Here is a 223,684-nt window from a genome sequence, read left to right on the forward strand (position 1 = left end):
ATCTTCCTTGTACAGCAGGAACGTAACCCCAAAAAACATCGATACAACTACAGGGAACCAGGCAGCCACGACAGTCGGAACGAATCCGGCCACCCCGAAAGCCTTGACCAGGACCGATACGACATAAAGCAGAAACCCGGCAAAGACACCACCCAAAATCATTGTTGCCGACTGTCCCATTCTGGCAAATCGCATCGATACCGTCGCCGCGATCAGCGTCATTGCCAGAAGCAGGAAGGGCAGCGCCATCAGGGAATCAAACTGCATGGCGAAGGCATTTGCCCTAAGTCCGAAAGAGCGGGCAACATCAATTTTCCCCGGCAGTTTGTAGAACGGGATCGTTTCGGGCCTTGCAAGGCGTTCCTGGACGAATTCCGGCTTGAGGTTGGTCGGCACGCGGTCTTCCGGCCGGCTCTCGGCAGCCTTGCCCTCCCGGAAGATCTTGACGTCCTGCAGGTCCCAATAGCCATCGCGAAGATAGACGTGCCGGGCATCCTTCCGTTCCGCGATGTTGCCTTCCTGATCGAAGATGAAAAACGAGGCGTCCGCCATCTCCAGGCCCTGGTTGAGGATGGCGTGGGCTCCGATGATGGTGTCGCCGGACGCCGTTTTTTGCCGTATCCACGGGGCCGATGCGGCGGAAATGGCATTGGATTTGCCGGAACTGAGGCTGCTTTCCAACTGCTCGGAGCGGGAAAAGCCGTAGGCGGCGATGGGGTTGAGCACGCCGACCGAAAGCACGCCGAACGCCAGCGCGCCGATGCAGCACGGCAGCAGGAACTGCCAGGCGGATATGCCGGCCGAGCGGGCGATGACCAGTTCGTATTTGCGGTTGAGCGAGACGAGCGTCGCCATGGCGGAGAACAGGCCGACGAACGGCACCGTCTGCAGCATGATCATCGGCACCCGAAAGGCCGAAATCATCAATCCCGTCTGGTAGGTGAAGCCGGGCAGGCGCGCCGTGCGCCCGGTCATTTCGGTAAAGTCGATCAGGAAGATCAAGGCAAAAATGCCAAGGAAAAACCACGCCGTGATTTTCGCATAGCGGAAGAAGAAGTATCGGCCGAGCGTCCAACCCATCATGCCGCTCCCTGGCGGGGGGTGGGGCCGCCGAAGAGACGGGTCCTGACGGCTGCCGCGTGCTTACGCAGACGACGCCCGGCGGCAAGGCTGGAGTCGATCCAGTTCATCGGCAGTTCCATGGTTTTCTGCGCGCGAATGAACAGGATAGATACGAGCGACGCCAGGATGGGTATCGCATACATCAGATAGCCGAGCACCGGCTCGCTCTTGGATTCGCCCTCGGCGAAAAAGGCAAGCCAGCGCACCACGAGGCAGATGACGATGGCCGTGATCAGGGGATGGATGCGCGCCTCGCGATGGGACTTGGCGTCGCCGGCGACCGCCAGGGCGATCAGCGCGAAGGCTATCGGGAAAAGCCATTCGGAGAAGCGCTTGTTGAGTTCCGTCTGGTAAAGATCGGGTTCCTGCTTGTAGACCGGGTCATTGGGATCGGGATTCAGCAAATATTGCGTCGTCTGGTCCTTCGGCAGGAGGATCTTGCCCGGATTGTTGGGGCTGAATGCCGAAAGGTCGAACGCGTAGGAGGTGAAGCGGATGACCGACACGTCGTCCGACGGCGACTTGCGGTGGACGACGCCGTCGTTCATCAGCAGCACCTTCTTGTCGCCGCGATCGATGACGGCGCCGGTCTTGGCGTAATAGATGAGATCGACGTTTGGCTGTCGCGAATCGGCGACAAAGATCCCGCCCAACCGGCCATCGGGCAATCGCTCGCCAATCTGCACGAAAAGCCCGTCATCGACCTTGCGGAACGTCCCTTCCTGAATAATCAGGGCGAGGAAGTCGGCGCGGGCCGAGGCAATGAGGTCGCGGTTCTTCTGGCGCGCGTAGGGATCGATGCCGTTGTGGATGACAAAGCAAAACAGGCCGGCGGCAATGGCAAGCAGCAAGATCGGCCGGACCACGGCGAGCCGTGAGGCGCCGGCGGCACTTATGATCACCAGTTCCGAATCGGCGTTCATCGTGCTCAGCGTCTGGGCTACCGCGACGACCAGCGCAAACGGCACGACGATCGGGATGATGGACGGCAGGATGAACGTGGCGAGTTGAAAGAATGTCAGTGCCGACTGGCCGCTATCGGTAACAAGATCGATGCGCGCCAGCACCTGCGTCGTCCAGACGATCGCCAGCGTCCACAGGAGCGTTCCCATGAAAAGCGCAAATGTGCGCCGCATGATGTAGCGTTCGACGACCTTCATTCAGTCTGGTTCTCGGCTGCATTCGACCGGCATCATGCCTCCGCACAAAGTATCTGTCCGGCGTCGCTTGCACAACCGGACTGGCCTGGGTTCCGTTGCACCCCAAGCGTGTCCCGGTAGGCCGCAGTGTCGGCAATATTGGATAAGGAAGGGAAAAGATAGATGGTTAACAGGCGGCCGCAGGTAAAGGGGAGCGCAGGTCATGAGACAAATAGCCCTGACGCAAATCGCGCAAATTTGCCGCTGCGACCGTCCAACTATTGCCAAACGCCCCAAAACGACCAAATGTCGCGCTCCATTCAGCATTGTTCCGAAAGCCGACAGACATGAATACGCGCCCTTCCGTTTCCTTCGCCAAGTTCGCCGCTCCCACGAAAGGCAGTGTCTTTGTGCTGGCGGGCGAAAATGGGGCGCTTGGCGAAGCCGCGCGTGCCTGTGATCCGGGCCGGGTGCTCGATCGTGCGTTCCCTGCAGCGGGATTTTCCGCAAAATTCGCGAGCACGGTCGAGGTGTTGACGCCGGAGGGGACGACCCTCGACCGGCTCGTTGTCGTGGGGACCGGCAAGAAATCGCCGCTCGACGAGTATGACTGGCTGAAGCTCGGCGGCACCATCGCGGCCGCGTTGCGCAAGGCCGCGGAGATCGTGGTCGTCGTGGATGGTCCGGCTGGCGCGGCAGATGCCGCCAGCCTTGCGGCGGGCCTGCTGCTGCGCAGCTATGCGTTCGACAAATATAAGACCAAGAAGGACGAGGACGACGCCGAGGGCCGCGCCAAAAAGCCGGCCAAGGTGACCATCCAGTGCGCCGATCCCGCCAAGGCCAAGAAGGCTTTCGCCGACATGGAGGCGGTGGTCGACGGCGTTTTCCTGGCGCGCGATCTCGTCAACGAGCCGGCCAACACGCTTGGGCCGATCGAATTCGCCGAAAAGGCGAAGGAATTGACGGCGCTCGGCGTCAAGGTCGAAATCCTCACCGAGAAGGAAATGAAGAAGCTCGGCATGGGCTCGCTGCTGGGCGTCGCGCAGGGGTCGCCGCGTGGTGCGCGGCTGGCGGTGATGCAGTGGAACGGCGGCAAGGCCAAGGAAAAGCCCATCGCCTTCGTCGGCAAGGGCGTGACCTTCGATACGGGCGGCAATTCGATCAAGTCGGCTTCCGGCATGGAGGACATGAAGGGCGACATGGGCGGGGCCGCCGCTGTCACCGGGCTGATGCACGCGCTTGCGGCACGCAAGGCCAAGGCCAATGTCGTCGGCATTATCGGGCTGGTCGAGAATGCCGTCGACGGGCATGCGCAGCGCCCCGGCGACATCGTGACGTCCATGTCCGGCCAGACCATCGAGGTGCTGAACACCGATGCCGAAGGCCGTCTCGTGCTGGCCGACGCGCTTTGGTACTGCAACGACCGTTTCGAGCCGAAATTCATGGTCAACCTGGCCACGCTGACCGGGGCCATCATGGTGGCGCTGGGCCAGCACCATGCCGGTCTGTTTTCCAACGACGACGAACTGGCCGGGCAACTGAGCGCCGCCGGCCAGGCCACGCAGGAGCGTGTGTGGCGCCTGCCGCTCGGTCCGGAATACGACAAGCTGCTCGATTCGAAGAACGCGGACATGAAGAATATCGGGGGCCGTTTTGGCGGCGCCATCACCGCCGCTCAATTTCTCAAGCGCTTCGTCAAGGAAACGCCCTGGGCGCATCTCGACATTGCCGGCACGGCGATCAGCGCGCCCTCCAGCGAGATCAACCAGTCGTGGGGCTCGGGCTTCGGCGTCCGGCTTCTGGACAGGCTGGTTCGCGACAATTACGAGCGCTGAATTGACCGAAATTCTGTTCTACCACATGACCGAATCGACGCTTGAAGATGCGCTGCCGGGCCTTCTCGAGCGCAGCATCGGTCGTGGTTGGCGCGCGGTGGTGCAGACGGGCAGCGAGGAGCGGCGCGATGCGCTAGACCAGCATCTGTGGACGTTTCGCGACGATTCGTTCCTGGCGCATGGCACCGACCGGGAACCTTTTACCGCGGACCAGCCGGTGCTGTTGACCACCAGCGAGGCCAATGACAATGGCGCGCAAATTCGTTTTCTGGTCGATGGAGCCGTGCCGCCGGACCTGAATGCCTACGAGCGGGCGGTGTTTCTGTTCGATGGCCATGATGCCGGCCAGGTGGAGGCGGCGCGCGGGCACTGGACGACGATGAAATCGGCCGGCCACGCCGTTACCTACTGGCAACAGGCCGCCGACCGACGCTGGGAGCGCAAGGCGTAAGGCGTTTTGCGCCACGCCTTTCTGGACAGGAAAAACGATGCGCCTTTTGTTTCTGCTGATCTTGCTGGCCGGGGTGGGGATCGGCGCGATCTATCCCTGGTCGCTGCGCAATTTTTCCGGTGCCGAGATCGGGACATGGCGGGTCTATGAGAACGGCCAGTTCAAGCCACAGGATGTTCAACTGAAAAGTACGCAAGCGCCGGTGCGCGTGCTGGTCGACCTGACCACCAATACTGACCGGATATTGTCTTCCGACCGTGCGGTTCTTACCCTCACTGCTGACCATGGCGGCAAGACGGCGCTTGCCTCCACCTTGAAATTCAGGGGCAATCCGACTCCGCGCGAGCAAAGCCCACAGATAACGGACCGGATTTTTCGCGACGAGGCGGGGCTCATTCCCGAAGTGAGCGACGGGGCTTACACATTTACGGTCGGGCAGGGCGACGTCGACGACATTCGGATCAAGGCTGTCGATCTCGTGCTGCGCTCGGACGCGCAAGCGATCGATCCACGCCTGCAGCCGATCGGTTTCTCCTTGATCGCTATCGGCTTCATCGGCCTCGTGCTGGCGTTTCGGCACCGTCGGGGCGGGCGGCCCCAAAACCCGAACTCGCAACCGCCGCCGCGCTGGGGCAGGGGTGGCGGCTCGTCCGCATAACATGAATTATCGCCACGCCTACCATGCCGGGAACTTTGCCGACGTCGTCAAGCACATCGTGCTGGTGCGGCTGATCGAGTACCTGAAACAGAAGGAAAAAGCCTTTCGCGTCATCGATACCCATGCCGGCACGGGTCTCACCGACCTTTCCTCGCAGGAGGCGCAAAAGACCGGCGAGTGGAAGGGCGGCATCGGCCGGTTGATCGACGCCGACATGAAAGCCGACGCGGCATCGCTGGTCGCGCCTTATCTGGCGGCGGTTCGGGCCGTTGGCGGCAACGCAATGAAGCGCTACCCCGGCTCGCCGCTGATCGCGCGACATTTGCTGCGCAAGCAGGACCGGCTTTCGGCGATAGAACTGCATCCCAAGGATGCGGCCAGGCTGAAGACGCAATTCGACGGGGATTTCCAGACCCGGGTGATGGAACTGGACGGCTGGCTGGCGCTCGGCGCCCATCTGCCACCGAAGGAAAAGCGCGGCCTGGTGCTGATCGATCCGCCTTTCGAGGAAGGGGGCGAGTTCGAGCGCCTCATCGATGGGCTGGCGCGGGCGTACAAGCGCTGGCCGGGCGGCATCTATGCGCTGTGGTATCCGATCAAGGATCGCGCTGCCGTCGCTGCCTTTCGCCGAAATCTGGCCAGGTCGGGGATTGCGAAAATCCTCGACGTAACCTTTGAAATCGCGCCGGAATCGCCGGTTCCAAGCCTGCACGGCAGCGGCATGGTCGTGGTCAACCCGCCTTTCACGCTGGAAAACGAGCTTCGCACCCTGTTGCCGGCCTTGCACAAGCTGCTGGTCGTGGAACAACCGGCGCATTGGGGACTTGAATGGCTGGCTGGTGAAATCGCCTGACGTTGCGGTGGCGAAATTTCGCGGCAGCTTGACCGGAACCGCGCGAATCCTCACAGTGCGCGCTTGCATCGAAAGAGATCAAGATGACTCGTTTTGCTACTTCCTTTCTCGCAGCGCTGATCGGCTTCTGCGCTCCGCTTGCCGCCACGCCGGCGGTTTTTGCAGCCGATCTTCCGGGCTATGTCGACAATGGCGATTCTGGCGTCTGCGGGCAGCCCTGGGTGCTCAGCAAAATCACCCGGCGGTTCAATCATCAGGTACGCAATGTGCCGAACCTGCCGCAGGTGGCCATTAGCGACTTCAGCCGCATCCATCAGCATCGCTACCTTCCGTCCGGCGACAACTGGCCGATCGGGCGGCGCTATTGCGGCGCTACCGTTTCGCTGACCAACGGTCATGACCGCACCATCTGGTACCTGATCGAGGAAGGTCAGGGCTATGCGTCGGTCGGCGACAATGTCGAATTCTGCGTCGCGGGCTTCGATCGCTGGATGGTCTATAACGGCCGTTGCCGCGTCCTGCGCTGAACGGGCGAATCCGATGGCCGGGCGAGGCCGGAAATTATTGTCGGCCGCGCTGGCGTTGGCCGTGTTAGGCTTGGCGGCGTGCGCACCGGCCGGCAACGACGCAAACGAGAGTGAAGTTGCGAAGGGCGCTTCGGCGCAAACCGACGCAGCCACGGTTCAGGGGAATGAAGCAACCTCTCCGCGCAAAAAGCCCGGTGTGCCGCAAGGTACCGGTTTTGATTTCTATGTTTTGTCGCTGTCCTGGTCGCCCAGTTATTGCGAGGCGGAAGGCGGCGACGCCAACCGGCAGCAATGCGGGTCCGGGCGTCCCTATGCCTTCGTCGTGCATGGGCTTTGGCCGCAATACGAGCGCGGCTATCCGCAAAAATGCGGGACGGACGAGCCGAAAATTACCAGTCAGACCCTGCGTGCGCTTTATGACCTGATGCCGTCGGCAGGCTTGATCCGGCATGAATGGCAAAAGCATGGAAGCTGCACAGGGCTGAGCCAGAGCGATTATTTCGACGTGCTTCGCGCCGCGCGCGAGAAAGTTGCCGTGCCTGCCGAGTTTCGACGGCTGGATGCCTACCGCACGCTCTCGCCGGAAGACGCGGAAGTGGCGTTCCTTCGCGCCAATGCCGGGTTGCCGCCCGATGGCATAGCCGTTACCTGCGACAGGCGCTTTTTGCGCGAGGTGCGAATCTGCATGACCAAGGATCTCGATTTTCGCGCCTGCGACGAGGTAGATCGGCGCTCTTGCCACAAGGCCAAGGTGGTGATGCCGCCCGTGCGCGGTGGATAATTTTCATGGCCGGACACTATCGCGTATCGTACGGACAAGCTCATCTTGCAATAACAGGCCCATTTCACAATAACAGGAACGTCACATGCCCAAGCTGCTTTATGCCTCCGCTTCGCCTTACAGCGCCAAGGTGCGCATGGCGGCCGCCTATGCCGGGATCGCCATCGATGCCGTGCCGGTCAAGACCAGCGAGCAGCCCGCGCAATTGATCGACGCCAATCCGCTGGGCAAGATCCCGACGCTGTTGCTGGACGATGGCCGCAGCCTGTTCGACAGCCGCGCCATTACGCAGTACCTCAACCGCAGTTCGAAAAACGCGCTGTTCCCGCGCAATCCGGACAAGCGCATCGACGCCGAGGTGCTTGAAGCGCTGGCCGATGGCATTTGCGACTGCGCCCTGTCGATCATCTACGAGCGCCGGCTTCGGCCTGAAGAAATGGTTTTCCAGCCATGGCTGGATGCGCAATGGACCAAGATTTCGGCCAGCCTCGACATGCTGAACGCCAATCCGCCAAAGCTGCCGAAGAAGATAACGGTTGGGCAGATCGCGCTGCGCGCCTGCCTGGCCTATATGGGCCTGCGCTTTGCCGGCGAGTGGGAAAAGGGCCGCAGCCGCCTGACACGCTGGGCCGTGCGGTTCGACGAGAAATTCCCCGAACTGAAGCCGTTCCTGCCTGCGTAGGGCGGAAGGCCAGTTCAACACTTCGGCCCGATGCTCTAATTGACCGCAATGAAAAAGGCCGGGCTTTTCAGCCCGGCCTTTCGTCTCCAAGTGGAGCGCTTGGCTTAGAACTTCATACCAACGCCGAAGGTGATGCGGTTGTCACGCGAATCGACGCTACGCGTGCCGAACTGCGGCGTGGTGAAGTCCTTGCTGCCGTAATCGGTGTAACGATATTCGACACGGCCGAAGACATTGTCCGTCAGCTTGATGTCGGTACCGACGCCGGCCGTCCAGCCAACCATCGTGTTCTTGTCGCTGCCGAGGGCATCCGATACCTTCAGGCTCTGGGCCGCGCCGCCGGCCGTGCCGTAGAGCAGGATTTCAGGCGTTACGGCATAACCGAGACGGGCGCGAAGTGAACCCTCGAGGCCCGATTTGGATTCCGTCAGCGCGTCGTTACCCTTGACGCCATTGTAGCCGACTTCACCTTCGGCACCGAACACGAAGTTATCCATCTGCCAGTTGTAGCCGACGAAACCGCTGCCGACGAAGCCGTCGGTCTTGTAGCTGTCGCCGCCGTCATCGGTGCGGCCGCTGAAGCCGTAGCCGAGGTTGATACCGGCATAGGGACCGGCCCACGAGGCAATCGGCAGTTCGGCGATGGGCATCGGTGCCGGCGGCTCTTCCGAGACGACGTCTGCTGCAAAAGCAGGAACGCCGGCAAAGGCGATGAGCCCAAGGGCCGCCGCGAGCGGCCGCGCAAATTTGAGATTAGCTTTCATATTGGTAACTCCTTGAGCCACGTACACAGGCTTTTTGACGTGAGCGCCCCCACTCGTCCGGGAGGAGAAACGGGCTGGCCGCTCATCGGTTCCAAATGTCGTGCTGAAATGCGGCTGAAGCGAACCTGAAAACAGGTCATTGCTAGGCGCCAATAAGGCAGAAATCGGGCGTTGCCGATTGGCAACAGAAAACGGGTCAAACCCTTAGGATGCACCGGATACAGGCGTCATTTCGGCGAGCCTGCAAGCTGAATTTCAAGCCGATCGAGGCCCTTTGCCACAGTCTCGCCCGATTTATTGACGCTTTCTTACGCCTCGTTCGGGGCGTTAATCGCTATGCGTTGCGCCCGCAAAATCGCACTCCGACAAAAGCGCAATCGTCGAATATGTCCGGCTTTCGGGTTTCCACCACGGCTGAGGCGGCTCCGGGAAGCGAAAGAACAAAGGCAAGGACGCGCCGGGCGACCGTTTCCTGCAACTCGACGTGCCGTTCGCCGGCGATCGAGCGGATGAAGTCGCAGATCCGGTCATAGTCGAGCGTGGCGGCGATCTCATCGATGGCGAAGCCCTGGCCTTTCATCGTCGCTTCCACGCTGACGATGAGCCGCTGGGGCGCCTGTCTTTCGTGGGCATGCACCCCGATGCTGATGGACAGCTCAAGGTCGCGCACGATGACCGTTCGTTCGGTGATTTCCATCGTCAATCCACCATGAAAGCGACGTCGCGCTGCAAGCCCATCAAATGCTGTCCGCCGTCGAGCGTGATGATCGAACCGTTGAGCGATTTGGTGTCCCAGATGAATTCGACCGCGCCGCCGATTTCCTGAAGGGTAGGGCCTTCGCCAGTCAGCGTGTGACGCCAGCTTTTCTCGAAATTCTCCGGCGACTGGTCGCCGCTGAGGAGGGTGACGCTGGGCGCGATCCCGCAGACGCGGACCTTGCGCCGAAAATGCATCGCCTGCATTTCGATAGCGCCTTTGAGCGCGACTTTGGCCAGGCTGTAGCTGAAATAGTCCGGATTGAGCGAAAATACCTTGCCATCCAGCATGTGCACGAGTGTGGCTTGCGGCGAGCCGTGAAGCGCCAGGTCGCGGCCAAGGACCATCGGCGCAATCAGATTGACAGCCAGAATCCGCTGGGCGGCTTCAGGGGAGAAATCCGACGGCGTATCGAAGTCGAACTGCGAGGCGTTGCACACGACCATATCGAGGCGGCCCATGCGCTGGACGATGTCCGGAACCAGGCTGGCTACTTGCACGGCATCGCCGAGGTCGGCTTCAAACAGATGAACGGCACCGACTTTGCCGCGCAATCGGCTGGCCAGTTGCTCGGCTTCATCCCCGGACGAACGATAGTGGATGGCCAGGTCAAAACGGGGGCTAAGATGGGCGGCAATCGCCGCGCCCAACCGGCGTGCCCCGCCGGTGACAAGACATACGGGCCTTTGCTGTTCATCCATGGACAAAAGGCTCTGCTCCCTCGACGGCTCTGACGCTTGAATCATTGACACTAAAGATGGCTTCGCCCCCATTCGGTTTTCGCGAGGCATCCAGTTCGAACGCGGGCAGCGGATATGTCAGCATCGTGCGGGCCTGCGTGCCGACCGGGCTGTTGATCGCGCAAGCGGGCCTGTAATGTCGGGCAGTGAGTCTTTCCAGACCAGCGAAAGTCGTGGAAACATCCCATATATGGCGCAGTTCCCCCGGCGGTTGGTATAGGCGTTTGACCATGTACAAGTCGGTCCATCTCCAGTGCCTTGCCGACATGAAAGAAACGGAGACCATCGTGCGCTCCCTGCGGATTGACTATCGTACCTGCCCGGCAACTGCAACGAGCGGCCCGCAGCGTGGCCAGCGCTTGGCCATGGCAACAATCTGATGAACTCCGATACACCCGATAACAAGGCGCACCGACTGGGTGCCAGCGACGACGTTCCCGATATCGACCTAGAAAAGGACGATGTCGCCGCCGCCGTTGAGCCGGTCGGCTCGGACGTGGCCTTTACGGCGATAGACTGGTCGTCGTCCTATGTCGGCGATGCCGACGGCATGGTCGGGGCCGAAGTCATCCAGACGCTGGTCAAGCAACTGCCCAATGCGCCCGGCGTCTATCGCATGATGAACGCGGCGGGCGACGTGCTTTATGTCGGCAAGGCGCGCAGCCTGAAGAAGCGCGTCACCAATTACGCGCAGGGGCGGTTCCACACCAACCGCATCGGCCGCATGGTGCGCGAAACGGTGACGATGGAGTTTGTCGTCACCCGCACCGAGATCGAAGCGCTGCTGCTCGAGGCGAATCTAATCAAGCGCTTGCGGCCGCGCTTCAATGTGTTGATGCGGGACGACAAGTCGTTTCCCTATATTCTGCTCACCGGCGATCATCCGTCGCCCGGCATCTACAAGCATCGCGGCGCGCGCTCGCGCAAAGGCGATTATTTCGGCCCGTTTGCTTCTGCGGGGGCGGTTGGACGCACCATCAATTCGCTGCAGCGGGCGTTCCTGCTGCGAAGCTGCACGGATTCGTTCTACGAAAACCGCACGCGCCCCTGCCTTCTGTTTCAGATCAAACGGTGCGCAGCCCCTTGTACCGGCGAAATCTCGCATGGCGACTATGCCGGACTGGTGGCCGAGGCCAAGGATTTCCTTTCCGGGCGCAGCCAGAAGGTGAAGACGGAAATTTCGGCCGCCATGCAGGAAGCGTCGGACGCACTCGATTTCGAGCGCGCCGCCATCTATCGCGACCGGCTGGCGGCGCTGTCGCATGTGCAAAGCCACCAGGGCATCAACCCGCATACGGTCGATGAGGCCGACGTATTCGCCATCCACCAGGAAGGCGGGCAGGTGGGCATCCAGGTGTTCTTCTTCCGCACCGGCCAGAACTGGGGCAACCGCGCCTATTTTCCAAAGGCCGATCCCGCGATGGAGGCGTCCGAGGTGCTGGGCTCGTTCATCGCGCAGTTTTACGACGACAAGCCGGCGCCGCGGATGGTCCTGCTTTCGCAGGAAGTTGCCGAACAGGCGTTGCTGGCCGAAGCGCTGTCGACCCGCGCGGGCCGCAAAGTCACTGTTTCCGTGCCGCAACGCGGCGAGAAAAAGGAACTGACCGACAATGCGCTGCAAAACGCGCGCGAGGCACTCGGCCGCCGGCTGGCCGAGACCTCGACGCAGACCCGCCTGCTTGCCGGTTTCGCGGAGACGTTTGGCCTGGAGCGGCCTCCGGTGCGCATAGAGGTCTACGACAATTCCCACATCATGGGCACCAATGCCGTCGGTGCGATGATCGTCGCAGGGCCGGAAGGCTTCGTGAAAAACCAGTACCGGAAGTTCAACATTCGTTCGACCGAGATCACCCCCGGCGACGATTTCGGCATGATGCGCGAGGTGATGGAGCGTCGCTTTTCGCGGCTCCTCAAGGAGCATGGCGATGTGGCTCCGGATGCAGTGGCAGGCGATGACGAAACGGCCGGGGATACGGGGTTCCCGGCGTGGCCCGATGTGATCCTGATCGACGGCGGGCAGGGCCAGATGACGGCGGTGCGGCAAATCCTGTCGGACCTCGGCATCGAAGACCGCATCGTTGCCATCGGCGTTGCCAAGGGGCAGGATCGTGAGGCCGGCCGCGAGCGGTTTTTCGTGCGCGGCAAACCCTCATTTTCGCTGCCGGTGCGCGATCCCGTGCTTTATTTCGTCCAGCGCCTGCGCGACGAGGCGCATCGCTTTGCCATCGGCACGCATCGCGCCCGCCGCAAGAAGGAACTGGTAAAAAACCCGCTCGACGAGATCAGCGGCATCGGGCCGGGCCGCAAGCGCGCTCTGCTCATGCATTTCGGCACCGCCAAGGCGGTCAGCCGGGCGGCAATCGAAGATTTGATGGTGGTTGAGGGCATTTCCGAGCGGATAGCAAAGCTCGTCTATAATCATTTCCATGAAAATTGAGGGCTGTTCATAAAACGGGCGGCATTTCCGCCGATGCCGATGGCGTTTTCGTGGGAGCCGCCCGATTGGAGCCGATTTAAACTGGCCGATCGATTTTCATCTGTTGACCCCTGCCGCCGCCTTCTGATTTGAGTACCGTGACAGAAAGAGTTTTGAAGACATGGCCAAGCCCGCATTCAATCTGCCCAACATGCTCACCTATGCCCGCATCGTCGCGGTGCCACTGGTGGTGGTGTGCTTTTTCATGGAAGGCCATTTGAAGTCGAGCGATTTCGCGCGCTGGTCGGCGCTGGCCATTTTCGTTATCGCAAGCATCACCGATTATCTCGACGGTTATCTGGCACGCGCTTGGAAGCAGACCTCGAATATCGGCCGGATGCTCGATCCGATTGCCGACAAGCTGCTGGTGTCCACCTGCCTGCTGTTGCTCGCGGCCGACACCGACCGCCATGCCGGCATCGCCGGCTGGTCGCTATGGGCGGCGATCATCATCCTGTGCCGCGAAATCCTGGTATCGGGCCTGCGTGAATATCTGGCCGCGTTGAAGGTCAGCGTGCCGGTGACGCAATTGGCCAAGTGGAAGACCGCCATCCAGATGGTCTCCATCGCTTTTCTTCTCGCGGGCCCTGCCGGCGACAAGATATTCCCCTACACCACGCAGACGGGTCTCGTGCTTTTGTGGGTGGCGGCTCTGGTCACGCTCTATACGGGCTATGATTATTTCCGGGCCGGCCTCAAGCACATCATCGACGAGTAGGTTTTGCGGTGAAACTCATCTATTTCGCATGGGTGCGCGAGCGGATCGGCAAGCCGGAAGAAGAAGTCGAACTGCCGAATGACATCGAAACCGTCGCCGATCTGTTGCGCTGGCTGAAAACGCGCGGCGAGGAATATGAAAACGCGCTGCAGTATCCAGACGTGATCCGCGTGGCGATCGACCAGGAGCATGTCGACCACCGCGAAAGAATCGCGGGCGCGCGCGAAATCGCGCTGTTCCCGCCGATGACCGGTGGCTGAGATGCCGGGCGCGGTCGTGCCGACGGTGCGTATCCAGGCGGAGGATTTCGAAATTACCGCCGAGATCGCCAGGCTGACTGCCGGGCGGACAGATGTCGGCGCCATCGTTACCTTCTCCGGCCTATGCCGCGACGAGGCGGGCGCGCTTGTCGCGCTGGAACTCGAACATTATCCGGGCATGGCCCATGCCGAAATCAGCCGTATCGCCAATGAAGCGATTGAGCGCTGGGCATTGCAGGGGCTTACCGCCATTCATCGCTATGGGAAGATCAAGCCCGGCGAGAACATCGTGCTGGTGGTGGCGGCGTCTTCGCATCGGCATGCGGCATTCGAGGCCGCCAGCTTCCTCATGGATTTCCTCAAGTCGCGCGCGCCTTTCTGGAAGAAGGAGCACCGCGTCGATGGGTCCGAAGGCGGCTGGGTGGACGCCAAGGAATCCGACGAGCAGGCCGCAGCCCGCTGGAAGCGTTAATCGATATTTACTTCAAACCCGAAGAATGCCCAGCGGCCGCCATGGATTGTCCTTATTCCTTGGGTCAAGTCGGCCCCGAAAAGGAGCTGATAATCCATGCTGGACAGGATCGCTGAACTCTTCATTTTCGGGTTTACGCCGCTTGTCATCGGCATGCTTGCCGTGCCGGGCGTTTCTGGTGCAACCGAGCAAGTCGTGCGCGGCGAAGTGCTGTATCGCGAGCGGATCGCGCTGCCGCCGAACGCGGTGCTTTCGGTGCAGCTTGCCGATGTTTCGCGAGCCGATGCGCCTGCCGCCATCCTTGGCGAGCAGAAGATCGTTCCAGCAGGCCAGGTGCCGATCAAATTCGAGATCAAGTTCGATCCGTCCGTCATCCAGACCAATATGAGCTACGCTTTGCAGGCGCGCATTACCGTTGATGACAAGCTCTGGTTCATCACCGATACGCGCCATCAGGTCGACCCGCTGTCGCGGGAGGCGCAGACCGTGATGGTCAGGAAAGTGGCGCAGCAGGACGAACCTACGACAGCGCAGACGATTTACGGCAAGGATTGGGTGGCCGAACTGGTGGACGGGGTAGAGAAATTGCCCGAGCGCCGTGCCACCTTCCGTATCGAGCAGACCGGCGCGATCACCGGCAAGGGCTTTTGCAACGGCTATTTCGCCAGCGCCAGGATCGACGCTTCGTCCCTGGTCATCGGCCAGGCCGGCTCGACCCAGATGGCCTGCGAGCCGGAACTGATGGCGGCCGACGCGGCGCTGTTCGAAGCCTTTGCCAAGGCGGGGTCCTACAATGCCGATGCCGACGGGCTGGTCATTGCCGATAAGGACGGTCGCGCCGTCCTGCGGTTCAAGGCGCCCTGAAACTCCCTTATCGAGAACAAAAAAGCCGGGGCAGTACACCCCGGCTTTTTTGTTTTGGAACAGGCGGTTACGCCTGAAGCGTCAGATGTAGATTCAGCCGACGACCTCGGTGTCCGAGAACCAGTATTTGATCTCTTCGGCAGCGGTTTCGGGAGCATCCGAGCCGTGCACCGAGTTCTCGCCGATCGACAGGGCATGAACCTTGCGGATGGTGCCTTCGTCGGCGTTGGCCGGGTTGGTGGCGCCCATCACTTCGCGGTTCTTGGCAATGGCGTTTTCGCCTTCCAGAACCTGCACGATTGTCGGAGCGGACGACATGAACTCCACCAGTTCGCCGAAGAAGGGGCGTTCCTTGTGGACGGCGTAAAAGCCTTCGGCCTCGCGGCGGCTCATCCACACGCGACGCGATGCGACGACGCGCAGGCCGGCATCTTCCAGCATCTTGGTGATGGCGCCGGTGAGGTTGCGCCGGGTAGCGTCCGGCTTGATCATAGAAAAGGTGCGTTCGAGCGCCATGGGAAGTCCTTCTGGATTGGATATTGGTGGGTGGCGGCTCTATACAAGCGTGCCGGCCCATTGCCAAGGGCCCGGCTCAGGGGGCCAGTTCAGGCCGTCGACACGGGGGACGCTTTTGCCGATGAAACGCCATTTCATGATGTTTGCGGCCTACAACCAGTGGGCCAATAGCAGAATCTACGATGCCGCCGCCGATCTCAATGACGAAGAGTTCAGCCGTGACACGGGCGCGTTCTTCGGTTCGATGATGGGAACCTTGAACCATGTTCTGACGGCCGACCGCATCTGGATGAAACGTTTTACCGGCGAGGGCGACGCGCCGGCAAAGCTGGACGCCATTCTCCACCGCGCTTTTTCCGTTCTCAGGATGGCGCGCGAAGCGGAAGATCGGCGAATCGTGGAGTGGGTCGAAACGTTGGACGACAAGGCGCTGTCCGGCCGCTTCACCTATATGACAGCGACCGACATGCGCACTATTTCGCAGCGACTTTCGCCGGCGCTTGGGCATTTCTTCAACCATCATACCCACCATCGCGGGCAGGCGCATATGATCCTGACGGTGCTCGGCAGGCCGTCCGTGTCGCTCGACCTCAGCTATTTCCAGAGGACGGAAGAAGGCAGAGCGTACGCGTGAGGGCTTGCGGTCGGGCAGCGTCCCGTGCAAAAGCCCCGCCATGCTGACCATCAACGATCTTTCGCTCCGTATCGCCGGGCGCCTGCTTCTCGACCATGCCTCGCTAACGCTGCCTGCGGGCGCGAAGGCGGGGCTTGTCGGCCGCAACGGCACCGGCAAGACCACGCTGTTCAAGGCCATCACCGGCGACCTGTCGTCCGAGACCGGCTCTGTCAGCATCCCGAAGCAGACTCGCATCGGCCAGGTGGCGCAGGAAGCGCCCGGCACGGAGGAGCCGCTGATCGAGATCGTGCTGAAGGCCGATGTCGAACGCACAGCACTTCTGGAAGAGGAAAAGACGGCGACCGATCCCAACCGGATCGCCGATATCCACATGCGGCTTGCCGATATCGATGCACATTCGGCCGAATCGCGCGCGGCCACCATTCTGGCCGGCCTCGGCTTTGACGACGAGGCGCAGCGGCGGCCGGCGTCGTCGTTTTCGGGCGGCTGGCGCATGCGCGTGGCGCTTGCCGCAGTCCTGTTTTCCGAGCCGGACCTGTTGCTGCTGGACGAGCCGACCAACTATCTCGACCTTGAAGGCACGCTGTGGCTGGAGAATTATGTCGCGAAATATCCGCATACCGTGCTGCTCATCTCGCATGACCGCGACCTGTTGAACCGTGCCGTCAATTCCATCGTCCATCTCGACCAGCAGAAGCTGACGTTCTGGCGCGGCGGCTACGACCAGTTCGAGCGGCAATTGACCGAGCAGCGGGAGTTGCAGGAAAAGGGCCGCGTCAAGCAGGACATGGCGCGCAAGCATCTGCAGGCCTTTGTCGACCGTTTCCGCGCCAAGGCCTCAAAAGCCCGGCAGGCGCAGTCGCGCATCAAGGCGCTGGAGAAGATGAAGCCGATTTCGGCGCTGGTGGACGACCATGTGCGGCCGTTTCACTTCCCCGAGCCGGTCAAGACCGTGGCGTCGCCGATCATCGCGCTGGAAAAGGTCGATGTCGGTTACAAGGCGGGCGAGCCGATCCTGAAGAAAATGACGCTGCGCATCGACGCGGACGACCGCATCGCGCTTTTGGGCGCAAACGGCAACGGCAAGTCGACATTCGCCAAGATGCTTGCCGGCCGGCTGAAGGCCGAAACCGGCACGGTGACGGTCGCACCCGGCCTGAAAGTGGCGATTTTCGCGCAGCATCAGATGGACGATCTGCGGCCGGAGGAAAACGCCTACGAACACGTGCGGCGGATGATGCCGGAAGCGCCCGAATCGAAGGTTCGCGGCAAGGTCGCCCAGTTCGGCCTGACCACCGAGAAGATGAACACGCCCGCCAAGGATCTGTCGGGCGGCGAAAAGGCGCGGCTTCTGATGGGGTTGGCGGCGTTTGACGGGCCGAACCTATTCATCCTCGACGAGCCGACCAACCACCTCGACATCGATAGCCGCGAATCGCTGATCCATGCGCTCAACGAGTTTCCCGGCGCGGTGATCCTGATCTCGCACGACCGGCATTTGCTGGAGGCGACGGCCGACCGGCTGTGGCTGGTCAAGGACGGCGCGGTCCACCCGTATGACGGCGATCTGGAGGACTACAAAACGCTGGTAACGGGCGTTTCCGGCGATCGCCGGGGCAAGCGCGAGGCGGACAAGGCGTCCAAGGCCGACCGCCGCCGCGAGGCCGCCGCGCGCCGGGCCGCACTGGAGCCGCTGGCCAAGGAAATCCGCGCCACCGAAGCGCTGATGGACCGGCTGCGCAAGCGCTCCGACACCATCGAGGACGAACTGGCCGACCCGGCGCTCTACGAAAAGGACCCGATCAAGGCGACGCGGCTTGCCAAGGAGCGGTCCGAGCTTGCCGCGCAGGTCAAGGGTCATGAAGAGCGCTGGCTGTCCATGTCGGCTGAATATGAAGAGGGGACGGCAGAGTAGGGGGCTTTTGTGGCCCTACAAACTCTGCCTGAAACACGCTAGTTTGCGGCTATGAACCAGCACGCCCCGCTTCGCATCGGCCATTCGGCCTGCCCGCACGATTGCCCGTCCACCTGCGCGCTTGAGGTCGAACTACTCGACGAGCGGACCATCGGGCGCGTGCATGGCGCGAAGTCCAACAGCTATACGGCCGGCGTCGTCTGCGCCAAGGTCGCGCGTTACGCCGACCGCGTCCACCATCCCGACCGGTTGCTCAAGCCGCTGATCCGTTCCGGGGCCAAGGGCGAGGGCGGCTGGAAAGAGGCAAGCTGGGAGGCGGCGCTCGATCTCGTCGCCGAAAAATTTATCGGGGCGGAAGAAAAATACGGCTCGGAAACGGTGTGGCCGTATTTTTACGCCGGCACGATGGGGCTGGTGCAGCGCGACGGCATCGAGCGGCTGCGCCACGCGAAGAAATACTCGGGCTTCTTCGGCTCGATCTGCACCAATCTGGCCTGGACCGGCTGGATGATGGGCACTGGCAAGCTCGCCGGTCCGGACCCGCGCGAGATGGCGAAATCCGACTGCGTGGTGATCTGGGGCACCAATGCCGTGGTAACGCAGGTCAACGTGATGACTCACGCGATCCGCGCCCGCAAGGACCGCGGGGCCAAAATCGTCGTCATCGACGTTTACGAGAATGCGACGATGAAGCAGGCCGACATGGGCCTGATCGTCAAGCCGGGCACGGACGCGGCACTCGCCTGCGCCGTCATGCACATCCTGTTTAGGGAAGGCATGGCCGACCGCGCCTATCTCGAAAAATACACCGACGATCCGAAGGGGCTGGAAGCGCATCTGGAGATCAGGACGCCGGAATGGGCATCCGCGATCACCGGCCTGCCGGTCGCCGAGATCGAGGCGTTCGCGCGGCTGGTCGGCACGACGAAGAAGACGTTCTTTCGGCTTGGCTACGGGTTTTCGCGGCAGCGCAACGGCTCGGTCAACATGCACGCCGCGTCCTGCATCGCCGCCGTCACCGGTTGCTGGCAATATGAGGGCGGCGGGGCGTTTCATTCCAATTCGGGCGTGCTGAAATTCAACACCGACCTGCTGGAAGGTTCGCGGCTGCGCGATCCGAAAATCCGCTATCTCGACCATTCGCGCATCGGGCCGGTGCTGACGAATGCCGCGGACGCGCTTTATGGCGGGCCGCCGGTGACGGCGATGCTGATCCAGAACACCAACCCCGCCAATGTCGCGCCCGAGCAGCGGCTGGTGAAGCGCGGTTTCCTGCGCGACGATTTGTTCACCTGCGTGCACGAGCAGTTCATGACCGACACGGCCAAGCTTGCCGATGTGGTGCTGCCGGCGACGATGTTTCTGGAGCATGACGACATCTACAAGGGCGGCGGCAACCAGCATGTCACGCTTGGTCCAAAACTGATCGAGCCGCCGGAAGGACCGCGCACCAATCATTTCGTCATCGAGGAACTGGCCAAGCGGCTGGGCGTCGCCGACATGCCGGGGTTCGGCATGACCGAGCAGCAGCATATCGACGTGATGCTGGAGAAGAAGGGGCTCGGCAGTTTCGCCACCTTCAAGGAGCAGAAGTGGGCTGATTTGCAGCCGCCCTTCGAGGAGGCGCACTACATCAACGGCTTTGGTCATGCCGACGGCAAGTTCCATTTCAAACCGAACTGGACTGGGCAGAGCGCGCCGAACCGGCCGCCAAGGTCGATGGGCGTGTTCGGGCCACATCACCTGCTGCCGGAATTCCCCGACCATGTCGATCTGATCGAGGTGGCGGATGAGGCGCATCCGTTCCGGCTGGCGACCTCGCCGGCACGGAATTTCCTCAATTCGAGCTTTGCCGAGACGCCGGTTTCCATCGCCAAGGAAGTCAGGCCGCAGCTTTTGATCCATCCGCAGGACGCGGCCCTGTTCGGGCTGGCCGACGACGACCGCGTCGAGATCGGCAATATGCGTGGCGAGGTGGTGCTGCATGCAAAGCTGTTCGAAGGCGTGCGGCGCGGCGTGGTGATCGCGGAAGGCATATGGCCCAACAGCGCCCATGAGCGCGGCGAGGGCATCAACGTTCTGACCGGCTCGGATGCGCCCGCGCCTTATGGCGGTGCGCCGGTTCACGACAACAAGGTGTGGGTGCGGGCGGCGCCTGCCCAATAGGCCCTATGGCATGATCCGCGCCAGTTGTTCGAGGTCGACCGGGCCTTCTTCGAGCGGGTTTGGGGCGGTGATGAGGGTCGTGCCTTTTTCACTGTCGTCGGCAAAGCCGGAAAACACGGTGCGCCCGCCTTCCATGCGCGCTTTGCCTTGCGCCACCAGTTTCAGCGCCTGCGGGTAAAGCCGGTGCTCGGCCTTGAGCACGCGTGCGATCAGGTCGTTCTCGCGGTCACCAACGAGCACGGGGACCGCCGCCTGTGCGATGATCGGGCCGTCGTCCATCGCCGAGGTGACGAAATGCACCGTGCAGCCATGGACGCGCATGCCGGCTTCCAGCGCGCGTTTATGCGTATCCAGGCCCTTGAAGGACGGCAGCAGCGAGGGATGAATATTGATCATCCGGCCCTGCCATTTTTCCACGAATTTGGGTGTCAAAAGCCGCATATAGCCGGCCAGCACCACGATCTCGGCATTCAGCGCCGAAAGCGCCGCGTCGATGGCCGCGTCGTGGGCCTCCTTGCTTGCGTAACCGCTGCGCGGGATCGCCTGGACCGGAATGCCGCTCGCCGTTGCGATGCCGAGGCCCGCGGCGTTTTCCTTGTCGGAAAGGACGCCGACGATTTCGGCCGGATAGTCCTTGTCGCCGGCGGCCGCGATCAGCGCGGTCATGTTGGAGCCGCGCCCGGAAATCAGGATGGCGGTGCGTTTGCGCGGTGTCATCATAGGTCGATGGCGCCCCGATAAAGCACGCCGGCATCCCGGCGCGGCACGATGCGGCCGATCGGCTCGACCTTTTCGCCGGCCTCCTGCAACACGGCGGCGACCTGCGCCGCCTGACCGGACGCCACGACGATGATCATGCCGATGCCGCAGTTGAAGGTACGCATCATTTCTTCCGGCGCGACGCCGCCCGTTTTGGCGAGCCACGAGAACACCGGCGGCACGTCGATGGCGTCGAGATCGAGTTCGGCGGAAAAATCCTTGGGCAGCACGCGCGGGATGTTTTCGGGAAAACCGCCGCCGGTGATATGGGCCAGCGCCTTGATGCCATGCGTGTTGCGGATCGCCTTGAGGATCGACCTCACATAGATGCGCGTCGGCTCCAACAGGGCCTCGGCCAGCGTGAGGTCCTTTGCGAAAGGCGCGGGCGCATCCCAGGCAAGGCCGCTGGCTGCGACGATGCGGCGAACCAGCGAAAAGCCATTCGAATGAACGCCTGACGAGGCGAGGCCCAGAAGCACGTCGCCTTCGACGATGTCGTCGGTCGGCAGAAGCTGGCCGCGTTCGGCCGCGCCGACGGCGAAGCCGGCGAGATCGTAATCCTTGCCGTGATACATGCCCGGCATTTCGGCCGTCTCGCCGCCGATCAGTGCGCAGCCACCCTGCCGGCAGCCTTCTGCGATGCCACTGATGATCGCCGCGCCCTGGTCCGGGTCGAGTTTTCCGGTGGCGAAATAGTCGAGGAAGAACAGTGGCTCGGCGCCCTGCACGACGATGTCGTTGACGCACATTGCAACCAGATCGATGCCGATCGTGTCGTGCTTGCCGGCCTCGATGGCGATCTTTAGCTTGGTGCCGACGCCGTCATTTGCGGCGACCAGCACCGGGTCGACAAAGCCTGCGGCCTTGAGGTCGAAGAGGCCGCCGAAGCCGCCGATCTCGCCATCGGCTCCCGGCCGGCGCGTGGTGCGCACCAGCGGCTTGATCTTCTCGACCATGAGATTTCCGGCGTCGATATCGACGCCTGCCTGGGCGTAGGTGAGCCCGTTCTTCTTGTCGGTCATCGCCATTTTCCTGCTCGATGCGGCTCTTCGCATGAACTGCCGCGTCCCGCAAGGCAACCGACGATCCGCCCGGCGCCAAGCCCGAGAAAACCGTGGACAGCATGCCGACCCTTGCGGTGCGCCTCGATCCTGACCATGTATCGCAAGCTAACCGACGGGAGATCAGGTGACCATTCCAAACATGATCACGATCCTGCGCCTTGTGCTGGTGCCCGGCGTGGTTCTGGCCATGCTGCAGGCGCATTGGAACTGGGCCTTTGCCGGGTTTGTCGTCGCCGGTGTCTCGGATGGGGTCGACGGGTTCATCGCCCGGCATTTCAATCAGGCGTCGCGCCTTGGAGCGTATCTCGATCCGATGGCCGACAAGCTGCTTCTGGTAAGCGTTTTCGTCGTACTGGGAATTGCCGGCGAACTGCCCTTATGGCTGGTCGTCGCCGCGGTTTCGCGCGACGTACTGATCGTTTTCGCGGTGCTTTTATCCAGCGTCATGAGCCAGCCCGTGGAGATGAAACCGCTTCTGGTATCGAAGGCCAATACCGCGATGCAACTGGTGCTGGCGGCTTTGGTGTTGAGCGAACTCGCTTTCGGCGTCGATATCGGCGACTTGCGCCCTGCGCTGATAATCCTGTCCGGGCTCTTGACCGTAGGTTCGGCCGCAGCCTATCTCGTGGCTTGGCTGAGACATATGAGTGGTTATGGCGAAGGCGGCACCCCCAACGGCTGAAGATCTCGCTGCCGCCGTGGCGGCCTCGACGGCTTTTCGGCGTCAGGTAAGCTTCTGGCTGGTCGCCGCGCTTATCTTGGCGCTTTTCCTCTACATCTTCAGCGACATTCTGCTTCCCTTCGTTGCCGGCCTGGTGCTGGCCTATTTTCTCGACCCGGTTGCCGACCGCCTGCAAAGAATCGGCCTGTCGCGCGTCATGGCCACGGTGGTTATCCTCATCACCTTCATCGTCGTGCTGGTGCTTGCCTTCGTCATTCTGGTGCCGGTGCTGGCTACCCAAATGACGGACTTCGCCGGCAAACTGCCCGAGTACCTGACCCGGTTGCAAACGCTGATCACCAGCTTCGATCCGCAGTGGCTGGAGCAAAGGTTCGGCGTCGATGCGGCGAGCCTGAAGGAAGGGCTGAACTCGGTGCTGACCTCGGGCTTCGGCTTGTTGACGACGGTGTTTACGTCGATCTGGAGTTCCGGCATGGCTCTGGTGTCGATCGTCAGCCTGTTCGTGGTGACGCCGGTGGTTGCCTTCTACATGCTGCTCGACTGGGACCGCATGGTCGCGACCGTCGATAGCTGGGTGCCGCGCGATCACGTCCAGACGGTGCGGGCGATCGCAACCGATATCAATACGTCCACCGCCGGCTTCGTTCGCGGGCAAGGTACGTTGTGCCTAGTGCTTGGCGCGATGTACGCCGTGGGACTGACGCTGACGGGCCTGAATTTCGGCATCCTCATCGGCCTTTTCGCGGGCCTGATCAGCTTCATTCCCTATGTCGGTTCGCTGACGGGGCTGGTGCTGGCGGTGGGCGTCGCCTTCGTCCAGTTCTGGCCGGACTGGACCATGGTTGTTGCGGTTGCCGCGGTGTTCTTTGTCGGCCAGTTCATCGAAGGCAACATCCTGTCGCCGAAACTGGTCGGAAAAAGCGTCGGCCTGCACCCGGTCTGGCTGATGTTTTCGCTGTTCGCCTTCGGTGCGCTGTTCGGCTTCGTCGGCCTGCTGATCGCCGTGCCGGCTGCCGCCGCGGTTGCCGTCCTGGTCCGTTTTGCGATTGCCCGCTACCTCGAATCGCCGCTTTACAAGGGACACGGCGCGGAGCCTGCACCGTTGCCGGCCGCCCGGCGCAAGACGCCGCAGACGCGCGAATGATGCAGAAAACGGGAAAGCCGCGCCAGTTGCCGCTCGATCTGGGGCACGGCACCGGTTATACGCGCGACGACCTTGTCGTCTCGCGCGCCAACGAACAGGCCGTCGCTCTGGTGGATGGCTGGCCGCACTGGCCGTCGCCGGTGGTGGTGCTCGCCGGCCCGACGGGTTCGGGCAAGACGCATCTCGCCTCCATCTGGCGTGAAAGGGCGGACGCCTTGCAGGTGGACGGTCGCCGGATTGGCGACAGCGCGGGCCGGGCAGTTTCCCGCTCGGTCCTGATCGACGATATCGACGCTGCCGCCATCGACCAGGCCGCGCTTTTTCATTTGATCAACGCCGTTCGCGGGGCGGGCTCGCATCTGTTGCTGACGGCACGGCGCTTTCCCGGCGCATGGGATGTGACGCTGCCCGATCTGGCATCCCGGCTGAAGGCGGCGGCGACGGTGGAGATCCACGAGCCGGACGATTTGCTGCTCGCCGGCGTCATCACCAAGCTTTTCGCGGACCGCCAGATCGAGGTGGAGCCGCATGTCGTGCAATATCTCGCCCGCCGCATCGAACGCTCGCTGGGAACGGCCATGCGGCTGGTGGAGAAGCTGGACCGCCTGGCGCTGGAACAAAAGACGCGCATCACGCGCGCGCTCGCCGCCGACGCGGTTAGTTCCATGGATGAAGGGCAAAGTGAGTTCGATATCTGAAGGCGGTGTAGAAGCGCTCGAGGCGGCGAAGCGCAAGATGCCCTTGATGATGAATGGTCGGAGTGGAGAGATTCGAACTCCCGACCCTCTGGTCCCAAACCAGATGCGCTACCAGGCTGCGCTACACTCCGACGCCGTGTTGCCTATTGATTTCGGCGCAGCAAAGCAAGCGCAAAAACCATCGCTCTTGCCGTTGGCGTAAATGGGCGGTAAGCACCGGGCAACATATGTCGAGGCGGTGCTTCCGCCGGAGCAGCAATGAGGTTTTCATGTCCGCTCGTATTTTCAGCCCGACCAAGACGGCAATGCAGTCCGGCAAGGCCAAGACCGGCTATTGGGTATTGGAGTTTGCGCCCCAGCAGCCAAGAAAGATCGACCCCTTGATGGGGTACACCACGTCGAGCGACATGCGCAGCCAGATCAGGCTGGTCTTCGAGACGCGCGAGGAGGCGGTTGCCTATGCGGAAAAGGAAGGCCTGGCTTTCCGGGTCGAGGAACCGAAGGAGGCCAAGCGCCGCCAGATTTCCTATTCGGACAATTTTCGTTTTGACCGCAGGACGCCCTGGACCCATTGACCCAGGAAAGCCGGTCAGTTGTGGCCGGCCCATGCGCCGGCCCTGGCGGCCGGCAACCGGTCCCGTAGCTCAGTTGGATAGAGCACCGGCCTTCTAAGCCGATGGTCGCAGGTTCGAGCCCTGCCGGGATCGCCAACGATTTCAAATAGATAGTAATAATTCACGGTGGAAAGTTCCAACTGCCATACCCGGCGAGTTCCAACTTTCAATCATTATTTGTTCTCGCGCGCAGCCGTGTCCGACCCAATCGGCGGGCGGCATCGGCCTGCCTGACCGTCTCCAAATCGACCGGCTGATAGGTCTTGTGCAGCGCGTTTGAGGTTGAAATGGAGTTGGCCATTTTGGCCGCTGTCTCCGATGTCGTGGCCCCGCCAGCTTGAGCCTCGATTGCTCCTGAGCGGCGCATATCGGCCAGTGTCCGCTTATCCCCCGGAAAACACAATTCTCTGACGGCCCCGAAATCATCGGGTAGCGTGAACCGCGAGTAAATCGCCCCGCTGCGATTGCGTAAGATGGCCCCGACTTCGCATGGGAACGCGGCAAGGTAGGCGTCCATTAGCGCCAGCGAGCGCCTGCCAAGCGTTCCGATGGCAGTCCGTTCAAACCGGCGTTGATTCCGTCGATCGGTATCAATGCAGCAGACAGGTTTTCCAGCGACTTCTTGAAGCCCGTCCAACCGACGAACGGATCTTCGAAGCGGACGTCTTTTGCAGCGTCCAGCCCCATCGCGTTATCTTTGTTCGACAACCAACGCTGAATTTGCTCCTGCTGCGTAATCATACGTGTGAGCAGCGCGGTAGCATTGGTGTTGCCGGACAGCTTGCCGACTGCCGTAGCGACTGCCGTATCGTTGGTCATGTCAACGCCATCGCGCTTTAGCGCGGGGATCAGATGCTTCAGCACCCATTCGTCCGGGTCGGAGCCGAACTGTTCACGGTCGACCAGCTTGCCGTTCTTGCGGATGCCAAGCCGATCGCGCTCTTCGAGGTACTTCTTCCCGCCGGCCGAGCCGACAGCTTCAAGCACGAACGCCTTGAACATCATCGCGAGCGAGTTGCCCGCGGTATCGGCGCCCAAGTCCTGCATGTAAACGCTGGCGCGTGCGAGGAAGTCCTGCGACAGCGCAGGACCGGCCACTTTGGTCCGTCGAGCGAAATTGAAGTAGCCGGCCGGGTCAAAATCGGGGTCGACCTGTGCGGCGCGGGTGGCCGCATCGACCAACCGGACCCGCACAGTGATGGATGCTTAGGCTTTTTGCGTTTGTGGTCAATAAGCTTTTCTGGATGCTGCCACAATCAGGAACGTAGAAAGCATAGCTGCGGTGGCGACAAACGCGACGGCGAGAATGGTCTGTATAATGCCGAAGTAGACGCATCCAATGACGAAGGCCGCCAGAAACAGCACTAAGACCGGCAGAATTTTCGTACGCCCAGATATCGCAGTCATTTTATAATCTCTCCGCTCCAAAATGTAGGCTTACTCCATGTCCGGCACATCACCACTGATGAATAGAAAAGGCGGCCCGAAATCCGCCTTCTCCACGTCAATAGACCTGACTCAATATGGCGAATAGCACTGCTTCCGAGGCCCGTTGTAGGGCTGGAACGTGTTGTCCGAGGCGCGGTAACTGCGATACTGACCGTAACACCATTGAACGTGTGCGTTGCCGCGCTGCGGCTGATTGGCGATCACGCCGCCGATAGCTGCGCCCAGCCCAAACGCTGCCAAGGGATACCAGAAACCGTCCGAGTGACGGCGATAGTCGCGGCGCCGATCGCGCCGACCTGTATACCCTTTCCAGTGCCCACGCCGGTTGGCATTCGATTGATGTCTGGGGCGCTTCTTCAATCGCTTCTTGTACTGGATCGTTTGGAAGTCCGGTTGGACGCCCGACGTGGTCATCTGGTTCATAGGCACGACCGGACCCGCGACAGAGGGAGCGACGCCAGTCATCCCAAAAGCTAAGCTAACTGATCCCGCGCAAAGTGCTGATAAAAACTTTTTCAACTGTGCCTCCAAATGCTACCGAGCGAAGGGCTGCTCGGAAGAGCCAATGGGTGGACAGGTAATTCGTTCCATCCTCGCCACGGTCGAATGCGACGACGACGATCAGCTTCGGGTGCTTGGTCTGGGCAGGACGTTGTCGGACATTGAGGAGATCGTCCTTCATAAGAAGGGATTGGCCCTGCCTGGGGACGTTGGGGACAGGGGAAGGCAGGGCCGACTGCGAGGGGCTTGCAGTACGAGAACAATACAAGAACATTGGTGGGTGTCAAGCAAAACCCAGCAGTGCGCATCTGACGTCTCAACACGGAACAAAACCGCCGTATCATCGTTTGGATGACAGTCGCGCTATCCCACCCGCGATAGGGGTTCCCCCATTCCCCGACCCAATTGCCCGTCACCTTCCTCCCAGGGTGGCGGGTTTTTTGCTTTCGATGGAACTACCCGCTTGGATAGTCATTTTAGAACGATCGCGTGGACGCACGCGGAAGAGGATGTCCATCCTCGACTCCAGAGAGCCCGTCACCTGTCCCTCCGGTGGCGGGCTTTTTCTTCGTGCGCGGAACCATCAACATTATCGCCCGTTGCAGTCCATCAGCGAAGTCGCTCTCCGCTACCACCGCTTCGGTCCAGAGTGGCGCGCTTTTTGCATCTGAGGGAGTATTATCTGCGAATGGGCTCCCCGTGAGCCGGATTGGAACACTTATGGCTCAATCTGCTTCCCAACCGGACCTTACGCATTACGTGCGAATGCTCGCCGTGGAAACTGGTGCAACCGACGATCAGATCAGGGGCATTATCCAGCTGATTGGGATGAACCGGTCATCAATCGTCAGAGAAGCTCGTATCCTGCTGAAATCTCTCGGGCTAAAATAACCGTTTCAGGACTGCTTGGTGATTGTGCCGTGGTTCAGGTCGATGGACGCAGCGTCTCTGATCTGGCTGGCGAAATCATCCTGTAGCGCGCCCCACTCGCCCAGAACGACACCGCAATTGCTGCAATGAATCTCTGTGTGCTCGGCCGCGCCTTCAGGGATATCCATCTGGATTGTCCCGCAGGCCTTGCAATCGAGCGTGTGGTTGAGGCGCACTTTGGTCATTAGACCACCATGCGCTTTTCCGACAGGAATGCGAGTCATTCTGCCGCCAGCAATATGATCGCCCGCGTGTCCTGATGGATGCGCTGGAACCTGTGTTTGCCGCTTGTTTTTCCGATTTTGCGGAACCTATTTCTTTTGCCACGATTGCGGCGGATAGGAGCCCTCTATGCAGCATGTCCGCAGAACCATCGAAGACCTCCGGCGCTACATCTCGACGTGTGAAGATCACACCGATCTTGAGGAGGTCGATACACTTCTGGCCGTCGCCGTGGAGGAGGTTAGACGGAAAATTCAGCAAAAGGCAGACAAGGGCCGTCACACGGATTTGTGACCCCATGCACACGCTTATCCGAGAATTTGCCTTGGCCTACACCAAGCGTGCGGGCCCGGCCATTGGCTTTTCGTCGGGTTCTTCCGGAGTGTCTCTCTCGATAATCTGTCCGAAAACAATCACCGCCTCGTGGATAAGCTGGCGAAGTTCTTCACGGCTGACGTTGTCGAAATGATCCTGGGTGTCCATGAGATTGACCAGCAGATCGACGCCACGCTGATGCAAACGCATTGCTGCCTCCTCTTACCCAACCTCCGCAACTATCCAACCACCATCCGATATCGGATGCAATGTGAAACGGCGAAGCTATGCGCGTTGATGGATGCGCGGGCTTGTCGCGTTTCGGGAACGATATCGTATCCGCCGCGTTATATGAACAATCGCGTATCCCCCTCCACGCGATAGAGGTGTCCCATACCTCGAGACAATTGCCCGTTTCGGTTCGCCGGTGCGGGCTTTTTTGGGTTTGGAAATGGAACTTTCTGCGGGTGCGTCAGTTTCTTCGCATCGCGTTTTTCCGCCATGGCGTGACGCGAAGAGGATTTCACCATCCACGCTCCCTGAGAGCCGGCCACCGTCACCCTCGGGATGGCGGGCTTTTGTTGCGAATTTGCCTGAGCAGATACAGCGTCAATCATTCACGACAGACGCCAATGCGCCAAGCTTGTTTCCTGCTCCCTTGGCGGGACCAAAATAAGACTCGCGCTGCGCCGAGAACGGCGTATCGTTTTCCGTGGCGGCGGCATGCCCTTGTGGGAGGGTAGGATGACACTGTCGGCCGAACTTCCTATGCAGCAAATGAGCGCGAATAAGTTCGTGTCCTCGATCCTGTCTAAGTTCACAAGCTGCGACGTCGTGTCCACGAAAGCCACGATCCAGTCCATTCGTAGCGCTTGCCCCGAATGCGTCGAGGACGATGATGCACTCGTAGCGATAATTGTCGAACTAGCGATCGGCCGAAGACTCGCCGTTTGCTTCGATCACCGTGAGGCTATGAGCGTTACTCCATATCCGGCACATCGCCGCTGACGAATAGCGTTGTCGGCGGCCCATACTCCCCGATATCCGGGGTGGCTTCCCGACTCGTGCGGTTCGAGTGGTCAGGGCTGCAGTCGACAAGTACGTCGATATCATCGCCTGGGAGGTGAAAATTGTTGGAACGATTTCGCGACCGTTTCATTTGCCTTTCTCAGCAAGTAAAGCGTCGGGGCTCGAACTCAGGGAGAAAACCATGAGAGTAAGCGAATGTATGACTAAGGATGTCCGTTTCGCCAAGCCGGACGTGACGCTGCGTGACGCCGCCAAGGCTATGGCAATTCTCGACGTCGGACTACTTCCAGTGGCTGATAACAGTCGGCTTATCGGTATGGTCTCCGATCGTGATATCACCGTCCGCGGCATGGCTGCCGGATTGGGGCCCGACACTCCGGTTCGCGAGGTTATGTCGACCGAAGTCAAATACTGCTTCGACGATGAGGAGATCGCCAACGTCTTGGAGAACATGGGCAACATTCAGGTGCGGCGTCTTCCTGTACTTAATCGGGAAAAGCGGCTGGTAGGTATCGTTTCGCTTGGAGACCTTGCGACGAATAGCGAACCCACACATGCTGGTGAGGCGCTTGGAGGCATATCTAAGCCTGGCGGCGAACACTCCCAAACCACGCATTGACCCAGCATCTGCCGCGAGGTCGGCGTTATAATCGAGCCCAACAGCTATGGGCTCGATTATATGGGATTCACACATCGGGCGATCGCACCGACCGGTCTGAGAAAGACTGGGGCCGACCAAGACGGCAAGGATCAGCTTCGGGTGCTTGGTCTGGGGTGGGACGTTGTCGGATATGGCAATAGCTTTCTAAACGCGGTCACAAATTGCAGTATGCTCAAAAGGGCGCCGCAGTGAGCCGGGTTACAGGAGCATCCGACAATGATTGTAAGAGAAATGACTGAGCAGGAGAACACCGCCGTCGTTTCGGCTGGTCGGTTGGCGCGTTTGGCCTGTGCGAGGGAGGGGCAGCCCTACGTGGTGCCTATCCATTACGCCTTTGCCGACCGCCATCTCTATATTTTCTCGATGACCGGTCAAAAAGTCGAGTGGATGCGCTCGAACCCGAAAGTCTGTGTGCAGATAGATGATCTGTCGTCCGTTCGCAGTTGGAAGAGCGTGGTCGTTTATGGCGTGTTTGAGGAATTGCCCGATAGGATAGGTACCAAAGTCGCGCGAGACCACGCATGGTCACTGCTCCAAAAGCATGCCAACTGGTGGGAGCCGGGCGGCTTAAAGCCTATGCTGCCCCCTGTCGCAGGCGCATCGAACCATCTTTTCTACCGGATAAAAATAGAAAGCATGACCGGCAGACAAGCCGTCGAGGTTTGAGGGTATACGCGGCGAGACTTCATCCCGGCGCGCATCCTGATCTCCCATAGAGCCTAAACCCACATGAGGAAACCCGGCTAAGTGGTTCCAAGTTTCGTGATATGTTCCACGCGCTGAAGCATGCGGGTTCTTGGAACTATCGTTGAATTCATTGAAGATCGCCCGGCCTTCTAAGCCGATGGTCGCAGGTTCGAGCCCTGCCGGGATCGCCAATCTTGCAGTCGTCCGTATCGTTATACGAACGTCATGACGACGATAGCGCCGATCACGATCATGATCAGGCCGGCAACCAGCATCGGCAACAGCGTATTGTCCGATTCAGCGCCGCTTGCGGCTTCGGAAGAAGTCGTGACGGTTCGTTTCTCTTTTTCTTCGGCCATGATATTCCTCTCAGCGCACCGCTGCGGTCTGCCGGTTCACGCTTGATACATCAGGCGGGGCTTTGGTCTTTGCGCTGGAACAAACGGTCTCCTGTCGAGTAATAGGCAATAGGCGCGCTGGCCTCGGTCAAGCCCGTGCGGCGGCGGACAGGCCGCGCTCCAGGTCGGCCTTCAGATCCTCGACATCCTCCAATCCTATTTGCAGGCGGATCAGCGGGCCTTCGTACGATACCGGAATGGTCCGGTCGCCCAGGAATACCGGCACGGCGAGGCTTTCAAAGCCCGCCCAGGAATAGCCCAGGCCGAAAATCTGGAAGGCATCGAGGAAGGCATGCTGCTGCTTCTGGCCGCCGCCTGCAAGCACGATGGAGAAGACGCCGCTCGAGCCGCTGAAATCGCGCTTCCACAATTCATGATCGGGATGGCTGGGAAGTGCCGGATGGAGAACGCGCGCGATGCCCGGCTGCGCTTCCAGCCATGTGGCGAGGTCGAGCGCGCTCTTCTGGTGGCGCTCCAGCCGCACGCCCATGGTGCGAAGCCCGCGCAGGACCTGATAGACGTCGTCCGGCCCGGCGCAGCAGCCAAGCGTGACGAAACCCTCGTGGAGCTTTGGCCAGCAGGCTTCGTTCGCCGATACGGTGCCGAGCAGCACATCGGAATGACCGGCCGGATACTTCGTCGCCGCGTGGATCGAGACGTCGACGCCGTGATCGAGCGGGCGGAAAAGCAGCGGCGTTGCCCAGGTATTGTCCATCATGACGATGGCGCCGGCGGCGTGCGCGGCTTTGGCGATCGCCGGGATGTCCTGCACTTCGAATGTGTTGGATGCCGGTGATTCGGTGAAGACGACGGTGGTGTTCGGCTTGAGAAGCCGCTCGATTTCCGCGCCGATGCGGGGGTCGTAATATTGCACCTCGACACCAAGCCGCACCAGCATGGTGTCGGCGAAATGGCGCGTCGGGCCATAGACGGAATCGACGATCAATACATGGTCGCCCGAGGACGCGAAGCTCAGCAGCGGCACCGTCACCGCGGCCAGGCCGGACGGTACGATGATCGTCCCGGCGGACCCCTCCAATGTGTCCATGGCCTGCGCCAGCGCGTCGGTGGTGGGCGTGCCGCGCGTTCCGTAGGTGTATTTTTGCGCACGCGATACAAGGGTTGCCGCGTCGGGGAAAAGCACTGTTGATGCATGCACGACCGGTGGGTTGACGAAGCCGAAATAATCGCGCGGGTTGCTCCCGATATGGGCAAGCCGCGTATTGGTTCCCAGTTCAATGCCGTCTTTTGTCATGGTCCCGCCGATCAGTGAAAGAGGTTAGCCTTAGAGCGCCGATCCTGGCGACGCAACAGCCTGGCCCTTGCCACGAGGCCGCGTTCGCTAGGCCAAATCGCGGGACTGGCCGCAGCCACGAGATTCGACGCCTCCGCCGGGCGCGGCGGTCGCTTGCGGATTTGTTTTCCAAACTGTTTCGGATTCGGTCATTTCCCTTGACCTCACGAAAATAATCGCTTTCGATGCCTATCGTGAACGGGAGACGCTCGACGCATCAACCCCGATGCTCGTTTCGGAAGTGGGCCGAAACTGCAAGCTGCGTTCGCAAGGGAAAAAAAAGCTCAGGTTCTGCCTGAATAATAGAAAAGGGTAAGTGGGTCATGAAACACATTGCACTCGGCATTTTCGGTGCCGCCACGCTCGGTCTGGTGGCTTCGGCTGCCTCGGCAAGCACGCTCGCCGACGTCAAGGCCAAGGGTTTTATTCAATGCGGCGTCTCGACCGGCCTTGCCGGGTTTTCCGCGCCCGACGACAAGGGTGAGTGGAAGGGCCTGGACGTCGATTTCTGCCGTGCGCTCGCCGGCGCCGTGTTTGGCGACGGCACCAAGGTGAAGTTTACGCCGCTCAGCGCCAAGGAGCGCTTTACCGCGCTGCAGTCGGGCGAGATCGACATATTGTCGCGAAACACGACGTGGACCATCAACCGCGATACCGCGCTTGGCTTGAATTTCGCGGGCGTCACCTATTATGACGGCCAGGGCTTCATGATTAACGCGAAGAAGCTTCCGGGCGTCAATTCCGCGCTTCAGCTTTCGGGCGCCGCCGTCTGCGTGCAGGCCGGCACGACCACCGAACTCAACCTTGCCGACTACTTCAAGTCGAACAAGATGGAGTACAACCCGGTCGTCTTCGAGAAGCTGGAAGAGGTCAATGCCGCCTATGATTCCGGCCGCTGCGACGTCTATACGACCGACCAGTCCGGCCTCTATGGCATCCGGCTCACGCTTACCGCGCCGGACGACCATGTCGTGTTGCCGGAAATCATCTCCAAGGAGCCGCTCGGGCCTGCCGTTCGCCAGGGCGACGACCAGTGGTTCCATATCGTTCGCTGGACGTATTATGCGCTGCTGCAGACCGAGGAACTGGGCATTACCCAGGCCAATGCCGAGGAGATGAAGAATTCGCCCAACCCCGAGATCAAGCGCGTGCTGGGTTCGGAGAAGGATACCAAGATCGGCACCGACCTTGGCCTGACCAACGACTGGGTCGTCAACATCCTCAAGGCCACCGGCAATTACGGCGAAATTTTCGAGCGTAATGTCGGCTCGGGCAGCCCGCTGAAGATCGCTCGCGGCCTGAACGCCTTGTGGACCAAGGGTGGTCTGCAATACGCCATGCCGATCCGCTGATCGAGCAGAGCAGGTTCCGAAGGGTGGGGTTTCCCGCCCTTCGGCTTCTCTCATCAGGGAGACTGCCGCATGGCATCGCAAGATATTCTTGAAGGTGATAAGAGCAGTCGCAGTTCCTTCATCAACGATCCGAAGGTACGCGGAATTTTCTTTCAGGTCGTGGTCATCATACTGCTTGTCGCGGGCGTATGGTGGATCGTTCACAACGTTACCGACAATCTGAGGCGATCCAATATCGCATCCGGCTTCGCGTTCCTGAACAGCCGGGCGGGGTTCGATATTTCCGAGAGCCCGATCGCCTATACATCGGATTCCACCTATGGCCGCGCCATTCTGGTGGGCTTTCTCAACACGCTCATCGTTGCGGCTGTGGGTATCGTTACGGCGTCCATCATCGGCTTCATTGTCGGGATCGGCCGGCTTTCCCGAAATTGGCTGATCCGCAAGATCTGCACCGTCTATGTTGAGCTGTTTCGCAACATCCCGCCGCTTCTGGTGATCTTCTTCTGGTATTTCGGCGTGCTTTCGGTGTTGCCGGGATCCAGAGACAGCATCCACCTGCCACTTGGCGCCTTTTTGAATAATCGCGGCTTTTATTTCCCCAAGGCGGTCTGGGGCGAGGGGGCGTCGCTGATCGGGCTTGCGCTGGTGGTGGGCATCGCCATGGCATGGTTCGTGGCGAGACGGGCGCGCCAACGGCAGATGGCGACTGGCCAGCCTTTTCCCATATTCTGGGCATCCGTCGCGCTGATTGTCGGCCTGCCGCTTCTGGCGTTCGTGCTTACCGGGTTTCCGCTGACTTTCGACATGCCGAAGCAATCCACGTTCAACCTGAGCGGCGGCTTCCAGGTCAAGCCGGAGTTCCTGTCGCTCTATCTGGCGCTGTCCTTCTACACGGCCGCGTTCATAGCGGAGATCGTGCGCGCCGGCATCATCGGCGTCAACAGAGGGCAGACGGAGGCGTCCGAGGCGTTGGGGCTGAGGCCGAAGCAGATTCTTCGGCTTGTCGTGGTGCCGCAGGCCATGCGCATCATCATACCGCCGCTGACCAGCCAGTATCTGAACCTGACCAAGAACTCCTCGCTGGCCATCGCCATCGGCTATCCGGACCTCGTGGCCACGGGCGGCACTGTGCTGAACCAGACCGGCCAGGCCATCGAGATCGTGGTGATCTGGATGGTGATCTATCTCGGCATCAGCCTTGCCACCTCGGTGTTCATGAACTGGTTCAATGCCAAAATGGCGCTGGTGGAAAGATAACGCCATGCAAGAACACGATCTTTCCTTCGTCAGAGTCGAAATGGCGCTTGCCCAGGCGGCACCGAGAAGCGAGCGGGGCCTGGGCGGATGGGTTCGCAAGAACCTGTTCGCTACCGTCGGCGATTCGGTGCTGACGGTCATCGGCCTGCTGCTGGTCGCCTATATCCTGCCGCCGTTCATCGAGTGGGCCTTTATCAACGCCCAGTGGACCGGCACCGACCGTTCTTTCTGCGCAACGGCGGCGCAGGGCGGCGGTATCCAGCCAGACGGCTGGTCGGGCGCCTGCTGGGCGTTCGTCAACGCCAAGTTCGGCCAGTTCATGTTCGGCCGCTACCCCATCGAAGAGCGCTGGCGCCCGATCCTGGTCGCGATCATGTTCGTCGCGCTGCTTGTGCCTTTGCTGATACCGAGGATTCCGCGCAAGGGCCTGAATGCCGTCCTGTTTTTCTTCGTGTTTCCGGTGGTGGCGTTCGTGCTGCTGACGGGCGGCTGGTTTGGGTTGACCCATGTCGAGACGCCGCGCTGGGGCGGCCTGCTGGTCACGCTGGTGCTGTCCTTCGTCGGTATCGCCGTTTCGCTGCCGCTCGGTGTGGTGCTGGCATTGGGCCGGCGCTCGAAGATGCCGGTGGTCAAGCTTGTCTGCATCGTCTTCATCGAGACGGTGCGCGGCATTCCCCTGGTCACGGTGCTGTTCATGGCCAGCGTGATGCTGCCGCTGTTCCTGCCGGAAGGCGTTACGTTCGACAAACTGCTGCGGGCGCTGATCGGCGTTGCCATGTTCGCCTCGGCCTATATGGCGGAAGTGGTTCGCGGCGGTCTGCAGGCCATCCCCAAAGGGCAGTATGAGGGTGCCGATTCGCTCGGCTTGGGCTATTGGCAGAAGATGGTTCTCGTCGTCTTGCCGCAAGCGTTGAAGCTTGTCATTCCCGGCATCGTCAACACGTTCATCGGCATGTTCAAGGATACCAGCCTGGTCTACATTATTTCGATGTTCGACCTTCTGGGTGTGGTTCGGCAGAACTTTTCGGACGCCACCTGGGCATCGCCGCAGACGCCGATCTCCGGACTGGTATTTGCCGCGCTGGTCTTCTGGCTGTTCTGCTTTGGAATGTCGCGCTACTCGATGTTCATGGAACGCCGGCTCGATACCGGCCATCGATAAAAAATAGAAAAAGGGAACGGGTTATGGCCGTAGAAAACGCAGTCAGCGCGGAAGAGATCAGGGTCAACGCCGCCAAGATGCAGATATCGGACACCGATGTCGCCATCGAGATCGTCGCCATGCACAAATGGTATGGCGAGTTCCATGTGCTGAAGGACATCAACCTGAAGGTGATGCGCGGCGAGCGCATCGTCATCTGCGGGCCTTCGGGCTCCGGCAAGTCGACGATGATCCGTTGCATCAACCGGCTGGAAGAACACCAGAAGGGCACCATCAAGGTCGACGGCAAGGAACTGACCAACGATCTGAAGAAGATCGACGAGGTGCGCCGCGAAGTCGGCATGGTGTTCCAGCACTTCAACCTGTTTCCGCATCTGACCATTCTGGAGAACTGCACGCTGGCTCCGATCTGGGTACGCAAGACGCCGAAGAAGGAAGCCGAGGAAATCGCCATGCATTTCCTCAAGCGGGTCAAGATCCCCGAGCAGGCCAACAAATATCCGGGCCAGCTTTCCGGTGGCCAGCAGCAGCGCGTGGCAATCGCCCGTTCGCTCTGCATGAATCCGCGCATCATGCTGTTCGACGAGCCGACTTCGGCACTCGATCCGGAAATGATCAAGGAAGTGCTGGAAACGATGGTTAGCCTCGCCGAGGAAGGCATGACCATGCTGTGCGTGACGCACGAGATGGGTTTTGCCCGCAAGGTCGCCAACCGGGTGATCTTCATGGACGCGGGCCAGATCGTCGAGCAGAATACGCCGGCCCAGTTCTTCGACAACCCGCAGCATGAACGCACGAAGCTGTTCCTGAGCCAGATCCTGCACTGAGCGCCCGGTTTCCCACAAGGGAGCCCGACCGCAAGCCGGCCGGGCTCTTTTTGCGTTTGGCGGCTGCCTTGGCCCTATTTTTCGGTGCGGCTGCTCATTGGGTCCGTAGGTTCGGGAGCGCGCCATCCGTAGAGCCAATCGAGATCGGCGGCGAGCTTTTGCGGCGCGCGCATTTTCAAGAGCAGGTTGCGCGCCAGCGCCACGGGGCCGGCGGCGTGCCAGGCGAGGTGGTTGAGGGCACCGCGGCGGGCAACCCTGGCGATGCGCGCCTTGCGGGATTTTTCCCATGCGGCCAACGCTTCGGGAAGATTTTCCCGATGCCCCTCGACATATGCGGCAAGGGTCGCGCCATCTTCGACGGCCATTGCCGCTCCCTGCGCGGCAAAGGGCGTCATGGCGTGCGCCGCGTCGCCGATGAGCGCGATGCCGTCGGGCGAAGTCCAGTCATTGCCGGGGCCGACAGTGTGGACTGGCCACGCCGTCCACGGCCCGGCATCGTGCGCTATTCGCGCCAGAGCGGGCGCGATGCCATGCAGGGCTTTGTCGAGGATGGAGAGGTTGGGCGACCCCGACCAGCCTTCGGCAATCCGTTCGCCCTTGGTGAAGGCGACGAGGTTGAATGCCGCGCCGCCGCGCATCGGATAGGCGACAAGGTGAAAGCCGGGATGCAGGAAGGTCGTCACGCAGTTCGGCGACGTGATTTGCGCAAAGGCTGCGCCTGACGGGGTATCGGCCGCCATCGTCGCTCGCCATGCCAGTTCGCCGGTAAATTTGCTGGCGATCTGGGTGCCGACAAGCCCGCGCATGGTCGACCAGACGCCGTCTGCGCCCACCATCAGGACGCCGCCGATTTCCTGGGTCTTGCTGCCGGCGGCAACGGAAGCGGTTATCCCGCGCGAATGGCAGGTGACGCCTTCGACGCGGGCGCCGGTGGCGAGCCGTATTTCCGGAATCTCTGCAACCTGATCCACCAGTGCTTTTTGCAGGTCGCCCCGGTGCGTGACGAGATAGGGCGATTTCCAGCGCGCCTGTGCGCTTGTCCCGAGGGGAACCGTGGCCAGCGTGCGCAGGCTTGCGGCGTCTTTCAAGATAACGGCCTGCGGCTGCACCGCGAACGGCCGCAGCCGTTCAAGGACGCCCAGACGATCTAGGATATGGGTGGCGTTGGGCGAAAGCTGGATGCCAGCACCGGCTGCTTCGAGGCGCGCCGCCTGCTCGAACATTTGCACGCAATAGCCGCGCCTGGCAAAAGCCAGCGCTGCCGTCAGCCCGCCAATGCCTGCCCCGGCAATGACGATGCGCCGGGCGACCGTGTCATCCATCGAGCGGCAGCTTGCCGTTCAGGCTGCGCGTTCGATGAACAGGCAGCCGGCGGGATGCGTCTCGGTTGCCTTCAGAGAAGGCGAATAGCGATAGAGCGTCGAGCAATAGGGGCAGACTTTTTCGTTGTCGTCGCCCATGTCGAGGAAAACATGCGGATGATCGAACGGCGCATTGGCGCCGACGCACATGAACTCCTTGACGCCGATGTCGATGGCCGCATGGCCAGCATCGTTCTGGAAATGTGGAATGGAACCGCCGGCCATTTTCTTCTCCGTCTCAATTCAGTCGGACTTGCTGCGTTTGGAACATAAGGCGGGCTTTTGCAAGATCGATGAAATGAAACTGTCGTAAAACCGTGCCACAGGATAGATTGAGCCGGCTAGATCACAATCGGCAACAGGACCTTACCGGCGCACCCGGTTGAATATGGGCAAGAGCGGAAAAATGAACGAGTTGAAGCCGGTCCAGACCGAATTTGCCAATGTGGTGACCGCAATCGCCGAGAGCGGCAATCCCGACCGGTTCGTCAACCGCGAGTTTTCCTGGCTGCAGTTCAACCGTCGTGTGCTCGAAGAATCGCTGAACGCCAACCACCCGCTGCTCGAGCGGGTGCGCTTCCTGTCGATTTCGGCGGCAAACCTCGATGAGTTCTTCATGGTGCGCGTGGCCGGTCTTGCCGGTCAGGTGCGCGAGGGCATTTCCCTGAAAAGCCCCGACGGGCGCACGCCGCAGCAGCAACTCGACCAGTTGCTGCGCGAAGTGGAGCGCCTGCAGGAAGACCAGCAGAAGAGCCTGGCCGTGCTCATGGCGCTGCTTCACAAGCAGGGCATCGAGAGCATTACCGGCGATTCGCTGACCAAGGATGAGAGGGTATGGCTAGACGAGTATTTCCAGGAACAGGTGTTTCCGGTGCTGACCCCGCTTTCCATCGATCCGGCGCATCCGTTCCCGTTCATTCCAAACCTTGGCTTCTCGATGGCGTTGCAACTGCGCCACCGCAAGAACAGCGAGGAAATGAGCGCGCTCCTGCGCCTGCCGGTCGCGCTGCGCCGCTTCATCCGCCTGCCGGACCGCAAGAACCATGTCCGCTTCATCCCGCTGGAGGAGGTCGTGGGGCTTTATATCGGCCGGCTGTTTCCGGGCTATGAGGTCAAGGGTTCGGGCACGTTCCAGATCATCCGTGACAGCGACATCGAGGTCGAGGAGGAGTCCGAGGATCTTGTGCGCCTGTTCGAAACGGCGCTGAAGCGAAGGCGGCGCGGCTCTGTCATCCGCATCGAGTTCGACAACCGGATGCCGGAAGAGTTGCGCGATTTTGTTGCCGGGAAACTCGGCGTCGCGGCCAACCGCATCAGTGTGCTGGCCGGGCTTCTGGCCTTGAGCCAGATCTCCGAAATTGTCGCGGTGGCGCGCGACGATCTGAAGTTCGTTCCCTACAATCCACGCTTCCCCGAGCGTATCCGCGAGCATGGCGGAGACTGCTTTGCCGCCATTCGGGAGAAGGACATCGTCGTTCACCACCCGTACGAATCATTCGACGTCGTGGTGCAGTTCCTGCGCCAGGCCATGGCCGACCCTGACGTCGTGGCGATAAAGCAGACGCTTTACCGGACCTCCAACGACAGCCCCATCGTGCGCGCGCTGGTCGATGCCGCCGAAGCCGGCAAGTCGGTGACGGCGCTGGTCGAACTCAAGGCCCGGTTCGACGAAGAGGCCAATATCCGTTGGGCGCGCGACCTGGAACGGGCCGGCGTGCAGGTCGTATTCGGTTTCCTCGAACTGAAGACGCACGCCAAGATGTCGCTGGTGGTGCGGCGCGAAGACGGCAAGTTGCGCAACTACGTCCATCTTGGCACCGGCAATTACCATCCCGTCACCGCGCGCATCTATACGGATTTGTCTTTCTTCACCAGCGACCCGACGATCGCGCGCGATGTCGCCCAGCTTTTCAATTTCATCACCGGCTATGCCGAGCCGGCGGAGGAAATGCGGCTGGCGATTTCCCCGTTCACGCTGCGCAGCCGTATCCTGAAACATATCGCCGACGAGATTGTGCACGCGCGCGAAGGGCGCTTGTCGCGCATCTGGATGAAGATGAACTCGCTGGTCGATCCCATCATCATCGACGCGCTCTACGAGGCAAGCCGGGCAGGGGTCGAGATCGACCTGGTGGTGCGCGGCATCTGCTGCCTGCGGCCGCAGGTGCCGGGCCTGTCCGAGAATATCAAGGTAAAATCGATCGTCGGGCGCTTTCTCGAGCACAGCCGTATCTATTGCTTCGGCAACGGCCATGGCCTGCCGTCGGACGAGGCCATCGTCTATATCAGTTCGGCCGACCTGATGCCGCGCAACCTCGACCGCCGGGTCGAAACCATGGTGCCGATCACCAACCCGACTGTGCATGAACAGATCCTTGGCCAGATCATGCTGGGCAACATCATGGACAACCAGCAAAGTTTCGACGTATTGGCAGACGGAACCTCCCGGCGAGTGGTGCTGGAGGAAGGCGAAGAACCGTTCAACGCGCAGGAATATTTCATGACCAATCCGAGCCTGTCGGGAAGGGGTGACGCGCTGAAGTCGCACGCGCCGAAGCGCATCGCGCAGTTCAAGCGCCGCAAGAAACAGAACGCAGCAGCGGGCGGATGAATTCCGCGTCGCAAGGGCGGCTCCAGGACCGCCGCCCGGTCTCTGTGATCGATATCGGCTCGAACTCGATCCGCCTTGTCATCTACGAGGGATTGTCGCGCTCGCCCACCGTGCTGTTCAACGAGAAGATGCTGGCCGGCCTCGGGCGCGGCATCGTTTCGACCGGCAGGCTCGATCCGGAAGCGGTGACGCGCTCCATGGCGGAGTTCCGGCGCTTTCGCAGCCTTTCCGAACAGGCGGGTGCCGAGCGCATGTATGTGCTGGCAACGGCCGCCGCGCGCGAGGCGATCAACGGCCCCGATTTCATTCGGCGCGCCGAAGCCGTGCTGGAAACCGAGATTCGGGTGCTGAGCGGGCACGAGGAAGCCTACTATTCCGGCCTTGGCGTCATCTCCGGTTTCAGGCCGGTCGATGGTATTTCGGGCGACCTGGGCGGCGGCAGCCTGGAGCTTGTCGATATCGAGGGCGACATTCGTACCGTCGGCGTCACCTTGCCGCTTGGTGGTTTGCGCTTGCAGGACATGGCGAAAAACTCGCTCGCCCAGGCGGCGCGCATCGCGCGCGAAGAAGTCGCGGGCGCCGACTTGCTGAAGAACGGGCAGGGCAGGCCGTTTTACGCGGTCGGCGGCACCTGGCGAAACCTGGCGCGCCTGCACATGGAAATGACGAACTATCCGCTCGGTGTCATGCACCACTACGAAATCGGGATTGAAAGTGCTGCAAGTTTCCTGAGGCAGGTGGCCAAGGGCGATCTGGACAAGACCAAGGGCATCGAAGGCATATCGAAGAACCGCCGTTCCCTGCTGCCCTATGGCGCGATCGTGCTTCAGGAAGTGCTGGCGGCGATGAAGCCGTCGAAGATCGTCGTATCGGCGCTCGGCGTGCGCGAAGGGTTTTTGTACTCGCTGCTCGACGCGGACGTGCAGAAGGTCGATCCGCTGATTTCGGCGGCCGACGAACTGGCCCGGCTGCGTTCGCGCTCGACGGCCCATGCCCATGAACTGGCGGCGTGGACCGGCCAGACCTTCGCCGCGTTCGGCGTCGACGAGACCGAGGACGAGGCGCGCTATCGGCGGGCGGCTTGCCTTTTGGCTGACATCGGCTGGCGGGCGCATCCTGAATATCGCGGCAAGCAGTCGCTCAACATCATCGCGCACGCCTCTTTCATCGGCGTGGACCATCCGGGTCGCGCTTTTCTGGCGCTCACCAATCTGTTTCGCCATGAAGGGCTGTTCGATGATTCGGCGGCCGAGCTAAAGTCGCTGGCGACGCCGCGTTATCTGGAGCGTGCCCGTCTGCTCGCCGCCACCATGCGGGTCGTCTATATCCTGTCGGCAGCGATGCCCGGCGTCATTCCCCGGCTGAAATGGCAAGAAAAGGGCGATGGCGCACTGGCGCTGGTGCTTCCGGCCGATTTAGCCGGCCTCTATGGCGAGCGCCCCGTTGGCCGGTTGGCGCAACTGGCAAAAATAGCGAACCGCCGGCTCGTCCTCAAGGTCGAGGGATAGGTTCGCAGCCGCAACGTGCCCGCGAAATGAGAAAAGCCCGGATCGCTCCGGGCTTTTTTACGAGAGGCAGGCTGTGGTCAGCGGCGGCGGCCGTCGATCGACAGCGGGCCGGCGCCGAGAATGGCCAGCAGCAGCAAGCCACCGGTGATGGCCAGGTTCTTCTGCAGCATAAGAGCATTGCCGGCCTGCGAGAAATCGAGATGGGCGACAGCCGTGGCGCCCAGGACGAAGACCGCGACGACGATTGCGGCAATGCGGGTCTTGAAGCCGACCAGGATGGCAAGGCCGCCAAGCAGTTCGACAAGGCCGACGACGACCGTGGTGGCGGTCGGCATCGGCAAGCCGATCGAGGCGAACCAGCCGGCCGTGCCGCTGATCGCCGTCAGTTTGCTGTAGCCGGCGATGATGAACAGGATCGACAAGAGAACGCGACCGGCCAGAACGACGGCCGAAGCGCTGGAAGCGGAGCCGAAACCGGCTGTGGAAGCGGAAGTTGGCATTTCATCTCTCCAAAGTTGAATGCCCGCCCTATACACCAAACCGACTGTTCACTAAAGTCACGATAATCGCGACACATCGTTCACTGTTTTATAATTTGCTGCCTTATCCTGGGTGAGTCATGTCCTGCGGCCGCACCAGGCGGTCGTAATCGGCTTCCGTTACCAGCCCGGTTGCCAATGCTTCCTCGCGCAAGGTGGTTCCGTTCTTGTGCGCCGTCTTGGCGATTTTTGCGGCGTTGTCGTAGCCAATTGTCGGCGCCAGTGCGGTTACCAGCATCAGCGAACGGTCGAGTGCTGCCTTGATGTTGTCTTCCCGTGCTTCGATGCCGACGACGCAATGGTCGGTGAACGACAAGGCGGAATCGGAAAGCAGTTGCACCGACTGCAGGAAATTATAGGCCATCAGCGGGTTGTAGACGTTGAGTTCGAAATGACCTTGGCTGCCGGCGAAGGTAAGGGCGGCATTGTTGCCGAACACCTGCACGCAGACCTGCGTGAGCGCCTCGCACTGGGTCGGGTTGACCTTGCCCGGCATGATCGAGGAACCTGGCTCGTTTTCCGGCAGGGCAAGCTCGCCAAGGCCGGAACGCGGGCCGGAGCCGAGGAAGCGGATATCGTTGGCGATCTTGAACAGGGCCGCCGCCGCCGCATTGATGGCCCCGTGCGAGAACACCATGGAATCATGCGCCGCCATCGCCTCGAACTTGTTGGGCGCGGTAACGAAGGCGATGCCGGTAATGGCGGCGATGCGTTCCGCGACCTTTTCGGCAAAGCCGACCGGGGCGTTGAGACCGGTGCCGACGGCGGTGCCGCCCTGCGCCAGTTCCTGAAGGCCCGGAAGCGTCAATTCGATGCGCGCAACGGACGAAGCGACCTGCGCGGCGTAGCCGGAAAATTCCTGGCCAAGCGTCAGCGGGGTTGCGTCCTGCGTGTGGGTCCGGCCGATCTTGACGATATGATCGAAGGCTTTCGCCTTGGCATCAAGCGCCGCATGCAGGTGCTTCAGCGCCGGCAGCAGGTCGTGGATGATGCGCTCGGCACAGGCGATGTGCATGGCCGTCGGAAAGGTGTCGTTGGAGGACTGGCTCATATTGACGTGATCGTTGGGATGAACCGGCTTCTTGCTTCCCATCACGCCGCCGAGCATCTGTATGGCCCGGTTCGAAATAACCTCGTTGGCATTCATGTTCGACTGGGTGCCGGAGCCGGTCTGCCATACCACCAGCGGAAAATGCTCGTCGAGCTTGCCGTCGATCACTTCCTGCGCCACCTGGACGATGGTTGTGCCGATCTTCGGATCGAGGCGCTTCAAGTCCATGTTGACCTCGGCTGCCGCGCGCTTGACGATGCCCAGCGCGCGCACGATCGAAGCGGGCTGCTTTTCCCAGCCGATCTTGAAATTACCGAGCGAACGCTGCGCCTGCGCACCCCAATACCGGTCATCCGCGACCTCGATCGGGCCAAACGTGTCGGTTTCGGTTCTCGTTTTTCCAGCGCTCACAGGCCTGTCTCCAATTCTTCCATGACCAAGTGTTCAGATGGCCAACTCTTCAAATGGGAACGGCCTATCGCGTTGCACAGGAGGCTTCAAGGGAAGATGCGGGCGCTTCTGAACCAAATCGGTTCAAACAGGCCATAAGGTCGCGGATGTCTGAAGCGCAGCCGGTGCAGGGCTACCGTCGCAACAGGTTTTTCATACGGTCGCGCACGATGCGCGCCATGTTGCGGGTTTCGCGGTAGAGGTGAAGCTGTGCCGCCGCCTGCCTCGCTGGCCGGTCCGCGCCCGGAGTAAGGCCGATGACGAAAGTGCCGACCGGGTGGCGCTCTGTCCAAAGCCGGCTCATCACGGGATGATCCGGCACCGCGCATGAATCCGTCAGCATGATGTTCGGATCGTCCAGATGCTGCTTGGTCACTTCGACCATCAGCAGCGTTCCCGGCGAATAGGCCGCCAGCGTCTCGTCATAGGCGGTCTTCCACGTATAGGCGCAGCCCTGCTCGACGAAGACGATGAGGCTGGCGATGGTGCGGCCGTCGAGCGTCAGCGAATGAATGCGGCACAAATCCTGCTCGGCCAGCCGGTGCACAGCCTCGCGGGCAAAGGCGGCGCGGTAGCGGTCGATGGCCATGGCGGTGCGCTCGTGGCCTTTCCAGCCTGCCGCCTCCAGCGACAGGAAGCTTTCGATGGCGTGGCGGATTTGCTCCGGTCCGCGCGCCACCTCGTGTTCCAGCCTGCCGATTTCGCCAAGGCGGCGTTTCAGCCGCCGGAACTCGCGGTAGTGATGCGGGCGCAGCGCCTTTTTCAGGTATTCGTCGCCTTCCAGCGTGCTTTCAAGGAAGGGGCGCTGCACCTCGCCGGTGATGAACAGCGGCAGGCCCCGTGCTTCGGTGACGGTGCGAAGCAGGCCCGCCGTCGGACCGTCGAGACGTATATCGGGCAGCGCGAGCACTTTTGGCAGCTTCAGATGCGGCCGTCCCAGCATGGAGAAAAAGTCCTCGATCACGCCGACCGGGTCGTCGCGATCGATCAGCGGCGTGCCGATCGGGCCGAAGGGGCTCGACCATGTGCGCATGACGGAAACGCCCACCGGACGCAGCGGCTTTTCCACCGAAAACGGCACCAGCAGGCGAAGCCGGTTGCGATATTGGTCGCCGTCGCGGATGACCGCCAAACGGACTTCGCGGTCCTCCAGCCTCGGCATGGCGGGTGCCAGGAAACGCGGATTGAAGAAAACATTGGGTTCGACCGTGCGGGCGCACAGATAATCCAGTTCCTCGACCAGGTCGAAGCCTGCGGACGCCGGATAGATCGCGAGCTTGCGCTCCGGGCGATTGTTGGCGAAGGCTTCCAGATCCGCGGTATCGCCGTCGCCATGCGCGTGGCCGGCAAGGCCCGAAACCATAGCCCCGGCCGGGCCGCCGCTGGTTTCCTCGACGAGGGGAGTTACGGCCATCAGAATGCTCCTCTGGGTGAGGGTGTCGGCACGAAGATCGCCATGACGATGCCAAGCCTGCGCCAGACGGTAAAGGACAGGGCAGCGGCCTCGAACACCATGGCGAATGCGGTGGCGAAGGCTGCCCCCCACAGGCCGAACAAGGGGATGAGGATCACGTTCAAGCCGATGTTGAGGGCCAGCGTCATGGCGTAGACGGCGGCGCAGATATTCTGGTTGCCGCTCATGGTCAGCAGGCTTTCGCACGGGCCAACGGCCGCGCGGGCGACGACACCGGCTACCAGCAGGAACAGGAGCGGATAGCCGTCGCTGAATTCGGGGCCGAAAAGCATCAGCATCGGCTTGCCGAGCGCGAGCACCAGAAGCGCCATGAACAGCGACGGCCAGAACGTCCAGGATACCGTTTCGCGGGCGAATGCAGCCAGTTTCTCCGGCTCGCCATGGGTGAACTGCGCATAACGCTGGGCGACGCCGGCCTTGACCGCGAAATAGACGAAATGAACCAGCGCCAATGTTTTCACCGTCGCGAAATAGACGGCGACATCGCCAGGCTCGAGATAGGCGCCGACCATCAGCACGTCGGCATTGGTAAGCAGGAAGAAAAAGCTTTCCACCAGGAAGATCGGCAAGGACACGGTGAGCCACAGCGCGAAATGGACCTTGGCCGGGCCGGATGGAACCTGCGCGTTGATGCGGGAAGTGGTGCCGGCGAGCTGGACGAGGGTCGTGGCATAGGTGGCGGCGATGGTGGCGAGGATCGCGGTTCTCGCATCGGGCGCGCATCCCCAGGCAAGGGCCGCAGCCATGATCGCGAGGATGAGCAAAGGCCGCAGGATATAGGTCGGCGTCAGCGCAAACAGCGCCCATGAATACGCCCGCGCATGGCCTTGCAGCAAATCTCCCATGGCGATCATCGGCAGGCAGATGATACCGAGCAGGAACGGCACCACGTAGTAGCTTTCGATCCAGGACTGGAGCAGCCACACGGCACCGGCGCCCATGGCGGCCACGACGCTCGATGCAATCAGCACGAACAGCCGGCTTGAGATCAGGATGCCGCGCAGTTCGGCGAACATGCCGTGCTCGCGGTATTCGGGAATGAAGCGAATGACCGACGTATGGAAGCCCAGGCAGGCAATGTTGCCGACAATGACCATCGTCACCCAGACAAGGACGAAGATGCCGTATTCAAAGCTGCCCATCCAGCGGGCCATCATGACCTGGCTGGCGAAGGCGATGACGGCGCTGATAATGCGGATGGCAAAGGCAATGACCGACATGCGGCTCGCTTCGCCACGTTCATCGGCGGCAAACAGCGCGGCGTCGACGCGGTCAAGCAGCGGCCGCGCGTGCAACGCCAAGCGTTGCGGTAGAAGCCGCCCGACTGCCGCCGCCGAAAAGCGCACGCGATACTCTCCGAAATCCGTCCTGTTCAAGCCGGCAATCTAGCGGGGACACCTTAAGAAACGGTGGGCAAGCCCGCCAAAATCATTGCTTTTTTCCGGATGGGCGGCACGCCGCTTCCGACCCTGAAGCCCCTCGCGATTTTTCAACTTCGCTTATCGGGCTTCTGGTCTTGGCCTTCTCGCATGTCGTTATCCCTAAACTGGCCTCCGCTTTCGGGAAACATGTTTCAGTCGGAAACTTCCGTCTGTGGCCGGTCGCGGCCGTCGGCCAGTTCTTCGTGCCATTTCCCGTCGGAATCTTCGTAGCGGATACCATCGGTCGAGCCTGCGATCTGCTGCTCGGACGAGGCGGCTTCGGCCGCCCGCAACGCTTGCGCATGACTGGGAAAGGTTTCCGAGAAAGTCGCGCCTACCTTGTAGGCCCAGCCGCCATCGTGCTCGACGATGGTGTAAGTCAGCTTCGTCATGGAAACCTCCGGTTTGCGTTGAAGCGACAAAACATCTTGCGGCTGAACCTTGCAGGCTGCAGCCTTACCCTCCAACGTCGTTCCGTGGCGTTGGTTGCATGACGCAGACGTGAAAGCGCGGACTGAACTCAGGCGCTGGCCTTCACCCAATGTTTCATCGTGCTCACGGAGCCGAGCAATTGTGGCGCGGCATGGATTTTTTCGCCGAGTGCTGCGGCCGCGCGCCAGCCCCAGCGTGGATCGGCCAGAAAGGCGCGGCCCAGCGCCACCATGGCGGCTCGGCCTTCGGCAATGATCGTGTCGGCGTGGTTCGGGTCGTCGATCAGGCCAACGGCCCGTGTCGGGATATCCGCGCCTTTACCGACCGCTTCGGCCAGATGCACCTGATAGCCGGGGCCGGTCGGCAGTTTTTGCAAAGGCGAATTGCCGCCGCTGGAGCAGCAGATATAGGCGACGCCTTCGGCCTTCAGCGCCTTCGCCACGTCGATGGCGTCCTCGACATCGAAGCCGCCGTCGACCCAGTCCTTTACCGAGAGCCGCGCACCGAGCATGAGGCGGGGTGCGGCTTTCTTCACGGCCTTGGCTATTTCGACGACAAAACGCATGCGATGTTCCGCCGATCCGCCCCAGCGGTCGGTGCGTTGGTTGGAGAGCGGAGAAAGGAACTGAAAGATGAGATAGCCGTGGGCTGCATGCAGTTCGATGAAGTCGAAGCCGGCGCGGTCGGCGCGTCGTGCGGCCTCGGCGAAGCGCTCGATCACTTGCAGGATCTCGTCTTCCTCCAGCGCATGCGGCACCTGCCAGCCTGTGTTGTAGGCAATGGCCGATGCCGACACGATCGGCCACGGGTCCTGGTCGGCTTCCAGCGGGCCGCCGCCTTCCCATGGGCGCTGGCAGGAAGCTTTACGGCCGGCATGCGCCAATTGCGTGCCGAATTTGGTGCCGGGGGCCGCAACCCGTCTGGCGGCGTCGAGCGCGCGCCGGGCGGCGGCCTCATTGCGGTCGGAGTAAAGGCCGAGGCAGCCATGAGAGATGCGGCCGCGCCGTTCCACATTGGTCATCTCGACCGTGACCATGCCCGCGCCCGACATCGCGTAGCTCATCCATTGCTGGAGATGCCAATCGGTCGCCGAACCGTCATCGGCCGAATATTGGCACATGGGCGCGACGGCGATACGGTTTGGAAGGACGAGGCTATCGAGCGTGATCGGCTGGAAGAGAGGCGCTGTCATGAAAGGCTCCGGGGGAGGGATATGCGCCTATGTAGGCACCCGGCACCCGACACGCCAGCCAGCTAGGGCCGAAACGCTGGTTTGAGTTGGTTGTCGGAGGTGTGCCGCGCGAAAAAAAATACAAGAATGGTGGTGCGGACGCCGGGAATCGAACCCGGATAGCCGAAGCTGAGGGATTTTAAGTCCCTTGCGTCTACCAATTCCGCCACGTCCGCGCGCTGCCACTGGTAATTGAGCCGGCCCGGATTGCAAGTCCGCTTTCGATGCGAAGGATGCCAAGGGACGCGAGGCGGCCAACGGGCATTCCCCCCTGGAACCACGCCGCACGCCGGCAAACTGCCCCGCGTCCCCAATTCCGTTTTGCGGAAATACTTAACAAAGTGCAAACGGTTCGGCGCTTTAACCTTATCTTCTAACCTTAACCGCGCTTATTGACCGGTCACGACGGTCAGCACCTTGAATGGCGTGGTGATGATGATTTCGGCAACGGAACCAACGGCTTGCCCGAGGCCCTTGCCGAGATCGTTGATCGGCTGGGGCGCGACTTCGTCCGAGGCAAGCCCGGCAGGCACTTTCAAGCTCTCACCCAGCAGTTGGACCAGCACCGGATTGTCGGCGAATTTGGCATGGTTCAGCCGGTCCGCGCTTTTCGTCTTGGTCAGATCGACGACGGTGACGCCGTAGCTGGCAAGATCGGCTGCGTCGTCATAGTCGCCGACGCGTGGCTTCGAGCCGGAAATGAGGCTGGAAATCTGCAAGGCGCGGTCGTCGCCGGACAGAAGCACGGTGAACGGCTTGTCCGGCTTGCCGTAGCGGATCATCTGCTTCTTGAACACATCGACGTCGATGTCGGGCGAGGCGAGGATGACATAGCCGAGCTTGCCGTCGAGGTCGCGGTCGCCGGTAATGGCCAGTTGCCTCAGCGCCTCCATGGTCACCCATGTGCCCATGGAGTGGGCGATGATGTCGATGCTCTTGGCCTTGGTCCTGGCAAGCAGGCGCAGGGTCGCTTCCAGGTCGTCGCGGGCTGCGTTGGCGCTTTCCTTGTCGTAGACATAGTCGGTGATCCTGCCGCCGGACGCCCAGGAGAACAGGACAGGCGTGCCGGGATAGTTCGTATCGGCGGCAATCTGCGTCAGCCGGTAGATACCGTCGTCGAAGCCGTTGTTGAAGCCATGGACGAAGACGAGGGCACGGTCGCCGTGCATGGCGACATCGGCGCCGACTGCCTTGGCGAATTGCTGCCGGTCGGGATAGGAAATTACCCGATTGGCCGTGAAATCCCTGGCCGGATCGCTCGGTGCGCGGCCCTTGGCGCGCTCGATGGTGCCCAACTGGTGGGATTTCGGCACGCTCATATCGACGCGGGCGTAACTGGTGGTCAACGACCGTTCCCCAACGAACACCTGGCGCGGATCGGAAACGGCTTTCTTGCGCGTGGTGGCGACGAAGATTTCGTGCGTTGAGCCGATGCTGGAGGCGGGCGCGTCGATGGCGACGTTGTTGAGCAGTTCATGCTTGTTGGCGCCGGCACAACCGGCGAGCGAAATGGCGAGCAGAACGGCAGGCAACAACTTACGCAAGGTTACATCGCTCCTGATACGAGGCGCGCGAACGCCCATCCTACCGATAGAGGCGGAACGGCCTCCGGTCCAGCCGGAAACGCCTGTACGCATCGTGGGCGGCCGAAGCCCGCCTATTGGATACCGCCAGTTACCTGCTGGCCCAGAAGGCGGATGCGGTCGGTGACGTCGCGGTCGCTGGCAAAGCCGTCGTCCTGCCGCAGCCGCTGCCCCAGCTCCTTGATGAGCGCCGGATTGTCCGCGAATTTCGTGTGGTTGAACGTGTCGCTGCCCTTGGCGTTGGTCAGGTCGACGACGGTGACACCGTATCGGGCGAGGTCGGCTGCGTTCCTGTAATCGCCGACGCGGGGGCGCGAGCCGGCGATCAGGCCGGACAATCTCAGTGCACGGTCGTCGTCCGACAACAGCAGGATGAAGGGCTTGTCCGGCTTGCCGTAGCGGCGCATCTGGCTTTTGAAGACGTCGACATCGATGTCCGGCGAGGCCAGCACGACGTCCCCCAGCTTGCCGCCGAGGTCGCGGTCGCCGGTGATTGCCATCTGCCGCAGCGTTTCCATGGTGATCCAGGTGCCCATGGAATGGGCGACGATGTCGATCCGGCGCGCGCCGGACTGCTCCAGCATCCTTAGCGTCACCTCGAGCTGGTCGCGGGCGGCACTCGCGCTTTCCTTGTCATAGACGTAGCTGGTGGTCGAAGCGCCGGAAGCCCACGAAAACAGCACCGGCGTGCCGGGATAGCCGGCGTCATGCACGATCTGGGTCAGGCGGTAGACGGCAGCGTCGAAGCCGGTATTGTAGCCGTGGACGAACAGCATGACGCGACCGCCGCGCGCCGCAATATCGGCGCTCAACGCCTTGGAGAATTTGGGCGCGGTAGGGTAGCCGACAACTTCCGACGCCATGAAGTATTTTGACGGATCGTCCGATTTTCCCCGGCTTTTCCGTTCGATTTGCCCCGCCTTATGTATGGCGGGCACGGTGACGTTGACACGGGCAAAATTCAGTGTCGCCGAGCGTTCGCCGTCGAATACCATGTTGGGGTCATCGGAGCGCTTGCGGGTGGTCGCGATGAAAATCGAGTGATTTCCGGCGATCTGGGATACCGCCGCCGGGACGACCGTGCTTCCCAACAGTTCTTCGGTGCGGTGGCCGCCGCAGCCGGCGAGTATCAGGGCAAGCGCTGCGGGGAACAGAATTTTCAAACGCAGTTTCATTCCAGTCAATTTCCGGCAGGGCGATGGTTTTATTCGATTTTTCGCGTGGGCCTGTCCCGACAGGCAAGTGCGGCGGAAGTAAGTCGGGGGCGATCGAAAGCCCGATAGTGGCGGAACGAGGCGCGGTTGGTGTTGCGCTAAAGCCAAATTGACGGCAGGAACGCCGGTATCAGCAACGGGGAGATCGTGATGGCCAGCTTTGTCGACAGCGTTTCGAAAGCCGCGACCGCGATCCGCGGTATTTTCCCGGAAACGCCGCTGCAAGAAAACGACTATCTGTCCAAGAAGTTCGGCGCGCGCATCCTTTTGAAACGGGAAGACCTCACGCCTGTCCGCTCCTACAAGATCCGGGGGGCCTTCAACTTTTTCCGCAAGACGCTTGCTGCGGGCAACCAGGCCGAATTGTTCGTGTGCGCTTCAGCCGGCAACCATGCGCAGGGTTTTGCGTTCGTTTGCCGCCATTTTGGCAAGAAGGGCGTCGTCTTCATGCCGGTGACGACACCGCAGCAGAAGATCGACAAGACCCGGCTGTTCGGCGGCGATTTCGTTGAGATCAGGCTGATCGGCGACTTTTTCGACGACTGCTACCGGGCAGCGCTGCTGTTCACGAAGGAGGCCGGCGCGCACATGGTGCCGCCCTTCGACCATCGCGACATCATCGAGGGGCAGGCAACGGTGGGGTACGAGATCGCGGCCCGCATGCCTGGCGACAAGCCGGACATGATGCTGCTGCCGGTCGGCGGCGGCGGGTTGGCAGCCGGGATCACCCGTTATTTTGGCGAACAGGGCCGGACCACGCGCTTCGTCTTTTGCGAGCCGGCCGGTGCGCCCAGCCTTCGCGAAAGCATTGCAGCGGGCAAGCGGGTCAAGCTTCCCAAACTCGACAGTTTTGTCGACGGCGCTGCCGTCGGCGAGATCGGGCGTGAGAATTTTCGGCTGCTGAAGGGTTTTTCAGCCGATGCGGTGCACCTCATTCCCGAAAATCGGCTGTGTGCGACCATGATCGAGATGCTCAATATCGAGGGCGTGGTGCTGGAGCCCGCCGGCGCGCTGGCCATCGACGTGCTGAAGGATTTTCCGAGGAAGGAAATCAAGGGCAAGACCATCGTTTGTGTCGTTTCAGGCGGGAATTTCGATTTCGAACGGCTGCCTGACGTGAAGGAGAGGGCGCTGCGTTTCCAGCGCCTGAAGAAATATTTCATCATCCGCTTTCCGCAGCGGCCCGGCGCGCTGCGCGATTTCCTCGAAATGCTCGGCCCCGACGACGATATCGCCCGCTTCGAATACCTAAAGAAATCGGCGCGCAATTTCGGCTCCGTGCTGATCGGCATCGAGACGAAGGATCATCGCAATTTCGATCTTCTGGTGGCGAAATTCGACGCCGAAGGCGTGCAATATCAGGATATTACCGACAACGAGACACTGGCCGGGTTCATCGTGTGACCTGGGCTGCGGCTACCAATTCCCGGTATTCGGCATCGATGCCCAGGGTTCGGCCTTCTCTTTGGCTGGCCCTTTTTGCAAAAGCTCGATGGAAATACCGTCCGGCGATTTGATGAAGGCCATGTTGCCGTCGCGTGGCGGGCGGTTGATGGTGACGCCCTTGTCCATCAGGCGCTGGCATGTGGCGTAGATGTCATCGACCTCATAGGCGAGGTGGCCGAAATTGCGCCCACCCGAATAGGCTTCGGGGTCCCAGTTGTAGGTCAGTTCGACCAGTGGCGCGCGTTCCGCAACGCCAGCTTGCTCGTCTTGCGGTGCGGCCAGGAAAATCAGCGTGAACCGGCCTTGCTCGCTTTCATGCCGGCGCACTTCCTTGAGGCCAAGCTTATCGCAGTAGAATTCGAGCGATGCGTCGATGTCGGCGATGCGGACCATGGTGTGCAGATAGCGCATGGGTTCTCCTCGATACTTTTGAGACACTACGTCCGGTGCGCTGTCGCCGCAACCTTTGGCGACAGCCGTTGCTGACGGCAAGCAGCAATTGCGGGATAGCTGAGAAGAGCCGTGAAAAAAGCCCCTACAGGTCTTGCACTGACCGGAAATGACCGTGTTAATCTGCTGGTAAGAATCAGTTACAGTAGTTTTGACAATGGGGGGCATTCCGATGGGAGATAAAGCCTCTTTGATGAGGCTGGATGAGACCGTTGGCCAATCCGTGACACGGGACGAGGCCGGCGAGACTGCCGACTTCGTTGAAGTCTCGGGGGCCATAAAATGGTTCGACGTGGCCAAGGGTTACGGCTTCATCCTTCCTGACGATGGCGTTTCCGGCGATATTCTCATTCATGTGACCTGCCTGCGAAAAGACGGGTTTCAAACGGCGCTGGAAGGTTCGCGCGTCGTATGCCTGGTCAAGCAGGGCGACCGTGGGCTTCAGGCTTTCCGCGTCCTGTCGATGGACCTGTCGACGGCGGTCCACCCGGCCGAGATGCAGGAGCCGCGCACGCATGTCTCGGTGGTGCCGGAAAGCGGCCTGGAGCGCGCGCTGGTAAAGTGGTTCAATCGCACCAAGGGGTTCGGATTTCTCAGCCGGGGCGAGGGCACCGAAGACATTTTCGTCCATATGGAAACGTTGCGCCGCTACGGCGTCACCGAACTTCGTCCAGGACAGGTCGTGCTGGTTCGTTTCGGCCGCGGCGACAAAGGCCTTATGGCTGCCGAAATCCATCCCGATATGGGAACCTTGCCGGTTGCGCATTAGATCGCCGTGCGTCCTATCGGACGCACAAAGGGCGATCTAACACTTTGATTGAGCATCGGAATAATCCGAAAACCGGATTCCATTTTTCGGTCCGATGCTCTAGGCTGCCGACCGGGCAGGAGTTACGGATGGCTTACAGAAAATCGCTGACGACTGGCGGCATCGCAGCAGCGCTGTTTGTAGCGGCCATCGCCTTTTTTCAGATTCAGCAAACGTTCGCCGACAATCAGGCGATGATCCTGCCGGTGGACCCGGTGCCGCTGGTTGCGGTGACGGATCAAGGCGAGCGTTCGTTCGCCATCGAGATCGCCGACGACCCGGCCGAGCGTTCCGCCGGGCTGATGTATCGCGAAACCATGGCGGACGATCACGGCATGTTGTTCGTTTTCGAACGGACCCAGGATGCCACCTTCTGGATGAAAGACACGCCGATGCCGCTCGATCTTGTTTTTGTCGGTCAGGACGGGCTGGTAAAGGCAATCAGGCGGGGCGAGCCCCGGTCGGAAGCCGTGATTTCGCCCGGCGTACCGGTGCGCTTCGTGCTCGAGTTGAAGGCGGGAACCGCAGCCAGGGACGGCATAGAAGACGGGGATCTGCTCCGGCATCCGGCCATTGAGGCCGTATCCCACAATGGCGGCTGATCCAAAGATGCAGTTCTTCGCGCACGACGGTTTCGACCTGGCCTATCTCGACCGTGGGCCGGCTTCGGGACCCGGCGACCCGGTCTTGATGATCCATGGCTTTGCCTCCAGCCACTATGTCAACTGGGTCGGGCCCGGCTGGTTCAAGACGCTCAACGACGCCGGCTACCGCGCCATCGCGCTGGACAATCGCGGCCATGGTGGCTCGACGAAAAGTTACGACGAGGGCGCCTACACGCCGGAAAAGATGGCTTCGGACGCGGCCGCGCTGCTTTCCCATCTCGGCATCGAGCGCGCCCATGTCATGGGCTATTCGATGGGCGCGCGCATATCCGCCTTCATGGCGCTTTTTGACCCCGACAAGGTAGCGACGTTGGTGCTGGGCGGTCTAGGCATCGGCATGGTCGACGGTGTCGGCGATTGGGATCCGATTGCCGATGCCCTTGTCGCTGCCGACCCCGCGAGCATTACCCATGTGCGCGGAAAAATGTTTCGCGCCTTTGCCGATCAGACCCACAGCGACCGACGCGCGCTGGCCGCCTGTATCGTCGCTTCGCGCACGCTGCTGAGCGAAGACGAGGTGGCGCGCATCGCCCAGCCGACGCTGGTTGCGGTCGGAACGAAGGACGACATAGCCGGCTCATCGGGCGAACTGGCGGCGCTGATGCCGAATGCGGAAGCCTTTGCCATCGAGGGCCGCGACCACATGCTGTCGGTCGGCGACAAGAACTTCAAGCAGCGCGTTCTGGCCTTCTACGCCGAAAACCCGCTCTGACCGAGCGAAGCCAGTGACCGTTCCATGTTGGCGCGGGCCTGTTGCTCGAAGCGGTCGCGGAATTGCCGCGTATGAAAGACATGCGGGCGGCCAAGAAATTTCTTCAATACTTCTGAGCGTCCGATGATCCAGGCAGGGTCCGGCACCCAGCCATATTCCTGCCGGACCGCTTGTTCGTAGGCATCGAAAGCCTCGGGCGAGGCTCCAAGGATCGCCAGATCCATGTCGAGAAAAAGGGCTGCGTCGGAACGTGCGCCGGCTTGCAAAGTGTCCGGCAGCTGGTGGGTTGCGGTAGCCTCGATCATCGCCGCAATACGATCGAGGCGTCCGGCATCGATGCGCCCGGCCAGCTTTTCTCGTGCGAGCGCTGCGCTGCAGGCTTCATTGTCCTTGGCGCGGCTGTCGTAGATGGCGTCGTGAAACCAGATTGCGGCCTCGATTGCTTCCGGATCAGCCAGAATCTCCCGATATTCGCGCGCAAGGGCAAGCAGCGCCTCGATGTGGGAAAGGCCGTGATAGTGGCGCTGTTCGGCACGGTAGAGCGCCGATAGCTCCTTTTTCAGATCTTCGTCGATCAAGGGTCCGTTTTCCCATGGAGGGTTGAATTTGCGCGCGTTACATCCATTTGACACAGGCTTAAGGAAAATTGAGTTCACCCGTGCTATGATCTGTTTTACAGCTTGCTTCCAGTCTTATAGGCACGGCCCTGACATGGACAGGCCGGCAGGTGGAGACCCTCGATGAATGTGACCATTGCGCGTAGCGGCGCGCTGCAGCCAATCGATCCGATCTGGAGTTCCGTCCGCGACGAAGCGATGGACGCGGTGGCGCGCGATCCGTTGCTGTCCTCGTTCCTGTATTCCACCGTCATCAATCAGGACAGTCTGGAGGACGCGGTCATCCACAGGCTGGCCGAGCGGCTTGCGCATCAGGATGTCGGCTCCGATCTCATCCGCCAGACCTTCAAGGCCATGGTGGACGACGATTCCACTTGGGCGACGACCGTGCGTGTCGACATCCAGGCCTATTACGACCGCGATCCGGCCTGCGACCGGTTCATCCTGCCGGTTCTCTACTTCAAGGGCTTTCACGCCATCCAGACGCACCGTCTGGCGCATTGGCTGTGGAATCACGGCCGCAAGGATTTTGCGCTTTATCTGCAAAGCCGGTCCTCCTCCGTGTTCCAGACCGACATCAACCCGGCTGCGCGCATCGGCAAGGGCGTCTTCCTCGACCACGCCACCGGCCTTGTCGTCGGCGAGACGGCGGTGATCGAGGACGATGTCTCGATCCTGCATGGCGTGACACTCGGCGGAACCGGCAAGGCCGGCGGCGACCGCCATCCCAAGATTCGCTACGGCGTCCTGATCGGGGCAGGTGCCAAGATCCTCGGCAATATCGAAATCGGCCATTGCTCGAAGATTGCAGCCGGTTCGGTCGTGCTTTCGGCCGTGCCGCACAACAAGACGGTAGCCGGCGTGCCGGCGCGCGTCGTGGGTGAAACCGGCTGCGACCAGCCATCACGGCAGATGGACCAGCTTTTGCCTTCGCAATCCCCGGACCAGACCATCAGCTTCGACATCTGAAGGCTTGCGGCTTTCAGCGGGCTTGCGTCTACCCAGCGGGTGCGAGGCGTGCCTTGCGGCCCGTCTTGCCTTTACATCGCCATTGTCGACGTGCCAGAAGCGCGCTCATACGAATATCAACTCCATGATCTAGATCGGAGAAGACTGTTGAAGCCCGAAGAAATCAGAAAGCTGAACGCCTATTTCAAGCGGGTTTTTCAGAACCCGATGCTGGAAGTGAAGGCGCGCCCGCGCAAGGACGATTCGGCCGAAGTCTATGTCGGCGACGAGTTTCTCGGCATCGTCTTCAAGGACGAGGATGACGGCGACTATAATTTCTCGATGGCGATCCTCGACATCGACCTGGCTTGAGCCGAAAGTTTCGACCAGCCGCGCGCCAATCCCGGTGGGAGGTTAGCGGCCGGTCTTCAGAATGCGCGCGGTTTGCGTCGCGATCGCGCTGTCCAACGCCTGCCAGTCCGCCAGAAGCTCCTGCGGAAACCGGTATGTCAGGCTCAGATTGTCTCCGACATGGACGTCGCGCTCGCAAGGCGCGAGCGATTGTTCCGCGCTCGGCCCGCTCAGGCAGCGGGCGACGAAGGGGTCTTTCCCCGGGCGCTGGGCTACGGCCAGGACTTCATTCAGATAGCCGGACTTTTCCTTAAAAGCATAGATCGTCGTGTGGCCGGGGCCGGGCGTGCCGGGTTGCGCGATCAACGCGCTGTAGATCGGTGCAAAGCGGCCGCTCATGTCGCGTGACATAATCTGCGTTTCGAACGACAGGAAAAGAATATTCTTTCCCGCGCCCTCGCGGTTGAAGTCGCTTCTGGCGGCGTTGCTGTAACCGTCCATGGCGGGATAGCGCAGATAGAGATCGAGCCGCGAGGCGACGCCGTCATGGCGGGCGCGCTGGAAGCGGATGGCATTGGCGGGGACCGCGAGCACGTTGTTGCCAATGACTACTTCATGGATCGTCGTGTCGTCGGTATAGCCGGCCATGGCAATGGAGCGTCCGAACCATTTGCCGCCGAGGCTGATCGCCACCGACAGAAGCGCCAGCACAGCGAAGACGTAAAACACTTTCGTCATCAGCGACGAATCGATGACGTTGAGTTCCTTGCTGTCGGCAAGTGCCGCCTGTTTCATCGAAAGTCCTCGGTGTCGGCTGGTCCATGTCGGGCGACACGATCCTTGCGTGTTCCGCTTGTGACTGTGCTGCGTCATGGTAAACGGAAGGTAAAGATCGGGTTGGCAGGATTGATCCTGTGACAATCCTTTCGCGCCCGTTCGACCCGAGGAGAATGCATGCCTGTCTATGCGCTGGATGGAAAAAGTCCCCGCTTCGAGGATGAAGCAAGCAACTGGGTTGCGCCGGACGCAACCCTGATCGGCAATATCGAAATCGGCCGCAATGCCGGCTTCTGGTTCGGCGTAGTCGTTCGCGGCGACAATGAGCCGATCACCATCGGCGCGGACACCAACGTGCAAGAGCATACAGTCATGCACACCGACCCCGGTTTCCCGCTGACCATCGGCAAGGGCTGTACCATTGGCCATCGCGCCATGCTGCACGGCTGCACCATCGGCGACAACAGCCTGATCGGCATGGGCGCTATCGTTTTGAACGGGGCGAAGATCGGCAAGAATTGCCTGGTGGGCGCCGGCGCGCTGGTGACCGAAGGCAAGGTATTTCCCGACAATTCGCTGATCGTAGGCGCACCGGCGCGGGCGGTGAGGGAACTCGATGCGAATGCCGTCGCTGGCCTACAGCACTCCGCCGCGCATTACGTCGCCAATGGCAGGCGGTTCAAGGCTGGGCTGAAGCCGACCTGAATAGTTTACGGCCGAGGCCGTGGCTTTTCATTGCCGGAACGGAAAAGGGCCGCCCGAAGGCGGCCCGTTCCTGTCCGCGCCGAAGCGCGAAAACTAGTGCTGACGATCAAGAACCGCTAGGGACGGCTTCGAGACTGTCCGAAATGTCGTTGAACTTTTTCCCGATGCTGTTGCCCAGCGCGCCAGCGCCGACCATGATCGCCAGTGCGATGAGGGCTGCGATGAGGCCGTATTCGATTGCGGTTGCGCCGGATTCGTCTTTGTAGAAGCGCGAGAGAAGCTTTGTCATGTCGGTGATCCTCTGACCCAGTTGGTGGCATTCATCTGTGACGGTTTCTTTTCGAACCGTGGCTCACATTACGAAGGATCGATTTCAGCCAGGTTAAAGAGAATGGTAAACGGAAAGTAGCGATGCGTTTGCTTAACAAATACAGAACACGGCGATGTAATTGCGTTCTATTGTATACTTGAAGGTCGCGCGCTGTAGAATCCGCGAAAGGCCGGACCCGAGACCGAGCGCCCACAAATGGCTACGTGCAAGGAATTGGAAAGGCCGCACTGTTCGCATGAAGGCGCAGGATAGCTACTTGCGGCTCGCTCGCGGGCCAAGCGGCGGCATATGTCACAAAAAGGCGGAGCCGGCCCGGGGACGGGGCCGGCTCCTTGACCCGGTCGTTGGGGAGGGGGAGGTGGGGACTCGACCGGGTTTCTCGTCGCGTCCTAGTTAACGCTGGCGACCGCGTCGGCGCGGCCGTCGTTGATCGTTACCCAAACGCCGGAATTCGTCTGGGATTGACGCTTCAGATAGGTGTAGTCGGTCGCGGTCCAGGCCAGCACTTTCGGCTCGAGGTTATCGAGGATGAACTCGCCTAGGCTGGTGCGCACGGTCAGCACCGCGTGGCCGTCGCCGTTCGGCTGGCGGACCACCGTAATCAGAAGGTCGCCTGCAGGCATGCCCGCGTTCATCAGTTCCCGGCGCTTTTCCAGCACATAGTCTTCACAGTCGCCGGCCCCGGTGTCCGGATAGGACCAGACTTCTTCCTTGCCCCACATTTCCATGTCGGTGAGCGGCGTGACCTTGATGTTGACCGAATTATTGACGGAAACGATCGTTGCCCACAGTTTGCGGGTCAGTTCCGTCGGAGCTTGCCTTGGCGTCGTGGTGCGGCATTCGCGCGGCAGTTTCTGGCAGAATTCATAATGGCCGACCGGTTGTGTCGTGCGGCCGCCGGTGTGCATGAAGCTTGCGCCCGCATAGGCGGTTCCCCAACCGCCAAACTGCAGGGCTATTGCCAGAAGCAACAGCTTGCCCCTCTTTTTCAGCATTTTCTTGTCTCCCCGTTTGAAGAGACAATGACACAGGCGGATTTATTCGGCGCAAAAGTCCACAGTAGACATTAAGTAAAACGCGGGGAAACTAAGAATAAAATACGTATAAAATTTTATCCAACTCGTTCATGTCGATGAAAATTATCGGCGAGGATCACGGATGGCCAAGCCGCGCGGGGAGGTGCGGGTATAAAAAAAGCCGGCCACATGGGCCGGCCTTTAGGCGGTGTTGATTTCAATCAGGAATGGGGGGTGTTGAACTCGGTGTCGAGCGTGTCCGCGTGCTGGACGACGGCGAACTCGATGGCGACGCCGTCCTCGAAATGGCGAACGACCTGGCCGCGCATGGTTCCGAGCGTAACCTGCATGCCAAGTGCCGGCTTGACGTCGATTTCGATGGCGGCGCCCGAAAGCGAGAGGTCGACGATGCGGCATTGATAGTGGCGGCCATCGACGAGTTGCAGCACGCTCATCGGGTTGCGCGGCGCGACGCGTTCATGGCGGCGGTCTTCCGGCAGATCCAGCTCATGCTTGTTGGCGAGCCAGGTCAATTGGGCGGCAAGCTTGTCTTTCTTGCGGTCGGACGCGATGACGGTCATGGCGAAGCCGTCCTGTAGAGTGCGCGTCACCACGCCCTCCACGCGCCCGATATGATCGATATAGGCAATGACTTTTTCGCCCGGCTGGCCGATGCGGTCCGTGCGCAAGGCCACGTTGCCGGGCGACATGTCGACCACCTGGCACGGATGTTCAGTGCGGTCTTCAAGCATGAACCGCCCGTATATCTTGACGCGGACGCGCTGAAAGTTACGCCTCTCAGCCCCTGACGGCGCTATTTCGACCGCCGTTGACCTCATGATTGCCTACACCCCATTGGCATTTCCGCCTGGCCGCAGAAATTTCAATCTATAGGTACGTCAACAAAGGTTAACAAAGGTGAAAAAGCGGGGCGGGCGGTTCTTGAAACCCGATGCCGCAAATCTGTCCGCTACGGCATGGCTGACTTCGGTGGCGCGGGGCTATTCCTCGCGCCCGCCGTCCAGAACGACGAGGTGGCGGATGCGCCGGGCGCGGCCGAATCCCGTGATCGTATCCGGCGAATCAAGCTTGGTGGGTACCAATGGCGGCACCGGGATTGCCGGCCGGTTCTTCAGGAACATCGGCTCCTTTTCCGGGTCGACGACGCGGATGGCGTCAACGAGCGCGTCCACGATGGGGTCGGCGCCGAGCCAGAACGGCTTTTCCGCCGCAGTTATCACGCCAAGGCAGCGTGGGTTCTCGACGCCCCCGTCCAACGGCAGCATGAGCAGTTCGAAATAAACGGAACGGCCGTTCTGGCTCAAGCCTTCATAGGTGAAGACGACCACGGATTTCTGGCTGAAAACACCATGTACCAGCCGGGCGATGAGGCGCTGGTCCTTTTCGCGCCAAAGCGAGGGAAAGGAGAAGCCCTTGAGTTCGCGGCCGTAGGTCGCGCAAAGCCTGGTTCCGGCCAGCCGGAAGACGGCTTCGCCGCGCGTATCCTTTTCCAGAATGAACGTGTCCGCCAGCAGCGCCTTTATGTCGGCGGGTTCGACCTCGGTGCGCTTCGGCGCCGGGCCGCCGTCGCGCAGGCGGTTCCAATATTGGAACAGGGCGATCGATCCGTTCAGTTTCATTCGTGTTCCATTCCGCGCATTCTGCCATCCGGTGTCCCATCGGCGGACAGAAGGGCGCTTTCCTGCGACCTACATGCTTCGCGATGCAGGATGCATGCCAGCGCCGTTCGGACTTGTTCACGGCTCGGGATCGTTAAGGTTAACAGATGGTTTACGTTGCCGCCGACGGCATGGCGTGAGACATTGAAATCACTCCATTTAGCGCTCGCCCGGACCTTTTGGGCGGCCGCACTCCAGTCAAGAGTTTGGGGAGAAGGGGACTCGACCCGCCGTTCAAGGGAAACCTTGGACGGCTTTTTTTGATTCGCGGCAGCCGATTCGGCGCTTGCGATTCGGGCGCCGCAAATCGGCTTCCGCAAATCGGGTTTGGTGGATCGGCACGACATGGTTACATGTCGGCGATGGAATCGGACCGGATATCGATGAGCGAACAATCCCCTCCTGAAGCAGCGAAGACACCGCAAAGGCCGGGCCGGGTGCCGCCGGTCGGCGGGCGCGAACCCATGTTCAACGTGCCTGCCGTGGTTTTGACGATCATCGCCGCCTGCATCATGGTGTATCTGCTGCAGACCTATGTTCTCGACACTGCCCAGAACTGGACCCTGCTCTACGACGCGGCATTTTGGCCCGCGCTCTATACCGGGCAGTATGGCTTCGACTGGTTCATGCTTTCGCGTCCCTTCACCTACACGTTTCTCCACGGCAGCCTGGCCCACGTTGCCGTCAACATGGTGTGGCTCGCAGCCTTCGGCCCGCCACTGGCCAACCGTTTCGGCGCGCTGCGGTTCGCCGTTTTCTTTGCCGCTACGGGTTTGGCGGCAGCAGGGCTGTTCTGGGCCATTCACCCCTATATGGAGGCACCGCTGGTCGGCGCATCCGGCGCGATATCGGGCATGATGGGCGCGGCGGCGCGTTTCGGCTTCCAAATGGATCGCACGGCTGGTAAGTCCGCTTTTGCCGGGGATCCGTTGCCGTTTGCCAGCGTATTGCGTTCGCGTGCCGTGCTGACATTCTTGGCGGTCTGGATGGGGATCAACCTCGTTACCGGCCTTATTGGGCTTGGCGCCGGAGGGTCGGACCAGATCGCATGGGAGGCGCATATCGGCGGGTTTGCGGTCGGTTTCTTCGCCTTGCGATTTTTCGACCGCCGGCCCCACCAGGCGACGTGATTTGGGTGCCCGTCGCGGAGATCGAGATACTTGAAATGGAACTGATCCCGGCGCACCATGTTCACTGGAACGTGAAGACGGGGCGCGGACATAGGTTCACACAGAGGAGGTCGCCATGACGGTCAAGTCAATTCTTGAAAGCAAAGGCTACGACGTACTGACGCTCGGCCCGAACGAAAAGCTTTCCGAGGCCATTCGCATCCTCGCCGAACATCGGGTGGGCGCGCTGGTCATCACCAACGGCGACCGCAAGATCGTGGGCATTCTTTCCGAGCGCGACATCGTGCGGGTGGTTGCCAAGCAAGGCGCGGCAGCGCTGGACCTGGCCGTTCGCGAGGCGATGACGCCGAAAGTAAAGATCTGCAACGAGAACCATACGGTCAACGAGATCATGGAGATCATGACCTCCGGCCGGTTCAGGCATCTGCCGGTCGAACGCGATGGCATGCTTTACGGCATCGTCTCCATCGGCGACGTGGTCAAGCGCCGCATCGAGGATGCCGAGCGCGAGGCGGAGGAGATCAGGGCCTATATCGCGACGGCGTAAGGGCTGGAACCTCTCTTTGCAAGGGTCGGTGCGTGACGCCGACCTTGCCTCTGATTGCCGTTTGCACTAGCGAAGGCTGATGTGTTTCCTGTTGCGAAAATCGCAACATTCCAGAGCAGATCAGGCCCGCCATGACCCTTATCGATACCCGCACACCCGATCCCAAGCGATTTATACCCGGCGCCACCGGCGATTGGGAAATCATCATCGGGCTGGAAGTCCATGCGCAGGTGACGTCGGAAGCGAAGCTGTTTTCCGGCGCATCGACCAAGTTCGGTTCGGCGCCTAACGCCAACGTCTCGCTGGTCGATGCGGCGATGCCGGGCATGCTGCCGGTCATCAACGAGGAATGCGTCAAGCAGGCAATCCGCACCGGGCTCGGGCTGAAGGCGCAGATCAACCACAAGTCGGTGTTCGACCGGAAGAATTATTTTTATCCGGACCTGCCGCAGGGCTATCAGATTTCCCAGTTCAAGCAGCCGATCGTCGGCGAGGGCATCGTCATCGTTTCGGTCGGCCCCGACCGTGAGGGCAAGTTCGAGGATATCGAGGTCGGCATCGAGCGGCTGCATCTGGAGCAGGATGCCGGCAAGTCGATGCATGACCAGCATCCGACCATGTCCTATGTCGATCTCAACCGGTCGGGCGTGGCGCTGATGGAGGTCGTCTCCAAGCCCGACATGCGTTCACCCGACGAAGCCAAGGCATTTCTGACCAAGCTTCGTACCATCGTGCGCTACCTCGGCACCTGCGACGGCAATATGGACGAGGGCTCGATGCGCGCCGACGTCAATGTTTCGGTGCGCAAGCCGGGCGGTGAATTCGGCACGCGCTGTGAGATCAAGAACGTCAATTCCATCCGCTTTGTCGGTCAGGCCATCGACTACGAGGCGCGTCGCCAGATCGCCATTCTGGAAGATGGCGGCAAGATCGATCAGGAAACGCGCCTGTTCGACGCCGTAAAGAGCGAGACGCGATCGATGCGCTCCAAGGAAGAGGCGCACGACTACCGCTATTTCCCGGACCCCGACCTGCTGCCGCTGGAATTCGACCAGGCCTATGTCGATGCGCTAGCCAAGGACTTGCCGGAACTGCCGGATGAGAAGAAGGCGCGGCTGGTCGAGAAGCTCGGCCTGTCGGCCTATGATGCTTCCATTCTGGTCTCGGAAAAGGCGATTGCCGATTATTTCGAGAAGGTGGCTGCCGGGCGCGACGGCAAGCTGGCCGCAAACTGGGTCATCAACGATCTTCTCGGCGCGCTGAACAAGGCCGGCAAGGACATCGAGGATGCGCCGGTTTCGCCCGAGCAACTCGGCGCAGTCATCGACCTGATCGTCGAAGGCACCATTTCGGGCAAGATCGCCAAGGACCTGTTCGAGATCGTGCTGAATGAAGGCGGCGATCCGCGCGAATTGGTCGAAAGCCGCGGCATGAAGCAGGTCACCGACACCGGGGCGATCGAGAAGGCCGTGGACGAGGTGATCGCCGCCAATCCCGACAAGGTCGAGCAGGCCCGCGCCAAGCCGACCATGGCGGGCTGGTTCGTCGGGCAGGTGATGAAGGCGACCGGTGGCAAGGCCAATCCGCAGGCGGTCAACGACCTCGTCAAGGCCAAGCTGGGCATCGAATAAAGATGTTCGTCCGCACCGCCGGCGAGCGCGACCTTGATGCGGTCCGCGACCTGCTGACCCTGACGTGGCACGCGACCTACGATGGCATTTATGGCGTTGAAAAGGTGAATGACATTACCGGCGAGTGGCATTCGGCTGCATCGCTCAAGGCGCGGCTGACCCGGCCGAACTCGGAGTTTCTGGTTGCCGACGACGGCAAGCGGCTCGGCGGCATGGCTTTTGCTGCGGCGACCGACGATCCGGTGATCGTCATGCTTCACCAGCTTTATGTGCATCCTGACTTTCAGGGCAGGGGGATCGGCAGGGCTTTGCTGGACGAAGTCGAGGAAAGCTTTCCCGAAGCGAAAGTGCTTCGGCTGGAAGTGGAAGAGGCCAATGGAGCCGCTGTTGCCTTCTACCGGGCGAACGGGTTTCTGCCGGCCGGCAGCACGTCTGATTGCGGTGGCGGTTCAGGCCTTCCGGCGCTGGTGCTGGAAAAGAAGCTTTCCTGAAGGCAGAGCGACCGTTTTGTCCTGTGGTTCGCGCCCAGGCTTTGCCGTGCGAATGCGTAAAACTCTTGCCTTCGCAGCCTGCTGACGCCATAAGCAGGCAACGTGAATTCGCCGCCGCGAGGACAGGCATGAAGTTACTTTTGCAATTTTTCACTTGGTGGAACAGCCAGACCTGGGGCACGCGCTTCCATACGTGGAAGCACGGCCAGCGGGTCGGGCAGGATGCCGCCGGCAACGTCTATTACGAGGGCGGTATCAATTCGGATGGGCAGACGCGCCGCTGGGTTATCTACAAGGGCTATTCGGAAGCCTCGGCTATTCCGCCCGGCTGGCATGGCTGGATGCATCATCGCGTCGACGTTGCGCCGCCCAGCGAAGACTACAAGCCGCATGATTGGGAAAAGCCGCATGAGCCCAATTTTACGGGCAGCGCTGCCGCCTACCGGCCCAAGGGCTCTTTGCTGGGCAACCAGCGGCGCCCGCAGGTTACCGGCGACTACGATGCCTGGACGCCGGGTGGTTGAGGTATCGGTCTTTTATCGCCACAATTGACGTTTAGGCGCTTGCTGAACGGCCAGCGGCGGATAGCCTTGGCCGCACGGAATCACCCCGGACGCAAACCACCGGTATCTGCATGAATTCTCTTTGCCGACTCCTGACGAACGGACTGGTGGCGGTCGCTGCGATCCCGGTTCTGTCTTCCGCCGTATGCGCCCAGGAAACGGTTTCCCCGGCACCGGCTGCCCCTGCCGCACGCGTTGCCAACCCCGTGGCCGAGTTTGCCGGGCTGGACAAGATCACGGGCCGGATCATCAGCTTCGACGTCTATATCAATGAAACGGTCCAGTTCGGCGCGCTGCAGGTGACGCCGCGCGTCTGCTATTCGCGACCGGAAGCGGAAGAGCCGAAGACAGATTCCTTCGTGGAGGTCGACGAGATCACGCTCGATCGGAAAATACGCCGAATCTTTACCGGCTGGATGTTCGCCGAAAGCCCCGGCCTGAATGCGGTGGAACACCCCGTCTATGACGTGTGGCTGAAAGCCTGCAAGCAGAAGTCCGACGTGCCGGCACCGGATAATGCGAAGGCGCCTGCGGCCAAGGGAAAGCCCGCCAAAGCTGTGGCCACGCAGCCGCCGGCAGATACCAACGCAAATTAGGCGCTGGATACCGAGGCTTCGATTCGAGCCTCTATCTTCAGGGGAAAAAAACGGCTTCGCTCTTCAGGGCCTCGGCCAGCATCTTTTCGTATTTTCCGCGCGGCACGTCGATTGCACCGAAATGCTTCAGGTGCTCGGTGGTGAACTGCGTGTCGAGCAGCGAAAAACCGCGCTCGTTGAGGCGCGCGACCAGATGGACGAGGCAGATCTTTGAGGCGTCCGTTGCCTTGGAAAACATGCTTTCGCCGAAAAAGACACGGCCGAGCGCCAGGCCGTAAAGCCCGCCTACCAGTTTTTCGTCCTGCCAGGCCTCGACGGAATGGCAGCGTCCCATGCGGTGAAGCTGGACATAAGCCTCGCGGATCGGCTGGTTGATCCAGGTCGAACGGCGTTCTTCCCGTTCTTGCGCGCAAGCCTCGATCGTCGCCTCGAAATCGAAATCGAAGCGGATGTCGAACGGAGCCTTGCGCAGCGTCTTTCGCAAGCTTCTTGGAACGTGAAACGCGTCGAGCGGGATGATGCCGCGCGTTTCCGGCCGGACCCAGAATATCTCCGGGTCCGTGGCGCTTTCGGCCATGGGGAAAACGCCCGACGCATAGGCCTTGAGCAGAAGGTCGGTCGGGATGCGGTTGCCCGGCGCGTAGGGACGTGTCATCGCGCCGCGCCGCGATCAATCTGTCTTGGCGGCCAGATATTTTTCCAGCCAGTGAATGTCGTAGTCGCCATTGGCGATGTCGGGATTGCCGACGAGATCGCGAAACAGCGGCAGCGTCGTGTTGATGCCGTCCACCACGAATTCGTCCAGCGCGCGCCTGAGCCGCATCATGCACTCGACCCGGTTGCGGCCATGCACGATCAGCTTGCCGATAAGCGAATCGTAATAGGGCGGGATCCGGTAGCCCGAATAGACGCCCGAATCGACACGGATGCCGAGGCCGCCGGGCGTATGGAAATGCGTGATGGTGCCGGGCGAGGGGACGAAGGTGCGCGCATCCTCGGCATTGATGCGGCATTCGATGGCGTGGCCCTGGAAGCGGATGTCTTCCTGCTTGACGGAAAGCCCGTTGCCGGAGGCCACGCGAATCTGCTCGTGCACCAGATCGATGCCGGTGATTGCCTCGGTCACGGGGTGCTCAACCTGCAAGCGCGTGTTCATCTCGATGAAGTAGAATTCGCCGTTCTCGTAGAGAAATTCGATGGTTCCGGCGCCGGAATAGCCGAGATCGGCGATCGCCTTGGCGCAGATACCGCCAATACGGGCACGTTCTTCGGCGTTTAGGGCCGGCGAGGGGGCTTCTTCCCAAACTTTCTGGTGGCGGCGTTGCAAGGAGCAATCGCGCTCGCCAAAGTGCACGCCGTTGCCAAAACCGTCGCCGAACACCTGGACTTCGATATGGCGCGGCTTTTCGAGATATTTTTCGATGTAGACGGCCTCGTTGCCGAAGGCGGCACCGGCTTCCTTGCTGGCCGTCTGGAGGGCCTCGATCAGATCGTCTTCCGAATGGGCGACCTTCATGCCGCGACCGCCGCCGCCTGCCGTCGCCTTGATGATGACGGGATAGCCGATGTCGGCCGCAATGCGCTTGGCGTCGACTTCCTCGCTGACCGCGCCGTCCGAACCGGGCACGACCGGGATGCCAAGCCGCTTTGCGGTGCGCTTGGCCTCGATCTTGTCGCCCATGATGCGGATATGGTCGCCGGAGGGGCCGATGAAGGTAATGTTGTGGGCCGCCAGGATGTCCGCGAATTTCGCGTTTTCGGAGAGGAATCCGTAGCCGGGATGCACGGCATCCGCGCCCGTAATCTCGCACGCCGCGACGATCTGGTGGATGTTGAGGTAGCTGTCGCGCGACGGCGGTGGGCCGATGCACACGCTTTCGTCGGCGAGCCGCACATGCATGGCGTCGGCATCGGCGGTCGAATGGACCACGACCGTCTGGATGCCGAGTTCCTTGCAGGCGCGCAGCACCCGGAGGGCGATTTCGCCGCGATTGGCGATGAGGATTTTCTGGAACATGTTTTGCGCCTGTTCCCGGCTTACTCGACGACCACGAGCGGCATGCCGTATTCGACCGGCTGGGCATCCTCGATGAGGATGGCCTTGACCGTTCCGGAACGCGGCGAAGGTATCTGGTTCATCGTCTTCATCGCTTCGATGATCAGCAGCGTCTGGCCTTCCTTGACCGACTGGCCGACTTCGATGAAAGCCTTGGCGTCGGGCGACGGCGAAAGATAGGCGGTGCCGACCATGGGCGAAGTGACCGCGTTCTTCGAGGGCTCTGCCACGGCGGCCGGTGCGATGCCTGCCGCTGCCACCGGTGCCGGCGGCGCGTAAGACTGCGGCGCGGCAATGGCATGAACCGCCGACTGCCGGGACACCCGAACCTTGAGATCGCCAAGCTCGACTTCGATTTCGGTGAGGTTGGTATCGTTCAGGATGCCCGCGAGGTCACGCACCAACTGCTGGTCAACACCGGATTTCTTTGTCGTCATAGGAGAACTTTCTTTTGTCATTTCTCAGGTCCGGGCATCAGATACGGGCAGCCAGCGCCTGAAGGGCCAGCGTATAGCCGAGTGATCCGAAACCGCAAATCATGCCCACGGCATGGGGCGCGACCAGGGACTTGTGGCGGAAGGATTCCCGCGCATGAATGTTGGACAGGTGCACCTCTACAACGGGCGTCGGGGCAACTGCGGCGATGGCATCGTGTATGGCGATGGACGTGTGGGTATAAGCCCCGGCATTGATGACGACACCGCCGGCAGCCTTAGCCGCCTCCTGTATCCATCCCACCAGATCGCCCTCGTGGTTGGATTGGCGGAAGTCGATCTCGATCCCCAGCGTTGCAGCGGCTTGCCTGCATTCGGCGGCAATGTCGTCGAGCGTCTTCGACCCATAGATCCCCGGCTCGCGCTTGCCGAGCATGTTCAGATTGGGACCGTTCAGAACGAAAACCGTTTTCAAAAATGTCGACCTTTCCCCGCGCCGCAATCGATAGCGCGCCGAGCCTTATCCTCTATCAAGTCCACCCTCTATAACGGGCATAGACCGCTGCGAGAAGAGCGCAAGTACGTTCTTGCGCTGTCCACAGCGGCCACAATTGCCTGCCATGCGGCGAAAATGGGTCTCAGAGCGCGGCTTTGGCAGCCGCAATCTTCTCCGCCAGTACATCCTGGCCCAAAGCGCCGAATACCACCTCGTTGCCGACGACATAGGACGGGGTGCCGGTAATGGCGAGTTTGTTGGCCAGATCGTAGGTGCTGGAGATGGCTTCGAGGATCGTCGGGTCCTTCATGCCCTCTTGCAATTTGGCTTCGTCCGCCCCGAGCGACAGGGCGATCTTGATCGCGGCCGCTTCCGTGGCGCGGCCCTGGCCGCCGAGAAGGGCGCTGTGGAATTCACCGTACTTCTCCGGCATCATCTTGTGGAACGCCATCGAAACGACGCTGGCCTTTTGCGAGTCAGGCCCAAGGATGGGGAATTCCTTCAGCACGAAGCGCAGGTCGGGATCGGCCTTGGTCAGCGCCTGCATGTCCTCCATGGCGCGCTTGCAGAAACCGCAATTGTAGTCGTAGAACTCGACGATGGTGACCTTGCCCTTCGGGTTGCCGACGACGCCGTCGAACGCCGAATTGAAGATTGCGTCCTTGGCGTCCTTGATAACGCCCAGATGAGCGATCTGCTGCTCTTCCTTCTGTTTCGCCTCAAGCGCGTCCTGCACTTCCAGCAGCACTTCCGGGTTCTTCAGCAGGTAATCGCGCACGATGGCTTCGATCTCCATACGGTCGACCTTGGTGGCCGCAGGTGCGGCGTCTACCGTCTTGGCCGCTGTTTCGGCATTGGCCGGTTGAAGCCCGCCAGCGGCGAAGCCGACTGCCAGCAAGGCGCAAGCGATTGCCACCGTGGTTCCGAGCAGAGTTGCTCTTTTCATCTCTTTATCCTTTGCGCCTGTTTCCTCGCGGCGATGCTCGCCGCAGAAGGGTTCAATTCTTCTTGCCGGATGGCCGGTAGTTTATAATGTCCTGCGCGCGAAGCCATCCCGGCTCGCCCCGCTTGAATTTCTGCTGGGAGCGCGCCGCGAAGATTTTCGCGTTCTGGTAGGAACCGGAATAGTAGTGGCTCTCGGCCGTGGCCAGGTCCGCATTCGCTATGTCGCCAAGTTCGCCGTAGGCCTGCGCCAGATAGCGATAGCCGGCCGAGTTCTCGCTATCGCGTTGCAGGCCGGCCTTTATCCTGGAAATAGCATCCTTTAATGAAGCTTTTGTCCCTGTTGCCAACAGCGCCTGTCCATCGGAGATGAGCAGCAAGCCGGATTTGGCCGGGTCGAGGCTGACGGCCTTGCCATAAGCGACCGAAGCGTCCTTCGGCTTGTTGATCTTCATCAGGATGTCGCCGCGCAACTCCCGGAAATAGGGGTTTTTAGGCTGGGTCTTGATCAAGGCGTCGGTCTTGGTCAAAGCCGAACGCGGATTGCCGAACAGATAGGTCGATTGTGCATCGCCGTAGCGTTTTGCGAGGCTGTCGTCGGTCTGGCGCAGCAGGCGCGAAGCCGCCGCCTGACCCTTGGTATAGACGGCGATCTTGACGCGCATCATGTCGTGGCGCTGCTGAAGCGCTGCCGGATCGACCTGATCGTAGTAGGGGCTTTTCTGGATAAGGGTCTGCAGGTTGGAGATGCGGTCCTGCGGCATCGGGTGGCTGATCCGGTAGGGGTCGATCTGCGCGCCCGACAGCGACAGGGCGCTCTGGAAGCGCTCGAACGTCTTGAGCATGCCCTTGCCGGACTGGCCGGTGGCGTTGAGGTAGGTAATCGCCGAACGGTCGGCGGTCATTTCCTCGCCGCGCTGATAGGTGAGCAAGGTGCGGCGCGCTACCTCGCCGCCGCCCGTGGCGAGGCCCATGCCGGCGCCTGCAAGGCCTCTGTTGTCGGTTGCTGCGCCCGCCACCATCGCGCCTGCGCCGAGCAATCCGGCGACGATGGCCATGGTCTTGGCACGTTCGAGCTGGTCGCGCAGGCGCTGCTGGTGCCCGCCTGCGATGTGGCCGACCTCATGCGCGATGACGCCGATGATTTCATTGGGCGTTTCGGCCTGCATCAGCGCGCCGGTATTGATGAACAGCCGGCGTCCGGCAACGAACGCGTTGAAGCTGGTATCGTTGACCAGGATGATCTGGATGCCGGCGTTGGACAGGCCGGCCGCCTTGAAGATAGGCCGTGCATAGTCGCGCACCAGCGCCTCGATCTCGGCGTCGCGGACCACCGGCACGTTCTGCGCAAAGGCGGTAACCGCGCTGGCGACAGCCATTACCGCGCCCAGCGACAGCGTGGCGAAGGCGCGCATGGTCCCGGCGAAGGTCAAAGTCGGGCGTGACAGGCTCAGCATGATGCGTCCACTGGTAGCCGAGGCGGCCCCGGAATAAAAGGCAGCGCGAAAAACTTCATCAACTTGTGAACCTCACACCAATCGGGCATTTGTGCGGCCAGAGGCTACATGGCCAACAAAGATCGAGCAGAATGGGATCGAGCAGAATGGTTGTTTCGCTTTCGCGGCGCGGTGAGGTCGAACCGTTTCACGCCATGGATATTCTGGCGGAGGCGAACCGGCTGAAGGCGGCGGGCGCGCCCGTCATTTCCATGGCCGTCGGCCAGCCTTCCGATCCCGCACCGGCCAGAGTGCGCGAGGCAGCGCGGCTTGCGCTGGCGAATGGGCGCATCGGCTATACCGACGCGCTTGGCCTGGCCACGTTGCGCAAAGCCATCGCCGGTCACTACGCCGACCATTATGGCATCGCCGTCGAGCCGGGGCGGATCGCGGTGACAACCGGTTCTTCGGCGGCCTTCAATCTGGCTTTCCTGGCCATGTTCGACGCGGGCGACCGCGTCGCCATCGCGGCACCCGGCTATCCCGCCTATCGCAACATCATGGCCGCACTCGGCATCGAAATCGTCGAGATCGAACTGGAGGGGGAAGCCTATCTCCATGCCGAGCACTTGAAGGCCGCGCATCGCGAAAAGCCGCTGAAGGGCGTGCTGTTCGCCAGCCCGGCGAATCCCACCGGTGCCGTTATTCCGGCCGCCGAACTGGCCGCGCTGGTGGAGACGGCAAACGACTTGGGCATCGCGGTGATTTCTGACGAGATTTATCACCGGCTGGCCTTCGACGCGCCCGACACCACGGCGCTCGCCTATGGCGCGGATGTGACGGTCATCAATTCATTTTCCAAATATTACTGCATGACCGGCTGGCGCATCGGCTGGATGGTGCTGCCGGAAAAACTGGTGCGGCCGGTGGAGCGCATCGCGCAAAGCCTCTACATCTCCGCGCCGGAATTGTCACAGGTAGCTGCCATCGAGGCGTTCAATGCGACCGTGGAACTGGACGCAATCAAGGCGCGCTATGCCTGGAACCGCGAACTGTTGGCGAAACGCCTGCCGGAACTCGGTTTTCCGTTGGCGGCACCGATGGACGGGGCGTTCTATGCCTTCTGCGATGTTACCAGGCTTACCAATGACAGCATGGCATTCGCGAAGCGCATGTTGGCCGAGGCGCATGTCGCGGCGACGCCCGGCCGCGACTTCGATCCGCGTCATGGCCATCGCACCATGCGCTTTTCCTATGCCGGCAGCCATGACGATATGGTCGAGGCATTGGATCGCATCGAACGCTGGTTGAGATAGCGCCATGCCCGAATCGGAATTCGAACTCGGGCAGGCGCTTGTCGACATCGCAGCCGAAATGGCCGAGCGCACCGACCGGGGCGAGGTCGCCAGCTATATTCCACAACTGGGCAAGGTCGATCCCCAAAAATTCGGCATCGCGGTCGCCACCAATGACGGCCGCGTGCTGAGCGCGGGCGACGCTGACGAAGCATTTTCGATCCAGAGCATCTCCAAGGTGTTCACGCTGACGCTGGCGCTCGGCCATATCGGCGACGCCTTGTGGAAGCGGGTAGGACGCGAACCGTCGGGCAATCCGTTCAACTCGATCGTGCAGTTGGAGCACGAGAACGGCATTCCGAGAAACCCGCTCATCAATGCCGGTGCCATCGTCGTTTCCGATATCCTGCTTGCCGGCCATGAGCCGCGCGAGGCGATCGGCGAGATCTTGCGCTTTATCCGCTTCCTCGCCGACGACGAAACCATCGTCATCGACCGCGAAGTGGCGGCGTCCGAGCGCGCGACCGGCTTTCGCAACTTTGCGCTCGCCAACTACATGAAATCGTTCGGCAATCTCAACCATGCGCCGGAACTGGCTCTGGGCGTCTATTTCCACCACTGCGCCATCGCCATGAGTTGCCGGCAACTGGCGTTTGCCGGGCGGTTTCTTGCCAATGACGGCAAGCTGTCGGGGCATACGGTGGTGTCGGGCGAGCGCGCTCGGCGCATCAGCGCGATGATGCTGACCTGCGGCCATTATGACGGCTCGGGCGATTTTGCTTTCCGCGTCGGCATTCCCGCCAAGAGCGGCGTCGGCGGCGGTATATTGGGCATCGTGCCCGGGGTCGCCTCGCTCGCCGTCTGGTCGCCGGGCCTCAATGCCAACGGCAATTCTCGGCTGGGCTCGATTGCCTTTGAAAAGCTGGCGAAGCGGATGAACTGGTCGATCTTCGCTCCGTAGGTAAAGTAGATTGCCGTCGTAGGCTGCGATTTCCATTTGTTTTTGGCTGCCTTGCGCCGGCGCTGGGCAATGCCTTTCCGACCCGTTCAGTAGCAAAAAACCCCGCGCGGTCTTTCGACCGCGCGGGATTTTTGTCAGGTGTTCGGTTTAACTATTTGAAATCCTAGAAGAAACCCTTGCGCTGCCACCAACCGGCGCGCTTCGGCTTTCCCTCGGTTTCTTCTTCAGCCTCAACTGGCTTTGCCTTTTCAGCCGGCTTGGCCTTTTCTATAGGCTTGGCTACCGGTGCTTCGGCGGCCGTCGAGGAAACGACGGGTGCCGCAGCAGGTTCGGTAACAGCTTCCGCTGCAGCCGCGGCCGGCTTGCGGCGGGGCGCGCGGGGCTTGGCCGGCTTCTTCTCGGCCGGCGCCGCCGCCACTTCCTCAGCCACCGGCTCGGCAGGTGCTTCTACCGGCGCTTCGGCAACGGCCTCGGAAACCTCTTCCACAGCCGCCGCCTTCTTCGGCTTGGCTACGCGGCGCGGCTTCTTCGGCTTTTCTTCCGGCTGTACTTCGGCCGGAGCAGCCACAGGCTCTTCAGCCGCTGGAGCTTCGGAGATGGCATCGCCTTCGGTTGCGACCGGGGCTGCATCGCCTTCGGCGTTGGCTTCGGCGGCCTGTTCGCCTTCGTCCGGGCGATTGCGCTTTCCGCCGCGCTTGCCGCGCCGACGCTTCTTGCCCTGTGCGTCGTCGGACGCCTCGGTCACGTCGTTGGTTGAGGCTTCCGTCGCATGGGCAACAACGCCGTCGCCGTCCGTTCCTGCAACGGCGGGTTCGCCATTCTCGGAGGTGGCGTCGCCCGCAGTCGATTCGTGGCCGTTTTCGCCGTTGCCGCCGCTTTCGCCGTTGCCATTGTCGCCATGCTCGGTATCGCCGTGTTCGCGATCCTTGCCGCCACGACGCCGACGCCGACGCCGACGCTTGCGGTCACGGCCTTCGCCGTCTTCGCTTGGCCGGGCATGCTGCTGCTGGGTCTGGCGGGGCGTTTCCTCGGCTGCGGCTTCGGAAGTTTCTTCGTCCTCTTCCTCGACGATTTCCGGCTCTTCCGGCTCGTCATAGACGGGAAGGGCGCGCGCTTCGACGAAGCCGACCGGCTTTTCTGCAACCGGGCCGCGTGCGATCGCGTAAAGCTGAGCGCCGACCGTGTCGTCCGCTTCGATGGTGATCGTCAGGCCGAAACGGCTTTCCAGTTCGACCAGCGTGCCGCGCTTGTGATTGAGCACGTAAAGTGCCGTTGCCGCCGGGGTGCGCACGGTGATGTGGCACTTGGAATCCTTGAGCAGGAATTCCTCGATCGCACGCACCACGGCCAGTGCCACCGACGAGTCCGAGCGCACATGGCCGGTGCCGCCACAATGCGGGCAGGGCTTCATGGTCGATTCCAGCACCGAGGCGCGGATGCGCTGGCGCGACATCTCCATCAGGCCGAAATGCGAGATGCGGCCGACCTGGATGCGGGCACGGTCGTTCTTGAGATGATCCTTCAACCGCTTTTCGACAGCGCGGTTGTTGCGGTTCTCCTCCATGTCGATGAAGTCGATGACGATGAGGCCGGCAAGATCGCGCAGCCGCAACTGGCGCGCCACTTCCTCGGCCGCTTCCAGATTGGTGTGGAGCGCCGTTTCCTCGATCGAATGCTCCTTGGTGGAACGCCCGGAGTTGACGTCGATCGCGACCAGCGCCTCGGTCTGGTTGATGATGAGGTAGCCGCCGCTTTTCAGCGTCACCTGCGGCTGCAGCATGCGGTCGAGTTGCGCCTCAATGCCGCTGCGCACGAAGATCGGCGTCGTGTCGCGATAGGGCTGCACCACCTTCGCATGGCTGGGCATCAGCATGCGCATGAAGTCCTTGGCCTCGCGATAGCCGTCCTCGCCAGAGACGAGCACCTCGTCGATTTCCTTGTTGTAGAGGTCGCGCACCGACCGCTTGATCAGCGAGCCTTCCTCATAAACAAGGGAAGGGGCCGTCGACTGGAGTGTCAGGTTGCGCACATTCTCCCACAGGCGCATCAAATATTCGTAGTCGCGCTTGATCTCGGCCTTGGTGCGGCTCTCGCCTGCGGTACGCAGGATAACGCCCATCCCCTGCGGCACCTCCAGATCGGCGACGACTTCCTTGAGCCGCTTGCGGTCCTGCGCGTTGGTGATCTTGCGCGAAATGCCGCCGCCGCGCGCGGTGTTCGGCATCAGCACCGAATAGCGGCCGGCAAGCGACAGGTACGTGGTGATGGCGGCACCCTTGTTGCCGCGTTCTTCCTTGACCACCTGCACCAACAGGATTTGGCGGCGCTTGATGACTTCCTGGATCTGGTATTGGCGGCGCGCCGGCTTGCGGCGGTTGCGCACCTCTTCCAGCGCGTCTTCCGCGCCTACCGATTCGATCTCGTGGTCGTCGTGGCTGGCGTGGTGGACTTCCTCCAGCATGCCGCGATCGTTGTCGTCGGAGGTCGCCTCCGTGGGCTCGCCAGCCGGCGCTGCTTCGGAAATCACGTCGGCGTCGACGCTGGCCGCAATCGAGGAGCCGCCTTCGTCGGGCGATTCGGTCTCAGTAGCGGCGGCGGCAGGCTCTTCGGTTTCAGCAGCGGCAGCGGGCTCTTCGCCATTTTCAGGGGGAGCGGCTTCCTCGGTGTCGAGCGCCTGTACGACGCCACGATCCTCGGTCTCGTCGCCGTCTTCGCCGGCGCCGTTTTCATCGTCGTTTTCGCTGGCTGCACCGGCTTCAGGGTGATGTCCGGCGCGCTCGCGGCCCTTGCCGCCACGGCGGCGTCCACGACGGCCGCGGTCATTGCGGCCTTCGCTCTCTGTTTCTTCGTTCTCCTCGTCTTCGGCTTCCTGCGCTTCGGCGCGCAACAGCGCCTGACGGTCGGCTACGGGGATCTGGTAGTAATCGGGGTGAATTTCGCTGAAGGCGAGGAAACCGTGCCGGTTTCCGCCATATTCGACGAAGGCTGCCTGAAGGGAAGGTTCTACGCGCGTTACGCGAGCGAGGTAGATGTTTCCTTTAAGCTGCTTCTTGTCCTGCGATTCAAAGTCGAATTCTTCAATACGGTTGCCGCGAACCACGACGACGCGTGTTTCCTCCGGGTGGGAGGCGTCTATTAGCATCTTGTTGGGCATTGTTTTGTGTCCTTCCGGCAGCCGCCAGCAGCCGCCAGCCGGGCAAGGCCCGCCGCCGTGGAACTGGATTTGTGTGCATGCCGGATAATTGTGTGTCCGCTGGCCGCAGCCTGAGCGCAATGGCGGTGCCGCCCGCAGCCAAAATGGCGCGGTTCAATGCGGACCTTTCCAGAGTTGCGTCTAAAGCCATCGTCGCCAGCATAACGTTTTTGAACCAAAGCCCGGAAAACCCGGACCAGCTTGTTTGCTCATACAGAGCCGGCGCGGGACAAACCCATGCCGTTTTCCTCACGCAGACGATTCCCCCGCCACGGGCACACGCCTGCGAAATCCGTCGCAATCACCCAGCCTTTATCGCTTTATGCGAGGGCCGCCCTTGGTTTCGCCTTCGACAGGAAGTTGCGTGGAAGGGCGGTTCCAGGATTGCAGTGATCCACCATCGCTTTTATGGTCAGGCGGGGTGGAAGGCAACCCTATTTCCAATGCCGGCAAAAAGGCGCATCGGCTGCGTTGTCGCGGAAAAAGGGTTGGTTAACCTTCTCTGGATACCAATCGTTAATCAGCTTCGGGCTGACCCGCGATGGCGAACCGCCTTCAAGAAAAAACGTCCTGTCGAAAGCGGCTGATACCGAGATGGAGCTTAAAGCGTTCACGAGCAAGAGGGCCTGCGCTGCCTGCCATTTCGGCAGCGTCGTGCTTTTCCTGTTGATGAGCGTCGTTCTTCTTGCTCTTTCGCCGCCAGCCAGCGCCGCGGATGCGCCGCTGCGGGCGTTGTCCTTCAAGATGGCGGGCGACGCCACCCATATGCGCATCGTCATGAATTTCGACCGCGAGCCGGACATAAGGTGGTTTTTGCTGCGTGGCCCCAACCGCATGGTGGTCGACCTGCCTGCCACGCATTTTTCGATCAATCCCAAGGATTTGAAGGCGAGGGGATTGGTCAAGCATGTGCGCTACGGTGCGCTCGATGGCACGGCCTCGCGGCTAGTGCTGACCGGTAAAGGGCCGTTCGCAATCGACAAGCTCGAGGTGCTCAAGAACGACGATGCAACCGGCTACCGCCTGGTCGCGGATCTGTCGGCGGCATCCGAACGGGAATTCGACGAAGCGCTTGCGGTGCAGGCGCAAACCACCGGCTCGACCGTTTCGACCGACAAGAGCAGCCGGGTCGGCGCTCCTGTCGCGCCTGCCCCTTCGCATCGCTTCACCATCGTCATCGATCCGGGCCATGGCGGCATAGACGGCGGAGCCGAAAGTGCCGGCGGTACGATCGAGAAAAACGTCACCCTGGCCTTCGCAACGGAATTGCGGGACAAACTTGCGGCCACCGGCAAGTACGATTTGTTCATGACCCGCGACAAGGATGAGTTCCTGCGCCTCGACGACCGGGTGCGCATCGCCCGCCAGCATGAAGCCGATTTGTTCATTTCGGTTCATGCGGATACCATCAATTTGAAGGGTATCCGGGGCGCGACGGTCTATACCGTCTCCGACAAGGCGTCCGACGCGGAAGCGCAGGCGCTTGCCGACCGCGAAAACCTTTCCGACCAGCTCGCCGGCATCGAGATCAAGAACGACAGCCCCGAAGTGACCGACATCCTGATCGACCTGATCCGGCGCGAGACACATTCTTTTTCGATGCGTTTTGCCAACACGCTGGTCGGGCAGTTGTCGAGCAGCGTCGGCCTGATCAACAATCCGCACCGCTACGCCGGGTTCAGGGTGCTCAAGGCCCCGGACGTTCCATCGGTCCTCGTCGAACTGGGCTATTTGTCGAACGCCGAGGATGAGGCGCAACTGCTCGATCCGGATTGGCGCGACAAGGCGACCGCAAGCATTGCCAACGCCATCAAGATTTTCGCGTCCGCCAAAACCGCGGCGGGAGGCTGAGATGCCTCTCCGTCCTGAGAGACGTTGCCCGCACACAACACAGGCCGTGTTTATTTCCGGCACCGGAAACCGATTTTATCGATCGCCGCATTTTGTCCACATCCTGGCGACATGGGTTCGCGATTGCGGATCGGCTCCGTTCCAGAACCTTGCGCGCGAGGCTGGTTTGTTTAGGAAAATGCCGGACCATGGACTGGAGCGGGCATGATTCGTCTTATCGGCTATTTTTTCGGCATAGGCACGACGCTGGCGCTGCTCGTTGCGGCGGGCGCGGCCATCTATGTCGGCCACCTGACGAAAGACCTGCCGGACTATGAGGTGCTGGCCAAGTACGAGCCGCCGGTAACGACGCGCATCCACGCTTCCGATGGCGCGCTGATGGCCGAATATGCGCATGAGCGCCGGCTCTATCTGCCGATCCAGGCTATTCCAGACCGGGTGAAGGCTGCCTTCATGTCGGCGGAAGACAAGAATTTCTATACCCATCCGGGCGTCGATATCATGGGCATTGGCCGCGCCGCGTTGCGCTACGCCACCGGTGGCCCGATGCAGGGTGGTTCGACCATCACGCAACAGGTCGCGAAGAACTTCCTGCTGACCAACGAACGCTCCATCGACCGCAAGATCAAGGAAGCGATCCTGTCGTTCCGCATCGAGCAGGCCTATTCCAAGGACCGCATCCTCGAACTCTACCTGAACGAGATTTACTTCGGGCTTGGGGCCTATGGCATCGCCGGGGCCGCACTCACCTATTTCGACAAGTCGGTGAATGAACTGACCCTGGCTGAAACCGCCTATCTGGCGGCGCTGCCCAAAGGGCCTTCGAACTATCACCCCTTCAGGCATGCCGACCGTGCTGTCGAGCGCCGCAACTGGGTCATCGATCAGATGGTCGAGAACGGTTACGCCACCCATGAGGAGGGTGACAAGGCCAAGGCCGAGCCGCTTGGCGTCACGCCGCGCCACGGTGGGACTTATCTGTTTGCCGGCGAGTATTTTACCGAAGAAGTACGCCGCGAGATCATTGCGCGTTATGGCGAGGCGGCGCTGTACGAGGGCGGGCTGTCGGTGCGCACCACGCTCGACCCCAAGCTTCAGCTCATTGCGCGCAGGTCGATGCAGAACGGCCTGATCAAATACGACATGCTGCGCGGCTATCGCGGCCCGGTGACCACGATCGATATGTCGGGCGACTGGGGTGTGCCGCTGGGTGAAGTAAAGGGCCTGGAAGACGTGCCCGAATGGTCGCTGGCCGTTGTGCTCGACAGTTCGGCAACCGGCCTGACCATCGGCTTGCAGCCTGACAGGCAGGCATCGGGAGAGCTGGTCAAGGAGCGCGCGGAAGGCACTGTTTCCAAAGAAGATATGAGCTTTGCCATGCGCCATATCGTCGACGGCAAATCGCTCAAGGCAAAATCGCCGGCAGAGGTGCTGAAGGCGGGTGACGTTGTTTTCGTGCAGAAGAAAGAGGGCGCCGAAGGCGCTTATCTTCTGCGCCAGGTGCCGAAAGTGGAAGGCGGCCTGGTCGCCATGGACCCGCATACCGGCCGCGTGCTGGCCATGGTCGGCGGCTTTTCCTATTCGCGTTCGGAATTCAACCGCGCCACGCAGGCGATGCGCCAGCCCGGTTCGTCGTTCAAGCCGATCGTCTATTCGGCAGCCCTCGACAATGGCTATACGCCGGCCTCCGTCATCATGGACGGGCCGATCACCATCAAGAGCGGCAATACGGTGTGGACGCCGAAGAACTATGACGGCCGGGTTGCCGGGCCGGCAACCTTGCGCTCGGGCATCGAGCGTTCGCGCAATCTTATGACGGTTCGCCTAGCCAACGACATGGGCATGAAGCTTGTCGTGGAATATGCGGAGCGCTTCCGCGTCTATGACCATCTCGCGCCCTACCTGCCGATGGCGCTCGGTTCGGGCGAGACGACGGTGATGCGCATGGTTTCGGCCTATTCGATCATGGCCAATGGCGGCAAGTCGATCAAGCCGTCGCTGATCGACCGCATTCAGGACCGTTACGGCAAGACGGTGTTCAAGCAAGACGGTCGCGGCTGCGAAGGCTGCAACGCCGCCGCCTGGGACAACCAGCCGGAGCCGGAACTGATCGACAATTCCGAGCAGGTGCTCGATCCGATGACGGCCTACCAGATCACGTCGATGATGGAAGGCGTCGTGCAGCGCGGCACCGGCGCCACCATCAACGAGCTTGGTCGCCACATCGCGGGTAAGACGGGAACGACCAATGACGAGAAGGACGCCTGGTTCATCGGCTACACCCCCAATCTCGTGGTCGGCCTGTATTTCGGCTACGACCAACCGAAGGGGCTTGGCCATGGCGCGACCGGCGGCGGCCTTGCGGCTCCGGTGTTCAAGGATTTCATGCGCGTGGCGCTTGAAGGCAAGCCGAACATCGACTTCAAGGTGCCAGAAGGCATGAAGTTGATCGCCATCAACCGCAAGACCGGCATGCGGGCTGGCGAGGGCGAGGCGGGCACCATCATGGAGGCGTTCAAGCCCGGCACCGGCCCGGCCGACAGCTATTGGGTGATCGGCATGGGCGACGACGGTTCCAACGGTGTCGGCGGCGAGCTTTCGCCGAGCGCCAACCAGGCGATCCAGTCGGGCGGCGGCGGTCTTTATTGACTTTGGCGCGATGAATGGGTGGGCTCGCCTGCCGGCGGGTCCATTTGGCTTTACAGGCGATGACCGCGTCCGTATGTATCGCGCCGACTGAAGTTCAATCTCACGCAATCAAGGTAGATCAGCCAGCCATGCGCGCGGAAACGCTGAATATTGTCGACGAAATCAGGCAGGCCATAACCCTGCTGAGGAGGCATCTTTGACTGGGATCAGGCCATAAAGCGGCTTGAGTATCTGAATGTCCTGGCCGAGGACGCCAGCCTCTGGAACGATCCGCAGGAAGCGCAAAAGCTCATGCGCGAGCGTCAGGAGCTTGAAGACGGCATCACGGCGGTAACGCATTTCACGCAGGCGCTGGATGACAATATCAGCCTGATCGAAATGGGCGAGGAAGAGGGCGACGAAAGCATCGTTGCCGAGGCGGAAGCCTCGCTTCGCGCCATGCAGGGCGAGGCCAAGGCGCGCCAGGTCGAGACCTTGCTGTCCGGCGAAGCCGATGGCAACGACGCCTATCTGGAAGTCCATGCCGGGGCGGGCGGCACTGAAAGCCAGGACTGGGCCTCGATGCTCTTACGCATGTACACGCGCTGGGCCGAGCGCCGCCGCTTCAAGGTCGAGGTGCTGGAAGTGCATGACGGCGAAGAAGCCGGCATCAAGTCCGCGACCGTGCTGATCCGGGGGCACAATGCCTATGGCTGGCTGAAGACCGAGTCCGGGGTTCACCGGCTGGTGCGCATATCGCCCTACGATTCGAACGCGCGCCGGCATACGTCCTTTTCCAGTATCTGGGTTTACCCGGTGGTCGACGACAAGATCGACATTGCCGTCTCCGAGTCCGATGTTCGCATCGATACCTATCGCGCGTCCGGCTCGGGCGGCCAGCACATCAACACCACTGATTCGGCTGTCCGCATCACCCATATCGCCACCGGCATCGCGGTTGCCTGCCAGGCAGAGCGTTCACAGCACAAGAACAAGGCCAAGGCCTGGGAAATGCTGCGCTCGCGCCTTTACGAAGAGGAACTCAAAAAGCGCGAGGCAAGCGCGAACGCAACGGAGGCGTCGAAGAGCGACATTGGCTGGGGCCACCAGATACGCTCCTATGTGCTGCAGCCCTATCAGCTGGTGAAAGACCTGCGCACGGGCGTCGAAAGCTCCAGCCCATCCGGCGTGCTGGACGGCGACCTCGACGAGTTCATGGAGGCGTCGCTGTCGCAGCGAATCGAGGGCGGCGCGGGCGAAGCCGTGGCCGATCTGGACTGACGGTGGGCCGGATTCGGCCCGTTGCGTTCCATATTTGGCCGCATTTCATGCTACAAGTCGCCGGGAAGGGTGACCGGTTCGCTTTTTCACGCGGCCGCAATTTGAGAGGGACTTAATCCATGAAGAAGACCGTGATCGCCATTATGGCGACCGCTTTCCTTGCAAGCGCCTGCACCACCGATCCCTATACGGGCGACCAGAAAATTTCCAACACGGTCGGTGGCGCCGGCATCGGTGCGCTGGCAGGTGCGGCACTCGGCACGCTTGCAGGCGGCAACGACCGTCGCAATGCGCTGATCGGCGCGGGCATTGGAGCCTTGGCCGGCGGCGCCATCGGCGCGACCATGGACCAGAACGAAGCCGAATTGCGCCGGCAGCTTGAGGGCACTGGTGTCGGCGTCACGCGTAACGGCGACCAGATCATCCTCAACATGCCGTCCGACATCACCTTCGCCTCGGACCAGGATTCGGTGAAGGCGGGCTTCTACCCGACCTTGAACTCGGTGGCCCTGGTGCTGAAGAAATTCAAGCAGACTACGGTGGACGTGTTCGGCCACACCGATTCGACCGGAAGCGACCAGCACAATTTCGATCTGTCGCAGCGCCGCGCGCTTTCCGTCGCCAACTATCTGGCCGGGCAGGGCGTCGACCAGCGGCGTTTTGCGGTTACCGGTTTCGGCGAAACCCGTCCGGTAGCTTCCAATGCGACGACTGACGGCCGCGCGCAGAATCGCCGCGTCGAGATCCAGCTTTCGCCGCTGACTTGAAGGTGAGGGGGAGGGCGCGCGCCACTCGATTGCGCGTCTCTGCCCTGTTATCAAACACGAAAACGGCTCCGCGAGGGGCCGTTTTCATGTTCGGCTAAAGCATGTCTCCCGAAAGTGGGCACCGGTTTCGGGGCAAAGTCATGCGACAAAACAACGACCTAAGGCACGGCAAGCGAATCTGAAAGATCGCGACGGGCTTTAGGTTTTCCTGACCCGCTTGGCTGTTCCTATCCCGAGCCATGGATTCCCGACACGCTCCGCTCCCTACGGTCGGGAATGACGGATTTTCTTTGCGTCTACGCCAATCTCCAACGCCGGCGGTTGGGGAACGCTCCTCGCAACTCGTCATTCCCGGCCGCGTGAGCGACCGCAAGGAGCGGGGCGTGTCGGGAAACCATGGTGTGGACTCGAAGGCGGCAGAGTCGTTGAAGGATAGCCGAGAGCATCGGACCGAAAAGTGAATACCAGCTTTCGTAAAATCCGGTGCTGAAACAAAGAGATAGAGCGGAGGCCCGGATTTACCCAGGCGTCCGCTACTCGAGATCAGACCTTGGCGACGATGCGCATGAAGGCCGGCACATCTTCGCCGAAACCTACCGTACCGTCATTATCTTCCTGATGATGGCGGGGGGAGCGGTCGTTGTCGCGCCGCGGCGGGCGCGTGTCGCCGCGTTCGGCGGTTCGCTCGGGCCTCGCCTTGCGCTCCGTGTTTTCGCTGCGGATCGCTTCCTTGCGCTCGGATCGTTCGCTGGTTTCAGCGCCGGGCGCTTCCGCGACAACCGGCTGACGCTCGGGCTTGGCCGCTTCTACCGTGCTATCGCCATGCTTTGCATGACGCTCGCCGCGCGGCTTGCGATCACGCTTGTTGCTGTCGTCGTCCTTGCGGCCGGCGCGGCGTGGTGCACCACGGCCCCGGCGGGGCGCGTCGTCCTCGGCATCGCTGGCCACCACTGTCGAAAGGTCGCCATCGTGCCATTCGATCTTCTGGTTGATCAGCTTTTCGATCGCATCGATGTATTTCGTGTCGGATTTGGTCGCGATGGTGAAGGATTTGCCGGAGCGACCGGCACGGCCGGTGCGGCCGATCCGGTGGACATAATCTTCCGCATGGATCGGCACATCGTAGTTGAAGACATGGCTGACGTCGGGAATATCGAGCCCGCGCGCCGCGACGTCGGAGGCAACCAGAAGCTTCAGCTTGCCGTCGCGGAAGGCGGCCAGCATCTGCATGCGCGCGCGCTGGTCCATGTCGCCATGCAGGGCACCCGCATCGAATTCGTGCTTGGTCAGCGAGCGGAACAGTTCGGCGACCTCGACCTTGCGATTGCAGAAGATGATCGCGTTCTTGAGGCTTTCGCTTTCGGCGTTGATGAGATCGCGCAGCACCTGCCGCTTGTCCCATGATTTCGAACCGGATTTCACCAGGCGTTGCGTGATGTTGATCGCGGTGCTGGCGGCTTTGGAAACCTCGACGCGCACGGGCGCGTGCAGGAATTTCTCCGTCAGCTTGGTGATTTCGGGGGGCATCGTCGCCGAAAAGAACAAGGTCTGCCGGGTGAACGGAATCATCTCGCAGATACGTTCGATGTCGGGAATGAAGCCCATGTCGAGCATGCGGTCGGCCTCGTCGATGACGAGGATTTCAACGCCGTTCAACAGAAGCTTGCCGCGCTCGCGGTGGTCGAGCAGGCGTCCCGGCGTCGCGATCAGCACATCCGCGCCGCGCTCCAGCTTTCTTTCCTGGTCATCGAAGGAAACGCCGCCAATCAAAAGCGCGATGTTCAGCTTGTGGTTCTTGCCATAGCGAATGAAGTTCTCTTCGACCTGGGCGGCCAGTTCGCGCGTCGGCTCAAGGATGAGCGTGCGCGGCATACGGGCGCGGGCGCGGCCTTTTTCGAGGCGGGTAATCATGGGCAGCACGAACGCCGCCGTCTTGCCGGTTCCCGTCTGGGCAATGCCCAGCACATCCTTGCCCAGCAAGGCATGCGGAATGGCTCCGGCCTGGATCGGCGTCGGCTGCGTATAGCCGGCATCGGTGACTGCGGAAAGGACCTTGGGCGAGAGGCCAAGGTCTGCAAAACTCAACGCTTCTTCAGCGGGGTGGCTGTCTGAGGACAATGGTGACGGTCTTTGGCTGGTTCGGGGAGCGCGACCTTGGTCGCGGCTAGCGCCTCGCGCTTGCTGTAACATCCAACGCGATAGGCGCAAGTCCACGATTTGTCAACACAAACGGGCCGGAATGCCGCAATTGTGCTTGCGTAACCTTAATCGCGGCGATTGGGCGTTCGAGCCATGCCGTCTGGCCGCACCGTCTGGCGCTCAGTAGCGAAACTGTTCCGACAGGATGCGCTCGTTCCACGAATGGCTTGGATCAAACAGAAGCGTAGCCGTCATTGTCACCGATTCGCGCACGGTCACCGATGTGGCGCCCTTTACCTCGGTGTGGTCGGCTGCGGCGTTGACCGGTCGCTTTTCCGCTTCCAGAATGTCGAAGCGCACGACCGCCTTGTCCGAGAGCAGCGCGCCGCGCCAGTTGCGCGGGCGAAAGGGGCTGACCGGCGTCAGCGCCAGCAGCGGCGCGTCCAGCGGCAGGATCGGGCCATGGGCGGAAAGGTTATAGGCGGTGGAGCCGGCCGGCGTGGCGATCATCACGCCGTCGCAACTCAGTTCCTCCAGCCGCACCTGATCGTCCACGGTGATGCGTATCTTGGCGGTCTGGTAGGATTGCCGCCACAAGGCGACTTCGTTGATCGCAAGCGCCGAGATCGTCTCGCCGCATGCGGTCGCCGCCTGCATTTCCAGCGGGCGGATCGTTTCCGGCAGCGCTGCCTCGATGCGCTCCGGTAGGCCGCCCGAGCGGAACTCGTTCATCAGGAAGCCGATGGTTCCCCTGTTCATGCCATAGACCCGCTTGCCGGTGCCCATGGTGTCGCGCAGCGTCTGCAGCAGGAAGCCGTCGCCGCCCAATGCCACGACGATATCGGCCTCTTCGAGCGATGCCTGTCCATAGCGTTTGGACAGGCTGGCAAGCGCGGCCTTGGCGTCGGCGGTATCGGATGAAACAAAGGCGAAACGGCTGGCGATTTTGCTTATGGCTCCATGATGGCGGCGATCTGGACCGCTTCGAACCGGGGTAGCATGGCGCAAGCGCGCTGCAAAGGGATGGCCGGCTAGCGCGATTTCGAGGTCGATACGGCCGCGCCGCGTCAAATCGTTAAAAATGCCTTCATCTCTCATAAAGCAGGGGAACTTATGCTAAGGTCGATGGGTCGCGTGGGGCTGACCAGACGAGATTGATCATTGCCCCTGTTGCGTATGCTTATCGTTTTCCTGATGCTCGGAACCTTCGCTGTCGTCTTTGCCCAATTGGTGCGCCAATCGGACGAGACGAGTACGAGGCCAACCGACTTTCGCTGCGGCGACGGGGCCGGCACGGTTTGCCTGACGCAGCGTATGCCATAGGTTTGAATGCGGATATGCCGCGGCGTGGAAGCCACCGCATGTCTTACTCCAAAACCGGTTCTTACTTTCGGAAGACATGCTAAGTCAGGTCAATGCATAGGCTTCCTTGTGCGCTCTCGCCGCGCTATGTATGCGGCTAACTAATCAAGAGCGCACGCAAATCATGGCGGTTTTACAAGAACACCCGGACGAAAGCCACTGGGCAGCACTCGCCGCGCAATCGACGGACCGCATCCAGCGAGCCGCTGTCGGGACGGAATTGGTGTGGATCAAGTCTATCGACGTGAAGACGCTGCACCTGGGGCACTATCTGCAGAGCCTGCTTTCGATCGGCCTGCCTGGAACCGTCTTTCGGCCCGCGACGCTGGAGCGCGGCGAAGACGCAGCGAAGGGGGAGGCGGCGAGGATGGCCGCGTTCGCGAAAGCGGGCTTTCCGGTTCCTGACGTTCTCTATCAGGGAAAAAGCAAACTGATTCTGAGCGACTGCGGCGATTCGATACAGGAGCGCCTGAGTGCCTTGCGGCAGGCCGGTGAGGAAGCCGGGCACGACGCGTTGCTTATTGCGATAGCCGAGAGCATGGGTCGCGTCCATGCCGCGGGCCTCGTCCATGGGCGACCTCATCCCCGCGATATGTTCGTGCGGGACGATGCGGTCGGTTATCTGGATTTTGAGCAGACGCCGCTTCGGGTCATGAAACTGGATCGCGCCCAGGCGCGCGACGCGTTGTTCATCTTCGCTTTCATTTGCGACATGGCGATGCGCGGCGATACCGCCGAACGCGCCTTCGCTGCGTGGTCGGTCAATGCACCGGCTGACGCCAAAAAGCAGCTTTCGCGCGCCATTTCGCAAATGAAACCACTGATTATCGTCGGCTCCTGGATTGCCAGGATAAAACTCGGTGCCGATCTGCGCCGTTTCCTGGCCGGCACGAAATTCCTGCTGATGATGCTGCAAATCGAACTCTAACAATGCAGCGGCCAGCCGGGCCCGTTCTCTAACCTCATGGCCGTTCTACGCGGCAGGCCTCAACAACCGCTACATTTGGTCATTGTATGGCTCTTTGGTCTGCCCGACCATCTTCGCCAATTCAGGAAATGAGAGGGTGTCTGTTTCGCCCTGCGCGTTGTTTGCTGCCAGCAGGAGTCGAATCGGAAAACAAACCGCGTCCCTGTTCGCTGGCGACATATCTTCGGACAATCGCTCGTCACCGGTCAATGACGCCTCGACCTGACGAAGTGCACGATTAAGGTCGTCAACTGAGATGATCCCCTTGTGAACAAGGGTGTTGTTGATCGCGGCCACGGCCATCAAAAGCCCTTCAATCTGAGGGTTCGCCACGTTCATCCTGATTTCCACTTCTTGATAAACGGTTCTCCATTTGGAGAATGTTCGGCCGGATCATCGTCCCGTGGCGGCAAATCCCCGCCACGGTCCATGTGCCTCGTTCGGTATTACCGAGCGTCGTGATGCTCTGGCATGTCTTTGAGCTGGTCCTTGGTCCATGACGTTAGGGCATGAACGTCGCCATCCTCATCACGCATGAAGTCGAGTTCGGACGCAGATACGGCTACTGGTTTGGCGCCGATACCAAGGAAACCGCCAACGTCGATGACGACCTGGCTGCCGTGAATGTGGTCAACAGAGCCGATCTTCTCGTCGTCCGGGCCATAGATGGTGGCGTCCTCCAGGATTTCAGGTGTCAGTTCGTTGGTGGTGAGCCGTACGTGATTTGTGTGGTCCATGGTCAAACTCCTCTTGGGTTGGACTGACCCAACCCGGAGATGGACGTTCTGTTCCCCAAGAAGCCACTAGTTTCAGACTTAACGGTCGAACACAAAGGGTCTATCTGTCGGGAAGAGTGAATGGTGGAAGCCTCAAGGAAGCAGCCCCGCATTCGTGCCATTCCATGGTAGCGTTGGGCTCGCCTTCCTTGCCGTAGCACCAATCCCTTTCGTTGAGGGCGGCGCCATACGCCGACCGGGACATGCATGAGACCTCGACTTTAACGTCGTGGCTCTTTGAAAGACGACAGATGGAATCGGCATCCTCATAAAGATGGATCAGCTCTGGTACGGTTTCGGTCGCCTCCGGAAACTGCATCGTGGATTGAGCCGCCGTGCCGTTGGCCGTTACCATAAAAATCGACAGCACTATGCAATAAGCCGAGAGACGGAACATCTAAGCCTCCTGTCCACTATTGTTTTTGTGCGCGACGCTTTTTGAGCGCGACGATCGTGAAGATCGCGAGCACTGCAAAAACGACGGTGAGAATGGGAGTAGCGTAAAAGACAGCAACCAATTCGCAGGTGCCGTCCTGGCAGGTCCCGAGGTAGCCCAACCGGGCAAGGACCATTCCGGCAGCCAGTGCGAGCCCAAGGCAAGCAGCCAAAGCCAGCACAGCGTAGAAAACGCGTAACATCAAAACCAGCATGACCATCTCTCGCAATAGTCAGCCTGCCCGCAGAGCGAAGACTACAACGAAAAGTGGCAAGAGGGAGGCGTCGCCGGAAATTCTAAACCAGCGGTGGAAGCCGAAAATGATGAAGACGGAGGAAACAAGTTCCTGATCTCATTGATACCAAGTAGTTGTAATAAAAGAGAAATATTGGTGCCCCCGGACGGAATCGAACCGCCGACCTTCGGTTTACAAAACCGCTGCTCTACCAGCTGAGCTACAAGGGCATCGCGCACCGGTTAGCATATTTGCCGCGCCAGTAAAGTCCATTTCTGATTTCGGGTATGGCTGCCGGCGGCTTCACTCCTGGAAGCCGGCCTCAAGGCGCTTCCATTCCGCCGATCATGGCGGTTATTTGCGCTGCTGCGTCCCGCACCACCGGGCCGATCTGGATGACACGCTCCGGCGTGACCCTCACAGTCGGGCCTGAAACCGAAACGCCGCCAATCGGCTCCCCGAATTCGTTGAAGATGGCGGCGGCGACGCAGCGCATGCCGAGGTTGCGCTCCTCGTCGTCCACGGACCAGCCGCGTTGCCTGATTGCTTCGAGGTCATGTGCGAGGGCGGGCAGGGTGGACAGCGTCCTGTCGGTGAAGGCTTCCAGCCCGGCCTTGCGGGCAATGACGGCGACCCGGTCGCCGTCGAGATGCGCCAGCACCGCCTTGCCGATGCCCGAGGCATGGAACGCCGTGCGCGTGCCGGGGCGGAAGAAAGCGCGGATGGTCTGGTGCGTCTCCACCTGACTGACGAAAACCACGCAATCGTCTTCCGCCAGCCCCAGATTGGCGGTCTCGCCGGTCTTTTCCATCAATTCCTGCATGACAATTCGGGCGCGGTCGACCAGCTTTCGACGGCGCAGGAAGGCTGCGCCCATGCGGTAGGTCTCGACGCCGATGGACCAGAGCTGGTCCGTCTTGTCGAACTCGACCATGCCGTGGTTTTCCAGCGTGGTCAGCATGCGGTAGGCGGTGGAGGCGGCGATGCCGGATGCTTCGGCGATCTCGCTCAGCGACAGGCCCGAGCCTTCGGCGACGATGGCGAGGATGCGCAAGGCTCGGTCGAGCGACTGGACGGAAGTGGCCTCCGCCGGTCCGTTGAAGGCGCGCGGGCGGCCGCGCTGGCGTTTTTCACGTGCTTCCATGTCTCGATCTGCACTCAATTCGGCCGCTCATGCAATAAAAAAGTTTTTCATTCGATGTGACGACCGCTGCAGTGAAAAATGAAAACACCAATGTAATCAATATATGGAATCACATTTTCAATAATGAAAAATTATTCTGAAAAAATTGAAAAATGAACGGGACGCTGGCAGGATCGCTTTATCAAACGATGATGGAGGGTTCGAAATGGCAAAGATGCGCGCTGTCGATGCGGCGGTTCTCGTGCTCGAAAAAGAAGGCATCACCTGCGGCTTCGGCGTGCCGGGGGCCGCGATCAATCCATTCTATGCGGCGCTGAAGGCGAGGGGCACGGTTCGCCACATTCTCGCCCGCCATGTCGAGGCGGCCTCGCACATGGCCGAAGGTTATACCCGTGCCGCGTCCGGCAATATCGGCCTGTGCATCGGCACGTCCGGTCCGGCCGGCACGGACATGATCACCGGGCTTTATTCGGCGGCGGCGGATTCGATCCCGATCCTGTGCATCACCGGCCAGGCGCCCCGCGCGCGGCTCAACAAGGAAGATTTTCAGGCGGTCGATATCGCGGCGATCGCAGCGCCGGTCACCAAATGGGCGGTCACGGTCATGGAGCCTTATCTGGTTCCGATGGTGTTGCAGAAGGCGTTCCATTTGATGCGCTCTTCGCGCCCCGGTCCGGTTCTGGTCGATCTGCCGGTCGATGTGCAACTTGCCGAGATCGAGTTCGATATCGATGCCTATGAGCCGATGATCCCCTTCAAGCCGACCATGACCCGTGGCCAGGCCGAGAAGGCGCTGGCGATGTTGAACGCGGCACAAAAACCGCTGATCGTTGCCGGTGGCGGCATCATCAATGCCGACGCTTCCGATCTGTTGATCGAATTTGCCGAGATCACCGGCGTACCGGTCATCCCGACACTGATGGGCTGGGGTACGATCCCCGACGACCACCGTTTGATGGCCGGCATGTGCGGCCTGCAGACCTCGCACCGCTACGGCAACGCCACGATGCTGGAAGCCGATTTCGTGATCGGCATCGGCAACCGCTGGGCCAACCGCCACACCGGTTCGGTGAACGTCTATACCAAGGGGAAAAAATTCGTTCATGTCGATATCGAGCCGACGCAGATCGGCCGCGTCTTTGCGCCGGACCTCGGCGTCGTTTCCGATGCGGGCGCGGCGCTGAAAATGCTGCTCGACGTTGCCACAGAGTGGAAGACGGCAGGGAAACTGCGTGACTGGTCGGGCTGGGCGAAAGAATGCCAGGCGCGCAAGAAGACGATGAAGCGCAAGACGCATTTCGACCAGGTGCCGCTCAAGCCGCAGCGCATCTACGAGGAGATGAACAAGGCGTTCCCACGCGACACCACCTATGTCACCACGATCGGGCTCAGCCAGATTGCCGGCGCGCAGTTCCTGCATGTCTACAAGCCGCGCAACTGGATCAATTGCGGGCAGGCCGGTCCGCTAGGCTGGACGCTGCCGGCAGCGCTCGGCGTGCGTGCGGCCAAGCCCGACGCCCATATCGTCGCGCTGTCCGGCGACTATGATTTCCAGTTCATGATCGAGGAACTGGCGGCCGGCGCGCAACATAAGCTGCCCTACATCCATGTCGTCGTGAACAATGCTTATCTCGGCCTGATCCGCCAGTCGCAGCGTGGTTTTTCAATGGATTACGAGGTCAGCCTCGCCTTCGAGAACGTCAACACGGTTGGTCACGCGGAAGTCGGCTACGGCGTCGACCATGTCGCAGTCGCCGAAGCGATGGGCTGCAAGGCGGTGCGCGTGCGTCGGCCCGAAGAGTTTGCCGGGGCCTTCAAGGAAGCGGAACGCCTGATGAAGGAGTTTTCGGTTCCGGTCGTGCTCGAGTTCATCCTGGAGCGGGTCACGAACATTTCCATGGGCACCGAGATCGACAATATCACCGAATTCGAGGACCTTGCCGAACACAATGAGGATGCGCCGACCGCCATCGTCATGCTCGACTAAGAGGAAACACACATGCCTAGATTTTCAGCCAATTTGTCCATGCTGTTTCAGGAGCATGCCTTTCTCGACCGCTTCGATGCCGCCGCAGGAGCCGGCTTCAAGGGGGTGGAGTATCTCGGTCCCTACGACCATACGCCGGAGGAGGTGGCCGCGCGGTTGAGGAAGAACGGCCTCAGCCAAGTGCTGTTCAACCTGCCATCCGGAAACTGGGCCGGCGGCGAGCGCGGCATTGCCGTGCTGGTGGACCGGGTCGAGGAATTTCGGGCCAGCGTCGACACCGCCATCGCCTATGCCGAAGCGCTCGGCTGTCCGCAGGTCAATTGCCTGGCGGGCATCGCGCCGGCGGGCGTGGCCTACGGCCAGGTCGAGGATGTGTTCGTGGAAAATTTGAAATTCGCCGCCGACAGGCTGGAAAAGGCCGGCGTGAAACTGCTGATCGAGGCGATCAATACGCGCGATATTCCGGGCTTCTTCCTCAATACCTCAAAGCAGGCGCTGGCGATCATCGACCGCGTCGGCTCGGGCAATCTCTATTTCCAGTACGACATCTATCACATGCAGATCATGGAGGGGGATCTCGCCCGTACCATCGAGGAAAACCTCAGCCGCATCGCGCATATCCAGCTTGCGGACAATCCCGGTCGTCACGAGCCGGGGACGGGCGAGATCAATTATCCGTTCCTCTACGAGCATATCGACCGCATCGGCTACGAGGGCTGGGTCGGGGCCGAATACAAGCCGAAGGCCGGCACCGAAGCGGGGCTGGGCTGGTTTCGCGAACTGAACGGCAAGGCAAGCGCTGCGGCGTAGTGGCAAGGGGCATTGGAGGGTAAAATGGAAACCATCGGCTTTATCGGCCTCGGCATCATGGGCGCGCCGATGGCGGGGCATTTGCTCGACGCCGGCTACAGCGTCGTCACCAGCGATCATCGCGGCCCGCCGCCGGCCGACCTCGTCGCCAAGGGCCTGAAGGCCGTCGCCAGCAGCGAGGCGGTCGCGAAAGCCGCCGACGTCATCATCACGATGGTGCCGGATACGCCCCAGGTGGCGGACGTGCTGTTCGGCGAAAACGGCGTTGCCAGCGGGCTTTCCAAGGGCAAGCTGGTCATCGACATGAGTTCGATTTCGCCCATCGAGACGAAGGAATTCGCCAAGAAGATCAACGAACTGGGGTGCGATTATCTCGATGCGCCGGTGTCCGGCGGCGAGGTCGGCGCCAAGGCGGCGTCTCTGACCATCATGGTCGGCGGGGAGGACAAGGCGTTCGAGCGGGCAAAGCCGATCTTCGACAAGATGGGCAAGAACGTCACGCTGGTCGGCCCGAACAGCGTTGGCCAGACCACCAAGGTGGCGAACCAAATCGTGGTGGCGTTGACCATCGAGGCGGTGGCCGAAGCGCTGGTGTTTGCGTCAAAAGCGGGTGCGGACCCGGCCAAGGTGCGGCAGGCGCTGATGGGCGGGCTGGCGGCCTCGCGCATTCTCGAAGTGCACGGCGAACGCATGATAAACCGGACTTTTTCGCCCGGATTCCGCATCGAATTGCACCAGAAAGACCTCAATCTGGCGCTGGAAGGGGCGAAATCGCTCGGAATTTCGCTGCCAAACACCTCAACCACGCAGCAATTGTTCAATTCCTGCGCCGCAAATGACGGGGCGAAAGAGGACCACTCGGCACTGGTGCGGGCGCTGGAGCGCATGGCCAACCACGAAGTCGGCGACTGAGCGCTCCGCTTACGATGTGAAGACCCGCAGCGGCAACGCAACGGGTCTTCGTCGTTGTCAAGCGCCTTCGACGGCCGAAAAGCCTTCGAACGTCGGATGGCCGAAGGTCGTCAGCTTGCTGGTGCCGGCATTCTTGTGGGAGTCGCGAAAGTTTTCGGATTTCGTCCAGGCTACGAAATCGTCCTGGCTTTCCCAAACAGTATGGGACGCGAACAGCGTAAAACCCTTCTCTTCGTTGAAGGCACTGCGCAGTAGGTGGAACTGCTGGAAGCCCTTCATTTCCGAAAGGGTCGACTTGCGGTTCTTCCACACGTCTTCAAAGGCTTCCTCCTGGCCGGGCTTTACCTGGAAACGGTTCATGGCGATGTACATGGCTTTCCTTTCTGGCAGTACGTTGAATGGATCAGAACGGGCCGATCGGCAGGGTGAATGCCCAGCTCGAACGTCCCGCTTCCGCTGGGATCGGCGGGAAGGGGGCGGCGCGCCGGATGATGGCGAGAGCGGTTTCATCAAGCCCCGGCGAACCTGAACTTCTGACCAGCCGCACGGCGCCGACGCCGCCCTGCGCGCTTACGACAAAGGACACCTGGGCATTGTTGCTGGCCTTGGCCTTGTCCGTTCTGGATAGGCTGCGCGAGGCGCGCCGCAGTTTTGCGGCGACCTTGCCCGGATAGTTGGAGACCGCAGCGTTGCCGGCGGAAGAAGAACGCGCGCCGCCCTTGCTGGCGATCGCGGTTTCGCCGTCGATCTGTCCGCTCGCCACGCCGCGCTTGGAATCGGCCTGATTTGCGCCGCCCGAACCGGCTTTGGGTTTGCTCGGCTTCGGCTTGGCCGGAGCTTTTTTTGCCTGCTTCTCGACCGGCTTTGGCGTCTCTGCCGGCTTTTCCCGGCGGACGGGCCTGGGCTCCGGGATCGCCTCGACGATTTCAGGTGTTTTTATCTCTTCCTCGGTTACGGGCTGCGTCACCTGCGGCGGCGGCGCTTCCTGCACGGGTTCGACGGATTCGGCTTGAACCGCCTGTTGCACGACGTTGTCGGAATCCGGCTGTGGCGAAGCTGCCGCGAGTATTTCAGGTGCAGGCGTGGTCGCGGCGGCCGGATCGGGTGTCTCCGGCTGCACGCGCTCGATCTCGCTGGGGGCGGGGGCAAGATCCGTTACCGGTTCCAGCACCTCGGTTGCGGGCGCTTGCTCGGCAGCCTGCTCGACCGGCTGGGCGGCTTCGTCGGTCACGACCGCTTTTGCTTCGACGATCTCCACGGGCTTGGCATTCACCATCGGCACCAGTGTCACCTGGGTTACGTCGCCGGCCATCGCCTGATCTGCGTCGGCATTGCCCGCCACCATCATGCCGGTCTGGTCCGCGCCTTCGATCTGCGTCGGGTCGTCCTGCGAGGGCCACCATTGCGGCGTGGTCAGAAGAACCATCGCCACGGCGGCGTGAAGCACGCAGGAGGCAACGACCGCTATCGGCCATCTTTTCGCATGGTTCACCGACCGGGCCGGGACCCCGCCAAGCTTCTCCTTTGGCGCGGGCAGCGGCTCTGCGCCGATGTCGATGCTTGTGTTGTCTTCGGTCATGTCGCGTAGCGAGATTTGGAGCGCGCCGCGCGGAATGGCAAGGGTCGGGTCGCTGGGCTCTAACGGCAACGCGTCCGGCCCGGCCAGGGGCCAGGCCAGCGTGCTGCGCGAGAAAGAGGGTTCCAGTCCCAAGGCGATACTCGATTTCCGGTCACTGGCCGAAGGTAATGGGTGTCTTGGTCTGCGTTTTCAACCGTGCAAGGCAGGCTGTGGGTTCGACGCTCGCGCCAACGCATTCCGTAGCGCTGTTGACGAGCATGCGGTGCAGCTTGGCGCAGTCGATACCCGAAAGGTCGAAACGGGTGACCTTGGTCTTGCCCTCCGGCAAATCCTTGAAATCCAGCACCGTCAGGCGGTCGACCACACCTGCCTCGTTGAAAAGCGCGATCTCGAAAGCGGCCTTGGAAAGCCCGGCGCCAAGATCGTTGGTCACGACGAAGGTGAGGCGGCAGCCCTTCTCGGAAGGCTGCGCGCCGTTCAGTTCAAGGGTAAGCGCAGGGGCCGGCGTGGCCTCCTGCGCGACGGCACCCCATGCAAGGGATGTAGCCACGGCTGCCGAAAGAACGAAGGTTGCCGTTTTCATGTCGTCTCCTAAGGTTTGGCCTCAGAGTGTTTCACCTAGAGCGGCGGACGCTCGGGCACACCCGCGCTGCCGCTCTATCCTTTTGTTTGAGCATCGGATTTTCCGAAAACCGGATTCCACTTTTCGGTCCGATGCTCTAGCCATGAAACACTCTAGCCTCCAAAGCGCATGGTTGCAGCCAGCTTGAGCGTGACGCCGGGTTCGTAGAGTATATCCGTTGTCGTCGTATTCAGAGGGTTGGCGTATTTCACGTCGAAGAGGTTGTCGACACGAAAATCGACCTTGAGGTTGTCGTTGGCCTTGTAGCTGGCGAATGCGTTGACCAGCGTATAGTCCTCGGCGCGGTCGTTGCCCTTCGGCTTGCCGTTGTACTGGACCTCGCCGCCGACCGTCAGGCTGTCTTCGAGGAACCGGAAACCAAGCTGCGCCGTGACCTGCGAGGAGGGGATCGTGGTCAAGCTCTCGCGCGATCCGGCGAAGTCCACCGTGTGGCCGCTGATGAGAGAGGCGGAAAGACCGGCAAAGCCCCAGGACGCATCATAGACGCCCTCGAACTCGAAGCCCCTGATCTTGGCATTGGCGTAGTTCTGGTACTGGGCGCAAATCGGGATGTAGGAGCCGCCGCCAAAGATCGGGCGAAGGGGCATGAACGCGCAACCGTTGGTGCCGACTTCGACTCCGTCGTTCAAGCCAATGTAATCGTCCACGTCGTTGTTGAAATAGGCTGCCTTCAGGCGCAACGCGTCGCCACCCTCGATGATGCCGTCGGCCTTGTAGTTGACGCCGAATTCCCAGGTCTTGCCGGTCTCCGGCGTCAGATTGGGATTGGGCAGGAACGGGAAGGTCACGCCGCTCGGGTGCATGCCGTTCATCAGCGTCTCGGTGATGGACGGAGAGCGGTAGCCCTCGGCATAGGTGCCGTAGAACTGGAGGCCTTCCAGCGCCGCCGTGTCGAACGGCGAGACGCCCACGGTGATGCGCGGCGACAGGCGATCGCCGGAGTTTTCGGCGGTTTCGCTGTCGAGCTTGTAGCTGTCGTAGCGCAGGCCGGCGATCACTTCGAGCCAGTTCCAGGTCACCTTGTCCTGAATGTAGGCGCCGCTCACCCGCCGCTTGCCGGAAGGCGTGTAGGTGTCCTGGCCGCCGTTCGGGTCCAGCGTCACCATGTCGTCGGTCACCAGATCGCCGCCATAGGTCAGTTCGTGGCTGAACGAGCCCGTCTCGAAACGCGACGTGTTCCAGATGTCGAAGCTTACGGTATCGAGGTCGTAATTGGTCTGGGCGCCTGCCGGAATGACGGTCGGAAGGCCCGTTTGCGGGTTGAATTGCCCGGAACTGAGCGTCTTGAGATAGGTCCGGTCGAGGCCGGTCTTGTTGTATGCGGCATTGATGTGGAGATCGAGCCAGCTCTTGTCCTCGTCGGTGATGTTGTAGCGGGCGGTAAAGGTGTTCTGGTTCATGTCGAGGGCGGAACTCGGAGAACCGCCGCTAATTTCGTTCCAGTCATCGCTGGACCCGACCCAACCGAGCTTCAATTCGCTGTTTTCGCTGGGGCGAATGGTGGTCTTGAGCAATCCGCCGAGCACATCGAAGCCAGAGCCGGTAACCTTGTTGCCGCCGCCATCCTTGTATTCGTCGTAGTCGCGGTAAACGATGTTTCCGAGCACGTCGGCATTTTCATTGAAGCGGAAGGCGCCGGTGGCGCTGGTGGTCCAGCCCTTGCCATTGGTTTCGTAGCGGCCGGTCACAGAGCTGGCCCAGGTTTCGCCGGGCTTGAGGAAGTTTTCTGCGTCCTTGGTGTCGAAGAAGACGACGCCGCCGATTGCGCCCGAGCCGTATGTGTTGGCCACGGGGCCACGGATGACGTCGACCGACTGGATGAGGTCCGGATCGATCCAGAAGGTGGAGCCGGTGCCATGGCCGGAGCGGTTGAAATCCTGCCGTGCGCCGTCGACGATTACCTGCACGCGGCCGAAATCCTGCATGCCCCTTATGTTGACGCTGGAGGCTGCGCGCTTGGCGTCGGACTGCATGGTGATGCCCGGCACGCCGAAGAATATGCCCGCCGGCGTCGTCGCCATGCGCCGGTCAAGCTGCTCCTGATCGACATGGCTGGACGATGAAAGGCTTTCGATCGCCGTCTCGCCGGTGCGGCTGAGCAGCAGTACCTTGTCGAGAAGGGTCGCGCCTGCCGCTTGCGGCTTTGGCTCGGCGTTCTCGCTCGTTTCGGATGCCGGGGCCTGCTGGGCTAGCGCCGATGCCGTGAGAAGCGCTGTCGCTGCGGCACCGGCAAGCAGCATGTTTATCCCATACGCGATGGATCGATTGGTCGTTTTCGACCGAAGTGCTGGTCTCGTACCATCAACCCTGCCGGCCAAAGCCCCGTTCAACCCCATGTACCCACTCCATAAATCAAGGTTCATGCTGGCTGGCATGGGACTGGCCCGGCGCTTGCTGGCATTTTTCATGTCGCCGGCATCTTAAATGTTGACTCATTTAGTCCGGTATTGCACTGACTAGTAAACATGACTATTCGAGTCAAGAATGAATTCGCGATTGTAGAAGGGCCGGACCCCGATGAGGGGCCGTCCAGAAAGGAGCCAAGCAGATGAATACGTATAATCCTGATGCTTTCCGTACCCGCTATCGCCGCGCGGACATGGAGGTCGCTCCCCGCCAACCGCAAACCCAGGGGCTCTCCGTCAGGACGCTATCCAGCAATTCGCTTTTCGCCGGCGGCGAGCACGAGATCGGCATCGAGCACCATGGCGCTCTTTACCGTCTCAAGATCACCCGCCAGGGCAAGCTCATTCTCAACAAGTAGGTTAAAAACCATGGACCAGCGCGTAAAACCGGCCCCGCATGAAATCCGCACGGCCAGGTCGGACAATCCGAAAATGCGAGAGCGCGACCTTGCCGTCCAGCTTGGCATTTCGGAGGCCGAACTGGTTGCCGCCCATTGCGGCGACAGCGTTATTCGCCTCGAACCGCGGGTCAACGATCTGCTCAGCGGGCTTGAGGCCGTTGGCGAGGTGATGGCGCTGACCCGCAACGAAAGCGCCGTGCACGAAAAGATCGGCGTCTACGATAAGGTCGTGACCGGCACGCACAACGCAATGGCGCTGGGCAAGGATATCGACCTGCGGATTTTCCCCAAAATCTGGGCGCATGGCTTTGCCGTCGAGAAGCGCGATGGCGATGACATCAGGCGCAGCCTGCAGTTTTTCGACGAGGCGGGCGATGCCGTGCACAAGGTGCATCTGCGGCCTGCATCCAACCTCTATGCCTATCAGAAGCTGGTTGCTCAGCTTGAGTCGACGAATCAGGAAGCCGGGGTCGACATTATGGGCGCTCCGGCCGTCGATGATGGCCTGGAAGTGCCTGATGCGTCGGTGGATCTTGCCGATCTGCGCGAGCGCTGGAGCAAGCTGACCGATGTGCATCAGTTCTTCGGCATGTTGCGCGCGCTCAAGCTCGACCGCCGGCAGGCGCTTCGGCTCGTCGGCCAGGAGTATGCGTGGCAGTTGGATGGCGGTTCGGTGGGGTCGATGCTTCACCACGCCGCCACGGAGGCGATGCCGATCATGTGTTTTGTCGGCAGTCGCGGCTGCATCCAGATCCACACCGGGCCGATTGCCAATATCAAGGCGATGGGGCCGTGGATCAACGTGCTGGACGAGACGTTCCACCTGCATCTGCGGCTCGATCATATTCGCGAGACATGGGCGGTGCGCAAGCCGAGCAAGGACGGCCACATCACGTCGCTTGAAGCCTATGGCGAAGACGGAAAGCTGATCATCCAGTTCTTCGGCGAACGCCATGAAGGCCAGCCGGAGCGCGAGGATTGGCGTTTTCTAGCCGAAAACATGCCGCGTGTTCCAAGCTTGAGCGCTGCTTGAGAAACGTGATGAGTTCGCTTTTCAAACTCGCGCGGGCGGCCGTCCTCGGTCTTTCGCTGACGGCGTCCGCGTCTTCCGGCGTTCTTGCGGCGGAAGGCGTTGTCGCCTTTCCGCCCGGATCAAAGATTGCTTCCATCGGCGGATCGCTGACTGAAATCGTCTTTGCGCTTGGCGAACAGGAACGTCTGGTGGCCCGCGATTCGACGAGCGTCTATCCGAGCGAAGCCTTGGCGCTGCCCGATGTCGGCTATATGCGCCAGCTTTCGCCCGAAGGGGTACTTTCGGCCAATCCGTCGGGAATACTGGCTTTGCAGGGCAGCGGCCCCAGGGAGGCCATCGACGTGCTCAAGAAGGCCAGCATCCCCTATGTCGAGGTGCCGGAAAGTTTTGACCACGCCGGGATCATCGAAAAGATCCGCATTGTCGGCAAGGCGCTTGACGTGGAAAGCAAGGCGGATGCGCTGGCCGCTTCGGTCGATGCCAAGCTGAAGGCCGTTGAAAGCCGGACCGGCGCCATCAAGGAGCGCAAGCGCGTCCTTTTCATCCTGTCGATGCAGGGCGGAAAGATCATGGCTGCCGGCATGGATACCGCAGCAAACGGCATCATTGCCCTTGCCGGCGGCATCAACGCCGTCGACGGATATTCCGGCTACAAGCAGCTTTCCGACGAAGCCGTTCTCACTGCCGATCCCGACATCGTCCTGATGATGGACCGGGGCGGCGGTCCCGACAGTTCGGCCGATCCGTTCGAAAATCCGGCGATCGCGGCGACGCCCGCCGGCAAGGCGCGAAAGCTGGTGCGCATGGACGGCGGCTATTTGCTCGGCTTCGGGCCGCGCACCGCCGATGCCATTCACGATCTCGCCGGGTCGCTCTACGGCCCGAAAATCACCGATTGAGCAGGCTACCCAGATTGAGCAGGCTAGATGGCAGATGAAACGATGGCTGGTCCTGCCGGCATGACCCGCGCAAGGTCTGCCGATGGCGACCGGCAGGCGCGCGCGCGGCTGGTAACGCTGGCGCTTGGCCTTGCCTTGCTTGTCGTCATGCTGCTCAGCCTGGCTTCCGGCGCATCCGATGCCTCGGCGGTCGGGATCGTCCGGCATTCGCTGTTCGGCACGCTGCCCGGCGACGCGGCGCTGACGGCGCGCGACCGACTCATCGTCTATGACATTCGCCTGCCGCGCGTCATCATGGGCGTTCTGGTGGGGGCAGCGCTTGCCGTGTCGGGCGCGGTCATGCAGGGCCTGTTTCGCAATCCGCTGGCCGACCCCGGCCTGATCGGCGTTTCGGCAGGCGCGAGCCTCGGCGCGGTGTCGGTCATCGTCCTCGGCGCGACCGTGCTGGCCCCGATGACCGCCTTGCTCGGCGTGCTCGCTCTACCCCTGGCCGCGTTCTGCGGCGGGTTGGCGACGACGCTTGTGCTTTACCAGGTCGCGACGCGGAGAGGCCAGACCTCGGTCGCCACGATGCTGCTTGCCGGCATCGCGCTTGCAGCCCTTGCCATGGCGCTGACCGGCATCCTCATCTTCATGGCCGACGACCGGCAATTGCGCGATCTGACATTCTGGAGTCTGGGTTCGCTGGCCGGGGCTACGTGGTCGAAGATCGGCGCGGTCGGCCCGATCATCGCGCTGGCGCTGGCGACGACGCCGTTTCTGGCGCGCGGGCTCAACGCGCTGGCACTGGGTGAGGCGACGGCCGGCCATCTCGGCATTCCGGTGCAGCGTTTGAAATATACGGCCATCATCGGCGTTTCGGCGGCGGTCGGTGCATCGGTTGCCGTCAGCGGCGGCATCGGCTTCGTCGGCATCGTGGTGCCGCATTTGCTGCGGCTGATGATCGGCCCGGACAACCGCTACCTGCTGCCGGCTTCCGCCTTGCTGGGCGGTTCGCTGCTGCTGCTGGCCGATGCGGTTGCGCGCACCATCGTGGCTCCGGCGGAACTGCCGATTGGCATCGTCACCGCGCTTGCCGGAGCGCCGTTCTTCCTTTGGATATTGCTGCGCAAGCGCGGCATCGTGGACCTGTGAGGGGGCGATGATTGGTGCAGAAGGCGTTTCGGTGGCGATTGGCGGCAAGCGCATCGTGTCCGACATCGATTTCGAGGCAAGGCCGGGCGAGATCGCCACCATCGTCGGCCCGAACGGCTCGGGCAAGACCACATTCCTCAAGGCGTTGTCCGGCGAACTGGCGCATAGCGGTCGGGTGACGATCAATGGCAGCGACACGGCCCGGATGAAGCCTGCGGCAGCGGCGGCAATCCGCGCCGTGCTCCCTCAGGCGACGGCGCTGGCTTTCCCTTTTACCGTGCGCGAGATCGTTAGGCTCGGCCTCGTCGGCGGCCGGTCTGGCGTATTGCCAGGCGAGGCGGAGCGGCTGCCGGAGCGCGCATTGGAACGGGTGGACCTGCATGGCTTTGCCGGGCGCTTCTATCAGGAACTTTCCGGCGGCGAGCAGCAGCGGGTGCAACTGGCGCGCGTGCTTTGCCAGGTATGGGAGCCGGTACATGAGGGCCAGCCGCGCTATCTGTTGCTAGACGAGCCCGTTTCCAGTCTCGACATCAAGCATCAGCTCGTCATCATGGGAATTGCGCGGGAGTTTGCGCAAGGCGGCGGCGGCGTCATCGCCATCCTGCACGATTTGAACCTGACGGCGATGGTGTCGGACCGGATTTTCGTCATGCATCGCGGCCGGCTTGCCGCAGCCGGTACGCCGCGCGAGGTGCTGCGCGATGAACTCATGCAAGAGGTTTTTGATTGCCGGCTGGTCGTTGGCGCGGTGCCCGCCGGCAACGTGCCGTTCGTGCTGCCGCAATCGGCAGCGCTGTAGCGGGCGATACGCCGCTTTAGTTGGCGGCTATGCCGCTTTAGGCCGCCAGTTGGCGGCTACGCCACTTTAAGCTGCTAATTAGCGGCTACGCCACTTTAAGCTGCTAATTAGCGGCTACGCCACTTTAAGCTGCTAATTAGCGGCTACGCCACTTTAAGCTGCTAATTAGCGGCTACGCCGCTTTAAGCTGCTAATTAGCGGCTACGCCGCTGGGGCGTGAAATTCCGGAAAGCTGATGCCCAAAAGACCGCGCATGTCTGACCGGGCGGCTACAAGACCGGCGATGGTGTGGCTCTCCAGCACGGCGAAGAAGGCGTTGAGCGCTTCGCGCAGCGCGGCATTCAGCGAACAATGGTCGATCAGCGGGCAATCGCTTGCATCGTTTTCGAAACACTCGGCCATCGCAAAGCTTTCTTCGGTCACGCGCACCACGTCGAAGAGGGTGATGGTATCGGCGCTGCGGCCGAGTTTGACGCCGCCATTGCGCCCGCGCACAGTCGCCACCAGTCCGTTTTCCACGAGCGGCTGCAATATCTTGAACAGGAAAAGTTCCGACACTGAATAGGCGGCGGCGATTTCCGGGATTCGGCTCAGCCGATCGTTGTTGGCCGTGCAATACATCAAAATGCGTATCGCATAATTAGTCTGGCGGGTGAGGCGCATTCCATATCCTCGCAAAGCACTACAGAAAACGAATATGGTCCATAGTTTGGAACAATTCCATACTGGCGACGCGTAATAGGTGATTTTTCCTGTCATCTATTAGTGAAGACGCCCTGACCGTCCCGCACAAACGGAAAAGGCCGCGCTGCGGGCGCGGCCTTTTCTCGTGGAACCGATCTCGCCAATACGAGCGTAATTGTCAGTCTTCGTTCGCCGTGACGGTGACGCCGAGTGTTTTTGTCAGATCATAAGGGTTGGACATGGCGCCCGCCATGATCAGGGCAAACGGTACGGCGGAAGGTGGCTGCGCGGAAATTTCAAGGCTTTGCGGGTCGTCGAGAAATTTGCCGACTGCCGCGGAAACCTGCGCCGTCAGTTCAGGATTCTGAAGCTGCGCCATGCCGAACGGGATGATTGCCTTGACCTGGTTGGCGATATCCTTGGCCGACATGCCTTGCTGCTTGCCGACATAATCCAGAACCTTGTTGGTCAGCGAATCGTCGTCGTAGCGGATGCTGGTGCTGTTGAAGGTCAATTGCTGCATCAGGCCAAGAACAGCCATGCCCTGCGCGCTCTTGTCAGCGCCCTCGGGTTGGGCGGCCATTTTTTTCTGCATATCCTGCAGGGATTTGATGAAATCCAGCGTGTAGCCGCCTACGTCGAAGGTAACACCCAGCGTTCCGGCATTGTCGACGGTGATGTCGTATTGGGACAATTCCATCTTGCCGTCGGAAGGCTGCCAGGAGCCGGCCATCTCGAAATTGCCGGTGATGTGCTGGTAACCGAGCGCGTCGATGACTTCCTTGGATTTTGGATCGTCGGCAAGGGTCAGATCGGCGGTGAATTTTTCGGCATTGCCCGAAAATTCCAAGGCATTGCCGTCGGTCGGGGGCGTGATGTCGATTGCCAGATTATCCATTGAAAATGCGGTCTTGTCGGCGACCTTTGCCGTGAAGCTGGCGATTTCCATGGATTTGTAGAGTACCAGCGAACCCGTCGGGCCGGTGGCGTTTTCCGGGGGGATCGTCATTTCGTGGATGACGATGGGGCTGAGGCTGAGTTCCGCTTTGTCTTCGGTGCGGGTGAACGGCTTTGTGGTGACGGTCTGGATCGTATAGCCGCCATCGGCCTCGGTCACGCCGTCCAGCGCAATGTCGCCAATGGGCAGCTTGTCCTTTTCAGCGACGGCGTTGAGGGTAACGCCCTCCAGCACCATGTGGGCGGCGTCACCGCTGATCCTGGTCCAGTTCATCTCAATGCCCTGGGCGGCAAGGGAAGCCTTGAGACGGTCGGCAACATCGGTGGTGTCCTGGGCAAAAGCCGAAGTCAGCGGCAGGACAAGCAGGAAGCTCGACAATGCGAGCTTGCGAAAGGTGGAGCGGTGGATCGTCATCGCGTTCTCCCGAAGGGGCCTGAGAATATCGTGCATTGCCTTACGCCGCATCCTGTCTTGCAGAAACTGGACTGGAAGAAGGCGCTTGCGGAGACAATGATCAAAAGTCGGGGAGAAAGGCAATCGGACCAGGGCCCGATTTCGCCATTTGGTGAACGGACGATCGACTAGATAAGCAACAGCCCCTTCATCGAAGCATGGCCCTTCTTGCCGATGATCAGGTGGTCGTGCACGGCAATGCCGAGCCGTTTGCCAGTTTCCACGATTTCCTTGGTCATGTCGATGTCGGCGCGCGAAGGCGTGGGGTCGCCCGAGGGATGGTTGTGCACCAGCACGACCGCGGTTGCCGACAGTTCCAGCGCCCGCTTTATCACCTCGCGCGGATAGACCGGCGTATGGTCGACCGTTCCGGTCTGCTGGACCTCGTCGGCGATCAGAGCGTTCTTCTTGTCGAGGAAAAGAATCCTGAACTGTTCGCGCTCCTCGAAGGCCATCGCCGCCCGGCAGTAATCGAGCACCTGCGTCCAGGAGGACAGCGTTTCGCGGCCTTTCAATTCGCTGTGCAGCATGCGGTGCGCGGATGCCGCGATTATCTTCAGGTCGAGAGCGACGGCAGGCCCGATGCCCTTGACCTCGCGCAGCAGGTTTTCAGGCGCGCCCAGCACTTCGGCCATCGTGCCGAATCGCGCCAGCAAGGCCTTGGCGACCGGTTTCGTGTCGGATCGGGGGATCAGGCGGAAAAGCAGCAGTTCCAGAAGCTCGTAATCGGCAAGCGCCAGGTGCCCGGCTATGGAAAAACGTTCGCGCAGTCGGTCGCGATGGCCAAGATAGTCGGGCTTCGGGGCCATGCCTTCGGCATTAGCCAGAGAAGGCATCTGCTGCTCGCCGAAGAAGCCGCGCTCGTCCTTGCCGCGTTTGACCATAGCCCGCCCGGATTGCCCCTGTCGGGGAATGTCTCTGCCCGTCAAGGATACTAGGCGGGCAGGCCCGGCCGGTCGAGGCCTTTCGGCGACAGGGTGAAAACCTCGCAGCCGGTGTCGGTGACGCCGATGGCGTGTTCGTATTGCGCCGACAGCGAGCGGTCGCGCGTCACCGCCGTCCAGCCGTCCGAGAGGACTTTCACATGCGGACGGCCGAGATTGATCATCGGCTCGACGGTGAAGATCATGCCGGGCCGCATCTCGATGCCTTCGCTCGGCGTGCCGTAGTGCAGGATATTGGGCGCGTCGTGGAAAATCTGGCCGACGCCGTGGCCGCAGAAGTCGCGCACCACCGAGCAGCGCTCGGCTTCCGCATATGTCTGGATAGCGGCGCCAATGGCCCCGGTACGCGCACCCGGCCGGATCGCGGCGATGCCGCGCATCAGGCATTCATGCGTGACCTCCATCAGGCGTTCGGCGGCGCGCTTGACGGTGCCGACCGGATACATGCGCGATGAATCTCCATGCCAGCCGTCCAGAATGTAGGTGACGTCGATGTTGACGATGTCGCCTTCGCGCAGCGGCTTGTCGTCGGGGATGCCGTGGCAGACGACGTGATTGATCGAGGTACAGGACGATTTCGTATAGCCGCGATAGTTCAGCGTCGCGGGAATGGCATCATGGTCCATGCCGAACTCGAAAACGAAACGGTCGATCGCGTTGGTGGTGACGCCCGGCTTCACCCGGTCCGCCAACTCGTCCAGGCAGCGCGCGGTGAGGTTGCAGGCCTTGCGCATGCCCTCGAACCCGGATTCGCCATAGAGACGAATCTGGCCGGTATTGCGCAGCGGGGCCGTTTCGGCGTCGAGATAGGTGACCATGTTCATCTTGCCGATGGTTAGGGGCTCGGAGAAATTCACCGCTGATTTGGCACCAGTGCGCCCGCTGTTCAAGAGCCAAGTGGGCGGAGCGTCGATTTGCGCGCGAAGCGACGCGTCCGCACTTGGGTCACAATCCGGTGCCAGACTTGCCGAAATCAATAAAAAAGGACGGGCGGCGTTGCTCCAACAGCGACCGCGCGACGGATACGATGAACAAGTCGCAATTTGCGATACCGGTTCGCATAACCGGTGCAGCCGGCCAGCCGGTCGAGGAAATCTACAGTGTCGAGCAGGCACTGGACTTTCTTCAGGAATGGCCGGTCGGCCGCCAGGGGCCGCTTTATCAGGGGGCTTTCGATGCCTGTTTCGGCGCCAGCGTCGACGTGGTTTCGACAGAGGATGCTTGCCGCGCCTTCAGCGCCTTTTGTCGCGTGAGCGGCATCATGGCGAGGGACATGTTGTTGCCGGGCGAGAAACTAGGAGAGAGCATGCCGCTGTCAGCTTGAACGACCAGAACAGGCACGCAAGCGTCGCCAGGGCGAAGACCACCAGGAAAAGGCTGCGCAGCAGGATATTGCGCCGAAGGTCGTTCATGACGAGGTGGCATCCGGCTATGGCTGCGACAAACAGGAACCGCCAGTTCCAGAGCGCCCATAGAACATCGCTCTGGCCGTAGGCCCAGCGCGCCAGCAAGCCGCCGACGATGGTCGCGAATAGCACGATGGTTGCCCAGAAAACGGTGTCGGCCGCGTTCACCAGGACAAGGCCGGCAGCCCGGATCGGCAGGACCATCATCAACATCGCGCTGAAGAAATAGACGGCGGCGAGCGGCAGGAAGGTTGCGGCGTCGGCAATGGCGTCCAGCCGCTTCACGCCGACCGCTCCGAACGGGTAGCCATGCCGTGCGACTGCAAGGCTGAGCGCCATGAGCAGCCCCGAAAAAACGGTAACCAGCGCGAATGAGGTGAGGGCCTTGTTCATGGCATTCCTGTTCCAGCGAATCGGGACAAGAACGTTGGTAGCCTATGGTCGTAAATGGCTGGTAAGCTTTCCTGCCCCTATTAACTCGTCCTACGAACTAGGCGAGAACGGATTGCAGCCGCTGCAACTCAGGCATCCGCGCCATTGTCACTTCATAGCCAAGGCGGATGGCTTCGTCGGCGCGGTGGAATTCGGTCATGCCGATATGGCCGAGGTTCGGGTGGAGCGCCAGATCGGGTGGGTCGCCGGCGAGCCGCGCCCGCGAAATGCGATCCTGGATGATGTTGAAGGCTTCGACCATGACGCCGGTGATGCCGAGGCGGCTTTCCTTGGCTTCCGCGTCGCTTTGACGGGTCTTGACGGCCGGTGCCTCGCGTTCGACGGTCAGTTCGCCGGCATTGTGACGGATGACTGCCGCGCGTCCGAAATTGTCATGGCTGAGATTGACGGCGACGACGAGGGGCTGCTCGTAGGCACGGCATACGGAGACCGGCACGGGATTGACGAGCGCGCCGTCGACCAGCATGCGGCCGTTGCAGTTCACCGGTTCGAACACGCCGGGCAGCGCGTATGAGGCGCGCATGGCGCTAACCAGCGAGCCGCTCGACAGCCATATTTCGTGGCCGGTCCGGATTTCGGCGGCGACGGCGACGAATGGCTTGGGAAGGTCCTCGATGAGGATGCCGGCCACATGTTCGCGCAGCCGCGAATCCAGCTTCATTCCGCCGAACAGGCCGTTACCGCGAAGATTGAGGTCGAGAAGGCCGAAAAGGCGTCGCTTGGTGAGGCTGCGGGCGAATTCCTCCAACTGGTCCAGTTTGCCGGCGAGGTAGCAGCCGCCAACGAGCGCGCCTATGGAGGTTCCCGCGATCATGGAGACTTCGATGCCGGCTTCGTCCAGCGCGCGCAGCACGCCGATATGCGACCAGCCGCGGGCGCAGCCGCCGCCAAGAGCCAGGGCGATACCGGACCTCCTGGGCGGTGCCGCGTCAACGACACCCCCTGCGGAGGCCGGGCCGTTGGCCTCCTTCAGGTCAGCTCTGCTGCGTAATGACGCCCACTCGAGCATCACGATCTCCCTTGTCCCATACCCACATTAGCATCTGGGCCGTATCGAAATAGTGAACAATGGTGTGGGTTACATCAAACATTCAGTCAGGTGCTTCGATACGTCTTTTCGGCATCGAACAGCGGCTCGCTGCGATCGATGGCCAGCTTGGCCTTGCCATCGAAAAATTCCACCGTCCGATAGAAACAGGAACGCCGGCCGGTATGGCAGGTTGCATCGTGGCCCAGAACTTTTACGCGAAGCCATACGGCGTCCTGGTCGCAATCGGTGCGAATTTCGACCACCTGCTGAACGTTTCCCGAAGTCTCGCCCTTTTTCCACAAGGCGGAACGGGAGCGCGACCAATAGTGAGCGATGCCGGTTTCCAGCGTAAGCGCCAGGGCTCTAGCGTTCATATGCGCGACCATCAGCAGCATGCCGTCGGTGGCGTCGGTCACAATGGCGGTAACCAGCCCGCTGGCATCGAAGCGCGGCGAGAAGACCGCGCCTTCTTCCAGATTTCTCTTGTCAGGGGAGGGCTGAGGAAAATCGAGCGCCGACATGGCCGTCCTTGTCTTCGGGTTGGCCTTATTTGCCGCCGCTGCGAACCAGGCTGATGAAACGCGCCTGCTCTTCGGGATTGTCCTTGAACACGCCGGTGAATGTCGAGGTCAGCGTTGTCGATCCCTGCTTGCGAATGCCGCGCATGGCAATGCACATATGCTCGGCTTCGAGCATGACGGCGACGCCGCGCGGGTTGAGAACGTCCTGAATGGTGCCGGCGATCTGCGCCGTCATCGCTTCCTGCGTCTGCAGGCGATGGGCGAAAATATCGACCACGCGGATGATCTTGGAAAGGCCGACCACCTTGCCGTCCGGCAAATAGCCGACATGCGCCTTGCCGATGATCGGCACCATGTGATGCTCGCAATGCGAGTGAAATTCGATGTCCTTGACGATGACGAGATCGTCATAGCCGGCGACTTCCTCGAAGGTCCGGCCAAGTTCCTCGGCCGGGTTCATGTCGTAGCCGCCGAACATTTCGCGATAGGCCTTGGCCACGCGCTTCGGCGTATCGACAAGGCCCTCACGCTCCGGATTGTCTCCAGTCCAGCGCAAAAGCACACGGACGGCGGCCTCCACTTCGGCCTGGCTAGGCCGCTCGGCAGGCGCGGCTGCGGCATGTTCCACGGGCGAGAAAGAATTGCGGATAATGGCGTCCATAGAGGCTTCTCCCGTAGTCCCTCTCGATGGAGGGACGAGTTAAACGGACCACAGCCTTTTGCGGATCGCCTGAAATACGGCCCGAAGCGGCGTGACGTGGTTCCGAAATGTTAGACGCGCTAGTCGCCTTGCCGTTCCCGGAACACCAGCATTATATAAGGGTTGGCGTTGCAAATGAAAGATGCGCAAGCGGCAATCGCTGTTCGTCGGGCGGCGAGGGAGCGAAAAATCATGATCGACGATATCTACAACACGAAAATTCTGTCTTTTGCCGGCAATATCGCGCGCATAGGCAGGCTCGAGAGACCGGACGCCACCGCCAAGGCGCATTCCAAGCTATGCGGCTCGACCGTGACGGTTGATCTTTCGATGGAAAACGGCGTCGTCACCGACTTCGCTCACGATGTGAAAGCCTGCGCGCTCGGCCAGGCTTCGTCGTCCATCATGGCGCAGCATGTCGTTGGGGCGACCGCCGAAGAATTGCGCGGCCTGCGCGAAACGATGCTGAAGATGCTGAAGGAAAATGGCCCGCCGCCGGAAGGCCGTTTCGCCGACCTCAAATATCTGGAGCCTGTGCGCGACTACAAGGCGCGCCATGCTTCCACCATGCTGACTTTTGATGCGGTGGTCGATTGCCTCGATCAGATCGAGAAGAAGCAGGCGGAAGAGGCGGCCTGAGCCGCCTCGGTTCAAGCGCGGTATTGGCAGGAAAGAAAATGGCGGTGGATCGCTCCACCGCCGTTTCCTTTTCGGTCGAAGGCTCAGGCCTTCAGGTCCGGCGGAACGGCTTCCTCGGTCAGCATCGCCACGGCCTCGGCAAGACCCAGCGAATGCTGGTCTCGCGACCCCAGCCGGCGGATATTGACCGTTTCTTCCTCGGCCTCGCGCTTGCCGCAGACCAGCATGACCGGCACCTTGGCCAGCGAATGCTCGCGGACCTTGTAGTTGATCTTCTCGTTGCGCAGATCGGCTTGCGCCATCAGGCCCGCCGCTTTCAACCGTTTGACGACCGTTTCGGCGTATTCGTCGGCGTCCGAGGTGATGGTCGCCACCACCACCTGCAACGGCGCGAACCATAGCGGCATCTGGCCGGCATGGCTCTCGATCAGGATGCCCAGAAAACGCTCCAGCGAGCCGCAGATGGCGCGGTGGATCATCACCGGCTGCTTCTTTTCCGAATCCGAACCGATGTAGAAAGCGCCGAAACGTTCCGGCAGGTTGAAGTCGACCTGCGTCGTGCCGCACTGCCATTCGCGGCCGATGGCGTCCTTCAGCGTATACTCGAACTTGGGCCCGTAGAATGTGCCTTCGCCCTCGTTGATGCCGGTCTTGATGCGGTTGTCCTCGCGCGCCATGCGCGTTAGGGCACGCTTGAGAATCTCCTCCGCATGATCCCACATGACATCGGTGCCGACGCGCTTTTCCGGCCGCGTGGCAAGCTTGACGACCACTTCCTCGAAGCCGAAATCCTTATAGACCGACATCATAAGATCGTTGATCTTCATGATCTCGGCTTCAAGCTGCTCTTCCGTGCAGAAAATATGCGCGTCGTCCTGCGTGAAGGCGCGCACCCGCATCAACCCGTGCAATGCGCCGGAAGGCTCGTAGCGGTGGACATTGCCGAATTCCGCAAGCCGGATTGGTAGATCGCGGTAGGACTTCAAGCCATGCTTGAAGATCTGCACATGGCCCGGACAGTTCATCGGCTTCAAGGCAAAGATGCGCTGGTCGGCCTCCGGGTCGTCCGGATGCATGAAGGCATGCGCCGACTTCACCGCGAACATGTTCTCCTGATACCAGCCCCAGTGGCCGGACGTTTCCCACAGGCTCTTATCGAGGATCTGCGGGGCGTTGACCTCCTGGTAGTCGTCGCCGAGGCGGCGGCGCATATAGGAAATCAGGTTCTGGAACATCTTCCAGCCTTTGGCGTGCCAGAAGACGACGCCCGGCCCTTCCTCCTGGAAATGGAACAGGTCCATCTCGCGGCCAAGCTTGCGGTGGTCGCGCTTTTCGGCCTCCTCCAGCATGGTGAGGTAGTCGTCGAGCTGCTTCTGGTCGACCCAGGCGGTGGCGTAAATGCGCGTCAGCATCGGGTTGTTGCTGTCGCCACGCCAATACGCACCGGCCACCTTCATCAGCTTGAAAGCGTTGCCGATCTGGCCGGTGGTGGCCATGTGCGGGCCGCGGCACAGGTCGAACCAGTCGCCCTGCGTGTAAATTTTCAAATCCTGATCTTCGGGGATGGCATCGATCAGTTCGATCTTGTAGGCCTCGCCCTTGTCGGAAAACACCTTTTTCGCGCGCTCGCGCGACCAGACTTCCTTGGTGAACGGCTTGTTGCGCTGGATGATCTCGCGCATCTTCTTCTCGATCGCCGGGAAGTCTTCGGGCGTGAACGGCTCGTTGCGGGCGAAATCGTAATAAAAGCCGTTCTCGATCACCGGGCCGATGGTGACCTGCGTTCCCGGCCACAGTTCCTGCACGGCCTCGGCCAGCACGTGTGCCGCATCGTGGCGAATGAGTTCCAGCGCGCGCGGATCGTCGCGCGTCACGATCTCGACCTTGCCGGATTTTTCCAGCGGATCGGAAAGATCGCGCACGGTGCCGTCCAGCGCATAGGCGACGGCCTTCTTGGCCAGCGACCTCGAGATGGATTCGGCTAGACCAGCGCCGGTCGTCGCCGCGTCGTATTCGCGGACGGAACCATCGGGGAATGTGAGGGAAACGGAATTCGACATTTTCTTCTCCTATCCAGTCCCGCAAACGAGCGCGGGTGGCGATATGCCGGATGCGTCCGGCAACGGCGGTGTTCTAGTCAGCCAATTCAGGTGCGTAAAGGCGTAGTGCGGTCAGTTTTCGGCATCGCGGCGCTTTTTTCCGATGGACCAGTAGCGCCAGGGCGTGAACGAGCGGAGGCGCGAAGCCAACGCGTCGGGAACCGGGTCGATCCCATGCGTACCGCCCGGTCCGCAGCGCATCACGCGGAAAAGCCCCATCCAGCCGCCCGCCCACAGCCCATGCCGCGCAATCGCCTCATAGGCATATTCCGAGCAGGTCGGCAGATGCCGGCACGAATTTCCGACGAAACCGGAAAGCGTCAACTGATAGAGCCGCACCAGCGACGTGCCCAATACACGGCCGGGCGTCCTACGCCACGGGCCGGGCCAGTTGCGAGTGCGGCCCTTGGCCGGCCGAGGATGGGCGTGATCATGCATGGTGCCTCTCCGCCTCCACGATAGACATTTCGCCGCCGCCGCGCGAGGCCGGGCGGTTGCGGCATGATCGTCAAGCATTGGTGAACAGTGAGTGCTGTTCGTTCAGTTTGAAGATCATCGCAGATGACCCTATCTTTGGCATCAAGCAACCTGGCGCAGTATACGGTTTCACCCGAACAAGTGCCCCTTTCGCGACCGGCAGGACCGGATTTCCCGCGGATCGAGAACGACCATGAGCAAGCAAATCGAATTCGGGATGGATACTTTCGGCGACGTCACCGTCGACGCCGAAGGCAAGCTGCTGCACCAGGCGCAAGTCATCCGCAACGTGCTGGACGAAGCCATCCTCGCGGACGAGGTCGGCATCGATTTCATCGGCGTTGGCGAGCATCACCGCTCCGACTTCGCCGTCTCGGCGCCGGAGGTGCTGCTGGCCGGCATGGCCACCCGCACCAAGCGTATCAAGCTGGGTTCGGCCGTCACCGTTTTGTCGTCCGATGATCCGATCCGGGTGTTCGAGCGGTTTTCCACGGTCAACGCTTTGTCGAACGGGCGCGCCGAAGTCATTCTCGGGCGCGGCTCGTTCACCGAATCCTTCCCGCTGTTCGGCTACCAGCTCAACGACTACGAGACATTGTTCAACGAGAAGCTCGACCTATTCGCGGCGCTTTTGAACAACGAGCCGGTAAATTGGGAAGGTAGCCATCGCACGCCGCTCAAGGACGTCACCGTCTATCCGCAGATCGAGACAGGCAGGCTGGGTGCCTGGATCGGCGTCGGCGGCTCGCCTGAATCAGTCATGCGCTCGGTGCACTACAAAATCCCGATGACGCTTGCCATCATCGGCGGCGATCCGAAGCGGTTCCTGCCGTTCGTCGATCTCTACAAACGCGCACAGAGCCAACTTGGCACCGAGCCGATGCCGCTTGGCGTCCATTCGCCCGGCCTTATCGCCGATACCGACGATCAGGCGCGCGAGGACCTTTGGCCGGGCTACAAGGCCATGCACGACCGTATCGGGCGCGAACGCGGCTGGCCGGCGACGACGAAAGAGAGTTTTATCCGCGAGATCGAGCAAGGTTCGACTTATGCGGGCTCGCCGGAAACCGTGGCCCGGAAGATCGCGGCAACCGTAAGGGCGCTGGGCAACGACCGCTTTGACCTCAAATACTCGTCAGGCACGACCTGCCACGAGAAGATGATGAAGAGCATCGAACTCTACGGCGCCAAGGTGATCCCGATGGTGCGGGAGATGCTGGCCGAAAAGGAAAAGGCGGCTTAGGTCAGCGATTGCTCTGGCCAGGAGGCGGCTTAGGCCGCCTCCGACTGCTGACGAACGTCCCCAACAGTCATCTTCCTCAGGCTTGTCCCGAGGGTCTACAAACGTCGCCCGAATAGTTCCGACGTGCGTAGATGCTCGGGACAAGCCTGAGTATGCCGAGAAAGTAACGGAATCGATTGCCAGGCGTTAGAGCGTTTCATGGCTAGATGGAGACATTCTGCCGGGCCGGTTCGAGCCAAATCCTTCGGTCTTCGTCTCGACCGCACCCCAGTGCGGCCATCGACAAAGCCCTCGACCTTGTCTCAATCCATCGCCGGCAGAATGTCTCCATCTAGCCATGAACCGCTCTAATCTGCACCCTCTTCGGGATCGATGGCGGAGTCTTCGGAGGCGATGACTTCGACCTCGGTGTTTTTCCCGGCCTCGACGGTGAAATCCTTTTGATAGGCCCGGTCGCGGTTCTTGGCGATCACCGTGTAGTCGCCCTCGGCCAGCACCATCGGCGCGAAGGCGCCAACCGTCTCCTTGACCGTGTCGCCGGAATCGGTGAGCACCATCCATGACGTATCGGCGATGGCCTCGCCGCCAGTTTCGCGCACCAGCTTGAGCGTCACCTGGGCGGCCCTGTGCTCGACCGTTGCCTCGGTCAGCTTTCCGGCTTCCACTCGGATATCGGAGCGGATGACGGCGTTCAACGAGCCATAGGTCGAGACGATGTGATAGGTGCCGGCGTTGAGCCTGACCACGGTGTTGGGCTGGACATTGGGCAGGATGAGGGTTCCGTCGTTGCCAGCCTTGGCCTGGCCCTCATAGATCGAGAAACGCAGTTTTTCCCGCGGAATATGGGCGCCGCCGGAAAGAACCGCATCTAGTTCGAGACCACCGGCATCCAGCACCAGCGTCTCGTGCCGGGCGTCCTTGGTGACGGTAATGCGTTTGGTGGCGCCGGCCCTGCCGTAGGCGGCATGGACGAGATAGCTGCCGGGTTCGAGGTCGAATTTCGCGTTGCCGCCATGCGCGGACGCGACCAGCGGCAGCTTGCCCTGTTCGTCGGCCTTGGGGCTGAAAACGCGCCAGACCATGCCACGGGTGATGTCGGCGCCCTTTTCCGTCAACTGGGCGCTGAGCGTGATTTCGCCGGCGGTGGCGCTGGCAATCGTCGCTTCGTGCCTCGGGTTGATATAGTTCGAAATGCCGGGCAGCTTCAGCTTGCTCAGGCCGTCCTTGTCCTGCGCGCTGGCAAGCGTGACCGGTATCGCCACAAGGGCGATCCCAAGAACAATCTGCCGAAGGCGTAAATTCCCCTCAATCATGCTTGCGTTGAAGCCCAAGGCGGTGGCAATTTCAAGACCTATTCTCTCGCGCGTTCGCGCCCCTCCGAAGCCAGCCAATCTCACCCGTAGCCCGCTTTGGTTCAAACCACAGGAAAGTTGTGCCAATGACATCGCCGATCATCGATTTTCTGCTGGCCAGAAGCTCCGCGCCGATTGCCGATTTGCGCGCGCCGGCGCCAAGCGACGAACAGATCGCCACGATGATCGCCGTTGCATCGCGCGTGCCGGACCATGGCCGGTTGGCGCCTTGGCGCTTCATTGTCTACCGGGGCGATGCGCGAGCCGAGATCGGCACGAAGCTTGCCGCGCTGGCCGAACAGCGCGAGGGGCCTTTGGCGGAAGCCCGGCACAATCAGGAACTGGCGCGCTTTTCCCGCGCTCCGCTGGTTGTCGGCGTGGTTTCCAGCCCGAAGGAGAGTGTTAAGATTCCCCAATGGGAAATGCTCCTTTCGGGTGGCCTGGCGGCGATGAACCTGATTCTGGCTGCGAACGCGCTCGGCTTCGGCAGCAACATGATCACCAACTGGTATTCGGACGTGCCCGAGGGCAGGGCGATATTGGGGCTTTCGCCGCAGGAACGCGTCGTCGGCTTCGTCCATATCGGCACGCATGCCGGAGACGTGCCGCAGCGGCCACGGCCCGATCCGGCAACGCTCTATGCGGATTATTCGGGGCCCTGGGTGGAATAGACCCCGGCGGCTTTCGCCCGCGCCAGCAGGCGTTCGGCCAGTTTCAGGTGCGGGCGGTCGACCATCTTGCCGTCGATGCCGACGACGCCGGGGTTTCCGGCAGCCTTGAAGGCCGCCACGATCGCCGCCGAATGCGCGATGGATTGCGCCGAGGGCGTGAAGGCGGCGTTGATGACGGGAACCTGCGCGGGATGGATCGCCATCTTGGCGGTAAAGCCGTCGCGCTCGGCCTCAAGGCATTCGGCCTCGAACGCGGCCATGTCGCGAAAATTCGGAAAAACCGTGTCGACGGCCGCGACTTCCGCCGACGATGCGGCAAGCAGGGTGAGGGTTCGCGCTAGGCGGAAGACGTCGGTATAGGCTCCGTTTTCGTCGCGGGCGGTGCGCGCGCCGATGGCCGCCGAAAGATCCTCCGCTCCCCAGGTCACGCCGGCAAGCCGGGCACTTGCGCCCGCATAGGTCGACGCCGCCAGCACGCCGGCTGCCGTTTCGGTGATGATCGGCAGGATTTTTATGCCGCCGTCCGGCAGCCCGTTTTCGGCCTCGCTTACCCTCAATTTGGCGGAAAGCTGCTGCACGTCGCGGCCGCCGTTTGATTTCGGCAGCATGATGCCGTCCGGCTGGACCGGAACGAGGGCTGCGAGGTCGTCGTCGGTCAGGCCGGTGGAAAGGTCGTTGACGCGCACATAGATCGCGGCACGGGTCTCGCGCCGATGCGCCGCGATGAAGCCGGATGCAAGTTCGCGTGCAAGAACCTTGTTCTGGGGCGCGACGGAATCCTCCAGATCGACGATCACCACGTCGGCATCGGATGCAAAGCCCTTTTCGAGCTTCTTTTCCGAATCGCCGGGAACGAACAGCAGCGAGCGCATCGGTCAGGCTGGCTTCTTCAGCATCATCGCCTGCCGGATGCACGTGGCGACCAGAACGTCGTGCTGGTTGTAGGCGCGGTGCTCGAATTCGACGATGCCCCGGTCCGGCTTCGATTTCGATTCGCGCGACGAAACCACGGTCGTCTCGACGCGTATGGTGTCGCCATGGAAGACCGGATGCGGAAACACGGTCTCCTTCATGCCCAGATTGGCGACCGTGGTGCCGACCGTGATGTCGTTGACGGAGATGCCAATCATCAGGCCGAGCGTGAACAGCGAATTGACCAGCGGCTTGCCCCACTCGGATTTGGCGGCGAAGTCGAAGTCGATATGCAAAGGCTGCGGGTTCAGCGTCATCACCGAAAACAGCATGTTGTCGCTTTCGGTCACCGTCTTGCGCAGCGTGTGCCGGAAGACGTGGCCGACGTGGAACTCTTCGAGGTATAGGCCGGCCATGTTCGATCTCCTGACCTGATTTTGATAAGCACTGGATGCGATGCCCGCAAGCGTCGACGCAGGCCAAATTCTTAACGAACAAGGTGAACCGTTTGTAAATGTTTTCGCCCTACCGTTCCAAGGCCAGGGTTTGGCGGGGCGGTAAGCGGGCAGGCATGGTTGTTGTTTCGCATTTTCTCAAATGGATAGGAACGGCGCGGGTTGCCGAGCGCATGGCTGCGGCGACAGCGCTTGCGCATGCCTATATCGACGTCGATCTTCAGTTCGAGGACCGTTGTGCGGCGGAAGCCGCCTTAACGCTGTTGCTCGACGATCCGTCGTCGAAGGTGCGGCTGGCGATGGCCGAAGCGCTGTCGATGAGCCGTCACGCGCCGATTCAGGTCATTGCCGCCCTTGCTTCCGACCAGCCTGAAGTCGCCGGGCTTGTGCTGGCGCGGTCGCCGCTGCTCAGCGACGCCGATCTCATCGACCGTGTCGCTACAGGCCAGAGGGCGACGCAAGGCCTGATTGCAGACCGGCCGGTGGTTTCCATGGCGCTTGCCGCCGCCATTGCCGAGATCGGTGAACCCGAGGCCTGCGCTATCCTTCTGGGCAATAGCGGTGCCGATATCGCCTCGCTCAGCTTCCGCCGCATGGCCGAGCGGCATGGGTATATTCCGTCCGTGCGGGAAGCGCTGATCGCCGATAGCCGTCTTCCGGCGGATTGCCGGCATATGCTGCTGGTCAAACTGGGCGAGACGCTGAGGGGCTCGCCGCTGGTCGTGGCGCTGATGGGAGCGGCGCGTGCCGAGCGCGTGACGCGCGATGCCTGCGTGAAAGCGTCGCTTACCCTGATCGAAGGCATTCGCACCGAAGAGCATGCGGCGCTGATCGAGCATTTGCGCCTGCGCGGCGATCTTACCGCCAGTTTCATCATCCGCACCATCGCGCATGGCAAGGTCGACTTCTTCGGTTCGGCGCTGGTTGCCCTGAGCCGCCAGTCGGAACAGCGGGTGAGGGCACTGCTGGCCTCTGGGCACGACGTGGCTCTGCATGCGCTGTTTCGCAGCGCCGGGCTTGCCGCGGCAACCCATTCGATCCTGTTGCGCGCGCTGAAAATCTGGCGCGAGGTTGCCAATGGCAGGCGTCTGGCCGGCGTGCAGGAAGTGACATGGCTGATGCTGAAGGAATTGGGTGGGCAGGCGGCGCAAGGCGATCTGGCGGGGCTGGTCAAATCGATCCATCTTGACGCGTTGCGCGAAAATGCCCGTGAACACGCTCTGGCGATAGCCGCCGCTTAAGCTTTGCCCCCGAAGAATTCGGGGTAGCTTTCGGCAGCGGCGGCGATGACGCGCATCGAAGCGGCTACCCGCAAGGCCACCGTATCGTCGTTTCCAGCCGCGACCGCCTCCGCATTTTCCCTTGTCCTGGCAATGGTCTGCGCCCATGTCCGCAAGGATTCGGGAGCAAGAAATTCGGCCGCAAGGTCGTTCAAGAAATTCGTTACCGCATTCGTGGTCCGCGCAGACATGCTGCCGGCCTTCAGCGCATGGCGCAGCTTGAGGATTTCTAGGCCAATGGCGACCGTCATGATGCTGCCGCCGAGAAAGGCGTCGCCTCTGCGGCCCAGCATCCGCATCAACGGCATCAACTGGTTCGCCCTGTCATAGGCGAGAGCCTCGAAGGCTGATCGCCTTGGAATTCGCTCGTGCAGGCAAAGCCGCGCCAGATCCTCGCGCATCGCCTTGGCGATGCGATTCGCGGTTTCCCATGGCCTTGCCGGCAAAACGACCTTGAAGACACCGATGGCCAGAAGAATACCGATCAGGATCGAGACCGAGCCGCCCAGGAATTCGGCGGGATTATAAACCATGACCTTCTGCGGGCTGAGGAAGGCCAGGAAATTGATGGCGAAGGCGGTAGCCACACCCACCATGCGCGGATTGGCCATTGCCAGAGCCGCCGGCATGAGGACCGGAACGACGAAGACGATGAACCATCCGAAGCCCGGAAAGGCCGGCAGCAGGAGTTGCCCGACAACATAGGCGAAGGGCAAGGCAAGCAGCGTTCCCTTGAAGAAGCCCCAGGCCACCTGCACGGGCGAGGGCCGCGGTGCGAACAGGCTGGCCACGACGGCGACGATGATGACGACGCCGACCGCTTCCGCCCATTGGGTTGCCAGCCAGAAGGCCGCCACCAGCATCGTGGCGACCGTGGCGCGCACGGCATTGCGCCACGCCGCATGATGGTCGCGGTGGATGACAAGGGCTGGCTGGCGGCGCTCGCGCACGCGGTCGGCCGCCGGCGCGGTCAACGCTTTCAAGCCAAGCAGCACCTCCTTCAGCGCGTCGGCGAATTCGGCCGCGATGGTCAGCCGGGTAAGCGTGCCGACGGTGCGGGCGTCTGCGCCGGCCTTGGATGCCTCGCTGGAGATTGCGGTCAGGCGCGCGACCCATGGGCCGACGTCGTCCAGCGCGTCGGCTTTGGTGGCCATATCCCTGACAACGGCCTCCAGGTCGCGCCGTGCCGGTGCCAATGCCACGTTTTGCGGCGCGCTATGGGCGTGCAGCAGGCGGGCCGCCGAGAGCGCCGACAGCAAGAAGCCGATGGTGCGCCGGACAGGATGCGCCCGCGTCGTCAGGCTGGCGGCTTCCAGCCTCGCATAGGTCCGCATCTCACCGAGCGACTGAGCGTCAGCCACCAGATTTCGATGCAACGTCTTCAGTTTTGCCACATCCCCGTCGCCAAAGGCGCCGCTGGCATAGGCCGCAAGATCGAGGATGCAGCGCTCGAGTTTCGACCGGATTGCGTCCCTTGCCAGTTGCGGCAACAATAGCCGGCTCGTCACGCCCGCACAGGCGATGCCGACTATGATTTCGGCACAACGCGCTGTTGCGAGTTCCATGACGAGGTGCGGATGACCCAAGGCGGGCAAGCCGATGATCGTGGCCGTATAGCCCGCGAGCGCCGCGCCATAAGCCTCAGGATTGCGCAAAATGGACGACACATAGGTGCAGCATCCGATCCACAGGGAAAGCACCACGATAAACACCCACGGACTGCCGCCAAGGACGGAAGCGAGACCGACGGCCGCGAGCGCCCCGGCAAGCGTGCCCAGCAAGCGGAAAAAGCCTTTGGCCAGCACCATGCCCGCAACAGGCTGGGCAACGATGAACACCGTCATCATCGCCCATTGCGGGTGTTCGAGGTTCAGGGCGTATGCCGCCAGCAAGGCGACAAGTCCGGCCATGGTGGTGCGCAGCGCGAAAATCCAGTCGCTGCGCGTCGGCCGGGGCAGGGCGCCCGACCATGCCGCGACATGTTTCTTGATCCACGTCCAGATCACGCCAGTTCCCGCATGCGACAAGCCATCACCCAAGGCGTAGCATCCTGACGGGCGACGGGAACCCTCTTTTCGGAAAATTTTGCTTGAACGGGCTCGCGACTGCTCAGATGTCGAGCGCGTCGGCGGTCGCGAATTCGGCGCGCTCCTGAATGAAGCGGAAACGCGCTTCCGGTTTCGTGCCCATCAGCGCGTCGATGGCGTCCTTGGTCTCTTTTTCGGTATCGATCACGTCGACGCGAAGCAGCGTGCGCTTTTTCGGGTCCATGGTCGTTTCCTTGAGCTGCGCCGCCATCATCTCGCCAAGCCCCTTGAACCGGCCAAGCTCGATCTTGCCGCGCCCGCTAAACTCGGTGCGCAGCAATTCGTCCTTGTGCGCGTCGTCGCGGGCGTAGGCGACCTTGCCGCCCTGCCGGATCGAGTAAAGCGGCGGCACCGCCATATAGAGGTGGCCGCCATGCACCAGCGCCGGCATCTCCTGATAGAAGAAGGTGATGAGCAGCGAGGCGATATGCGCACCGTCGACGTCGGCATCGGTCATGATGATGACTCGGTCGTAGCGCAAATCCTCGTCGCGGTATTTGGAGCGCGTGCCGCAGCCGAGCGCCTGGATCAGGTCGGAAATCTGCTGGTTGGCGGTCAGTTTGTCATGGCCGGCGCTGGCGACGTTGAGGATTTTTCCACGCAAGGGCAGCACGGCCTGGCTGGCGCGGTCGCGCGCCTGCTTGGCGGAGCCGCCAGCCGAATCGCCCTCGACGATGAACAGTTCCGCACCTGCCGCCGCGTTTTGCGTGCAGTCGGCAAGCTTTCCGGGCAGGCGCAGTTTGCGCACCGCGCTTTTGCGCGACACTTCCTTTTCCTGGCGTCGGCGCACGCGCTCGTCGGCGCGCGCGATCACCCAGTCCAACAGCTTCGAGGCTTCCTGCGGGTTGGCGGCGAGCCAGAGGTCGAAGGGGTCGCGGATGGCGTTTTCGACGATGCGCACCGCTTCGATGGTTGCCAGCCGATCCTTGGTCTGGCCAACGAATTCCGGCTCCCGGATGAACACGGACAACATGCCGGCAGCCGAGATCATCACGTCTTCCGAGGAAACGATCGATGCGCGCTTGTTGCCGACCAGATCGGCATAGGCGCGCAGGCCCCGCGTCAGCACGTTGCGGAAGCCGGCTTCGTGCGTGCCGCCTTCGCCGGTCGGGATGGTGTTGCAGTACGAGTTGAGGAAACCGTCGCCGCCGAACCAGGTCACCGCCCATTCGATCGAGCCGTGGCCGCCCTGCTTGTCGCTTTTGCCGGCAAAGATTTCGCGGGTGACCTGGAAATCGTCGCCAAGCGAAGAACCGAGATAATCCTTGAGACCGCCGGGGAAATGGAACACCGCCTTGGGCGGCGTCTCGTCCTTTTCCTTGATGAGCGACGGGTCGCAGGTCCAGCGGATTTCGACGCCGCCGAACAGATAGGCCTTTGAGCGCGTCATGCGGTAAAGCCGCGCCGGCTCGAACGCCGCGCCCTTGCCGAAAATCTGTTCGTCGGGGTGGAAGCGGATCTTGGTGCCGCGCCGGTTGTGCACGTCGCCCAGTTTTTCGAGTTCGCTGACGGCAATGCCGCGCGAAAAGCGCTGGCGGTAGAGTTGGCGGCCGCGCGCGACCTCGACTTCGAGGTGATCCGACAGCGCGTTGACGACCGAGACGCCGACGCCGTGCAGGCCGCCGGACGTCTCATAGACCTTCGAATCGAACTTGCCGCCCGAATGCAGCGTCGTCATGATGACTTCGAGCGCCGGCTTGTTGTATTTCTTGTGCATGTCGACGGGGATGCCGCGACCGTTGTCGGTGACCGACAGGAAGCCGTCGGCCGACAATTCCACTTCGATGAAGGTAGCGTGGCCGGCGACCGCCTCGTCCATCGAGTTGTCGATGACTTCGGCGAACAGATGGTGCATCGCCTTGTCGTCGGTGCCGCCGATATACATGCCGGGGCGTCGCCGCACCGGCTCCAGGCCTTCAAGCACCTCGATGTCGGCCGCGCTATAGCTTTCGCTGCCGTCCGGCACGGGGGCTGTCCGCTTCGTCGCAGATTTCTGCAACGCCAGCACCATCGGGTCCAGAGGCCGCGAGGGTATGCGGGGCGATGCTTGCGGCTGCTTGTCGAGGCTGCCGAATAGGTCGTTAGCGTCATCCATGCCGGTCAATTTTCCAGTGCCGCGAATCACCGCGAATAGTGCCATGCTTTTGCAGAGCGGAGATAAAGCAGGTTCCGGTTCTGTTCAAGTTTCCGCACGTTTTTCGGGCTGGTTGCGCTCAAACGTGGCGCAGAACCCGATCATGGACGAAACTCAAGCCCAGAAGCGCCGCTGCCGGCAACCATAACGCCTGCAAGCCGAGATAGGGATAGATCGTCGCGCCGCAGATCGCACCGCTGACCAGACCGAACCATAGCAGGAGATAGGGTGCCCAGGTCCAGCGCGGGCCTCCGGTGAGGGCATTGGCGACGCGCTGCCCGAGCTTCACCAGCGTGCCGGTCATATAGGTGACGCCGACGCTCACTTCGCCGTCGCGCTGGAACATGGTGTTCATCGCGCCCATGGCAATCGGCGTCATCAGGATCGCCAGTTGTTCATGTCCCGTCGCGGCGAAGGTAGCGGCAAGCGCCAGCAGGACCGCAAGCGAGACCAGCATGCGCCGGCCATGGTCGCCTTTGAAACGCGCGGTAAGGAGTGTCCCGCCGATGACACCGACGAGGAACAGGCCCATCAGCGAGATGGGCAACAGGCCGTCCGAAAGATGTTCGGAAAGGCTAACCGCCATGCGCGTGGAATTGCCGCTCATGAACGAGACGAAATAGCCGCCGAGGTGAATGAAGCCGAGCGCATCGACGAAGCCCGCCACGAACGACAGGCTGGCCGCAAAGAGGCGAAGTGTCTTGCTCAATCGGATCATGACGGAATCATCACGGCGCGCCCCTCGACGCGCCGTCTTACGTTGCCTTCTGCTTTATTGCTATTCCGCCGCGCCGAGATAGTCCGTCAAGGGCGGGCACGAGCAGATAAGGTTGCGATCGCCAGCAACATTGTCGATGCGCGAGACCGGCGGCCAGTACTTGGCGGCGGTGTCGGCGTTGCCGGCGGGGAAGGCCGCTTCAAGACGCGAATAGGGATGCGTCCAGTCGCCGCTCAGCGCCTCGGCTGCGGTATGCGGGGCGTTGACCAGCGGGTTGTCGGCCAGCGGCCATTCGCCCTTGCGCACCTTTTCCGCCTCGCCGGCTATGGCGATCATCGCCTCGCAGAAGCGGTCGAGTTCGCGTTTGGGTTCGGATTCGGTCGGCTCCACCATCAGCGTGCCGGCCACCGGAAACGACATGGTCGGTGCATGGAAACCGTAGTCGATCAAGCGCTTGGCGATGTCCTCGACGCCGATGCCCGCACTTTCCTTGAGCACGCGGGTATCGAGGATGCATTCATGCGCAACGCGCCCGCTGCGGCCCTTGTAGAGTACCGGAAAATACGCTTCGAGGCGACTGGCCATGTAATTGGCCGACAGGATTGCGGTTTCGGTCGCCTGCTTCAGGCCCGACGCGCCCATCATGCGGATATACATCCAGGTGATCGGCAGGATCGAGGCGCTGCCGAAGGGAGCCGCCGAAACCGCATGCGCGGTGCCTTCGGCAACGTGACCCGGCAAATAGGGTTTCAGGTGCGCCTTGACGCCGATAGGCCCGACGCCGGGGCCACCGCCGCCATGCGGGATGCAGAACGTCTTGTGCAGGTTCATGTGGCAGACATCGGCGCCGATGTCGCCGGGCCGCGCCAGGCCGACCAGTGCATTGAGGTTGGCGCCGTCGAAATAGACCTGCCCGCCATGCGCATGGATGATCGTGCAGATGTCGCGCGCGCCTTCCTCGAACACGCCATGCGTGGACGGGTAGGTGAACATCAACGCGGCCAGGTCGCCGGCGTGCTCGTCGGCCTTGGCCTTCAAATCGTCTATGTCGATATTGCCGTCCTCGGTGCAGCGCACGACGACGACGTGCATGCCGGCCATGGCCGCACTGGCGGGGTTGGTGCCATGCGCGGAAGACGGGATCAGGCAGACGGTGCGGTGGCCTTCGCCGCGCGAGCGGTGATAGCCGCGAATGGCGAGCAGGCCGGAGAACTCGCCTTGGCTGCCGGCGTTCGGCTGCAAGGTCACGGCGTCGAAGCCGGTGATCTCGGCCAGCCAGCCGCCAAGCTGGTCGATCATGGCGCGATAGCCGACCGAATGCGCCCTGGGGGCAAAGGGATGCAGGTTGGCGACATTGGGCCAGCTTACCGGCATCATTTCGGCGGCTGCGTTGAGCTTCATGGTGCAGGAGCCGAGCGGGATCATGGCGCGGTCAAGCGCCAGATCCTTGTCGGCAAGCCGGCGCAGGAAGCGCATCACCTCGGTTTCCGAGCGGTTTTCATAAAAGACCGGCTGCGTCAGAAACTCCTTTCCACGCGGTTTTCCGGGCATTGTAGCGGTCGAAGCGGCTCCCACCTTGGCGCCGAACAGGGCGGCAATGGCTTCCAGATCGGCCTCGGTCGAGGTTTCGTCGAAGGCGATGCTGACGCGGTCCTTTTCGATGACGCGCAGCAGCCGGCCTGATTTTTCAGCGGCATCGGCGATCTCGTTCGCCTTGCCCCTGGTTTCGACGGTCACCGTGTCGAAACGGCTCGATCCCTCGACGCCAAGGCCTGCCGTTTTCAAGCCGGCTGCAAGGCGGTTGGCGAGCGCGTGAATACGGCCTGCAATGGCCTGCAGGCCAGATGGGCCGTGCCAGATGGCGTAAGCCGCCGCCATATTGGCGAGCAGCGCCTGCGCGGTGCAGATGTTGGACGTGGCCTTGTCGCGGCGGATATGCTGTTCGCGCGTCTGCAGGGCGAGGCGGTAGCCGGGGCGGCCCATGCTGTCGACGGACTGGCCGACGAGGCGGCCGGGCATCAGCCGGGTCAGCTTTTCGGATACGGCGCAATAGGCGGCGTGCGGGCCGCCAAAGCCCATCGGCACGCCAAAGCGCTGCATCGGGCCGACCGCGATGTCGGCACCAAGCTTTGCCGGCGCATCGGTGAGGGTGAGGGCGAGCGGATCTGCAATGAAGACGACCAGTGCGCCAGCAGTGCGGGCCTTTTCGATGGCCGCCTTGTGGTCGCCATAGACGCCGAACGTATCCGGCCACGACACCAGCAGGGCTGCGGTGTTGTCGTCGATGGTCTCGCCGTCGATCTCGATGTTGAGCGGTTCCGCGCGGGTGTGCAGCACATCCAGCGTCTGCGGATGCGGCGTGCCGGCGAGAGCGATCTTGCTGCGCTTGTCGCGATGGTGGCGAACGGCGATGCCGACGGCTTCGGCCACGGCGGTCGCCTCGTCAAGCAGGGAGGCGGATGCAACCGGCAGGCCGGTCAGTTCCGTCACCAGCGTCTGGAAATGGAACAGCAATTCCAGCCGGCCTTGGCTGATCTCGGCCTGGTAGGGCGTATAGGCGGTGTACCATGCGGGGTTTTCAAAAAGGTTGCGCTGGATGACCGGCGGCACATCGACACCGTGATAGCCCGCGCCGATGAAGCTTTTCAGGACTGTATTGCGGCCCAGAATGGCCGACAGTTCCGCCAGGGCTTCGGCTTCGCTGGCTGGTGCCGGCAGGTCGAGCGGGCGGTCCAGCCGGATCGACTTCGGTACGGCCTGCGAGATCAGCGTCTCCAGGGAGGGAACGCCAAGCGTTGCCAGCATGGCGCGGGTGCCGGTCAGGCTCGGGCCGATGTGGCGGGCGGAAAATGGATGCGGTGCCGTGGTCATTCGTTGGCTTCCTGTCAACCGATATGGGCTTTGTAGGCGGCTTCGTCCATGAGGCCGTCCAACTGGCTTTCGTCGGCAAGCCGCATCTTCCACAGCCAGCCGTCACCGGCGGGAGCCGAATTCACCAGAGCCGGATCGGAGGAAAGGGCCTCATTGGCTTCCGTGATTTCGCCGTCGACGGGCGCATAGACGTCCGACGCGGCCTTGACCGATTCGACGACCACGGCGGTGTCGCCCTTTGCGAGTGTCTTGCCCGCTTCCGGCACTTCGACGAACACGATGTCGCCAAGCTGTTCCTGCGCATAGTCGGTGATGCCGATAGTGGCGACGCCGGCCTCGACGCGCAGCCATTCATGGTCTTCGGTGAAATAGGTCCTGGGCATGGAATTCATCCTTTGCGATAGCGATGAGGCGTGAAGGGCAAAGCGTGGATAACAATGGGAATTTGGGTGCCGCGCACATCGGCGAAGAGTTTCGTGCCGGGCGTGGCCAGCGCGGCGGTGACGTAACCCATGGCGACCGGATACCCTGCGGAGGGGCCGAAGCCGCCGGAGGTGACGCGACCGGCGGGATTGCCGTCTGCGTCGAACAGTTGCGTGCCGGCGCGGACCGGCTGGCGGCCCTCGGGCTTCAAGCCGACGCGCTTTTCAACCACGCCGCGCGCAATCGCCCCGCGCAGGGCCTCCGCCCCGACGAAAATCCCGGAAGCGCGAATGTCTTTCGGGATCGCCCACATCAGGCCGGCATCGACGGGGTTGGTTTCGGGCGTGATGTCCTGGCCGTGCAGGCACAGGCCGGCTTCCAGCCGCAGGCTGTCGCGCGCGGCAAGGCCAACCCATTGCACGCGCTCGTCTTCAAACAGCTTTGCCAGCAATTCGCGCGCATCGGCTTCCGGCAGGCCGACCTCGAAACCGTCTTCGCCGGTATAGCCCGAGCGGGTCAGGAACCAGTTTTTCTGCGGCTCGACGCCGTTCATGAACACAAGGGAACCGGTCTCGATGCCGACTTTAGCCAGCGCGGATGCGGCTTCCGGACCCTGTATGGCGAGGAAGATGCGGTCGAGTGCATCGATGGTGACGTTCAGGCCCTTGGCGAGATCACGCAGATGCGCCTCGTCGGCGGCGGCATTGCCAGCGTTGGCGACGACCATGAAACGGTCCTGCGCCAGCCGCGTGACGATGACGTCATCGGAAACGCCGGCCTGCTCGTTGAGAAGGAGCGTATATTTGGAGTGCGAAACCGCCAGCGCGCCGGCGTCGAGCGGGCAGGCGTGGTCGATGAGGGCGATGGCGTCCGCACCGCTGACCTCGAACAGCTTCATATGCGAGATGTCGAAAATGCCGACATGCTCGCGGGCATGAAGATGCTCCTTCATGACGCCGGCCGGATAGGTCAGCGGCATGGACCAGCCGGCGAATGCGCCGAATTTGGCACCAGCTTGCCTGTGCAAGTCTTCCAGGGGGAGGTGTCTTGTGTCATCGCCCGTCATGTCGTCTCCAGAAAAAAGCACACAGTTGACCGCAAACGGCGGTCGGTCGGTGCCCCTCTGTCTGAAGCCTGAGAGACTCGCGCAGCCGAAATTCCAGCGGCTGCGCTTACACCTTCGGCGCGGAGGTTTTCAGGCCCCCGACTTTCCAGAGTGTCTTCCCGTTAACGGTTCTTTTGCCTGAGAGATTTCGGGCGATTTCCCCTTCGGCGGCAGCTTTCGCTGCTCTCTCCCGCAAACGGCAGGGCTCGCAAAAGCCCTCGACACGGACTCCATAGCCGAGCGGCGACGCTTTGTCACCTAGCTGCGACACGCAATCCCGTAATTGTTGTCGGACCCAAAATTGTTGTCAGGCCGATAATTTGGCGCAAATGGAAATTCAGCGCATGCCGGAGCCGGCCAAGCGATCCAGGTCGCCCTGAATCCTGCCGATGAGCTGGCCGGTTTCCAGATGCAGAGATTTCAGCTTTGCCAGTTGTTCGCCGACGGTTTCGGCGGTGTCGTCGTTGTCGACGGGTTCTATCGGGCCGATGCCGATGCCGTGAAGCAGCCAGGACAGGCTGACGCCGAGCAGGCCGGAAAGTTTTGCCAAACGGTGGGAGCCGGGCTGTGACCGGTCGGTTTCCCATGCCTGGATCGTGGAGGTTTTGACGCCCAGCCGCCAGGCCAGATCTTTTGTACTTAGCCCGATGGTATCGCGGGCTCGCGAGAAACGCCCGCCGAACGTATCCATATCCGGCGTTTGTTCAAAAATATTCGTGGTGTCGGACACCCGATACACCTCCTTTTGATGATTTATTGGGGTTGTGTCGCCAGTCGTCACGACCCGGTAAACATGACGGCATGCGCCCATCATCGCAAGGTTCAGATGCAGGATTTGTCGTAAGCTATTGATATCGCTGAAATGTAATTTCAGTCAGGCGGGCTCATCAGGCCGTGGGCGAAAAAAATCAGATGCCGCCGTACCAATCATAGCCATTGTCTTCCCAATAACCGCCGCGACCTCCGCCGATATGGGCGAAACCGTCGATCAGCTCGATCTTGTGGACGTATTTGGGCATCTTGTAGCCAAGCTGGCGCTCGACACGGACCCGCAAGGGCGCGCCGTTTTCCACCGGCAGCGGCTTGCCGTTGAGGCCGTAGGCAAGGATCGTTTGCGGATGGCGGGCGTCGATCAGGTCGATCGAGCCGTAATATTTGATGTCGCCGGAAAGACCCTGGTCGATCGTATCCAGGCAATGAAACAGGACGTAGCGTGCCTGCGGCTTGACCACGGCCTGATCCAGCACCAGCGAAAGCGGCGTGCCGGTCCATTTGGCGATGCAACTCCAGCCCTCGACGCAATCGTGCCGGGTGATCTGGGTGCGGCTTGGCATGGCGATAAGCTGGTCGCGGGTCAGCGACAGCGGCTTTTCCACAAGGCCGGTTACTTCCAGCCGCCAATCGGCGAAATTATTGGCGAGCAGGTTCTTGTAGGTATCGTCGTCCGGCGCGGTAATGCCGTTCGGCCGCATCGGCTGGCGGATGTCGGCTTCGGCAAACTCCTTCGCGAGCGAATCGCGCCCGGCAAGCAGGCGCTGCGCCTTGTGCGTCAGGTCGTTGGCGCTTTCCAGGAAGGTACGCAGCCCGTCGCCCATGCCAAGCTGGCTGTCGAAGTCGTCGCAGCCCGATAGGGCCACGCTCGTCAGGCCAAGACTGGACGCGGTGAGGAATTTCCGGCGGCTTATTTCAATTTTCGCCATGTCATTGCCTCCCGTTCGGTTCGTCTTCCGGCGGATCGGTACGATACCAGCCGGTGACGATGGAACGCAGTTCGTTGATCGGCCCGGCGGCCAAAATCATCAGCATGTGAACGATGAAGAACAGCACCAGCAGCGTCATCACGATGAAATGGATGGTGCGCGCGGTTTGGCGTCCGCCGAAAATTTCCGGCAGGAAAGGCAGCACCGTATTCATGCTGGGCGACATGGACAGGCCGGTAAGGATCATCAGCGGCAACGCGACGAAGAGCACGCCGCCATAGGCCAGCTTTTGCAGCGTATTGTATCGGCCTGTGTGGTGAAATTTTAGCCGGGCATGATCGGCAATATCGCGCGGCAGTCGGCGCAAATCGTCGAGGCGGGGTGCAAGGTCGCGACGCAGATGGCCGTTGAGCAGGCTGGCCACCAGCCACAGAAGAAGCGTGGCGCTCAATACCCAGGCAAAGAAGAAATGGACGACGCGGGCGGTGCCGAGGTCGTAATAGGATGGGATCGTCGCCCAGGAAGGGAAGGCGCGAGGCCTTTCCTGGCCCGCAGGGCCGGACCACCCTAGCACCCCGGTGGTGTCGAAGCGCTTGCCGAAGATTTCGGTAAACCCGCGCGGGCCGGCATCGGTGTTTACCGCACCGATCTTAAAAATGGTGTTGTCATAGCCGAATCCGGATTCCTGCCCGATATAAAGCTGCGGGCGGGCGTTGAAGATTTGCAGGCCGCTGAGCAGCATGAAAAACAGCGTTATCGCCCACAGCCAATGGGTCAGCCGGGTCCAGCCCGATTGCCGATAGATCAATCGTCCACTTTCGGCAGGAGCGATTTCGGGGATTTCAGTCTCGGCTCTGGCAACGGTTTCCATTTCTCTTCCCGCGGCTTCGTGTCGTCATGGCCTTCTTACTCCAGTACGACGCCCGAGACTTCGTAGTTTCGCCTCGCTCACGAATTTTTGCGAAGGCGTGAACGCGGGTCAGCCGCCGAGGCTGACCGCGAGATTGACGGCGGCGGCGACAATTACGGTGTTGAAGAAAAACGACACGATGGAATGAACGAGCACGACACGGCGCATCTGCGTGGTGGTGATGCCGGTATCGGCGGTCTGTGCCGTCATGCCGATCACGGTCGAGAAATACAGGAAGTCCCAGCCCCGCGGCCGCTCGGTCTTTGGGAAATCGAGGCCGCCGACCGGCATTTTCTTTCTCGATTTGCTCTCCGAAACGGTCTCCGCATCGTCCATCCAGTAAATATGGGCGTAGTGCAGGGCGGTCATGGAGTGGATGGTGAACCAGCCGAGCGGAATGGAAAGCAGCGCGAAGGCCAGTGCAAACATACCGGCACTATTCTTGCTGTTGATCAACTGGAACAGCGACACGGTTGCGACGCCCACGACAACCAGCGTCACCACGAAGATGATGAGGACGGGCTGGTCGGTGGCGCGGGCGTTGCGGCTGAGATAATCGGCGCTCAGCCGTGGCATCTGTGCCACGACGAGTGCGATATAGGCGATGAAGAACGCATTGGCGCCGATCGTGTAGGCAAGCGGTGCACGGAAAAGCAGCGCTACGAGCAACGCCAACACGCCAACGCAGGCGGATACGGCGAACTGCGCATGCCGGTGCAGCGGCTTCTTTTCCTGCGGTCTGGTTGCCATGGTCAGTCTGGTGTGGAGGAATTCAGTGCCCGCCGCAAGATGCGGTCGAGTTCGCCCAGAAAGCGCGAGCGGTCCTGCGGCGCGAAGCCGGCATTGTAGCCCTTGCTTTCGCCGGTTTCGCGCAAATGCTGCTTCAGGTCGCGCATCGCTACCGCCATGCCGATCGTTTCGGGCGTAAACGGGCGACCGGTCGGTCCCAGGACATGCGCGCCGAGCGCCACCGCGCGGGCGGCAAGCGGGATGTCCGCCGTCACGACGATGTCGTTCGCGTTTATGTTTTCGACGATCCAGTCGTCGGCGGCGTCCGCGCTCTTCGATACCACGACACTACGGATCATCGGGTCGCGCGAAGGCCGCAAGCCGCCATTGGAGACGAAGGTAACGAGAACGCCATGCCGTTCCGCCACCTTCTCGATCTCCCCCTTGACTGGGCAGGCATCGGCGTCAACGAGGATGGCGGGCAACGGCATGGCGTTCTGGATCAGTAGAGCACGACGGAGCGGATCGACTTGCCCTGGTTCATCAGGTCGAAGCCCTTGTTGATGTCTTCCAGCGGCATGGTGTGGGTGATCATCGGATCGATCTGGATTTTTCCTTCCATGTACCAATCGACGATTTTCGGCACGTCGGTGCGGCCGCGCGCGCCGCCGAAGGCGGTGCCCATCCAGGTGCGGCCGGTGACCAATTGGAACGGACGGGTGGAGATTTCCTGGCCGGCACCCGCAACGCCGATGACCACCGACTTGCCCCAGCCGCGATGCGAAGCTTCCAGGGCTTGGCGCATCACCTTGGTGTTGCCGGTGCAATCGAAGGTGTAGTCGGCGCCGCCGATCTGGTCGGCGCCGCGCTTGGTCAGGTTGACCAGATAGGGCACGATGTCGCCGTCGATCTCCTTCGGATTGACGAAATGCGTCATGCCGAAGCGCTCGCCCCATTCCTTCTTGTCGTTGTTGAGGTCGACGCCGATGATCATGTCGGCACCGGCAAGGCGCAGCCCCTGCAGCACGTTGAGGCCGATGCCGCCCAGCCCGAACACAACAGCCGTAGCCCCGATCTCGACCTTGGCGGTGTTGATGACAGCACCGATGCCGGTGGTGACGCCGCAGCCGATATAGCAGATCTTGTCGAAGGGCGCGTCCGGGTTGACCTTGGCCAGCGCGATCTCGGGCAGCACGGTGAAGTTCGAAAACGTCGAGCAGCCCATGTAATGGAAGATCTTGTCCTTGCCGATGGAGAAGCGGCTGGTGCCATCCGGCATAACGCCCTGGCCCTGCGTGGTGCGGATGGCGGTGCACAGATTCGTCTTGCGCGACAGGCAGGAATAGCATTCGCGGCATTCTGGCGTGTAGAGCGGGATGACATGGTCGCCCTTCTTGAGCGAGGTCACGCCCTTGCCGACATCGACGACGATGCCCGCGCCCTCATGGCCGAGGATGGCGGGGAAAATACCCTCCGGGTCGGCACCCGACAGCGTGAACTCGTCGGTGTGGCAGATGCCGGTCGCCTTGATCTCGACAAGGACCTCGCCTTCGCGCGGGCCTTCGAGATCGACCTCCATGATCTCCAGCGGCTTTCCGGCTCCAACGGCGACTGCGGCACGGGTCTTCATAAGGCGATTTCTCCAGGATAATTCGACAATCGGGGATTTGAGTTCGCAGAAGCTATCAGTCCGGGCGCGTGGGGCAAGCCGGATTGCGTAATGTTCCCCGACCATGATGCCGCAATAGGGCCAGACGTTGTTCCTGCTTGAGCGGCGTTGCCGATGACCATACAAGGAGGCTCCGCTTATGAGGATGACGCCCGCATGTTTTCGAAAATTCTGATCGCCAACCGGGGCGAAATCGCTTGCCGCGTCATCAAGACGGCCCGCAAGATGGGCATCGCGACGGTCGCGGTCTATTCGGATGCCGACCGTCACGCGATGCATGTCGAAATGGCGGACGAGGCGGTGCATATCGGGCCGGCGCCTGCGGCGCAAAGCTATCTTCTCCCCGAAAAGATCATCGCCGCCTGCAAACAGACCGGCGCGCAGGCCGTGCATCCCGGCTACGGTTTCCTCTCCGAGCGCGCCAGTTTCTGCGAGGCGCTGGAGGCCGAAGGCATCGTCTTCATCGGGCCGAAGCCGAAAGCCATCCGCGCGATGGGCGACAAGATCGAATCGAAGAAGTTCGCCAACGCCGCCAAGGTTAGTACGGTCCCCGGTTATCTCGGGGTCATCGAAAATGCCGATCATGCCGAGAAGATCGCGGGCGAGGTTGGCTATCCGGTGATGATAAAGGCATCGGCCGGCGGCGGCGGCAAGGGCATGCGAATCGCCTGGAGCCAGGCGGAGGTGCGCGACGGCTTCGACCGCGCCCGCTCCGAAGCCAAGAGTTCGTTCGGCGACGACCGCGTTTTCATCGAGAAATTCGTGGTCGACCCGCGCCATATCGAAATCCAGGTGCTGGGTGACGCGCACGGAAACTGCATTTATCTCGGCGAGCGCGAATGCTCGATCCAGCGCCGCAACCAGAAGGTCGTCGAGGAAGCGCCGTCGCCGTTTCTGGACGAAGCAACGCGCAAGGCCATGGGCGAGCAGTCCGTGGCGCTGTCGAAAGCCGTCGATTACCAGAGCGCGGGCACCGTCGAGTTCATCGTCGATGCGCAGAAAAACTTCTACTTCCTTGAAATGAATACGCGTTTGCAGGTCGAGCATCCGGTGACGGAACTCATCAGCGGCGTCGATCTGGTCGAGCAGATGATCCGGATTGCTGCCGGCGAAAAGCTGGCGATCCAACAATCCGACGTAAAGCTGAACGGCTGGGCGGTCGAAAGCCGGCTCTACGCCGAAGACCCTTACCGGAACTTCCTGCCCTCGATCGGGCGGTTGACCCGCTATCGGCCGCCGGAGGAGGGAAAATTCGGTGACATCGTCATCCGCAACGATACGGGCGTGACGGAAGGTTCGGAAATCTCGATGTTCTACGACCCGATGCTGGCCAAGCTGTGCACCTGGGCGCCAACACGGATAGCGGCGATCGATGCGATGTCGCACGCGCTCGACAGTTTCGTGGTCGATGGCATCGAGCACAACATCCCGTTCCTTTCCGCGTTGATGCAGCACCCGCGCTGGCGCGAAGGACGGCTTTCGACCGGCTTCATCGCCGAGGAATACCCGGGCGGATTTTCGGCCATCGTTCCGAACAAGGACGAAAAGGCGGTACTCGCTTCGATCGCTGTCGTGGTCGAATTGCTGCGCAAGGACCGGCTCGACCGGCTGGGCGGCCGGCTGGCGCCGCATTCGGGCGCGTTGCAGCGCGATTGGATGGTCAAGCTGGGCGAGGACTATCTGCCTGTTGAAATCCTCGAGGGCATGATCTCCATTCCGATGGAAGTCGACCTGTCGATCGAGCGCGGCAAGGGACTGACGGTGGCGTCCGACTGGCGGCCGGGCGATGCCGTCTGGCGCGGCACGGTTGGCGACCGTCTGGTTGTCGCGCAGTTGCGGCCGCTGCCCAACGGTATCCGCATCGCGTGGAAGGGCATGGCCGTCACCGCACTGACCATGCTGCCCGGCACCGCCGCACTGGAAAAACTGATGCCGGAGAAGGTCGCGCCGGACACTTCGAAGCTGCTTCTTTGCCCGATGCCGGGCCTGATCGTGTCGATTTCCGTTACCGAGGGGCAGGAGGTCAAGGCCGGTGACACGCTGGCAGTGGTCGAGGCGATGAAGATGGAAAACGTGCTGCGCGCCGAGCGCGACCTGACGGTTTCCAAGCTGAACGCCAAGCAGGGAGACAGTCTGGCGGTCGATGCGGTGATCATGGAGTTTGCGTAAGGTGAGGTGAAGCGGTAATTTGCCTATTCCGGCCATTCATCGTGAGGCCAATTGCGTGAAGTGTGGATCACACGCAGGATAGATATGATCTCCCGGCTGTTTTGGGCACGGATCGTGTAAGCGATGATATAGGGCAGGCCTGTCACAGGTTTTTCATACGTTCCTGAAACGCGCCCCGGCCGGCCTGTTGCCATTTCACCCAGCAGCGTACCTGTGCCGTGTATGCGATCTGCAATCCGGTGGGCGGCGTTCGGGTTATCTTGGATGATGTATGCAATCTGGCCTTTGAGGTCGTCCAGGGCATCACGCGACCATTGGACGGCGCGTATCAATCCTTTCGACCTCTTGCGTTTTCGATCATGGCGTGGATTTCCGCCATCGCATCTTCATGTGGAACGACACGACCGGCGTCCACATCTTCCAAACCTCGCTTGATGCCTTCAATGATTTCGAGTTCGCGCTCGACATAGGCGGAAACGGCCTCGGCCGCGAGGAAGGATTTGCTGCGCCTTGTACCATACGCCAACTGGCCGAGCTTTTCATTGAGTTCGGTACTGACGCGGATGGTGACGGTGGTGCTTGCGGCCATGGTGACGCCTTGTGTTGGTTTGTGTACATGTTAACACATCGGGTGTTGATCTAAAAGCCTGTGGTTGCGTGTGGTTTTCGACTGGACTGGCAAGGTCCGGTCCGGGACAGTACATTCGATCAATCCACGAGTCCTTTTCGAACGGCGCGCACATCATGGCAGACCAGAAACTTCCGCGCGACCCGCTCCGGCGCGAGGCGATGCAACAGGCGGCCCGGCCGGAAGCGCCGGCGCGCCCGTTCATCCACCTGCGCGTCCATTCGGCCTATTCGCTGCTTGAAGGCGCGCTTCAACTTCCCAAGGTCGTCGCCCATGCGGTGAAAGACGAGGCCCCGGCCATCGCCGTCACCGACACCAATAATTTGTTCGGCGCGCTGGAATTCGCGCAGAAGGCGGTCAAGGAAGGCATCCAGCCGCTTATCGGCTGCCAGGTCGATCTCGCCTTTTCAGGCGAAAACAGCGATGGCCAGCGCGATCGGCGCAGGCAGGGGCCGGAGATGCGCCCCGTCGTCCTGATTGCGGCAACCGAAACGGGTTATGCCAATCTCGTGCGCATGGTGAGCCGGGTCTATCTGGAGACACCGCCCGGCGAGCCGGTGCATCTGACCACCGAGATGATGGCCGGGAATTGCGACGGGCTGATCTGCCTGACGGGCGGGCCGCGCGGGCCAATCGGCAATGCGATCCGGGAGGATCGCCGCGATCTTGCGGAAGCGCGGCTCCTTGCCTTGAAGGGCCTGTTCGGCGACGGCCTCTATGTAGAACTGGAACGGGTCGGCACTTATGATCGCGCAATCGAGCAGGGTTCGATCGATCTGGCCTATGCCCATGAACTGCCGCTCGTCGCCACCAATGAAGCCTTTTTCTCCGTGCGCGACGATTACGAGGCGCATGATGCGCTGATCGCCATTGCCGAAGGCTCGGTTGTCGCCGCCGACAACCGCCGTCGCCTGTCGCCGGACAATTTTTTGAAAAGCCAGGCGGAAATGGCGAAACTGTTCGCCGATCTGCCGGAAGCCATCGACAACACGGTCGAGATTGCGCTGCGCTGTTCCTATTATCCGCAAACCCGTGCGCCGATCCTGCCGCGCTTTACCGGCGGCGACATTGCCGACGCGGATGCTGCGCTGAAGGCCGAGGCCGAGGAGCTTTCCCGGCAGGCGTGGGAAGGGTTGGAGGCGCGACTTGCCGTGCACGGACCGACCGCCGGCCATACGGTCGAGCAATATAAAGAGCGGCTTGCCTTCGAACTCGGCATCATCGAGCGCATGCAGTTCCCCGGCTACTTTCTCATCGTCGCCGACTTCATCAAATGGGCCAAGGCGCAGGGGATTCCCGTGGGACCGGGGCGTGGTTCGGGCGCGGGTTCGCTGGTCGCCTATGCGCTGACCATCACCGACATCGATCCGCTGCGTTTCTCGCTGCTGTTCGAGCGCTTCCTCAATCCCGAGCGCGTGTCGATGCCCGACTTCGACATCGATTTCTGCCAGGACCGGCGTGAAGAAGTGATCCGCTACGTTCAGCGACGCTACGGGCGCGACCAGGTCGGGCAGATCATCACCTTCGGTACGCTGCAGGCGCGCGCGGTGTTGCGCGATGTCGGCCGCGTGCTGCAAATGCCCTACGGCCAGGTCGACCGGCTGTGCAAGATGGTGCCGCAGAACCCGGCGCATCCGGTGTCGCTAGGCCAGGCCATCGAGGGCGAGCCGCGCTTTGCCGAGGAAGCCGAGAAAGAGCCGATCGTGCAGACCCTGCTCGACATGGCGCAGAAGCTGGAAGGGCTTTACCGCCACGCTTCCACGCACGCGGCGGGTATCGTCATTGGCGACCGGCCGTTGTCCGATCTGGTGCCGATGTATCGCGACCAGCGCTCGGACATGCCGGTCACGCAGTTCAACATGAAATATGTCGAGCAGGCCGGGCTGGTTAAATTCGACTTTCTCGGGCTGAAGACGCTTACCGTTCTGGACAAGGCGGTGAAACTGATCGCCCGGCGCGGCATCGACATCGACCTGGCGCATATTCCGCTGGACGACGAGAAGACCTACGCCATGCTGTCGCGCGGCGAAGTGGTCGGCGTGTTCCAAGTGGAAAGTGCGGGCATGCGCAAGGCGCTGCTCGGCATGAAGCCCGACTGCATCGAGGACATCATCGCGCTGGTCGCGCTCTACCGGCCGGGGCCGATGGAGAATATTCCCACCTACAACGCCAGAAAGCATGGCGAGGAGGAACTGGCCTCCATCCACCCCAAGATCGATCATCTGGTGAAGGAGACGCAGGGCGTCATCGTCTATCAGGAACAGGTGATGCAGATCGCGCAGGAGCTTTCCGGCTATTCGCTGGGCGAGGCCGATCTCCTGCGCCGCGCCATGGGCAAGAAGATCCGCGCCGAGATGGACAAGCAGCGCGAGCGCTTTGTCACCGGTGCGGTGGAGCGCGGCGTCGGCAAGCCGCAGGCCGATTTCATCTTCGACCTTCTGGCGAAGTTCGCCGACTACGGCTTCAACAAGTCGCATGCCGCCGCCTATGCGGTCGTTTCCTACCAGACGGCGTATCTGAAGGCGCATTACCCGGTCGAATTCCTGGCGGCGTCGATGACGCTCGACATGGGCAACACCGACAAGCTGGCCGATTTCCGCCAGGATGCATTACGCCTCGGCATCGACGTGGTCGCGCCGTCGGTAACGAGCAGTTTTCGCGCCTTTGAGGTCGGCGAGAACCGTATTTTCTACTCGTTGGCCGCCCTCAAGGGTGTCGGCGATGCCGCTGTCGAGCATATCGTTGAAAAGCGCAAGGACGGGCCGTTCAAGAGCCTGGCGGATTTTTGCGAGCGGATCGACCCGAAGATTGTCGGGAAGCGCGTCTTTGAAAGCCTGATTACGGCCGGCGCGCTCGATTGCTTCGGCCATGACCGGGCATCGATGATGGCGGGCGTCGAACGGATGATGGGGCTGGGCGCGCTGGCGCAGCAGAACGCGGCTTCCGGGCAGGCCGATATTTTCGGCGCGTCGCTGGGCAGCCAGTCGCAGGCGCTCAACCTGCCGGCGGTCGATGCGTGGCTGGCCGCAGACCGCCTGCACCGCGAATTCCAGGTCGTCGGCTTCTATCTTTCGGCGCATCCGCTCGATGAATACAAGGACGCGCTCCAGAAGATGCGGGTGCAGAACTGGGGCGAGTTTTCCGCAGCCGTCAAGCGCGGCGCTTCAGCCGGCCGGCTGGCTGGAACAGTGACCTCCAAGCAGGAGCGCAAGACGCGCACCGGCAACAAGATGGGCGTCGTGACGTTTTCCGACACGACCGGTCAGTACGAGGCTGTGCTGTTTTCCGAAGCGCTTGCCCAGTATCGCGACCTGCTCGAAGCGGGCAGGTCCGTGGTCATAACCGTGGCCGCCGAAGATCGGCCGGAGGGCGTCAATCTACGCATCAACGGCGTGCAGTCGCTGGAAGAGGAGGCGAGCCGGATACAGACTGCGTTGCGCATTTTCGTGCGCGATGCAGCCCCGCTCGGCACGCTTTCGGGGCAGTTGGCGGCAAAGGGCGAGGGGCAGGTAAGCATCATCGTGCTCAAGGACGCCAACCAGGGCGAGGTGGAGATCGAATTGCCCAACCGCTACCGCATCTCGCCGCAGATCGCCTCGGCCATGCGCGCGGTGCCGGGGGTCGTGGAAGTGGAACTGGTGTGACCGGGTTTGCCGCCTGCATCGGTTCCACTGGACGGCAGCCGTCGCGAACGCTATCGCCATGACATGAAGGCAGACAAAAAGAGCGACGAACAGCAGGATATTTCAGCCATTGCGCGGCTGCGCGATAGACTGCGCAAGCTCTATCACGGCAACAGCCCGGCTGCGTTTCGGTTCCGGCTGGCGATGGTCGCCATCGATATCGCCATCATCGCCTTCTTCATCGCCACCCCGATGCTTCAGGAAACACGGACATTCCTGTGGCTGGATTATTCGGTCGCCGCCCTGGTCGCGGCCGACATGATCGCCCGGCTTCTCGCTTCGACCGATATGCCCCGCTTGACGCGGCAGCCGACCTTTCTCGTCGATTTCTTCATCTTGCTGACGCTTTTGTTTCCGACCGCGCTCGCCAATTTCGGCTTCCTGCGCATTTTGCGGCTATGGTCGTTGTCGCGCAGCGGCGCCTTGTGGCGGCATCTGGAAATGCGCTCCTTGAAGGCATGGCGCGAGACAAGCCATGCTGTCGTAAACCTGTTGACCTTCCTGTTGGTCATCACCGGTTTTGTCTACACGTTCTTCTTCCGCGACGGTTCCGGCCTGGCGGGCTATGTCGACGCCTTTTACTTCACCGTGGCGACAGTTACGACGACCGGTTTCGGCGACATCGTCCTGCCGGGGATCGCTGGCAAGCTGACGGCGATCGTCACCATGATTATCGGCATTTCGCTGTTCGTGCGGCTGGCGCAATCCATTTTCCGGCCGGTAAAGGTGTTTTTTCCGTGCCCGGAGTGCGGGCTGCAGCGGCATGAACCGGATGCGGTTCACTGCAAGGCCTGCGGCCACCTGCTCAACATACCCGACAACAACGACTGATTTTTTCCCTTATCCGAAAACCGGCATCCACTTTTCGGGTCCGATGCTTAAACCGCTTCCACCGCCGCGCGCTTGCGCCGCTGGATGTTGAGAAGATTGCCCATGAGGATCAGCATGGCGCCGGCGGCGGTCAGCATATCGACCTGTTCGCTGTAGACGAGCCAGCCAAGCAGCGCCGACAGCGGCACGCGCAGGAAATCCATGGGCGAAATCAATGTCGCATCGGCATAGGTCAACGCCCTGGCCAGGCAGAAATGCGATGACATGCCGGTAAAGGCGATCACGAAAATCCACGGCCAAAGTTCAAGCGGCGGATTGCGCCATTCGTAGAGCGCGGGAACAAGGCCAAGCACCGACTGGATGACCAGCATCCAGAAGATGATGCGCACCACGCTCTCGATGCGCGTCATCGATTTTACCATGACCATCGAAATGCCGAAGCAGACGGCGGCGGCTAGCACCATGAACTCGCCGGAACTCAATCCGGCGGCGCCGGGCCGCACGATGACGATGACGCCTACCAGGCCCAGCATGATCGATGCCAGCCGAGCCCTGCTCAGTTTTTCGCCGAGGAAGCCGACAGCCAGCACAGCGGTCCAGATCGGTGTTGTGAATTCGATGGAAATCAGCACCGCCAGCGGTATCAGGGTGAGTGCATAAAGCCACAGGCCTTGCCCTATGTAATGCGCGACGTTGCGCCCGACATGCATCCACGGGCGGGCCGAGCGCATGGCGGACAAGCCACCGCTGGCCAGTACCAGCGGCATGAGGATGACGAGGCCGATCAGCGAACGCAGTTCCAGCACCTGGAAGACGTTCAGCACGTCGGTCGTTTCACGGCCGGCGACAGTCATCGTTAGAAACGAGGCGATCGCAAGCGCCATCCAGAAGGCGGCTTTGAGCATGGAGGGGGCAGGTGTCATGAGCGCTATCTCGCAGGCGCGGCCACGCCCGGCAATCGCTAGACGCTTCAATCGACTGGACCACGGATGAAACCTGTGGAGAGGGCCTAGTTCCGCTCCCAGGGATGCTGGATTTCGGGGCCATCCTCTTCGTCGGGGCGGGAAGGGCGGCCGCGATGGCCCTTGCCGAACGTATAGCCGGTTTCCACCGCCTTGCCGCCGAACTTGTCGCGCAGCGCGTCGATCGCGCCTTCGGCCATGGCCCGCTTGCGCGCCTGCACGTCGACCAGATCGGGCGGATCGGCTTTTTCGGAGTCCGACAGGTCGCTGACGCCGATGCCGAGAAGACGGTACTTCGTTCCGTCGAGTTCCTTGCCCATCAGGTGCAGGCCGGTCTGGAAAATGCGATCCGCAAGGCGGGTGGGATCGTCCAGTTGGCGATTACGGGTGCGCGTCTTGAAATCCTGCGTTTTCAGTTTCAGCACGACAGTGCGCCCGGCGAGGCCGGCTTTCTTCAACCGGGCCGAGACCTTTTCCGAGAGCGCCCGCAGCACAGGCACGAGGTCATCCGCGCTGGCCAGATCGGTGTCGAACGTGGTTTCGGCCGAGACGCTTTTGGAATCGCGCTCGGAAATGACGCGGCGATTGTCCTGGCCGCGTGACAGGCTATAAAGCCGCTCGCCCATCGTACCGTAGCGCCGCAGCAGGTCGCCGCGCTCCATGCGCTGTAACTGGCCGATGCTGCGAATGCCGTCGCGTTCGAGCGTGGCGGAAAATGCTTTGCCCACGCCCCAGATCATGGTCACCGGCTGCTCCGCCAGAAAGCCCACGGCTTCGGCTTCGCCAATGACGGAAAAGCCGCGCGGCTTGCGAAAATCCGACGCGATCTTGGCCAGGAATTTGCAATAGGAAAGGCCGGCCGACACGGTGATGCCGATTTCCTTCTCCACGGCGATCACGAAGCGGGCCAGCACCAGCGCCGGCGGCAGGCCATGCAGCCGCTCGGTGCCGGCTAGGTCCAGGAAGGCTTCGTCGATGGAGATCGGCTCGACCAGTGGGGTCAGTGCCTGCATCATGGCGCGCACTTCGCGCCCGACACGGACGTATTTTTCCATGTCCGGCTTGATGACGACGGCTTCCGGGCAGGCTTCGAGCGCCTTGAACATCGGCATGGCCGAACGCACGCCCTGGATACGGGCGATGTAGCAGGCGGTCGAAACTACGCCGCGCTTGCCGCCGCCGATGATGACGGGCTTGTCCTTCAGGCTCGGATCGTCGCGCTTTTCAACGGAAGCATAAAATGCATCACAGTCGATATGGGCCAGATGCAGTTGGTAGAGTTCGCGATGCCGCACCAGACGCGGGCTGCCGCACTGGTCGCAACGCCCGGCCACGCCGCGCTGAAGGCTCAGGCAGTCGCGGCAAAAACCGTGATCGGGAGCGTTGACAGGCGCGGCCATAATCTGCGAACATAAAGAGAACGATGGCAATCCTACGTTAGTTCGTGTCGGGCGACAAGGCGGGGCAGGAGGAACCTGTGACCATAACGATCGCGCCGGTGACGGGCGGGCTATGGCCCGATTTCGAGGATTTGTTCGGCAAACAGGGGGCTTGCTATGGCTGCTGGTGCACGCATTTCAGGCTGCCTCCGGCCGTGCGCCGCGAAAATGATCGTCAGCGCAACAGGGACCACATCAAGGCGCGTATCGAATCCGGCCCGCCGCCCGGCCTGCTTGCCTTTGACGACGAGAATGCCGTCGGATGGATGCAGATCGGCCCGCGCGCGGACGTGCCCGAATGGAACAATGCGGGCAGGGGTTCAGCACCCCTCGATGCAGCCGAGGCACTGGATCCGGCCGTGTGGGCGATTTCGTGCTTTTTCATCCGCTCGAAAGCGCGGGGCAAGGGGTTGACGCATCGCCTGGTCGAGGGCGGAATCGCATTCGCGCGCGAAAATGGCGCGCGATTTGTCGAGGCTTGCCCAATGGACTTATCCAGGGATTCGCGCTCGATCGGCTTGTTCGTCGGCTCCTCGCGGGTGTTTGAACGGGCCGGTTTCGAGCGGATGGTGGAGCGCAAGGCAGGCCGACCGCTGATGCGGCTGGTGCTTTGACAACTCAGACGCCGAGCGCCTGTGCGATCTTGGGCGCGGCCTCGCGCCAGTCGTGGACGGAGACGATGTCGTCGGGAAGCGGCGGCAGGAACTGGCGCAGCGAATTGTCCGCCATCAGGTGGAAGAGGTGCGCATCTTCGACAGACTGGCGTGCCGAGATGAGGTTTGAGGGCTGGTCGTCGACAAAGGCGACGGGCCGCCCCTTGCTGCCGCGCAGTTTCGCGACCGCCGGTCCCTTGGCCATTTCGGTGGTAAGCAGGGGATAGTTGAGGCCGAGGGCGTCGAGATGGGCGCGGCGCGTGGCGCGGTGGCGGTGGAACATCGCCGTCAAAAGTACAATTTCGACCCGCTTTCCCAGATCGGATAACGCGTCGGCTGCGCCGTCGGTTATTTCCTGCCAGTCGGCCTGCCCATCGAAAAACTCGTCGAGCAAGGCCCCTACCTCTTTCTGCTCGATCAGCCTTCGGCTTTCCTGTTCGGCGATGTTGCCGGTGAGGCGAAACGAATTGATCGTCAGGCAAAAGCCGCGGGCCTGAAGAAACCGCGGAAACGGGCGGATGAACTCCAGCACGACGTCATCGACGTCGAGCACGAGCAGCGGGCGGTCGTCCGCCGCCAGTTCCTCGATCTGGCGGGCTGTCTCGGGATCGTCGCTCATGTCGAGTACTCGTTGTTGTCGTCGCCGGTGGGCAGCGCGCGCAGCGCCTTGCCGACGGCGGCTGGGGGGGTGCCGGTCTCTTCGGCGAAGCGCATCAGCGTCGGCTCATGGGCGAGGATGAATTGCAGGACGCCGGCCAGAAAGCCGGGTTCGCGGGCCGCCTGTCTTATCGAACCGGCCTCGATGCCGGTAATCGCCAGGAAGCGCGGCAGCAATTCCGGGTCGGACGCGACGAAGCCGAGCGCGTTGACGGCGAGCGCCTCGGCTTCTTCACGCATTGACGTTGTGTTTGCCATTGTTACCTTTGGGAGAGGCCATCGAATTCGGTCCCGAAGTAGCGCCAAGCACGGCGGGCGGCAAGCCAAGTCTGTCGTCAATTTGTCGATACGCCGCTTTCGACCATAGGGGTTTCCGTTTCGTCAATCATCTTGACGTATGGTTACAACCGGGTTTGGTCCGCTCTGGAAGGAAATTCATGGCGGCTGCGGTCCACACGTAGCGGGCCGGAACGGGAAGATAATGCCAAAAAAGGTTATGATCGTCGAAGACAACGAGCTTAACATGAAGCTCTTTCGCGACCTCATAGAGGCCAGCGGGTATGAAACCGTGCGTACGCGTAACGGCCTCGAGGCGCTCGATCTGGCGCGTCTGCACAAGCCCGACCTCATTCTCATGGACATTCAGCTTCCGGAGGTCTCTGGGCTCGAGGTGACGAAATGGCTGAAGGAGGACGACGAACTCCGTGTCATCCCGGTCATCGCCGTGACCGCCTTTGCCATGAAAGGCGACGAGGAGCGCATTCGTCAGGGCGGCTGCGAGGCCTATATCTCCAAGCCGATCTCCGTGCCGCGCTTTATCGAAACCATCAAGTCCTATCTGGGCGACGCATGATGCCTGCGCGATGACGCTCTGGAGATTGTTGACATGACAGCCCGCATTCTTGTCGTGGATGATATTCCTGCCAATGTGAGGCTGCTCGAAGCCCGGCTGCTGTCGGAGTATTTCGAGGTGCTGACCGCTTCCAACGGGCCGGATGCCATCGAAACCTGCGAGAACGGCAAGGTCGATGTCGTGCTGCTCGACGTCATGATGCCCGGCATGGATGGGTTCGAGGTCTGCAAGCGCCTCAAGAGCGATCCGGCCACGTCGCATATTCCCGTGGTGATGATTACCGCGCTCGACCAGGTTTCGGACCGGGTGCGTGGCCTTGAAGCAGGCGCAGACGATTTTTTGACAAAGCCTGTCAACGATTTGCAACTGATGACGCGGGTCAAAAGCCTCGTCCGGCTGAAAATGCTGACCGACGAGTTGCGCCTGCGTGCCTCGACCACGCGCGATATCGGCATCGAGGAACTGCTGAGCCGGACTTTCACGTCGGCGGACACCATTCCGAAAGTGCTTTTGATCGACGAGCGGCGCTCTTCGTTCGAGCGCGTTCAGAAAATGCTGCGCACCATTGCGGAGATTGATGTCTGCACGGACCCGCATGTGGGCTTTTTCCAGGCGGCGGAAACGCCGTATGATTGCATCATCGTGTCGACGGCATTCGCGGAGTTCGATCCGCTCCGGCTTTGCTCTCAACTACGGTCGCTGGACCGCACCCGCTTCCTGCCGATCATTCTGCTGGCCGATGTGGGCGAGGACCAGCGCATCATCCGCGGCCTCGAACTCGGTATCAACGACTATCTCACCCGGCCTATCGACCAGCACGAACTGACGGCCAGGCTGCGCACGCAGGTCCGCCGCAAGCGCTACAACGACCAATTGCGCGCCAGCGTCACGCAAACCATCGAGATGGCGGTGACGGACGGGCTGACCGGCCTTCACAACCGCCGCTATCTGGACAGCCATCTGCAGACGCTGTTCGACCGCGCCATGACGCGGCGGCGTCCCTTGTCGATCATGATAACGGATCTGGACCGCTTCAAGTCCGTCAACGACACGCACGGCCATGATGGCGGTGACGACGTGCTGCGCGAATTCGCCCGGCGGCTGCGCAAGAACGTGCGCGGCATCGACCTCGCCTGCCGCTTCGGCGGCGAGGAATTCGTCGTCGTGATGCCCGACACCGAGGGTTTAGTGGCCGAGAAAGTGGCCGAACGCATCCGCGCCGAGATCGCGCAACTGCCCTTTGCCATCGGCCATGATGGAAAGACGGTGGAGGTCACGGTCAGCGTCGGCGTGTCGTCGATCCTGAAGGGGCCGGACACGGTCGAAGCGCTGATGAAGCGCGCCGACCTCGCGCTCTACGAGGCCAAGAGCGGCGGCCGCAACCGGGTTGTCGCCAAGGCAGCCTGATCGGTGTCGAGACCAGCGACAGTCGCGGCTCGAACTCAAAACCGGGCTTTGCACCGGTTCAAATGCTCCATGAAAGCCACGCCGTGCATCGCCAAGCCTGTGGGCCTGACGGCGCCCGGGACGAATTCTCCTGTGTTCGGATAGGGTTAGGAATTTACCTTAATCCCATCGAATCGATGGCCGTGGTTAAGAAACCGTTGATTTCCATTAGCGGTTGCGCAAGTGTCCTGTTCAGACAGGCGCCGGCGCGTGGGAATTGCTGGACGCCTGAAAGCATACCCCATGATGCTCAGGTCCGCCGCATCTCCTGGGTCCGTGGGGTCGGCCGGCCGACGCTGGCACATAGTGGCCTCCTCGTACCGCTGCCAACCGTTGGCCGGCCCCCTTTTACTCCGAAAATGGAGCCCCATTCCGAATCGATCGGGGTGGGGTTTCTTTTTGTGCGGGCAGATCGGGACAAACAAAAAGGCCGCCCAATGGACGGCCTTTTGTCTCGAACGAGAAAACCAGATTACTTGATCTTGGTTTCCTTGAATTCGACGTGCTTCCTGGCGACCGGGTCGTATTTGCGAAACGACAGTTTGTCCGTCTTGGTGCGGCTGTTCTTGCTGGTCACGTAGAAGAAACCGGTGTCGGCGGTCGACAGAAGCTTGATCTTGATATTTGCGGCTTTGGCCATGTTACTCGTCCGTCATTTGTCGTGAGGTTCGCGCCGCTTGAGCACGGCAAAACGTCCGGGCGCGGGAAACTTGGCGCGACACATAAAGGACACGCCCGGAAAGTCAAGCCCACTAGGGGTGTGCCTGCCTGCCGTTTTCAGCTTGTATGCGCTACCAGCTTGTTGACCGACTCCGGGAAGAAGTCCGGCGCGGCGCGGCGCTTGCCGAACATGATGTCGTATTGCAGGAAGCGGAAATCTCGGATCGACGGGTCGATCTCCTTTTGCTGCGCCCAGTCGGGCGTCGCATCGCCCTCGGCCGACAGCAGGAGGTTGCGGTCGATGACGTGGTAGCGCTCGTTCAACGCGCCCAGGAAACCCGTATAGTAGGGATGCGTTATGCCGGCCGTGTTCAAGACATGGAGCGGCAGGAAGGCCGGGCTGATGGCGCCCACATCCTTCACCGGACCGGTCTTGTTCGACCACAGTACCAGCGGCGTCTCGTGGTGCTGGCGCATCAGGTCGGGCTTCTCCTTGCGCGGCGCGACATTGTCCTTGAGGAAGCCCGTTTCGACATAAACCGGCCCCAGCGGCGGCAGATGGTCGCCAAAAAAGGCTATGACGGTTGGCCGTTCGCGCTTTTTTGCCCAGTCGAGAAGCCGTTGCAGGCCGCGATCCGCATCGGCGACGCCCTCGGCGTAGCTTTGAAGCGAAGCGCGCGCCCAGTCGCTCGTCTGCGCCTGCACGTCATGGCTCGGATCGGGATAGCGATTCGGCTCGTAGGGGCCGTGATTTTGCAGGCTGACCGCAAAGAAGAAGAACGGATCGTCGGTCGCATCCGCCTCGCGGATGATCTCGTCGGTCATCGCGGCATCGGAGGCAAGGGGGCCGCGTTTTTGCATCGGCGGCAGGTTTTCTTCCGACCCGAAACTATCGAAGCCGAAGTCGGCATAGACGGGCGTGCGGTTCCAGAACCAGTTCGTGCCGGGATGAATGGCGCGCGTGGCATAGCCCTCGCTCTTGAGGAAGGTCGCCATCGACGGGATCGGCGCGCGCACATATTGCTGGTAGGGAATGCTGCCGGCCGGCAAGAAGGCATTGGAGAAGCCGGTCAGCGCCTCGAACTCGATGTTGGCCGTCATGCCGCCGAATTCGGGCGAAAAGACCGAGCCGGCGCGCAGCGCCCGAACCGTGGGAATGGGATCGGGCGTGATCGTCACGTTGGGCAGGCTGGTCGGATCCCAGAAGGATTCGCTCATGACGACGATGATGTCGGGCTTTTCGGCAGGCACGGAGGCTGCCGCCTCCGGCCTTGCGATCGCGGCAAGCGCCTTGTCGGAATAGCCTGCCGGGGCCGAGACATGCGCCATCGGCACGTTGAGCGCGAAGGCCAGCGCGAAACCGTTGGAATTGTAATTTTCCTTCTGGTCCCACATCATCGGGATGATCTGGAGCCGGTCGCGCGTCCAGGAAAACGTCGCATAGTCCATGATCGAGACGAAGAAGGCGAGCAGCGGCAGGGTAAGCACGAGCCGCGCCATCCGCCCCTTGTACGTCAGTGCCGGCATCCGGCTGCGCCACAAGCGCCAGGCAAATACCAGCAGCGCAAGAAATAGGACGACGCCGACACCCATGGCAATGCCGGCCAAGGGCCGCTCGCGCACCAGAAGCGGCAACAGTTCGACGATCTGGCGGGCGTAGAGGAAGTCGGTGGGGTAGAGCGGGTCGCCCAGATAGAGCGACTTCTGATGACCGATAAAGGCCAGAACCAGGGTAAGCGGGGCTACGGCGACAAGGCTCTGGTATTTGCGGCCAAGAATGGCATCCAGCCCGATGAGGACGAGGGTGAATACGATGATGGTGGTCCAGGCCGGCTTGAAGGGCTGCAGGAAAAAGCCGACCGTACCGGCCAGATCGCCCCGGAATATGAGTTCGATCGTGAAAACCAGGACGGCGGACGCCGCAAGCGAGGCGAGACCGTATCGCACGGCGCACCAGACTCCTGCGCCACGTGACATGGCGTCGATATCTTTGGCATGGCTGGACGCGGTTGCGCCCGTACCTGCGATATTCTTTGCCAACTCAAACACTCCCCGATACGTAAAGGCGTCATCCAAACGTCATCGCACTGTCACAATCACCTAAAGTCTTTGTCCAAAATGGGAAGAGCCGGCAAACAAATCGTGTGCGGTTTTAATCATGAGTGATCGCTGAAAAGGTGCATGAAACCGGAAGGTTGGCGGCTGCCGGAACGGCCTTGCGGCTTGACTTGTGCCGCGTCTCTGCGCAACAGGCACCTTGAACATGAGAACACGGGGACAGGGGCATGGCCGTAGCATTCACGTTTCCGGGGCAGGGCAGCCAGGCCGTCGGCATGGGCAAGGACCTTGCGGACGCCTTTCCGGTAGCGCGCGCCGTATTTCAGGAAGTCGACGATGCGCTCGGTGAAAATCTGTCGAAGCTGATCTGGGAAGGGCCGGAAGAGACGCTGACGCTGACAGCCAATGCGCAGCCGGCGCTGATGGCGGTTTCGCTGGCGGCCATCCGGGCGCTCGAATCGCGCGGATTGGCGCTGAAGGACAAGGTGGCTTATGTCGCCGGCCATTCGCTGGGCGAATATTCGGCGCTGGCTGCCGCCGGCTTCGTGTCCGTGGCCGACGCGGCGCGGCTGCTTCGCATTCGCGGCAATGCCATGCAGGCCGCGGTGCCGGCCGGCGAGGGCGCCATGGCGGCGATCATCGGCCTTGAGCAGGCCGATGTGGAAGCCGCCTGTACCGAAGCGGCAAAAGACTCGGTCTGCCAGATCGCCAACGACAATGGCGGCGGGCAATTGGTGATTTCCGGAGCAAAGGCGGCGGTCGAACTGGCAGCCCGGCTGTGTACGGAAAAGGGCGCCAAGCGCGCGCTGATGCTCCAAGTGTCGGCCCCGTTCCACTCCGCCCTGATGGCTCCCGCCGCCGAGGTGATGCGCGAGGCGCTGGCCGGCGTGACGAAGAACGCGCCCATCGTGCCGGTTGTCGCCAATGTGTCGGTAGCCCCGTCCAGCGACCCCGAGCAAATTGCCCGGCAGTTGGTCGAACAGGTGACGGGACGCGTGCGCTGGCGCGAAACGGTGGAGTGGTTCGGCGTCAATGGCGTCGATACGCTGTATGAAGTCGGCGCGGGCAAGGTTTTGTCCGGCCTGGCGCGGCGGATCAATCGCGAACTTGCGCTCGGGGCGGTCAACGGGCCGGCCGACATCGATGCGGTGTTGGCAGCTTTCGCCTGACCGCATAAGTTCGACCTCGCCCCGTGTGAAGGGCGTGCTCTCGAGGAGAAGAGAATGTTCGACCTGACCGGCCGCAAGGCTCTCGTCACCGGCGCTTCGGGCGGCATAGGCGAAGCGATCGCGCGGATCCTGCATGCGCAGGGCGCAACCGTCGGCCTGCATGGCACGCGCGTTGAGAAGCTCGAGGCGCTGGCGTCCGAACTGGGGGAGCGGGTCAAGCTTTTCCCTGCGGACCTTTCCGACCGCGACGCGGTCAAGGCGCTCGGCCAGAAGGCGGAAGCCGATCTGGAAGGGGTCGATATCCTCGTCAACAATGCCGGCATCACCAAGGACGGCCTGTTCGTGCGCATGTCCGATGCCGATTGGGATTCGGTCCTCGAAGTGGATTTGACGGCTGTTTTCCGGCTTACCCGCGAACTGACGCATCCGATGATGCGCCGCCGCCACGGCCGCATCATCAACATTACCTCGGTCGTCGGCGTCACCGGCAATCCGGGCCAGACGAATTATTGCGCCGCCAAGGCCGGCATGATCGGCTTTTCCAAATCGCTGGCGCAGGAGATCGCCACCCGCAACATCACCGTCAACTGCGTCGCGCCCGGCTTTATCGAATCGGCGATGACCGACAAGCTGAACGACAAGCAGAAAGAGGCGCTTATGGCCGCTATTCCGACGCGGCGCATGGGCACCAGCGCCGAAGTCGCATCGGCGGTTGCCTACCTGGCCTCGAACGAGGCCGGCTACGTCACCGGGCAGACTCTGCACGTCAATGGCGGCATGGCGATGATCTGACGCATGAGAAGCTGACGCATGGGAATTTGACGGATGGGGAAAAGCCGCCATTTGGCGTTGGACCTCTCCCGATAATCGTGTATTCGGCGCTTGCCCTAGCGGTTCTGCCAAGGAACCGTGTCCGTTGCGTTCGGGCAGGAATTATCTTTCAGCTTGATTAGCGGCATTCGGCCCGCTAACGAAGACAGACAAACAAAAGACGAGGATGCCCACATGAGTGACACCGCAGAGCGCGTCAAGAAGATCGTTATCGAGCATCTCGGCGTCGATGCCGAGAAGGTGACGGATCAGGCGAGCTTCATCGACGATTTGGGCGCGGACAGCCTCGACACGGTCGAACTCGTCATGGCCTTCGAAGAAGAATTCGGCGTCGAGATCCCGGACGATGCGGCCGAGACCATCCTGACGGTTGGCGATGCCGTGAAGTTCATCGACAAGGCTTCGGCGTAAAGCTTTCCGCATTTATCGGGAGGACCTGCGATGAGGCGTGTCGTCGTCACAGGCCTTGGTCTGATTTCGCCTTTTGGAATGGGCTTCGAGCATAGCTGGAAGCAGTTACTGACGGGCCGAAGTGCTGCCAAAATCGTGACCGAGTTTCGGGTGGACGATCTTGCATGCAAGATCGCCCACGTCATTCCTCGTGGTGACGGCAGCGACGGCACGTTCAATCCCGAGGCGTTCCTTGAGCCCAAGGAATTGCGCAAGATCGGCGACTTCATCCTGTACGGGATCGCGGCCGCCGACGAAGCGTTGAAGGATTCCGGGTGGGAACCGACGACCGAGGTCGAGCGCTGCTCCACCGGCGTCATGATCGGTTCGGGTATCGGCGGCCTTGAAGGCATCGCGGAAAATGCGCTGATCCTGCACGAGCGCGGGCCGCGCCGTATCAGCCCTTTCTTCATTCCGGGCAATATCATCAATCTCGTTTCCGGCCAGGTTTCGATCCGGCATGGGCTGAAAGGCCCAAATCATGCCGTCGTCACCGCGTGTTCCACCGGCGCGCATGCGATCGGCGACGCCGCCCGGCTGATCATCTTCGGCGACGCGGACGTGATGCTGGCGGGCGGGGCGGAATCTCCGGTAACGCGGCTTTCGCTGGCGGGCTTTGCCGCCTGCCGGGCGCTGTCCACGGAACGCAACGATACGCCGGAAAAAGCGTCGCGGCCCTATGACCGCGACCGCGACGGTTTCGTCATGGGCGAGGGTGCCGGCGTCGTGGTGCTCGAAGAACTGGAACACGCCAAGGCGCGCGGCGCCAAGATTTATGCCGAAGTGACGGGCTACGGCCTGACCGGCGATGCCTATCACATCACGGCACCCGCCGAGGACGGCGATGGCGCGTTCCGTTGCATGACTGCTGCGCTGAAGCGCGCTAACCTCGCGCCCGCCGATGTCGATTACATCAACGCACACGGCACTTCGACCATGGCCGACACGATCGAACTCGGTGCCGTCGAAAGACTGGTCGGCGATGCAGCCGCCAACGTGTCGATGTCCTCGACCAAGTCGTCGATCGGGCATCTGCTGGGCGCTGCCGGCGCTGCCGAATCGATTTTCTCCATCCTTTCCATCCGCGACAACATCGCTCCGGCTACCATCAATCTCGACAATCCGGAGCGCGAGACGGCGATTGATCTGGTTCCGAACAAGCCGCGCAAGCGCAAGATCGATGTCGCGCTGTCTAATTCTTTCGGGTTCGGGGGGACCAACGCATCGCTCGTTTTCCAGCGTTATAATGGTTGATCGGCTTGCCGGCTGCCGCTGCCGGTAGCGCATCTTGCCGCCATTTTTGCCATATTCGCCTCTACTGTGCCGGAGGGGATTCGTCGCTCGATCAAATTGTAGGACGCCATGAACATCACGCCGGCGAATAATGGGGAATTGGGCGAGCGGCCGGCTTCTGCCGGTCCCATCGTGCCCAAAACCGCGAACGAGGCTCTGCGCCCGGAGACGGGGACGCCGCCGCCGCCGCCGAAGCGTTCGCGCGCCTCGCGCAGCCAAATCGTGGTGTTCATGAATTTCCTCGTTTCGGCGGTGATGCTGGTGATCCTGGCGGCTGGCGTCGCGGTATATTTCGGCAAGCAGGAATTCATGGAACCGGGGCCGTCTGCCACGGGCGACACGTTCCTTGTGAAACCGGCAACAGGCGTGGCGACGATCGCCGACCAACTCGAGCGGCGCAATCTGATCAGCGACGCCCGTGTTTTCCGGCTGGGCGTGCGCGCTTACGGCAATGATGGTTCCTTGAAGGCCGGCGAATACGAGATTCGACCCCACGCTTCGATGCGCGACATCATGGAATTGCTCAAGAGCGGCAAGTCGGTGCTTTATTCGCTGACCATTCCGGAAGGGCTTACCGTCGAGCAGGCATTGGAGCGTGTGGCCGATCAGGCCGCGCTGACCGGCGACATGCCGTCAGCCATCCCGCCGGAAGGCAGCCTCGCCACGGACACGCTGCGTTTCACGCGTGGGGCCACGCGCCAGCAAATGATCGACAAGCTTCTGGCCGACCAGAAAAAGCTGGTCGAGGACGTGTGGGCGCGGCGCTCGCCCGATTTGCCGATTGCCGATGTGAATGAATTTGTGACCCTGGCGTCGATCGTCGAAAAGGAAACCGGCAAGGGCGACGAGCGCTCGCGCGTGGCGGCGGTATTCCTGAACCGGCTTGCCAAGGGCATGCGGCTGCAATCGGACCCGACGATCATCTACGGTCTGTTCGGCGGCAAGGGAAAGCCGGCGGACCGACCCATCTATCAGTCGGACATCGATAAGGCGACTCCCTACAATACCTACGCTATCAATGGCTTGCCGCCGACACCTATTGCCAATCCGGGGCGCGCGGCGCTGGAAGCCGTGGCCAACCCCTCCAAGACCAAGGACCTCTATTTCGTTGCCGACGGAACCGGCGGCCACGTCTTTGCCGCAACGCTGGAAGAGCACAACCAGAATGTTGCCCGCTACCGGGCGCTGCAGAAAAAGCAGGCCGACGAGGCCGCGAAAGCCGCGCAACAGCCGGCTGGCGACGAGACCGGCACGGACAGCGTGCAATGAAACTGCAGAGCATGACCGGGTTTGCACGCGCCGCCACCGAGCATGAAGGCACGGCGCTGGCCTGGGAGGTCAAATCCGTCAATGGCAAGAGCGTCGAGGTTCGCCTTCGGCTGCCGCAGGGTTTCGAGCGGCTGGAGCCGGCGGTTCGTCAGGCGGTGCAGAAACGTTTTTCACGCGGTAATTTTCAAGCGACGCTTGCTGTCGGCCGAGCCGCTGGTGCGCAGGCGCAGCCGGTCATCAACGAAGCTTTTTTGAAAGACATTGCCGGGCTGGCGAAGCGTCTTGAGGAACAGTTCGGCGTAGCGCCGCCCACGGCCGACGGGCTGCTGGCCCTGCGCGGCGTTCTCGACATTCCCGAAGCGACCGAAACCGAGGAGGCGCGTGCCGCGATAGACGCCGCCATAACGCACGCGCTCGACCAGGCGCTTTCAGGACTGGAAGAGGCGCGGCGCACCGAAGGCGAGGCGCTGCTGGCACTGCTTTGCGGCCATATTGACGCCATCGAGGCATTGACGCTGACGGCCGAAGCCGATCCATCGCGTGAGCCGGCGGCGATCCGGGAAAAGCTTGCCGAACAGGTGCGGCTGCTGCTGGACGCGTCCGCCAGCCTGGACGAGAGCCGCCTGCACGCTGAAGCGGCCTTTCTTGCCACCAAGGCCGACATCCGCGAGGAGATCGACCGGCTGAAGACGCATGTGGCGTCGGGCAGGGCGCTTCTGGCGGGCGGGGGCGCTGTTGGCCGGAAACTCGATTTCCTGGCGCAGGAATTCAACCGCGAATCGAATACGCTGTGCTCTAAGTCGAATGCTGCCGCGATAACGGCCATCGGTCTGGAACTGAAGGCGGTCGTGGATCAGTTTCGCGAACAGGTCCAGAATCTGGAGTAACCCATGGTGGTCAAAGACGCCGGTTCCCGCATCCGCCGCCGGGGCTTGATGCTCGTGCTTTCGTCGCCATCCGGCGCCGGCAAGTCGACCATTGCGCGCAATTTGATCGAGAGCGACCAGAGCTTCGAACTGTCCGTCAGCGTGACGACCCGGCCGCGCCGCGGCAGCGAGATCGACGGCATTCACTATCATTTCCGCACGCCACGCGAGTTCGAGATGCTGCGCGACAACGACGAATTGCTCGAATGGGCCGAGGTCCACGGCAATTTCTACGCTACCCCGCGCGAAGCCGCCGAGAAGGCGATGGCCGAGGGCCGCGACATGCTGTTCGATATCGACTGGCAGGGCGCCAAGCAGTTGAAGGAGAAGATGCGGGGCGACATTGTCTCCATCTTCATCCTGCCGCCCTCGATGAAGGAATTGAAAGCACGCCTCAAGCGCCGCGCCGAAGACCAGGAGGCGGTGATCGAGACGCGCCTGAAGAATGCGCGGACGGAAATCGAGCACTGGACGGAATATGATTTCGTGGTGGTCAACGACGATCTCGACCGCGCTTTCGGCGAAGTCCGCTCCATCGTCAGCGCTGAGCGCTTGCGCCGCGACCGGCGGCCGGGCCTGTTCGACTTTGTTTCCCGCCTGCTGGACGAAAAGACCGAATAGTATTCTCTGGCTTAAACGCCGAGCATCGAACGGAGCGGGTTGGCGGGATCAGCGAGCAGCTTTGCGGCCAGTGCCACACATACGACCACCAGTAGCGGCTTGATAAGGCGCGCTCCGTTTTTGATCGCCATATGCGCGCCGAGACGCGCGCCGAGGAACTGGGCGGCTCCCATCAGCAGGCCGATCTTCCAGGCGACGACGCCGACCGAGGCGAAAACGATAAAGCCGCCGACATTGGACGAGAAGTTCAAAAGCTTGGTATGGGCCGTCGCCTTGAGGATGCCGTAGCCGGCAAGCGACACGAAGGCGAGCATGTAGAAAGAGCCGGCGCCGGGACCGAATATGCCGTCATAAAAGCCGATTGCCGGAACGATCATCAGGCCGAAGAGAAAAGGCGACAAGCGCCGCGCCCGGTCGATGTCGCCCATATTGGGCTTGATGGCGAAGTAGAGCGCGATGGCGACCAGCACGATGGGCAGGGCGGCGCTCAGGATCGCAGCCGGCACCACCGTCGCCGCCAGCGCGCCTAAACCCCCGCCGGCGAGAGCCATCAGGGCGGATGGCAATTGATGGCGCAAATCCACATGGCCTTTCGCGGCGTAGGCAAGCGTGGCCGAACCGGAGCCGAACAGCCCCTGCAACTTGTTCGTACCAAGTGCTGCGACCGGCGAGAAGCCGGCCAGCAGCAGGGCCGGCACGGTGATCAAACCGCCGCCGCCGGCGATGGAATCGACGAAGCCGGCTGCAAAGCCAGCAAGCGCAAGCATTATGACTGCTTCAGTGGCGAGATCGAACATGGCGGCTGGGGGCTTCAGATGAGACGGCAGGGATGGAGTTGGCGTTCGACCACATCGGTGCCGATTAGGCAATGCGGCTCTTGCGGTCAGCCCTGTCCCTGCAGCTTCCGTGCAAGCGCGCGGCGAAGATCGGGTGCGGCGGCGACCAGAGCGCGCGCCGCTTCGGATTTCGGGTTGTCGAGCACGTCTGCGGTTTTCCCGCTTTCGACAATGCTGCCCTCGTGCATCACCATCACCTCGTCGGTAATGGCTCGGGCGACTGTCAGGTCGTGGGTGATGAACAGATAGGCGATGCCAAGCCTGCCGTTGAGGTCGGCAAAAAGGTCGAGGATTTGCGCCCGGATCGACACGTCGAGGGCCGAAACCGGCTCGTCTGCGACCACCAGTTTCGGTCGTGTGATGATGGCGCGCGCGATCGACAGGCGCTGGCGCTGGCCGCCGGAAAATTCATGTGCATATTTGTCCATATCGTCCGGTGCGAGGCCGACTTCATGCAGCGCGTGCGCCACCATCTCGCGACGCTGCGTGCGCGACGGCTTTTGCTCCAGCAGATGAAGCGGCTCGGCCACAAGCCTTTCCGCCTTCAGGCGCGGGTCGAAGGAGCCGTATGGGTCCTGGAATACGACCTGCATGTTGCGGCGCGCCGCTTTCAATTCGGCCGCGCTGCGGTTGCTGATCGTCTCGCCGCGAAAGCGGATTTCGCCGGTGGTTGGCTTGTGCAACGCCAGGATCATGCGCGCAAGCGTGGATTTTCCACAACCGGAACGCCCGACCAGCGCAACCGACTGGCCGGGCATCATCGAGAAAGAGACATCGTTGACGGCGTGAACGGGAGCGGCGCGCCGGAACAGCGACGTGTGGGCGCCGCGATAGGTCCGGCTGACTTTCTCGACATGCAGGAGAGGCGTTGCCGCATTGGCGGCGCTGACGCTGGCGCGTTGCGGCGCATGCATCGAGGCTTGCGCCAACTGCCTTGTGTAGGGGTGGACCTGCTGCGAGAGAACGCGCGCGGTTTCGCCCGCTTCCATCACCTCGCCACGGCGCAGGATGGTGATGCGGTCAGCCATTTCGGTGACGACGGCAAGGTCGTGCGAGATCAGGAGCAGGCCCATGCCATTTTCGGCAACGAGTTCGCGCAGCAGGTCGAGGATCTGCGCCTGCAGCACCACGTCGAGCGCCGTCGTGGGCTCGTCGGCGATCAGCAGTTTCGGGTTCAGCGCACAGGCAATGGCGATGACGACACGCTGGCGCTGGCCGCCGGAAAGCTCATGCGGATAACGCGACAAGGGAAATTTCTGTGCCGGCAGGCCCACCTGGTCGAGTATTTTTCGCGCACGGTCTTCGGCTTCGGCTCTGGAGACTTTGGCGTGCCAGCGGATGCCTTCGGCCACCTGCTCGCCGATGGTTTTGACTGGGTTCAGCGCGGTCATCGGCTCCTGGAACACCATGCCGATATCGTCGCCGCGCAACGCGCACATGCGGTCTTCCGTGGCCTTGAGAATATCGATGCCGTCGAAGGTAATGCTGCCGTCGGCGCGCGCGCCATTCGGTAAAAGCTGCATCACCGCCAGCGCGGTCATCGATTTGCCGGAACCCGATTCGCCGACAAGCCCCATCACTTCGCCGGGCGCGATGGTCAGGTCCACGCCTTTCAGGATGGACGTGTCGCCGATGTGGAGCGAAAGATTCTCGATTTCGAGCAGGCTCATCGTTGCCGCCTCGATTTCGGGTCGAGGATGTCGGCGAGGCCATCGCCCAGAAGATTGAGGCCGAGCACGGTGACGACGATGGCCATTCCGGGAAACAGCGCCATCCACGGCGCAACTACCATTCGCGTCTGCGCTTCAAACAGCATGCGGCCCCAACTCGACATGGGCGGCTGCGCACCTAGTCCGACATAGGACAGGCCCGCTTCCGCAAGAACGCCCAGCGCAAACTGGATGGTGCCTTGCACCAGAAGCAGCGTGGCGATGTTGGGCAGGATATGTTCCAGCGTAATCTGAGTGCTGCCCTTGCCGGCGGCACGCGCGGCAAGAATGAATTCGCGCGGCCAGATGGCAAGCCCGCCGGCGCGCGCCACGCGGGCAAAGACCGGAATGTTGAAGATGCCGATGGCAATGATGGCGTTGACCGCGCCCGGCCCGAAGATCGCTGTAATCATGATCGCCGAAAGAAGGGCGGGGAAGGCGAAAACGAGGTCGTTCAGGCGCATTAGCGCTTCGTCCAGCAGGCCGCCGCGTGCCGCCGCCCATAGGCCGAGGGGCACGCCGACACCCATGCCGATGCCGACCGCGACCAGCGCCACCGCGATGGAATTGCGCGCGCCGAGCATGATCATCGACAGTATGTCTCGCCCAAAATGGTCAGTGCCGAACCAATGGGTGAGCGAGGGCGCCTGCGTCTTGTCGGCGATCACCAGTTTGGTGATGTCGTAGGGCGTCCACAGAAACGAGACGAGCGCCATCGCCGCCACCAGCAGCGTGACGATAAAGCCCGCAAGGAACGAGCGGTTGGAAAAAGCCGTTGCAACAAGGCGGGCCCAACTGTCTTCGATCGGTCGCGTCGGTTCCGTCATTGCCGGCGTCTCAGGCGCGGATCGACGATGGCATAGGAAAGGTCGACCAAGAGATTGACGGCGATGACAGTGGCGACCAGCAGCATGACGACGCTCTCGACCACGATCAGGTCGCGCTGGGTTATCGCCTGGAACACCAGACGGCCGAGGCCGGGCAGGTAAAAGACGTTCTCGATGATGATGGTGCCGGCAAGCAGGAAGGCGAATTGCAGGCCCATGATGGTCAGCACCGGGATCATCGCGTTGCGCAGCGCGTGCCGCCAAAGCACGGTCCGGCGCGGCATGCCCTTGGCGCGGGCGGTGCGGATATAGTCCTCGTTCAGCACCTCGATCAGAGCCGAGCGGGCGACGCGCGCAAGAATTGCGGCTTGCGGCAAAGCGAGCGCGATTGCCGGCAGGAACAGCGCTTTCAGGGCCGGCCAGATGCCGGCGTTCCAGCCCGGAAAACCGCCGGCCGGAACCAGCCTGAGCCAGACCGCGAAAAGATAGATCAGCAACAGCGCGAACCAGAAATTGGGAATGGCGACACCCAGTTGGGCGGCCCCCATGGCGACGGTGTCGCCGGCATGGCCGCGCCGGCTGGCCGAATACAGGCCGACCGGAAGGGCGATTGCCGCGGCAAGCGCAAGCGCAATGAGTGCAAGCGGCAACGAAACGACGGCGCGCTCGGCAACAAGGTCGATGACGGGAACGGAATAGGTGTAGGACGTTCCGAAATCGAGAGTCAGCATGCCGCTTGCCCAGTGCAGATAGCGAACAAGGATGGGCGCGTTGAGGCCCATCTGGTTGCGCAGCATTTCCACCTGGTCGGCGCTGGCATTCATGCCCAGCATCAGGCGCGCCGGGTCGCCGGGGATGATTTCCAGCACGGCAAAGACGACCATCGAGGCGAGGATGAGCGTGGCAAGGGCGATGGCGAGACGCTGGAGGAAATAGGTGGTCATGGGTGGGGTACGGGAGTTTGCGTGCCGACCTGCCCTACGTTGCCCCCCTCTGTCCTGCCGGACATCTCCCCTGCAAGGGGGGAGATCAGGCTGTCATCTCTGCCGTTACCAACCTTCGATTCAGCAAGCAAAATCGAGAGGTCAAAGCTGCTGATCTCCCCACCTGCGGGGGAGATGTCCGGCAGGACAGAGGGGGGCAACGTAGGGCGCAAGCCTCTCAGTCCATCAAATCCTAGTCCGCCCACTTTACCTTGGTGAGGTCGTTGGCCTGGATCGGTGCGTTTTCCCACAGGCCTTGCAGTTTGGCATCCCACACGCCGACCTTCGGCAGTTCGAACAGGAAGCCGACGACGGCATCGTCGGCCAGGATTTTCTGCGCCTGCTTCAGCAATTCGTCGCGCTTGGCCTCGTCCGACGTCAGGTTCAGTTCGGCAATGACCTTGTCGAAGGCCGGATTGTCATAGTTGAAGTAGTAATCCTTGCGCGAATAGATATCGATGTCGTTCGGCTCGGTATGCGAAACGATGGTCAGATCGTAGTCCTTCTTGGTGAAGACCTGATCCAGCCATTGCGCCCATTCGACCGGGATGATCTCCAGATCGATACCGACCTCGCGCAATTCCGAAGCGACGATCTCGCCGCCAAGCCGGGCATAATCGGGGGGCGGCAGCTTCAAGGTGGCCTTGATGCCGTTTTCGAAGCCTGCTTCCTTCAGCAGATCCCGAGCCTTTGCCGGGTCGTGCGGATATTCGCCGGTCAGATCGACATAGGCCTTGTTGGACGGCGCCATATGCGAGCCGATGGGCACGCCAAGCCCTCCCGACGCGCCGTCAATAATCGACTTGCGGTCGAGCGCGTAGGAAATCGCCTGCCTGACCTTGAGATTGTCGAAGGGCGGCTTCTTGTTGTTCATCGCAAGGATCGTCTCGCCCTCGGTCGAACCGATCACCACCTTCAGATCGGGGTTTCCCTGAACTTGGGCGGCGGCATCCGGCGGGAAGAACGGAATGGCCTGCACATCGCCGGATAGAAGCGCCGTAACCTGTGCGGCGGCGTCCGGGATGATGCGGAATTCTGCCTTGTCCAGCGCTACCCGATCGCCCCAGTAATGGTCCGATTTCACGAGTGTGATCGAAGCGCCCTTGGCCCAGTTCTGGAAATTGAACGGGCCGGTGCCGATCGGCTTTTCCTTGTTGGTATCGGCCGATTCGGGCGCCACGATCACCGCGTCGCCCCAACCCATATTGTACAGGAAGGAACCTTGCGGCTGCTTCAGCGTGACCTTGACCGTCGCCGGGTCGACGACTTCGACCGTGTGGATGGCCGCAAACAGGCCTTTCTGGGCGTTGACGGAATTGTCGGCACGGGCGCGGTCGAGCGAGAATTTCACGTCATTGGCGTCGAAATCGGTGCCGTCATGGAATTTCACGCCGGTATGCAGCTTGAAGGTGTAGACCTTGCCGTCGTCCGAAACCGTCCAGCTTTCGGCGAGGTCCGGCAACACTTCGCCGTTCGGGCCGATGCGGGTCAGCCCTTCGAAAACATTGGCGTAAAGCACTTCGTCGATTGCCGCGGCAGCGCCGGCCGTCGGGTCGAGATGGGGAGGCTCCAGAACGACACCCAGGACTAGATCGGTGCGTGCCGCCATCGCCGGTGAACTCGTTATCAGCCCCAGAACCGAAGCTGCGAGAACGGCTTTCCATAGTTTCATCGATCATCTCCCGGCGATCTGGATAGTGCGCGAATAGAAGCGTGAAAACGCGGGCGAGTAAATCGCTTTGTCACGATTCTTTTGCAATGCAGCAGAAATCTACCGCGCTTGCTCAGTGCTGACCGCCGCGTAACAAAATGTCGAGGCCGATGGCCATCACCTTGGCCGATTGCACCATGTCGTCGATGCCGACCCATTCGTCAGGTCGATGGGCGAGGTCGAGGATGCCGGGACCGTAGGCGATGCAATCGTAGATGTGGCCTATGCGGGCGATGTGTTTCTGGTCGTAAGTGCCGGGCGAGATGACATATTCCGGCTCGCGGTCGAAGATTTCCATGATGCCTTGCGCCACCGCCTTGACCACCGGCGCATCGCGCTCGGTCATGGTGGGCTGCACTTCCATCAGATCGCGGATGTCGTATCGGAATTTTGGCCGCTCCCGCGTCAACCGGTCCAGGATCGAGGTTACTTCCTGCTTCACGTCCTCGATCTTCTCTTCCAGCAGAAAACGTCGGTCGATGGTAAGGCGGCACCAGTCGGGCACGTTGGGGGAGGGCAGGCCGGGTCGGAAATCGTCCGTCTGGCCGCCATGGATCGAGTTGATGTTCATGGTCGAGCGTCGCGCGCCTTCCGGCACCACGGGCATCGTCGTGCGCTTCGTGTCGAGGGCAGGAAAAAGCTCGTCCTCGAACGCTTGCAGCACCGCGCCCATGTGGCGCACGGCGTTGTCGCCGAGGAACGGCATCGAACCGTGCGCGATCTCGCCCTTGGTCTCGATCTCCGCCCACCAGACGCCGCGATGGCCAAGGCAGATGCGATCCTTGTTGAGCGGCTCGGGGATGATGACGTGATCGACCTTCGGCTTCGAAAAATAGCCGAGCCTGGCCAGATGGGCGACGCCGCCGAAGCCGCCGGATTCCTCGTCCACGGTGCCTGAGATTTCGATGGTGCCGGGGAAGTCGGGGTGGGTGTCGAGATAGGCTTCTACCGCGATGATCGAGGCGGCGAGCCCGCCCTTCATGTCGCAGGCACCGCGTCCATAGACCCTGCCGTCTTTCACCAGGCCGGCGAAAGGATCGACGGTCCAGCCATCGCCGGCCTCCACGACATCGATATGCGAGTTGAAGTGGACGCAGGGGCCGGGCGTACGGCCGTCGAAGCGGGCAACGACATTGACGCGCGGATAACGGTCGGTGTCGCCGGGCGTGCCTTCGGCGCGGATGAACTCGGTCTCAAAACCCCGGCGTTTCAACCGCGCGGCGATGTACTCCGCGCAGGGGCGATAGGCTTCTCCGGGTGGATTGATGGTGGGGAAGCGGATCAGGTCGGCGGTCAGTTCGACCAGATCGTCCCTGCGCGCTTCAATGGTTTCGAGCAGATTTGTTCTCATTGCCGGATTTGAACAGCGAATGGCGGGGCTTTGCAAGCCTGCCGCCATGGGCCAGCAAGAGCGTGTCCCGATTGCAACTGTCGCTCAAAATAGTTCAAATTTTACGTTTCCGATTGGGTGGATCCTCAACGCTTGCGTGTATTTTAAGAAAAACCCCCTCAAGGTTAAGAACAAACGAGCTTGGGTAAGTAAGGGCGATAAAAAGGGGACGTTATGAAAAAGACAGTTCTTTTTGCGGCGATGATGATGGCGCTTTCCTTCGGTGCATCGACGCCGGGATGGGCCGCAAGTCTTGTCGCGCGCATAAATGTTTCCACGCAAACGATGACGGTAAGCAAAGCGGGGCGGGTGCTCTATCAATGGCGTGTATCGACGGCCCGCAGGGGTTACGTGACGCCGCGCGGCACCTACCGGCCGCAGCGCATGCACAAGATGTGGTACTCGCGCAAATACGAGATGTCGCCGATGCCATGGTCCGTGTTCTACCATGGCGGCTACGCCATTCATGGCACCAATGCGGTGAAGCGCCTGGGTACGCCGGCCTCGCATGGTTGTGTGCGGCTTCGCACGGTCAACGCGGCGAAGTTCTATGCACTGGTCAAGGAAGTCGGTGCGGCGAACACGCGAATAATCGTCGCCAATTAAGGGCGGGTCGGAGGCAGCGCCGGGCGTTCGCCGCGACTATCATGCTGTGGCCCAAGCGTTTTCGACAACAAGTTTGCGGCCGAATGCCGTTTCGAGGCATTTCATTTCGCGGGATGCCTGATAGGACTCCTCACGGAGGAGTTTGAGCCGATGAGTCCCAGAGAGCGGGTTGCGCTTTCCGAGCCGATTGCCGACGAGGTGCGCAAGACCACGTGCTATATGTGCGCGTGCCGTTGCGGCATCAACGTCCACATCAAGGACGGCAAGATACGCTATATTGAAGGCAACCGCGACCACCCGGTGAACAAGGGGGTGCTGTGCGCCAAGGGTTCGGCCGGCATCATGCAGCACTATGCACCGGCCAGGCTCAACGCCCCGCTCAAGCGTACCGGACCGCGCGGTTCGGGAGAGTTCGTGGAAATCTCGTGGGAGGAAGCGCTTGGCATCGCCACCGGCTGGCTGGACGAGGTTCGCAAGGACGATCCCAAGAAACTCGCTTTCTTCACCGGCCGCGACCAGTCGCAATCGTTGACCGGCTTTTGGGCGCAGCAATACGGGACGCCCAATTATGCTGCCCATGGCGGTTTCTGCTCGGTCAACATGGCGGCTGCTGGCATCATGACCATCGGCGGCGCGTTTTGGGAATTCGGTGCGCCAGACTGGGACCGCACCAAGCTTTTCGTGATGTTCGGCGTGGCCGAAGACCACGATTCCAACCCGATCAAGATGGGCATTTCCAAGCTGAAACAGCGCGGCGCGCGTTTCGTTTCGGTCAATCCGGTGCGCATCGGCTATTCGGCGGTCGCCGACAACTGGATCGGCATCCGTCCCGGTACCGACGGGCTTTTGATCCTGTCGGTTGTCCATGAACTCCTGAAAGCGCGAAAGATCGACGTCGATTACCTGGTGCGTTATTCCAACGCCACCTGGCTTGTCATCGATGCGCCGGGCACCGCCGATCATGGCCTGTTTGCGCGCGACGGCGAGGGCAAAGCGCTGGTGCACGAGACGGTGACGGAGCACATCGTGCCTGTCGGCACCAAGGGCGCGCGGCCCGCTCTTTCCGGTCGCGTTCAACTGGAAGATGGACGGTTCGCCGTGCCGTCCTTCCAGTTGCTTGCCGAAAAATACATGGACGAGAAGTACGCGCCGGAAGCCGTCGCCACGGAGACCGGCGTCTCGGCCGAGACTATTCGCGGCCTGGCCTGCGAGATCGCGCGCGTGGCCTTTGATGAGGCGATCGTCATCGAGCAGCCCTGGACCGACACCAATGGCGAGCGCCATCAGGCCTATATCGGCAGGCCGGTATCGTTTCACGCGATGCGCGGGCTGTCCGCTCATTCCAACGGTTTTCAGACGACGCGCGCGCTGCACATGCTGCAGGTGCTGATCGGCGCGGTGGACTGCCCCGGCGGCTTCCGTTTCGAGCCGCCCTATCCGAAGCCGATTTCGGCCCACCCGACGCCGCATGGCAAGGCCGAGCATTTTGGCTCGAACAAGCCGCTATCCGGCCCGCACCTAGGTTTTCCGCGCGGCCCCGAGGATTTGCTGATCGATGCCGACGGTAAGCCGGCGCGGCTCGATAAGGCTTTTTCGTGGGACGCTCCGATTGCCGCGCATGGCATGATGCACATGGTCATCGCCAACGCGCATGCCGGCGATCCGTATCCGGTCGATTTGATGTTCCTCTACATGGCCAACATGGCCTGGAATTCGTCGATGAATACAGCCGGCGTCATCAAGATGCTGGAGGACAAGGACGAGGCGACCGGCGAATACCGCATTCCCAAGATCATCTATTCCGACGCCTATGCCTCGGAAATGGTGGCCTATGCCGACCTTATCCTGCCCGACACGACCTATCTCGAGCGGCACGACTGCATTTCCATGCTCGACCGGCCGATTTCCGAGCCGGACGCCGTGCAGGACGCCATTCGCTGGCCGGTGGTGGAACCGGACCGCGACGTGCGTGGCTTTCAATCCGTATTGCTCGACCTCGGTGCGCGGCTGAAGCTGCCGGGCTTCGCCGACAATCACGGCAAGGCGCTCTATAAGGATTATGCCGATTACATCGTGCGGCATGAGCGGCGGCCCGGTATCGGCCCTCTAGCCGGTTTTCGCGGCGTTAACGGTGACCGGGCGGGGCGGGGCGCTGCCAATCCGGACCAGTTGAAGCGCTATATCGAAAACGGCTCGTTCTTCTCGGCGCATATCCCGATGGAGGCGCAGTTCTTCAAGCACGCCAACCAAGCCTATCAGGACTTTGGCGTGCGCATGGGCTTCTTCGATACGCCGCAGCCGGTGACGTTTCAGCTTTATCAGGAATCGCTGCAGAAATTCCGGCTGTCGGCGCAAGGGCTGCGCGAACCATTCGCGCCGGAAACGCACCGGCAGCGTATTTTCGACGCGTTCGATCCGTTGCCGGACTGGTATGAACCGCTGGGCGAGGCGCTGGTCGATCACACGGAATATCCGTATCACGCCATCACGCAGCGGCCGGCGGCGATGTATCATTCCTGGGGCTCGATGAATGCGTGGCTGCGGCAGATACACACCAAGAACCCGCTCTATGTGCCGGGTCCGATCTGCGACGAACTGGGGCTTGTCGACGGCGACTGGGTCTGGGTGATCTCGTACCACAGCCGCATCAAGGTCGAGGTGGCGCGCATGGAGGCGGTCAATTCGCGCACTCTGTGGACGTGGAACGCCATCGGCAAGCGCAAGGGCGCGTGGGGGCTGGATCAGGATGCGCCCGAGGCCAAAAAAGGCTTCCTGATGAACCATCTGATCCATGAACTTCTGCCGCCGAAGGGCGACGGATTACGCTGGTCCAACTCCGATCCGGTAACCGGGCAGGCGGCCTGGTACGATTTGCGCGTGCGGATCGAAAAAGCCGAAGCCGGCGAGGTGAGCGAACCGCAATTCCCGGAAATTGCCCAGCCGGGCAGGGCGGAACCGCATCCCGATGAATTGCGCTACGGGCAGGAGTGGGCGAAATGACCTTGCTCCCAGCCTTGCCGACCCCAAAGAAACTCGGCCTCGTCATAGACCTCGACGTTTGCGTCGGTTGTCATGCCTGCGTGGTATCCTGCAAGGAGTGGAACACCGGCGGCTATGGTTCGGCACTGTCGGATCAGGACCCTTATGGCGCGGATGTTTCCGGCGCGTGGCTGAACCGGGTCCACACATTTGAAGTGGTGCCGGAGGGCGGCGAAATCGTGGGCGAGGCGGGCGACGCGCGCATTGTGCATTTCCCCAAATCCTGCCTGCATTGCGAGGATGCGCCCTGCGTTACCGTTTGCCCGACCGGCGCATCCTACAAGCGCGCCGAAGACGGTATCGTGCTGGTGGACGAGGACATGTGCATCGGTTGCGGCCTGTGCGCCTGGGCCTGCCCCTACGGCGCGCGCGAGATGGATCTGGCCGCTGGCGTGATGAAGAAATGCACGCTGTGCATCGACCGCATCTACAACGAGACGTTCGAGGAAGTGGACCGCACGCCGTCCTGCGTCAGGACATGCCCGGCCAATGCCCGGCATTTCGGCGACTTTTCGGACCCGGGCTCTGCCGTGTCGCTCATGGTGCTGGCGCGCGGCGGCATTGACCTGATGCCGGAGCAGGGGACGAAGCCGGTCAACAAATATCTGCCGCCGCGTGCGCGGACATCGCTGGCGGCCAGCGCGCACCTGCCACTTGCTGAAAACACCGACGGCGCCAAGGGCTTTTTCGCCTGGCTCGACGGCATGCTGGACAGGATTTGAGCATGCATCCCGCTCCCTCCATCATCCTGTTCACCACGCTGTCCGGCCTTGGCTACGGGCTGGCGGCGGTGCTTGGGCTTGGTCTGCTCGATCCGGCGGCACTGGCCACCAAGTTCGCGCATGTTCTGGCGCTGGCGCTGATTTCCGGCGGGCTTCTCTCGTCCACGCTGCATCTTGGCAATCCGCAGCGCGCGTGGCGGGCGCTGTCGCAATGGCGCTCGAGCTGGCTGTCGCGCGAGGGCGTGATGGCGATCATCACCTTCGTGCCTCTGTGCATATCGGCATGGGCCTCGGTCATCGATGGCCGCTATCTGCCAACGGTCGGCATCGTCGGCACTGTGCTGTGCATGGTCACGGTCTATTGCACCGCGATGATCTACGCCTCGCTGCAGTCCGTGCAGGCATGGCACACTAAGCTGACGCCGCTTTGCTACCGGTTTTTTTCCATCGCGGGCGGTTTTCTGGCAGCCAGTTTTTTTGCCTTCTGCGGCGGTGGAAACACGATGGCAATGCCACTGCTGGCTTTGATTTTCCTGGCTGGCGCATGGGTGGCAAAAATATTCTGGCGTCGGAACATGCTGGCAATCGTGCCGCTATCGACGCCGGAAAGCGCCACGGGATTGGGCGCGATCGGCAAAGTCCGGCTGTTCGAGCGGCCACATGTCAATGAAAACTACCTGACCCGCGAGATGGGCTTCAAGGTCGTGCGAAAACATGCCGATAAGCTGTGGAAGCTTGCCGTTGCCGCCGGGGCGATCGTGCCGGGCCTGCTTATGCTGGCGCTGCTGCTAGCAGGAGCAAATGCCGGCCCGATGGCAGCAGTCCTTGCCGCGGTGGCGCTGGGTTTTCATATGCTGGGCATGGTGACCGAACGCTGGCTGTTCTTCGCCGAAGCGCGCCACGCCGTGATGAATTATTACGGCGGCTAGTCGCCGGCAAAATTCCGATGATCGCCTAGCGGCTTTGTCTTCGGCGTTTTCAAATGGCCGATGCGTTTGGCCAATTTGCGAAGTGCCGCGAATTTTGCGCCCGCCACAGGCACAGCCTGTTCGCCCCACGGCGTCCAAAGACTGGTCGGCCTTACCGCGTCCGGTGCGATATGCCCGATATGCCTGCCCATGGTAGCCTCCTCGCCGCCTGAACCATCCCCCAAAGGGATATGGTGATAGTGACAGAAGTTTTACGTTTTGCATCATCCTTTCGATGCAAAAAGATCAAATAGCTGCGAGGAGGGCGCTCCGGCGGGTTCAGCGCAGTTTGCGGGGGCGTCCCTTGATCTGCCAACGCTTGTGGAACCACATCCATTGGCCGGGGTCCTCGCGGACCCAGCGTTCCACGGTATCGGCAAGCATCTGCGTCGTCGCCTTGACGTCGACGCTGCCCGAAGCGTCCCGCGGCAGGTCCATCCGGCCTTCCACTTCAAGCCGGTAGCGGTTACCCGGCAGCCGGATGCAGCGGGCCGGGTAGACGTCGCAGTCATACTGGCGGGCCAGCATGCCGAGCACCGGATTGCTCTGGCACAGGCGGTTAAAGAACATCGTCTCGACGCCGCGCGTGAATTTCTGGTCGACGAGCACGCCGATATTGCCGCCTTTTTCGAGGATCGCGGCCAGCGCGAAGGAAGCGCCGGTCGACGAGGGTTGCAGATTGCCCATGTTTGCGCTGCGCATCGACTGGATATAATCGGCGAGATAGGGGTTGTTGGGCGGGCGAAACAGCGCCGTTATCTTCATGCCGAACGTTGCGGCAGCAACCGGCAAAAGTTCGAAATTGCCGAGATGGCCGGTGAACAGGATGTGCGGCTTGTCTTCGCCGGCGATGCGCAGGAAGTTTTCGGCGCCCTTGACCTCGATGCGACCGGGCACCGGCGCATCCGGGTCGTAATCGAACAATTGGTCGAGGAAAATATACTCGGCGGCAAGCCGCGCCATGTTGCCCCACATATCCAGCGCGATCGCATGGATTTCGGCGTCGGATTTTTCCGGGTAGGCCTGACGCAGATTATCCAGCGCAACACGGTGCCGCCCGACCAGCGGCCCGATGCGGCGCGCAGCGCGATCGGCGAAGTTCAGCGCCTTGTCGGGCGGCAGGCGCCGCAACACCGAAATCACGGCCATGGCAATGTATGCCACGATCCGATGGTTGAATTTTCGCAGCTTCAGGCCAAAGCCGAACTTGAAATTTCGGCGAAACGTCGTGAGAGGCCCTTGCGCCACCGCCGCCGGCCTCAGCTGACGCGCAAAATGATCTTGCCGAATACGTTGCGACTTTCCATGCGTTTCAGCGCGTCATCGATGCCGTCGAAGCCGATCTCGGTGTCGATGACCGGCGTAACCTGTCCGGCCGCCATTTTTTGCATGGCGTTGGTCATGTTTTCCATGCGGCAGCCGAACGAGCCGAGCAGTTTTAGCTGCTGCTGGAACAGTTGCATCAGATTGACCTGCGCCGAGACGCCCGAGGTCGAGCCGCAGGTGACGAGCCGACCGCCGCGCTTCATGCACAGCATCGAGGCGGCGAAGGTGTCGGTGCCGACATGCTCGAAGACAACGTCGACGCCCTTCTTTTTCGTCAGCTTTCGCGTGACGCCCTCAAAGCGGTCCTCGCGGTAGTTGATGACGTGATCGGCACCCAGCGCCTTGGCCTTTTCGAATTTGTCGTTCGAACCGACCGTGGTGATGACGGTGCAGCCGATCTTCTTGGCCAGTTGGATTGCGGCTGAGCCGATGCCGGAGCCGCCCGCGTGGACGAGGATGGTTTCGCCCGGTTGGAGCTTGGCGTTGTCGAACAGCATGTGCTCGACCGTGCCGAAGGTGACGGGTGCGACCGCGGCACCGATCGCGTCGACGCCGGGCGGGGCAGGCACCAGCAGGCGGGCCGGCAGGTTTATTTTCTCTTGGGCAAAGCCATCGAGGTGGAAGCCGTGTACGCCCGATACGTGCTCGCACAAATTGTCGCGGCCTTCGCGGCAGGCGCGGCAAAGCCCGCAGGTGCGTGCGCCATAGATGGACACCAACTGGCCGGGCAGCAGGTTTGAAACGCCGGGGCCGACCGTTTCGACCTCGCCGGAGGCTTCCGCGCCGACCACAAGCGGCAGCTTGCGCTTGGCGAAGGCCATGCCGCGCCAGCCCCAGACGTCGATATGGTTGAGCGCAACGGCCTTGATGCGCAGCGTTACCTCGCCCAGCGAGGGCGGCGGCGGTGGCGGCAGGTCCACCGTTTCCAGCCGGCGATCCTCGATGAGTTGCAGTGCGCGCATGAGCCTGACGGGTCCGTTAAGCGGGAAGGAAAGGCTCGCTTAACCGGGTTCCCGCGCCATGACAAGGCAGGTGTTCTGTCCGCCGAAGCCGAACGAGTTCGACAGAACCGTGCGGGTCGCAGCCTTGCGGCTGACATTGGGGACGACATCCAGCGCGATTGCCGGGTCGGGATTGTCGTAATTGATGGTCGGCGGGATGACGCCTTCGCGCATGGTCATCAGCGAGAACGCGGCCTCGATGGCCCCCGCCGCCGAGAGGGTATGGCCGATCATGGATTTGTTCGACGACACCGGAATTTGACCGATGCGCTCCCCAAACACGGTCGACAGTGCCAGATATTCCATCTTGTCGTTTTCGGGTGTCGAGGTGCCGTGCGCGTTGATGTAGTCGATCTGATCCTCGCCGAGGCCGGCATCGGCAAGGGCTGCCCTTACCGCGGCGGTCGCGGGCGATGCGTCCGGCTTGGAGCGGGTGCGGTGGAAATCGTCCGCCTTTTCGCCGCAGCCGCGCAGGATGCCGAGAACGGTCGCGCCACGCGCCAAAGCGCTTTCCAGCGACTCCAGAACCAGGGCTGCCGACCCTTCGGCCAGCACGAAACCGTCACGGTCCTTCGAGAAGGGTTTTGATGCTTTTTCCGGCGCGCCTGTGCTGGTCGACAGCGCCGATAGCAGCGAAAAGCGGATCAGCGCTTCCGCCGTAGCCGAGCCGTCGGCACCGATGGACAAAGCGCGCATCGCTTCGCCGCGGCGGATAGCCTCGACGCCCAGTTGTATGGCGGTTGCGCCCGACGCGCAGGCGGTGGAGGTGGTTATTGGCAGGCCGGTTGTGCCGAATTGGTCGGCAAGGCGGTCGGCGATCGAGCCGAACTGCGCGCTTTCGAATATGTCGGATGAGTTCAGGCCGCGCGCGACTTCCAGCAGCCGGTCCAGCGCGTTTTCATTCGTGCCCTTGCTGTAGAGCGAGAACCTGTCGTGCCAATCGACTTCCATCGGTGGCGAAGCGAGAAACAGTGGCCCGTCAAAATCTTCTGGATCGATGCCGGCTTCGGTGATGGCTTCGCGTGCGGAAGTCTCGGCCAATTCATAGGTGAGGGCGCTCGCGCCCTTCGTGCTGGACGGCAGAAAGTCGACCATGCCCGACATGCGGGTGCTGAGATGGTCGACCGGAAAGCGCGTGATCGGGTGGATGCCCGATTTGCCGGCCGTCAGTGCCGCCCAGTTGGCAGCCTTGCCCACGCCGAGCGACGTCACCACGCCCATACCGGTGACGGCGACCACCGGCCTGCCCATATGGTCCTTCAGATTGGCCATGTCTTCACGCTCTCAATCGGCGGCGCGAACCAGCGCCACGCCTTCGAATTGGTGATAACCGATCGCGGTTGCCAGAACTTTTTCCGGGATGCCGGAGAATGCCGGTTCGGTGGCGTCGAAAGCCGGATACGCTGCCTTGTGATGAACGGCCAGCGCCGCCAGCGCCACGGCGAAGGGGAATTGCGCTTCCTTCATATGGCCGGTCAGGGTGGAAAAACCACGCGCAGCCAGTTGCGGGCGGGCCGCGAGCGCCGCTTTTTCTGCCGCCGTCGCTGCGTGGCCGCCGGATGCGCCGGATATGGTCAGCAATTCCTCGCCGGGCGAGAGGCGGTCGAGCAGTCCGGCAATGCTTGCATCAAGCTCGCCTTTGGCGCGTCGCGCGCGATCGGAAACGACAGGCCCGAGCTGTGCGTAAATCCGGCCCCCCCGGCGCTGGGCGTGTTCGCGCTGCTCCAGCACAAGAAATGCGCCGCCCGAGCCGGTTACGACGCCGCCGCCCTGGCTTGCCTGTCGCTGCCAGACGGATTGCCACGGATCGCGATGCAGATAGCCGCCCAGTTCATAGCCGAGCAGCATGTCGGGATGTTCGGTCTGGAACGCGCCGCCGACCAGCATGTGGGTGGACTGCCCGGAATGTATGCGCGCCACAGCGGTCTCGATGGCCGAAACGCCCGATCCTTCCTCGCCCATGAAGGTACGCGAGGAGCCGGTAACCTTGTGAACGATCGAGATGTTGCCGGCCAAAAGGTTGGAAAGCTGGGCCAGAAACAGCGTCGGCCGCAGTTCGGTCGTCAATTTCTCATTGAGCAGCAGGTCGATGTCGCTGCGTGTCTGCGATGCCGCGAGAATGTCGGCATCGACCGCCATGTCCCGCTCGCCGCCGCCTGCCGCGACCACCATGTCCATGGTGGCGCAAAGTGCCTCGTCGCCCTTGATGCCGGCATCGTCCAGCGCGAGGCCGGCGGTATAGGTGCCGAGCCTTTGCCACGTTTCCATCTGGCGCTGGTCGCCGCGCTTGGCGATCTGGAGGTTCCAGTCGATCTCTGGCAGCGGATGAACGGAATAGGGCGGAAAACGCGCCGCGTCGACCACCGGCTCAAGGCCGGGGGTGGTCAGCTTTTGCCAATGGATATCCGGGCCTTCTCCCAGCGAGGAGACAAGGCCGATGCCGGTGATGACGACGTCGCGGGGGCTCATGAGGCTTTTTGGGTCAGGGAACGCCGCCCGTCAAGGGCGGCAACCGGGCGCACCGCGCTCAGGCGGTTTTGGCGGCAATCAGGGAGTCGATCTTGGCGCACAGGTTCTTCATGACGAAATATTCGTCGGTCGATGCCTTGCCGTCGTTGACTTCCTGCGTCCACTTCTCGAGCGGCACCTTGATGCCGAACTCCTTGTCGATGGCGAAGACGATGTCGAGGAAATCGAGGCTGTCGATGCCGAGATCGTCGATGGTGTGGCTTTCGGGCGTGATCGTGTCAATGTCGATCTCGCTGGTGTCGGCGATGATTTTGGCGACTTTTTCGAATGTGGTGGACAAGGGCTTTTCCTTCGATTGCGGGCGGATTCTGTCCGCAGGTGTTTGTGGGCTGTCTAGTCGGTTTTTGCAGGCAGGAAAAGACCGAATGTTTTTGCCGCCGGCTACGCTGTGGTAGCGCAGGCAAACGGGCGAGTGGCTGGTGCTCTGGATCGTTCCTAGAAAGTCACCCGGCCAAGCGCCCTCAGCCCGTCGCCCTCGACCCCGACGATGACGGCCTCGCCCTCGCGCGGCGACACGCCCGTCAGCGCCTTGATGTTTTCCAGATGCGTGACCATGACCAGATTGCCCGAGCCGGAATAGTTGCGCACTTCGTCGAGCGTTGCCTCAATTTGCTTGGCCCGGACGGCTTCGTCCGTGCTGAGCAGATCGAGCGGTTCAAACTGTTCAGGCTCCGCCTCGAAGGCAATGCGCGCGGTGTCGAGGCTGCGGCAATAGCGGCTCGACAGCACGCGCTCGACAGGGGCCGAGCGCGCACCGAACAGGGCTCCGATCTTGCCTGCCTGCTGCTTGCCCCGTTGCGAAAGATTGCGCTGCGTCGAGCATTTGGTGATGTCGAAATTTGCCGGGTCGGTGGTGCCGTTGGTCATGGCATTGCGCAACAGGACGACGCGGCCGCCGTCGCGCAGCAGGGCCCAACCGGCATCCGTCGCGTGGGCCAGGGATGGAAGGGTCAACAAAAACAGTGCCAGAGCAAATCGAAACATTGAGAATCCTATACACCACTGCCCGAGAGGCCGGCAGCGCTCCATAGGGACCGCAAAGCAGTCAGAAAGACAAGCAAAAGGCGAAACGCAACGGTTGACGGTCTCGAACCTTCGGGCACGGCCGTCATTTCGGCTAGATTAGCGCTGGTACAGCGCTTACATTGACGGCAGGCGATTGCTTGCCGGCCCGCTGCCGGGCTATGAGGCCACCAGTTTTCCCGACACGCGCCCGAGCGCATCAAAAGAGGTAAGAACATGCTCCAGAAAACCAATCCTTTCATGCGGCAGGCAAACCTCATCAACGGTGAGTGGGTGCAGGCGGATTCGGGCCAGACCGTCGACGTGATCAACCCGGCAACGGGCCTGAAGATCGGCGCCGTGCCGAAATCAGGCGCGGCCGAAACCCGCCGCGCCATCGAGGCCGCCAACACCGCATTCCTTTCGTTTCGCAAGACGTCGGCGCTGGATCGCTCCAAGATGCTGCGCAAACTGCACGACGCGATCATGGACAACCAGGAAGCGCTGGCCGAACTGCTGACCATCGAACAGGGCAAGTCGCTGACCGAGGCACGCGGCGAGGTCGGCTCGTCGGCTGCCTACGTTCTGTGGTTCGCCGAGGAGGCGCGCCGCGCCTATGGCGATGTGGTGCCGTCGCCCTGGGCCGACCGCCGCATCCTCGTCACCCGCGAACCCGTCGGTGTGATCGCGGCGATCACGCCGTGGAATTTCCCTTCCTCGATGCTGTCGCGCAAGATCGGCCCGGCCATTGCTGCCGGCTGCACGGCCGTCGTGAAGCCTGCTTCGCAGACGCCGTATTCCGGCCTCGCCTGGGGTGCGCTTTGCGAGGAAGTCGGCATTCCGAAGGGCGTCGTCAACATCGTCACCGGCTCGGCGGGCGAGATCGGCGACGAGATATGCGCCAACCCGCTGGTCAGGAAAATCACTTTCACCGGCTCGACCGAAGTGGGCAAGATGCTGATCGGCAAGGCGGCGGCGACCGTCAAGAAAGTGTCGATGGAACTGGGCGGCAACGCGCCGTTCCTGGTATTCGACGACGCCGATCTCGACCGCGCCGTGGCCGGGGCCATCGCTGCGAAGTACCGCAATTCCGGCCAGACCTGCGTTTGTACCAACCGCTTCTTCGTGCAGGCCGGTATCTACGACAAGTTCGTCGAAAAGCTCGTCAAGGCCAGCAATGAGCTGAAGGTCGGCTCCGGGTTGGACGACGGCGTCCAGCAGGGTCCGCTGATCGACGTGAAGGCAGTGGAAAAGGTCGAGGAATTCATCGCGGACGCCACTGCCAAGGGCGGCAAGGTGGTTGCGGGCGGCAAGCGTCACAAGCTTGGCGGCTCGTTCTTCGAGCCGACCGTGATCTCCGGTGCGACGACCGACATGATGTTCATGAAGGAAGAAATCTTTGGCCCCATCGCCCCGGTATTCAAGTTCGAGACCGAGGAAGAAGCCATCGCGCTTGCCAACGACACGGAATTCGGCCTCGCTTCCTACTTCTACACGGGCGATCTCGGCCGCGCTTTCCGGGTCATGGAAGGCCTCAAATACGGCATGGTCGGCGTCAATGAAGGCATGATCACCACGCCGGAAGCGCCGTTCGGCGGCGTCAAGGAATCAGGCCTCGGCCGCGAGGGCGGGCATCAGGGCATCGACGATTATCTCGATACGAAATATGTCTGTATCGGTGGCCTCGGGCTCTGATCGCGAGGCCCGCAAGGCGAGGCATGAAGGACGGAGAACTCTTCGGCACGACGCAAGCGGGCGAAGCCGTCCGCCGCTTCACGATACGGGGCGGCGGGCTTAGCGCCAACATCATCGGCTGGGGCGCGGTCGTCCAGGATTTGCGCCTCGCCGGGCACGACGCGCCGCTGGTGCTCGGCTACGACCAGCTCGAAAGCTATGAAAGCGACACCGCCTATATGGGCGCGGTGGTCGGGCGCTATGCCAACCGCATCCGGGATGGCCGCTTCACCCTGGGCGGGCAGCGGGTTCAGACGGACCAGAATTTTCTCCGCAAGCATACGCTGCATGGCGGTTCGGAGAGTTTCGGCCGCCGGCCGTGGACGGTATCGCTTCATGGCCGGGATTTCGTAACTCTGACGCTGCACGACCCGGACGGAGCCATGGGTTTTCCCGGTGCGCTCGAGGTCAGTTGCACCTACAGGCTAAAGGTTCCGGGAACGCTCGCCGTCGAATTCAGCGCGACAGCGGAAGAGCGGACGCTGTGCAATTTGACCCAGCATTCTTACTTCAATCTGGACGATGGCGGGGCGACGGAAATTCTCGACCACAGGCTGATGCTCAACGCGGCCGCCTATTTGCCGGTCAACGAGGAAATGGTGCCGACCGGTGTGGTGGCGCCCGTGGACATGACACGCTTCGATTTCAGGCAGGCCAGGGCATTGCGATCCGATGTCGAGGGTGGTGAAGAGGCCTACGACCAGAATTTCTGCCTTGCTTCCGCGCGTGGCCCGCTCAGGCAGGCAGCGTGGGTGCAGGGGGCTTTGTCGGGCGTGGAAATGGAAGTCTGGACCACGGAACCCGGTATCCAGTTTTATGCCGGCCATGGTCTGGTCTCAGCGGGGCCGGGGTTGAACGGGATAGGGTATCGGCCGTTCTCCGGCCTTTGCCTTGAGCCGCAAATCTGGCCGGATTCACCCAATCGACCGTATTTCCCGCAAGCCACGCTGCTGCCCGGCGAAAAATATCACCACGCCACCGAATACAGGTTCCGGCTTCCCTGACTTGTCTTGGCGATTCCGATTATCCGGCAAAGGCGGCCCTTAGAACCTCGAAGGGCGCAAGCGCGCCGCGCAACTGCACTACGGCAGCGGCGACGCGGTGCGCGCGTCGGGCCGACTCAGCCGGGGCATGGCCGGCAAGCCGGGCTGCCAGATAACCGCCGTTGAAGGAATCGCCGGCGCCGGTCGTATCCACCAGTGCGGCAACATGGGTCGCAGGCACGGTTTCGGCCTGGCCTTGCGCGACGACCAGCGCCGGGTTTTCACCGTCCTTGACGACAATTTCGCCGACAGAACGACCGAGCCGAGCGGCCGTTTCGGCAGGGTTAGCATCACCGAACAGCATGTGCTCGTCGGGGAACGTCGGCAATGCAATATCGGTAACGGCCAAGGCTTCCAGTATCGCTGCTTGCGCCTCCTCGACGCTTTGCCACAGCCTTGGCCGGAAGTTGGGGTCGAAGGCGACGAGCGATCCCTCGGCGCGTGCCTTGCCTATTGCGGCCAGCAGGGTCTTGCGCGCACCTGCGTCCAGGATTGCCAAAGTGATACCGGAAAAATAAACAAGCGATTGATCTTTAAGGCTTTTCTCCAGTGCGCGTGGGTTCGATGCAAGCTGCCTTGCCGCCGCGTCGCGACGCCAATAGGTGAAGGCGCGCTCCGCTCCGGTCAAGGTGATCGCATAGAGACCGGGCCGCGCATCGGCGATCCTCGGGCTGGCCCCGATGCCGATGCCATTGCTGGCGAAGAAGCCGATCTGGTCGCGCGAGAAAGGATCGTCGCCAAATGCCGAGACGTAGGTTGCCTGCCGGTTCTCGTTCAAAGCGGCTAGCGCCCAGAGCGTGTTGAAAGTGTCCCCAGCAAATCCCATGTTCCAGCTAGCGTCGCCGCTGCTGGAAAGCTCGATCATGCATTCGCCTATCGCGGCAATGCCGGTTCTTGCCATGGACTTTGCTCCCCGGAATTCCGATGCGCCAAACTGGGAGGCAAGCCATTGTTTGGCCCTCCTGTCGTCATATCAGTTGAAGTGGTTGGACAAGTGGCAGCGAACGTTACGCAGCGCGGACTGATACTCAAGCGAAAGAAGCGGCGTTGACCTTGTTATTAAGACGTTATTTTTTCGGAGTGCTTGGTCTGGCGGGCGCGCTGGGCCTCATCCTTGCTGTCGTATATGTGACCGGGCCTGGCAAGCAGGCAGGCCCCGACCTTTCTCTCTCGAAAGCTTCTGAGAGAGGGCTGTTCAGAGTGATGCTTTCCCCCGATCCCGGCAAGATCCGGCAAGGCCAACTCCATTCCTGGAAGCTGACCCTGAAAACGGCAACGGGAACGCCTGTCGAATATGCGGCGATCGATATTTCCGGCGGAATGCCGAAGCAGATCCACGGCCTGCCGACCAGTCCGCAAGCGACCGACTATCTGGGCAAAGGGCAGTATCGAATTGCTGGCGTAAAGTTCACGACCGGCGGTTGGTGGCAGTTGCGGTTTGCCATATCGGCAGCCGCCGGGACGGATACAGTCGTCTTCAACGTCGTGCTCTAACGACAACGCCTGAGCGGCGCTACTTGTCCTTTACCGTCTCCATCGCCACGAAGGTCGAGGTTTGCGCGACATGGGGCAGGGCCGAAATGCGCTCGCCAAGCACCCGCCGATAGGCCGCGATGTCCGTGGTCCGCACTTTCAGCAGATAGTCGAAACTCGATGCTATCATGTGGCACTGTTCGATTTCGGTGACGGTCCGTACAGCGCGGTTGAAGGCATCGAGGGCCGCAGAACGCGTGTCGGAGAGCTTCACCTGCACGAAGGCGACATGACCTTCACCCATGCGTTCCCGGTCGACAATAGCCTGGTACCCGCGAATATAGCCCTCTTTCTCCAGCCGTCTTACCCGAGCCTGCACGGGCGTTTTCGATAGGCCCACTTGTGCGGCCAATTCAGCCATGGAAAGCCGTCCGTCGCGCGCCAGCGTGGCAAGGATGTTCCGGTCGATGCGGTCCAATTGGTCTTCGGTCATGTGTGTGGCAGTCCGAACGATCTTTAGTAGGCCTATATCTTAGGTCACCTGGCCTGCGGTGTCGATTTCTTTGGACCGACGAAATTTATGCCCTGTGGTAGCGTGCTGCTTTCGGTCCGGCAGCCGCCGGAACGCATCAGCGAAGCTATGGGAACGCCATGTCTGCACTCGACGCGATTCGGCAGCAAATCCGCGCCAATGTACTGCCTGACGAAGACGAAGCGCTGAAGCGGCTGGTCGACGTGGCAGCCTTGTCCAGCGACGACAGGAAGGCGATTTCCGGGCGCGCCGTTAAACTCGTCGAGGCTGTGCGCGGCTCTACCGATCCGCGTCTCATGGAAGTGTTCCTGTCGGCCTACGGCCTTTCGACCAAGGAGGGCGTGGCGCTGATGTGCCTGGCCGAAGCGCTGCTGCGGGTGCCTGACGCGGAAACCATGGACGACCTGATCGCCGACAAGATAGCGCCGCACGACTGGTCGGCGCATTCGGGCGGGTCGAGTTCCATTTTCGTCAACGCCTCGACCTGGGCGCTGATGCTGACCGGGCGGGTGCTCGAGGAAGGCGAGGGCGGTATCGAGCGCACATTGCGCTCGATGATGCGTCGTCTCGGCGAACCCGTCATCCGCAAGGCGGTCGCTGCGGCCATGCGCGAAATGGGCGAGCAGTTCGTGCTGGGCCGGTCCATCGCCGAAGCCATGAAGCGCGGCCGTTCGATGACGCAAAAGGGCTATCTCTATTCCTTCGACATGCTGGGCGAGGCGGCGCGCACCGAATCTGACGCGCTGCGCTATCTGAAGGCCTATGCGGATGCCATTTCCGCGCTTGATTCGGGCTCCAACGGCCCGGATATCCGCCAGAATCACGGCATCTCGGTAAAACTTTCGGCGCTGCATCCGCGCTACGAGGTGGCGCAGAAGGAGACGATGCTGCCGGTGATGGCGGAACGGCTGTTGTCGCTGGCGCTGGCCGCGCGCAATGCCCGCATGGGACTCAACATCGACGCAGAAGAAGCGGACCGCCTCGATCTGTCGCTGGACGTGATCGAGCGCGTGCTGGCCGACGAGCGGTTGGCGGAATGGGACGGTTTTGGCGTCGTCGTGCAGGCCTATGGTCCGCGCGCGGCCTTCGTCATCGACTGGCTCTATGCGCTGACGAAAAAGCTGGACCGCACGATCATGGTGCGGCTGGTGAAGGGCGCGTATTGGGACACGGAGGTCAAGCGCGCACAGGTGCTGGGGCTTGAGGGCTACCCCGTCTTCACGCGCAAGAACAATACCGACGTTTCCTACATTTCCTGCGCGAAAAAGCTGCTCGGCATGACCGACTGCATCTACCCGCAGTTCGCCACCCACAACGCGCATACGGTTGCCGCCATCCTGTCGATGGCCAAGGATCGCACCTCGTTCGAGTTCCAGCGCCTGCACGGCATGGGCGAAGCACTGCACGAAACGGTGCGCAAGGCGGAAGGCACGCGCTGCCGCATCTATGCGCCCGTCGGCGCGCATTCCGACCTGCTTGCCTATCTGGTGCGCCGGTTGCTGGAAAACGGTGCCAATTCGTCCTTCGTCCACCAACTGACCGACGAGGACGTGGAGCCGAAGGAGATCGCCCGCGATCCCTTCGCCATGGTGGAAAAGCAGGGGCCGGCAAGAAACCCCAATATCCCCGCGCCGCTTGACATTTTCGGCGAAGGCCGGCGCAATTCGAAGGGCTGGGACCTGACCGATACCGAAACGCTGGCTGCCATCGACAAGGCACGGGCCACTTTTGCGGCTCCCCATCTGTGGCAGGCAAAGCCGATTACGCGGGCGCCAAGCTCGGGCGAGGCGCGCACGGTCGTCAATCCGGCAAAGCCAGCCGAGGTCGTAGGCAGCGTCGTCGAGGCGAGCGCAGAGCAGGTTTCCGCTGCCGTTCTGGCTGCCGCAGAGGCGCAGCCGGCATGGTCGAATCGCCCCGTTGCCGAGCGCAGCGCTATTCTGGAGCGTGCCGCCGATCTCTATGAGGCAAATGCCGTCGAATTTTTCGCGCTCGTCACCCGCGAGGCGGGCAAGAGCCTTGCCGACGGCGTTTCCGAGTTGCGCGAGGCGGTCGACTTCCTGCGCTATTATGCAACGCAGGCGGTTGACTCGGAGCAGGGCACGGCGGCGCGGGGCGTGATCGCCTGCATCTCGCCATGGAATTTCCCGCTCGCCATTTTTACCGGCCAGATTGCGGCGGCGCTTGTTACCGGCAATGCGGTGATCGCCAAGCCGGCCGAGCAGACGCCGCTGATCGCCTATCGTGCCGTGGAATTGCTGCACGAGGCCGGTGTGCCGGAAGACGTCCTCCAGCTTCTTCCCGGAGACGGCCCAACCGTTGGCGGTCCGCTGGCGGCCGATCCGCGCATCGCAGGCGTCTGCTTTACCGGTTCGACCGAGGTGGCAAAGCTAATCGAAAAGCAACTCGCTGAAACCGCCGCTCCCGACGCCATGCTGATTGCTGAAACCGGCGGTCTGAACGCGATGATCGTCGATTCCACCGCACTGCCGGAACAGGCGGTGCGCGATATCCTGGCTTCGTCCTTCCAGAGTGCGGGCCAGCGCTGCTCGGCGCTGCGCGTGCTTTACGTCCAGAAGGACGTGGAAAAGAAGGTACTGGAGATGCTGATAGGCGCGATGGAGGCGCTGAAAATCGGCGATCCGTGGCAGCTTTCCACCGATGTCGGCCCGGTCATCGATGACGAAGCGAAGGAAACGATCGAAGACTACTGCAACAGGATGTTCATGAAAGGCCGCCTGATTGCCGGCCTGAAATCCCCCGACGAAGGCCGTTTCGTTGCGCCGCAGATATTCAGGGTCGAAGGCATCGAGGACATGGAGCACGAGGTGTTCGGCCCCGTGCTGCATGTGGCGAGTTTCGATGCAGACAAGATCGATGCGGTGATCTCGGCGATCAACCGCAAGGGTTATGGCCTGACCTTCGGGCTTCATACGCGTATCGAGGGGCGCGTGCAGCATTTCGTCGACGGCATTCATGCCGGCAACATCTATGTCAACCGCAACCAGATCGGCGCCGTGGTCGGCTCGCAGCCGTTTGGCGGCGAGGGACTTTCCGGCACCGGACCGAAGGCCGGCGGGCCGCACTATCTGCGCCGTTTCCGCAAAGGCGCGGAGGCCGGCACGCACCTTGCCGAAGGGCGCAAGGTGACGGCGACGGAACTGGCCGACAATCTGCCCGATCCGGCACTGGGCGGTTGGGCGACGCAGCACGACCGGATCGCGGTTCTGCGCAAGCATTTGCGAGGCAAGGGTGCTGCCGCAATTGCCGCCGCCGCAAGCATCGATTTCGGTCAGGTCGATTTGCCGGGGCCGACCGGAGAGGCCAACACGTTGTCGCTGGTGCCGCGCGGGCGGGTGCTGTGCATGGGGCCTGACGCGAACACGCTGCTTGCCCAGACGATCCAGGCGCTGGCTGCCGGTAATGCCGTGCTGGCGGTCGCGCCGGGGGCTGCGGTCGCGTTGCAGGCGCTGACCGGTAAGGGCCTGCCGCTCGCCGCCATCGATGGTCGCTTGGACCCTGTCGAGGCGCGCTCGCTGCGTGTCGACGTGGTTGCCTTTTCCGGCACGCCGGAGGCCACGCGGACGGTACGGAAGCTTATCGCCGAGCGCAGCGGGCCGATCGTGCCGCTGGTCACGGAGATATACTATCCCGCCGCCTACGCCCATGAGCGCGGCGTTTGCGTGGACACCACCGCCGCCGGCGGCAATGCCAGCCTGCTGGCTGCGGCATAACGCTTAAAAAATCGGGGGCCAGCGCAGAGCCAGCCCTTTTTTCCTATTCGACCCGCTTCATCAGTGCCTGCGCGCCGAAGGGCGCGCGGACCTTGCCTTCCGTGATGAAGTAGACGAACACATCGCGCGGCGTGACCGGCGCATCCGTAGACGGATCGGCGCGCGGCAGGTCGGCGGGTGCCTTGCCCTGCGCCCATGTTTTTGCGCGCGCGGCCCATTCGTCCAGCCGCTTCGGCTCGTAGCAATCCGGGTTGTCGTCCTTGCCGGTTTGCAGCCGCGCATAGACGAAATCGCCGGTAATGTCGGCTATGGCCGGATATTTGTGGTGGTCGGCATAGACGATCGCCACCTTGTATTTGCGGGCAAGGGCTGCAAATTCCGGCACGACGAAGCTGTCATTGCGGACCTCGACCGCATGGCGCAGTTTCACGCCATCCTGCTTTTCCGGCAGAAGTTTCAGGAACGCCTCAAAATCGTCCGGGTCGAATTTTTTGGTCGGCATGAATTGCCACAGGATCGGCCCGAGCTTTTCGCCAAGTGCCGCGACGCCGGATTCCAGGAACCGCGTCATCGATTCGCCGGCTTCGCCGAGCACGCGGCGGTTAGTGACGAAACGATTGCCTTTCAGTGCAAAAACAAACCCTTCAGGCGATTCATTGGCCCATTTGACGAAGGTCGGTTCCTTGAAACTCGAATAGTAGGTGCCGTTGACCTCGATGGTCGGCACCTGCCGCGAGGCGTATTGAAGCTGTTTCGTCTTGGCCAGTTTTTCAGGATAGAAAGAAGTATCCCAAGGCTCGAACGTCCAGCCGCCCATGCCTGCGCGGATTTTTCCTGTTTGGGCCATATTCTGCTCCCGGATGCTCAGGCCGCAATTGGGCCGATCGATTTCGCCATGTTCACGATTGTCCATCCTGCCCGGTAAGGGTGCGGTCCGCGACCCGTTTCATGAAAACCGTATGTTGCGTAGATCGCGAGGTTCCGTTCCATTTTCGAACTGGCGAAAAGACGAATCTCGGGCACAGCCCAGGCGCGCGCCTGTTCTTCCGACCATTTCAGCATGGAAACCGCGAGCCCACGGCGTTGGAACGCCGGGCTGACGGCAACGCTGAAGATCATCGCGTGGTCGGGATGCCGCTCGAGCACGACAAGCCCGGCGGTGTCAGCGTCTTCCTCCAGCAGCCACACTTCGTTGCGCTCGATGCGCGGCCGATAATCCTCGGTGACAGGCACCGGGGGCGCGCCGAGCAAGGGGGTCCAGGGCGCGTAGGCGGCATCGGTCAGCGCAACGACGCGCTCGAGGTCTTCGGCTACGGCCATCCTCATCTGCATGGAAGCCGGCCTCCAGCCGTCGGCCTCATTCTGCCGCTTCTCTTTTGCTGCCTGGTCTTCTCTCCAGCAATTCCTTGAGGAAGTGGCCGGTGTAGCTGCGTTTTTCGCGAACGATGTCTTCCGGCGTGCCGGACGCCACCAGTTCGCCGCCGCCGTCGCCGCCTTCGGGGCCGAGATCGAGCACCCAGTCGGCGGTTTTGATCACCTCGAGATTATGCTCGATGACGACGACCGTGTTGCCCTGGTCGACCAGTTCGTGCAGCACCTCCAGGAGCTTGGCGACATCGTGGAAATGCAGGCCGGTGGTCGGCTCGTCGAGGATGTAGAGCGTCTTGCCGGTCGCCTTGCGCGACAGTTCCTTGGCCAGTTTGATGCGCTGCGCCTCGCCGCCCGACAGCGTCGTCGCCTGCTGGCCGACCTTGATGTAGCCGAGACCGACCTGCTTCAGCGTATCCAGCTTGTCGCGCACGCCGGGAACGGCGGCGAAGAAATCGACGCCTTCCTCGACCGTCATGTCGAGAACGTCGGCAATGGACTTGCCCTTGAACAGCACGTCCAGCGTCTCGCGATTGTAACGCTTGCCGTGGCAGACGTCGCAGGTGACGTAGACGTCCGGCAGGAAGTGCATCTCGATCTTGATGACGCCATCGCCCTGGCAGGCTTCGCAGCGGCCGCCCTTGACGTTGAACGAGAAGCGGCCGGGCAGGTAGCCGCGAGCCTTGGCTTCCGGCAGGCCGGCGAACCAGTCGCGGATCGGTGTGAACGCGCCGGTATAGGTCGCCGGATTGGAACGCGGCGTGCGGCCGATGGGCGACTGGTCGATATCGATGACCTTGTCGAGGAATTCGAGGCCCTCGATGCGGTCGTGCTCGGCCGGATGTTCGCGCGAGCCCATGATGCGGCGCGAGGCCGCCTTGAACAGGGTTTCGATCAGGAAGGTGGATTTGCCGCCGCCGGAAACGCCAGTGATGGCGGTGAAGGTTCCGACCGGGATTTCAGCGGTGACGTTCTTGAGGTTATTGCCGCGCGCGCCGACCACCTTGATGCGCCGGTTCTTTTTCGCCTCGCGCCGTATGCCAGGTGTCGCCACCTCCAACTCGCCCGACAGATATTTGCCGGTGATCGAATTGGGATTGGCCATGACCTGCTGCGGCGTGCCTTCGGCGATGATGCGGCCGCCATGGATGCCGGCGGCGGGGCCGATATCGACGACATAGTCGGCGTGCAGGATCGCGTCCTCGTCATGCTCGACGACGATCACCGTATTGCCGATATCGCGCAGATGTTTCAGCGTATCGAGCAGGCGGGCATTGTCGCGCTGGTGCAGGCCGATGGACGGTTCATCCAGCACGTAGAGCACGCCGGTCAGGCCGGAGCCGATCTGCGAGGCAAGCCGGATGCGCTGGCTCTCGCCACCGGAAAGCGTGCCGGAGTTCCGGGCAAGGGTCAGATAGTCGAGGCCGACATCGTTCAAAAAGCGCAGCCGTTCGCGGATTTCCTTGAGCACGCGCACCGCGATTTCGTTCTGCTTGTCGTTGAGCGCGGCAGGCAGGTCGGCAAACCACTGGTTGGCATTGCGGATCGACTGTTCCGTCACCTCGCCGATGTGCTTTCCGCCGATCTTCACGGCCAAAGCCTCGGGCTTCAGGCGATAACCCTTGCATGCGGGGCAGGGCGTCGCCGCCATGAAGCGCTCGATCTCCTCGCGCATCCAGGCGGATTCGGTTTCTTTCCAACGCCGTTCGAGGTTGGGGATCACACCCTCGAACGTCTTGGTCGTCTTGTAGGAACGCAGGCCGTCATCATACTGGAACGGAATCTCGACCGCGCCGGTGCCATACAGGACGGCGTGCTTGGCCTCGTCGTCGAGGTCCTTGAATTTGTCGGCCAGTTTGAAGCCATAGACCTTGCCGAGCGCCTCCAGCGTCTGCGCGTAATAGGGCGAAGTCGATTTCGCCCATGGACTGACGGCGCCGGCGCGCAGCGAGACATTGTCGTCGGGCACTATCAGGTTCGCATCGACGGCGCGCTGGCTACCCAGACCGTCGCAGGTCGGGCAGGCACCGAATGGGTTGTTGAAGGAGAACAGCCGCGGCTCGATCTCCGGGATGGTGAACCCGGATACCGGGCAGGCGAATTTTTCGGAGAACAGAATGCGCTCATGCGTCTCGTTCTTCGATTTGTTGACCGAATCCTCGCCGGTCTGGCTGGCATCGAGCGGCTTGTCGGCAAATTCCGCGACACACAGTCCCTCTGCCAATTTCAGCGCCGTTTCGATGGAATCGGCCAGCCGCGTCGCGAGATCGCCACGCACGACGATGCGGTCGACCACCACGTCGAGATCGTGCTTGTATTTCTTGTCCAGCGCCGGCACGTCGGCGATTTCATAGAAGACGCCGTCGACCTTGACGCGCTGAAAGCCCTTCTTCTGAAGCTCCAGCAACTCCTTGCGATACTCGCCTTTGCGACCGCGCACGATGGGCGCGAGGATGAACAGGCGCGTGCCTTCCTCCACCGCCAGTACGCGGTCGACCATCTGCGAAACCGTCTGGCTCTCGATGGGCAGGCCGGTGGCCGGCGAATAGGGCACGCCGACGCGCGCGAACAGCAGGCGCATGTAGTCGTAGATTTCGGTGACGGTGCCGACCGTCGAGCGCGGGTTCTTCGAGGTGGTCTTCTGTTCGATGGAGATGGCGGGCGACAGGCCGTCGATCTGGTCGACGTCCGGCTTCTGCATCATCTCCAGAAACTGGCGCGCATAGGCAGACAGGCTCTCGACATAGCGCCGCTGGCCTTCCGCATAGATCGTATCGAAAGCGAGCGACGACTTTCCCGAGCCAGACACGCCGGTCATGACGATGAGCGAGTCACGCGGCAGGTCGATGTCGATGTTCTTCAGATTGTGTTCGCGCGCCCCGCGAATGGACAGATATTTATGGTCGGCCATCGCCGGTCGCCGCCTCAGGTCTGGAATTCATGGATCGGCGGGCTGCCGCCATCCCCTCATGTAGGTATATTCGCCGCCGCGTCGAGAGGCGCAGAAGTTGCCACCCGCGTTTAAGCGTCTTTCGGGCCGGCGGGCAAGCATAAAGAACAAAGACTGAACAGGTTCCTGACAAATCTGGCAGGAGCCCGCCTTTCAGTTCCGCTTGCGATCACTTTTTCCATTTCGGGCATTCAAGGGTTGACGCTAACGGGAGAGGAGAGCACGATCTTGGCGTCAAGGAAGCATGTTGCCGTTGCGTGGCCTGGGAAGAAGGGCCTTCTGCGAGGCGCCGCAGATTGGCGGATGTGTGCTTCTAGCGACTGTGTTGAACGGACAGAAGGAGCGAGGCATGACTCCACCGGATAGTCCCAACAGGCTCCGCTGATGCCGGAGCCGCGGCAAATATTGCTGACAGGCTGACGTTCCTTGGCCTTCGTGCAATTTGCCGAACCCCCGAAAATCAGAGACTGCAGTCGGATCGACGGCTGACGCCGCGAAGCATCCGAATTACAAAGCCGGTAAAACCCTCCCGGCGAAAGTGGCTAGACGTCACAAAGGCCCCGGCCGTTCTGTGAAAGCAGCGGCGGGGCCGATTTGCATGGGGCTGCCGTGCGTGGACGCTGTCGGCTTAAGACGGCGTGTTGCGCCGGTCGGTTGCAAGCGCCTTAATGACGCGGGGACGATAGCGAACCGGCCCCGATATCCACAGTAATGCTGCCGCCTATTCGAACGTCCATATCGCCGATCTTGAACTGGTTGGGCGAGGCGTTGCGGTCTTGACCATCCGGTTCGGCAGGAAGGGGTCTGACGATGCTGTAGTCGCCACCAACGCCGGGAAGCGCGCTTTTTGCCGGGGTTTGGGGCGCGCCTCCGGCAAACGCCAGAGGGGCGGCGACGGCAGCGCAGGCCAAGGTGGCCAGATATAAGGAGAAGCGGTTCTGGAACATCTGGCGATCATACAGGGCCAGCGCGGAAACGGCTAGGCGGGACGCATTCCGGTCCCAAGCTTGACATGAAAGGCGCGTCGATATAGAACATATAGAGAACGAAAAACCTTGTGGGAAAAGAAGTGTCAGGGGCGGCGCAGTTATCCGCCAGCCTGTAAGGTGCGGTGAAGTTGGTTTCGGATGAGCGCGGAGAAGGTTTATGGCGGGTAGCGTCAACAAGGTCATTTTAGTGGGAAATCTGGGCGCGGACCCGGAGGTTCGCCGGCTGAATTCCGGCGACGCGGTCGTCAATCTGCGCATCGCGACGTCGGAAAGCTGGCGCGACAAGAATTCCGGTGAGCGCAAGGAAAAGACCGAGTGGCACCAGGTCGTCATTTTCAACGACAATCTGGCCAAGGTCGCCGAGCAGTATCTGAAGAAGGGCATGAAAGTGTACCTTGAGGGCGCCCTGCAGACGCGCAAGTGGGAAAAGGACGGCGTGGAGCGATACTCGACGGAAGTGGTGCTGCAGAAATTCCGTGGTGAGCTGCAGATGCTCGATTCGCGAGGTCAGGGCGGCGAAGGTGGTCAGGTCGGTGGCTATTCGGGTGGCGACAGCAGCCGCGGCTCCGATTTCGGCCAGTCAGGTCCGAGCGACAATTCCAATCGTGGCGGCGGCAGGAGCGGCGGTGGCGGCTCGCGGGATCTGGACGACGAAATTCCGTTTTGACGGATGGTCTAAGACCGGACGACCATCGTTTTTATGATTTTTCTTCTAAAAGGCACGGAAACGGTGCCTTCAGGCTGCTGACAAACCGTTGGCGAACCCATGCCCGTCGGCCTTGTGCCGAGGATTTGCTTTCGTGAAGTTGTAGAGCCTTTTCCGTGCCCTTACGGGAGTGTCGGCAGATCCTCGGCGCAAGGCCGAGGATGACGCCAGGTGAACAGATGCCTTTGTCAATGAACTGAAGGCACTGGAAACAGTACCTTTTTCGTTGCGCGCTTACTGCTGAGCGGAAGCATCAAACTCGATCCACGAAAAGCCGTTCCTTGAAGAATGGCGCTACAGCGCGTCGCATCTGAATGGATTTATGCGGTGCGCTTCAAGCACTTGTTTTGATGCATGTCGTTGCCCCGAAACCGGTTCCCACTTTCGGGCGACATGCATTCGCGGGAAGACCGGTCGTTGAAGACCGGTCTTCCCCGAAATGCTGGCGGCAGGTAGAAACTAAACCCGCACCCGCTCGCTTTTGGGATCATACATTGGCTTTAGCGAGGCTTCGGCCTTGAAGCGCTCGCCGGCGATCTCGATCTCGTAGCTGGAGCCGAGAATATCGGCTTCGCTTTCGCCCTTGCAGGGCACATAGGCCATGCCGATCGCACCGCCGAGATGGTGGCCGTAATTGCCGGACGTGACACTGCCGACGATCTTTCCGTCGCGCAGCAGCGCCTCGTTGTGGAACAGCAGCGGTTCCGGGTCGGTCAGGCGGAACTGCACCATGCGCCGGTCTAGGCCGGCTTCCTTCTTGCGCAGCACGGCGTCGCGGCCGATGAAGTCGCCCTTGCCGGTTTTTACGGCAAAGCCGAGGCCGGCTTCCAGCACATGGTCCTCATCGGTTATGTCGTGGCCGAAATGGCGGAACGCCTTTTCGATACGGCAGGAATCCAGCGTATGCAGGCCGCAGAGCTTCAGGTCGAAGGCGCGCCCGGCTTCTTCCAGCGCCTCGAAGACGTGGGCCGTCTGGTCGGTCGAGACATAGAGTTCCCAGCCGAGTTCGCCGACATAAGTGACGCGGTGGGCGCGGGCCAGCCCCATGCCGATCTCGATATTCTGGAATGTGCCGAAAGGGTTGTTCTCGTTGGAAAAATCGTTGGGGCTGACCTTCTGGATCAGCTCGCGCGAGCGCGGCCCCATCAGGCACAGCACGGATTCGGACGCCGTCACCTCGGTGATGACGACGAATTCGTCACGCACATGCTTGCGCAACCAGGCAAGGTCGCGCTGCAGCGTCGCGCCGGGCACGACGGCGAAGAAGGCGGTTGGCGACAGGCGGGAAATGGTCAGGTCGCTTTCGATGCCGGCCCGCGCATTCAGCATCTGGGTGTAGACGATCTTTCCGGGTGCGACATCGAGATCGTTGGCGCAAAGGCGCTGCAGGAAGGCGAGCGCGTCGCGCCCCTCGATCCTGATCTTGCCGAAGGAGGTCATGTCGAACAGGCCGACATTATTGCGCACGGCCAGATGTTCCTCGCGCTGGTTGTCGAACCAGTTCTGCCGTTTCCACGAATAGCGGTATTCGCGTTCCTGACCTTCCTTTGCGAACCAGTTGGCGCGCTCCCAGCCTGCGGTTTCGCCGAAGACCGCGCCGCGCGCCTTCAGGTGTTCATGCAGGGGTGAGCGGCGTACGCCGCGCGCGGTGGCCGGCTGGCGGTAGGGGAAATGGTCGGCGTAGAGCAGGCCGAGCGTTTCTTTCGAGCGCTGGAAAAGATAGGAGCGGTTCGCCTGGAATGGCTGCACACGCCGTATGTCCACGTCCCACAGGTCGAAGGGCGGCTCGCCGTCTTGCATCCATTGTGCCAACGCCATGCCCGAACCGCCGGAGGACTGGATGCCGATGGAATTGAACCCGCACGCCACCCAGAAATTGCCGAGTTGCGGCACTTCACCCAGATAATAGCGGTCGTCCGGCGTAAAGCTTTCGGGACCGTTGAAGAAGGTATGGATGCCGGCATCGGCCAGCAGCGGCATGCGCTTCACCGCCTTTTCGAGGATCGGCTCGAAATGGTCAAAGTCTTCCGGCAACTGGTCGAAGCAGAAATCCTCTGAAATGCCCTGCATGCCCCACGGCTTGGCGACAGGCTCGAACGCGCCGAGCAGGATTTTGCCGGCATCTTCCTTGTAGTAGGCGCATTCGTCGGGCACGCGCAGCACGGGCAGCCGGCCAAGGTTGGGAATGGCCTCGGTGACGATGTAAAAATGCTCGCAGGCATGCAGCGGCACCGGTACGCCGACAGACGCGCCGAGGTCGCGCGCCCACATGCCGGCGCAGTTGACGATGTGCTCGCACTCGATCGTGTGCATCTCGCCGTTCATGACGACGGTTACGCCGCTGACCTTGCCCTTCTGCTGGTGGATTTTAGTGACCTTGGCCTGCTCGAATATCTTTGCGCCGCGCTGGCGCGCGCCCTTGGCCAGTGCCAGCGTGATGTTGGCGGGGTCGCCCTGGCCGTCCTTGGGGATGAAGACCGCGCCTTGCACGTCGGAGACTTCGAGGTGCGGGTAGCGGCTCTTCACTTCTGCCGGCGATATTTCCTCGATATCGACGCCGTAAGCCCGCGCCATCGACGCGCCGCGATAGAGTTCTTCCTTGCGGTCCTGCGTCAGCGCGACGGAGATCGAGCCGCATTGGCGCATGCCGGTGGCGACGCCGGTTTCCTCTTCCAGCTTGGCGTAGAGTTCGGCGGTGTATTTCGCCAGCCGCGTCATGTTGGCCGTTGCGCGCAACTGGCCGATCAGGCCGGCTGCATGCCATGTCGTGCCGCTGGTCAGTTGCTTTCGTTCCAGCAGGACGATGTCTGTCCACCCGAGTTTCGCAAGGTGATAGGCGACGGAGCAGCCGGATACGCCGCCGCCGATGATGACGACGCGTGCCTTGGTGGGAAGTTCAGCCATTTTTGTCCCTGAAATCGTGTTTGTTTAGCTTAAAAAACTCATGCGGCCTTACGGCGATAGGCCGAGGCGAAGCGGCGCAGCCGTGCCGCCGCCTCCTTCAATACGGCTTCGGGCTGGCACAGGCTGATGCGGATATGGCCAGCGGCGGCGGCGCCGAAGCTGGAGCCCGGCATCACGCCGACCTGCTCCGCATCGAGAAAGCCGAAGGCAAATTTTTCGTCGTCCGGCTCAATGGCGCTGACATCGAGCATGACATACATACCGCCTTCCGAGCCGCGCACGATAACGTCGTTCATGCCGCGCACGGCATCGAGGAACAGGGTGCGACGGCCGGCGTAGCGTTCCGCGATTTCCCTGACGCCATAGGCGTTTTCCAGCGTCTCGACGGCGGCGCGGGAGACGAAATCCGGAAGGCCGTAGGTGCTGACCAGATTGAGGTCGATCAGCAACCGGACGAGGTCCGCCGGGGCGGTCAGCCAGCCGATGCGCCAGCCGGTCATGCCGTGGCTCTTGGACATGGAGTTGATGACCAGCGTGCGTTCGCTCATGCCGGGCAGGGCGCGGGGCGACGAATGTTTTCTGCCGCCCAGTGTCCAGTAAACCTCGTCGGACAAAAGCCACAAATCGTGCTCGCGGCAGATTTCCGCGATGCCTTCGAGCGCCTGGTGCGAATAGATGGCGCCGGTCGGGTTGTTCGGCGTATTGATCAGCATGGCGCGCGTGTTGGGCTGTACCGCCGCCTGAATTGCCTTGGCATCCGGCTGGAACCCGTTTTCCGCGCGTGTCTCGACCACCGTAAAGGTGGCGCCGGCTGCCCGGAACGTACCGGGATAAGTCGCGTAGTAGGGCGCGACCACAATGGCATGGTCGCCCGGATCGAGTACGGCCTGCACGGCGGCGTAAAGAGCCGCCTGGCCGCCGGGGGTTGCGATTATCTCGTCCACACGGGTCTCGACGCCCGTGCTTTGGGTCGAGATTTTCGCCATGGCTTCACGCAATGGCTGAATGCCGGAAAGCTGCGTATAGTGGTGGTAGCCGGCGCGGACCGCCGTGACGCAGGCCTCGACCGTCTCGTTGGGCGTATGAAAATCATGGTCGCCGACGGACAGCATGATGATGGGTTCGCCTGCATGCTTGCGCGCGATGGCGGCCATATGTACTTCCCAGCCGTCCTTGCCAGAGGGTTCGATGCCGGAAATGCGCGATGATGGTCTGGGCATGCTTTACGCTCTCAGTCTTTCGTTTTTCGGATCCCAGAGCGGTTCGTCCTTCTGGACGATGGCCTTGAAACGGTCGCCGAAGATTTCGATCTCGATCTCGGTGCCGGCCTCGCTCAGGTCCGGCCGGATCATGCCCAGCGCAATCGACTTGTCCACACGGTGGCCAAAGCCTCCTGACAGGGTTTCGCCGACGATTTTGCCGTCATGCCACAGCGTGGCCATGTAGGGCGCGTCGCAGTCGCCGGGGTTTTCGACGACCAGGGTGACGAAGCGCTTTGTCACGCCCTGCTGCTTTTCGCTGGCGAGTGCCGCCTTGCCGCGAAACGCCGGCTTTTCCCATTTGACGAAGCGTTCCATGCCGCCCTGCAGAATGGTGTAGTCGGTGGAAAGGTCCTGTTTCCAGGCGCGGTAGCCTTTTTCCAAGCGCAGCGAATCCAGCGCGAACATGCCGAACGGCTTCAAGCCGTGTTTTTGGCCTGCCTGCCACACCGCGTCGAAGATCGTGGCGGTGTCCTCGACCTTGCTGTGGATTTCCCAGCCGAGTTCGCCGGCGAAGGACACGCGCACCAATTGGCACCAACGCCCGGCGATCTGCGCCGACTGATGCGAAAGCCATGGCAGCGACAGGTCCGCGTCGGTCAGTTCAGCCAGGATTTTTCGCGTGTTCGGTCCGGTAAGGATCTGGCAGGAAAACTCCTCCGTCTTGTTTTGCAGAGTCATTTCCGTGCCCTGCGGCAGATGGCTTTTAAGCCACTCGAAGTCGTGCAACTCGGCCGATGCCGCCGTAATCAGGAAGAACAGGTTCTCGTCCAGCGCCATGATCGACATTTCGGTGACGATGCGGCCCTTGTCGTCGGCAAAATAGGCGAGGCCCATGCGTCCGGGCTTCGGCACGATGCCGGTGATCTGTTGCGACAGCCATTCACGCGCGCCTTCGCCCTCGAGCCGGTAGCGCGAGAAGCCGGGCAGGTCGAGGATGCCGGCGGCGTCGCGCACGGCCAGGCATTCTTCGCGGATTCTTTTTTCCCATGGGCCTGAGCGGGCGAACGTCTGGGTCGATTCTTCGGAGACATCGTCGCCGGGTTGGGCGTACCAGTTGGCGCGTTCCCAGCCATTAGCGACGCCGAACTGCGCGCCAAGCGCTTCGATCCGGTCATGGATCGCCGATAGTTTCTGGCTGCGCCCTTCCGGCCATGTGCGGCGCGGAAACTGGATGACATATTCATTGCCATAAACTTCCTTGCCCTTGGCGACGCAGTAGGCGGGGTCGGAAGCAAAGGCGGTGAAGCGGCGCGGGTCGCAGGACCACATGTCCCATTCGGTCTGGCCTTGCGTGATCCATTCGGCCAGCACCTTGCCAGCGCCGCCGGCCTGCGCGATGCCGAAGGTGAAGACGCATGCCTCGAACGCGTTGGGCACGCCGGGCATAGGACCGATCAGCGGGTTGCCGTCCGGCGTGTAGGGGATCGGTCCGTTGATGACCTTGGATAGGCCGGCGGTGCCGAGGATCGGCACGCGGGCGACCGCGTCGTTGAGATAGGATTCCAGCCGTTCTAGATCGTCGGGGTAAAGCTGGAAGGAAAAGTCGGCCGGCATCGGATCGTCGGCGGTGTTCCAATGCGCGCGGCAGTTCTTCTCGTATGGCCCGAGATTCATGCCGTTCTTTTCCTGCCGCAAATAGTAGGAGGTGTCGACGTCGCGCAGCAGCGGCAGTTTCTTGCCGGCCTCTCTCGACCATGCGGCAAGTTCGGGGATTTCCTCGAACAGGATATATTGGTGGCTCATCACCATCATCGGCACGTCGCGGCCGAACATCTTTCCGACTTCCGCCGCGCGGTAGCCGGCCGCGTTGACGACGATCTCGCAGCGGATTTCGCCCTTTTCGGTCTCCACCACCCACTCGTCGTTTTCCCGGCGCACGCCGGTGACAGGGCAAAAGCGGATGATCTTTGCGCCGAGGTCGCGTGCGCCCTTGGCCAGCGCCTGCGTCAACTGCGCGGGGTCGATGTCGCCGTCATTGGGATCGTAAAGTGCACCGGCGAGGTCGTGCGTTTCCAGGAAGGGGTAGCGGCTCTTGACCTCGTCGGGGCCGATGACCTCGATATCCATGCCCTGATAGAGGCCCATGCCCTTGGCGCGCTCGAATTCGCGCATGCGCTCCCTGGTATGGGCAAGGCGCAGCGAGCCGGTGACATGATAATTCATCGGATAGCCGACCGCTTCCGAAAGGTCGCGATAAAGTTCGGTGGAATAGCGCTGCATGTTCATCAGCGACCAGGATGTCGAGAAGGTCGGGACGTTGCCGGCGGCGTGCCAGGTGGAGCCGGAGGTCAGCTCGTTCTTTTCCAGAAGCACGCAGTCGCTCCAGCCCGCCTTGGCGAGGTGATAAAGCGACGATGTGCCGACAGCGCCGCCGCCGATGATGACCACGCGGGCCCGTGCCGGTAATTCGGCCATTTTCTGCTCTCCCAAACTTTTCAATAAACGGGTGGTGAAACCACCCAGATAACCACGGCCGGCACCGTTCCAGGATTGCGCCAGCGATGCGTCTTTTTCTCGAAACTGAAACTGTCGCCGGGCTCCAGACGGTGCCAGATGCCATCGATCTCGATCTCGAAGGTACCGGCCACGACGTAGCCCGCCTCTTCGGTGGGGCGCAGCGCGCGCGCCTTCGATTCCGCACCTGGCGCGAAGACGGAACGCAGCATCTCGAAACTGCCGCCAAGATCGGGAGACAGCAGTTCTTCCACCAGCCCCGTCTCGCTCGTGCCCAGCGAGCGCCGCCGGCCTGAGCGCACGATGACGCCACGCTCGCGCTCTTCGGGAACTTCATGGCTGAAGAACAGGCTGACCGGCACTTCGAACAGCGAGGCCAGGGCGCTGAGGTCGCCAAGCGAGGGGGTCGACAGGCCACGCTCGATCTGGCTGACCCAGCCGACCGAACGGCCGAGCTTCAGCGCGATCTCAGCCAGCTTCAGGCCGCGCGCCTTGCGCAGCGTGCGGATATCGGCTGCGAGCACCTGTTCGCCATTACCCAGCTTCGAGGGGGAGGCAGTCATGCCCAACGCAAGCGGCTCCATGAAAAATGCGTTACGAATTTCATGTGATGCGGTTTTCGTGAAAAAATCAAGTCGTTTTTCATGATCTTGCCAAGATTTGCTTGCGATATTTTGACAGTTTGTGCAAAGCCTCTGCCGTGAACGGCTGCGGGGGACAGGCGTTCGATATCCTTGCTATAGGTTCTCCCATGCTGGCACCGGAAAACGTTCCCCCGATTCTCGATGAAACGACGATTGTCGACGAGGCTATCGTCTCGCGCCGTTCCGTGCGCGCCTTCCTGCCGGACCCGGTCGAGGATGACGCCATTCGGGCCATTCTTGAAGTGGCGGCGCGGGCGCCCTCGGGCACCAACATGCAGCCTTGGCGTGCCTATGTGACCAAGGGCGCGGTCAAGCAGCGCATCAGCGACGCTATCCTGAGTTCAGGCATTCGTGCCGAAAAGGCCGAGTGGGACGAGTATAAATACTATCCAGACCAATTTTTTGATCCCTATCAGGCGCGGCGGCGCGCCAACGGGTTCGGGCTCTACGGTGCGCTCGGCATCGGCCGGCGCGAAGTCGACAAGATGCGCGCGCAGCACGACCGCAATTTCGTGTTCTTCGACGCGCCGGTCGGCATGATCTTCACCATCGACCGCCGCCTGAACAAGGGCTCGTGGATCGACTATGGCATGTTCTTGCAGAACATAATGATCGCGGCGCGGGCGAGGGGGCTTCATACCTGCCCGCAGGCGGCCTTTGCGCCTTACCATCGGCAGATAAGGCCCATTCTTGAAATTTCCGACGAGGAAATCGTCGTCTGCGGCATGGCGCTGGGCTACGAGGATACGTCGAAGCCGGAGAACAGTTTTCGGACCGAGCGTGAGCCACTGGAGACGTGGGTGACGTTTTCGGAGTGAAGGGAATAGGGAATAGGGAATAGGGTTGTTGTTGTCCGACGCCCCGTCAATCCTACTCGCTACTCGCTACTCGCTACTCGCTACTCGCTACTCGCTACTCGCTACTCGCACCTACTGCACCTCGTAGCCGACCTCTTCCGATGCGTGGCACAATGTCTTCCAGAACGACCGTGCAAACGACCTGAAGACATAGAGATCGAACTGGTCCGCGCCGGTACGCTGGATCTGGGCGAAGATGTCATGGTGCACGGTCGAGCGGCCGGAACCGATCGGGAAGGCCGGCAGCGAAAAATCGATGGCGAAGAACTTTGCCAGCACCCATGTGGCTTTTGGCCCGGCAATGCGGATTGCCGTGCGGCCATGCGAAAGGTCCGTCACCGTGCCGATGGCAGGCGTTACTTTCTTCGCGAAAGTATCGGTCAGCCCTTCCGCCTCGTCGACCACGATGAACTTGCCCGGTGCGATGCCGAAGGCTGCCCTGGTTTCTTCCGCCACGCCGCCACCCGCGCCGTCCGGCAGGGCCAAGCCGGCAACGGTGCGGATGAGCGCGATCAACTGCTTTTCCGAACCCGGCCATGCGGCGAGCTGAACGATGGAGCCGGGCTGCGTTTCGGATAACGTGACGCCGACGCCGGCCTCGAAATTACCATGTGAGCCCGGCCTGAAAATCGGCTCGAGCGGCGACTGGCGCTCAACCTGACTAGCCATGCATGCGGCTCCCTTCCGGGTCGAAGAAATGGTTGCTGACGATTTCTACCGGCCCGAACCGCTTACGCAACGGGTCGGAGACGAAGGCGCGCGTGCCGCGCCGTGCCGTGCCGCCCTTGACCAGCGCCAAGGCGATATATTTGCCCAGCGCCGGCGAATAGCAGCAGGCGGTGATGTGGCCGATGGAACCGTGCGGGTTCTGCTCGTCCAGTTCCTCGACGATATGCGATCCGCCATTGAGCGGTCGATTGTCCAGCGAGACGATGCCGACCAGTTGCAGGCGGTCGGAGGCGACAAGCCCGTCGCGATCCATCATCGCCGAACCGATGAAGGGCTTCTTCTTCGACAGCATCCAGTCCAGATGCAGGTCGCGCGCGGTCGTGCGCCCGTCGATCTCCGCGCCGGTGACGTGGCCTTTTTCGATGCGCATCGTGCCAAGCGCCTCAAGCCCGTAGGGAACCAGGCCGAAGGGCCTTCCCGCCTCGGTCAGCGCTTCCCAGACATGGGTGCCATGGCCCGCGCCGCAATAGACTTCGAAGGCCATTTCGCCGGAGAAGGAAAGGCGGCAGATCATCACCGGCACATCGGCGATCACGCCATGGACGATGCCCATGAAGGGCAGGGCGGCGTTGTCGACGGCGGTGCCGGTTACGCAGGAAGCAAGGATTTCCCGCGCCTTCGGTCCGCCGATGGCGCTGCCGGCCCATTGGTCGGTGACGGAGGTGATGGTCACCTTCAGTTCCGGCCAGATTACGTCCAGGAAATATTCCAGATGCTGCATGACCTTGCCGGCATTGGCCGTGGTGGTGGTCATCAGGAAGTCCTGATCGCCAAGCCGCCATGTGGTGCCGTCGTCGAAGGCGATCCCGTCTTCGCGCAGCATCAGGCCATAGCGCGCCTTGCCGACGGGGAGGGTGGAGAACAGGTTGGTGTAGACGCGGTCGAGCAGTTCGGCGGCGTCCGGCCCCTGCACCGCGATCTTGCCCAGCGTCGAGACATCGACGATGCCGGCGGTTTCGCGCGTGGCCTTTGCCTCGCGGACATAGGCTTGCTCGACCGTTTCGCCGGCAAGACCATAGATCATGGGGCGATACCACAGGCCGGCGGAATAGAGCGTCGCGCCATTCTCGACATGCCAGTCGTGCATCGGCGTCAGCCGATCCGGCTTCAAATCGCCGTAGCGTTCCGCGGCCAGCGAGCCCAGCGACACCGCTGAAAAGGGCGGGCGGAAGCGTGTCGTGCCGACATCCGGTATCGGCTTGCCCAGTGCTTCGGCCATGATGGCAAGACCGGGAATATTCGAGGTCTTGCCCTGGTCGGTCGCCATGCCGAGCGTGGTGTAGCGCTTCAGGTGCTCGACAGAGACGAAACCTTCGCGATGGGCGAGGCGCACATCCTCGGCTGTCACGTCGTGCTGGAAATCGACAAAGCTCTTGCCGTCTGCCCGGATCTCGAAAATCGGGGCAGGGTTCGGGTCGCAAGGGCGGGCATCGACCGGAGGCAGGTCGATAGGCCCGCTTACGACGCCGGCGGCGGACAAGCCTGCTTCATGGCCTTCCGAAATGGCGTCGGCCGTTGAAAAGCTGCCGGTGAAGGCGCCCGCGCCGACCCAGCCCTGCGTCGGTTCGGGCGGCAGGAAGGCTTGCCGCTCGGCGCTCCATTCGGCCCTCGCGCCCGCCTGGCTCGCCAGATGGATGGTCGGCGACCAGCCGCCCGACATCAGCAGGCAGTCGGCATGGATCGAACGTGCTTCGCCCGACAGTGTTGCGGTGGCGGCATCGAAACGCTTCACCTTGATGCCGGAGAGCGCCTTGCCACCTTCGGTCGCGACGACGGCGTGGCCTGCAAGAATTTCTATTCCCGCTTCCTGCGCCAGTGTGCGCGCCGCGCTCGAGGGTTCGGACCGGACATCGACAAGGGCGACGATCTGCGCGCCTGCCTCTTTCAGCCCGACCGCCGCGCGATAGGCGCTGTCATTGTTGGTGAAGAGCGCGATCTTCTCGCCCGGCAGGACGCCGAATTCGTTGGCGTAGCGCAAGGCCGCATCGGCCAGCATCACGCCCGGACGGTCGTTGCCGGGAAACACCAGCGGCCGTTCGAAAGAGCCCGTGGCAAGCACGACCTTTTTCGCGCGGATCGTCCAATAGCGGTGGCGAGGCTCGCCCTTGGCGGACGCCTGCTTGTGGTCGCCGACCCGCTGCAGCGCGGCCAGCGTGTTGCCGTCGTAATAGCCCCACACGGTTGTTCGCGGCAGCAACCGGACGTTTTCCAACTCTGCGAGCTGCTCGGCTGCCTGCGCCGCCCATTCGGTGGCCGGCATGGCGTCGATCGTCTCGCCGGACCAGTTTGCCGAACCGCCGAAGCGGGGGCCAAGTTCGGCGAGAATGACTTTCGCGCCGTTTTCGCCGGCAGCCCTGGCGGCCATCAGGCCGGCCGGGCCGGAGCCGACGACCAGCACGTCGCAGAAGGCGTTCATGCGCTCGAAACGCGCCTTGTCGCCTTCCGCCCCCGCCCGGCCCAGGCCGGCGGCGCGGCGGATGAATTTTTCGCAAAACATCCAGAAGCGCGTGCCTTTCAGCGGTCCGATCGCCGGTCCCATGAACGTCTTGTAGTAAAAGCCCGCCGACAAAAGCTTGCCGCCAAGCTGGTTGATGGCGTTGATATCCCACGCCAGCGAGGGAAAGCGGTTCTGGCTGACGACGGTCAGCCCGTCGTAAATTTCGATCATGGTGGCGGGAATGTTCGGCTCGCGGACCTCGCCACGCAGCACCGTCACCAGCGCATTGGGTTCGTCGACGCCGGCGGTCAGCACGCCGCGCGGCCGGTGGTATTTAAACGAGCGGCCGAACAGCGAGACGCCGTTGGCCAGCATGGCGGACGCCAGCGTGTCTCCGGCATGGCCGGTATAGGGCGTGCCGTCGAACGTAAAGCGGATGGTCTTCAGGCGGTCGATATGGCCGCCGGTTGCGGTGCGGCGGGCGCTCATGCCTTTCCTCCGCGCCGGTGTGCGGCTGTGTGCTGCATGTCCTCACGCACCGAGGTCTCGTTGGAAATCACATGGGTCAGCGTGTTGCGCACGACGCGAATGTGGGCTCGGCATCCGCCGGAATGCTGCCATATCTCGTTGTGGTCGCCGGCCGGGTTCAGCCGGTCGTAGACATATTCGTTCCACACATCGAGGTTTTGCGAGGCAGGTTGTGGGCGTTCGCGGTTGCCATCGCCCTGATAGGTGAATTCGATAACGTCGCGCGGACCGCAATAGGGGCAGGTAATGAGCATGATTTGATCCGTCAGTGCAGCCTTGGCGTAGCGCCCTGGCCCTTCTCGTCGATGAGGATGCCGCGATGGAAACGGTCGAGCGTGAAGGCCGCGTTGAGCGCATGCGGCTCGTCCCTGGCGATGGTGTGGGCAAAGCACCAGCCGGACGCCGGCGTCGCCTTGAAGCCGCCATAGCACCAGCCGCAGTTGAGATACATGCCGGGCAGGGGGCCGGTGGTGATGATCGGCGAGCCGTCCATCGACATATCGCAGACGCCACCCCATGAGCGCAACAGGCGCACGCCGGACAGGCCGGGGAAAAGCGCGAGCATTTCGCTCATCACCTCGTCCACGATGGGGAGATTTCCACGCTGGGCGTAGGAGTTGTAGCCGTCGATGTCGCCGCCATAAACCAGCCCGCCCTTGTCGGACTGGTTCATGTAGAAATGACCCATGCCGAAGGTCACCACGGTGTCCAGGAACGGTTTCAGCGATTCCGTGACGAAGGCCTGAAGCACGTGGCTTTCGATCGGCATCGTATCGATGCCGGCAAGCTGCATGACGCGCCCGGTCGAGCCGGCAACCGCAACCGCCACTTTCTTGGCCCGGATTTCGCCGCGCGTGGTGGTGACGCCGATAATGCGGTCGCCATCGCGCAGGAAGCCGGTGACTTCGCAATTTTCCAAAATATCGACGCCGCGACGGTCGGCACCGCGCGCATAGCCCCAGGCGACGGCATCGTGGCGGGCGGTTCCGGCTCGCGGCTGCATCAGCCCGCCATAGACGGGAAAGCGCGCCGCATCCGAAATATCGAGTGCCGGAATAAGCCGCTTGATTTCCGCGGGCGTCATCAGTTCTGCATCGACGCCCTGATGGCGCATCGAATTACCGCGCCTTGCATAGTCGTCCAACTGCGCCGGCGTGTGGGCGATGTTGAGGCAGCCGCGCTGCGAGAACATGACATTGTAGTTGAGGTCGTGGGAGAGGCCCTCCCATAGCTTCATGGAGTGTTCGTAAAACCGCGTATTGGGCGGCAGAAGATAGTTGGAGCGGATCGTCACCGTGTTGCGGCCGACATTACCGGAACCCAGCCAGCCCTTTTCCAGCACCGCAACATTGGTGATGCCGTGTTCCTTGGCCAGATAGTAGGCCGTCGAAAGGCCATGCCCGCCGCCCCCGACGACGATGACGTCATAGGACGGCTTCGGGGCCGGCTTGCGCCAGGCCGGCTTCCAGTCCTTGTTGCCGTTCAGCGCGTTTTTAAGAAGCGAAAAGGCCGAATATTCCGCCATGCTTATTGTCTTCCAGTTAGGGCGAGAGCGCAGACTATAGAGCAGGCGATAGCGCGAAGGCGACTAAAGCGCCATGGCTTTTCGATGGACCGACTTCATGATCGGCTGCTTGCTCCATGCCGTCGCCGTCTCTATCACTGACGGCTCGGGCCATCATGGCATCCACGAGCAGCGCGTCAATCATGCCCCAGCGTCTCTATCGATTTGTTCTGGTTTTCGCGCTCACGGTTTTGGCGCTGCTGCCGCTCACTGCCTCGGCCCAGCAACTGGCTCCGGCATCCGCCGGGCTGATCGCCGATCAGCAGACGGTCTTGCAGCAGATCACGGCCAAGACCGACGATCTGGAAAAGAAAACCCAGCAAAACAGCCAGGACGATGCTGTGCTGGTGGAAATTCGGCTGCAATTGGAGGGACTGTCGCAGCGTGCGCTGGAAAGCGCCTTGGCTTTTCGCTCGCGCACCGCCGAAATCAACAAGCGGCTCAATGCGCTCGGCCCTGCGCCAGCTGCGGATCAACCCGCAGAAGCCGACACCGTCGCCAGTGAGCGTAATGCGCTGACGGCTGAAAAGGCCGAAATCAATGCCGTGATCAAGACGGCGCAGGCCCTGTCGATCAGGATCAACGGATTGCTGGAACAGATTTCCACGACCCGCAGCAATCTGTTCCGAAGCCTGCTGACCAAGCGCTACACGCTTGCCGATACGTTCAGCGGCAAGGTTTTTGACGACGCCAAAACCGATGCCTCCCGCTTTTACGGGGCGATTTCGTCGTGGCTGGTCTTTGCCTTCAAGTTCAAGTTGCAAGCCGTGCTAGCCGCGACCCTGATGGCGCTTGGCCTGGCGACGGTGATGCTGGTTGGCGGGCGTCGCGTGTTCGGCCGCTTGCTGTCGGCTCCCTCGGCCGAACAGGATCCGTCCTATCTCAGCAAGCTTTCCATGGCGTTCTGGTCGACGTTATTGCCAACGGCCGCGCTTGTGGTTTTTCTAGCGTCCGCCATCTTCTTCTTTAATTTCTACAATGTCTTGCGGGGCGACATTGGAGTCTTTTTGAACGCGCTCGCGGCGGTTGTCGCTATCGTGTTCTGCGTCAACAGGCTCGCCAATGCAGCGCTTTCGCCAAATCTTCCGAACTGGCGGTTGATACCGGTGGAATCCACGCCCGCTCGCTGGCTAGTGCGGCTGGCCACGGCGATGGCGCTGGTCATCGGCATCAACGGCTTCCTTTCTATCGTCAACGAGCAGATCAGATCGCCACTGTCGCTGACGATCGCCCGCAGCTTCCTTGCGACCGTCGTTTTTGGCGTGATCCTGATCCTGATGGCGTTGGTGCGCCCGTTTCGGTCCCACGAGGGGGTGTGGAAACCGTGGCCGGCATGGTTGCGCTACAGCGCTCTCGCCATCGGCCTGTTTACGATCGGCGCGGCGTTGCTCGGCTATATCGGGCTTGCGATTTTCGTTTCGTTGCAGGTGGTCGTGACGGGAACGATCCTGCTGACCGCCTATATCGGCTTTCTTTCGGCCCGCGCGCTCGGCGCGGAGGGCGGTTTCGGTCAATCTTCCATCGGCCGCTGGCTGACCGAGAAGGGAAAGGTCGAGGAAACCACGCTCGATCAACTGGGGCTTGCCGTCAGCATCGCGCTGAACCTGATGATCGTCGTCGTGTTCCTACCGCTGATCCTCTTGATGTGGGGATTTCGACCGGGCGATATTCAGGCGTGGAGCTACAAGCTGGCCACTGGCCTGACCATCGGCTCGGCCACCATCTCCGTCACGGGTATTCTCAGCGGCATCGTCGTTTTCGTCATCGGTTATTTCCTGACGCGCTGGTTCCAGGGGTGGCTGGACGGATCGGTGATGGCGCGGGGCAAGGTCGATACCGGCGTGCGCAATTCAATCCGGCTGGCCGTCGGCTATGCGGGCGTGGCGATTGCCGCACTTGTCGGGATTTCAGCGGCGGGCATCGACCTGTCCAACCTCGCTTTGGTGGCGGGCGCGCTTTCGCTTGGTATCGGCTTTGGCCTGCAGAACGTCGTCTCCAACTTTGTCTCCGGCCTTATCCTCCTGGCCGAACGACCTTTCAAGGTAGGTGACTGGATCGTCGCCGGCGACGTGTCGGGCACGGTCAAGAAGATCAGCGTTCGCGCGACCGAGATCGAGACATTCCAGCGCCAGTCGGTGATCCTTCCCAACTCCAACCTTATCAACAACGCGGTCGGCAACTGGACCCATCGCAACAAACTGGGCCGGACCGAGATCAAGGTCGGGGTTGCCTATGGCTCGGATGTCAGGCGCGTGCATGAGCTGCTGCTTGAAATCGCGCGTGGGCATCCGCTGGTGCTGAAGAACCCCGAGCCGTTCGTCTCGTTTTCCAATTTTGGGACGGCGGCGCTGGAGTTTGAAATTCGTGTGTTTCTCGCCGACATCACGAACGGCAGCGGGGTCCAGAACGATATCCGTTTTGCCATTGTGGAGATTTTTGCGCAGGAAGGCATAGAGATTCCATCGACGCCAAGAGCGGTCGTTGAGGGCAAGCATCTCGATCCGTGGCCCGGCGACGACGACAAGTCGGAAATGGAGGCCGCCGAGTCGGAGAAGGCGAAAGCCGAGGCCGAGCGGCTAACTCCCGGTCGCAAGCGCAATCGCCGCAAGCCGGACCCCGCCTGATCGGCGGCTTTACGTCCTTCCGGCTTTAATTGTGGCCAGTTTCCAATTGTGGCATGAATGCGGCATTCAGTTGCCGTTCAGCTTCCATCATCTATAAGCTGCGATATGAAAGGCGAAAATGCCTTGTGAATTGCAACAGAGGCGGTGGAAACACCGGGAACGCCATGCGGAAATTTTTCCTCGTAGCCAGCGCTCTTCTTTCTTCAGTTGCCTGTGCCAATGCGGCCAGTGCCGTCAACAACGATACCGAAACACACACGCTCGTGGTGACCGAGGGCGGCAGCCGGTCGGAACTGGCCCTGGCCGGCGGCGAAACCGTCGATTTTTGCCCTAAGGGCTGCTTCGTTACCTTGCCCAACGGCGACCTGACCCCGCTGACGGGTTCGGAAACCGTTGAGATTTCTGGCGGTGTTGCCCACATTAAGTAACGCTTGAGCGCATTCTCGGGATATTTTCCCGGCTTTTTACCGTTCGTCATAAGCCTTGCTTAACGATGGCGCGGAAAATACCGTCCGCTGCCCTGCTTATACCCTGCATTTAACCTTCGGTTGCCTGTTCGCAGCTAGGTTTCTTGCCACCGCACCGCAAGTTGGTGCCGGCGAAGGCAGGGCAGGGGCGAATGGACGCGCGGCCAGACAGGAACGCAGCACCGCTTGTAGTCGATCTCGATGGCACGTTGATTGCCACGGATTTGCTGTGGGAAGGGCTGTTTGCCCTGCTCAAGAAAAACCCGCTCTATATTTTTCTAGTTCCGTTCTGGCTTGCCCGTGGCCCAGCCCATCTGAAGCTGGCCATTGCCAGCCGGATCGAGATCGATGCGGCGAACTTGCCCTATCGCGCCGACCTGCTGGCGCGGCTGCAAGCGGATCATGCCGCCGGGCGCAGGATAGTCCTGGCCACCGGCACGCCGCGAAAATTCGCCGACGCGATTGCCCTTCATCTGGGGATTTTCGATGCGGTTCTGGCGACCGACGGCCCCGACAATCTGACCTCGACCAGAAAACGCGCGGCGCTGGTGGCAGCCTATGGTGATGGCGGCTTCGACTATGCCGGCAACAGCCGCCACGACGTTGCCGTGTTCGACGCGGCCCGCGCAGCACTCGTCGTTGCGCCGGATCGCCAGGCGGCGCGCTGGCAGGCCGAGCACGGAAGCGAGATCATGCCGGCGCCGAAGGTGACGTTGAAAACCGTCTGCAAGATGCTGCGCGTGCATCAATGGACGAAGAACGTGCTGATTGCCGTGCCGATGGTGCTGAGCCATGAATATTTGAACCCGGCGCTGATCCTGCAATGCGTGCTGGCGTTCGTTTCGTTCAGTGCAGTCGCGTCCGCCATCTATATCGTCAACGATTTTTTCGACCTGGCGCTCGATCGGCAGCATCCGACCAAGCGCAATCGCCCCTTTGCCAGCGGTGCGCTGTCGATCCCGTTCGGCCTTGCCGCGGCTGGCGTGCTACTGTTCGTCGGCGTCAGTGCAGGCCTGCTCGTGTCGTGGCCGTTCATGGGCGTTCTTGCCGGTTACATCGTCATCACCACGGCTTATTCGCTGGCGCTCAAGCGCATGCTTCTGATCGACGTGCTGACGCTTGCCGGCCTCTACACAGTGCGGGTGATTGCGGGCGCGGCCGCCACGGGGGTTGGCGTGTCGTTCTGGCTGCTGGCGTTCTCGATGTTCTTCTTCCTGTCGCTGGCGCTGGTGAAACGGTATGTGGAACTGGGCTCGCCGAGCCTGACACCGGGCGAACGCATCGCCGGGCGCGGTTACCGCTGCGAGGACCGCGACGTCGTCGCACAGGCGGGCATGGCGTCGGCGTTTTCGTCCGCGCTGGTGCTGGCGCTCTACATGAACAGCGAGGCGGTGCGCGAACTCTATCCGCATCCGTGGATGGTGTGGCCGCTGGCGCCCATCGTGCTCTACATGACGATACGCGTGTGGATTCTTGCCCGGCGCGGAGAAATGCACGACGATCCGGTCGTCTTCATCATCAGCGACTGGCGCAGCCAGATCGTCGTGTTGATCGGGGCCGTGCTGCTGGTCGCCGGAGGCTGGGGATGAGGCCCGACGCCTATTCGAGCTTCGGGCTTGCAACGCCGCCCGCGTCGAAATCCATCGGCGCTACCGAGGCCATCGCGCTGCTGAAAAGCGAAAAGGCGGCAAACGCCTCGCTGCTGGCCTATGGAAACGGCCGCTCCTACGGCGATTCCTGCCAGAACTATGGTGGTGCGGTGGTGGACATGCGGCCGTTCAACTGTATTCGTTCCTTCGATGTGGAAAGCGGCGTGATCGAGGCGGATGCCGGCGCTCTGCTGGCGGACATCATCGCCTACGCCGCGCCGCACGGGTTCTTCCCGGCGGTCGTGCCGGGCACGCAGTTCGTGACGCTTGGCGGTGCCATCGCCAACGATATTCATGGCAAGAACCACCATCGGCGCGGCACGTTCGGCTGTCATGTCGAGGCGCTGACGCTGCTTCGGTCGGACGGCCACGAATACCGTTGCTCGGCCACCAGCAATCCAAACCTGTTTGCGGCGACCATCGGCGGCATGGGGCTTACGGGCCTCGTCCTGTCCGCATCGATCCGGCTGATGCAGGTGGCATCACTGGATGTCGTCGAGAAGGTGACGCCATTCGGCAGTCTGGCTGGGTTCTTCGAGCTTGCCGGCATGGCCGATCAGTCGAATGAATACGCGGTTGCCTGGATCGACCAACTGGCACGCGGCAGCCATCGCGGGCGCGGACTGATGTTCACCGGCAACCATTCCGAGCACGGTTCGCATATTGCAACACGCCCCGGAGGCCGTTTGTCGGTGCCGTTCCAGCCGCCCTTCACCGTGCTCAATCGCCCGTTTCTTAGCGCCTTCAACGTGGCCTATCGCTGGAAGAAGGGCCGCTCGCCCGTACCGCGCCAAGCAGGCTATCAGGGCTTTTTCTTTCCGCTTGATGGCGTGCGTGACTGGAACCGCTTCTATGGACCGAACGGGCTCTACCAGCATCAAAGCGTGGTGCCCGAAAATGCGGCCCGCGACGCCGTTCCGGCGCTGCTCGAGGCAGCGGAACGGGCAGGGCAGGGTTCGTTCCTTACCGTGCTGAAGCGTTTCGGGGGCATCCGCTCGCCCGGCCTGCTGTCCTTCCCGCGCGCCGGCTATACGCTGACGCTGGATTTCCCCAACCGGGGCGGGGTAACGCTCAAGCTGCTCGACGAACTCGACAGGATTACCGTCGAGGCGGGCGGCGCGGTCAATCCTTACAAGGATGCGCGCATGAGCGCTGAAACCTTTGGCGCTTCGTTTCCGGCGTGGGAGCGGTTGGAGGCACTGCGTGACCCCGCATTTCTTTCGGCCTTCTGGGCGCGGACGGCAGGGCAACTGGCGTCGCGGCGGAACGAGATGGCGGTGGCTGCGGAATGACCGTCAATCTGAACCCCGTCCGACCGGAGTAGCTCAAAGTCTTTCTACCGGATTCACGGAATGTTTCTCGACCCATGATAGCGATGCTCGACAGGCGGGGAGACAACAATGAAATATATCGTCTTTATCCTTTTCACGGTCATGACCAATGCGGCGGCGCAATTAATGCTCAAGCAGGGCATGATGACACTCGGGCCGATTTCGTTCGAGGGAACCAACCCGTTCGTCAAAGTGCTGCAGATCGTGTTCAGCCCGTGGGTGTTCCTGGGCCTGTGCACCTTCGTCATTTCTATGGCGTCGCATCTTTATGTGCTGTCGAAAGTCGAGCTTTCGTTCGCCTATCCGTTTCTCAGCCTCGCCTATGTCGCGGTCGCGGTGTTCGCCTATTTCATCTTCCGCGAGGATCTGAACGGCTGGCGTATCGCCGGCATCGCCTTCATTTGCGTGGGAACCGTGCTGATCGCCCAGAGCGGCCGAGAGCATGGGGCGCAGGCGGCATCGCTTTCCCCTGACACCAACATTACCCGCGAGATCGTTCGATGAGACATGTTATCTTTGGCGGTGACGGCTTTGTCGGTCATCACCTTGCTCCCAAGCTGATAGCCGATGGTGAGGAGGTGATCGTCGCCGACATCGTCAAGAGCAAGTTTCCGCATTACCGCTCCGTGCGCCATGTCCATTGCGACGTCACCGATCCGGCTTCGGTTGCCGCGGTGGGGCTCAAGGCCGACGACATGGTCTATAATCTGTCGGCCAAGATGCTGTCGCCGATCCAGGTCCGGGCCAAGCGCCACGAATTCTTCTTTCCGGTGAATTTTCATGGCACCGAGCACATCATCCAGGCCATGGACAAGGTGGGTGCGCAAAAGCTCGTCCATTTTACCACGGACATGATCTACGGCCATACCTTCACCTATCCGATGACGGAGGAGCATCCGGTCGCGCCGCTTGGCGAATATGGCTGGTCGAAGCAGAAGACCGAAGAACTGGCGGCCGAATGGCGCAAGCGCGGCATGGCGATTTCGCTGTTTCGCCCGCGCCTCATCATCGGTCCCGGCCGGCTCGGCATCCTCGAAAAGCTGTTCAAGCTGATCGACTGGAATTTGCCGGTACCGATGATCGGGTCGGGCAAAAATCCGTACCAGTTCATTTCCGTGTTCGATTGCGCCGAAGCCTGTCGCGCGGCATGGAAGGCCGGGGTGCCGAACGAGGCGTATAATCTCGGTTCGCTCAATCCGCCGCCGGTCCGGAAATTGCTCGGTGACCTTATTCGCCACGCCGGGTCGAAATCGCTCCTCATCCCGACGCCCGGCTGGGCGGTCAAGCGCACGCTCGACCTGCTCGATGCCATGAACATGCCGATCATGGACCCGGAGCAATATCTGATCGCCGACGAGAAATGCGTGCTCGACGTCTCCAAGGCCGAGCGGCAGCTCGGCTGGGTGCCGCAGCATCGCGACGAGGACATGCTGATCGCGGCCTATAGCGAATACCGTGAAAAGAAGAGTGGACACGCGGTTGCGACCGCTCACGTGCCTGCGGAGTAGGGAAGAAAAAATGACCGTCATGACCCGGCCTGAACAGAAAACCGCCCGCGCCGTTGCGAATGCGCCCGCCCTTTCACCTGCGATGACGCCCAAGCCCGCCCTGATCGGCGTCGAGCAGGCCAAGGCGATGGACGTTGCGCGGATGACCGACCTGTTCAAGGCGCATATCAATCCCGGTCAGCTGCACTTCATGAAATTGCTGGGCTTCCACAAGATCAAGATCGAGCGTGCCGAAGGCATGTTCTATTTCGACCAGAACGGGCGCAAGATTCTCGATTTCTTTGGTGGGTTCGGCTCGCTGGCCTTCGGCCACAACCATCCGCGTATTCTGGAGGCGCGGAAGAAATTCCAGGAAGAAAAGCGGCAGGAAATCGCCATCGCCTTCATGTCGCAATATGCGGCGGCGCTCGCTCATAATCTTGCGGCTTGCTCGCCCGGCGATCTCGATATGGTGTTTTTAGGCTCGTCCGGCTCGGAAGCCATGGAAGCGGCAGTAAAGCTCGCCGAGCGCGCGGCGGGGCCGAAGCGGCCCAAGATCGCCTATGCCGAGAATTCCTTTCACGGCAAGACCAAGGGCGTTCTGGCAATCACCGACGGCTCTCTCTATCGCGGCGAGTTCGCGCTTACCGATAATGTGGTGAAGGTGCCGTTTGCCGATATCGCGGCAGTCGAGCGCGCTTTCCGCTCCGATCCGGAGATCGGCTCGATCGTGCTTGAAACCATTCAGGGCGGTGGCGGCATTATCCAGGCGCCGGCCGAATACTGGCAGAAGCTTCGCGCGCTGTGCGACCAGTATGGCGTGCTGTGGGTGGCCGACGAGGTACAGTGCGGCTATGGGCGCTCGGGCCGCTTCTACGCGTTCGAGCATTTCGGCGTCGTGCCCGACATCACAGCGCTCGCCAAATCGCTTGGCGGCGGCAAGGCGGCTGTCGGCGCCATGATCGCGCGGCGCGAGGTCTATATGAAGGCCTATGGCACGCCGAAGACCGCGATGATCCATGCGCAGGCGACGTTCGGCGGCATGGGCGAGGCCTGCGTCACCGCCATAGAAGGCTTGAACGTCCTGTACGACGAAGGCCTGATCGACAACGCCGCCTCGACCGGCGACTATTTGCTGACGCGGCTGCAGGCGTTGCAGGAAAAATATCCGAAGATCATCAAGGACGTTCGCGGCCAGGGTTTTATGATCGGGCTGGAATTCCACGATTTCTCGCAGACCCTACCGATGGTGCTGCGGCCCATCGTCAGCGTACTCGACGACAAGCTCAAGGGATCGCTGTCCGGTTTCGTCGGCGCGCTGCTGTTGCGCGACTACGACGTGCTGGTCGCCTTCACCGAATATAATCGCAATGTTATCCGGCTAGAGCCGCCGCTGATCTGCCGGCGCGAGCATGTCGATCAATTCATCGAGGCTTTGGACAGTCTGCTGTCGCGCGGCATCGTTGCGATCGTCAAGGATTTCGTGAAAAGCCAGATGCGATAAGCTTCTCGCCACGGCAGGCAGGAAAAGCCGGGTTCGCCCGGCTTTTTTATTGGCTGGCCGAGACTGGGCCGAGTGCCGCCTCGAATTTCGGATTGATGAAGGCGTCGTAGCACGCATCCAGCTTGATGCGGCGATGCTTGGCCAGGCCTTGCTGGTACATCTCGTAGAGCATCGCATTGGCCGTGGTTGGCGGGCAGGTTGGATACAGCACTAGATCCGTATTTGCGACGGCGTTTTCTTCCAGCGAGCCGGGCGTCGGCACCGCGCGCGTCGGGTCAGCGCCGATCGCGACATAGAGCGGTGCCGACCGATCCATCAGCCACGGAAACGGGTTGACGAAATTCAGCGACATGATGGTGTCGAAGTGGATGCCGGCTTTGGCCTCCAGCGCCCGGATCGAATCGATGGCGGTGTCGACGGTGCTCAAATACGTGATCTGGAAGTCGAAATCGGAATAGAGCACCGGAGTGGGCAATTCCTGCGCCGCGACCATGCTTTCATAAGCGCCGCGAAGTTTCGGGTACAGACGCAGCATGTCTTCGGTTCGCCGCGCGACTTCGGGGCGCATGTCGACGGCACCAAGCGTCTTCAGGTTGCGCTGTTCCAGCGGTTCATTCTTGATCGCGCCGATATAGGTGCGCGCCGCGCGCTCGATGACACGCTCGGCCGGCGGCAGCGCCGTTGCAGCGACGAGCCCCATGATCGAGAGTACCAATACCGGGCGGCCAGCCAATTCTCCCGTCTTGAGAAAGACCGACAAAAGCACCGGCCACAGGAAGATGAACGCCTGACTGCCGGTATTTTGAGATTCGAATAAAATGCCCGCGAAGATGACGACAAGCAGCCTGATACCATCGTGCGAGAGGAGGGCGATCAACGCATCGAAGCGCGATACCGGGCTGCCAGCGGCAAAACCGGCTGCCCAATTTTGCCGGTCCGACCAGAGAAGCAGGAGGGCCAGGCTGCCCGCCGCCGCCACCGTGCCGAAGTTCAGGGACGTGGCTTGCAGAAAACGCGGCAGCAACGTTCCGCTGTTCATGGCGACAAGGCTCAAGATGTCGAAAACATACTGGCTGACCATTCCGTCTTTAAGTTCGATGGCCGCAAGGACGACGATGAAAGCCAACGCGCACAGGATGGCGTGTTTCAACGTCACCCTTCCCGAAACCAGCGCATAGGCGGCAATGATGCCGCCGGCGACGAAGCCGGTGATCTTCAGGAAGAACAGGACGGTCATGGTGGCGACGACAAGGGCCGTCAGCAGGCGGCGGTCGCGTACGAAAAACAACGCGGCAACCAGGATGTAGAGTATCTGACAGGCCTGGCGGTTATAGATGCCGAACGCGTCGGAACCCGGAAAGGGGTAGAATTCCCGCGTATTGAAGGGCAGCAGCGCAAAAATCAGGAATGGCACCAGAAGCGCAAAGGCCGTTCCACGCGAGCGCTGGTCCACGTGCCAGACGACGAGCCCCATCAGCGGTGCCGTCACGGCCAGCAGCGACCAGTGCGCAAGCAGCACCGGCTGCCCGTTCGGGAAGATCGCGAGCCAGCCCGCGAAGAGATAATAGCCGAGCGGGCCGACAGGTGTGAAAAAGTCGATGATCGGGACCTGGCCGTCGAAGATCCGGTTGGCGGCGTCGTAGTAAATGAAGACGTCCCAATACATCGGCCCGATCGGCAGGACGAGCGGCAGCGCTAGCAGGATGCAGACGAAGGAAAATGCGGCCAGAAGCAGCGCCAGCGGCGATTTGGACAGGCTGGACAAGCGAGAGGGGCCGGCTGCTTCAGGCTTTTCGAATGTCGAACTCATAGCGGTTTCGCGGATCGCATCGGAAGTGGAATGCAGAACATCCCTCCGATTATCAGCAAAAGCCGATGATTTCGTTAAGTCGGTGCGGGGGAAGGTTAAGCGGCCTTACAGGGTCCAAGTCGCGCCGCATATCCAGCGTGTCGCAAACAAGCTTTAATCGCGTCGCGGCGCTCTGTAGTGTGCGCGAAATCCCACCTCGGAGTAGCAGAAAATGGCAGAGTTTCCGGCAAAGGCGAAGGTCGTCATTATCGGTCTGGGCGGTATCGTGGGGGCATCGATCGCCCATCACCTGATCGAACGCGGATGGGACGATATCGTCGGCATCGACAAGTCCGGAATCCCGACCGATATCGGCTCGACGGCGCATGCTTCCGATTTCTGCTATGCCACCAGCCATGACCTCCTGTCCTGCTGGACGACGCATTACTCCATCGAATTTTTCGACAAGATGGGCCATTACGCGCGTGTCGGCGGCCTTGAGGTCGCGCGCGTCGGCGACGATGCGCGTATGGACGAAATCAAGCGCAAAGTCGCATCTGGCAAAGCGTTCGGCACACGCGCGCGCCTGATCGAGCCGGCCGAGATCAAGGAGAAATTTCCGCTGATCGAAGAGGACATGGTGCAGGGCGGGCTGTGGGACCCGGACGCCGGCCTCGTCATTCCGCGCTCGCAGACGGTTGCCGGCAAGCTGGTCGACCTGGGGGAGGCGTCGGGCAAGCTTACGGCCTTCGCCAATACGTCAGCCAAGTCACTGATCATCGAAAACGGCCGCATCAAGGGTGTGGTGACGACGCGCGGCACCATCATGGCCGACCATGTGGTGGTTTGTGCCGGCATCTGGGGCCGGCTGATCGCCGAAATGGCCGGCGAGGATCTGCCTGTCATGCCGATCGACCATCCGCTGACCTTCTTCGGGCCGTACAATGAATTTGCCGGCACCGGCAAGGAGATCGGTTGGCCGCTGCTGCGCGACCAGGGCAACTCGGCCTATATGCGCGACACCGGCGACCCCAAGACCGCCGAGGGCGGGCAGATCGAGTGGGGCTATTACGAGGAAACCAACCCGCGCCTTTGCCACCCGCGCGACATTCTGGAGAAGGATCAGGCGCGCCTGTCGCCGTCGCAGCGCGACCTCGACATGGAACAGATCATGACGCCGCTGGAGCGCGCCATGGAACTGACGCCGATCCTGGGCGAGCTGGGCTATAATGAGAGCCATTCCTTCAACGGCCTGTTGCAGGTGACAAGCGATGGCGGCCCATCCATGGGCGAGAGTCAGAAGGTCCGGGGGCTTTGGTATGCCGTCGGCATCTGGGTCAAGGACGGTCCCGGCATGGGCAAGCTCATCGCCGACTGGATGACGGACGGCCGCACGCCCATCGACCATCACGCCATCGATTTTGCGCGCTTCAACCCGCACCAGATGACCGAGCAGCACATCTGGGACCGCTGCACGGAAACCGCCATGAAGGTTTACAACCCGGCGGTGCATCCGCGCGAACCCTTTTCCAAGGGCCGCGACATCCGCCGCTCGCCCTTCTACGAGCGCGAGAAGGAACTCGGCGGCTATTTCATGGAACTGGGCGGCTGGGAGCGCGCCCACGGCTATGCCGCCAACGAGCATCTGCTTGAAAAATACGGCAACCGCGTGCCGGTGCGCGAAAACGAATGGGACAACCGACATTTTTGGCGCGTCTCCAACGCCGAGCATCTCGCCCTGAGCGAGGATTGCGGCATCATCAACCTGTCGCATTTCGCGATCGTCGACGTCGAAGGGCCGGACCATGTGGCGCTGATGGAATGGCTGTGCGCGGCCAAGATCGGCGGCGACAACATGATCGGCAAGGGCATCTACACCCACTTCCTCGACGAGGAAGGCATGGTGCGCGCCGATTTGACCGTGATCCGCATGGCGGATCGTTGCCGGGTCATCGACGGCGCGGACGCGGGCCCGCGCGATTTCCACTACATCCGCCGGGCGGCGGCCGACAGGGGCTTCGACGTTACGGTTACTGACGTGACTGAAAAATACATCACCATCGGCATATGGGGGCCGAACGCCCGCCAGACATTGCAGAAGGTCGTAGAAAATCCCGAAGGCCTGTCGCTGGAGAATTTCCCGTTTGCCGCGATCAAGCCGGTCCGTATAGGCGGCAAGGACGTCACCGCTTTCCGCCTCTCTTATGTCGGCGAGCAGGGCTGGGAACTGCACATGCGCTACGAGGACGGTTTGGCCGTCTGGGACGCGTTGCGCTCGACCGGCGTCATGGCCGTCGGCGTCGAGACCTACGCCAACAGCCGCCGCATGGAGAAAAGCCTGCGCCTCCAGAACGCCGATTTGTTGACCGAATACAATCTCTACGAGGCCGATCTTGCCCGACCGAAGGTCAAGGAAGCCGATTTTTGCGGCAAGGCGAAGCATCTGGAATATCGAGCCCGCGAGCACCAGCCTACCATGCTCTGCACCCTGGTCATGACCGACAATGTCGATGCCAAGGGTGTCGCGCGCTACCCGGTCGGCATCATGCCGGTCATGGACCCGGCAACGGGCGAGACATTGGTGGATGAACTCGGCCGCCCGTCGTACACGAGTTCTGTCGCCTACGGCCCGACCGTCGGCAAGAACATAGCGCTGGCTTACCTACCCTGGGCTTACTGCCAGGAAGGCAAGAAGCTGACGGTCGAATATTTTGGCGAGACCTATCCGGTCGAGGTTGCCGGCGTCGGCTACAAGCCGCTCTACGACCCGGAGAATCTAAAGCCGCGAAGCTGATATCGGCAGCGGTACGGCCCGGCCATCTGACAAAGTCGGCTGGGCCGGCCGCAACTGCGGCCACTTCCGTAGCCGTCCACGCAGCTTAGGCTACCAGCAACTGCTTCCTGTCGACGCGCTCCTGCTGGGGGGAACGCGCATAGAGTTCGCGGTAGCATTTGGAAAAATGTGACGCCGAAACGAAGCCGCAGGCTACCGCCACTTCGACGACAGGCATGGACGACTGGATCAGCAGGTGGCGGGCGCGGTCGAGCCTAATTTCCAGATAGTAGCGGGCGGGCGACCTGCCCATTTCGGTACGGAACAGCCGCTCGATCTGGCGCCGCGACAAATCCACATGATCGGCGATCTCGATCAGGGATAAAGGTTCGGACAAATTCGCTTCCATCAGTTCGATGATGGTCAGCACCTTGGAGTTCTGGACGCCCAAACGCGCGCGTAATGGCAGGCGCTGGCGGTCGGTGGGGCTGCGCACGCGGTCGGTCAGCACCTGCTCGCAGACCCGATTGACGAGGCTCTCGTCGAAATCGTCGCCGATCAGCTTCAACATCATATCGAGCGCTGCGGTGCCGCCGGCGCAGGTATAGATGTTCTGGTCGACCTCAAACAGATCGGCGAACACGTTTGCCTTGGGAAAGGCCTCCGAGAACCCCGGCAGGTTTTCCCAGTGGATGGCGCAGCGCTTGTTGGACAACAGGCCGGCCGCCGCCAGGATGTGCGCGCCGGTGCAGAGGCCGCCGATGGCGACGCCGCGATTGTATTCCTCGCGCAGCCACGCGAAAGCGGACTTGTTATGGTATCTTTCAACATCGATGCCGCTGCAGACAATGGCCATCGAGGGCCTGTCGATGCCGGACATCTTCCTGCGCTCGTCCTCAAGGGAGGTATCCACGGCGCATTCCACACCGTTGGATGCACGAACCGGCAATCCGTCGATGCTTGTGAGGCGCCAGCGATACGCCTCGTAGCCGAGCATCCGGTTTGCCGAGCGCAGGGGGTCGAGCGCCGTCGCAAAAGCGATCATGGTGAAGTCGGGTACGAGAAAGAAAACGAGCGATCTTTTGACTGATTGCTTTGCGACGTTCACGGAAATCTCCCACCGCGACGATGGCGCGAACAGAACGTCGCGATCAGTATAGCGTCATCAGGAAAAACGTTTCCTGTCAATATGCTACGCTGGCCCCGGAAGATTAAATTGCGACATGGGTCGCAGATGGGCAATCGCAGATCAAAGTATAGTTGCGCTGCTCGTGATCCGGTTGAGGCGAGCGAAAGCGCCGCTTTGGCAAAACCGAAGCGGCGCTCAAGTCAGATGTGTAGAACGTTGCCTGGAGGACAGGCTGGATCAGGCCACGAAGCCAAGGCGGGCAGCCGCGACCGCACCGGTCTGGCCGGGCATGGTGTTGGCAAGGCGCTGGCGCTCGAGCGCCGTCGTCAGGTTCATTTCGCGGCGGGTAAACAGGCGGCTAAAGAACTTCATCTCAATCTCCATTCGGTTTGCTTAGACGGGTCGCCTTCGCTTAATGGAGTGGGGCAGCTCGTTTGCTGGATGCGCATATAGGCGTGTGTGGACGAAAAGTAGATCGCAAAAACGAAGCGCTAGATATGAAAAGCGACAGAAGACCGGGACTTGGTCACTGTTGCGCTACGCTTCCCAGGATCGTCCACCCGGCAAAGGCATTTTACGTCTTTGCCAGGTGGCCTGCCGCGCTATGTCGGCAGGCCAAGTTCTCAGCGTTAGCGCGCTCCCGCGCAGGGGTCGAGGGTGAGGCTGTTGCGGGTGAGGCAATCGGCGACTTCGGGCCAGCCAATGTCTTTTTGCAGTTCCGGCGGCAGCGAACGGATGCTGCGTTCGGTGAGGTAGCGGGCGCGGGCAGCGCTATAACGGGTAGCGATCTGGCCGATGGATGACAAGATAGACATAGCCTTCTCCTTCCATGGTTGCCGGGCATTTCCGGCGTCGACCTACGGGACGATCCCGTACTCTTGGAATTGACTATCAGCCCGAAATGCTGTTCAATCAAACGAAATGGAATGATCTTTTGAATCAGAAAAATTGAAAGCGACTTCCCGATGAACGCCCCACTCAATCACCCTTTGCCACTGCTTGACCTCGACGTTTTGCGCACCTTTGTGGCCATCGCCGAAACCGGCAGTTTCACCACCGCCGCCAATGCGGTGTTTCGCACTCCGTCAGCCGTTTCGATGCAGATCAAGAAGCTGGAGGATATCCTTGGCCGCTCCGTATTTTCCCGCGATGCCCGCTCGGTGGCGCTGACGACGGACGGTGAAATGCTGCTCGGTTATGCGCGCAGGCTTTTGGCGATCAACCGGGAGGCCGTCGCCAAATTCATCGTTCCCGACATGATCGGCGTCGTGCGCCTGGGGTCGCCGGACGATTACGGCGAACGCGTGTTGCCGCATGTGCTCAAGCGGTTCGCCCAGTCCCACCCGTCTATCGCGGTGGACGTCACCATCGACCAGAGCGTCAATCTTCGGCGGCGCATGGACGACAGGGCGCTGGACATCACGCTGCTGACCAATTCCTACAAGACCAGCGCGATTGGCGCGGAAGTGCTGCTCACCGAGCCGATCGTGTGGGCCGGCGCAAAGGGTGGCTGCGCCTATATGCGCGAGCCCTTGCCGGTGTCGATGTGGGAAGAGGGCTGCGTCTGGCGGGCAGGGGCGCTGGATGCGCTTGGCCGTGAAGGCCGCAATTACCGGGTGGCCTATATGAGTTCGCATACGGCGGGCCAGCGCGCCGCCATCATGGCCGACCTTGCGGTCGCGCCGCTGCCGAAATCCTTCCTCGGCAACGATATGGTCGAACTCGGCTCAAAAGACGGCTTGCCTTCCATCGGCAACTACAATCTGGCCATGGTAGTATCGCCCGACGCCAGCGCACCCGTGAATGCCGTCGCTGATCACATTCGAACGACGTTCGATGTGTTCAGGGAAACGGGAAAGTTCTGACCGTGGACTATGCATCGCCTCGGTAGCAAGGCGATGCGTATGGTCTAATCGCGGCTGCGTCGCGCCGCGCGTTCTTCCCGAGAGCGGCGGCGCGGCGCGGCGTCACCGGCGGCGGCAGCCGCGATGCTCTCGGCCGAATCCATCTGCCGGGGCGGCAGCTTGACCGCTTTCGACAGGTGGGGGAACGCATCGACCTTGTTGGGAAGCGCCATGGCGTCGATGAAGATCTGCTGGAAATGCGGCTCAAGTGCCGTCTCGATCTTCTCGATGCGATGAACCTCGTCCTCGATCTCGCGGCGATGTTCGCGGTTGAGCAGGGCCATGAGCGCACCGGTGCCGGAAGCGTTGCCGACGGCCTTGACCTCGGCCAGGTCGCAATCGGGGATCAGGCCCAGCACCATGGCGTATTTTGGATCGATGAACGAGCCGAATGCGCCGGCGAAGCGGATCATGTCGACGTGGTCGACGCCCTGTTTTTCCATCAATAGCTTGACGCCGGCATAGAGTGCCGCCTTGGCGAGCTGGATCGCGCGCACGTCGCGCTGGGTGATGACCAGGCGCGGTTCGCCGTCGCGCAGCAGGTAGGAGAAGGTGCGGCCGTCCTGGAATACGCGCGGCGAGCGCGCACCAAGGTCGCCATTGATGACGCCGTCTTCGGAGATGATGCCCGACAGGTACATTTCGGCCACCACTTCAATGATGGCGGAGCCGCAGATGCCGGTGACGCCGACCGCTTTTGCAGCCTCATCGAAGCCTGCTTCGTCGGACCATAGTTCGACGCCGATGACCCGGAATTTCGGCTCCAGCGTTTCCGGGTCGATGCGCACGCGCTCGATGGCGCCCGGTGCGGCGCGCTGGCCGCCGGAAATCTCGGCCCCCTCGAACGCTGGGCCGGTCGGCGAGGAAGCCGCAACCACCCGCGCGCGGTTGCCGAGGATGATTTCGGCATTGGTGCCGACATCGACCAGCAGCATCATCTTGTCCTGACGGTAGGGGCCTTCGGCAAGCGTGGCGCCTGCGGCATCCGCGCCGACATGGCCGGCAATGCAAGGCAGCGTGTAGAGCCGCGCGCCGCGGTTGATGTCGATGTCGATGTCGTGCGCCCAGTATTGCAACGCGCCCGATACAGCGAGCGCGAAGGGCGCCTGGCCGAGCTCGGTCGGATCGATGCCGAGGAACAGATGGTGCATGATCGGGTTGGCGACGAATACGGCGTCCAGAATGTCGTGGCGGTCGACGCCACCTTCCTCGCAGACCTTGCCGATCAATTCATTGACCGCCTGGCGCACGGCAATCGTCATGGCTTCGCGGCCGTCCGGGTTCATCATCACGTAGGACACGCGGCTCATCAGATCTTCGCCGAAGCGGATCTGCGGATTGGACGTGCCCGAAGACCCGACGATGCGGCCTGACAACAGCGACACCAGATGCATGGCGATGGTGGTCGAGCCGATGTCGCAGGCGATGCCATAGGCCTCGTTCTTCAGGCCCGGCCACATGGAAATGATGAACGGGCGCGAAACGTCCATGTCGCGATGGATGGCGACGGTGACGCCCCAATTTCCTTTGCGAAGGATGCCCTGCACCTGCGGGATCAGATGGGGGGCAATCAGCGGGTCCTTCCAACCCCAGTCCTTTTCCAAAACCAGCTTCAGGCGGTCGAGGTCACCCAGCGGCTTGTGCATGTCGGGCTCTTCCAGTTCGACATAGCAAAGCTGGATGGCGGGGTTGCGCTCGATATGGCGGTCGCTAGCGGCCTTGCGCACCACCTGCGCGTTGATGACGGTGTCTTGCGGCACGTCGATGACAAGATCGCCCTGAACCGTTGCCGAGCAGGACAGACGGCGGCCGTCGGGCAGGCCGCGAATGTGTTCGTAGCGCTCCTCCTTCGGGCCTTTTGGCGAAATGTGGTCGAGCGAGGAGACGATCTGGTGCTTGGCGAAATTGCCTTCCTGCACTTCGATCTGGCAGCGCCCACAGGTGGCGCGACCGCCGCAGACGCTTTCGACATAGACGCCGAGCTGGCGGGCCGCATCCAGCAGCGGCGTGCCGATGGGGAAGCGGCCCCGCTTGCCGGAAGGCATGAACAGCACCAACGGGTCGGTCAATTTTGGCTGCGTGTTCATTATACTTCACTTTCCGGCCAGTGCAGGTTGGCCGCTCTCGATTCTACCCTTCTCCGGTCTTTTGAAGGGAGAAGGCGATACTTCGTGCTACCTAACCTCGGCCCATCCGGGCTTCGCGTCCGCCGCGGCGGCGTCCACCGCCGGCGGCACCGTCGCCCGGCGCATTGACGGCGACCTGCGGCGGGGCGGCGTGTTCGCCGGGCTTGTAATCCTTGTAGATCTTGATCCAGTTCGTGCAGTCCTTGTCGGTGCCGGCGAGCACATTGGCGGCGCGCACGGCTTCCATTTCCTGCGGACGGACCGGGTTCATGATCGCGCTGGTCATGCCGGCGCCGATGACCATCGGGATGAAGCCGGCATTGATGCCGTGGCGATGCGGCAGGCCGAACGAAATGTTGGACAGGCCGCACGTGGTGTTGACCTTGAGTTCTTCGCGAAGCCGGCG

213 protein-coding genes, 4 tRNA genes and 1 riboswitch (2 of these 218 only partly in view) are annotated in these 223,684 nt (G+C 61.7%); of the genes, 96 read left to right on the forward strand and 121 right to left on the reverse strand.

Annotated features, from left to right (window positions below):
* Both lptG and lptF read right to left on the reverse strand, forming a co-directional pair.
* Positions 1 to 1,083, reverse strand: the 5' portion of a protein-coding gene (gene lptG, locus ACX3P0_RS01075) for an LPS export ABC transporter permease LptG (protein ID WP_459085959.1). 6 nt of this gene lie to the left of the window's left edge; the window shows 1,083 of its 1,089 coding nt (coding positions 1-1,083); its start codon is at positions 1,081 to 1,083; its stop codon lies off the left edge, out of view.
* Positions 1,080 to 2,282 (reverse strand): LPS export ABC transporter permease LptF, encoded by a 1,203-nt coding sequence (lptF, locus tag ACX3P0_RS01080; RefSeq protein WP_459085961.1) that lies wholly within the window; start codon positions 2,280 to 2,282, stop codon positions 1,080 to 1,082. The genes lptG and lptF overlap by 4 nt, the downstream gene beginning before the upstream one ends.
* A 326-nt stretch (positions 2,283 to 2,608) precedes the next feature.
* Here lptF and ACX3P0_RS01085 point away from each other — a divergent pair, with 326 nt between their 5' ends.
* From ACX3P0_RS01085 to ACX3P0_RS01115, 7 genes are all read left to right on the forward strand, one after another.
* Positions 2,609 to 4,096, forward strand: coding sequence for a leucyl aminopeptidase (locus ACX3P0_RS01085; RefSeq protein ID WP_459085963.1), 1,488 nt, complete (start codon positions 2,609 to 2,611; stop codon positions 4,094 to 4,096).
* A gap of 1 nt (position 4,097) precedes the next feature.
* Positions 4,098 to 4,547 (forward strand): DNA polymerase III subunit chi, encoded by a 450-nt coding sequence (locus ACX3P0_RS01090; RefSeq protein ID WP_459085965.1) that lies wholly within the window; start codon positions 4,098 to 4,100, stop codon positions 4,545 to 4,547.
* Between the two features lie 37 nt (positions 4,548 to 4,584).
* Positions 4,585 to 5,205 carry a hypothetical protein gene (locus ACX3P0_RS01095; protein WP_459085967.1) on the forward strand — a complete coding sequence of 207 codons (621 nt, stop codon included), beginning with the start codon at positions 4,585 to 4,587 and terminating at the stop codon, positions 5,203 to 5,205.
* 1 nt (position 5,206) lies between these two features.
* Positions 5,207 to 6,058, forward strand: coding sequence for a 23S rRNA (adenine(2030)-N(6))-methyltransferase RlmJ (locus ACX3P0_RS01100; protein WP_459085969.1), 852 nt, complete (start codon positions 5,207 to 5,209; stop codon positions 6,056 to 6,058).
* An 83-nt stretch (positions 6,059 to 6,141) separates the two neighbouring features.
* On the forward strand, positions 6,142 to 6,585 hold the full coding sequence (locus tag ACX3P0_RS01105; protein ID WP_459085971.1) for a hypothetical protein: 444 nt from the start codon (positions 6,142 to 6,144) through the stop codon (positions 6,583 to 6,585).
* A gap of 13 nt (positions 6,586 to 6,598) precedes the next feature.
* Positions 6,599 to 7,366, forward strand: coding sequence for a ribonuclease T2 family protein (locus tag ACX3P0_RS01110; RefSeq protein ID WP_459085973.1), 768 nt, complete (start codon positions 6,599 to 6,601; stop codon positions 7,364 to 7,366).
* An 85-nt stretch (positions 7,367 to 7,451) separates the two neighbouring features.
* Positions 7,452 to 8,048, forward strand: coding sequence for a glutathione S-transferase (locus tag ACX3P0_RS01115; RefSeq protein WP_459085975.1), 597 nt, complete (start codon positions 7,452 to 7,454; stop codon positions 8,046 to 8,048).
* A gap of 104 nt (positions 8,049 to 8,152) precedes the next feature.
* Here the strand turns inward: ACX3P0_RS01115 and ACX3P0_RS01120 are convergent, their stop codons facing one another.
* The 3 genes from ACX3P0_RS01120 to ACX3P0_RS01130 form a co-directional block, all read right to left on the reverse strand.
* The gene (locus ACX3P0_RS01120) at positions 8,153 to 8,812 is read right to left on the reverse strand and encodes an outer membrane protein (RefSeq protein ID WP_459085976.1); all 660 of its coding nucleotides are present in this window, start codon (positions 8,810 to 8,812) and stop codon (positions 8,153 to 8,155) included.
* 334 nt (positions 8,813 to 9,146) lie between these two features.
* Complete coding sequence (locus ACX3P0_RS01125; protein ID WP_459079628.1) at positions 9,147 to 9,509, reverse strand: dihydroneopterin aldolase; 363 nt, start codon at positions 9,507 to 9,509, stop codon at positions 9,147 to 9,149.
* 2 nt (positions 9,510 to 9,511) lie between these two features.
* A complete protein-coding gene (locus ACX3P0_RS01130) occupies positions 9,512 to 10,270 on the reverse strand; it encodes an SDR family NAD(P)-dependent oxidoreductase (protein WP_459085978.1) in 759 nt (252 codons plus the stop codon).
* A 269-nt stretch (positions 10,271 to 10,539) separates the two neighbouring features.
* On the opposite strand from ACX3P0_RS01130, the gene ACX3P0_RS01135 reads away from it, so the two are divergent.
* From ACX3P0_RS01135 to ACX3P0_RS01160, 6 genes are all read left to right on the forward strand, one after another.
* Entirely contained in the window at positions 10,540 to 10,689 is a 150-nt protein-coding gene (locus ACX3P0_RS01135; RefSeq protein ID WP_459085980.1) for a hypothetical protein, read from the forward strand.
* Positions 10,689 to 12,746 carry an excinuclease ABC subunit UvrC gene (gene uvrC, locus ACX3P0_RS01140; RefSeq protein WP_459085982.1) on the forward strand — a complete coding sequence of 686 codons (2,058 nt, stop codon included), beginning with the start codon at positions 10,689 to 10,691 and terminating at the stop codon, positions 12,744 to 12,746. The genes ACX3P0_RS01135 and uvrC overlap by 1 nt, the downstream gene beginning before the upstream one ends.
* Positions 12,747 to 12,906: 160 nt before the next feature.
* A complete protein-coding gene (gene pgsA / locus ACX3P0_RS01145; protein WP_459085984.1) occupies positions 12,907 to 13,503 on the forward strand; it encodes a CDP-diacylglycerol--glycerol-3-phosphate 3-phosphatidyltransferase in 597 nt (198 codons plus the stop codon).
* A gap of 8 nt (positions 13,504 to 13,511) precedes the next feature.
* On the forward strand, positions 13,512 to 13,763 hold the full coding sequence (gene moaD / locus ACX3P0_RS01150; RefSeq protein ID WP_459085986.1) for a molybdopterin converting factor subunit 1: 252 nt from the start codon (positions 13,512 to 13,514) through the stop codon (positions 13,761 to 13,763).
* Position 13,764: 1 nt separating this feature from the next.
* A complete protein-coding gene (locus ACX3P0_RS01155; protein WP_459086840.1) occupies positions 13,765 to 14,235 on the forward strand; it encodes a molybdenum cofactor biosynthesis protein MoaE in 471 nt (156 codons plus the stop codon).
* Positions 14,236 to 14,331: 96 nt separating this feature from the next.
* Entirely contained in the window at positions 14,332 to 15,099 is a 768-nt protein-coding gene (locus ACX3P0_RS01160) for a YbaY family lipoprotein (protein WP_459085987.1), read from the forward strand.
* Positions 15,100 to 15,192: 93 nt separating this feature from the next.
* Here the strand turns inward: ACX3P0_RS01160 and ndk are convergent, their stop codons facing one another.
* Positions 15,193 to 15,615, reverse strand: a complete 423-nt coding sequence (gene ndk, locus ACX3P0_RS01165; RefSeq protein WP_459085989.1) for a nucleoside-diphosphate kinase — start codon at positions 15,613 to 15,615, stop codon at positions 15,193 to 15,195.
* 121 nt (positions 15,616 to 15,736) lie between these two features.
* Between ndk and ACX3P0_RS01170 the strand changes: the two genes are divergently transcribed.
* Genes ACX3P0_RS01170 through ACX3P0_RS01180 form a run of 3 tightly spaced genes read left to right on the forward strand, consistent with a single transcriptional unit; the run spans position 15,737 to position 20,333 of the window.
* Complete coding sequence (locus ACX3P0_RS01170) at positions 15,737 to 16,249, forward strand: DinB family protein (RefSeq protein WP_459085991.1); 513 nt, start codon at positions 15,737 to 15,739, stop codon at positions 16,247 to 16,249.
* Positions 16,250 to 16,289: 40 nt separating this feature from the next.
* Positions 16,290 to 18,167, forward strand: coding sequence for an ABC-F family ATP-binding cassette domain-containing protein (locus tag ACX3P0_RS01175; protein WP_459085992.1), 1,878 nt, complete (start codon positions 16,290 to 16,292; stop codon positions 18,165 to 18,167).
* A 51-nt stretch (positions 18,168 to 18,218) separates the two neighbouring features.
* Positions 18,219 to 20,333, forward strand: coding sequence for a molybdopterin oxidoreductase family protein (locus ACX3P0_RS01180; RefSeq protein ID WP_459085994.1), 2,115 nt, complete (start codon positions 18,219 to 18,221; stop codon positions 20,331 to 20,333).
* Positions 20,334 to 20,336: 3 nt separating this feature from the next.
* On the opposite strand, the gene purN is transcribed toward ACX3P0_RS01180, so the two are convergent.
* Positions 20,337 to 21,053 (reverse strand): phosphoribosylglycinamide formyltransferase, encoded by a 717-nt coding sequence (gene purN, locus ACX3P0_RS01185; protein WP_459085995.1) that lies wholly within the window; start codon positions 21,051 to 21,053, stop codon positions 20,337 to 20,339.
* The gene (purM, locus tag ACX3P0_RS01190) at positions 21,050 to 22,114 is read right to left on the reverse strand and encodes a phosphoribosylformylglycinamidine cyclo-ligase (RefSeq protein ID WP_459085997.1); all 1,065 of its coding nucleotides are present in this window, start codon (positions 22,112 to 22,114) and stop codon (positions 21,050 to 21,052) included. The genes purN and purM overlap by 4 nt, the downstream gene beginning before the upstream one ends.
* Positions 22,115 to 22,280: 166 nt before the next feature.
* Here purM and ACX3P0_RS01195 point away from each other — a divergent pair, with 166 nt between their 5' ends.
* The 3 genes from ACX3P0_RS01195 to hdaA are packed head-to-tail and all read left to right on the forward strand — an operon-like array spanning position 22,281 to position 24,680.
* Entirely contained in the window at positions 22,281 to 22,838 is a 558-nt protein-coding gene (locus tag ACX3P0_RS01195; RefSeq protein WP_459079640.1) for a CDP-alcohol phosphatidyltransferase family protein, read from the forward strand.
* On the forward strand, positions 22,810 to 23,982 hold the full coding sequence (locus tag ACX3P0_RS01200; RefSeq protein ID WP_459079641.1) for an AI-2E family transporter: 1,173 nt from the start codon (positions 22,810 to 22,812) through the stop codon (positions 23,980 to 23,982). Before ACX3P0_RS01195 ends, ACX3P0_RS01200 begins: the two co-directional genes overlap by 29 nt.
* Entirely contained in the window at positions 23,982 to 24,680 is a 699-nt protein-coding gene (hdaA, locus tag ACX3P0_RS01205) for a DnaA regulatory inactivator HdaA (RefSeq protein ID WP_459079654.1), read from the forward strand. Before ACX3P0_RS01200 ends, hdaA begins: the two co-directional genes overlap by 1 nt.
* Before the next feature lie 54 nt (positions 24,681 to 24,734).
* Here hdaA and ACX3P0_RS01210 read toward each other — a convergent pair.
* Positions 24,735 to 24,811 (reverse strand) — tRNA-Pro (locus ACX3P0_RS01210).
* Between the two features lie 138 nt (positions 24,812 to 24,949).
* Here ACX3P0_RS01210 and ACX3P0_RS01215 point away from each other — a divergent pair.
* Both ACX3P0_RS01215 and ACX3P0_RS01220 read left to right on the forward strand, forming a co-directional pair.
* Complete coding sequence (locus ACX3P0_RS01215) at positions 24,950 to 25,255, forward strand: ETC complex I subunit (protein WP_459085999.1); 306 nt, start codon at positions 24,950 to 24,952, stop codon at positions 25,253 to 25,255.
* A 58-nt stretch (positions 25,256 to 25,313) separates the two neighbouring features.
* Positions 25,314 to 25,390: transfer RNA gene (locus ACX3P0_RS01220), tRNA-Arg, on the forward strand.
* Positions 25,391 to 25,460: 70 nt separating this feature from the next.
* Here ACX3P0_RS01220 and ACX3P0_RS01225 read toward each other — a convergent pair.
* The 5 genes from ACX3P0_RS01225 to ACX3P0_RS01245 all read right to left on the reverse strand — a co-directional run bounded on the left by ACX3P0_RS01225 (position 25,461) and on the right by ACX3P0_RS01245 (position 28,359).
* On the reverse strand, positions 25,461 to 25,811 hold the full coding sequence (locus tag ACX3P0_RS01225) for a hypothetical protein (RefSeq protein ID WP_459086001.1): 351 nt from the start codon (positions 25,809 to 25,811) through the stop codon (positions 25,461 to 25,463).
* A complete protein-coding gene (locus ACX3P0_RS01230) occupies positions 25,811 to 26,476 on the reverse strand; it encodes a hypothetical protein (RefSeq protein WP_459086003.1) in 666 nt (221 codons plus the stop codon). Before ACX3P0_RS01230 ends, ACX3P0_RS01225 begins: the two co-directional genes overlap by 1 nt.
* A gap of 45 nt (positions 26,477 to 26,521) precedes the next feature.
* Entirely contained in the window at positions 26,522 to 26,701 is a 180-nt protein-coding gene (locus ACX3P0_RS01235) for a hypothetical protein (RefSeq protein WP_459086005.1), read from the reverse strand.
* Positions 26,702 to 26,812: 111 nt separating this feature from the next.
* A complete protein-coding gene (locus tag ACX3P0_RS01240; RefSeq protein WP_459086841.1) occupies positions 26,813 to 27,208 on the reverse strand; it encodes a BA14K family protein in 396 nt (131 codons plus the stop codon).
* A 932-nt stretch (positions 27,209 to 28,140) separates the two neighbouring features.
* Positions 28,141 to 28,359 (reverse strand): hypothetical protein, encoded by a 219-nt coding sequence (locus ACX3P0_RS01245; RefSeq protein ID WP_459086006.1) that lies wholly within the window; start codon positions 28,357 to 28,359, stop codon positions 28,141 to 28,143.
* Between the two features lie 166 nt (positions 28,360 to 28,525).
* Between ACX3P0_RS01245 and ACX3P0_RS01250 the strand changes: the two genes are divergently transcribed.
* On the forward strand, positions 28,526 to 28,690 hold the full coding sequence (locus ACX3P0_RS01250) for a hypothetical protein (protein WP_459086008.1): 165 nt from the start codon (positions 28,526 to 28,528) through the stop codon (positions 28,688 to 28,690).
* A 36-nt stretch (positions 28,691 to 28,726) separates the two neighbouring features.
* On the opposite strand, the gene ACX3P0_RS01255 is transcribed toward ACX3P0_RS01250, so the two are convergent.
* Positions 28,727 to 28,921: a hypothetical protein gene (locus ACX3P0_RS01255; RefSeq protein ID WP_459086009.1), complete on the reverse strand. Its 195-nt coding sequence runs from the start codon at positions 28,919 to 28,921 to the stop codon at positions 28,727 to 28,729.
* 1,000 nt (positions 28,922 to 29,921) lie between these two features.
* On the opposite strand from ACX3P0_RS01255, the gene ACX3P0_RS01260 reads away from it, so the two are divergent.
* Together ACX3P0_RS01260 and ACX3P0_RS01265 are read left to right on the forward strand one after the other, a co-directional pair.
* Entirely contained in the window at positions 29,922 to 30,359 is a 438-nt protein-coding gene (locus ACX3P0_RS01260; protein ID WP_459086010.1) for a CBS domain-containing protein, read from the forward strand.
* A 258-nt stretch (positions 30,360 to 30,617) separates the two neighbouring features.
* A complete protein-coding gene (locus ACX3P0_RS01265; RefSeq protein ID WP_459086011.1) occupies positions 30,618 to 31,067 on the forward strand; it encodes a pyridoxamine 5'-phosphate oxidase family protein in 450 nt (149 codons plus the stop codon).
* A gap of 233 nt (positions 31,068 to 31,300) precedes the next feature.
* Here the strand turns inward: ACX3P0_RS01265 and ACX3P0_RS01270 are convergent, their stop codons facing one another.
* Complete coding sequence (locus ACX3P0_RS01270; RefSeq protein WP_459081043.1) at positions 31,301 to 31,447, reverse strand: hypothetical protein; 147 nt, start codon at positions 31,445 to 31,447, stop codon at positions 31,301 to 31,303.
* A 127-nt stretch (positions 31,448 to 31,574) separates the two neighbouring features.
* The gene (locus tag ACX3P0_RS01275) at positions 31,575 to 32,741 is read right to left on the reverse strand and encodes a cystathionine beta-lyase (RefSeq protein WP_459086013.1); all 1,167 of its coding nucleotides are present in this window, start codon (positions 32,739 to 32,741) and stop codon (positions 31,575 to 31,577) included.
* Between the two features lie 362 nt (positions 32,742 to 33,103).
* Between ACX3P0_RS01275 and ACX3P0_RS01280 the strand changes: the two genes are divergently transcribed.
* From ACX3P0_RS01280 to ACX3P0_RS01295, 4 genes are all read left to right on the forward strand, one after another.
* Positions 33,104 to 34,132 carry an amino acid ABC transporter substrate-binding protein gene (locus tag ACX3P0_RS01280; protein WP_459086015.1) on the forward strand — a complete coding sequence of 343 codons (1,029 nt, stop codon included), beginning with the start codon at positions 33,104 to 33,106 and terminating at the stop codon, positions 34,130 to 34,132.
* 69 nt (positions 34,133 to 34,201) lie between these two features.
* On the forward strand, positions 34,202 to 35,392 hold the full coding sequence (locus ACX3P0_RS01285) for an amino acid ABC transporter permease (RefSeq protein WP_459081046.1): 1,191 nt from the start codon (positions 34,202 to 34,204) through the stop codon (positions 35,390 to 35,392).
* A 4-nt stretch (positions 35,393 to 35,396) separates the two neighbouring features.
* Complete coding sequence (locus ACX3P0_RS01290; RefSeq protein ID WP_459081047.1) at positions 35,397 to 36,554, forward strand: amino acid ABC transporter permease; 1,158 nt, start codon at positions 35,397 to 35,399, stop codon at positions 36,552 to 36,554.
* 23 nt (positions 36,555 to 36,577) lie between these two features.
* On the forward strand, positions 36,578 to 37,381 hold the full coding sequence (locus tag ACX3P0_RS01295) for an amino acid ABC transporter ATP-binding protein (protein WP_459081048.1): 804 nt from the start codon (positions 36,578 to 36,580) through the stop codon (positions 37,379 to 37,381).
* Between the two features lie 74 nt (positions 37,382 to 37,455).
* On the opposite strand, the gene ACX3P0_RS01300 is transcribed toward ACX3P0_RS01295, so the two are convergent.
* Together ACX3P0_RS01300 and ACX3P0_RS01305 are read right to left on the reverse strand one after the other, a co-directional pair.
* On the reverse strand, positions 37,456 to 38,703 hold the full coding sequence (locus tag ACX3P0_RS01300) for an FAD-dependent monooxygenase (RefSeq protein ID WP_459086017.1): 1,248 nt from the start codon (positions 38,701 to 38,703) through the stop codon (positions 37,456 to 37,458).
* An 18-nt stretch (positions 38,704 to 38,721) separates the two neighbouring features.
* Positions 38,722 to 38,967, reverse strand: a complete 246-nt coding sequence (locus ACX3P0_RS01305; protein WP_459086019.1) for a zinc-finger domain-containing protein — start codon at positions 38,965 to 38,967, stop codon at positions 38,722 to 38,724.
* 181 nt (positions 38,968 to 39,148) lie between these two features.
* On the opposite strand from ACX3P0_RS01305, the gene ACX3P0_RS01310 reads away from it, so the two are divergent.
* Both ACX3P0_RS01310 and ppx read left to right on the forward strand, forming a co-directional pair.
* Complete coding sequence (locus ACX3P0_RS01310) at positions 39,149 to 41,353, forward strand: RNA degradosome polyphosphate kinase (protein ID WP_459081051.1); 2,205 nt, start codon at positions 39,149 to 39,151, stop codon at positions 41,351 to 41,353.
* On the forward strand, positions 41,350 to 42,861 hold the full coding sequence (gene ppx, locus ACX3P0_RS01315) for an exopolyphosphatase (RefSeq protein WP_459086021.1): 1,512 nt from the start codon (positions 41,350 to 41,352) through the stop codon (positions 42,859 to 42,861). The genes ACX3P0_RS01310 and ppx overlap by 4 nt, the downstream gene beginning before the upstream one ends.
* Before the next feature lie 77 nt (positions 42,862 to 42,938).
* On the opposite strand, the gene ACX3P0_RS01320 is transcribed toward ppx, so the two are convergent.
* The 9 genes from ACX3P0_RS01320 to ACX3P0_RS01360 form a co-directional block, all read right to left on the reverse strand.
* On the reverse strand, positions 42,939 to 43,361 hold the full coding sequence (locus tag ACX3P0_RS01320; protein WP_459086022.1) for a DoxX family protein: 423 nt from the start codon (positions 43,359 to 43,361) through the stop codon (positions 42,939 to 42,941).
* Positions 43,362 to 43,464: 103 nt separating this feature from the next.
* Positions 43,465 to 44,862: a class II fumarate hydratase gene (gene fumC, locus ACX3P0_RS01325; RefSeq protein WP_459086024.1), complete on the reverse strand. Its 1,398-nt coding sequence runs from the start codon at positions 44,860 to 44,862 to the stop codon at positions 43,465 to 43,467.
* Positions 44,863 to 45,034: 172 nt separating this feature from the next.
* Positions 45,035 to 46,315, reverse strand: coding sequence for a GNAT family N-acetyltransferase (locus ACX3P0_RS01330; RefSeq protein ID WP_459086026.1), 1,281 nt, complete (start codon positions 46,313 to 46,315; stop codon positions 45,035 to 45,037).
* Positions 46,315 to 47,721, reverse strand: a complete 1,407-nt coding sequence (locus tag ACX3P0_RS01335; RefSeq protein ID WP_459086842.1) for a lipopolysaccharide biosynthesis protein — start codon at positions 47,719 to 47,721, stop codon at positions 46,315 to 46,317. The genes ACX3P0_RS01330 and ACX3P0_RS01335 overlap by 1 nt, the downstream gene beginning before the upstream one ends.
* 227 nt (positions 47,722 to 47,948) lie before the next feature.
* Entirely contained in the window at positions 47,949 to 48,188 is a 240-nt protein-coding gene (locus ACX3P0_RS01340; protein ID WP_459086028.1) for a DUF2188 domain-containing protein, read from the reverse strand.
* Positions 48,189 to 48,316: 128 nt separating this feature from the next.
* Positions 48,317 to 49,420, reverse strand: coding sequence for an NADH:flavin oxidoreductase/NADH oxidase (locus ACX3P0_RS01345; protein ID WP_459086030.1), 1,104 nt, complete (start codon positions 49,418 to 49,420; stop codon positions 48,317 to 48,319).
* 130 nt (positions 49,421 to 49,550) lie between these two features.
* A tRNA-Leu gene (locus tag ACX3P0_RS01350) sits at positions 49,551 to 49,635 on the reverse strand.
* Between the two features lie 213 nt (positions 49,636 to 49,848).
* Positions 49,849 to 51,042: an alpha/beta hydrolase gene (locus ACX3P0_RS01355; protein WP_459086031.1), complete on the reverse strand. Its 1,194-nt coding sequence runs from the start codon at positions 51,040 to 51,042 to the stop codon at positions 49,849 to 49,851.
* A gap of 74 nt (positions 51,043 to 51,116) precedes the next feature.
* A complete protein-coding gene (locus tag ACX3P0_RS01360) occupies positions 51,117 to 52,217 on the reverse strand; it encodes an alpha/beta hydrolase (protein ID WP_459086032.1) in 1,101 nt (366 codons plus the stop codon).
* 189 nt (positions 52,218 to 52,406) lie between these two features.
* Here ACX3P0_RS01360 and ilvA point away from each other — a divergent pair, with 189 nt between their 5' ends.
* Positions 52,407 to 53,660 (forward strand): threonine ammonia-lyase IlvA, encoded by a 1,254-nt coding sequence (gene ilvA / locus ACX3P0_RS01365; RefSeq protein WP_459086034.1) that lies wholly within the window; start codon positions 52,407 to 52,409, stop codon positions 53,658 to 53,660.
* Positions 53,661 to 53,672: 12 nt separating this feature from the next.
* On the opposite strand, the gene ACX3P0_RS01370 is transcribed toward ilvA, so the two are convergent.
* Positions 53,673 to 54,113: a VOC family protein gene (locus ACX3P0_RS01370; RefSeq protein WP_459081074.1), complete on the reverse strand. Its 441-nt coding sequence runs from the start codon at positions 54,111 to 54,113 to the stop codon at positions 53,673 to 53,675.
* Between the two features lie 211 nt (positions 54,114 to 54,324).
* Between ACX3P0_RS01370 and ACX3P0_RS01375 the strand changes: the two genes are divergently transcribed.
* From ACX3P0_RS01375 to ACX3P0_RS01385, 3 genes are all read left to right on the forward strand, one after another.
* Complete coding sequence (locus ACX3P0_RS01375; RefSeq protein WP_459086036.1) at positions 54,325 to 54,921, forward strand: cold-shock protein; 597 nt, start codon at positions 54,325 to 54,327, stop codon at positions 54,919 to 54,921.
* A 128-nt stretch (positions 54,922 to 55,049) separates the two neighbouring features.
* Positions 55,050 to 55,562, forward strand: coding sequence for a DUF192 domain-containing protein (locus ACX3P0_RS01380; RefSeq protein ID WP_459086037.1), 513 nt, complete (start codon positions 55,050 to 55,052; stop codon positions 55,560 to 55,562).
* 7 nt (positions 55,563 to 55,569) lie between these two features.
* Positions 55,570 to 56,337, forward strand: coding sequence for an alpha/beta fold hydrolase (locus tag ACX3P0_RS01385; protein ID WP_459086844.1), 768 nt, complete (start codon positions 55,570 to 55,572; stop codon positions 56,335 to 56,337).
* Here the strand turns inward: ACX3P0_RS01385 and ACX3P0_RS01390 are convergent.
* Positions 56,316 to 56,915: an HD domain-containing protein gene (locus tag ACX3P0_RS01390; protein WP_459086039.1), complete on the reverse strand. Its 600-nt coding sequence runs from the start codon at positions 56,913 to 56,915 to the stop codon at positions 56,316 to 56,318. The genes ACX3P0_RS01385 and ACX3P0_RS01390 overlap by 22 nt on opposite strands.
* A 162-nt stretch (positions 56,916 to 57,077) precedes the next feature.
* On the opposite strand from ACX3P0_RS01390, the gene cysE reads away from it, so the two are divergent.
* Together cysE and ACX3P0_RS01400 are read left to right on the forward strand one after the other, a co-directional pair.
* On the forward strand, positions 57,078 to 57,923 hold the full coding sequence (gene cysE, locus ACX3P0_RS01395; RefSeq protein WP_459086040.1) for a serine O-acetyltransferase: 846 nt from the start codon (positions 57,078 to 57,080) through the stop codon (positions 57,921 to 57,923).
* A 147-nt stretch (positions 57,924 to 58,070) separates the two neighbouring features.
* Positions 58,071 to 58,274 carry a DUF3126 family protein gene (locus ACX3P0_RS01400; protein WP_459086042.1) on the forward strand — a complete coding sequence of 68 codons (204 nt, stop codon included), beginning with the start codon at positions 58,071 to 58,073 and terminating at the stop codon, positions 58,272 to 58,274.
* Between the two features lie 42 nt (positions 58,275 to 58,316).
* On the opposite strand, the gene ACX3P0_RS01405 is transcribed toward ACX3P0_RS01400, so the two are convergent.
* Positions 58,317 to 59,048 carry a hypothetical protein gene (locus ACX3P0_RS01405; protein WP_459086044.1) on the reverse strand — a complete coding sequence of 244 codons (732 nt, stop codon included), beginning with the start codon at positions 59,046 to 59,048 and terminating at the stop codon, positions 58,317 to 58,319.
* A 159-nt stretch (positions 59,049 to 59,207) separates the two neighbouring features.
* Here ACX3P0_RS01405 and ACX3P0_RS01410 point away from each other — a divergent pair, with 159 nt between their 5' ends.
* On the forward strand, positions 59,208 to 59,735 hold the full coding sequence (locus tag ACX3P0_RS01410) for a gamma carbonic anhydrase family protein (RefSeq protein ID WP_459086046.1): 528 nt from the start codon (positions 59,208 to 59,210) through the stop codon (positions 59,733 to 59,735).
* Positions 59,736 to 59,841: 106 nt separating this feature from the next.
* Here ACX3P0_RS01410 and ACX3P0_RS01415 read toward each other — a convergent pair whose 3' ends face one another.
* The 4 genes from ACX3P0_RS01415 to ACX3P0_RS01430 all read right to left on the reverse strand — a co-directional run bounded on the left by ACX3P0_RS01415 (position 59,842) and on the right by ACX3P0_RS01430 (position 62,722).
* The gene (locus tag ACX3P0_RS01415; protein WP_459086048.1) at positions 59,842 to 60,024 is read right to left on the reverse strand and encodes a Flp family type IVb pilin; all 183 of its coding nucleotides are present in this window, start codon (positions 60,022 to 60,024) and stop codon (positions 59,842 to 59,844) included.
* Positions 60,025 to 60,455: 431 nt separating this feature from the next.
* Entirely contained in the window at positions 60,456 to 61,061 is a 606-nt protein-coding gene (locus tag ACX3P0_RS01420) for a transglutaminase-like cysteine peptidase (RefSeq protein ID WP_459086049.1), read from the reverse strand.
* A gap of 242 nt (positions 61,062 to 61,303) precedes the next feature.
* Complete coding sequence (locus tag ACX3P0_RS01425; RefSeq protein WP_459081085.1) at positions 61,304 to 61,921, reverse strand: PilZ domain-containing protein; 618 nt, start codon at positions 61,919 to 61,921, stop codon at positions 61,304 to 61,306.
* A gap of 162 nt (positions 61,922 to 62,083) precedes the next feature.
* On the reverse strand, positions 62,084 to 62,722 hold the full coding sequence (locus ACX3P0_RS01430; RefSeq protein ID WP_459086051.1) for a PAS domain-containing protein: 639 nt from the start codon (positions 62,720 to 62,722) through the stop codon (positions 62,084 to 62,086).
* Between the two features lie 422 nt (positions 62,723 to 63,144).
* Between ACX3P0_RS01430 and ACX3P0_RS01435 the strand changes: the two genes are divergently transcribed.
* The 6 genes from ACX3P0_RS01435 (at position 63,145) to ACX3P0_RS01460 (ending at position 67,719) form a co-directional block, all read left to right on the forward strand.
* Complete coding sequence (locus tag ACX3P0_RS01435; protein ID WP_459086052.1) at positions 63,145 to 63,891, forward strand: rhomboid family intramembrane serine protease; 747 nt, start codon at positions 63,145 to 63,147, stop codon at positions 63,889 to 63,891.
* Between the two features lie 115 nt (positions 63,892 to 64,006).
* The gene (locus ACX3P0_RS01440) at positions 64,007 to 64,438 is read left to right on the forward strand and encodes a CBS domain-containing protein (RefSeq protein ID WP_459081087.1); all 432 of its coding nucleotides are present in this window, start codon (positions 64,007 to 64,009) and stop codon (positions 64,436 to 64,438) included.
* Positions 64,439 to 64,569: 131 nt separating this feature from the next.
* Positions 64,570 to 66,069 carry an Asp-tRNA(Asn)/Glu-tRNA(Gln) amidotransferase subunit GatB gene (gatB, locus tag ACX3P0_RS01445; RefSeq protein ID WP_459086054.1) on the forward strand — a complete coding sequence of 500 codons (1,500 nt, stop codon included), beginning with the start codon at positions 64,570 to 64,572 and terminating at the stop codon, positions 66,067 to 66,069.
* Positions 66,070 to 66,071: 2 nt separating this feature from the next.
* Entirely contained in the window at positions 66,072 to 66,560 is a 489-nt protein-coding gene (locus ACX3P0_RS01450; protein WP_459086056.1) for a GNAT family N-acetyltransferase, read from the forward strand.
* 128 nt (positions 66,561 to 66,688) lie between these two features.
* Complete coding sequence (locus ACX3P0_RS01455) at positions 66,689 to 67,084, forward strand: NADH:ubiquinone oxidoreductase subunit NDUFA12 (protein ID WP_459086057.1); 396 nt, start codon at positions 66,689 to 66,691, stop codon at positions 67,082 to 67,084.
* 110 nt (positions 67,085 to 67,194) lie between these two features.
* Entirely contained in the window at positions 67,195 to 67,719 is a 525-nt protein-coding gene (locus tag ACX3P0_RS01460; protein ID WP_459086059.1) for a DUF2155 domain-containing protein, read from the forward strand.
* Between the two features lie 37 nt (positions 67,720 to 67,756).
* Here the strand turns inward: ACX3P0_RS01460 and aat are convergent, their stop codons facing one another.
* From aat to ACX3P0_RS01490, 6 genes are all read right to left on the reverse strand, one after another.
* Complete coding sequence (aat, locus tag ACX3P0_RS01465; RefSeq protein WP_459086061.1) at positions 67,757 to 68,374, reverse strand: leucyl/phenylalanyl-tRNA--protein transferase; 618 nt, start codon at positions 68,372 to 68,374, stop codon at positions 67,757 to 67,759.
* A 15-nt stretch (positions 68,375 to 68,389) separates the two neighbouring features.
* The gene (accC, locus tag ACX3P0_RS01470; RefSeq protein WP_459081093.1) at positions 68,390 to 69,736 is read right to left on the reverse strand and encodes an acetyl-CoA carboxylase biotin carboxylase subunit; all 1,347 of its coding nucleotides are present in this window, start codon (positions 69,734 to 69,736) and stop codon (positions 68,390 to 68,392) included.
* 20 nt (positions 69,737 to 69,756) lie between these two features.
* Positions 69,757 to 70,212 (reverse strand): acetyl-CoA carboxylase biotin carboxyl carrier protein, encoded by a 456-nt coding sequence (gene accB, locus ACX3P0_RS01475; protein ID WP_459081094.1) that lies wholly within the window; start codon positions 70,210 to 70,212, stop codon positions 69,757 to 69,759.
* Positions 70,213 to 70,249: 37 nt separating this feature from the next.
* A complete protein-coding gene (aroQ, locus tag ACX3P0_RS01480) occupies positions 70,250 to 70,684 on the reverse strand; it encodes a type II 3-dehydroquinate dehydratase (protein WP_459081095.1) in 435 nt (144 codons plus the stop codon).
* Positions 70,685 to 70,847: 163 nt separating this feature from the next.
* Positions 70,848 to 71,651, reverse strand: a complete 804-nt coding sequence (locus ACX3P0_RS01485; protein WP_459081096.1) for a DsbA family protein — start codon at positions 71,649 to 71,651, stop codon at positions 70,848 to 70,850.
* A 52-nt stretch (positions 71,652 to 71,703) separates the two neighbouring features.
* Positions 71,704 to 73,104: a M48 family metalloprotease gene (locus ACX3P0_RS01490; RefSeq protein WP_459086063.1), complete on the reverse strand. Its 1,401-nt coding sequence runs from the start codon at positions 73,102 to 73,104 to the stop codon at positions 71,704 to 71,706.
* A gap of 146 nt (positions 73,105 to 73,250) precedes the next feature.
* Here ACX3P0_RS01490 and ACX3P0_RS01495 point away from each other — a divergent pair, with 146 nt between their 5' ends.
* Both ACX3P0_RS01495 and ACX3P0_RS01500 read left to right on the forward strand, forming a co-directional pair.
* Positions 73,251 to 74,399 carry a pyridoxal phosphate-dependent aminotransferase gene (locus ACX3P0_RS01495; protein ID WP_459086064.1) on the forward strand — a complete coding sequence of 383 codons (1,149 nt, stop codon included), beginning with the start codon at positions 73,251 to 73,253 and terminating at the stop codon, positions 74,397 to 74,399.
* Between the two features lie 4 nt (positions 74,400 to 74,403).
* Entirely contained in the window at positions 74,404 to 75,339 is a 936-nt protein-coding gene (locus tag ACX3P0_RS01500; RefSeq protein WP_459086066.1) for a glutaminase, read from the forward strand.
* Positions 75,340 to 75,502: 163 nt separating this feature from the next.
* Here ACX3P0_RS01500 and ACX3P0_RS01505 read toward each other — a convergent pair whose 3' ends face one another.
* Positions 75,503 to 78,493 carry an Rne/Rng family ribonuclease gene (locus ACX3P0_RS01505; RefSeq protein WP_459086068.1) on the reverse strand — a complete coding sequence of 997 codons (2,991 nt, stop codon included), beginning with the start codon at positions 78,491 to 78,493 and terminating at the stop codon, positions 75,503 to 75,505.
* Between the two features lie 77 nt (positions 78,494 to 78,570).
* On the opposite strand from ACX3P0_RS01505, the gene ACX3P0_RS01510 reads away from it, so the two are divergent.
* From ACX3P0_RS01510 to ACX3P0_RS01530, 5 genes are all read left to right on the forward strand, one after another.
* Positions 78,571 to 79,119 carry a hypothetical protein gene (locus ACX3P0_RS01510; protein WP_459086070.1) on the forward strand — a complete coding sequence of 183 codons (549 nt, stop codon included), beginning with the start codon at positions 78,571 to 78,573 and terminating at the stop codon, positions 79,117 to 79,119.
* A gap of 82 nt (positions 79,120 to 79,201) precedes the next feature.
* Positions 79,202 to 80,383, forward strand: a complete 1,182-nt coding sequence (locus tag ACX3P0_RS01515) for an N-acetylmuramoyl-L-alanine amidase (RefSeq protein WP_459086846.1) — start codon at positions 79,202 to 79,204, stop codon at positions 80,381 to 80,383.
* A 204-nt stretch (positions 80,384 to 80,587) separates the two neighbouring features.
* The gene (locus ACX3P0_RS01520; RefSeq protein WP_459086071.1) at positions 80,588 to 83,032 is read left to right on the forward strand and encodes a penicillin-binding protein 1A; all 2,445 of its coding nucleotides are present in this window, start codon (positions 80,588 to 80,590) and stop codon (positions 83,030 to 83,032) included.
* Between the two features lie 128 nt (positions 83,033 to 83,160).
* A protein-coding gene (gene prfB / locus ACX3P0_RS01525) for a peptide chain release factor 2 (RefSeq protein ID WP_459081104.1) occupies positions 83,161 to 84,292 on the forward strand; the annotation gives its coding sequence in 2 pieces (ribosomal slippage) (positions 83,161 to 83,226 and positions 83,228 to 84,292; 1,131 coding nt in all).
* A gap of 119 nt (positions 84,293 to 84,411) precedes the next feature.
* Complete coding sequence (locus ACX3P0_RS01530) at positions 84,412 to 85,059, forward strand: OmpA family protein (protein WP_459086073.1); 648 nt, start codon at positions 84,412 to 84,414, stop codon at positions 85,057 to 85,059.
* 543 nt (positions 85,060 to 85,602) lie between these two features.
* Here the strand turns inward: ACX3P0_RS01530 and ACX3P0_RS01535 are convergent.
* Both ACX3P0_RS01535 and ACX3P0_RS01540 read right to left on the reverse strand, forming a co-directional pair.
* Positions 85,603 to 87,177, reverse strand: a complete 1,575-nt coding sequence (locus ACX3P0_RS01535; RefSeq protein ID WP_459086075.1) for a DEAD/DEAH box helicase — start codon at positions 87,175 to 87,177, stop codon at positions 85,603 to 85,605.
* 201 nt (positions 87,178 to 87,378) lie between these two features.
* The gene (locus ACX3P0_RS01540; RefSeq protein ID WP_459081110.1) at positions 87,379 to 88,152 is read right to left on the reverse strand and encodes an NAD kinase; all 774 of its coding nucleotides are present in this window, start codon (positions 88,150 to 88,152) and stop codon (positions 87,379 to 87,381) included.
* Positions 88,153 to 88,684: 532 nt separating this feature from the next.
* On the opposite strand from ACX3P0_RS01540, the gene ACX3P0_RS01545 reads away from it, so the two are divergent.
* Positions 88,685 to 89,488 carry a lipopolysaccharide kinase InaA family protein gene (locus ACX3P0_RS01545; protein ID WP_459086077.1) on the forward strand — a complete coding sequence of 268 codons (804 nt, stop codon included), beginning with the start codon at positions 88,685 to 88,687 and terminating at the stop codon, positions 89,486 to 89,488.
* Between the two features lie 69 nt (positions 89,489 to 89,557).
* On the opposite strand, the gene ACX3P0_RS01550 is transcribed toward ACX3P0_RS01545, so the two are convergent.
* The 6 genes from ACX3P0_RS01550 to bhcR form a co-directional block, all read right to left on the reverse strand.
* Positions 89,558 to 89,866, reverse strand: coding sequence for a hypothetical protein (locus ACX3P0_RS01550; protein WP_459086078.1), 309 nt, complete (start codon positions 89,864 to 89,866; stop codon positions 89,558 to 89,560).
* Positions 89,867 to 89,973: 107 nt separating this feature from the next.
* Complete coding sequence (locus ACX3P0_RS01555; protein ID WP_459083063.1) at positions 89,974 to 90,264, reverse strand: PRC-barrel domain containing protein; 291 nt, start codon at positions 90,262 to 90,264, stop codon at positions 89,974 to 89,976.
* Positions 90,265 to 90,364: 100 nt separating this feature from the next.
* Positions 90,365 to 90,700 carry a hypothetical protein gene (locus ACX3P0_RS01560; RefSeq protein ID WP_459086079.1) on the reverse strand — a complete coding sequence of 112 codons (336 nt, stop codon included), beginning with the start codon at positions 90,698 to 90,700 and terminating at the stop codon, positions 90,365 to 90,367.
* Between the two features lie 16 nt (positions 90,701 to 90,716).
* A complete protein-coding gene (locus tag ACX3P0_RS01565; RefSeq protein ID WP_459086081.1) occupies positions 90,717 to 90,953 on the reverse strand; it encodes a hypothetical protein in 237 nt (78 codons plus the stop codon).
* A gap of 175 nt (positions 90,954 to 91,128) precedes the next feature.
* Positions 91,129 to 91,204, reverse strand: a tRNA-Thr gene (locus ACX3P0_RS01570).
* A gap of 92 nt (positions 91,205 to 91,296) precedes the next feature.
* Positions 91,297 to 92,118 (reverse strand): HTH-type transcriptional regulator BhcR, encoded by an 822-nt coding sequence (gene bhcR, locus ACX3P0_RS01575; protein WP_459086082.1) that lies wholly within the window; start codon positions 92,116 to 92,118, stop codon positions 91,297 to 91,299.
* Positions 92,119 to 92,323: 205 nt separating this feature from the next.
* Between bhcR and gcl the strand changes: the two genes are divergently transcribed.
* Genes gcl through ACX3P0_RS01590 form a run of 3 tightly spaced genes read left to right on the forward strand, consistent with a single transcriptional unit; the run spans position 92,324 to position 95,827 of the window.
* The gene (gcl, locus tag ACX3P0_RS01580; RefSeq protein ID WP_459086083.1) at positions 92,324 to 94,105 is read left to right on the forward strand and encodes a glyoxylate carboligase; all 1,782 of its coding nucleotides are present in this window, start codon (positions 92,324 to 92,326) and stop codon (positions 94,103 to 94,105) included.
* Between the two features lie 12 nt (positions 94,106 to 94,117).
* A complete protein-coding gene (gene hyi, locus ACX3P0_RS01585; protein ID WP_459086085.1) occupies positions 94,118 to 94,915 on the forward strand; it encodes a hydroxypyruvate isomerase in 798 nt (265 codons plus the stop codon).
* Positions 94,916 to 94,939: 24 nt separating this feature from the next.
* A complete protein-coding gene (locus tag ACX3P0_RS01590; protein WP_459086086.1) occupies positions 94,940 to 95,827 on the forward strand; it encodes a 2-hydroxy-3-oxopropionate reductase in 888 nt (295 codons plus the stop codon).
* A 57-nt stretch (positions 95,828 to 95,884) separates the two neighbouring features.
* Here ACX3P0_RS01590 and ACX3P0_RS01595 read toward each other — a convergent pair whose 3' ends face one another.
* The 4 genes from ACX3P0_RS01595 to ACX3P0_RS01610 form a co-directional block, all read right to left on the reverse strand.
* Positions 95,885 to 96,199 carry an antibiotic biosynthesis monooxygenase family protein gene (locus ACX3P0_RS01595; RefSeq protein WP_459086088.1) on the reverse strand — a complete coding sequence of 105 codons (315 nt, stop codon included), beginning with the start codon at positions 96,197 to 96,199 and terminating at the stop codon, positions 95,885 to 95,887.
* Between the two features lie 31 nt (positions 96,200 to 96,230).
* Positions 96,231 to 97,538: an energy transducer TonB family protein gene (locus ACX3P0_RS01600; protein ID WP_459086090.1), complete on the reverse strand. Its 1,308-nt coding sequence runs from the start codon at positions 97,536 to 97,538 to the stop codon at positions 96,231 to 96,233.
* A 19-nt stretch (positions 97,539 to 97,557) separates the two neighbouring features.
* On the reverse strand, positions 97,558 to 97,989 hold the full coding sequence (locus ACX3P0_RS01605) for a hypothetical protein (RefSeq protein WP_459086092.1): 432 nt from the start codon (positions 97,987 to 97,989) through the stop codon (positions 97,558 to 97,560).
* Between the two features lie 152 nt (positions 97,990 to 98,141).
* Positions 98,142 to 100,289 (reverse strand): TonB-dependent hemoglobin/transferrin/lactoferrin family receptor, encoded by a 2,148-nt coding sequence (locus tag ACX3P0_RS01610; protein ID WP_459086093.1) that lies wholly within the window; start codon positions 100,287 to 100,289, stop codon positions 98,142 to 98,144.
* A 308-nt stretch (positions 100,290 to 100,597) separates the two neighbouring features.
* Here ACX3P0_RS01610 and hemP point away from each other — a divergent pair, with 308 nt between their 5' ends.
* From hemP to ACX3P0_RS01635, 5 genes are read left to right on the forward strand one after another with little or no spacing between them, the layout of a single operon-like run.
* On the forward strand, positions 100,598 to 100,813 hold the full coding sequence (hemP, locus tag ACX3P0_RS01615) for a hemin uptake protein HemP (protein WP_459086095.1): 216 nt from the start codon (positions 100,598 to 100,600) through the stop codon (positions 100,811 to 100,813).
* Positions 100,814 to 100,823: 10 nt separating this feature from the next.
* Positions 100,824 to 101,888, forward strand: coding sequence for a hemin-degrading factor (locus tag ACX3P0_RS01620; RefSeq protein ID WP_459086097.1), 1,065 nt, complete (start codon positions 100,824 to 100,826; stop codon positions 101,886 to 101,888).
* A gap of 8 nt (positions 101,889 to 101,896) precedes the next feature.
* Entirely contained in the window at positions 101,897 to 102,787 is an 891-nt protein-coding gene (locus ACX3P0_RS01625; RefSeq protein WP_459086098.1) for a heme/hemin ABC transporter substrate-binding protein, read from the forward strand.
* Between the two features lie 27 nt (positions 102,788 to 102,814).
* Positions 102,815 to 103,921: a FecCD family ABC transporter permease gene (locus ACX3P0_RS01630; protein ID WP_459086100.1), complete on the forward strand. Its 1,107-nt coding sequence runs from the start codon at positions 102,815 to 102,817 to the stop codon at positions 103,919 to 103,921.
* 7 nt (positions 103,922 to 103,928) lie between these two features.
* Positions 103,929 to 104,720, forward strand: a complete 792-nt coding sequence (locus ACX3P0_RS01635; RefSeq protein WP_459086102.1) for a heme ABC transporter ATP-binding protein — start codon at positions 103,929 to 103,931, stop codon at positions 104,718 to 104,720.
* Positions 104,721 to 104,921: 201 nt separating this feature from the next.
* Here ACX3P0_RS01635 and rirA read toward each other — a convergent pair whose 3' ends face one another.
* From rirA to map, 4 genes are all read right to left on the reverse strand, one after another.
* Positions 104,922 to 105,383 carry an iron-responsive transcriptional regulator RirA gene (rirA, locus tag ACX3P0_RS01640; protein WP_459078525.1) on the reverse strand — a complete coding sequence of 154 codons (462 nt, stop codon included), beginning with the start codon at positions 105,381 to 105,383 and terminating at the stop codon, positions 104,922 to 104,924.
* 199 nt (positions 105,384 to 105,582) lie between these two features.
* The gene (locus ACX3P0_RS01645) at positions 105,583 to 106,776 is read right to left on the reverse strand and encodes a hypothetical protein (RefSeq protein ID WP_459086104.1); all 1,194 of its coding nucleotides are present in this window, start codon (positions 106,774 to 106,776) and stop codon (positions 105,583 to 105,585) included.
* A gap of 167 nt (positions 106,777 to 106,943) precedes the next feature.
* Positions 106,944 to 107,699, reverse strand: a complete 756-nt coding sequence (gene radC / locus ACX3P0_RS01650) for a RadC family protein (protein WP_459078523.1) — start codon at positions 107,697 to 107,699, stop codon at positions 106,944 to 106,946.
* A 50-nt stretch (positions 107,700 to 107,749) separates the two neighbouring features.
* Positions 107,750 to 108,577 (reverse strand): type I methionyl aminopeptidase, encoded by an 828-nt coding sequence (gene map, locus ACX3P0_RS01655; protein WP_459078570.1) that lies wholly within the window; start codon positions 108,575 to 108,577, stop codon positions 107,750 to 107,752.
* 242 nt (positions 108,578 to 108,819) lie between these two features.
* Here map and ACX3P0_RS01660 point away from each other — a divergent pair, with 242 nt between their 5' ends.
* Positions 108,820 to 109,083: a DUF982 domain-containing protein gene (locus ACX3P0_RS01660; protein ID WP_459078569.1), complete on the forward strand. Its 264-nt coding sequence runs from the start codon at positions 108,820 to 108,822 to the stop codon at positions 109,081 to 109,083.
* On the opposite strand, the gene ACX3P0_RS01665 is transcribed toward ACX3P0_RS01660, so the two are convergent.
* The 4 genes from ACX3P0_RS01665 to folE all read right to left on the reverse strand — a co-directional run bounded on the left by ACX3P0_RS01665 (position 109,019) and on the right by folE (position 111,830).
* Positions 109,019 to 109,558: a hypothetical protein gene (locus ACX3P0_RS01665; protein WP_459086106.1), complete on the reverse strand. Its 540-nt coding sequence runs from the start codon at positions 109,556 to 109,558 to the stop codon at positions 109,019 to 109,021. The genes ACX3P0_RS01660 and ACX3P0_RS01665 overlap by 65 nt on opposite strands.
* Before the next feature lie 97 nt (positions 109,559 to 109,655).
* Positions 109,656 to 110,627, reverse strand: a complete 972-nt coding sequence (locus ACX3P0_RS01670) for a patatin family protein (protein WP_459086107.1) — start codon at positions 110,625 to 110,627, stop codon at positions 109,656 to 109,658.
* Positions 110,628 to 110,713: 86 nt separating this feature from the next.
* Positions 110,714 to 111,169, reverse strand: coding sequence for a phosphoribosyl-AMP cyclohydrolase (gene hisI, locus ACX3P0_RS01675; protein WP_459086109.1), 456 nt, complete (start codon positions 111,167 to 111,169; stop codon positions 110,714 to 110,716).
* A 25-nt stretch (positions 111,170 to 111,194) separates the two neighbouring features.
* Complete coding sequence (folE, locus tag ACX3P0_RS01680; RefSeq protein ID WP_459086111.1) at positions 111,195 to 111,830, reverse strand: GTP cyclohydrolase I FolE; 636 nt, start codon at positions 111,828 to 111,830, stop codon at positions 111,195 to 111,197.
* A gap of 231 nt (positions 111,831 to 112,061) precedes the next feature.
* On the opposite strand from folE, the gene ACX3P0_RS01685 reads away from it, so the two are divergent.
* A complete protein-coding gene (locus ACX3P0_RS01685; RefSeq protein WP_459086112.1) occupies positions 112,062 to 112,508 on the forward strand; it encodes an iron-sulfur cluster assembly scaffold protein in 447 nt (148 codons plus the stop codon).
* Between the two features lie 83 nt (positions 112,509 to 112,591).
* On the opposite strand, the gene thrS is transcribed toward ACX3P0_RS01685, so the two are convergent.
* Together thrS and yidD are read right to left on the reverse strand one after the other, a co-directional pair.
* A complete protein-coding gene (gene thrS, locus ACX3P0_RS01690; protein WP_459086113.1) occupies positions 112,592 to 114,568 on the reverse strand; it encodes a threonine--tRNA ligase in 1,977 nt (658 codons plus the stop codon).
* Positions 114,569 to 114,679: 111 nt separating this feature from the next.
* The gene (gene yidD / locus ACX3P0_RS01695) at positions 114,680 to 115,045 is read right to left on the reverse strand and encodes a membrane protein insertion efficiency factor YidD (RefSeq protein ID WP_459086115.1); all 366 of its coding nucleotides are present in this window, start codon (positions 115,043 to 115,045) and stop codon (positions 114,680 to 114,682) included.
* Positions 115,046 to 115,277: 232 nt separating this feature from the next.
* On the opposite strand from yidD, the gene ACX3P0_RS01700 reads away from it, so the two are divergent.
* Positions 115,278 to 116,327, forward strand: coding sequence for an LLM class flavin-dependent oxidoreductase (locus ACX3P0_RS01700; protein ID WP_459086117.1), 1,050 nt, complete (start codon positions 115,278 to 115,280; stop codon positions 116,325 to 116,327).
* Positions 116,328 to 116,674: 347 nt separating this feature from the next.
* Here the strand turns inward: ACX3P0_RS01700 and ACX3P0_RS01705 are convergent, their stop codons facing one another.
* Positions 116,675 to 117,640, reverse strand: coding sequence for a hypothetical protein (locus tag ACX3P0_RS01705; protein WP_459086847.1), 966 nt, complete (start codon positions 117,638 to 117,640; stop codon positions 116,675 to 116,677).
* A gap of 125 nt (positions 117,641 to 117,765) precedes the next feature.
* Here ACX3P0_RS01705 and ACX3P0_RS01710 point away from each other — a divergent pair, with 125 nt between their 5' ends.
* Positions 117,766 to 118,350, forward strand: a complete 585-nt coding sequence (locus ACX3P0_RS01710) for a nitroreductase family protein (RefSeq protein ID WP_459086119.1) — start codon at positions 117,766 to 117,768, stop codon at positions 118,348 to 118,350.
* Here the strand turns inward: ACX3P0_RS01710 and ACX3P0_RS01715 are convergent.
* Together ACX3P0_RS01715 and ACX3P0_RS01720 are read right to left on the reverse strand one after the other, a co-directional pair.
* Positions 118,326 to 119,222, reverse strand: a complete 897-nt coding sequence (locus ACX3P0_RS01715) for an HpcH/HpaI aldolase/citrate lyase family protein (RefSeq protein WP_459086120.1) — start codon at positions 119,220 to 119,222, stop codon at positions 118,326 to 118,328. The genes ACX3P0_RS01710 and ACX3P0_RS01715 overlap by 25 nt on opposite strands.
* A gap of 3 nt (positions 119,223 to 119,225) precedes the next feature.
* On the reverse strand, positions 119,226 to 119,678 hold the full coding sequence (locus tag ACX3P0_RS01720; protein WP_459078511.1) for a MaoC family dehydratase: 453 nt from the start codon (positions 119,676 to 119,678) through the stop codon (positions 119,226 to 119,228).
* Between the two features lie 155 nt (positions 119,679 to 119,833).
* On the opposite strand from ACX3P0_RS01720, the gene ACX3P0_RS01725 reads away from it, so the two are divergent.
* Entirely contained in the window at positions 119,834 to 120,958 is a 1,125-nt protein-coding gene (locus tag ACX3P0_RS01725) for a DUF2336 domain-containing protein (protein ID WP_459086121.1), read from the forward strand.
* On the opposite strand, the gene ACX3P0_RS01730 is transcribed toward ACX3P0_RS01725, so the two are convergent.
* The 12 genes from ACX3P0_RS01730 to ACX3P0_RS01785 form a co-directional block, all read right to left on the reverse strand.
* The gene (locus ACX3P0_RS01730; RefSeq protein ID WP_459086123.1) at positions 120,955 to 123,003 is read right to left on the reverse strand and encodes an FUSC family protein; all 2,049 of its coding nucleotides are present in this window, start codon (positions 123,001 to 123,003) and stop codon (positions 120,955 to 120,957) included. The genes ACX3P0_RS01725 and ACX3P0_RS01730 overlap by 4 nt on opposite strands.
* A 103-nt stretch (positions 123,004 to 123,106) precedes the next feature.
* Entirely contained in the window at positions 123,107 to 125,179 is a 2,073-nt protein-coding gene (gene parE / locus ACX3P0_RS01735; protein ID WP_459078509.1) for a DNA topoisomerase IV subunit B, read from the reverse strand.
* 118 nt (positions 125,180 to 125,297) lie between these two features.
* Positions 125,298 to 125,936 (reverse strand): YoaK family protein, encoded by a 639-nt coding sequence (locus tag ACX3P0_RS01740; RefSeq protein ID WP_459078508.1) that lies wholly within the window; start codon positions 125,934 to 125,936, stop codon positions 125,298 to 125,300.
* Between the two features lie 60 nt (positions 125,937 to 125,996).
* A complete protein-coding gene (gene gcvP / locus ACX3P0_RS01745) occupies positions 125,997 to 128,807 on the reverse strand; it encodes an aminomethyl-transferring glycine dehydrogenase (RefSeq protein ID WP_459086125.1) in 2,811 nt (936 codons plus the stop codon).
* Positions 128,808 to 128,821: 14 nt separating this feature from the next.
* A complete protein-coding gene (gcvH, locus tag ACX3P0_RS01750) occupies positions 128,822 to 129,190 on the reverse strand; it encodes a glycine cleavage system protein GcvH (protein WP_459086126.1) in 369 nt (122 codons plus the stop codon).
* Positions 129,191 to 129,195: 5 nt separating this feature from the next.
* Positions 129,196 to 130,296, reverse strand: a complete 1,101-nt coding sequence (gene gcvT, locus ACX3P0_RS01755) for a glycine cleavage system aminomethyltransferase GcvT (protein WP_459086128.1) — start codon at positions 130,294 to 130,296, stop codon at positions 129,196 to 129,198.
* A gap of 155 nt (positions 130,297 to 130,451) precedes the next feature.
* Positions 130,452 to 130,538: riboswitch (glycine riboswitch) on the reverse strand.
* A gap of 134 nt (positions 130,539 to 130,672) precedes the next feature.
* Positions 130,673 to 131,116 carry a helix-turn-helix domain-containing protein gene (locus ACX3P0_RS01760; RefSeq protein ID WP_459086130.1) on the reverse strand — a complete coding sequence of 148 codons (444 nt, stop codon included), beginning with the start codon at positions 131,114 to 131,116 and terminating at the stop codon, positions 130,673 to 130,675.
* Positions 131,117 to 131,243: 127 nt separating this feature from the next.
* Positions 131,244 to 132,035: a molybdopterin-binding protein gene (locus tag ACX3P0_RS01765; protein WP_459086132.1), complete on the reverse strand. Its 792-nt coding sequence runs from the start codon at positions 132,033 to 132,035 to the stop codon at positions 131,244 to 131,246.
* Between the two features lies 1 nt (position 132,036).
* Positions 132,037 to 132,906, reverse strand: a complete 870-nt coding sequence (locus ACX3P0_RS01770) for a cytochrome b/b6 domain-containing protein (RefSeq protein WP_459086134.1) — start codon at positions 132,904 to 132,906, stop codon at positions 132,037 to 132,039.
* Positions 132,907 to 133,014: 108 nt separating this feature from the next.
* Positions 133,015 to 133,695, reverse strand: coding sequence for a DUF1345 domain-containing protein (locus tag ACX3P0_RS01775; protein WP_459086135.1), 681 nt, complete (start codon positions 133,693 to 133,695; stop codon positions 133,015 to 133,017).
* Between the two features lie 2 nt (positions 133,696 to 133,697).
* Positions 133,698 to 134,165, reverse strand: a complete 468-nt coding sequence (locus ACX3P0_RS01780; protein WP_459086137.1) for a YaiI/YqxD family protein — start codon at positions 134,163 to 134,165, stop codon at positions 133,698 to 133,700.
* A gap of 11 nt (positions 134,166 to 134,176) precedes the next feature.
* Positions 134,177 to 135,304 (reverse strand): S-(hydroxymethyl)glutathione dehydrogenase/class III alcohol dehydrogenase, encoded by a 1,128-nt coding sequence (locus ACX3P0_RS01785; protein WP_459078499.1) that lies wholly within the window; start codon positions 135,302 to 135,304, stop codon positions 134,177 to 134,179.
* Positions 135,305 to 135,499: 195 nt separating this feature from the next.
* On the opposite strand from ACX3P0_RS01785, the gene ACX3P0_RS01790 reads away from it, so the two are divergent.
* Entirely contained in the window at positions 135,500 to 137,512 is a 2,013-nt protein-coding gene (locus tag ACX3P0_RS01790; RefSeq protein ID WP_459086139.1) for an acetyl-CoA carboxylase biotin carboxylase subunit, read from the forward strand.
* A 23-nt stretch (positions 137,513 to 137,535) separates the two neighbouring features.
* On the opposite strand, the gene ACX3P0_RS01795 is transcribed toward ACX3P0_RS01790, so the two are convergent.
* Together ACX3P0_RS01795 and ACX3P0_RS01800 are read right to left on the reverse strand one after the other, a co-directional pair.
* Positions 137,536 to 137,844: a type II toxin-antitoxin system RelE/ParE family toxin gene (locus ACX3P0_RS01795; RefSeq protein ID WP_459078497.1), complete on the reverse strand. Its 309-nt coding sequence runs from the start codon at positions 137,842 to 137,844 to the stop codon at positions 137,536 to 137,538.
* Positions 137,841 to 138,101: a CopG family ribbon-helix-helix protein gene (locus ACX3P0_RS01800; RefSeq protein ID WP_459086141.1), complete on the reverse strand. Its 261-nt coding sequence runs from the start codon at positions 138,099 to 138,101 to the stop codon at positions 137,841 to 137,843. The genes ACX3P0_RS01795 and ACX3P0_RS01800 overlap by 4 nt, the downstream gene beginning before the upstream one ends.
* 155 nt (positions 138,102 to 138,256) lie before the next feature.
* On the opposite strand from ACX3P0_RS01800, the gene dnaE reads away from it, so the two are divergent.
* Positions 138,257 to 141,784: a DNA polymerase III subunit alpha gene (dnaE, locus tag ACX3P0_RS01805; RefSeq protein WP_459086142.1), complete on the forward strand. Its 3,528-nt coding sequence runs from the start codon at positions 138,257 to 138,259 to the stop codon at positions 141,782 to 141,784.
* A gap of 63 nt (positions 141,785 to 141,847) precedes the next feature.
* The gene (locus tag ACX3P0_RS01810; RefSeq protein ID WP_459078567.1) at positions 141,848 to 142,654 is read left to right on the forward strand and encodes a potassium channel family protein; all 807 of its coding nucleotides are present in this window, start codon (positions 141,848 to 141,850) and stop codon (positions 142,652 to 142,654) included.
* 47 nt (positions 142,655 to 142,701) lie between these two features.
* Here ACX3P0_RS01810 and ACX3P0_RS01815 read toward each other — a convergent pair whose 3' ends face one another.
* Both ACX3P0_RS01815 and ACX3P0_RS01820 read right to left on the reverse strand, forming a co-directional pair.
* On the reverse strand, positions 142,702 to 143,577 hold the full coding sequence (locus ACX3P0_RS01815; RefSeq protein ID WP_459086144.1) for a DMT family transporter: 876 nt from the start codon (positions 143,575 to 143,577) through the stop codon (positions 142,702 to 142,704).
* An 86-nt stretch (positions 143,578 to 143,663) separates the two neighbouring features.
* Positions 143,664 to 145,016 carry a DNA polymerase IV gene (locus tag ACX3P0_RS01820; RefSeq protein WP_459086146.1) on the reverse strand — a complete coding sequence of 451 codons (1,353 nt, stop codon included), beginning with the start codon at positions 145,014 to 145,016 and terminating at the stop codon, positions 143,664 to 143,666.
* A gap of 77 nt (positions 145,017 to 145,093) precedes the next feature.
* Here ACX3P0_RS01820 and ACX3P0_RS01825 point away from each other — a divergent pair, with 77 nt between their 5' ends.
* Positions 145,094 to 145,669, forward strand: a complete 576-nt coding sequence (locus tag ACX3P0_RS01825; protein ID WP_459086148.1) for a GNAT family N-acetyltransferase — start codon at positions 145,094 to 145,096, stop codon at positions 145,667 to 145,669.
* Positions 145,670 to 145,673: 4 nt separating this feature from the next.
* Here the strand turns inward: ACX3P0_RS01825 and ACX3P0_RS01830 are convergent, their stop codons facing one another.
* Positions 145,674 to 146,327 (reverse strand): hypothetical protein, encoded by a 654-nt coding sequence (locus tag ACX3P0_RS01830; protein ID WP_459086150.1) that lies wholly within the window; start codon positions 146,325 to 146,327, stop codon positions 145,674 to 145,676.
* Positions 146,324 to 146,623: a DUF3572 domain-containing protein gene (locus ACX3P0_RS01835; protein WP_459078490.1), complete on the reverse strand. Its 300-nt coding sequence runs from the start codon at positions 146,621 to 146,623 to the stop codon at positions 146,324 to 146,326. Before ACX3P0_RS01835 ends, ACX3P0_RS01830 begins: the two co-directional genes overlap by 4 nt.
* A gap of 238 nt (positions 146,624 to 146,861) precedes the next feature.
* Here ACX3P0_RS01835 and ACX3P0_RS01840 point away from each other — a divergent pair, with 238 nt between their 5' ends.
* Complete coding sequence (locus tag ACX3P0_RS01840; protein WP_459078566.1) at positions 146,862 to 147,218, forward strand: response regulator; 357 nt, start codon at positions 146,862 to 146,864, stop codon at positions 147,216 to 147,218.
* Positions 147,219 to 147,251: 33 nt separating this feature from the next.
* Entirely contained in the window at positions 147,252 to 148,625 is a 1,374-nt protein-coding gene (locus ACX3P0_RS01845; protein WP_459078489.1) for a PleD family two-component system response regulator, read from the forward strand.
* A gap of 511 nt (positions 148,626 to 149,136) precedes the next feature.
* Here ACX3P0_RS01845 and rpmG read toward each other — a convergent pair.
* Positions 149,137 to 149,304, reverse strand: coding sequence for a 50S ribosomal protein L33 (gene rpmG, locus ACX3P0_RS01850; protein ID WP_080919382.1), 168 nt, complete (start codon positions 149,302 to 149,304; stop codon positions 149,137 to 149,139).
* A gap of 137 nt (positions 149,305 to 149,441) precedes the next feature.
* Complete coding sequence (locus tag ACX3P0_RS01855) at positions 149,442 to 151,301, reverse strand: LTA synthase family protein (RefSeq protein ID WP_459086848.1); 1,860 nt, start codon at positions 151,299 to 151,301, stop codon at positions 149,442 to 149,444.
* Between the two features lie 308 nt (positions 151,302 to 151,609).
* On the opposite strand from ACX3P0_RS01855, the gene fabD reads away from it, so the two are divergent.
* The 4 genes from fabD to fabF all read left to right on the forward strand — a co-directional run bounded on the left by fabD (position 151,610) and on the right by fabF (position 155,086).
* Positions 151,610 to 152,551, forward strand: a complete 942-nt coding sequence (gene fabD, locus ACX3P0_RS01860) for an ACP S-malonyltransferase (protein ID WP_459078488.1) — start codon at positions 151,610 to 151,612, stop codon at positions 152,549 to 152,551.
* Between the two features lie 54 nt (positions 152,552 to 152,605).
* Entirely contained in the window at positions 152,606 to 153,343 is a 738-nt protein-coding gene (gene fabG / locus ACX3P0_RS01865; RefSeq protein WP_459086152.1) for a 3-oxoacyl-[acyl-carrier-protein] reductase, read from the forward strand.
* Positions 153,344 to 153,556: 213 nt separating this feature from the next.
* Positions 153,557 to 153,793 (forward strand): acyl carrier protein, encoded by a 237-nt coding sequence (locus ACX3P0_RS01870; protein ID WP_378222279.1) that lies wholly within the window; start codon positions 153,557 to 153,559, stop codon positions 153,791 to 153,793.
* Between the two features lie 30 nt (positions 153,794 to 153,823).
* Positions 153,824 to 155,086: a beta-ketoacyl-ACP synthase II gene (gene fabF / locus ACX3P0_RS01875; protein ID WP_459086154.1), complete on the forward strand. Its 1,263-nt coding sequence runs from the start codon at positions 153,824 to 153,826 to the stop codon at positions 155,084 to 155,086.
* On the opposite strand, the gene ACX3P0_RS01880 is transcribed toward fabF, so the two are convergent.
* Positions 155,074 to 155,358 (reverse strand): hypothetical protein, encoded by a 285-nt coding sequence (locus ACX3P0_RS01880; protein WP_459086155.1) that lies wholly within the window; start codon positions 155,356 to 155,358, stop codon positions 155,074 to 155,076. The two genes, fabF and ACX3P0_RS01880, sit on opposite strands and share 13 nt — an antisense overlap.
* On the opposite strand from ACX3P0_RS01880, the gene mltG reads away from it, so the two are divergent.
* From mltG to gmk, 3 genes are read left to right on the forward strand one after another with little or no spacing between them, the layout of a single operon-like run.
* Positions 155,357 to 156,394 carry an endolytic transglycosylase MltG gene (mltG, locus tag ACX3P0_RS01885; RefSeq protein WP_459078484.1) on the forward strand — a complete coding sequence of 346 codons (1,038 nt, stop codon included), beginning with the start codon at positions 155,357 to 155,359 and terminating at the stop codon, positions 156,392 to 156,394. The genes ACX3P0_RS01880 and mltG overlap by 2 nt on opposite strands.
* A complete protein-coding gene (locus tag ACX3P0_RS01890) occupies positions 156,391 to 157,281 on the forward strand; it encodes a YicC/YloC family endoribonuclease (RefSeq protein WP_459086157.1) in 891 nt (296 codons plus the stop codon). The genes mltG and ACX3P0_RS01890 overlap by 4 nt, the downstream gene beginning before the upstream one ends.
* 3 nt (positions 157,282 to 157,284) lie before the next feature.
* Complete coding sequence (gene gmk / locus ACX3P0_RS01895; protein WP_459086159.1) at positions 157,285 to 157,941, forward strand: guanylate kinase; 657 nt, start codon at positions 157,285 to 157,287, stop codon at positions 157,939 to 157,941.
* An 11-nt stretch (positions 157,942 to 157,952) separates the two neighbouring features.
* On the opposite strand, the gene ACX3P0_RS01900 is transcribed toward gmk, so the two are convergent.
* From ACX3P0_RS01900 to ACX3P0_RS01925, 6 genes are all read right to left on the reverse strand, one after another.
* Positions 157,953 to 158,738, reverse strand: a complete 786-nt coding sequence (locus tag ACX3P0_RS01900; RefSeq protein WP_459086161.1) for a TSUP family transporter — start codon at positions 158,736 to 158,738, stop codon at positions 157,953 to 157,955.
* Positions 158,739 to 158,824: 86 nt separating this feature from the next.
* A complete protein-coding gene (locus ACX3P0_RS01905) occupies positions 158,825 to 160,447 on the reverse strand; it encodes an ABC transporter ATP-binding protein (protein ID WP_459086163.1) in 1,623 nt (540 codons plus the stop codon).
* Positions 160,444 to 161,313, reverse strand: a complete 870-nt coding sequence (locus ACX3P0_RS01910; protein ID WP_459078479.1) for an ABC transporter permease — start codon at positions 161,311 to 161,313, stop codon at positions 160,444 to 160,446. The genes ACX3P0_RS01905 and ACX3P0_RS01910 overlap by 4 nt, the downstream gene beginning before the upstream one ends.
* A complete protein-coding gene (locus tag ACX3P0_RS01915; RefSeq protein WP_459078478.1) occupies positions 161,310 to 162,257 on the reverse strand; it encodes an ABC transporter permease in 948 nt (315 codons plus the stop codon). Before ACX3P0_RS01915 ends, ACX3P0_RS01910 begins: the two co-directional genes overlap by 4 nt.
* Positions 162,258 to 162,489: 232 nt before the next feature.
* A complete protein-coding gene (locus tag ACX3P0_RS01920) occupies positions 162,490 to 163,968 on the reverse strand; it encodes an ABC transporter substrate-binding protein (protein WP_459086165.1) in 1,479 nt (492 codons plus the stop codon).
* 112 nt (positions 163,969 to 164,080) lie between these two features.
* Positions 164,081 to 165,358 (reverse strand): acetylornithine deacetylase/succinyl-diaminopimelate desuccinylase family protein, encoded by a 1,278-nt coding sequence (locus ACX3P0_RS01925; protein ID WP_459086166.1) that lies wholly within the window; start codon positions 165,356 to 165,358, stop codon positions 164,081 to 164,083.
* Positions 165,359 to 165,571: 213 nt separating this feature from the next.
* On the opposite strand from ACX3P0_RS01925, the gene ACX3P0_RS01930 reads away from it, so the two are divergent.
* The 4 genes from ACX3P0_RS01930 to ACX3P0_RS01945 all read left to right on the forward strand — a co-directional run bounded on the left by ACX3P0_RS01930 (position 165,572) and on the right by ACX3P0_RS01945 (position 170,693).
* Positions 165,572 to 166,003, forward strand: a complete 432-nt coding sequence (locus ACX3P0_RS01930; RefSeq protein ID WP_459078475.1) for a L,D-transpeptidase — start codon at positions 165,572 to 165,574, stop codon at positions 166,001 to 166,003.
* A 150-nt stretch (positions 166,004 to 166,153) separates the two neighbouring features.
* Positions 166,154 to 169,003, forward strand: coding sequence for a molybdopterin oxidoreductase family protein (locus ACX3P0_RS01935; protein WP_459086168.1), 2,850 nt, complete (start codon positions 166,154 to 166,156; stop codon positions 169,001 to 169,003).
* A complete protein-coding gene (locus tag ACX3P0_RS01940; protein WP_459078473.1) occupies positions 169,000 to 169,764 on the forward strand; it encodes a 4Fe-4S dicluster domain-containing protein in 765 nt (254 codons plus the stop codon). Before ACX3P0_RS01935 ends, ACX3P0_RS01940 begins: the two co-directional genes overlap by 4 nt.
* A gap of 2 nt (positions 169,765 to 169,766) precedes the next feature.
* Positions 169,767 to 170,693 carry a dimethyl sulfoxide reductase anchor subunit family protein gene (locus ACX3P0_RS01945; RefSeq protein WP_459086169.1) on the forward strand — a complete coding sequence of 309 codons (927 nt, stop codon included), beginning with the start codon at positions 169,767 to 169,769 and terminating at the stop codon, positions 170,691 to 170,693.
* Here ACX3P0_RS01945 and ACX3P0_RS01950 read toward each other — a convergent pair.
* The 7 genes from ACX3P0_RS01950 to ACX3P0_RS01980 form a co-directional block, all read right to left on the reverse strand.
* Positions 170,690 to 170,884 (reverse strand): hypothetical protein, encoded by a 195-nt coding sequence (locus tag ACX3P0_RS01950; protein WP_459086171.1) that lies wholly within the window; start codon positions 170,882 to 170,884, stop codon positions 170,690 to 170,692. The genes ACX3P0_RS01945 and ACX3P0_RS01950 overlap by 4 nt on opposite strands.
* A 127-nt stretch (positions 170,885 to 171,011) precedes the next feature.
* Positions 171,012 to 171,980, reverse strand: coding sequence for a lipid A biosynthesis lauroyl acyltransferase (locus ACX3P0_RS01955; RefSeq protein WP_459086172.1), 969 nt, complete (start codon positions 171,978 to 171,980; stop codon positions 171,012 to 171,014).
* Between the two features lie 11 nt (positions 171,981 to 171,991).
* Positions 171,992 to 173,020 carry a zinc-binding dehydrogenase gene (locus tag ACX3P0_RS01960; RefSeq protein ID WP_459086173.1) on the reverse strand — a complete coding sequence of 343 codons (1,029 nt, stop codon included), beginning with the start codon at positions 173,018 to 173,020 and terminating at the stop codon, positions 171,992 to 171,994.
* 39 nt (positions 173,021 to 173,059) lie between these two features.
* Positions 173,060 to 174,331, reverse strand: coding sequence for a beta-ketoacyl-ACP synthase (locus ACX3P0_RS01965; protein ID WP_459086175.1), 1,272 nt, complete (start codon positions 174,329 to 174,331; stop codon positions 173,060 to 173,062).
* A 12-nt stretch (positions 174,332 to 174,343) separates the two neighbouring features.
* On the reverse strand, positions 174,344 to 175,528 hold the full coding sequence (locus ACX3P0_RS01970) for a beta-ketoacyl-ACP synthase (protein WP_459086176.1): 1,185 nt from the start codon (positions 175,526 to 175,528) through the stop codon (positions 174,344 to 174,346).
* Between the two features lie 58 nt (positions 175,529 to 175,586).
* The gene (locus tag ACX3P0_RS01975; RefSeq protein ID WP_459078466.1) at positions 175,587 to 175,868 is read right to left on the reverse strand and encodes an acyl carrier protein; all 282 of its coding nucleotides are present in this window, start codon (positions 175,866 to 175,868) and stop codon (positions 175,587 to 175,589) included.
* 155 nt (positions 175,869 to 176,023) lie between these two features.
* Positions 176,024 to 176,572, reverse strand: a complete 549-nt coding sequence (locus ACX3P0_RS01980) for a histidine phosphatase family protein (RefSeq protein ID WP_459078465.1) — start codon at positions 176,570 to 176,572, stop codon at positions 176,024 to 176,026.
* A gap of 255 nt (positions 176,573 to 176,827) precedes the next feature.
* Here ACX3P0_RS01980 and ACX3P0_RS01985 point away from each other — a divergent pair, with 255 nt between their 5' ends.
* On the forward strand, positions 176,828 to 178,285 hold the full coding sequence (locus ACX3P0_RS01985) for an NAD-dependent succinate-semialdehyde dehydrogenase (protein ID WP_459086178.1): 1,458 nt from the start codon (positions 176,828 to 176,830) through the stop codon (positions 178,283 to 178,285).
* A 23-nt stretch (positions 178,286 to 178,308) separates the two neighbouring features.
* Positions 178,309 to 179,328, forward strand: a complete 1,020-nt coding sequence (locus tag ACX3P0_RS01990; protein WP_459086180.1) for an aldose epimerase family protein — start codon at positions 178,309 to 178,311, stop codon at positions 179,326 to 179,328.
* 19 nt (positions 179,329 to 179,347) lie between these two features.
* Here the strand turns inward: ACX3P0_RS01990 and ACX3P0_RS01995 are convergent, their stop codons facing one another.
* Positions 179,348 to 180,268 (reverse strand): sugar kinase, encoded by a 921-nt coding sequence (locus tag ACX3P0_RS01995; protein ID WP_459086182.1) that lies wholly within the window; start codon positions 180,266 to 180,268, stop codon positions 179,348 to 179,350.
* A gap of 302 nt (positions 180,269 to 180,570) precedes the next feature.
* Between ACX3P0_RS01995 and ACX3P0_RS02000 the strand changes: the two genes are divergently transcribed.
* Positions 180,571 to 180,861 carry a FixH family protein gene (locus tag ACX3P0_RS02000; protein ID WP_459086183.1) on the forward strand — a complete coding sequence of 97 codons (291 nt, stop codon included), beginning with the start codon at positions 180,571 to 180,573 and terminating at the stop codon, positions 180,859 to 180,861.
* Positions 180,862 to 180,880: 19 nt separating this feature from the next.
* On the opposite strand, the gene ACX3P0_RS02005 is transcribed toward ACX3P0_RS02000, so the two are convergent.
* Positions 180,881 to 181,333 carry an Lrp/AsnC ligand binding domain-containing protein gene (locus ACX3P0_RS02005; protein WP_459078461.1) on the reverse strand — a complete coding sequence of 151 codons (453 nt, stop codon included), beginning with the start codon at positions 181,331 to 181,333 and terminating at the stop codon, positions 180,881 to 180,883.
* 158 nt (positions 181,334 to 181,491) lie between these two features.
* Here ACX3P0_RS02005 and putA point away from each other — a divergent pair, with 158 nt between their 5' ends.
* A complete protein-coding gene (putA, locus tag ACX3P0_RS02010; RefSeq protein ID WP_459086185.1) occupies positions 181,492 to 185,103 on the forward strand; it encodes a bifunctional proline dehydrogenase/L-glutamate gamma-semialdehyde dehydrogenase PutA in 3,612 nt (1,203 codons plus the stop codon).
* Between the two features lie 43 nt (positions 185,104 to 185,146).
* On the opposite strand, the gene ACX3P0_RS02015 is transcribed toward putA, so the two are convergent.
* The 4 genes from ACX3P0_RS02015 to ACX3P0_RS02030 all read right to left on the reverse strand — a co-directional run bounded on the left by ACX3P0_RS02015 (position 185,147) and on the right by ACX3P0_RS02030 (position 190,368).
* Positions 185,147 to 185,950, reverse strand: a complete 804-nt coding sequence (locus tag ACX3P0_RS02015) for a DUF72 domain-containing protein (RefSeq protein WP_459086187.1) — start codon at positions 185,948 to 185,950, stop codon at positions 185,147 to 185,149.
* Between the two features lie 17 nt (positions 185,951 to 185,967).
* Positions 185,968 to 186,435 (reverse strand): GNAT family N-acetyltransferase, encoded by a 468-nt coding sequence (locus ACX3P0_RS02020; protein ID WP_459086189.1) that lies wholly within the window; start codon positions 186,433 to 186,435, stop codon positions 185,968 to 185,970.
* A gap of 25 nt (positions 186,436 to 186,460) precedes the next feature.
* Positions 186,461 to 189,382 carry an excinuclease ABC subunit UvrA gene (gene uvrA, locus ACX3P0_RS02025; RefSeq protein WP_459086191.1) on the reverse strand — a complete coding sequence of 974 codons (2,922 nt, stop codon included), beginning with the start codon at positions 189,380 to 189,382 and terminating at the stop codon, positions 186,461 to 186,463.
* Positions 189,383 to 190,086: 704 nt separating this feature from the next.
* Positions 190,087 to 190,368, reverse strand: coding sequence for a hypothetical protein (locus ACX3P0_RS02030; RefSeq protein ID WP_459078456.1), 282 nt, complete (start codon positions 190,366 to 190,368; stop codon positions 190,087 to 190,089).
* A 199-nt stretch (positions 190,369 to 190,567) separates the two neighbouring features.
* Between ACX3P0_RS02030 and ssb the strand changes: the two genes are divergently transcribed.
* Positions 190,568 to 191,077 (forward strand): single-stranded DNA-binding protein, encoded by a 510-nt coding sequence (gene ssb / locus ACX3P0_RS02035; RefSeq protein WP_459086193.1) that lies wholly within the window; start codon positions 190,568 to 190,570, stop codon positions 191,075 to 191,077.
* A 498-nt stretch (positions 191,078 to 191,575) separates the two neighbouring features.
* Here ssb and ACX3P0_RS02040 read toward each other — a convergent pair whose 3' ends face one another.
* The 4 genes from ACX3P0_RS02040 to ACX3P0_RS02055 are packed head-to-tail and all read right to left on the reverse strand — an operon-like array spanning position 191,576 to position 198,299.
* Complete coding sequence (locus tag ACX3P0_RS02040; RefSeq protein ID WP_459086195.1) at positions 191,576 to 194,020, reverse strand: GcvT family protein; 2,445 nt, start codon at positions 194,018 to 194,020, stop codon at positions 191,576 to 191,578.
* Between the two features lie 38 nt (positions 194,021 to 194,058).
* Positions 194,059 to 195,240, reverse strand: coding sequence for a pyridoxal phosphate-dependent aminotransferase (locus ACX3P0_RS02045; protein ID WP_459078453.1), 1,182 nt, complete (start codon positions 195,238 to 195,240; stop codon positions 194,059 to 194,061).
* 3 nt (positions 195,241 to 195,243) lie between these two features.
* Positions 195,244 to 197,697, reverse strand: coding sequence for a GcvT family protein (locus ACX3P0_RS02050; protein WP_459078452.1), 2,454 nt, complete (start codon positions 197,695 to 197,697; stop codon positions 195,244 to 195,246).
* A gap of 20 nt (positions 197,698 to 197,717) precedes the next feature.
* On the reverse strand, positions 197,718 to 198,299 hold the full coding sequence (locus tag ACX3P0_RS02055) for a helix-turn-helix domain-containing protein (RefSeq protein ID WP_459078451.1): 582 nt from the start codon (positions 198,297 to 198,299) through the stop codon (positions 197,718 to 197,720).
* 188 nt (positions 198,300 to 198,487) lie between these two features.
* Here ACX3P0_RS02055 and ACX3P0_RS02060 point away from each other — a divergent pair, with 188 nt between their 5' ends.
* Positions 198,488 to 199,198: a nitroreductase gene (locus ACX3P0_RS02060; protein WP_459086197.1), complete on the forward strand. Its 711-nt coding sequence runs from the start codon at positions 198,488 to 198,490 to the stop codon at positions 199,196 to 199,198.
* A 111-nt stretch (positions 199,199 to 199,309) separates the two neighbouring features.
* Here ACX3P0_RS02060 and soxG read toward each other — a convergent pair whose 3' ends face one another.
* Genes soxG through ACX3P0_RS02080 form a run of 4 tightly spaced genes read right to left on the reverse strand, consistent with a single transcriptional unit; the run spans position 199,310 to position 204,456 of the window.
* On the reverse strand, positions 199,310 to 199,906 hold the full coding sequence (gene soxG, locus ACX3P0_RS02065) for a sarcosine oxidase subunit gamma family protein (RefSeq protein ID WP_459086199.1): 597 nt from the start codon (positions 199,904 to 199,906) through the stop codon (positions 199,310 to 199,312).
* Positions 199,899 to 202,892: a sarcosine oxidase subunit alpha gene (locus ACX3P0_RS02070; protein WP_459086201.1), complete on the reverse strand. Its 2,994-nt coding sequence runs from the start codon at positions 202,890 to 202,892 to the stop codon at positions 199,899 to 199,901. The genes soxG and ACX3P0_RS02070 overlap by 8 nt, the downstream gene beginning before the upstream one ends.
* A complete protein-coding gene (locus ACX3P0_RS02075) occupies positions 202,889 to 203,185 on the reverse strand; it encodes a sarcosine oxidase subunit delta family protein (RefSeq protein WP_459086202.1) in 297 nt (98 codons plus the stop codon). Before ACX3P0_RS02075 ends, ACX3P0_RS02070 begins: the two co-directional genes overlap by 4 nt.
* Positions 203,186 to 203,196: 11 nt before the next feature.
* Positions 203,197 to 204,456 (reverse strand): sarcosine oxidase subunit beta family protein, encoded by a 1,260-nt coding sequence (locus ACX3P0_RS02080; protein ID WP_459086204.1) that lies wholly within the window; start codon positions 204,454 to 204,456, stop codon positions 203,197 to 203,199.
* 182 nt (positions 204,457 to 204,638) lie between these two features.
* Between ACX3P0_RS02080 and ACX3P0_RS02085 the strand changes: the two genes are divergently transcribed.
* The 7 genes from ACX3P0_RS02085 (at position 204,639) to ACX3P0_RS02115 (ending at position 213,557) form a co-directional block, all read left to right on the forward strand.
* Entirely contained in the window at positions 204,639 to 207,119 is a 2,481-nt protein-coding gene (locus tag ACX3P0_RS02085; protein WP_459086205.1) for a mechanosensitive ion channel domain-containing protein, read from the forward strand.
* 164 nt (positions 207,120 to 207,283) lie between these two features.
* Positions 207,284 to 207,547 carry a hypothetical protein gene (locus ACX3P0_RS02090; RefSeq protein ID WP_459086207.1) on the forward strand — a complete coding sequence of 88 codons (264 nt, stop codon included), beginning with the start codon at positions 207,284 to 207,286 and terminating at the stop codon, positions 207,545 to 207,547.
* A 191-nt stretch (positions 207,548 to 207,738) separates the two neighbouring features.
* Positions 207,739 to 209,175 (forward strand): UbiA family prenyltransferase, encoded by a 1,437-nt coding sequence (locus ACX3P0_RS02095; protein WP_459086209.1) that lies wholly within the window; start codon positions 207,739 to 207,741, stop codon positions 209,173 to 209,175.
* Entirely contained in the window at positions 209,172 to 210,527 is a 1,356-nt protein-coding gene (locus tag ACX3P0_RS02100) for an FAD-binding oxidoreductase (RefSeq protein ID WP_459086210.1), read from the forward strand. The genes ACX3P0_RS02095 and ACX3P0_RS02100 overlap by 4 nt, the downstream gene beginning before the upstream one ends.
* 108 nt (positions 210,528 to 210,635) lie before the next feature.
* Positions 210,636 to 211,070 (forward strand): EamA family transporter, encoded by a 435-nt coding sequence (locus ACX3P0_RS02105; RefSeq protein WP_459078440.1) that lies wholly within the window; start codon positions 210,636 to 210,638, stop codon positions 211,068 to 211,070.
* On the forward strand, positions 211,067 to 212,074 hold the full coding sequence (locus ACX3P0_RS02110; protein WP_459086212.1) for an NAD-dependent epimerase/dehydratase family protein: 1,008 nt from the start codon (positions 211,067 to 211,069) through the stop codon (positions 212,072 to 212,074). The genes ACX3P0_RS02105 and ACX3P0_RS02110 overlap by 4 nt, the downstream gene beginning before the upstream one ends.
* 82 nt (positions 212,075 to 212,156) lie before the next feature.
* On the forward strand, positions 212,157 to 213,557 hold the full coding sequence (locus tag ACX3P0_RS02115; RefSeq protein ID WP_459086850.1) for an aspartate aminotransferase family protein: 1,401 nt from the start codon (positions 212,157 to 212,159) through the stop codon (positions 213,555 to 213,557).
* Positions 213,558 to 213,603: 46 nt separating this feature from the next.
* Here ACX3P0_RS02115 and ACX3P0_RS02120 read toward each other — a convergent pair whose 3' ends face one another.
* Positions 213,604 to 215,367: a hypothetical protein gene (locus ACX3P0_RS02120; protein WP_459086213.1), complete on the reverse strand. Its 1,764-nt coding sequence runs from the start codon at positions 215,365 to 215,367 to the stop codon at positions 213,604 to 213,606.
* A gap of 211 nt (positions 215,368 to 215,578) precedes the next feature.
* Between ACX3P0_RS02120 and ACX3P0_RS02125 the strand changes: the two genes are divergently transcribed.
* Positions 215,579 to 218,140, forward strand: a complete 2,562-nt coding sequence (locus ACX3P0_RS02125; protein ID WP_459086215.1) for a GcvT family protein — start codon at positions 215,579 to 215,581, stop codon at positions 218,138 to 218,140.
* Between the two features lie 85 nt (positions 218,141 to 218,225).
* Here the strand turns inward: ACX3P0_RS02125 and ACX3P0_RS02130 are convergent, their stop codons facing one another.
* The 3 genes from ACX3P0_RS02130 to ACX3P0_RS02140 all read right to left on the reverse strand — a co-directional run bounded on the left by ACX3P0_RS02130 (position 218,226) and on the right by ACX3P0_RS02140 (position 220,063).
* Positions 218,226 to 219,164 (reverse strand): GlxA family transcriptional regulator, encoded by a 939-nt coding sequence (locus tag ACX3P0_RS02130; RefSeq protein ID WP_459078562.1) that lies wholly within the window; start codon positions 219,162 to 219,164, stop codon positions 218,226 to 218,228.
* Positions 219,165 to 219,485: 321 nt separating this feature from the next.
* A complete protein-coding gene (locus ACX3P0_RS02135) occupies positions 219,486 to 219,620 on the reverse strand; it encodes a hypothetical protein (RefSeq protein WP_459078436.1) in 135 nt (44 codons plus the stop codon).
* A 257-nt stretch (positions 219,621 to 219,877) separates the two neighbouring features.
* Complete coding sequence (locus tag ACX3P0_RS02140) at positions 219,878 to 220,063, reverse strand: hypothetical protein (RefSeq protein ID WP_459078435.1); 186 nt, start codon at positions 220,061 to 220,063, stop codon at positions 219,878 to 219,880.
* A 150-nt stretch (positions 220,064 to 220,213) separates the two neighbouring features.
* Here ACX3P0_RS02140 and ACX3P0_RS02145 point away from each other — a divergent pair, with 150 nt between their 5' ends.
* The gene (locus ACX3P0_RS02145; RefSeq protein ID WP_459078434.1) at positions 220,214 to 221,113 is read left to right on the forward strand and encodes a LysR substrate-binding domain-containing protein; all 900 of its coding nucleotides are present in this window, start codon (positions 220,214 to 220,216) and stop codon (positions 221,111 to 221,113) included.
* Positions 221,114 to 221,157: 44 nt separating this feature from the next.
* Here ACX3P0_RS02145 and ACX3P0_RS02150 read toward each other — a convergent pair whose 3' ends face one another.
* Positions 221,158 to 223,239 carry an ASKHA domain-containing protein gene (locus ACX3P0_RS02150; RefSeq protein ID WP_459078433.1) on the reverse strand — a complete coding sequence of 694 codons (2,082 nt, stop codon included), beginning with the start codon at positions 223,237 to 223,239 and terminating at the stop codon, positions 221,158 to 221,160.
* A gap of 91 nt (positions 223,240 to 223,330) precedes the next feature.
* On the reverse strand, positions 223,331 to 223,684 hold the 3' portion of the coding sequence (locus tag ACX3P0_RS02155) for a methyltetrahydrofolate cobalamin methyltransferase (RefSeq protein WP_459078432.1). The gene runs 615 nt beyond the window's last position; the window shows 354 of its 969 coding nt (coding positions 616-969); its start codon lies beyond the right edge, outside the window — the gene reads right to left on this strand; it ends in the stop codon at positions 223,331 to 223,333.

The sequence above is a fragment of the Mesorhizobium sp. A556 genome (assembly GCF_054489545.1).

Bases quoted from the DNA above. Each gene is read 5' to 3' on its own strand.
- ACX3P0_RS01175 (WP_459085992.1), top strand. From the start codon at position 16,290: ATGCTGACCATCAACGATCTTTCGCTCCGTATCGCCGGGCGCCTGCTT.
- ACX3P0_RS01720 (WP_459078511.1), bottom strand. From the start codon at position 119,678: ATGGCCGGCCTATACCTCGAAGAGTTCCACGTCGGCCACGTCTTCCGG.
- ACX3P0_RS01960 (WP_459086173.1), bottom strand. From the start codon at position 173,020: ATGCGCGCACTGCAACTCATCGAGGATCGCCGGCTGGAAACGGTGGAC.
- dnaE (WP_459086142.1), top strand. From the start codon at position 138,257: ATGGCAGACCAGAAACTTCCGCGCGACCCGCTCCGGCGCGAGGCGATG.
- uvrA (WP_459086191.1), bottom strand. From the start codon at position 189,382: ATGGCCGACCATAAATATCTGTCCATTCGCGGGGCGCGCGAACACAAT.
- ACX3P0_RS02075 (WP_459086202.1), bottom strand. From the start codon at position 203,185: ATGCTCATTACCTGCCCCTATTGCGGTCCGCGCGACGTTATCGAATTC.
- ACX3P0_RS01990 (WP_459086180.1), top strand. From the start codon at position 178,309: ATGAAGGACGGAGAACTCTTCGGCACGACGCAAGCGGGCGAAGCCGTC.
- ACX3P0_RS01635 (WP_459086102.1), top strand. From the start codon at position 103,929: ATGATTGGTGCAGAAGGCGTTTCGGTGGCGATTGGCGGCAAGCGCATC.
- soxG (WP_459086199.1), bottom strand. From the start codon at position 199,906: ATGGCTAGTCAGGTTGAGCGCCAGTCGCCGCTCGAGCCGATTTTCAGG.
- ACX3P0_RS01965 (WP_459086175.1), bottom strand. From the start codon at position 174,331: ATGGCCAATCTGAAGGACCATATGGGCAGGCCGGTGGTCGCCGTCACC.
- ACX3P0_RS01115 (WP_459085975.1), top strand. From the start codon at position 7,452: ATGCCCAAGCTGCTTTATGCCTCCGCTTCGCCTTACAGCGCCAAGGTG.
- ACX3P0_RS01590 (WP_459086086.1), top strand. From the start codon at position 94,940: ATGGAAACCATCGGCTTTATCGGCCTCGGCATCATGGGCGCGCCGATG.
- aat (WP_459086061.1), bottom strand. From the start codon at position 68,374: ATGACACGTCCCTACGCGCCGGGCAACCGCATCCCGACCGACCTTCTG.
- thrS (WP_459086113.1), bottom strand. From the start codon at position 114,568: ATGTCGAATTCCGTTTCCCTCACATTCCCCGATGGTTCCGTCCGCGAA.
- ACX3P0_RS01160 (WP_459085987.1), top strand. From the start codon at position 14,332: ATGCTGGACAGGATCGCTGAACTCTTCATTTTCGGGTTTACGCCGCTT.
- ACX3P0_RS01565 (WP_459086081.1), bottom strand. From the start codon at position 90,953: ATGCTGGTTTTGATGTTACGCGTTTTCTACGCTGTGCTGGCTTTGGCT.
- gcl (WP_459086083.1), top strand. From the start codon at position 92,324: ATGGCAAAGATGCGCGCTGTCGATGCGGCGGTTCTCGTGCTCGAAAAA.
- uvrC (WP_459085982.1), top strand. From the start codon at position 10,689: ATGAACTCCGATACACCCGATAACAAGGCGCACCGACTGGGTGCCAGC.
- ACX3P0_RS02125 (WP_459086215.1), top strand. From the start codon at position 215,579: ATGGCAGAGTTTCCGGCAAAGGCGAAGGTCGTCATTATCGGTCTGGGC.
- ACX3P0_RS01170 (WP_459085991.1), top strand. From the start codon at position 15,737: ATGAAACGCCATTTCATGATGTTTGCGGCCTACAACCAGTGGGCCAAT.
- rirA (WP_459078525.1), bottom strand. From the start codon at position 105,383: ATGCGCCTCACCCGCCAGACTAATTATGCGATACGCATTTTGATGTAT.
- ACX3P0_RS01670 (WP_459086107.1), bottom strand. From the start codon at position 110,627: ATGCTCGAGTGGGCGTCATTACGCAGCAGAGCTGACCTGAAGGAGGCC.
- ACX3P0_RS01110 (WP_459085973.1), top strand. From the start codon at position 6,599: ATGGCCGGGCGAGGCCGGAAATTATTGTCGGCCGCGCTGGCGTTGGCC.
- ACX3P0_RS01665 (WP_459086106.1), bottom strand. From the start codon at position 109,558: ATGAACAAGGCCCTCACCTCATTCGCGCTGGTTACCGTTTTTTCGGGG.
- ACX3P0_RS01605 (WP_459086092.1), bottom strand. From the start codon at position 97,989: ATGAAAACGGCAACCTTCGTTCTTTCGGCAGCCGTGGCTACATCCCTT.
- ACX3P0_RS01120 (WP_459085976.1), bottom strand. From the start codon at position 8,812: ATGAAAGCTAATCTCAAATTTGCGCGGCCGCTCGCGGCGGCCCTTGGG.
- ilvA (WP_459086034.1), top strand. From the start codon at position 52,407: ATGGCCAGCTTTGTCGACAGCGTTTCGAAAGCCGCGACCGCGATCCGC.
- ACX3P0_RS01645 (WP_459086104.1), bottom strand. From the start codon at position 106,776: ATGACGATCCACCGCTCCACCTTTCGCAAGCTCGCATTGTCGAGCTTC.
- ACX3P0_RS01125 (WP_459079628.1), bottom strand. From the start codon at position 9,509: ATGGAAATCACCGAACGAACGGTCATCGTGCGCGACCTTGAGCTGTCC.
- ACX3P0_RS01815 (WP_459086144.1), bottom strand. From the start codon at position 143,577: ATGACACCTGCCCCCTCCATGCTCAAAGCCGCCTTCTGGATGGCGCTT.
- ACX3P0_RS01180 (WP_459085994.1), top strand. From the start codon at position 18,219: ATGAACCAGCACGCCCCGCTTCGCATCGGCCATTCGGCCTGCCCGCAC.
- ndk (WP_459085989.1), bottom strand. From the start codon at position 15,615: ATGGCGCTCGAACGCACCTTTTCTATGATCAAGCCGGACGCTACCCGG.
- ACX3P0_RS01370 (WP_459081074.1), bottom strand. From the start codon at position 54,113: ATGCGCTATCTGCACACCATGGTCCGCATCGCCGACATCGACGCATCG.
- ACX3P0_RS01485 (WP_459081096.1), bottom strand. From the start codon at position 71,651: ATGAAAAGAGCAACTCTGCTCGGAACCACGGTGGCAATCGCTTGCGCC.
- ACX3P0_RS02070 (WP_459086201.1), bottom strand. From the start codon at position 202,892: ATGAGCGCCCGCCGCACCGCAACCGGCGGCCATATCGACCGCCTGAAG.
- parE (WP_459078509.1), bottom strand. From the start codon at position 125,179: ATGGATGACGCTAACGACCTATTCGGCAGCCTCGACAAGCAGCCGCAA.
- ACX3P0_RS02120 (WP_459086213.1), bottom strand. From the start codon at position 215,367: ATGAGTTCGACATTCGAAAAGCCTGAAGCAGCCGGCCCCTCTCGCTTG.
- ACX3P0_RS01770 (WP_459086134.1), bottom strand. From the start codon at position 132,906: ATGGAAACCGTTGCCAGAGCCGAGACTGAAATCCCCGAAATCGCTCCT.
- bhcR (WP_459086082.1), bottom strand. From the start codon at position 92,118: ATGGAAGCACGTGAAAAACGCCAGCGCGGCCGCCCGCGCGCCTTCAAC.
- gcvT (WP_459086128.1), bottom strand. From the start codon at position 130,296: ATGACGGGCGATGACACAAGACACCTCCCCCTGGAAGACTTGCACAGG.
- hyi (WP_459086085.1), top strand. From the start codon at position 94,118: ATGCCTAGATTTTCAGCCAATTTGTCCATGCTGTTTCAGGAGCATGCC.
- ACX3P0_RS02030 (WP_459078456.1), bottom strand. From the start codon at position 190,368: ATGTTCCAGAACCGCTTCTCCTTATATCTGGCCACCTTGGCCTGCGCT.
- ACX3P0_RS01285 (WP_459081046.1), top strand. From the start codon at position 34,202: ATGGCATCGCAAGATATTCTTGAAGGTGATAAGAGCAGTCGCAGTTCC.
- ACX3P0_RS01490 (WP_459086063.1), bottom strand. From the start codon at position 73,104: ATGCTGAGCCTGTCACGCCCGACTTTGACCTTCGCCGGGACCATGCGC.
- ACX3P0_RS01765 (WP_459086132.1), bottom strand. From the start codon at position 132,035: ATGGCGAAAATTGAAATAAGCCGCCGGAAATTCCTCACCGCGTCCAGT.
- ACX3P0_RS01085 (WP_459085963.1), top strand. From the start codon at position 2,609: ATGAATACGCGCCCTTCCGTTTCCTTCGCCAAGTTCGCCGCTCCCACG.
- ACX3P0_RS01380 (WP_459086037.1), top strand. From the start codon at position 55,050: ATGGCTTACAGAAAATCGCTGACGACTGGCGGCATCGCAGCAGCGCTG.
- ACX3P0_RS01235 (WP_459086005.1), bottom strand. From the start codon at position 26,701: ATGACTGCGATATCTGGGCGTACGAAAATTCTGCCGGTCTTAGTGCTG.
- ACX3P0_RS02015 (WP_459086187.1), bottom strand. From the start codon at position 185,950: ATGGCCCAAACAGGAAAAATCCGCGCAGGCATGGGCGGCTGGACGTTC.
- ACX3P0_RS02020 (WP_459086189.1), bottom strand. From the start codon at position 186,435: ATGCAGATGAGGATGGCCGTAGCCGAAGACCTCGAGCGCGTCGTTGCG.
- ACX3P0_RS01305 (WP_459086019.1), bottom strand. From the start codon at position 38,967: ATGGCCGGCGGTTCCATTCCACATTTCCAGAACGATGCTGGCCATGCG.
- ACX3P0_RS01250 (WP_459086008.1), top strand. From the start codon at position 28,526: ATGCAGCATGTCCGCAGAACCATCGAAGACCTCCGGCGCTACATCTCG.
- mltG (WP_459078484.1), top strand. From the start codon at position 155,357: ATGAATTTCCTCGTTTCGGCGGTGATGCTGGTGATCCTGGCGGCTGGC.
- ACX3P0_RS01595 (WP_459086088.1), bottom strand. From the start codon at position 96,199: ATGTACATCGCCATGAACCGTTTCCAGGTAAAGCCCGGCCAGGAGGAA.
- ACX3P0_RS01740 (WP_459078508.1), bottom strand. From the start codon at position 125,936: ATGATCCGATTGAGCAAGACACTTCGCCTCTTTGCGGCCAGCCTGTCG.
- ACX3P0_RS01855 (WP_459086848.1), bottom strand. From the start codon at position 151,301: ATGTCACGTGGCGCAGGAGTCTGGTGCGCCGTGCGATACGGTCTCGCC.
- ACX3P0_RS01970 (WP_459086176.1), bottom strand. From the start codon at position 175,528: ATGAGCCCCCGCGACGTCGTCATCACCGGCATCGGCCTTGTCTCCTCG.
- ACX3P0_RS02085 (WP_459086205.1), top strand. From the start codon at position 204,639: ATGCCCCAGCGTCTCTATCGATTTGTTCTGGTTTTCGCGCTCACGGTT.
- ACX3P0_RS01800 (WP_459086141.1), bottom strand. From the start codon at position 138,101: ATGGCCGCAAGCACCACCGTCACCATCCGCGTCAGTACCGAACTCAAT.
- ACX3P0_RS02135 (WP_459078436.1), bottom strand. From the start codon at position 219,620: ATGAAGTTCTTTAGCCGCCTGTTTACCCGCCGCGAAATGAACCTGACG.
- ACX3P0_RS01410 (WP_459086046.1), top strand. From the start codon at position 59,208: ATGCCTGTCTATGCGCTGGATGGAAAAAGTCCCCGCTTCGAGGATGAA.
- ACX3P0_RS02050 (WP_459078452.1), bottom strand. From the start codon at position 197,697: ATGGCCGAATTACCGGCACGGGCCCGCGTGGTCATCATCGGCGGCGGC.
- ACX3P0_RS02110 (WP_459086212.1), top strand. From the start codon at position 211,067: ATGAGACATGTTATCTTTGGCGGTGACGGCTTTGTCGGTCATCACCTT.
- ACX3P0_RS01320 (WP_459086022.1), bottom strand. From the start codon at position 43,361: ATGCCAACTTCCGCTTCCACAGCCGGTTTCGGCTCCGCTTCCAGCGCT.
- ACX3P0_RS01280 (WP_459086015.1), top strand. From the start codon at position 33,104: ATGAAACACATTGCACTCGGCATTTTCGGTGCCGCCACGCTCGGTCTG.
- ACX3P0_RS02080 (WP_459086204.1), bottom strand. From the start codon at position 204,456: ATGGCGGAATATTCGGCCTTTTCGCTTCTTAAAAACGCGCTGAACGGC.
- ACX3P0_RS01275 (WP_459086013.1), bottom strand. From the start codon at position 32,741: ATGACAAAAGACGGCATTGAACTGGGAACCAATACGCGGCTTGCCCAT.
- ACX3P0_RS01510 (WP_459086070.1), top strand. From the start codon at position 78,571: ATGCCGGATAATTGTGTGTCCGCTGGCCGCAGCCTGAGCGCAATGGCG.
- ACX3P0_RS01100 (WP_459085969.1), top strand. From the start codon at position 5,207: ATGAATTATCGCCACGCCTACCATGCCGGGAACTTTGCCGACGTCGTC.
- ACX3P0_RS01940 (WP_459078473.1), top strand. From the start codon at position 169,000: ATGACCTTGCTCCCAGCCTTGCCGACCCCAAAGAAACTCGGCCTCGTC.
- ACX3P0_RS01845 (WP_459078489.1), top strand. From the start codon at position 147,252: ATGACAGCCCGCATTCTTGTCGTGGATGATATTCCTGCCAATGTGAGG.
- ACX3P0_RS01550 (WP_459086078.1), bottom strand. From the start codon at position 89,866: ATGAACGTGGCGAACCCTCAGATTGAAGGGCTTTTGATGGCCGTGGCC.
- ACX3P0_RS01930 (WP_459078475.1), top strand. From the start codon at position 165,572: ATGAAAAAGACAGTTCTTTTTGCGGCGATGATGATGGCGCTTTCCTTC.
- ACX3P0_RS01360 (WP_459086032.1), bottom strand. From the start codon at position 52,217: ATGAAACTGCGTTTGAAAATTCTGTTCCCCGCAGCGCTTGCCCTGATA.
- ACX3P0_RS01135 (WP_459085980.1), top strand. From the start codon at position 10,540: ATGTACAAGTCGGTCCATCTCCAGTGCCTTGCCGACATGAAAGAAACG.
- ACX3P0_RS01425 (WP_459081085.1), bottom strand. From the start codon at position 61,921: ATGAGGTCAACGGCGGTCGAAATAGCGCCGTCAGGGGCTGAGAGGCGT.
- cysE (WP_459086040.1), top strand. From the start codon at position 57,078: ATGAATGTGACCATTGCGCGTAGCGGCGCGCTGCAGCCAATCGATCCG.
- ACX3P0_RS01985 (WP_459086178.1), top strand. From the start codon at position 176,828: ATGCTCCAGAAAACCAATCCTTTCATGCGGCAGGCAAACCTCATCAAC.
- ACX3P0_RS01265 (WP_459086011.1), top strand. From the start codon at position 30,618: ATGATTGTAAGAGAAATGACTGAGCAGGAGAACACCGCCGTCGTTTCG.
- ACX3P0_RS01630 (WP_459086100.1), top strand. From the start codon at position 102,815: ATGGCAGATGAAACGATGGCTGGTCCTGCCGGCATGACCCGCGCAAGG.
- ACX3P0_RS01440 (WP_459081087.1), top strand. From the start codon at position 64,007: ATGACGGTCAAGTCAATTCTTGAAAGCAAAGGCTACGACGTACTGACG.
- ACX3P0_RS02100 (WP_459086210.1), top strand. From the start codon at position 209,172: ATGAGGCCCGACGCCTATTCGAGCTTCGGGCTTGCAACGCCGCCCGCG.
- ACX3P0_RS01725 (WP_459086121.1), top strand. From the start codon at position 119,834: ATGGTTGTTGTTTCGCATTTTCTCAAATGGATAGGAACGGCGCGGGTT.
- ACX3P0_RS02105 (WP_459078440.1), top strand. From the start codon at position 210,636: ATGAAATATATCGTCTTTATCCTTTTCACGGTCATGACCAATGCGGCG.
- ACX3P0_RS01620 (WP_459086097.1), top strand. From the start codon at position 100,824: ATGGACCAGCGCGTAAAACCGGCCCCGCATGAAATCCGCACGGCCAGG.
- ACX3P0_RS01260 (WP_459086010.1), top strand. From the start codon at position 29,922: ATGAGAGTAAGCGAATGTATGACTAAGGATGTCCGTTTCGCCAAGCCG.
- folE (WP_459086111.1), bottom strand. From the start codon at position 111,830: ATGGACGCCATTATCCGCAATTCTTTCTCGCCCGTGGAACATGCCGCA.
- ACX3P0_RS02130 (WP_459078562.1), bottom strand. From the start codon at position 219,164: ATGATCGCTTTTGCGACGGCGCTCGACCCCCTGCGCTCGGCAAACCGG.
- accC (WP_459081093.1), bottom strand. From the start codon at position 69,736: ATGTTCCAGAAAATCCTCATCGCCAATCGCGGCGAAATCGCCCTCCGG.
- ACX3P0_RS01295 (WP_459081048.1), top strand. From the start codon at position 36,578: ATGGCCGTAGAAAACGCAGTCAGCGCGGAAGAGATCAGGGTCAACGCC.
- ACX3P0_RS01775 (WP_459086135.1), bottom strand. From the start codon at position 133,695: ATGGCAACCAGACCGCAGGAAAAGAAGCCGCTGCACCGGCATGCGCAG.
- radC (WP_459078523.1), bottom strand. From the start codon at position 107,699: ATGGTCAAACGCGGCAAGGACGAGCGCGGCTTCTTCGGCGAGCAGCAG.
- ACX3P0_RS01905 (WP_459086163.1), bottom strand. From the start codon at position 160,447: ATGAGCCTGCTCGAAATCGAGAATCTTTCGCTCCACATCGGCGACACG.
- purM (WP_459085997.1), bottom strand. From the start codon at position 22,114: ATGACCGACAAGAAGAACGGGCTCACCTACGCCCAGGCAGGCGTCGAT.
- ACX3P0_RS02145 (WP_459078434.1), top strand. From the start codon at position 220,214: ATGAACGCCCCACTCAATCACCCTTTGCCACTGCTTGACCTCGACGTT.
- map (WP_459078570.1), bottom strand. From the start codon at position 108,577: ATGGTCACCTATCTCGACGCCGAAACGGCCCCGCTGCGCAATACCGGC.
- ACX3P0_RS01835 (WP_459078490.1), bottom strand. From the start codon at position 146,623: ATGGCAAACACAACGTCAATGCGTGAAGAAGCCGAGGCGCTCGCCGTC.
- ACX3P0_RS01155 (WP_459086840.1), top strand. From the start codon at position 13,765: ATGCCGGGCGCGGTCGTGCCGACGGTGCGTATCCAGGCGGAGGATTTC.
- fabF (WP_459086154.1), top strand. From the start codon at position 153,824: ATGAGGCGTGTCGTCGTCACAGGCCTTGGTCTGATTTCGCCTTTTGGA.
- ACX3P0_RS01715 (WP_459086120.1), bottom strand. From the start codon at position 119,222: ATGCGCTCGCTGCTGTTCGTTCCCGGCGATTCGGAAAAGAAGCTCGAA.
- ACX3P0_RS01255 (WP_459086009.1), bottom strand. From the start codon at position 28,921: ATGCGTTTGCATCAGCGTGGCGTCGATCTGCTGGTCAATCTCATGGAC.
- ACX3P0_RS01105 (WP_459085971.1), top strand. From the start codon at position 6,142: ATGACTCGTTTTGCTACTTCCTTTCTCGCAGCGCTGATCGGCTTCTGC.
- accB (WP_459081094.1), bottom strand. From the start codon at position 70,212: ATGACGACAAAGAAATCCGGTGTTGACCAGCAGTTGGTGCGTGACCTC.
- ssb (WP_459086193.1), top strand. From the start codon at position 190,568: ATGGCGGGTAGCGTCAACAAGGTCATTTTAGTGGGAAATCTGGGCGCG.
- ACX3P0_RS01420 (WP_459086049.1), bottom strand. From the start codon at position 61,061: ATGCTGAAAAAGAGGGGCAAGCTGTTGCTTCTGGCAATAGCCCTGCAG.
- ACX3P0_RS01980 (WP_459078465.1), bottom strand. From the start codon at position 176,572: ATGTTTCGATTTGCTCTGGCACTGTTTTTGTTGACCCTTCCATCCCTG.
- ACX3P0_RS01700 (WP_459086117.1), top strand. From the start codon at position 115,278: ATGAGCAAGCAAATCGAATTCGGGATGGATACTTTCGGCGACGTCACC.
- ACX3P0_RS01830 (WP_459086150.1), bottom strand. From the start codon at position 146,327: ATGAGCGACGATCCCGAGACAGCCCGCCAGATCGAGGAACTGGCGGCG.
- ACX3P0_RS01820 (WP_459086146.1), bottom strand. From the start codon at position 145,016: ATGGCCGCGCCTGTCAACGCTCCCGATCACGGTTTTTGCCGCGACTGC.
- ACX3P0_RS01345 (WP_459086030.1), bottom strand. From the start codon at position 49,420: ATGACAGCGCCTCTCTTCCAGCCGATCACGCTCGATAGCCTCGTCCTT.
- ACX3P0_RS01385 (WP_459086844.1), top strand. From the start codon at position 55,570: ATGCAGTTCTTCGCGCACGACGGTTTCGACCTGGCCTATCTCGACCGT.
- ACX3P0_RS02040 (WP_459086195.1), bottom strand. From the start codon at position 194,020: ATGGCTGAACTTCCCACCAAGGCACGCGTCGTCATCATCGGCGGCGGC.
- ACX3P0_RS02055 (WP_459078451.1), bottom strand. From the start codon at position 198,299: ATGACTGCCTCCCCCTCGAAGCTGGGTAATGGCGAACAGGTGCTCGCA.
- ACX3P0_RS01225 (WP_459086001.1), bottom strand. From the start codon at position 25,811: ATGGACGCCTACCTTGCCGCGTTCCCATGCGAAGTCGGGGCCATCTTA.
- fabG (WP_459086152.1), top strand. From the start codon at position 152,606: ATGTTCGACCTGACCGGCCGCAAGGCTCTCGTCACCGGCGCTTCGGGC.
- ACX3P0_RS02150 (WP_459078433.1), bottom strand. From the start codon at position 223,239: ATGAACACGCAGCCAAAATTGACCGACCCGTTGGTGCTGTTCATGCCT.
- ACX3P0_RS02095 (WP_459086209.1), top strand. From the start codon at position 207,739: ATGGACGCGCGGCCAGACAGGAACGCAGCACCGCTTGTAGTCGATCTC.
- ACX3P0_RS01925 (WP_459086166.1), bottom strand. From the start codon at position 165,358: ATGAGAACAAATCTGCTCGAAACCATTGAAGCGCGCAGGGACGATCTG.
- ACX3P0_RS02000 (WP_459086183.1), top strand. From the start codon at position 180,571: ATGCTTTCCCCCGATCCCGGCAAGATCCGGCAAGGCCAACTCCATTCC.
- ACX3P0_RS01710 (WP_459086119.1), top strand. From the start codon at position 117,766: ATGACATCGCCGATCATCGATTTTCTGCTGGCCAGAAGCTCCGCGCCG.
- ACX3P0_RS01495 (WP_459086064.1), top strand. From the start codon at position 73,251: ATGGTTGTTTCGCTTTCGCGGCGCGGTGAGGTCGAACCGTTTCACGCC.
- ACX3P0_RS01330 (WP_459086026.1), bottom strand. From the start codon at position 46,315: ATGGCCGTAACTCCCCTCGTCGAGGAAACCAGCGGCGGCCCGGCCGGG.
- ACX3P0_RS01435 (WP_459086052.1), top strand. From the start codon at position 63,145: ATGAGCGAACAATCCCCTCCTGAAGCAGCGAAGACACCGCAAAGGCCG.
- ACX3P0_RS01625 (WP_459086098.1), top strand. From the start codon at position 101,897: ATGAGTTCGCTTTTCAAACTCGCGCGGGCGGCCGTCCTCGGTCTTTCG.
- ACX3P0_RS01785 (WP_459078499.1), bottom strand. From the start codon at position 135,304: ATGAAGACCCGTGCCGCAGTCGCCGTTGGAGCCGGAAAGCCGCTGGAG.
- fabD (WP_459078488.1), top strand. From the start codon at position 151,610: ATGGCCGTAGCATTCACGTTTCCGGGGCAGGGCAGCCAGGCCGTCGGC.
- ACX3P0_RS01530 (WP_459086073.1), top strand. From the start codon at position 84,412: ATGAAGAAGACCGTGATCGCCATTATGGCGACCGCTTTCCTTGCAAGC.
- lptF (WP_459085961.1), bottom strand. From the start codon at position 2,282: ATGAAGGTCGTCGAACGCTACATCATGCGGCGCACATTTGCGCTTTTC.
- ACX3P0_RS01685 (WP_459086112.1), top strand. From the start codon at position 112,062: ATGATCGACGATATCTACAACACGAAAATTCTGTCTTTTGCCGGCAAT.
- ACX3P0_RS01610 (WP_459086093.1), bottom strand. From the start codon at position 100,289: ATGCTGCTTGCCGGTGCCGCAGCGACAGCGCTTCTCACGGCATCGGCG.
- ACX3P0_RS01545 (WP_459086077.1), top strand. From the start codon at position 88,685: ATGGCGGTTTTACAAGAACACCCGGACGAAAGCCACTGGGCAGCACTC.
- purN (WP_459085995.1), bottom strand. From the start codon at position 21,053: ATGATGACACCGCGCAAACGCACCGCCATCCTGATTTCCGGGCGCGGC.
- ACX3P0_RS01810 (WP_459078567.1), top strand. From the start codon at position 141,848: ATGAAGGCAGACAAAAAGAGCGACGAACAGCAGGATATTTCAGCCATT.
- ACX3P0_RS01555 (WP_459083063.1), bottom strand. From the start codon at position 90,264: ATGGACCACACAAATCACGTACGGCTCACCACCAACGAACTGACACCT.
- ACX3P0_RS01945 (WP_459086169.1), top strand. From the start codon at position 169,767: ATGCATCCCGCTCCCTCCATCATCCTGTTCACCACGCTGTCCGGCCTT.
- yidD (WP_459086115.1), bottom strand. From the start codon at position 115,045: ATGCATGATCACGCCCATCCTCGGCCGGCCAAGGGCCGCACTCGCAAC.
- gmk (WP_459086159.1), top strand. From the start codon at position 157,285: ATGGTGGTCAAAGACGCCGGTTCCCGCATCCGCCGCCGGGGCTTGATG.
- ACX3P0_RS01460 (WP_459086059.1), top strand. From the start codon at position 67,195: ATGAATTCTCTTTGCCGACTCCTGACGAACGGACTGGTGGCGGTCGCT.
- gcvP (WP_459086125.1), bottom strand. From the start codon at position 128,807: ATGACCACGGCACCGCATCCATTTTCCGCCCGCCACATCGGCCCGAGC.
- ACX3P0_RS01950 (WP_459086171.1), bottom strand. From the start codon at position 170,884: ATGGGCAGGCATATCGGGCATATCGCACCGGACGCGGTAAGGCCGACC.
- ACX3P0_RS01995 (WP_459086182.1), bottom strand. From the start codon at position 180,268: ATGGCAAGAACCGGCATTGCCGCGATAGGCGAATGCATGATCGAGCTT.
- ACX3P0_RS01910 (WP_459078479.1), bottom strand. From the start codon at position 161,313: ATGACGGAACCGACGCGACCGATCGAAGACAGTTGGGCCCGCCTTGTT.
- ACX3P0_RS02115 (WP_459086850.1), top strand. From the start codon at position 212,157: ATGACGCCCAAGCCCGCCCTGATCGGCGTCGAGCAGGCCAAGGCGATG.
- ACX3P0_RS01840 (WP_459078566.1), top strand. From the start codon at position 146,862: ATGATCGTCGAAGACAACGAGCTTAACATGAAGCTCTTTCGCGACCTC.
- ACX3P0_RS01415 (WP_459086048.1), bottom strand. From the start codon at position 60,024: ATGACAAAGCTTCTCTCGCGCTTCTACAAAGACGAATCCGGCGCAACC.
- ACX3P0_RS01520 (WP_459086071.1), top strand. From the start codon at position 80,588: ATGATTCGTCTTATCGGCTATTTTTTCGGCATAGGCACGACGCTGGCG.
- ACX3P0_RS01450 (WP_459086056.1), top strand. From the start codon at position 66,072: ATGTTCGTCCGCACCGCCGGCGAGCGCGACCTTGATGCGGTCCGCGAC.
- ACX3P0_RS01780 (WP_459086137.1), bottom strand. From the start codon at position 134,165: ATGCCGTTGCCCGCCATCCTCGTTGACGCCGATGCCTGCCCAGTCAAG.
- hemP (WP_459086095.1), top strand. From the start codon at position 100,598: ATGAATACGTATAATCCTGATGCTTTCCGTACCCGCTATCGCCGCGCG.
- hisI (WP_459086109.1), bottom strand. From the start codon at position 111,169: ATGTCGGCGCTCGATTTTCCTCAGCCCTCCCCTGACAAGAGAAATCTG.
- ACX3P0_RS01430 (WP_459086051.1), bottom strand. From the start codon at position 62,722: ATGAAACTGAACGGATCGATCGCCCTGTTCCAATATTGGAACCGCCTG.
- gcvH (WP_459086126.1), bottom strand. From the start codon at position 129,190: ATGCCCAGGACCTATTTCACCGAAGACCATGAATGGCTGCGCGTCGAG.
- gatB (WP_459086054.1), top strand. From the start codon at position 64,570: ATGACCCTTATCGATACCCGCACACCCGATCCCAAGCGATTTATACCC.
- ACX3P0_RS01900 (WP_459086161.1), bottom strand. From the start codon at position 158,738: ATGTTCGATCTCGCCACTGAAGCAGTCATAATGCTTGCGCTTGCTGGC.
- ACX3P0_RS01095 (WP_459085967.1), top strand. From the start codon at position 4,585: ATGCGCCTTTTGTTTCTGCTGATCTTGCTGGCCGGGGTGGGGATCGGC.
- pgsA (WP_459085984.1), top strand. From the start codon at position 12,907: ATGGCCAAGCCCGCATTCAATCTGCCCAACATGCTCACCTATGCCCGC.
- hdaA (WP_459079654.1), top strand. From the start codon at position 23,982: ATGCAGAAAACGGGAAAGCCGCGCCAGTTGCCGCTCGATCTGGGGCAC.
- ACX3P0_RS01240 (WP_459086841.1), bottom strand. From the start codon at position 27,208: ATGACTGGCGTCGCTCCCTCTGTCGCGGGTCCGGTCGTGCCTATGAAC.
- ACX3P0_RS01870 (WP_378222279.1), top strand. From the start codon at position 153,557: ATGAGTGACACCGCAGAGCGCGTCAAGAAGATCGTTATCGAGCATCTC.
- ACX3P0_RS02045 (WP_459078453.1), bottom strand. From the start codon at position 195,240: ATGCCCAGACCATCATCGCGCATTTCCGGCATCGAACCCTCTGGCAAG.
- ACX3P0_RS01880 (WP_459086155.1), bottom strand. From the start codon at position 155,358: ATGAACACCACGATTTGGCTGCGCGAGGCGCGCGAACGCTTCGGCGGC.
- ACX3P0_RS02140 (WP_459078435.1), bottom strand. From the start codon at position 220,063: ATGTCTATCTTGTCATCCATCGGCCAGATCGCTACCCGTTATAGCGCT.
- ACX3P0_RS01705 (WP_459086847.1), bottom strand. From the start codon at position 117,640: ATGATTGAGGGGAATTTACGCCTTCGGCAGATTGTTCTTGGGATCGCC.
- ACX3P0_RS02060 (WP_459086197.1), top strand. From the start codon at position 198,488: ATGCTGGCACCGGAAAACGTTCCCCCGATTCTCGATGAAACGACGATT.
- ACX3P0_RS01790 (WP_459086139.1), top strand. From the start codon at position 135,500: ATGTTTTCGAAAATTCTGATCGCCAACCGGGGCGAAATCGCTTGCCGC.
- ACX3P0_RS01300 (WP_459086017.1), bottom strand. From the start codon at position 38,703: ATGGATGACACGGTCGCCCGGCGCATCGTCATTGCCGGGGCAGGCATT.
- rpmG (WP_080919382.1), bottom strand. From the start codon at position 149,304: ATGGCCAAAGCCGCAAATATCAAGATCAAGCTTCTGTCGACCGCCGAC.
- ACX3P0_RS01515 (WP_459086846.1), top strand. From the start codon at position 79,202: ATGAGCGTCGTTCTTCTTGCTCTTTCGCCGCCAGCCAGCGCCGCGGAT.
- ACX3P0_RS01215 (WP_459085999.1), top strand. From the start codon at position 24,950: ATGTCCGCTCGTATTTTCAGCCCGACCAAGACGGCAATGCAGTCCGGC.
- ACX3P0_RS02090 (WP_459086207.1), top strand. From the start codon at position 207,284: ATGCGGAAATTTTTCCTCGTAGCCAGCGCTCTTCTTTCTTCAGTTGCC.
- ACX3P0_RS01935 (WP_459086168.1), top strand. From the start codon at position 166,154: ATGAGTCCCAGAGAGCGGGTTGCGCTTTCCGAGCCGATTGCCGACGAG.
- ACX3P0_RS01405 (WP_459086044.1), bottom strand. From the start codon at position 59,048: ATGAAACAGGCGGCACTTGCCGACAGCAAGGAACTCAACGTCATCGAT.
- putA (WP_459086185.1), top strand. From the start codon at position 181,492: ATGTCTGCACTCGACGCGATTCGGCAGCAAATCCGCGCCAATGTACTG.
- ACX3P0_RS02005 (WP_459078461.1), bottom strand. From the start codon at position 181,333: ATGACCGAAGACCAATTGGACCGCATCGACCGGAACATCCTTGCCACG.
- ACX3P0_RS01890 (WP_459086157.1), top strand. From the start codon at position 156,391: ATGAAACTGCAGAGCATGACCGGGTTTGCACGCGCCGCCACCGAGCAT.
- ACX3P0_RS01200 (WP_459079641.1), top strand. From the start codon at position 22,810: ATGGCGAAGGCGGCACCCCCAACGGCTGAAGATCTCGCTGCCGCCGTG.
- ACX3P0_RS01455 (WP_459086057.1), top strand. From the start codon at position 66,689: ATGAAGTTACTTTTGCAATTTTTCACTTGGTGGAACAGCCAGACCTGG.
- ACX3P0_RS01920 (WP_459086165.1), bottom strand. From the start codon at position 163,968: ATGAAACTATGGAAAGCCGTTCTCGCAGCTTCGGTTCTGGGGCTGATA.
- ACX3P0_RS01560 (WP_459086079.1), bottom strand. From the start codon at position 90,700: ATGTTCCGTCTCTCGGCTTATTGCATAGTGCTGTCGATTTTTATGGTA.
- ACX3P0_RS01270 (WP_459081043.1), bottom strand. From the start codon at position 31,447: ATGGCCGAAGAAAAAGAGAAACGAACCGTCACGACTTCTTCCGAAGCC.
- ACX3P0_RS01355 (WP_459086031.1), bottom strand. From the start codon at position 51,042: ATGGGCGTTCGCGCGCCTCGTATCAGGAGCGATGTAACCTTGCGTAAG.
- ACX3P0_RS01130 (WP_459085978.1), bottom strand. From the start codon at position 10,270: ATGGATGAACAGCAAAGGCCCGTATGTCTTGTCACCGGCGGGGCACGC.
- ACX3P0_RS01310 (WP_459081051.1), top strand. From the start codon at position 39,149: ATGAACGAGTTGAAGCCGGTCCAGACCGAATTTGCCAATGTGGTGACC.
- ACX3P0_RS01375 (WP_459086036.1), top strand. From the start codon at position 54,325: ATGGGAGATAAAGCCTCTTTGATGAGGCTGGATGAGACCGTTGGCCAA.
- ACX3P0_RS01245 (WP_459086006.1), bottom strand. From the start codon at position 28,359: ATGACCAAAGTGCGCCTCAACCACACGCTCGATTGCAAGGCCTGCGGG.
- ACX3P0_RS01500 (WP_459086066.1), top strand. From the start codon at position 74,404: ATGCCCGAATCGGAATTCGAACTCGGGCAGGCGCTTGTCGACATCGCA.
- ppx (WP_459086021.1), top strand. From the start codon at position 41,350: ATGAATTCCGCGTCGCAAGGGCGGCTCCAGGACCGCCGCCCGGTCTCT.
- ACX3P0_RS01340 (WP_459086028.1), bottom strand. From the start codon at position 48,188: ATGACGAAGCTGACTTACACCATCGTCGAGCACGATGGCGGCTGGGCC.
- ACX3P0_RS01505 (WP_459086068.1), bottom strand. From the start codon at position 78,493: ATGCCCAACAAGATGCTAATAGACGCCTCCCACCCGGAGGAAACACGC.
- ACX3P0_RS01915 (WP_459078478.1), bottom strand. From the start codon at position 162,257: ATGACCACCTATTTCCTCCAGCGTCTCGCCATCGCCCTTGCCACGCTC.
- ACX3P0_RS01290 (WP_459081047.1), top strand. From the start codon at position 35,397: ATGCAAGAACACGATCTTTCCTTCGTCAGAGTCGAAATGGCGCTTGCC.